This is a genomic window from Falsigemmobacter intermedius (genome assembly GCF_004054105.1).
Taxonomy (GTDB): domain Bacteria; phylum Pseudomonadota; class Alphaproteobacteria; order Rhodobacterales; family Rhodobacteraceae; genus Wagnerdoeblera; species Wagnerdoeblera intermedia.
Map to the genome: position 1 here is coordinate 1 of NZ_SBLC01000008.1, position 164,000 is coordinate 164,000.

The window sequence follows — 164,000 nt, forward strand, 5'->3', positions numbered from 1 at the left end:
GGATTATAACGATCCCACCTTGGCACAAAGATGCCGTCGGGGGGCGGTTACAACATCAGAGCCCCTGGCCGGCAGCAACTATGCCCGGATCTACAAGATCAATGCGTCCAGGCACCACGGCGGGTGGTGGCAAAGTTCTCGCCATAGCCCATCTGGCGGATATTGGCGGCGCGTTTTTGCGGCGGCAGGACATCGTACTCAATGCCGCGGGCGCGGGCATAGTCTTCTGCGGCCTCCTGCGAGGCGAAGCGCAGGCGGACCTGACGCTGGGTATCGGCCGAAGAGGTCCAGCCCATCAGCGGATCGATCTGACGCGCATCTGCGGGCGCGAAATCGAGCACCCAGTCGTGGGTCTTTGCGGTTCCCGACTGCATGGCATTGCGGGCAGGCTGATAAATACGCGCGCGCATGACTCTCTCCCGTCTGATGGCTGGCGCGTTGATGCCTCAAAGCGCCCCGGCGTGCAAGTCCGCCCTGCGGCGAAAGGGCGCAAAAGCTGCGGCCGGTTGCTCCTGCCCGCGTTTCGGGCATTATGCGCCCATGGCCCGCGACCCCCATTCAGATGATCTGCCCGAACCCGACCGCACCGACGGCGCGCCCCATCCGCGCGACGTCCATATCCTGCGCGGCCAGCCCCGCGCCGAAGCCGCTTTTCTGGAGGCTTTCAACAGCGGGCGGCTGCATCACGGCTGGCTGCTGACCGGACCGAAAGGGGTTGGCAAAGCCACGCTCGCCTGGCGCATTGCACGGTTCCTGCTCAGCCAGCCGGGGCCGGAGGCAGCGGGCGGCTTTTTCGCGCCCGAGCCGCCGCGTGATCTCAGCACACCGCCCGAAAGCCCCGTCTCACGCCGCCTTTCGGCTCTCTCAGAGCCACGGCTTTTCCTTCTGCGCCGCGCGCCCAATGACAAGGGCGATGCGCTGTCGCGCGACATCACCGTGGGCGAAGTGCGTAAGCTGAAAAGCTTTTTCGCGCTGTCTTCCGCGGACGGCGGGCGGCGGGTGGCCATTGTGGATGCCGCCGATGACATGAACCCGGCCGCCGCCAATGCGCTGCTGAAGCTTTTGGAAGAGCCGCCGGAGGGCGCGGTGATCCTGCTGATCTCGCATCAGCCCGCAAAACTGCTGCCGACGATCCGCTCGCGCTGCCGGGTGCTCTCTCTCGCGCCGCTCGGGCCCGAGGATGTGGGCACGATTCTGCAGGAAAACGGCATTGAGGCGGAAGATCCGATCGCTCTGGCGGAGCTCTCGGGCGGCTCGGCGGGGGCGGCGTTGCGGATTGCGGCTCTCGATGGAGAGGGGCTTTACGCCAGACTGATCCGGCTTTTTTCCACCCTGCCCGATCTGGCGCGGTCCAATGCGCTTGCCATTGCAGAGGCCACGGCGGGGCGCGGCAAAGAGGGGCAGTTTGATCTGACGCTCGAACTCATCGACCTCTTCCTTGCCCGCCTCGCGCGGGCCGGGGCCACGCGGCAGCTTCCGCCGGAAGCCGCAGAGGGAGAGGGGCAGCTTTTTGCCCGCCTCTGCCCCGATCCGGCGACGGCGCGGACCTGGGCAGAACTGGCGCAGACGCTCGGGATCCGCGCCCGCCAGGGCCGGGCGGTCAACCTTGACCCTGCCGCGCTCGTGATGGATATGTTCCTGAAGATAAATGACGCGGCGAAGGGGTTACGGCAATGATGGCAGAGCTTGTGGACAGCCATTGCCACCTCGATTTCCCCGAATTTGAGGGGGAGACCGAAGCCCTGATCGCCCGCGCCCGCGACGCCGGTGTAACCCGCATGGTCACCATCTGCACGCGCATCGCCAATGAGCCGAAAGTGCGTGCCATGGCTGAGGCGCATGAAGGCCTGTTCTACAGCTACGGCGTTCACCCGATGTCGGCCACGACCGAGCCGGAGGTAACGGTTGAGGATCTGATCCGCCTGTCCCAGCACCCCAAAATGGTGGGTCTGGGCGAGACGGGTCTTGATTATCACTACACCCCTGAGTCGCAGGATGTGCAAAAGCGCAGCCTGCGGGTTCATATTGAAGCTGCTCAGGAAACCGGCCTTCCGCTGATTATTCATGCACGCGATGCTGATGAGGATATGGCGCGCATTTTAACCGAAGGCTACCGCGCAAAGCCCTACGGCTGCGTAATGCACTGCTTCTCCTCAGGGGCAGAACTGGCGAAAACGGCTCTCGATCTGGGGTTTTACCTCTCGATGTCCGGCATCGCTGCTTTCCCCAAAAGCAAAGAGCTGCGCGCGATCTTCGCCGCCGCCCCGCTTGAACGTATCCTGGTGGAAACCGACAGCCCCTATCTGGCGCCGCCGCCCTTCCGCGGCAAACGCAATGAGCCGGCATATGTCGCCCATACCGCCCGTGTCGGTGCGGAAACTTTCGGCGTTTCCTACGAAGAATTCGCCCGCGCGACGTCGGAAAATTTCGACCGCCTCTTCCCCAAAGCTGCCCGCAAAGGCTGACCCCCCATGAGCGCCACGCTCCGCTATACCATTCTGGGATGTGGCTCTTCGGGGGGCGTGCCTCGTCTGGGCGGCTATTGGGGGGACTGCAATCCGGCCAATCCGAAAAACCGCCGCCGCCGCTGCTCCATGCTGGTTGAGCGGATCACGGAGGCGGGCGTCACCCGGGTGCTGATCGACACCGGCCCGGATATGCGCGAGCAGTTGCTGAGCGCGGGCGTCGGCACGCTGGACGGCGTGGTCTATACCCACAGCCATGCCGATCACGTCCACGGCCTCGATGATCTGCGCCAGATCGTCTTCAACACCCGTAAGCGCCTGCCGGTCTGGGCGGATGCGCCGACGCGGGATGCGCTGATCTCGCGCTTTGGCTATGCCTTTGTGCAGCCCGAAGGCAGCCCCTATCCGCCGATCCTGACGCTTCACAGCCTGAAGGGCCCCTTTGAGGTGACGGGCGCGGGCGGGCCGATCCGCTTTGAGCCTTTCACCGCCGATCACGGCTCGATGGAGGCTCTGGGCTTTCGCATCGGCGGGCTGGCCTATCTGCCCGATGCCGTGGCGATCCCCGAGGAAAGCTGGCCGCTGCTGAGCGGGCTTGAGGTCTTTGTGGTCGATGCTTTGCGCCGCACCCCCCATCCCACCCATGCCCATCTCGCCCTGGCGCTGGACTGGATTGAGCGCGCCGCCCCCAAACGCGGCGTGCTGACAAATATGCATATCGATCTCGACTATGACGCGGTCGAGGCGGAAACCCCTGCCCATATCACCCCTGCCTTTGACGGCATGGTGATCGATCTTCCTGACCACCGGGTCTGACCCCGGCCTGAGGCCCCCTGATGCTCCTGCTGCTTGATGTCATCCTCCCCGTCTTTCTGATCATCGGGGCGGGTTACGCAGCCGTGTGGCGGGGCTGGTTCAAAGACGACTGGGTTGAGGGTCTGATGCGCTTTACCCAGGGCTATGCGATCCCCTGCATGACCTTCCGCGCCGTGGCGCAGATGAACCTCTCGAATGACTTTGAACCGGCGATGCTGGCCAGTTTTTATATCGGCGCAGTCTGCGGCTTTCTGGCCGCCCTTCTGGGGGCGCGGTTCCTGTTCAAACGCCCCTGGACGGATTCGGTGGCGATCGGCTTTGTGGGGCTCTTCTCCAACTCCGTCCTGCTGGGTCTGCCGATCTCAGAGCGCGCCTGGGGGCCGGAGGCGGTGGCCTCAAACTTTACCATCATCGCCTTTCACGCGGCCTTTTGCTACGGCATCGGCCTCACTGCGATGGAGGTGGCGCGCAATGCAGGCGGCGGTCTGCGCGCTGCCGCTCCGCGCATCCTGAAGGCGATGTTCCGCAATCCGCTGATCCTCGCGATGCTGCTGGGGGTGACGGTCAATCTCACCGGTCTGGGCCTGCCCAAAGCGGGCTGGGATGCCATCGACATGCTCTCGCGCGCGGCCCTTCCGGCGGCGCTTTTCGGCTTGGGCGGCACGCTTTACCGCTATCGCCCCGAAGGCGACATCCCGACGATCCTCTATGTGACCGCCGTTTCGCTGATCCTGCACCCGGCCATCACCTATGGCCTGGCCCGCCTGCTTGAGGTCTCGGATGAGGGGCTGCGCTCTGCCGTCATCACCTCCGCCATGGCACCGGGGATCAATGCCTATATGTTCGCGGCCATGTATGGCGTGGCCAAACGGGTTGCCGCCTCGACCGTGCTGATCGGCACCGCGCTGACGGTGCTGACGGCCTGGGGCTGGCTGCATATCCTGCCCTGAGCGGGAAACGAAAAAGGCCGCCCCCGGGGCGGCCTTTCGCAATCGCAGCAAGGTGCCTCAGGCGACCTTTGCAACCTCTTCAAAGCCCAGACGCGGCAGGCGGTCATATTCCGGCTGCGCTTCGACATAGCCAAGGGTCGAGAAGTAAAGCGGCTGCCAGCCGTTGTCGGCCAGGAAGAGTTCTTTCACTTTCGCCGCGTCAAAACCGATCATCGGCCCCATGCCCAGGCCCAGACCGCGCGCTGCCGCGATGAACATGCCCGACTGGATCAGCGCGTTCAGCTGACCGGCCTGAGCCGCACCGGCGGGATCGGCGAAATAGCCGCGCACGTCCGCCAGCGGGAAGACCTTGGGCAGAGTTTCAACGAAATTCGCATCATAGCAGAAGATCGCAATCGCCGGAGCAGCGGCCACTTTCGCCTTGTTGCCCGGAACGATGGCTTCATCGAGCTTCGCCTTGCCCTCTTCCGAGGTGATGTAAAGCACGCGCAGCGGCTGCTGGTTAAAGGCGGTCGGCGCAAGACCTGCCAGCGCGCTCAGCTCTTCGAGCGTGGCGGCGTCAATGGCTTTATCGGCATAGGTCGGGTGGCTGCGGGCCGTGCGGAACAGCTGATCAAAAGCGGCGTCATTCAGGCGGGTCATAGTCATTTCCTCAGGATCATCGGGCCCCGTGGCATCGGCTGCCGTCGCCCGTCAGTGCAGAAATTAGGTCCTTTGCTGCATCTGCGAAAGGCCCGGAGACAGAATTCTCTGTTCAAAAACCCACAGAGCACCCTTCCCATCCGCTCAGAAACCCGCAAATCTGACCAGGCATCACGGCAGAGGACAGAGGCGACATGAGCCCCGCAGCAAAGCCCCCGCCCCGCCCCAATCTGCTGATCGTCGCGCAAAACGGCCGGCTGCAATATGAGGCACTGATCTTCACCGCCTCCCTGGCTGCCCTGGCCCCGCATCTTCTGCCGCACCTTTATATCGCAGAGCCGCAGCCCGGCCCGCTCTGGCCGCAGGACCCGCGGCTCTCTCCCCCGGTGCGCGACAGGCTGCTGGAGTTCGGCGCGCAGATCCTGCCGCTTCACAGCCGCCATTTCGGCGCCGATTATCCCTATGGCAATAAAATTGAGGCCCTGCGCCTGCTGCCCCGGGGCGAGGCTTTTCTCTTTTTCGACAGCGACACCCTTCTCCTGCAGCCCCCCGACAGCCTCGGGATCGATTTCACCCGCCCCTCAGCCTCCATAAAGGTCGAGGGCACCTGGCCGGAGCCGCAGCCCTATGTCGCCAGCCTTCAGGCCATCTGGGAGGGGCTCTATACCCGCTTCGGGCTGAAGATCGGCCCCACGCTGAACCCACGCTTCCCCCCCGATTACTGGCAGCATTACCTTTATTTCAACGCGGGCTGGTTTTACGGGCCCTGCCCCGCCCGCTTTGGCGAAATCTTCACCCGCATCGCCACGGAGATAGAAGCAGACCCCGGCCCGATGCTCGCGGCACAATCGCTGGATCCCTGGCTCGATCAGGTGGCCCTGCCCCTGGTGATCCATGCCCTCGGCGGCACCCGCCCACCGGCCTCGCTCGCCCTCGACGGCCCGGCCAGCTGCCACTACCGCGCCCTGCCCCTCCTCTACGCCCGCGAAGAGGACGAGGTCCTGATCCGGCTTGAAGAGATCACGCAGGACCCCGCCCTCCGCCGCCTGCTCCGGGATTGGGAGCCCGCCAAAAAGCTGATCTATCAGGGAAAAGGCCGCCAGAAGATCCGGCCGTTGTTTGACCGCCATGACCCGGGCTTACGCGAAAACCAGATCCGAAAAACCCTGCGCAACACAGGATGGTGGCTCAGATAGCAAAACGCCGCGCTTTGGCGCGGCGTCTCAAAGCTCTCAGAGCGCTTCGATCCGGATCGCCACCGGATCCCCCGCCAGCACACCGGTCTGCGGCAGCTGCGACAAAGCATAATCCAGGGCCTCACGGGTGCAGCGATGCGTCACGATCAGCACCGGCGCGGTCTCTGCCTCATTGCCATGCTGACGCATGCGGTCGATGGAAATCCCCGCATCGCCCATCACCGTCGCCACTTTCGCCAGCGCGCCCGGCTTATCCTGCACCTGCATGCGGATATAGAAGGGCGCAGGCGCCGCCACCGAGGCCGCAACCGGCTCCGCCAAAGTCGAAGCGGGCTGACCAAAGACCGGATAACGCACCCCGCGCGCCAGATCGAGCACATCGCCCATCACCGCACTCGCCGTCGGCCCCTCGCCGGCACCGGCACCGCGCAGAACGATCTGCCCCGAAGCCGCGCCCTCAATGATCACCATATTGGTGCCGCCGTTCAGCTGCGCCAGAGGGCTTTCCACCGGCACCAGACAGGGCGACATGCGCTGCTCAAGGCCGCGACCGGTGGTCTGCGCCACGCCCAGCAGCTTGATGCGGTAACCCATATCCCCGGCATAACGGATATCGGCAATATCAATGCGGCCAATGCCTTCCAGCTCGACCGCGTCAAAACTCACCCGCGTGCCAAAAGCGATTGAGGCCAGCAGCGACAGCTTATGCCCCGCATCGATGCCATCCACATCAAGGCTCGGATCCGCCTCCAGATAGCCCAGGGACCGCGCTTCTTCAAAGACGGTCTCATAGGGCAGCCCGGCCGATTCCATCCGCGTCAGGATGTAATTGCAGGTGCCGTTCATCACGCCCATCACCCGCTTAATCCGGTTCGCGCCCAGCCCCTCCATCAGCGCCTTGATGACCGGAATGCCCCCGGCCACGGCCGCCTCAAAACGGATCACCGCGCCCGCAGCCTCCGCCGCCTCCGCCAGGGCCTGCCCGTGATGGGCCAGGAGCGCCTTATTGGCGGTGACCACATCTTTGCCAGCGGCAATCGCCGCTTCCGTGGCCGCCTTGGCCGGACCCGAATCGCCGCCCATCAGTTCAACGAAAACATCCACATCCGGACGCTGCGCCAGCTTCACCGGATCATCTTCCCAGGCATAGCCCGACAGATCCACATCGCGGTTTTTCTTCCGGTCGCGGGCCGAGACAGCGGTAATCTCAATGCTGCGCCCCGCGCGGGCCGCAATCAGCGCGGCTTCCTCCTGGATCAGGCGCACAACACCGACGCCGACAGTTCCAAGACCGGCAATGCCAAGTCGCAAGGGGGCAGTCATGAGACACTCCGTCAATAAGCCTGCTTCGGGGTTTAGACACTTCCCCGCTGAGGCGCAATGTCGCCCCCGCCCGCGCCCGCACTTTGGCTTTTTCCAAATACTCCCGGGCGGGGTCCGGGGAGGGCAGGCAGCCCTCCCCGGCGCTCTCAGACCAGGGCCCCCGCCGCCTTCAGGCGCAAAGGCTCGGTCTGGCTCAGATGCAAAAAGGTCTCCATAAAGGGGTGACGCCCGTCCTCATCGCGCACCGCCGCATAAAGCCGGCGGCTCTTGCGCCCCTTCAGCGGCCGGATCACATAATCCGGGTTGCCCCGCACATGCTGAAGCACCCAGTCCGGCAGCACCGAAACCCCGCGCTCCGAGGCCACCAGCATCAGGATCACTGCCGTCAGCTCCACCTGCCGCACCAGACGCGGCTCGACCCGCGCGGGCGCCAGAAACTGCGAAAAAACATCCAGCCGCGTGCGGTCCACCGGATAGGTGATCAGGGTCTGGTCGCGCAGATCCTCCGGCTCAATCTCGGCTCTCTCAGCCAAAGGACTGGCCCCCGCCATGACCATCAAAGGCTCATAGTCAAAAAGCGGATGAAAGGTGACGCGCGGGATCTCTTCAGGATCAGAGGAGATCACCACATCCACCTCTTCGCGCACCAGCGCGGGCAGCGCGTTGAAGGCAAGCCCCGGGCGGATGTCCACATCCACCTCGGGCCAGGTTTTGCGATAAAGCGACAAGACCGGCAGCAGCCAGTCAAAACAGGCGTGGCATTCAATGGCGATATGCATCCGCCCCGCCTTGCCCTGGCGCAGGCCGCGGAATTCCTCTTCCAAAGCCTCAATCTCGGGCAAAATCCGATCGGCCAGCCGCAGCACCCTCAGCCCGGCCGCCGAGAGCCGCAGGGGCCGCGCGCGGCGCACGAAAAGCTCCACCCCCGTCTGCTCTTCAATCCCTTTGATCTGATGGCTCAGCGCCGACTGCGTCAGGTTCAGCACTTCAGCCGCCCGGGCCAGACCGCCCTGACGGTGAATCTCGCGGATGGCTTTCAGGTGACGTAACTCAAGATGCATGGTGAGAGACTTTCATCGTGAGTGGCTTTCATATTGATCTTGAAGATTATGAATTTGTCCCATGTTCATTTGTCTGGCACAAGGCCGGAGCTGAACCGGCACCCCGCCGGTCAAGGAGTTCTGCCATGTCTGCCCCGCGCATCTCATTTGAGTTTTTCCCGCCGCGCTCGCTCGATGCGTCGTTCCGGCTGTGGGAGACCATGAAGATGCTCGCACCGCTGAAGCCGGGCTTCGTCTCGGTGACCTATGGCGCGGGCGGCACCACCCGCCAGCTGACCCATGAAGCGGTCAAGGCCATCGGCACCCATTTCGGCGTTGATGTGGCGGCCCATCTCACCTGCGTCGATGCAACGCGCGAAGAAACCCTCGCCATCGCAAACTCTTACGCAGAGGCCGGTGTGAACCAGATCGTGGCGCTGCGCGGCGATCCCCCGAAGGGCGCCGAGCGCTTCACCGCTCATCCCGAAGGCTTTGCCGATTCGGTCGAACTCATCGAGGCCCTGGCCGCGACCGGGAAATTCAACCTGCGCGTCGGGGCCTATCCGGAGCCGCATCCGGAAGCCGCCGACGATCTGGCCGATGTCCGCTGGCTGAAACGCAAGTTTGAAGCCGGTGCCGACAGCGCCATCACCCAGTTCTTCTTTGAAGCCGAGACCTTCCTGCGCTTCCGCGACAAATGCGCAAAAGAAGGCATCACCAAGCTCATCATCCCCGGCATCCTGCCGATTGAGAATTGGGAAGGCACCAAACGCTTCGCCGCGCGCTGCGCCGCCCAGGTCCCCGCCCATCTCGATGAAGCCTTCACCAAAGCCAATGCCGAGGGTCGTGAGGCTGAGCTTTCAGTGCAGGTCTGCGCCGATCTCTGCCGCCGACTGATGGCCGAAGGGGTTGAAGACTTCCAGTTCTACACCCTGAACCGCCCCCATCTGACCCTTGCGGTCTGCGCCGAGTTTGGCATCCACCCCGAGGGTCAGGCTGCCGCCTGAAGCGGCCTGAAACGATTAAAGCCGCGCCCCGGGGCGCGGCTTTTTCAGTTCCGCCGCACCACTTTCGGGATGCGCGAGGGGCTGAGCACATAACCCGCTTCCGGATGGGGCGGGTGACCGTCAAACCGGCTCCAGAAGCGTGGTCCGCCCTGGCGCAGGAAGAAGGGCATGGCCAGCGCCAGCCCGGCGATGAAGCCGCCCGCATGGGCCCAATAGGCCACCATATCCCCACCCTCCGGATCGTCCGGCGTGGTCACGCCCAGCACCTGCAGGCCGAACCAGGCCATGAGCACGATCCAGGCCGGAATGGTGAAGACCCTGAAAAAGATAATGAAAATCAGCAGGACATCCACTTTTGCCCTTGGGTAGAGCAAAAGATAGCCCCCCAGCACCCCGGCAATCGAGCCGGAAGCCCCGACCATGGGGATCTCGCTCAGCGGATGGGCCAGATATTCCGCAAAAGCCGCCGCCGCGCCGCAGATCAGATAGAAACACAGATATTTCAGCGGCCCGAAGGCGTCTTCGAGATTGTCCCCGAAGATCCACAAAAAGAGCATATTCCCCAGAAGATGCATCCAGCCCGCATGCAGAAACTGCGAGGTCAGAAAGCCATGCAGCATCTCGCCCTCAGAGACAAAGGCCGGAACCATGCCGCCGATGTAGAAGAGAAAGCCGGTCAGCTCGTCGCTGCTCAGCTTTTCCCCCGCGACCGCCTCACCGGTGCCAAGAAGCACCTCCGGCATGACCCAGGTCAGCAGAAAGACAATGAAATTCAGCGCAATCAGCACCCTGGTGATCCAGGGTGTGCGGCCGGAGGGATTGTGATCACGGATCGGAAACATAGGCGCGAGGCTGCACCCTGCGCCTGTGCCGCGTCAAGCGCGAAGCCTGGCCTCAGGCACCTGCCTCTGCAAGCAGCTGCGCATTGCCGCCCGAAGCGGTGGTATCAATGCAGATATGCCGCTCAGAGAGCACCCATGAGGCATCGGGCCGCCCGGTGATCAGCGGCACAATTGCCCCTTCCCGCGCCGCCAGCGCCTGTTGCAGCGGCGCGGTGTTACCGCCGTAACTGACGACCGCCGCAAGGCCGCTCACACGGCTCAGAACCTCAGGCGCGACAGGTCCGGTGGCACGCAGCGCCACACCGCCAGCCGCCTCAACCGCGCGGGCCTGATCTTCCACCGCCTCACGCCCCGGCCCGAGGCATAGCACCGGACCGCGTGCAAAAGCGCTCAACCGGTTCGATTCGCCCGTCGGCCCCGGCAGATCATGCACCCGCAAAGCGCCCTGCGGCACCTGCATCTGCGCCAGCGCGCCTTGCGGATCAAAGGGCGCTTCCCCGCCCCACGCGCCCGCAATCCCCGGCGCATCCTGCACAAAGCGGCTGAGATACATCGGCCCGCCCGCTTTCGGGCCCGTGCCGGAAAGCCCTTCGCCCCCAAAGGGCTGGCTGCCGACCACCGCACCGATCTGGTTGCGGTTGACGTAGATGTTCCCGGCCTTCACCCGCTCGGTGATGGTCTGAACGCGGTCGTCGATGCGGCTGTGCAGACCAAAGGTCAGCCCATAGCCGGTGGCATTGATCTCATCGACCACGCGGTCGAGATCGCGGGCTTTGAAGGTGACGACATGCAGCACGGGGCCGAAAATCTCGCGCGTCATCTCTGCGATCGAGCGGATGCGGATCACCACCGGTGCCAGATGCCAGCCGGTGCCGGGGGCCTGGCCCTCAAAGACCACCCTGCCCGCTTTACGCGCCTCAGCCACATACTCAGAAATGCTGCGCCAGGCGGCTTCATCGATCAGCGGCCCGATGTCGGTCGAAAGCTGCCAGGGATCGCCGAGTGTCAGTTCCGCCATCGCCCCTTTCAGCATCTCAAGCACATGGGGGGCGATATCTTCCTGCAGATAAAGGCAGCGCAGCGCCGAGCAGCGCTGGCCTGCCGACTGGAAGGCCGAGGCGATGATATCGCGCACCGCCTGTTCCGGCAGCGCCGTGCTGTCAACGATCATCGCATTGAGCCCGCCCGTCTCGGCGATCAGCACCGCCTCAGGCGCGTGAAGGCTGAGGCTTTGGCGAATGCCCAGCGCCGTGGCGGTGGAGCCGGTAAATGCCACGCCGTTCACACGCGGATCAGCGGTCAGCGCCGCGCCCACGCTGCGGCCGTCACCGGGCAGGAATTGCAGCGCCGCGCGTGGAACACCGGCCTCATGCAAAAGCGTAACCGCCAGATGCGCAATCAGCGGGGTCTGACCGGCCGGTTTGGCCAGCGCGGCGTTGCCTGCGGCCAGCGCCGCTGCGACCTGGCCCGTGAAAATCGCCAGCGGGAAGTTCCAGGGGCTGATGCAGGCGAAGATTCCCCGCGCCGGGGCCTGAAGGGCCGGGGCCTCTCCGGCGTAATAGCGCAGGAAATCCACCGCTTCGCGCAGTTCAGAGATGGCGTCTCCCAGGGTTTTTCCGGCCTCACGCGCCAGCAGCGCAAGGATCTCCCCCTCACGGGCTTCCAGAAGATCAGCCGCGCGGTTCAGAACCGCAGCGCGGACCTCTGCGGGGGCATCCCAAGGCGTTGCTGCGTCAAAGGCGGCGGCCACATCGGCGGCAGAGGCATTGCAGACGAGACCCGCCACCGCTTTGCTGCTGCGGGCGAATGCGGGGGAGAGCACCTCCTGGGGTGTGTCTCCGGCGTCCCCTTCAACGGCGAGCAGCGGGGCCGCCTGGTAAAGACCATCGGCATGGGGGAGGCGGGCGCCCTCAATCTGCGCGAGATCGCGGGCATCGCTCAGATCGCGGCCGCGCGAGTTGCGACGGCTGCCGAAGAGATCCCCCGGCGGGGTGAGTTTCGGGTTCGGGCTGCAGTGCCTGGCCTCAAGCGCGGTCAGCGGACAGCCGGCAACCACTTCGGCGGGCACGGCCTCATCGACGATCTGATTGACGAAGCTGGAGTTTGCGCCGTTTTCCAGCAGGCGGCGCACCAGATAGGCCAGCAGATCGCGATGGGCACCGACGGGGGCATAGATGCGGCACATGGTGCCCTCATCTTCCTGCACGATATCGTGGAGACGCTCTCCCATGCCGTGCAGGCGCTGGAACTCATATTGCGTCGCCCTGATCCCCGCGCCTTTCGCCAGATCAAGGATCGCGGCGACGGTATGGGCGTTATGGCCCGCGAACTGCGGATAGATCCGGTCGGTCATTCCCAGAAGTTTGCGGGCATTGGCGATGTAAGAGACATCGGTCGCTTCCTTCCGGGTAAAGACCGGGAAGCTTTCCAGACCCAGAACCTGAGCGCGTTTCACCTCGGCGTCCCAATAGGCACCTTTGACCAGCCGCAGCATGATGCGCCGCCCGCTGCGGCCCGCCAGATCATAGAGATGGTCGATCACCGCACCGCAGCGGCGGCCATAGGCCTGAACCACCACGCCAAAGCCATCCCAGCCCTGCAGGCCGGGGTCTTTCAGCACCTCTTCGATGACCTCAAGCGAGAGCTCCAGCCGGTCGGCCTCTTCGGCGTCGATATTGAGCCCCATGCCGCCGGCTTTGGCCAGGCCGCAGAGCGCGCGGACGCGGGGGACCAGCTCGGCCATGACACGGTCGCGCTTTGCCACCTCATAGCGCGGGTGCAGCGCCGAGAGTTTGATGGAGATGCCGGGATTGCGGCAGATCTCGTCATGGGGGCAGGCGCGGGCGATGGCGGTGATGGCGCGGGAATAAGACAGGTGATAGCGCCGCGCATCGGCCTCGGTGCGGGCGGCTTCGCCGAGCATGTCGTAGCTATAGGTGAAGCCCTTTGCCTCGCGGCTTTGCGCGCGTTTCATGGCGGCTTCGATGGTCTCGCCCAGAACGAACTGCCGGCCCATCTCCTTCATGGCCTGGCCCACGGCGCGGCGGATCACCGGCTCGCCCAGACGGCGGAGAGCGGCGCGCAGACGGCCCGCCATGCCGGGCGCGCCGTCTTCCAGCACGCGCCCCGTCAGCAAAAGTGCCCAGGTCGAGGCATTCACCAGGCTGGAGGCGGATTTGCCCAAATGACGTCCCCAGTCTGAGGGGGCGATTTTATCCTCGATCAGCGCATCCATGGTGGCGGAATCGGGCACCCGCAAAAGCGCCTCAGCCAGACACATCAGCGCGATCCCCTCATCGGTAGAGAGGCCGTATTCGGCAAGGAAGACCTCCATCAGCCCGGGTCTTGCGCTTTGGCGGATGCGGGTCACGAGATCGGCTGCGGCCGCGCTGATGCGGGCGCGGTCCGCGGGGCTGAGTGCGGCCTCACGCAGCAGGTTTTGCAGCAGGAGGGTCTCATCGCGCAAAGCATGGCGCGAGATGATCTCAAGAGGCGAGGGCTGTGCGGGGGAGAGATCGGACATGGAGAACCTGCGATATGGGCTGGCCGGGAACCGGTTTGCCGCAGTATACCGCGAAACTGGCGGTCATTTGGCCCGAAGATGAAGAGATGGCAGGCAGATTGCCTGAAGATCGGGGATTTGCGATGCGATTGGAATGGCGCGATCTGGATCGCTATGATCTGGCGATCCTGGAGGTTCTGGGCAGTGAGGGGCGCATCGCGGTCACGGAACTGGCGCGGAGGATCGGCCTGTCGAAAAGTCCGGTTCAGGCGCGGCTGAAGCGGCTTGAGGACGGCGGTATCATTCGCGGCTACCGCGCCACGCTCGATCCGATCGGCATGGGGCGGGCGCATGTGGCCTTTGTGGAGGTGCGGCTGTCAGACACCCGCGAGGCGGCTTTGCAGGCCTTTAACCGCGCGGTGCGCGGCGTGGCGGAGATTGAGGAATGCCATATGATCGCCTCGCGCTTCGACTATCTGCTGAAGGTGCGCACGGAAGATATTCAGGCCTATCGGCGGATTTTGGGGGAAAAGATCTCGGCCCTGCCGCATGTTGCCTCCACCTCGACCTATGTGGCGATGGAGGCGGTGAAGGAGGCGGGGGTGTGAAAGCCGGGCTTTGGGGACTGTGGCAGGCCCCGGGGCGCTGCCCCGGACCCCGGAGTATTTTTGAAAAGCCAAAGTCCTGAAGGGGCTGCGGGTTTACGGGCGGGTCAGGGTAACGGTCTGGCGCAGGCTGCCGCTGGCGCGGTCATAGATGAGGATACGGTCATCACTGGTGGTGATGCCGATCCAGTCAGCCCCTTGGGTGACCGAAAGGGCGCTGGCGCCTTCGGGGAGCGCGAGGCTTTCGGGTAGCGGCGGTGTCGCAGCTTTCGGGAAACGGGTGACAACCACCGCCACCACCGTTATGACGCCGAAAATCAGGCTGGCGGTCAGACCGATCACCAGCCACTGCAAGATGCGCAGCGGGGCCGGAAGCAGAGCCTGGCTGTCTTTTTCCGGAGGTGCTGCCATGTCCACTGATCCTTTCGGGGAGGTTCTTCGCGTCACTCTGGGCGAAGAGACGCCGTCGCGTCTTGATAAGGCGCTTGCGCTTTATGTGCCAGAGGGTCTGGGGCTGTCGCGCTCACGGATCGCGAAGCTGGTGGAAGAGGGTGCGGTGCGGCGCGGCGGAGAGGTGCTGATCGCAAAGTCCAAGGTCGCGGAAGGCGAAGAGATCGAGATCACCCTGAGCGCGCCGGAGGATGTGGAAACGGTCGCAGAGGATATTCCGCTGGAGGTGGTCTATGAGGATGACGATCTGATCGTCATCAATAAGCCTGCCGGAATGGTGGTGCATCCGGCAGTCGGCAATCCGTGCGGCACCCTGGTGAATGCGTTGCTGTGGCATTGTGGCGAGAGCCTGCAGGGGATTGGCGGGGAGAAGCGACCCGGGATCGTGCACCGGATCGACAAAGACACCTCGGGTCTTTTGGTCGCGGCCAAGACCGCTGCTGCCCATCAGGGGCTGGCGGCGCAGTTTGAGGCGCATACGGTGCACCGTCATTATCTGGCGCTGGTGCACGGGGTTCCTTACGTCGGCGATCCGCGTCTGCGCGGGCTGAACGGGGTGAGCGTTGAGACCGGGGGTGTGGTGCGCATTGCCACGCAGCTCGACCGCCACCGGGGCGACCGGCAAAAGCAGGCTGTGGTGCCGTCAGGCGGGCGTCATGCGGTGACGCGGGCGCGGGTGGTGGAGACTTACGGCCAGCCCGCCGGAATTTCGCTGATCGACTGCTGGCTGGAGACCGGGCGGACGCATCAGATCCGCGTGCATATGGCCTATGCCGGCCACGGGCTGATCGGCGATCAGACCTATGGCGGGCGGCGCCGGATGTCGGAAAAAGCGCTTGGCGCGGCGGGCGTGGCGGCGGCGGAAGCCTTTCCGCGGCAGGCGCTTCATGCGGCCACTTTGGGCTTTACCCATCCGATCACCGGGGAGGAGCTGCATTTTGAAAGCCCCCTGCCTCAGGATATCTGCGATCTGATCGCCGCTTTCGTGCCGCCTGTTTCAGCGGGCTGACAATTGCGTGAGATCTTTGACACAACACGCAGTTGTGCGACGGTTTGCCTTTTGCGCTGCGTATAAGCTTCGGGACATCCGGGGAAAGGGCCTGCCGCCCTGCCCCTTGAGGAACCTCCCGGCGCTTCATAGGTTAGCGTCAAAAGGCGTCTGCTGCGGAGTTTCCGGGGCCTTCCCCGGCATGCAGCGGCAGAGATGAACCGAACAGGGATTCGACGAATGGCCAGTTATACCAGTCTTCCGGCCCCCAGCCCGGAACAGGGGCTGAACCGGTACCTGCAGGAAATCCGCAAGTTCCCCATGCTGGAGCCTGAGGAAGAATATATGCTCGCCAAGCGGTGGGTCGAGGATCAGGATGCGCAGTCGGCGCATAAGCTGGTGACCTCGCACCTGCGGCTGGCGGCGAAAATCGCTATGGGTTATCGCGGCTACGGGCTGCCCCAGGCGGAAGTCATCTCGGAGGCGAATGTCGGCCTGATGCAGGCTGTCAAACGCTTTGACCCCGAGCGCGGCTTCCGGCTGGCGACCTATGCGATGTGGTGGATCCGGGCTTCGATCCAGGAATATATCCTGCGGTCCTGGAGCCTGGTGAAGCTGGGGACTACCTCGGCGCAAAAGAAGCTCTTCTTCAATCTGCGCAAGGCCAAGTCGCGCATCGGCGCGCTGGAAGAGGGCGATCTGCGCCCGGAAAACGTGGCGAAAATCGCGGCGGATCTGAATGTTTCAGAAACCGAAGTGATTGATATGAACCGCCGCCTTTCGGGCTCGGATGCCTCGCTCAATGCCACGGTCGGCAGTGAGGGGGAAGGCACCGCGCAGTGGCAGGACTGGCTGGAAGATGAGGATGCCGATCAGGCGGGTGATTATGAAGCCCGCGATGAGATGAGCACCCGGATGCAGCTTCTGACCACCGCCATGGAAGCGCTGAATGAACGTGAGCGTGATGTTCTGACCCAGCGCCGCCTGGTGGATGAGCCGGTGACGCTTGAGGATCTCTCCGTCCGTTACGGCGTCTCGCGCGAGCGGATCCGCCAGATTGAAGTCCGCGCCTTTGAAAAGCTGCAGGCGCGCATGACTGAGCTTGCCGCTGAGCGCGGGATGCTGGAAAGCGCCTGAGGCTGAGTGCTGAAACAAAGGCCGCGCAGGTTCTGCGCGGCCTTTTTCTGTCGGGCCTCTGCCACGACATGCCCGAAACTCTGCCGTGGTTTTGCCCAGGTCCGCAGGCAGACTCCCCGCAGGCAGCAGTGGGGCCCTTTTATGAATATCTCTCTTCCGACCCGAAACGGCGTTGAACCGCCGCCCGGTCCGCGCCGGATGGAGGACCTGGGCATCAGCCCGGTGATGATGCGGGACATTCTTCTCAAGACGATGTTTCGCACCAATCTGTCCCTGCCCAGTGACATCGCGCGGGCGATCTGCCTGCCGCTGCAACTGGCGCAGGAACTGCTGGATCTGGCGCGCGGCCAGAAGCTGGTTGAGGCGGTGGGCAGCCTGATCGGACAGGGCGGCAATGAGGTGGCCTTTCAGCTGACGGACGGGGGCCGCGCCCGCGCGCTCGATGCCCTGGCGCAGAGCGAGTATTACGGGGCCATCCCGGTCCCGCTTGAGGCCTATAAAGCCCAGGTCAAACGGCAGTCGATCCGCGACATCCGTCTGAGCCGTGAGGATCTGCAAAGCGCCATGGGCCATCTGATCCTGCCGCCGGATCTGTTGTCGAACCTTGGCCCCGCCGTCACCTCGGGGCGATCGGTGCTGCTTTATGGCCCGCCGGGCAACGGTAAATCTGCGATTTCAAACGGCATCCGCGATGCGATGCGCGACAAGATCTATGTGCCGCGCGCGGTGGAATATGGCGGCCAGGTCATCACGGTCTATGACCCCATCGTGCATTCCTCGGCCGAGGAATCGAAGGATGACCCCAACAGCCTGCGGCGCAGTTCGAACCGCTTCGACAACCGCTATGTGCTTTGTGAGCGGCCGACGGTGATCACCGGGGGCGAACTCAGCCTTGATATGCTGGATCTGGCCTATAACCCGGTCTCGCGGACCTATCAGGCCAGTCTGCAAATGAAGGCCACGGGCGGGATCTTCATTATCGACGACCTTGGGCGTCAGGCAGAGCCGCCGCAGAAGATCGTCAACCGCTGGATCGTCCCGCTTGAAGAAGCGCGCGATATTCTGACCCTGCAGTCGGGCGAAAAGTTTACCGTTCCCTTCGACACGCTGGTGATTTTCTCGACCAACTTCCACCCCAATGAGATTTTTGACGGCGCGGCGCTGCGGCGGATCTTTTTCAAGATCAAGATCGACGGTCCGGGGCAGGAGAATTTCCTGAAGATCTTTGCCATGATGGCCCGCAAAAAGGGAATGGCGCTGGATGAATCTGCGCTGCTGCATCTGCTGAAAGTGAAATATCCCACAATCAACAACGTCTTCGCCAATTATCAGCCGGTTTACCTAATCGACCAGATGATTGCGGTTTGTGAGTTTGAGGGGCTTCCCCGGCAGATGACGCCGGAACTGATCGACCGCGCCTGGTCGAATATGTTTGTCAAAGATGAAGTGATTCTGAAGTAAGCTGCCCGTGACGGCGGCAGGAAAGGCCCCGCCCCTGCGCGGGGCCTTTGCGTTTTTTCCTTGATCCACCGTATGGCGAAATATAGTTTAACGCTAAACATTCTGGATTCACTGAGGGAGGGGCTGCCGTGGCGACCCGCAAATCACCGGAGAAGGCGAACGTCTCCAAGGACGAGCTGCTGAAATACTACCGCGACATGCTGCTGATCCGCCGTTTTGAGGAGAAGGCCGGGCAGCTTTACGGCATGGGTCTGATCGGCGGCTTCTGCCACCTCTATATCGGTCAGGAAGCTGTGGTTGTGGGTCTCGAGGCCTCGGCCAAAGAAGGCGACAAGCGCATCACCTCCTACCGTGACCACGGCCATATGCTGGCCTGCGGTATGGAAGCCAATGGCGTCATGGCGGAACTGACCGGGCGCATCGGCGGTTACTCCAAAGGCAAGGGCGGCTCGATGCATATGTTCTCGAAAGAGAAGCATTTTTACGGCGGCCATGGCATCGTCGGCGCCCAGGTGCCGCTTGGCGCGGGTCTGGCCTTCGCGGACAAATACCTTGGCAACGACAACGTCACCTTCACCTATTTCGGCGATGGCGCGGCCAACCAGGGTCAGGTCTATGAGACCTATAACATGGCAGAGCTTTGGGACCTTCCGGTGATCTTCGTCATCGAAAATAACCAATACGCCATGGGCACCTCGATGAGCCGGGCCACCAAATCCACCACGCTTTATGAGCGCGGTCTGGCTTACGGCATCCCCGGCGAGCAGGTCGACGGCATGGATGTCCTGGCGGTCAAAGCAGCCGGCGAGAAAGCCGTGGCGCACTGCCGTGCGGGCAAAGGCCCCTATATCCTGGAAATGATGACCTATCGTTACCGCGGTCACTCGATGTCGGATCCGGCGAAATACCGCACCCGCGAAGAGGTCCAGAAGATGCGCGATGAGCGCGACCCGATTGAGCAGGTCCGCGATCTGCTGCTGACCGGCGGTCACGCCTCGGAAGAGGATCTCAAGCAGATCGACCGTGAGATCAAGACCATCGTCAATGCCTCCGCTGACTTCTCCAAAGAGAGCCCCGAGCCGCCGGTCGAAGAGCTCTGGACCGATATTTACGCCTGATCCCTGAGGAGAGACTGACAATGGCAATGAACATCCTGATGCCCGCCCTCTCCCCGACGATGGAGGAAGGCACCCTTGCGAAATGGCTGATCAAAGAAGGTGATGAGGTCAAATCCGGCCAGATCATCGCTGAGATTGAGACCGATAAAGCCACGATGGAATTTGAAGCCGTCGACGAAGGCGTGATCGGCAAGCTGCTGGTGGCTGAGGGCACCCAGGGCGTGAAGGTCAATGCCCCGATCGCCACGCTGGTCACCGAAGGCGACAGCGCCGAAGCACCTGCTGCCGCAGCGCCTGCCCCGGCCCCTGCCGCTGCTCCGGCCGCCCCTGCGGCGGCCCCTGCCGCTGCCAAAGCCCCGGTTCAGATCCGCGACGTCGCCCCCGATTACCCCGAGGGCACGCCGATGAAGACCATGACCGTGCGCGAAGCGATCCGCGAAGCCATGGCCGAGGAAATGCGCGCCGATCCGACCGTCTTTCTGATGGGCGAAGAGGTGGGCGAATACCAGGGCGCCTACAAAATCTCTCAGGGTCTGCTGGATGAATTTGGTGCGAAACGCGTGGTCGATACGCCGATCACCGAACATGGCTTCACCGGCATCGCGGTCGGTGCCTCCTGGGGCGGCGTGAAGCCGATCCTTGAGTTTATGACCTGGAACTTCTCGATGCAGGCCATCGACCATATCATCAACTCGGCTGCCAAGACGCTTTACATGTCGGGCGGCCAGATGGGCTCGCCGATCGTCTTCCGTGGCCCGAACGGGGCCGCCGCCCGCGTGGGCGCGCAGCACAGCCAGGACTTCGCTGCCTGGTATGCCGCGATCCCGGGTCTGAAGGTCGTGATGCCCTATTCGGCAGCCGATGCCAAAGGCCTGCTGAAAACCGCGATCCGCGATCCGAACCCGGTGATCTTCCTTGAAAACGAGATCATGTACGGCAAGTCGTTCGAAGTGCCGGATCTGCCCGATTTCACCATCCCCTTCGGCAAGGCCCGCGTCTGGCGTGAGGGCTCTGACGTCACCATCGTCTCCTTCGGCATCGGCATGACCTATGCGCTGGAAGCAGCCGATAAGCTGGCGGAAGAGGGCATCTCGGCAGAAGTCATCGACCTGCGCACCCTGCGCCCGATCGACTACGACACCGTGCTTGAATCGGTCAAAAAGACCAACCGCTGCGTCACCGTGGAAGAGGGCTTCCCCGTCGGCTCCATCGGCAACCACCTCTCGGCCACCATCATGGAGCGTGCGTTTGACTACCTCGACGCGCCGGTGGTGAACTGTGCGGGTAAAGACGTGCCGATGCCCTATGCCGCCAACCTGGAAAAACTGGCCCTGGTCACCACCGCTGAGGTGATCGAGGCGGTTAAATCCGTCTGCTACCGCTGAGGAGAGGCGATCATGGCACAAGACATTCTGATGCCCGCCCTCTCTCCGACGATGGAGGAAGGCACTCTGGCGAAATGGCTGGTCAAGGAAGGCGACAGCGTCACATCCGGCCAGATCATCGCTGAGATTGAGACCGACAAGGCCACCATGGAATTCGAAGCCGTGGATGAAGGCGTGATCGGTAAGATCCTGGTGGCAGAGGGCACCGCAGGGGTGAAGGTCAACGCCCCCATCGCGGTGCTGCTGGAAGACGGCGAAGACGCCTCCGCCGCCCCTGCCCCGAAAGCGGCAGCCCCGGCAAAGGTGGAAGCGCCTGTGGTCGCGGCAGCGCCCGCAGCTGCTCCTGCCCAGGCAGCGGCGGCTCCGGCGAAAGACGGCAAGCGCGTCTTTGCTTCGCCGCTGGCACGCCGGATTGCCACGCAAAAGGGGATCGATCTTGCTTCGATCAAAGGCACCGGCCCGAACGGCCGCATCGTGCGCGCCGATGTTGAAGGTCTGAGCGCCGCTTCCGCTGCCCCCACGGCTGCGGCCACCGCTGCCCCCGCGGCAGAGGCCCCGAAAGCCGCCGCCGCTCCGGCAGCCGCAGGCGCGATGCCCACCGGCCCCAATGCCGCGCAGGTCGCCAAAATGCTCGATGGCCGCGACTATGAGGAGGTCACGCTTGACGGCATGCGCCGCACCGTCGCCGCCCGTCTGACGGAGGCCAAGCAGACCATCCCGCATTTCTATCTGCGCCGCGAGATCCGTCTCGATGCGCTGATGGCCTTCCGCGCGCAGCTCAATGAGCAGCTCTCGGACCGGGGTGTAAAACTCTCGGTCAATGACTTCATCATCAAGGCCTGCGCCGTGGCGATGCAGCGCGTGCCGGGCGCCAATGCCGTCTGGGCGGGGGACCGGATCTATAAGCTGAAGCCCTCGGATATCGCGGTGGCGGTGGCGGTCGAGGGCGGCCTCTTCACCCCGGTGCTGAAGGATGCCCATCTCAAGACCCTCTCGGCGCTTTCGGCAGAGATGAAGGATCTGGCGGGCCGTGCACGCAACAAAAAGCTCGCGCCCCATGAATATGTCGGCGGCTCCATGGCGATTTCGAACCTTGGCATGTTCGGGATTGAGAACTTTGATGCGGTGATCAACCCGCCGCATGGCTCGATCCTGGCGGTCGGCGCGGGCGTCAAAAAGCCGGTGGTGCAGGCCGATGGCAGCCTTGGCGTGGCGACCGTGATGTCGGTGACGCTTTCGGTCGATCACCGGGTGATCGACGGGGCGCTTGGGGCGGAATTCCTCCAGGCGATTGTCGACTGCCTTGAGAACCCGCTGTCGATGCTGGCATAATCAAAAGGCCCCGGGCAGACCCGGGGCCTTTTTCACAGGTGGATGATGCGGATTTCCGGTCTCTTCCCCGCGCTTTTTCTCTGCGCGCTGAGCGGTGCAGCCAGCGCACAAACCCGCTGCGCCGCCCCGCCCGCAGCCGAAGTCACAACCGTGCTGACAGAGGTGAACCAGCTGCGCGCGCGCCTCGGCCTGCCGCAGCTGTCCCCTGAGCCGCGCCTGATGCAGGCGGCGCAGAGTCATGCCTGCGATAACATCGCCCGTGGCGGCCCCTCACATCAGGGATCGGACGGTAGCAGCCTTGGCCAGCGGCTGCAGCGCGCGGGCTATCCCTATCGCACAGCGGCAGAAAATATCGCCTGGGGGAAGATCGCCCCGGGCCAGGTGGTGGAGATGTGGCACGGCTCTCCCGCGCATGACCGCAATCTGCGCAACCCCGCCGTGACGGAAGCCGGGCTGGGGATTGCGTGCAACAACGCAGGCCAGAGGGCCTATGTGCTGAAACTGGCCGGTCGCTGAAGCCCGAGGGCAAGCGCAGCATCCGTCTCATCCGCCGGACCCGTGGCCCAGGGCCGGAAGCGCAGCCGGAAAGCCGCAAGGCGGTCCTCTGCCGGAACATCTGCCGGATAGCCGAAGGCGAGCGCCGCCGCGTCAAAATCAGCCGCCGATGCACCCGCCACCGGTGTGGGCCAGAGTGCCAGCCCCTGACGGGCCAGCCGCAGCCAGTCAAAGCGCGGGCCGGGATCGATCTTGCGCCCCGGTGCCATGTCGGAATGTCCGATCACCCCTTCCGGGCCGATCTGCCAGCGCGTCATGATCCCGCGCAGCAGGTCTTCAAGCGCGGCCATCTGCGGCTCGGGGAAAGGATGGGTGGCGGGATTGGCCAGCTCTATCCCGATGGAGCGCGAGTTCATATCTGAGAGCCCGCGCCAGGAGCCGGCCCCCGCGTGCCAGGCGCGCATCTCTTCGGCAACCAGCGCTTCCGTCGCGCCGCTCTCAGAGATCAGCCAATGGGCCGAGACCTCAGCCTCCGGCAGGCAGAGCCGCTCGCGCGCGGCCGCGCAGGAGGCCATGCCGGTATAATGGATGACGATAAATTCAGGCCGCAGCCCGCCCCGCCGCTCGGTGAAATTCGGCGAGGGGAAAGACATCAGCGCGCGCGGAAGGGACGCGGATCCCAGCCACAGGCAAAGCCGTCCCCATCGGGATCCACCCCGAGTTTGTCGCGCTGCGGGCCGCCGTTTGACAGGAAAGCCTCCTGCGCGGCATCTGCCGAGGGGAACTGGCCACAGGCGGCCTCATAGTTCTTCCGGAAAAGGCTTGAGCGCGAATAGACCTGCGTGCCGGGCGCATGGCTGGTCGAGACCGCAAAGGCCACGATATTCGGCCCCGAAGCGCCGGTGCGGGTCGGCAGGGCCGTCGGCTGCACCACCACGTAATTCGCGCGGTTTTGCTGAATGCGGGCGGCGTCAGACTGAATCGACTCGCGGCTGGCCACGGCGTCAAAGTTCTGCTCATCCGAGATGCCGGTGCTGTTGCCGCCGCTGTAATGCACGCGCTCGCCGCTTTGCTGTTGGATGCCCGCAAAGGTTTCCGCGCGCGGGCGCTCCCCGGTGGCGGGGGCCATGGCGCTCAGCGGCTGCGAGCTGACGGCGGCGGGCGCGATAGTTCCCAGGCCCTGTGCGGCGGGCGCGAGACCGGTCTGACCATCGCGCCGCGCCAGATAAGAGGAATAACTCTCAAAACCAACGCCCTGCCCCGAATCCGGAACCTGCGGCTGGCAGGCTGCGAGCATCACAAAGCCAAGTGCAGACAAAGCAAAGCGTTTCATTTTGACCTCAGTATTCCCGATCGGGAGAGCCGATTACCACCATTTCGACGGCTTGGCTACAAAGCCCGCCGCCTTCTCCAGCACATAGGCATGGTTCAGCAGACCTGCCTCATCCCAGGGACGGCCGATGAGCTGCAGACCCAGCGGCAGACCCGACGCGTCCAGACCGACCGGAACCGAGATGCCCGGCAGACCGGCAAGGTTCACGGTGACGGTGAAGACGTCATTGAGATAGGCCTCAACGGGGGAGGCGTCTTTCAGCTTGCCCAGCTCAAATGCCGAAGAGGGCGTGGCCGGGGTCAGGATCGCATCGACGCCTGCCGCGAAAGCCTGCTCAAAGTCGCGCCTGATCAGCGCGCGGACCTTACGGGCACGGTTGTAGTACGCGTCATAGAAACCGGCCGAGAGCACATAAGTGCCGACCATGACGCGGCGCTGCACCTCCGGGCCGAAGCCTTCGGCGCGGGTCTTCTCATAGAGATCATTGATGCCGTCACCGGCGCCCAGGGTGGCGCGGTGGCCGTAGCGCACGCCATCATAGCGCGCGAGGTTCGACGAGGCTTCGGCAGGCGCGATTACATAATAGGCCGGCAGCGCGTATTTGGTATGCGGCAGCGAGATGTCGACGACTTCAGCGCCGGCATCGCGCAGCATGGCGATGCCGTTCTGCCAGAGGGCTTCCACCTCATCTGGCATGCCATCGACGCGGTATTCGCGCGGAATGCCGATCTTTTTGCCGCGGATATCGCCGGTCAGTGCCGCTTCAAAATCCGGGACCGCGATGTCAGCCGAGGTGCTGTCTTTCGGGTCGTGACCGGCCATAGCCTGCAGCATGATCGCCGCGTCGCGCACGGTTTTGGTCATCGGACCCGCCTGGTCGAGCGAGCTTGCATAGGCGATGACGCCCCAGCGCGAGACGCGGCCATAGGTCGGCTTGATGCCGACGGTGCCGGTATAGGCCGCAGGCTGGCGGATCGAGCCGCCGGTGTCGGTGCCGGTTGCCCCAAGGCAGAGATCCGCCGCCACAGCCGCCGCCGAGCCACCCGAGGAGCCGCCGGGGGTCAGTTGACGGCCGTCAACTTTCCAGGGGTTGACCGCCGGGCCATAGCAGGAGCTTTCATTGGCCGAGCCCATGGCGAATTCGTCCATGTTCAGCTTGCCGAGCATGACGGAGCCGGCCTCAAAGAGCTTTGAGGTGACGGTGGATTCGTATTCAGGCTTAAACCCTGCGAGGATATTCGAGGCCGCCTGCGTGGCCACACCTTTGGTGCAGAAGAGATCCTTGATCCCCAGCGGGATGCCGCACATGGCGGGCGCCTCACCGGCGCGCAGACGCTCATCGGCGGCGCGGGCCTGATCGAGGGCGATCTCGGGAGTTTTATGGACATAGGCGTTCAGCGGATCAGAGGCATCCATCGCCGTGAGGCAGGAGAGCGTCAGATCTTTCGCGGTGATGTCGCCTTTGCGCAGCTGGTCGCGGGCCTCTGCGATGGTGAGCGTATTGAGGGTCATTCCACCACCTTCGGAACTGCAAAGAAACCTTCACGCGCATCGGGCGCGTTTTTCAGAACGGCCTCAGGATAGCCGCCATCGGTGACGCCGTCCTGACGACGCTTGAGGCGCATCGGCGTGACCGAGGTCATCGGCTCAATGCCCTCGACGTCGACTTCGTTGAGCTGTTCCATGAAGTCGAGAATGCCGGAGAGCTGCTCGGCAAGTTTCGGCAGGTCTGCCTGCTCAACCCGGATGCGGGCGAGACGCGCAACCCTGGCTGCGGTCGGGATGTCAATGCTGGACATGGAGGCCTCCGTCTGTCGGGCTTCCGTTTAGCGGGAGGGGGGAATTTGCGCAAGTCAGCGCTTGTCGCACGGGGAGGTCGTGGTGGGACTTCGTGGGGGGATTTCGTGAGGGGGACTTCGTGCGGCGGAAGAACCCGAGACCCCGCGCGCCGGGGGCTTTGCGCCCCCGGATCCCCGCAGAGTATTTTGAAAAAACCAAAGGCTGCGACGCGCTCTTGCCGGGAGCGGCGGCGGGCGGCAGACTGCGGCTTCTCGGATCCGGAGCGCAAAGGAGATTTCAGATGAAGATTATCTGGCTGGGGCATGCGGGATTTCGCATTGAGATCGGCGATCAGGTGCTGCTGGTTGATCCCTGGCTGACCAACCCGCTGTTTCCGGCAGCGCGGCGCGCGGAGGCCATCGCCGGAGCCACGGCCATTCTGATCAGCCACGGCCATTCCGATCACATGGCTGATGCTGTGGCGCTTTCCAAAGAGCTGCGCATTCCGGTGGCGGGGAAATATGATCTGACCTCCTGGCTGGAGAAATCAGAAGGGCTGAGCGGCAACATCGGCTTTAACAATGGCGGCACGATTAAGCTCGGGTCAGTGAATGTGACCATGGTGGCGGCCTCGCATTCTTCGTCGGCCATGACGGAGAACGGGCCGGTCTATCTGGGCTCGGAAGCGGGCTATATGATCGAGCATGGCGGGCGCACGATCTATTTCTCAGGCGATACCGATGTCATGGCGGATATGGCGATTTTCGCCGATCTGCATAATCCCGAGATCGGCATTTTGTCGGCGGGCGGTCATTTCACCATGGATATGAAGCGTGCGGCCTATGCCTGCCGTAAGTTCTTCCATTTCCGCACCGTGATCCCCTGCCATTACAAGACATTCCCTCTGCTTGAGCAGAGCGCCGATGATCTGCGTGCCGGGGTGTCGCATCATATCAATGTGATTGAGCCGGAGGTCATGGTGGCGATTGAGCTCTGACGCTCAGTCCCGCCTCCTGGCGAAAAACTCCGAGAGCAACCTCGCTGCCGCCCCGGCCTGCTGGCCGTCATAGACCTCGGGGCGGTGGTGGCACTGGGCGTGGCTGAAGATCCGCGGCCCCTGGGCGATGCCCCCCGATTTCGGATCCCCTGCCCCGTAATAGAGGCGGCGGATGCGGGCATTGCTGAGGGCGGCTGCGCACATGGGACAGGGTTCAAGCGAGACCCAGAGATCAAAGCCCGGCAGGCGTTCGGTCTTCAGCCGCGCGCAGGCTTCGCGGATCACGAGGATCTCGGCATGGGCGGTGGGGTCTGAGAGTTCCCGGCTGCGGTTTCCCGCCCGGGCGGCAATGCTGCCATCAGGGGCGATGAGCACCGCGCCCACGGGCACTTCGCCACGGGCGGCGGCGGCGCGGGCCTCTGCGAGGGCAAGATCCATATGGCTGAGAAAGGGGCTCATCCCTCTCTCCTGGCCTGAAGCGGGAACGCGTGCAAGCCTCACGCGGTTGTCGCTTGCAGGGGGGCGCTCTTTGCGCCTATAGCGGGCCTCTTTTGCCGCCCCCGCATGACTGCCGGGCTTTCTCCTCAGACAGAGTGACATCATGGCCAGCCGCCCCTTTGACCGTAAATCCGCCGCCCCCAAACCGGGTGCAAAACCCGGCCTGAAAAAAGGCGGTGCCCGTGCCGCGACGGCTGCCCCCGCGGCGCCCGCCTCTGATCTGATGGACAAAACGGAGGCCGGTCCGGAGCGGATCGCCAAGGTTCTGGCCCGCTCGGGCGTGGCGTCGCGCCGCGATGCGGAGCGCATGATCACCGAGGGGCGGATCTCGGTGAACGGGAAGATCATTGAAAGCCCGGCGCTGGATGTGACGCGCAGGGATAAGATCCTCGTTGACGGCGTGCCGCTGGCCCCGCCGGAGCCGCCGCGGCTGTGGCTGTTCCACAAGCCTGCCGGTCTGGTGACCACCGAGCGCGACGAACTGGGCCGCCCGACGGTTTTTGAGCATCTGCCCGAGGGGCTGCCGCGGGTGATGAGCGTGGGGCGTCTTGACCTGAACTCGGAAGGGTTGCTGCTGCTGACCAATGACGGTGAGCTGAAGCGCCGCCTGGAGCTGCCCTCGACCGGCTGGCTGCGCAAATACCGCGTGCGGATCAATGGCCGTCCCGAGGATCAGGATTTCAACGCGCTGCGCGAAGGCGTTGTGATTGACGGCGAGGTGTTCCAGCCGATGGTGGTCTCAATGGACCGCCAGCAGGGCGCCAATGCCTGGCTGACCGTGGGGATCCGAGAGGGCCGCAACCGTGAAGTGCGCCGTGCGATGGAATTCGTGGGCTATACGGTCAACCGCCTGATCCGCGTGAGCTACGGTCCGTTCCAGCTGGGCGATCTTGAGGTGGGTGAGGTCACTGAGGTGCGCCCGCGCACCCTGCGCGATCAGCTGGGCCTGGCTGAGACCCCGGATGTCGCGGCGACGGACGGCATTCTGCGCACCTCCGGCACCTCCGGCCGCTCGGTGAAAGGGGCTGCGGCTTCGGGCTCTCCGGCCCGGGCGCGGGTCAGCGGCTTCGCGCGCGGCGCGGCTAAGGATGACGGCGCAAAAGCTTACCGCAGCCGCGATGATGCAGCACCGCGCGGGGGCTTCACCCGTGGTGCGCGGGATGGCGAGGAGCGGCGTCCGGCAGGTGGCTTCCGCGCCCGCGATGAGGCCCCGGCACGGGGAGGTTTCTCGCGGGGCGCGGCAAAGGAGGAGGGCGCAAAGACCTTCCGCGGCCGCGACGATGCGGCACCGCGCGGGGGCTTCACCCGTGGAGCGCGGGATGGCGAGGAGCGGCGTCCGGCAGGCGGCTTCCGCGCCCGCGATGAGGCTCCGGCACGGGGCGGTTTCTCGCGGGGCGCGGCGAAGGATGAGGGCGCAAAGACCTTCCGCGCCCGCGAGGATGCGGCACCGCGCGGGGGCTTCACCCGTGGAGCACGGGATGGCGAGGAGCGGCGTCCGGCAGGCGGCTTCCGTGCCCGCGATGAGGCTCCGGCACGGGGCGGTTTCTCGCGGGGCGCGGCGAAGGATGAGGGCGCAAAAATCCTCCGCAGCCGCGAGGATGCGGCACCGCGCGGGGGCTTCACCCGTGGAGCACGGGATGGCGAGGAGCGGCGTCCGGCAGGCGGCTTCCGCGCCCGTGATGAGGCTCCGGCACGGGGCGGTTTCTCGCGTGGCGCGGCGAAGGATGAGGGCGCAAAGACCTTCCGCGGCCGCGACGATGCGGCACCGCGCGGGGGCTTCAGCAAGGGACCGGGGCGTGACGGCGGAGCGCCGAAAGCGCCCTTCGGACGTGGTCCGAAACCCGGCCCGAAACCCGGCGCCCGTCCCGGTTCGAAAGGCCCGCGCGGTCGTGGCTGATCCGGCCTGAGACAGTGATCCCGGCCCCCCTGCGGTGACGCAGCGGGGCCGCATTTATTTCAAATATCTTCCTGGCGCCCAGGGAACCCTTTGAAAACGGTGTGCGTTTCTCTCCGGCAGGGGACCGCCTAAAAGCGGTCAGTAAGCCTTGTTTAGCTGGATCGGAACCGGGGCCTGCCCTATAGTTTCGGCGATATCAGACCGGATCGGTGGAAATGGGTCAGACTGGGATTAAACGCACGGCCTTTGCCCTTTGGGCCATGCTGATGCTTTACGCAGCCTTCACGGGGACCGGCGCATGAGCCAGCGTTTCGGCGGTAAGTACAGCCCTCAGCCGCAAAATTCCCCCGCAAAAGCCGGCAGGCCGCTGCAGAGCGCCCGCCCCTCGCGGCTTGGTGCGCGGGTCAATATGCTCTTCGTGCTCCCCTTTGCGCTGCCGCTGGTGGCTTTTTCGCAAAACCCGACGGGGCTTGCGGCGGATCTCATCGCGTTTGGTATCCTGATGCTGTCGGCCTGGCTGACCCGCGAGGGTGAAAAGGCCCATGAGGCCTGGGACAGCCGCGCCATTGCCCGTCGCCCGGCCTTTCCGCGCAAGATCTTCGGCTCGCTGCTCAGTGGTATCGGTATCGGCCTTGCGGCCTGGGCCCCGGGGGCAGAGGCGATCGGCCCCGGGCTTCTGGGCGTGCTGGGGGCCGCGCTTCACTTTATCTCTTTTGGCGCAGATCCGATGCGCGACAAGGGGATGGAGGGGGTTGATGCCTTCCAGACCGAGCGGGTGGCCAATGCTGTGGCAGAGGCCGAAAAGCACCTGAGCGCTTTGCGTGAGAGCGCCCGTCCCGTGGCTGACCGCGCCCTGATGGATCAGATTGACCGCTTTTCGGCCACGGCGCGGACCATGTTCCGCACCCTGGAGAACGACCCCCGCGACCTGACCTCGGCGCGACGCTACCTCTCGGTTTACCTCGAGGGCGCGAAAGAGGCGACGGCGCGGTTTGCGCAGATCTATGCCACCACCCGCGACCCGAAAGCCCGCTCCGATTACGCCGATCTGCTGAGCGACCTCGACACCCGCTTCTCGCAGCGCACAGAGGTGCTCCTCTCAAACGACCGCACCCGGATGGATGTGGAGATTGAGGTGCTGCGCGAACGCCTGGCTCTGGATGCGCCGCGTACCGTCGCGCAGACGGACCCTGAACATTCTTAATCCTGCCTGATGTCCCGCCCCGGAATTTTACCGAAAGGCCTGTTATGACACCGATTGACCCGAAAGCCGCCGCGCAGCTGACTGCCGAATTGCAGGATCTGACCGCAACGCCCCTGCCCGAAGCCGGTAACGCTCTGGTGACCCTGGAGGAGGCCCCGGCCCCCATGGCAGAGGCGATCCGCTCGCGCATGGCAGAGCTGGATATCACCTCAACGCAGTCGATCATCGGCTTTGGCTCGAAAGCACAGGCAGAACTCCAGGTGATCAGCCAGGAGATGCTGCAGGACGTGAAGAACAAAGACGTCGGCCCGGCAGGTGATGCGCTCGCCTCGATGGTCTCGACGATCCGTGGCTTTTCGGTCTCGGAACTCGATGTGCGCCGCAAGCAGTCCTGGTGGGAAAAGCTGCTCGGCCGCGCCGCGCCTTTTGCGAAATTCGTCGCCCGCTTTGAAGATGTGCAAAGCCAGATCGACAAGGTCACCGATGAGCTTCTGGGCCATGAGCATAAGCTGCTCAAGGACGTCAAAGCGCTTGATAAGCTTTATGAAAAAACCCTCGACTTCTATCATGAGCTCGCGCTTTACATTGCCGCCGGTGAAGCCAAGCTGAAAGAGCTGGATGCCACCACCATTCCGGCTGCTGTGGCCGCGATGGAAGCCGCCCCTGAGACCGATCAGATGCTCAAGGCGCAGGAGCTGCGTGATCTGCGGGCTGCGCGGGATGATCTGGAACGCCGGGTTCACGACCTCAAGCTGACCCGTCAGGTCACCATGCAGAGCCTGCCCTCGATCCGGCTGGTGCAGGAGAACGACAAGTCGCTGGTCACCAAGATCAACTCGACGCTCGTGAACACCGTGCCGCTGTGGGAAACCCAGCTGGCCCAGGCGGTCACCATCCAGCGCTCACGCGAAGCGGCAGAGGCCATTCGCGGTGCCAATGACCTGACCAATGAGCTGCTGACCTCGAACGCGAAAAACCTCCAGGATGCCAACCGCGTGGTGCGCACCGAGATGGAGCGCGGCGTCTTTGACATTGAGGCGGTGCGCGAAGCCAATGCGACCCTGATCGCCACGATCCAGGAAAGCCTCGCCATTGCGGATGAAGGCAAGAAGCGCCGCGCCGCCGCGGAGGAAGAACTGGTGAAGATGGAGGCGGAACTGCGCGAGACGCTGGCGTCCTCTAAGGCGCGTGCACCGCAGACCGGGGCCGGAAGGGGCTGAAATGACCGATGACGGTGGTGCGGCAAAGCGTCTTTGCCTTGCTGCATCTTTCCTGAGCCTGACTGCCCTGATGGCCTGCGGGTTACAAAGCCCGCAGGTCACGGCACTTCGGCCCAGTGCCCGGCCCGAGGTGGCCCTGCCGCCGAAACCCCAGGAGCCGTCCCGCGAATCCAAAGCCGTCGCGCGTCACTTCGCCGATGTTGAGAAAGATCTTCTCAGCCGGGGATTGCTGCGCCGCGACGGCGGGGGTGCGGATACGCCCTTTGGTCCGCGCCAGATTGCCGAGAATTTCACCCGCATCGCGCTTTACGATGAATATGCCCCCGGCGGCGGGACGCTGGTTGCGCGCGAAACGCCCTCAAAGCTGCGCCGCTGGCAGGCCCCGGTGCGGATCGGGCTGCGCTTTGGCGATTCCGTCGGCGAGGCGCAGCGCAATCACGACCGCGCGGCCGTGACCGCCTATGCACAGCGCCTCTCGAAAGTGACCGGACATCCGGTGCGGCTGAGCGATCAGAACCCGAATTTCTGGCTTTATGTCGTCTCAGAAGATGAGCGGCCCGCCATGGGTCCGGACTGGGCAAAGCTGTTCCCCGGTCTCGATCCGTCCGAACTGCGCGCCGCCACCGAGATGCCGCTTTCCACCTTCTGCCTTGTCATGGCGATCTCGCAGGGGGGCAGCCCGGTTTACACCAATGCCTTGGCCGTGGTGCGTGCGGAACTGCCCGATCTGATGCGCCTCGCCTGCTTCCACGAAGAGCTGGCCCAGGGGCTGGGGCTTGCCAATGACTATGCCCGGGCGCGACCGTCGATCTTTAACGATGACGAAGAATTTGCCACCCTCACCCCTCTGGATGAGACGCTGTTGTCTTTGCTTTATGACAAAAGGCTGCGTCCGGGGATGCGGGAAGCTGAGGTCAGCCCGCTGCTGCCGGCGCTGATTTCGGAGCGACTGCCGGGGGGCAGCTGAACAGGCTTCGGGTCTGCTGTGCCGGACCCGGAGGATTTTAGAGTGGAAAGCGCAGATCGCGCGGACCGAGAGGAGTGGTCAGATGGTGTTCTCTTTTCTGAAGGGTCAGTTCATTGACGTCATCCATTGGGTGGATGACACGCGCGACACCATGGTCTGGCGGTTTGAGCGCTATGATCATGCGATCATGTATGGCGCCAAGCTGACGGTGCGCGAAGGTCAGGCGGCGGTCTTTGTTCATGAAGGGCAGATCGCGGATGTCTTTGGTCCGGGGCTTTACCAGCTTGAGACCAACAACATGCCGATCATGACGGCGCTGCAGCACTGGGATCACGGCTTTAAGTCGCCCTTCAAATCCGAGATCTATTTCGTCAATACCACCCGCTTCACCGGTCAGAAATGGGGCACCCGCAACCCGCTGATGCTGCGCGACCCGGAATTCGGGCCGCTGCGTCTGCGCGCCTTCGGGGCCTATTCGCTGCGTGTGATTGATCCGGCGAAATTCATGCAGGAGATCGTCGGCACCGACGGTGAGTTCACCACTGAGGAAATCACCGTCCATATCCGCGATGTGATCGTGCAGGAGTTTACCCGCGCGGTGGCCTCTTCGGGCATTCCGGCGCTGGATATGGCGGCGAACCTGGGCGATCTGTCGAAGATCGTCAAAGAGGCCATGGAACCTGCGGTTGCGCAATACGGCCTCGAACTGCCGGATTTCGTGATTGAGAATATCTCGCTGCCCGAAGCGGTGGAGAAGGTCCTCGACCAGCGCACCTCGATGGGGATCGTGGGGGATCTGTCGAAATACGCCCAGTTCTCCGCCGCAGAGGCCATGAGCAAAGCCGCCACCACCCCCGGCTCGGGCATGGGTGAGGCTATGGGCGCCGGCATGGGGGCCGCCATGGGCATGGCCATGGGCAGTGCAATGGGCGGGGGCGCCGGTCCCTGGGGCGCGCGCCCTGCCGCTCCTGCCGCTGCCGCGCCGCCGCCGCCGCCCCCGGTGCCGGAAACCGACTGGCATATCGCCGAGGCCGGGCAGTCCAAGGGCCCCTTCAACACCGAAGGTCTGAAAGCCCTGATGGCAGAGGGCCGCTTTGGGCGCACCACCCAGGTCTGGAGCCCCGGAATGGAGGGCTGGAAGCCCGCCGGAGAGGTCCCTGCCCTGAGCAGCCTGCTGTCGCGCCTGCCGCCTCCGCCGCCGCCCGCGGGCTGATCCGGGTGACAGGGAGAGCCACCCGATGAAGTCCGAAAATTCCCGCTGGCCCTGCCCGGCCTGCGGCGCGGCCATGAACTACAACCCCGCAGCCAGGCAGCTGGTCTGCGGGCATTGTGGCCATACCGAAGTGCTTGAGGCCCCGCCCGAGGCGGACCGCAGGCAGGCCCTGCAGGAGCATCCTCTGCTGCCCGCCCTGAACGGGCGGCTGCCGCAGGCGGCGATGGAAGAGGTGCAGATCTCAAAATGTCCGGGCTGCGGCGCGGATCTGGAGCTTGAGGGGCTGGTTTCGGCCACCACCTGCCCCTTCTGCGCCACCCCCGTCATGCCGGGCGGCCCGCCGCAGCGGCTGATCCGGCCCCAGGCGGTGATTCCCTTCCGCATCCCCGAACGCGAAGCCCGCGAGCGGATGGCGAAGTGGCTCGGCAGCCTGTGGTTTGCGCCCAATGGCCTGACGCAATTTGCCCGTAAGGGCCGTCTGCTGACAGGCATTTACGTGCCCTTCTGGACCTTCGATTCCGACACCCGCTCCAGCTATTCCGGGATGCGGGGCGATGCCTATTACGTCACAGAAACCGTCACCGTCATGGTCGACGGCAAGCCCCAGCGCCAGCAGCGTCAGGTGCGTAAGATCCGCTGGAGCCGGGCCTCGGGGCGCGTCGCGCGGTTCTTTGACGATGTGCTGGTCATCGGCTCTCAATCGCTGCCGCGCGAGCATACTGAGGCCCTGGCCCCCTGGGATCTGGGCGGGCTGGAGCCGTTTCGCAAAGACTACCTCTCGGGCTTTCAGGCTGAGGCTTATGGCGTTGCCCTTGACCAGGGTCACCAGCGGGCGCGTGAGATCATGTCGGGCCAGATCGCCATGGATGTGCGCCGCGACATCGGCGGCGATGAGCAGCGCATTGAGCGGATCGACACCGACTGGGCGGATGAGACCTTCAAGCACATCCTGCTGCCGGTCTGGACCGCCGCCTATAAATACAACGGCAAAAGCTACCGCTATGTCGTCAACGGGCAGACCGGCAAGGTGAAGGGCGAGCGGCCCTATTCGGTCTGGAAGATCCTCTTTGCGGTGCTTTGTGCGCTGATCCTTTTCGGCCTGATCGCCGTCGTCAGCGAAGGACGCTACTGAGCCAGAGCCTCGCGCAGATCGTCACATCTGCGCGAGTGCTGCTTGAGGAACATTCCGCGAACCCATATTTAACCGCCATGGCACAGCTTACCCTCAAAGAGAAGCTCGCGATTCTCTCGGACGCGGCGAAATATGATGCTTCCTGCGCATCGAGCGGCGGGGAAAAACGCGATGCGCGCAAAGGGGGCATCGGCTCATCGGGCGGGACCGGGATCTGCCACGCCTATACGCCGGACGGGCGCTGCATCTCGCTGCTGAAGATCCTGATGACGAACTTCTGCATCTTTGACTGTGCCTATTGCATCAACCGGGTCTCCTCAAACGTTGAGCGCGCGCGGTTTTCCGTGGAAGAGGTGGTCAGCCTGACGCTGGAGTTTTACCGGCGCAATTACATTGAGGGGCTGTTTCTGTCGTCGGGGATCATCAAAAGCCCCGATCAGACCATGGCCGATATGGTCCGCATCGCTCGCACCCTGCGCGAAGAGCATCAGTTTCGCGGCTATATCCACCTCAAAACCATTCCCGATGCCTCTCCCGAATTGATTAAGGAGGCTGGTCTCTGGGCCGATCGTCTGTCGATCAATGTGGAACTGCCGCAGGACACTACCCTGCGCAATCTCGCCCCCGAAAAGCGGCCCGAGACCATTCGCGGCGCCATGGCGCAGGTGCGCCTGGAGCAGGAGGCGGCAAAAGAGAAAACCCACACCGGTCGGCGCGCGGCAAAATTCGCCCCGGCAGGTCAGAGCACGCAGATGATCATCGGCGCGGATGGTGCGGATGATGTGACGATCCTCAATACCTCCACCCGGCTTTACACCGGCTATAAGCTGCGCCGGGTCTATTACTCGGCTTTCAGCCCGATCCCCGATGCCTCTGCCGCACTGCCCCTGGTGCAGCCGCCCCTGCTGCGCGAGCATCGGCTTTATCAGGCTGACTGGCTTTTGCGGTTCTATGGCTTTTCGGCAGAGGAAATCGCCACCGGCACGCAGAAGGGCCATCTCGATCTTGAGATCGACCCCAAGCTTGCCTGGGCGCTCCAGCATCGCGGGCTGTTTCCGCTTGATATCAACCGCGCCTCGCGGGAGCTTTTGTTGCGGGTGCCCGGTTTTGGGGTGAAGACCGTTGACCGCATCATCGCGGGCCGCCGCAGCCGCACCCTGCGCTATGAGGATCTGTCGCGCATGGGGGCTTTGATGAAAAAGGCGCAGCCCTTCATCACCCTGCCCGGCTGGTCGCCGCGCGGATTGACCGATGAGGCGAACCTGCGCGCGCGCTTTGCGCCGCCACCAGAGCAGTTGTCCCTGCTGTGAGTTTCGCCGCCCGCCTGCCGCTGAACGACACCGACGGGCTTTGGCGCGATGCGGCGCGGCGCGCGCTCAGCCATGGGCTGCCGCCCGACCGGATCGACTGGACCGGAGAGGGCGGGCTGTTCTCCTCAGGCCCGCTGCCTGACGAGCCGGGGCCGAAGGAGATTAAGGTTACTAAAGCGTTTCTTGATCTGGCGACCCGCGTGCTGCCGCACCGCGACCCGAAGAAATACGACCTGCTTTATCAGGCGCTCTGGCGCATTGACCGCCGCGACGGCGACCCGACCCTGCAGGCCGATCCTTTGGGGCGGCAGTTGCAGATGATGGCCAAAAACGTCGGTCGTGACATCCATAAGATGCATGCCTTCGTGCGGTTTCGTGAACTGCCGCCCGTCAGCAACCGGCGCAATTTCGCCGCCTGGTTTGAGCCGGAGCATTTCATCACCCGCCCTGCCAGCAGCTTTTTCGCGAGACGCTTTGCTGACATGGACTGGATGATCGCCACCCCTGAGGAGACGGCGACCTTTCGCAGCGGCAAAGTGACCTTTGGCCCCGGCGGCGCACGCCCCGATCTGCCCGAAGATGCCTCAGAAGAGCTCTGGGCCACTTATTTTGCCAATATTTTCAATCCGGCGCGCATCAAGCTCAATGCCATGCGATCGGAAATGCCGAAGAAATACTGGAAGAATATGCCCGAAACGGCGCTGATCCCCGATATGCTCGCCGATGCGGAGGCGCGGGTTGCACGGATGCATGAGGCTGGCGCGAGCCGCCCGCGTGCCGGGGCCGCCACCATTTCCACCCGCTACCGTGCCGCCATGCCGGTCGCGCCTGACCTGCCCGAGACGCTGGACGAGGCGCATCAGGCCGCTTTGCATTGCCGCCGCTGCGGGCTTTGCGAAGCAGCGACCCGCACCGTCTTCGGAGAGGGCAACCCCCGGGCGCGGCTCATGGTGGTGGGTGAGCAGCCGGGCGATCAGGAGGATCTGCAGGGCCGGGTCTTCGTCGGCCCCGCAGGCCAGCTTCTGCGATCTGTCATGGCAGAGGCTGGGGTGGAGCCGGAAAACCTCTGGCTTACCAATGCGGTAAAGCATTTTAAGTTTGCCCCACGCGGCAAACAGCGCCTGCACCAGAACCCCAACCGGGGCGAGATTGAGGCCTGCCGCTGGTGGCTGGGGCTGGAACTCGCCTTTGTGAAACCCCGGCTGACGCTCGCGATGGGCCGCTCGGCTGCCTTTGCGCTGACGGGCGATGATGCGCCGCTGACGGCGCGGCGCGGGCGGATTGAGAGCGGCCTTCATGAGGGTGAGGTGCTGATCACCTGGCACCCTTCGGCCATTCTGCGCCAGCCTGACCCGCTGCGGGCGGCGCAGATGCGGGCAGAACTGACCGAAGATCTGGCCCGCGCCCTTCAGCTTTCGGATCAGCCCGCCGTCAGCTGATAGCTGTGCGGGATATAGCGAAAGCCCTGCCCCTCACGCGCCACATAGCCCAGCCCCGGGAAGGGCATGTGATAGCCGATAAAGGGGATGCGGTCGTCTGCGATCATGCCAAGCACCCGCCGGCGGCTGGCAGCGGCCTGCGCTTTGTCGAGATCATAGCGCACCTCCCAGTCCGGATTGGGCAGCGAGAAGGCGAAGTGATTGGTCAGATCAGCGGTCAGCATCAGCCGCTGCCCCTCGCTCTCCAGGTGATAGATCATATGCCCCGGCGTATGGCCGGTCGCGAGCATGGCCGTGATGCCCGGCAGAACCTCAGCCCCCTCACCGATGCGGGTGAACTTCGCCTCAAGAGGGCGGATGTGCTTCTCAAAGCCCTCATTTTCCGCCGCCGCCCAATGGGCAAATTCCGCATCGCCCGTCACATAACGCGCATTCGGGAAGGTCGGCCCGCCCTCGCCCGTGAGCCCGCCGATGTGATCACCGTGCATATGGGTGATGACCACAATGTCGATCTGATCGGGCGTAATCCCGGCGGCTGCCAGGGCCGCGGTAATGCCCTGCGGCGCCACGCCGGTGTCAAAGAGCACAAGTTCACGCCCGGTATTCACCAGCACCGGGATCATGAAGCTGCGCAGCATCTCAACAGGGATGAAGGCATCCGCCGCCGCCTTTGCCCGTTCAGACTCTGAGGCGTTCATGGCGAAGGTTTCAAAGGGTTTTTCCATCACGCCGGAACCTGCAAGCAGGCTCGTCACCTCAAAGCCGCCAAGACGGAAGCGCTGAAAGGCAGGCAGATGGCTGCCCTGAAGGGCAATCGCCGCGTGAGAGCGCGCAGGAAGCAGGCTGGCAGCCACTCCCAGGGCGGCGGTCGAAAGCGCGGCGCGGCGCGACAGGGACAGGGTCATGGGCAGGCTCCGGTCTGTTGTCTCTTCGCCTCAGATTGGCAGAGCGGGCCCGGACTGCCTAATAAAAATTCCTGTGCAGAGATCAAAGCCCTGCGAGCGCCCCGCCCGGCAGAAAAAAGGGCGGCCCGTTGCGGGGCCGCCCGGATGATCCCGGATCAGGAGATCATTCCCACCAGCGGTCAATCGCCGCAATGTCCTCATCCGACCAGCCGAAGTGATGCGCCAGTTCGTGCACCAGCACATGGGCCAGCAGATCTGAAAGGCCCACATCGCCGCGCTCAATCCATTCCTCAAGGATCGGGCGACGGAAGAGCCAGATCGCATCGGGCTGCTGCGGCTGATCAAGGCTGGCCTTCTCGGTCAGCGGAACGCCATCGTAAAGACCCGTGATTTCAAAGGGATCTTCAACCTCCAGCTCTTCGAGCATCTCCTGCGGCGGGAAATCGACCACCCGCAGCGCGATGGCCTGAGCGGCCTCGCGGCAGAAGTCGGGAAGCTGTGCCAGGGCCTCACGGGCCAGGGCCTCAAGATCGGCAAGATCGGGGGCTGCGAAGTTCAGTGCCGTGAAGGCGGTATCAGTCTGGCTCATGAGAGGGCTCCTTTGCCCCTGATATGGACTTTTCTTCGGCCTTGTGAAAGACAGGCGCCTGCACCCGGAGGCAAACATGACCGTTACCCGCTTCGCCCCATCCCCCACGGGATTTCTCCATATCGGCAACCTGCGCGCTGCCCTGATGAACTTTGCCATCGCCCGACAACAGGGCGGCACCTTCATCCTGCGGCTCGATGACACCGACCAGGAACGCTCGAAGCAGGAGTATATCGACGGCGTCTTCCAGGACCTCGAATGGCTCGGCTTCACCTGGGATCGGGTGGAATATCAGTCCAAACGCCTTGACCGCTACCATGAGGCGGCGGATCAGCTGCGCAAAGACGGCCGCCTTTATGAGGTCTTTGAGACCCCGGTTGAGCTGGATCTGAAGCGCAAAAAGCTGCTGAACATGGGCAAGCCGCCGGTTTATGACCGCGCGGGTCTGAAGCTCTCGGCAGAAGACAAAGCGAAATATCTCGCCGAGGGCCGCACCGGCTACTGGCGCTATCTGCTCGACCAGGAGCGCATCGAGTGGACCGATGGCATCCTTGGCGAGATCTCGATCGACGCCGCTTCGGTCTCGGACCCGGTGATGTTCAAGGCCGACGGCCAGGTGCTTTACACCTTCGCCTCCTCGGTCGATGACGTCGATATGGGCGTGACGGATATTGTGCGCGGCGCAGACCACGTCACCAATACCGCGACGCAGATCCAGATCATGAAATCGCTTGGTGGCGTGCCGCCGCGCTTTGCCCACCATTCGCTGCTGACCGGCCCGCAGGGCGAGGCGCTGTCGAAACGTCTCGGCACGCTTTCGCTGCGCGATCTGCGCGCGGGGGGCATTGAGCCGCAGGCGATCCTGTCGCTCATGGCGCGTCTGGGCTCGTCGAAACCGGTTGAGCTCTGCACCACCATCGAAGAGGTGATCGCAGGCTTTGACATCTCGACCTTCGGGGCCGCGCCCACGAAATTCGATGAAGCCGATCTGCGCCCGCTGACCCGCCATATCGTGCAGAAACTGCCGCTTGAGGCCGTGGCCCCGAAGCTGACCGAAATCGGCGTTCCGGCAGAGATCCAGGCCCCCTTCTGGGCCATCGCCAGCCAGAACATCGAGACCCGTGATGATGTCAAAGGCTGGTGGACCCTGACCCGCGACGGCGCTGAGCCGGTGATCGCAGAAGAAGACCGCGAGTTTATTGCTGAGGCGGTGAAACTGCTGCCCGCACAGCCCTGGAATGAAAACACCTGGGGTGAATGGACCAATGCGGTGAAAGCCGCCACCGGCCGCAAGGGCAAGGGGCTCTTCATGCCGCTGCGGCGCGCATTGACCGGCCAGGACCACGGGCCGGATATGGCCTCTCTGCTGCCGCTGCTGCAGAAGGTTCGCCTGAAGTGAGATAAAAAGGCCGGGGTTCGCCCCGGCCTTTCGCTTTGCAGGGCCGGGATATTCCGGGCTGCGGAATTGGAGTGGCCATGGCCGGGCAACAGGCGAAATTTCTTGAGGGCAATCTGTTTCGCCATGTGACGGTGATGTCGCTGACCGGCTCCGTCGGGCTGATGGCGATCTTTCTGGTCGATCTGGCGAATATGCTCTTCATCTCGATGCTGGGCCGACCCGAACTGGCCGCCGCCATCGGCTATGGCGGCACCATTATGTTTTTGCTGGTCTCTTTCGGGATCGGCGCTTCCGTGGCGGCGGGGGCCGTTGTGGCCACGGCGGTGGGCGCGCGGGATGAAGCTCTGGTCAAAACCCGCACCACGCATTCGGTCCTTCTGTCTTTTGCCTTTGGTCTGGTGATCTCGCTGATCGCCTGGGCACTTTTGCCGCTGATGGTGAACCTGCTGGGTGCCAGGGGAGAGGTGGCCGACCTGACAGAGCATTTCCTGGCCGTCACCCTGCCCTCGGTGCCCTTTTTGATTGCGGGCATGGTGGGCGGCGCGGTGCTGCGCGCCCATGGGGATGCCGCAGCCTCGATGACCTCGACCCTTTGGGGCGCGGGGGTGGCGGGGGTGCTGAACCCGGTGCTGATCCTCTGGCTCGATCTGGATCTGACGGGGGCGGCGCTGGCGACCTGCGCCTCGCGCTTTGTTATCGCAGGCGTGGCGCTCTGGCAGGTTCATAAGGCGCATAGAGGCTTTGTGGCCACCACGACACGGGCCACCCTTGCGGATATGCGGCCTTTGTCGAAAATCGCCGTCCCGGCCATTCTGGCCCAGGTGGCGACGCCTCTGGGCTTTGCCATCGTCACGCGGTTTATGTCCGCCTATGGCGAGGCGGCGGTGGCGGGCATGGCAATCACGGGGCGGCTGACGCCTGTGGCCTTCGGGGTGATCTTTGCGCTCGCAGGCTCGATCGGGCCGATCATCGGGCAGAATTACGGCGCGGGACGGCTGGAACGGGTTAAACTGGCCTTCAATGCGGCGCTGCAGTTCTCAGCACTTGTCGTGGCGCTGGTCTCGGTGGTGATGTGGCTGACACGGGGGCTGATCTCGGATGCCTTCCACGCCGAAGGGCTGACGCGGGAGATCATCTATCTTTTCTGCGGCCCCCTGGCAGGCCTGTGGTTTTTTGTGGCGATCATCTTTGTGGCCAATGCGGCCTTCAACAATCTGGGGCGGCCGTTCATTTCCACCTGGACCAACTGGCTGCGCGCCACCATCGGCACGCTGATCCCGGTCTGGATCGGATCAGAACTGGGCGGCGCTTTGGGCGTGATGTGGGGCCAGGCGCTGACGGGGGTGATTTTCGGGCTGCTGTCCTGGTGGCTGGCGCTGCGTCTGATCGGAAAAATGCGCATATCACAAAGCGTTTAAGGCGGGGCTTGCCAGCCCGCCCCGGTTTCAGCTAGAGGGAAATTCAGGATCGGGAGAATCCGGGCGGAGGGCAACTTCCGGCTCCGGTGCCGAAGGAGCAACCGCCCCGGTAAACTCTCAGGCGCAAGGGACCGTTCCTGAACAAAACTCTGGAGAGTGGCACCGCCGTGCCCGCCGAAGGGATAACGATCTCAGGCACCCCGCAGGGGTAAGGACAGAGGGGGCATCGAGGGGCAGAGATCCGTCTGCCTGCGGTGCCGTATTCTTTTTAAAAGACGGCCCATAGTCGGAGCGCGCAATGAGCGATCTGAAGCGGCTGGGTCTGCATGACCTCCACGTCGAACTTGGCGGCAAACTGGTCCCCTTTGCGGGCTATGAGATGCCGGTGCAGTATCCGATGGGGGTGATGAAAGAGCATCTTCACACCCGCGCAGAGGCCGGTCTTTTTGACGTGAGCCACATGGGTCAGGTGATCCTGAAGCCGAAAGCCGATATGGCCGCGCTGATCGCGGGCCTTGAGGCGCTGATGCCGGTGGATGTGGCCTCGCTGCCCGAGGGGCGTCAGCGCTATGGGCTGTTTACCGATGACCAGGGCGGCATCCTCGATGATCTGATGTTTGCCAACCGGGGTGATCATCTGTTCCTGGTGGTCAATGCCGGCTGCAAAGAGGCCGATATCGCCCATATGCAGGCACATCTCTCAGAGGTGGCAGAGGTGATCCCGGTCACGGACCGTGCGCTTCTGGCGCTGCAGGGACCGAAGGCTGAGGCCGTGCTGGAGGCGCTGGTGCCGGGCGTGGCGGCGATGAAGTTTATGGATATCGCCGTTCTGCCCTCCCCCGTCCATGGGGAGATCTGGGTCTCGCGCTCAGGCTATACCGGGGAAGACGGGTTTGAGATTTCCGTGGCAGAGGCCCATGCGGAGGCTTTCGCCCGTGCGCTTCTGGCCTCCGGGGGCGTGGCGCCGATCGGTCTTGGCGCGCGCGACAGCCTGCGTCTTGAGGCCGGGCTTTGCCTTTATGGCCATGACATCGACACCAGCACTTCACCGGTTGAAGCCGGTCTGACCTGGGCGATCCAGAAAGTCCGCCGTGCGGGCGGTGCGCGTGAGGGCGGCTTCCCCGGAGCAGAGCGCATCCTTCGTGAGCTGGCAGAGGGGCCCTCGCGCAAACGCACCGGCCTGCGCCCGGAGGGCCGCGCGCCGATGCGCGAAGGGGTCACCCTTTGGGACGCCGCTGAGGGCGGCACGCAGGTCGGCCTCGTCACCTCGGGCGGCTTTGGCCCTTCGGTCGAAGCCCCCGTCGCCATGGGCTATGTGACCGCCGGCTATGACGGCCCGCTGTTCGGGGAAGTGCGCGGCAAACGTCACGCCGTGGCCCGCGCACCCATGCCTTTCCAACCCACCACCTACAAACGCTGACGACATAAGCTGTAAGCGGCCTTTGCTGAGGAGCAAACCCAATGAAATATACTGAAGAACACGAGTGGCTGCGCGTCGAAGGCGATCTGGTCGTCGTGGGCATCACCGCCCATGCCGCCGAGCAGCTGGGCGATGTGGTTTTTGTTGAGCTGCCCGAGCCGGGCACCCAGGTTGCCGCCGGGGATGAGGCTTCGGTCATTGAGTCGGTCAAGGCCGCTTCCGACATTCTGGCCCCGCTCGATGGCGAGATCGTTGAAGTGAACGAGCGTCTGAGCACCAATCCGGCGCTGGTCAATGACGATCCGCTGGGCGCCTGGTTCTTTAAGATGAAGATCGATGATCTGTCGGTGCTCGACGGTTTCATGGATGAGGACGCTTATAACGCGCTGATCGGCTGAGGCCGGTTTTCGGGGAGAGGCCGGGGCGCTGCCCCGGACCCCGGAGTATTTTTGAAAAAGCCAAAGCGGGCGCGGCTCATGCGCGCCCCTTCCCTCCCCGCCTGCGGTTCCCGAGGATATGATGGCCTATACGCCCGTCGCTTATGACACCTATGATTTTGCCAACCGTCGCCACATCGGGCCCTCGCCCGCTGAGATGGAGGAGATGCTGAAGGCGGTGGGGACCTCCTCGCTGGAGGCGCTGATCACCGAGACCATCCCGGCCTCGATCCGTCAGGACAAGCCGCTCGCCTGGGCCCCTTTGGCCGAACATGAGCTGCTGGCGAAGATGCGGCAGGTGGCGGCGAAAAACAAAGTCATGACCTCGCTGATCGGTCAGGGCTATTATGGCACGGTGACGCCGCCGGCCATTCAGCGCAATATTTTTGAAAATCCCGCCTGGTATACGGCTTATACGCCCTATCAGCCTGAGATTGCGCAGGGGCGTCTGGAAGCGCTGTTGAACTATCAGACCATGGTCTGTGATCTGACCGGGCTTGATGTGGCCAATGCCTCGCTTCTCGATGAGGGGACGGCGGCGGCGGAAGCCATGGTCATGGCGCAGCGCCAGTCGAAATCAAAAGCGACGGCGTTTTTCGTGGATGAAAACTGCCATCCGCAGACCATTGCCGTCATTCAGACCCGGGCCTTCCCGCTGAAGATTGAGGTGATCGTCGCGGCGCCGGAGGCGCTGGAGGCGGATAAGGTTTTCGGGGCGATTTTCCAGTATCCGGGCACCTTCGGTCAGGTTCGGGATTTCAGCGCTGAGATCGCGGCTTTGCATGAGGCGAAGGCCATTGCCGTTGTGGCGACCGATCTGCTGGCGCTTTGCCTGCTGAAAGAGCCGGGCGCCATGGGGGCGGATATCGCCGTGGGCTCTGCGCAGCGCTTTGGCGTGCCGATGGGCTATGGCGGTCCGCATGCGGCCTTTATGGCCTGCAAAGATGAGATGAAGCGCAATATGCCGGGGCGGATCGTGGGCGTCTCGATCGACGCGCGCGGCAATAAGGCCTACCGGCTGTCGCTGCAGACCCGCGAGCAGCATATCCGCCGCGAGAAGGCGACCTCGAACGTCTGTACGGCTCAGGCGCTGCTGGCGGTCATGGCTTCGTTCTATGCGGTGTTTCACGGGCCAAAGGGTCTGCGGGCGATTGCGGAGCGCGTGCATGTCCTGACCGTGCGCTTAGCGGATGCGCTGAAGGCGGCGGGCGCGAAGGTGTCGCCTGATCAGTTCTTTGACACGATCACTGTGGAAGTGGGTGTCGGACAGGCCGGCATTCTGGCCGCTGCGCGTCAGGAGGGGCTGAACCTCCGCAGGATCGGCACGGATCGGGTGGGGATCTCGCTGGATGAGACGTCAAACGATGATGTGTTGCTGCGGGTGCTGCGCGCCTTTGGCATCGATAAAGCGCCGGAGGCCGGCGGCCATCTGGGGTTTGATGAAAAGCTGCTGCGCACCAGCGCCTATCTGACTCATCCGATCTTCCACATGAACCGGGCCGAGTCGGAAATGATGCGCTATATGCGCCGTCTGTCGGACCGCGATCTGGCGCTGGACCGGGCGATGATCCCGCTGGGGTCCTGCACGATGAAGCTGAACGCAGCGGCGGAAATGATGCCGCTCAGCTGGCCGGAATTTGGCGCGCTTCACCCCTTTGCCCCCGCCGATCAGGCCGCGGGTTATCATGAGGCGATCTCGGATCTCTCGGAGAAGCTTTGCGAGATCACCGGCTATGATGCCTTCTCGATGCAGCCGAACTCGGGCGCTCAGGGGGAATACGCGGGGCTTCTGACCATTCAGGCTTACCACCGCTCGCGCGGTGAGGGGCACCGCGATATCTGCATCATCCCGGTCTCGGCGCATGGCACCAACCCGGCTTCGGCGCAGATGTGCGGCATGAAGGTGGTGGTGGTGAAATCCTCGGCCAATGGCGACATTGATGTCGAAGATTTCCGTGCCAAGGCGGAAGCTGCGGGCGACCGTCTGGCCGCCTGCATGATCACCTATCCCTCGACCCATGGCGTCTTTGAAGGCACCGTGCGCGATATCTGCAAAATCACCCATGAGTTCGGCGGTCAGGTCTATATCGACGGCGCCAATATGAACGCCATGGTGGGTCTGGTGAAACCGGGTGAGATCGGCGGCGACGTCAGCCACCTCAACCTGCACAAGACCTTTGCGATCCCGCATGGCGGCGGCGGCCCGGGCATGGGGCCGATCGGGGTGAAATCCCATCTCGCGCCCTTCCTGCCCGGCCACCCGGAAACCGGCGGTCAGGAGGGACCGGTCTCGGCGGCACCCTATGGCTCGGCCTCGATCCTGCTGATCTCCTGGGCTTACTGCCTGATGATGGGCGGTGAGGGGCTGACCCAGGCGACCCGCGTGGCGATCCTGAATGCCAACTACATCGCGGCGCGTCTGCGCGGGGCCTATCAGGTGCTCTTCATGGGCAACCGCGGCCGCGTGGCGCATGAATGCATCCTTGATACCCGTCCCTTCGCGGAAGCGGGTGTGACCGTGGATGACATCGCCAAGCGGCTGGTCGACAACGGTTTTCACGCGCCGACCATGTCCTGGCCCGTTGCGGGCACGCTGATGGTGGAGCCGACGGAGTCGGAAACCAAAGCTGAGATCGACCGCTTCATCACCGCGCTCCTTGCCATCCGCGAGGAGATCAAAGCGGTGGAAGCCGGCGAGATCGCGGCCGAAGACAGCCCGCTGCGCCATGCGCCCCATACGGTCGAAGACCTGGTGGCGGACTGGGACCGCAAATATTCGCGCGAACAGGGCTGCTTCCCGCCGGGCGCCTTCCGCGTGGATAAATACTGGCCGCCGGTGGGCCGGATCGACAACGTCTATGGTGACCGGAACCTGATCTGCACCTGCCCGCCGCTGGAGAGCTATCTCGACGCGGCAGAGTAAGCGTCACTACGCCGCCCCCGCGCAAAGCCCCGGGGCGGCGTTTTTCCTTGCGGCAAAGGTAAAGGCGGGGCAAAAGGCCGCGAAATTCCCCGCTCATCGGGCCGTCCCTGACGGGGCCGCCCCCTTGTGATTCTTTCTGCCACAGGATAGGCGAAGGCATGACCCAGTCCCATGAACGCCTGCTCATCATCGACTTCGGCTCTCAGGTCACGCAGCTCATTGCGCGTCGCCTGCGCGAGCTGAATGTCTATTGCGAAATCCATCCCTACAACCGCGTCGATGACGCTTTCCTGGCAGCTTTTGCCCCGAAAGCCGTGATCCTCTCGGGTGGTCCGGACAGTGTGACCCGCGAAGGTTCGCCCCGCGCCCCGGAGGCGCTGTGGAACTTCGGCGTGCCGGTTCTGGGCATCTGCTATGGTCAGCAGACCATGATGCAGCAGCTTGGCGGTCTGGTCGAATCCGGCCATGGCACCGCGGAATTCGGCCGCGCCTTTGTGACCCCGGAAAACGGCGCGCTGCCGATCCTTGAGGGCTGGTTCCAGGACGGCAAAGAGCAGGTCTGGATGAGCCACGGCGATCACGTCTCGAGGATCGCACCGGGCTTTACCGTTTACGGCACTTCGCCGAATGCGCCCTATGCCATCACCGCAGATGTGTCGCGCAACTTCTATGCCGTGCAGTTCCACCCGGAAGTGCACCACACCCCCAAGGGTGCGAAGCTTTACGAAAACTTCATCCGTCTGGCCGGCTTCAAAGGCGACTGGACCATGAAGGGCTACCGCGAACAGGCAATCCAGGCGATCCGCGAGCAGGTCGGCGACAAGCAGGTCATCTGCGGTCTCTCGGGCGGCGTGGACAGCTCGGTCACCGCGATCCTGCTGCATGAAGCGATCGGCGATCAGCTGACCTGTGTGTTTGTAGACCACGGCCTGCTGCGCAAGAACGAAGCCGCAGACGTCGTGAAGATGTTCCGCGACAACTACAAGATCAAGCTGATCGCGGCGGATGAATCCGACCTGTTCCTGAACGCGCTGGAAGGCGTGTCGGACCCGGAAGTGAAGCGCAAGACCATCGGCAAGCTCTTCATTGACGTGTTCCAGAAATACGCCAATGAGATCGAGGGCGCTGAATTCCTCGCTCAGGGCACGCTTTATCCGGATGTCATTGAGTCGGTCTCCTTCTCGGGCGGGCCTTCGGTGACCATCAAATCGCACCACAACGTGGGCGGTCTGCCGGAGAAGATGGGTCTGAAACTGGTTGAGCCGCTGCGCGAGCTGTTCAAAGACGAAGTCCGCGCCCTTGGCCGCGAACTGGGTCTTCCGGCAAGCTTCATCGGTCGCCACCCCTTCCCCGGTCCGGGTCTTGCGATCCGCTGCCCCGGTGAGATCACCCGCGAGAAGCTGGCGATCCTGCAGGAAGCCGATGCCGTCTATATCGACCAGATCCGCAAGCATGGTCTTTACGACGAAATCTGGCAGGCTTTTGCTGCCATCCTGCCGATGAAAACCGTGGGCGTGATGGGCGATGGCCGCACCTATGACTATGCGGTCTCGATCCGCGCGGTCACCAGCGTCGACGGTATGACCGCTGATACCTATCCCTTCACCCATGAGTTCCTGGGTGAGACGATGACCCGCATCATCAATGAGGTGAAGGGCGTGAACCGCGTGTTCTACGATCTGACCTCGAAGCCGCCGGGGACCATCGAACTCGAATAATCGGGTTGGACATCACAAAACCGGAAGGGGCAACCCTTCCGGTTTTTTCATGCCGTTTATTCACGCGCGGAGGGAATGTTGCCGGTATTGGCCCAGAGCAACTCTCTGCGCGAGGGGAAGAAAAAACCCCGCTGGAGACCGGCGGGGTTTCGAAAAGATCAGACGAGTCTGATGCTTACTCTTTGTTGCCCATGAACTGCAGCAGGAACATGAAGAGGTTCAGGAAGTCGAGGTAGAGGTTCAGCGCACCCATGATGGCCGATTTGCCGAGCCATTCGGTGTCACCATACTGAGCATGCTCAATATAGGTGTTCTTGATGTTCTGGGTGTCATAGGCGGTCAGGCCCGCAAAGATCAGAACGCCGAGAACCGAAACCGCGAAGGCCAGAGCCGAGGAGGCCAGGAAGATGTTCACGATCGAGGCGACAACGAGACCGATCACACCCATCATCAGGAAGGTGCCGAAGCCCGACAGGTCTTTCTTCGTGGTGTAGCCGTAGAGCGACAGGCCCGCGAAGGCGATGGCTGTCACGACAAAGGTCTGCGCGATCGAGGTGCCGGTGTAGACCAGGAAGATCGAGCTGAGCGAAAGGCCCATAACAGCCGCATAGGCGTAGAAGACGACCTGCGCGGTGGCAGCCGACATACGGTTAATCATCGCCGAGAAGGCGAAAACCATGACCAGCGGCGCGAACATGATCACCCATTTCAGGGGGGTCGCGTAAAGCGCATAGCCAAGGCCGGTCAGATAGCGACCGCTGGCCAGCTGGCCCGCAGCGGCGGAAGGATCGGTGGTGTAGCTCAGGCCCGCGATGGCCCAGGCTGCTGCCGCAGTGATCAGCATACCCACGGACATCGTGCCGTAGACTTTGTTCATATGGGCGCGAAGGCCCTCGTCGATCTGCGCGGCCCGCGTGCCTGCAGCGGCGCGGATCGTCTGAAAGTCTGCCATTGGTCAGCCTCCGTCATTATGGCGAAAGCCGCCTGAGCAGAAAACTCAGGCGCTCTGTCCAAGATATCGGACGCATGGCCCGCAATTTCAAGAAGTTCCGTCCAATTTGCATGAGATTCAGAGGAGTTTTTTCACCCCCCGGAACCTGCAGCTTTCAGCGCAGCCAGCTGGCCGGGGCGTCCCAGACCGGACGGGCGGCTTCACGGCGCGCCTCTTCACGGGTGACGCCGATATCTGCCAGCGCGGAATCGTCAAGGCTGGCAAGGCGGCGGCGGGTCGACGCCAGCTGGAGAAGGCGCGACAGACGCCCGGCACCCGCTTTTTTGCCTCCCCGTTCGACGCGGGCAAGCGTCAGGGCGGAGGTATGGAGCGAGGCAAACATGGGATGTCCTTTCAGGAATGGCCCGCAGTTTCACGGCGCGGGCGGGGGGTAAAATTTCTGTTGCGTGAGATGCCAGAAGCGGTCAGATAAGTGAAATGAATGGTTTTGACGTGATCCATCAAAGGATGTGATATGTCCCGCCAACTCGATCTTACCGCTCTGCGCAGCTTCCTTGCCGTCCATGAGGCCGGGGGCGTCACCCGGGCCGCAGGCTTTCTCAATCTCACGCAGTCTGCGGTCTCTATGCAGTTGAAAAGGCTTGAGGACAGCCTTGGGATTGAACTGATGGAGCGCTCTGGTCGCGGCGTCGCCCTGACGGCTGCGGGCGAGCAGCTGATCGGCTACGCCCGGCGGCTTCTTCAGCTGAATGATGAAGCTTTAGCAAAATTGACCGGACAATCTTTGCAGGGGGAAGTGGTCCTGGGGGTGCCGTCAGACATCGTCTACCCGGTCATTCCCGCGGTGCTGAGGCGATTCGCGCATGAGCATCCGATGATGCGGATCCGCCTTGTGTCCTCTTATACGCTGAAGCTTCGGCAGCTTTTCGCCCAGGGGGAATGCGATCTCATTCTGACCACCGAAGACACCGTGGCCCCCGGGGGAGAGACTTTGCGCAGCCTGCCGCTGATCTGGGTGGGCGCCCCCGGGGGGCAGGCTTTCCGTCAACGCCCGCTGCCGCTGGCCTTTGAGTTCAACTGCATCTTCCGCACCGGCGTGCAGGCCGCACTGGATGCCGCCGGAATCGACTGGGTCATGGCCTCTGAGGCCGAGGCGACCCGCTCAATCGAGGCCTCTGTCAGCGCGGATCTCGCGGTTCATGCCCTCGTTGCAGGGGCCGAACCGCGGGATCTGGTCTCTGTTCCCCATGGCGGAAGCCTGCCGGATCTGGGTCAGATTCAGGTGAATCTTTACACCGGCCAGAATGAGGCCGCCGGTCCACTCGCCGCGATTATCCGACAGGAATACGCCAGGTTGAAAAGCCGCAGCAGATCGCCTGCTGGTTAACCTATTGTCACTACAACTTTTCCGGTCGATTTTCGGCTGCGCACCAGGTCCAGAGCCTCTTCCACACGCGCCAGTGGCAGAAGGGCGCTGATATGGGGGGCGATCCGTCCGGCCTCAAAGAGGGCGAAAAGCTCGGTAAAACTCTCGCGGATCACCTCAGGGCGAAAGCTCATATAGCCGCCCCAATAGACCCCCAGCACCGTCAGGTTTTTGACCAGCAGCAGATTGGCCGGGATCTGCGGCACGCCGCCACCGGCAAAGCCCACGGGGATCAGCCGTCCTTCCGGGCGTGTGGCGCGCAGAGCCTCATCAAAGGCCGGGCCGCCAACGGTGTCATAGACCACATCCACGCCGCCCAGGCTGCGCAGGCTTGCGCGAAGATCCGGGGCCTCACTGTCGATGACCTCAGCGGCGCCTGAAGCCTTTGCCCGGGCAAGTTTCTCCGCCCCCCTCGCAGAGGCGATCACCCTTGCCCCCATGGCGGCCCCCAGTTCCACCGCGGTCAGCCCTGCGCCCCCCGCCGCGCCGGTCACGAAAAGGGTCTCTCCGGGCTGCAGGCGGGCGCGATGGCTCAAAGCCACATGGGCTGTTCCATAGCCGATCATAAAGGCGGCGGCCGTCTCAAAGCTCATGGACCCGGGCAGCTTCACACAGCGATCGGCCGGGAAAACACCGGCCTCTGCCAGACCGCCATCGCGCCCGAAAACGCCCACCCGGTCGCCCGGCACCAGCTCCGACACGTCGGGGCCGGTGGCCTCAACAACGCCCGCAGCCTCCATTCCCAGCGTGAAGGGCAGCGGCGGTTTTTCCTGATAGCGGCCTTCGGTCAACAGCAGATCCGCAAAGTTGACGCCGCAGGCGCGAAGCGCGATCAACACCTCACCCGGGCCGGGTTGCGGGCGGGCAATCTCTGCCAGGCCCATCGTGCCATTAAGATCCTCAACCCGAAACGCACGCATCGCTCTCTCTCCCCTGCTGCTGTGCAGCAAATCTGCCCCGCCCCCTGCGCATGTCAACCGACAGATGTTCATCCCCCTCCGGGACAAGCATGAGCAATTTATCGCCAGGTGGGGAATTCCCTCTATTCGCCTATAAGATTTTCATTGCACTTATCGCGCTAAAGGCGAATAACCCATACCTGTGGACTAAAAAACCATACCTAAGCATAGTTATTTCGCGGCTTCAATCGGCGTCAGGTTGAGTTTGTGCGGGAACCATCAGGCTCCGGAGTTGTTTCCCTCCGGTATCAGTGTGCCGCGTTCAGGCTCAAGTTAAGGAGTGTAGAAATGAAACATCCCGTAGATGCTCACGTCGGCAAGCGGATCCGTCACCGGCGGTGGATGGTCGGGATGACCCAGCAGCAGCTTGCTGATCGCGTGGGCATCAAATTTCAGCAGATCCAGAAATATGAAACCGGCATGAACCGCGTCAGCGCGTCGCGCCTGTTTGATATTGCGCGTGAGATGGATGTGCCGGTCAGCTTCTTCTTTGAGGGGCTTGATGCGGGTGCGGCCTCGGCACAGGCCAGCGATCTGCTCGGTGATAAAGAGGCTCTGGAACTGGTCCGGGCTTATTACACCATCCCCGAGGCCCAGCGCCGCCGCCTCTTTGATCTGGCGCGTGTGCTCTCGGATTCCACTGCAGCCTGACCGCAGCGGGCAGACTTGACCTTGGCCCTGCGGCTGCGCTAGCGCGGGCCGCAGAGCGAGCCAGGGGAGTGCTGCCATGACCGACCGCGAAGACCTTATGCGCGCGCACCGCGCACCCGGGGCTGTCAGCGGGCATCTCGCTGTTGCCAATGCTCTGGCCGATGCGGCACGGACTGCGACCCTTGCCTGGTTCCGGCGCCCTGCGCTGAGCGCCGACAGCAAGGAAAGCGACCGCTTCGATCCGGTCACCGAAGGGGACCGCGCGGCAGAGGACGCCATGCGCGCCCTTCTCGCCCGTCTGCGACCGCAGGACGGGATCCTTGGCGAAGAGCGCGGCAGCTCGCAGGGCAGCAGCGGTCTGACCTGGATTCTGGACCCGATCGACGGCACCCGCGGATTTCTTTCCGGCACCCCGACCTGGGGCGTGCTGATCGCGCTGGCGGACAGCCAGGGCCCCTTCCTCGGCATCATCGATCAACCCTATATCGGCGAACGCTTTACCGGCGCGCCGGGTCTTGCGGAGGTCAGCGGCCCGATGGGCACCGCCCCCCTTGCGACCCGCGCGGCAAGGCCGCTCTCAGAGGCGATCATTTTCACCACCTTCCCCGAGGTCGGCACCCCCGCCGAGGCAGAGGCCTTCCACCGTCTTGCCGGTCAATGCCGCCTGCTGCGCTATGGCATGGACTGCTATGCCTATGCGCTGCTGGCCGCAGGGCAGATCGATCTTGTGGTGGAGGCAGGTCTGCAAACCTATGATATCGCAGCTCCCATCGCTGTCATTGAGGCCGCGGGCGGGATCGTCACAGACTGGACCGGCGGGCCTGCGCATCAGGGGGGGCGGGTGATCGCCGCCGCCAATGCCACGATCCATGCCGAGGCGCTGAAACTTCTCTCCCTCGCCGGGGAGCCGTAAACCCTTCCGTAACCCGGGGCTGGCAGACTGCTCTCAGTCAGGAGCGGATCTTATGGGTGACACTGCGCAGATTTTGCGTCGAAAACTGGCCGCGGCGCGGCCTGCGGACGTGGCAACGGAAACGGCAGCGCGGACATGGCGCGTGGGCCTGGCACGCGCCGCGCGCGAGCTTGCGGGATTGCCCTTCGCGCCCGACGATGTGCGCGACGAACGGCTCTCTCTGGCTGAGGTCCTGGACAAACTGCCGGAGCGGTCTTTTTACGCGGTGCTGGAAGGGCCGGGGCAGGCCCTTGGCACCCCGCTGGACGCGCCCGCCACCCCCAGGCGGCTGACCCGCACCGATGCGGCGCTCTGTGCCGGGGTGATTGATGGCGGGCTGCTCTTTCTTGAAACGGGCCTCGAGACCAGTTCTGAGCGTGCCTGGGCGGGCGGATACAGATATTCTTCTTTCATCGAGGATGAGCGACCGCTCTCGCTGCTGCTGGAGGATCAGCCCTATCGCTGCCTCAGCCTCAGCGGCAATCTGACAGGCACCAGCCGGACCGGATTTGCCCTGCTGTGCCTTCCTGCCGAAGGGCGCAGCCTGCCCGGTCGCAACTCTCCCTCCCAATCCCCCCCGCCGGACCCGGAGTGGAGCCGGGCTTTCTCTCAGCAGCTCGGCGAGGCTGAGGTGACTTTGATGGCGGTTCTGGCGCGGATTGAACTCTCCCTTGATGCCTCCATGGAGTTGAAGCCCGGAAGCCTGCTGCGGATCGGGCCGGGCGATCCGCTCTCCCTCTCTCTGACCGGTCCGGAGGGCGATCCCCTCTGCGCCGGGCGCCTTGGGCGTCAGGGGGCGCAGCGTGCCGTTAAGATCACCCCCGGCCAGTCGCATGGGGAACCGCCCCTCACGCAGGGGGAGCCGATCGAACCTGCCACGCAGGCCCCCGCTCTCAGGTCCGCGTGACAGCCGGTCACGGCCTCTTTTCATGGTCAGCGGTTTTTAAAGCGCGGCAGAATGCGGCCTGTCCCTGCCACAAGTGACGCCCGGGATTTTCCCGGCCCGCCACGCAGGCAGGCGTGAGGGTGAGCGGTGAGCGGTGAGCGGTGAGCGGTGAGCGGTGAGCGGTGAGCGGTGAGCGGTGAGCGGTGAGCGGTGAGCGGTGAGCGGTGAGCGGTCGTGCTTAAGGCCCGCCCCTGTTGCCAGAGCCGGATGAAGCCCAAGCGCGGACACGGGTGTCGGACGGCCTCTCTCGCCGGCTGTCGGGTAACATGCGGTGACCCGATAAACCCTGCCGAAGGTGCATTGACCTTCTGCGAGGGCGGGCGGACCTCTCCCTCCAGGGCCCCCGAAAGACCGCCCCATGCCGAAGGAGCGCGCCTTGAAAAAGCGCCGCGCAGGATCTCTGCCCCGGGCAAAGCGATCTGCGAAACGGACCCCATCTCTGCAACTTCGGACAGGAACAGCCCGCCCGCACTCCCCGCCAAAGCGAGTGATCCTCACGAAAAGCCGGGCTTCGTTACAAATCCTTTCAATCCCACAGAAAGTTCAGAAGAATTCCTGCCGAAAAGCGCAACAATCCTGCCCTGCAGGCCTTGCGCCCTGACCGTGTTATCTTTCATTTAGGGCAAGGCCCTTTTCGATGTTGCGTCGCCCTGTTCTGCCCCTTTGCGGTGCGGTTTTCCCGGGTCGGCCTGCCGTCGACGGGAACCGAGATACCACAAACCACCGGAAGGGACCGCTTCGGATGATCGAACAGAACCTGATCCTGATCCTCGTCGCGCTGCCGTTCTTTGCCGCCCTGATCAACGCCACGCTGAATGTCAGCGCGCATCGGGCCGCAGCCTGGAGTTCGGGACTGTCGCTCGGCGCGGGTCTGCTGATCCTGCTGGCGCTGATGCCCCCGCTGACAGAACAGGGGATTCTCCGATCGGTCGTGCAATGGGTGCCTTCGGTCCGTCTGAACCTCAGCTTCCGGCTCGACTGGTTCTCCTGGAGCTTCACTTTCCTGGTGCTGCTTATCGGCATCCTGGTGGTGGTCTATGCGCGGTTTTACCTCGACAAAACCGATCCGGTGCCGCGGTTTTATTCCTTCCTGATGGCCTTTACCGGGGCCATGGTCGGTGTGCTGACCTCGGGCAATATCCTGATGCTGGTGGTTTTCTGGGAGCTGACCTCGCTAACCTCTTTCCTGCTGATCGGCTATTGGTATCAGAACCAGTCGGCGCGGGACGGGGCAAGGATGGCGCTGGTGGTTACCGGTTCGGGCGGGCTTTGCCTGCTGGTCGGGATGCTGGTCATCGGGCAGATCGTGGGCAGCTATGATCTCGACCGGGTGCTGGGCTCGGGCGAGCTGATCACCTCGCATCCGCTTTATCCGGTGGCGCTGGTGCTTTTCCTGCTGGGTGCTTTCACCAAATCGGCGCAGTTCCCTTTCCACTTCTGGCTGCCCGGCGCCATGGCCGCGCCGACCCCGGTGTCGAGCTTCCTGCATTCGGCCACCATGGTGAAGGCGGGTGTCTTCCTGCTGATCCGCTTTCAGCCCGCGCTTGGCGGGACGGATCTGTGGTTCTGGCTCGTCTGCGGGACGGGCATGGCCACGCTGACCATCGGCGCGGTGATCGGTCTCTTCCGCCATGATCTGAAGGGGCTTCTGGCCTATTCCACGATCAGCCACCTCGGCCTCATCACCGCGCTTGCGGGCATGGGCAGCCCGCTGGCCATTACGGCGGCGGTGTTTCACATCGCCAACCACGCGATTTTCAAAGCCTCGCTCTTTATGATGGCGGGGATCGTCGATCATGAGACCGGCACCCGCGACATGCGCCGCCTCTCGGGTCTGCGCCGACTGATGCCGGTGACGGCCGTGCTGGCGATCCTTGGCTCTGCGGCCATGGCGGGTGTGCCGCTGCTCAGCGGGTTCCTCTCCAAAGAGATGTTCCTGGCGGAAACGCTGGCCGGCTATGACGGCAGCCTGTTTGATCAGGCCCTGCCGGTGATTGCGACGGTGGCGAGCCTCTTTTCGGCGGCTTATTCACTGCGCCTTGTCCATGCGGTTTTCTTTGGCCCTGAAGCCACAGACCTTCCGAAAACCCCGCATGAGCCACCGCATTGGATGCGCCTCCCGGTCGAGCTTCTGGTCTGTCTCTCGGTGCTGATCGGCGTGCTTCCTGCCCTGACGATTGAGCCCTGGGTGAACCTCGCCGCAGGCTCGATCATCGGCCCGGCCTTTGAGGGTGTGCATATCGCCATCTGGCACGGTTTCAACACCGCACTTCTGATGAGCGTCATCGCGCTCGGCGGCGGGGCTGCGCTTTATCTGCTGACCGCGAAAGCGATTGAGGCAGGTCCGGAAGGTCCGCCGCTGCTGCACCGTCTGCGCGCTCAGAAGATCTATGAGCGCATCCTGCTGGAGGGCACCTGGAAGATCCCGCGCCTTGTCTATCAGTCCATCGGCACCGAGCGGCTGCAGCCGCAGATCCGCATGCTGATGCTGATGGCGGTGATTGCCGGTCTCTATTCGCTCTGGGGTGTGTTGCAGTTCTCGCCGGTACCGCGGATGCATGACATGAACCCGGCCTTTGCGCTGATGTGGGTTGTCGGCGCAGCCTGTGCGGCCGGGGCGGCGGTTCAGGCGAAATATCACCGCTTTGCCGCTGTGATCCTGCTGGGGGGCGCGGGTCTGGTGACCTGTGTGACCTTCGCCTGGCTTTCGGCGCCGGATCTTGCGGTGACGCAGCTGCTGGTCGAGATTGTCACCACGGTGCTTCTGCTTCTGGGGCTGCGCTGGCTGCCCAAGCGCAACGAGGAGATCCCTGAGGACAAAGAGGTTCAGGCCAAGGCCCGCCGCCTCCGTGACTTCATCATTGCGGCCTTTGCCGGTCTGGGGCTTGCGCTGATCTCTTACGCGCTGATGACCCGTCCGCTGATCCCCAATATCGGCGACTGGTTCCTGCGCAATGCCTATTATGAGGGCGGCGGCACCAATACCGTCAACGTCATCCTGGTCGACTTCCGCGCCTTTGATACCTTCGGTGAGATCACCGTTCTCGCCATCGTGGGTCTGACGGTCTATGCGCTGCTGCGCCGCTTCCGCCCTGCCCCCGAAAGCGCGGTTCTGCCTGCGCAGCAGGGGCCTTTTGTGGCTGAGGCACTGAAGGATTATCTGACGATCCCGGCGCTGATCATGCGCTGGATGTTCCCGGTCCTGATGCTGGTTGCGGCCTATTTCTTCTTCCGGGGCCACGATCTGCCCGGCGGCGGCTTCTCGGCCGGGGTGACCATGGCGATCGCGTTTTTGCTGCAATATATCGCGCATAACGTCCGTTGGGTTGAAAGCCGGCTGGTGGTGCTGCCGATCCGCTGGATGGGCTTTGGCCTGCTGATCGCGGGGGCAGCGGGGGTCGGGGCCTGGCTCTTTGGCTATCCCTTCCTTACCGCCCATGCGCGCTACATCGATGTGCCGCTGATCGGCAAAGTCCCTGCAGCTTCCGCTATGATCTTTGACACCGGCGTCTTTGCGCTGGTCATGGGGGCGACCGTCCTCATGCTGATCGCCATTGCCCACCAGTCGCTGCGCTCGGCCCGCCGCCGTGAGCAGACCGGTGAGGCTGAGAAAGACACCAACGCCAGGAAGGAGACCGTCTGATGGAATTCGTGCTGTCCTGCGCCATCGGGATCCTTGCCGCTTCCGGCATCTGGCTGATGATGCGCCCGCGTACCTTTCAGGTGATCGTGGGGCTGTGCCTGGTGTCCTATGCGGTCAACCTTTTCATCTTCTCGACGGGGCGCCTGACCATGGGCGCGCCGCCGATCATGCCCAAGGGCTGGTTTGTGAACCCTGCTGCCTATGCTGATCCCCTGCCCCAGGCTCTGGTGCTGACGGCCATCGTCATCAGCTTTGCCACCACGGCGCTTTTCCTTGTCGTCATGCTGGCCGCGCGCGGCTTTACCGGCACCGACCATGTTGACGGGAAGGAGCGCGACTGATGATGGGACTGAGCGATCATCTGATCATCCTGCCGATCCTGATCCCGTTCTTCGCGGGCGCATTGATGCTGCTTTATGATGACCGGCAGCGCAAAGCGAAGCTCGGCATCAGCCTGGTGGCGACGCTTGCGACCCTTGTGGTGGCGGTAGAGCTTCTGAACCGCTCCAAGGGGAATGCGCTGTCGGGCGGCAACGACATTGCTTTTTATCTGCTGGGCGACTGGGCGGTGCCTTACGGCATCATCCTGGTGATCGACCGTCTGTCAGCGATGATGCTGGTGCTGACCTCGCTGCTGGCGATCCCGGCGCTTCTCTATTCCGGCGCGGGCTGGCACCGGCAGGGTCAGAACTTCCAGTCGATGTTCATGTTCCTGCTGATGGGTCTGAACGGCGCGTTCCTGACCGGGGATCTCTTCAACCTCTTTGTGTTCTTTGAGGTTCTGCTGGCGGCCTCTTATGGTCTGCTGCTCCATGGCTCGGGCCAGCTGCGCGTGCGTGCGGGTCTGCATTATATTGCGATGAACCTTGCGGCGTCGCTGCTCTTCCTAGTGGGCGTTTCGCTGATCTACGGCGTGACCGGCACGCTTTCCATGGCGCAGCTGTCGAACCTGGTGGCCTCGGTTCCCGATGCGGACCGGCCGCTGCTGCATGTGGGCACCGCCATGCTCGGCATCGCCTTCCTGGTGAAGGCGGGGATTTACCCGCTCTCCTTCTGGCTGCCGACCGCCTATATGGCAGGCTCGGCCCCGGTGGCGGCGATGTTTGCGATCATGACCAAGGTCGGGATCTATATCATCCTGCGCATCACCATGCTGGCCTTTGGCGCGGGCGCGGGCAGCTCAGCAGGCTTTGCGGCGGAAGTGCTGGTGGCGCTGGGTCTTGCGACCATTGCCTATGGCAGCTTCGGCGTGCTGGCCTCACAGGGGCTGGGCCGGGTGACCGGGCATCTGGTGATGATTTCCTCGGGCACGCTTCTGACCGTCAACGGCCTTGCGCTGATGGGCGGTGGCATCGGCATGCTGGCGGGGGCGCTTTATTATATGGTGGGCTCAACCCTGGCCACCGGCGCGCTTTTTCTGCTCATCGAACCGCTGAGCCGCGAAGAGGGGGGCATTGCCGCCATGCTCGCGCTGACGGCGGATGCCTATGGTCTTGATCTCTCAGACGAAGACAGCACCGAGCAGGATGAGGAGGGGCTCGCCATTCCCGGTGTGATGACCATTCTGGGCCTGCTCTTCGGGGTCTGTCTGATGATGCTGGCGGGCATGCCGCCCCTTGCGGGGTTTATCGGCAAGCTTGGTATTCTCGGCGGGGCGATGTCGGCCCCTGCCCTGCCTCCGGCGCTGGTCTGGATCTTTGTGGCGCTGGTAATTGTCTCGGGCCTTGCCTCGCTGCTGGCGCTGGTGCGGATCGGCATTCAGACCTTCTGGGCCGCTGATGGCACGCCGCCGAGGGTGATGGCTTCTGAGATCGCGCCGATTGGCGTGCTGGCCGGTCTGCTGATCCTGCTGACCATTCAGGGGCAGGACATCTTCCGCTATATGGAGGCCACCTCCCGCGCGCTTCATGCCCCGGAAATCTACGTTCAGGGTGTGATTGAGGCCCCGCGTGTCGTTGACGGAGGAGACCGGCCATGACCCGTCTGATCCCGCATCCGCTCCTGTCGCTGACGCTCGTTCTGATGTGGCTTCTGCTGACCAGTTTTTCGCTGGGCCATCTCGTGCTTGGCACCGCGCTCGGACTGATCATCGGCTGGTTCTTCCGCCTGCTTGAGCCCGAGCAGCCGCGCCTGCGCCGTGTCTGGCCGCTGGTGAAGCTGATGGGCATTGTGGCGGTGGATATCCTGCGCTCCAACATCGCCGTGGCCTGGCTGATCCTGACGCGCGGCCGCCACGGCAGCCGCCGCTCGGGCTTTCTTGAGATCCCGCTTGAGCTGAAAGACCCCCATGCCCTGTCGCTGCTGGCGATGATCGTCACCGCCACCCCCGGCACCGCCTGGCTTGCCCATGACATGGACAGCGGTGTTCTGGTCCTGCACGTCTTCGATCTGATCGATGAGGACGACTGGCGCGAGCTGATCCACACCCGTTACGAGACCCTGCTGATGGAGGCCTTCGGATGACAACCGGTCTGATCCTCTGGCTGGCGCTGACCTGGGCACAGATTGCCCTGGCGCTGGCGGCCTGTTTTTCCTTTCTGCGGCTCTGGAAGGGCCCAAGGGCGCAGGACCGCGTCATCGGTCTCGATACGCTTTATTTCTGCGCCATGCTGATGCTGGTGGTCACCGGTGCAAGGCTTGGAACGCCCTTCTTCTATGAGGCCTCGATGGTCATCGGCGTGGTGGGCTTTGTTGCCACGGTGACGGCGGCGAAATTCCTCCTCCGGGGCGAGGTGATCGAATGAGCACGACCTATCTTGAGACCTTTCCCTGGTGGATCGCCCTGCCCGCCGCCTTCTTTATGGTCGTGGGCTCCACACTTGCGCTTCTGGGCAGCCTCGGGCTCTGGCAGCTGAAAAGCTTTTATGACCGCCTGCATGCACCGACCCTGGTCTCAAGCTGGGGCGCGGCAGCGATCCTGCTGGCCTCGATCCTGCTCTTCAGCTGGGGCGGCAGCCGCCTTGTCATCCATGAACTCGTTATCGGGATCTTCCTGCTGATCACCACGCCGGTCACCCTGATGATGGTGGGCCGGGCGGCGCTTTATCGTGACCGTGTGGCAGGCTCTCCCGAACTGCCGGAGCATCTTCACCTCCATGAGGCCGCCCCGCCCGCCTCTGACCCGGCCCCTGCCGCCCCGCCGGAGCGCAAAGCTGACTGAAACGGCATTTGCCAAAAAGGGCCGGATATGCGACTTCGGTCACATGACGCGCCCGACCCCCCTGCTGTGGACGGCCAGCGCCCGGACAGTTCTGTCCGGGCTTTTGGTGCTTCTGCTGATGCTGGTCTGGCAGTTCAGCCCGGGCCTGCGCCTCTCGCGCAGCGCCGGAGGGGCTGAGCGGGTCACGGCGGTGCTGCGCACGGCCCTGCCGCCTGAGGCGGTGAAATTCCATCAGATTGCCCCCGCCGCCCGCACGGGCGATGACGGTGCCTCCGGCGATCTGCCCTTTGCGGCGCTGCTGCCGCACCCCCAGGCGCGTGCCTGCGATCTGCCCGGTCTGATCCGCGCGCCCGCCGGCCCACAGCCCTGCGCCAGCGACCGGATGCTGCGCCCCGGCGCACGCGCGCCCCCGGCGTCGCACAGCCCCTGACCCATTTCGCCCCTTTGCTCTCCCCTCAGGGGCCCCGCTCTTTCCGCCGAACCAGAGCCCGCTTTGCCGGGCTTCGATTAACCGGAGTGCTCAATGCACAAGACCGCTCTCTGGAAGCGCCTCATTATCTGGGGGCTTTGCCTTGTCGGCCTGCTTTTTGCGATGCCGAACGCTTTTTACACCCGGGTTGAGACCCATAACGATGCCCATCTTGCGGTGGAAAAAGGCGAAAGCCTGACGCCTGAGCAGGTCGCAGCCCTTGAGGACTGGCCGCAGTGGCTGCCCTCTGGTCTCGTAAACCTCGGGCTCGATCTGCGCGGCGGTGCACATCTGCTGGCCGAAGTTCAGGTCACCGATGTCTACCAGGCCCGTATGGACAGCTTCTGGCCGCAGGTCCGCGACCGTCTGCGCGATATGCGCGATCAGGTCGGCGGCGTGCGCCGTCAGCCCTCTGCCCCCCATGAGCTGCGCATCGAGGTGCAGAACCAGGAGGGCCTTCAGGCCGCCGTTGCCTCGATCCGTCAGCTCTCGACCCCGGTGGTCAGCCTGACCGGCGTGGGCCAGAACGACATCGAGGTCCGCGCCGAAGGCCGGGTCCTGGTGATCTCGCTCTCAGAAGCCGAACGCGCCGCCATGGATGAGCGCACCATCGCACAATCGCTTGAGATCATCCGCCGCCGTGTCGACGAAGTCGGCACCCGGGAGCCGACGATCCAGCGTCAGGGCGCCGACCGTATCCTGATCCAGGTGCCGGGCATCGGCTCGGCAGCAGAGCTGAAAAGCCTGATCGGCACCACCGCGAAGCTGACCTTCAACCCGGTTCAGGGCTCGGCTCGCGGCCCGGATGAGGTGGCGCCCCCCGGCTCCAAAGTCCTGCCCTCGATGAATGAGCAGGGCGTTTACTATATCATCGAGACCGCGCCGGTCGTCACCGGCGAAGAGCTGGTCGATGCGCAGCCGTCCTATGACCAGAACGGCCGCCCGGCGGTGAACTTCCGCTTCAACCCCTCGGGGGCGCGGACCTTTGGGGATTATACGGCCGCCAATATCGGCCGCCCCTTCGCCATCGTGCTTGATGAGCAGGTGATCTCAGCCCCGGTCATTCAAAGCCACATCCCCGGCGGCTCAGGCATCATCTCGGGCAATTTCACCCTGGAAGAAAGCACCGAGCTTGCGGTTCTGCTGCGCGCAGGCGCCCTGCCCGCCGGGATGACCTTCCTTGAAGAACGCACCATCGGCCCGGAACTGGGCCAGGATTCGATCGACGCCGGCAAGCGTGCTGCGATCGTCGGCACCATTGCCGTCGCAATCTTCATGGTGGTGATTTATGGCTCCATGGGCGTCATCGCCAATATCGCGCTGATCATCAACGGCGTGCTGCTGATCTCGATGCTCTCGCTTCTGGGTGCCACGCTGACCCTGCCGGGGATCGCGGGCATCGTGCTGACGCTCGGCATGGCCGTGGACAGTAACGTTCTGATCTTTGAGCGTATCCGCGAGGAACTAAGGGCCGGAAAGGCCGCAGGCCGCTCGATTGAACTGGGCTTTGACAAAGCGCTCTCGGCCATTATGGACGCCAATATCACCGCCATCATTACGGCTGTGATCATGTTCGCCATCGGCTCCGGCCCGGTGCGCGGCTTTGCGGTGACCTTCGGTCTGGGCATCATCACCACGATGTTCACCGCCGTCTATGTCACCAAACTGCTGATGTATATCTGGTATACTCACATCAAGCCGAAGCGCGTCACCGCCGGCGGCCTGATCCGCCTCGTCCCCGATGACACGAAGATCAACTTCTTCCGCTGGCAGGGCGTGACCTTCGGCGGCACCATCGGCGTCATGGTGGCGGCCATCATCATCACCATCACCATGGGTCTGAACTTCGGCATCGACTTCAAAGGCGGCACCACGATCCGCACGGAATCGACCCAGGAGGTCAATATCAGCGCCTACCGCGATGCGCTTCATCAGCTGAACCTTGGCGATGTGAACATCTCGCAGGTCTTTGATCCGGCCTTCCGGGCAGATCAGCATGTGGCCATGATCCGCATTCAGGCCCAGGACGGCGCGGAAGCAGTCACCCCGGAAGTGATCACCGCCGTTGAGGCTGCGATCAAAACCGCAGATCCCCAGGTGATGATTGCCTCGGTGGAATCGGTGGGTCCGAAAGTCTCGTCTGAGCTGATCTGGCTGGCCATCGGCGCGGTGGCCGCAGGCTCCGTCGGGATCCTGATCTATATCTGGATGCGCTTTGAGTGGCAGTTCGCCATCGGCCTTGTGGCGGCCTGTCTGCATGACGTGGTCATCACGCTGGGGATCTTCTCGCTCTTCCAGATCCGCTTTGACCTGACCATCGTGGCGGCGCTGCTGACGATCCTTGGCTATTCGGTGAACGACACCGTGGTGATCTTCGACCGTTTGCGCGAGAATATGGCCAAACATAAGTCGATGGCGCTGCGCGATCTGATGAACCTCTCGACCAACGAGACGCTCGGCCGGACCGTGATGACCTCCGCCTCGACCCTGCTCGCGCTCTTTGCGCTGCTGTGGTTCGGCGGTGACGTGATCCGCGGCTTCGTCTTTGCGATGATCCTCGGCGTGGTTCTGGGCACCTGGTCGACGCTTTATGTGGCGAAGAACATCGTGCTCTACCTCGGCGTGGATCGCGGGGATGACAGCGAAGGCGGTGAGGGCAAGGCGAAAAAGCCGAAAAAACGCCTCGACCATGAGTTCGCCAATATCGATGCATAAAAGGATAAGGCCGGGGAGATCCCCGGCCTTTCTCTTTGCGTTTACGGGTTCATCACCATCTGCGTCTGGGTGACTTTGGCTGCCAGCCGCCCGTCTTCCAGATAAAGCGAGACCTCCCAGACCATGGTGCGCCGCCCGATATGCAGACCCCGCGCCACCGCGCGCACCCTGGTGCCAAGGGGGATGGGGCGGAAGAAGTTGGTTTTGCTCTCCATCGTCACGGTATATTGCCCCGGCGCCATCTGCCGATAGGTGGCGGTGCCCGCGACATTATCCGCCAGTGTCATAATGGCCCCGCCGTGCAGCATGCCGTTGCGGTTGGTCAGATCCTCCCGCACGAAAAGCTCTGCCACCACCTCATCCTCGCCATTGGCCTCAATGGTGCGGATATCGAGCAGCTTCGCGAAAGGCGGCTGCGCCAGTGCGATGGTCTCATCAGCTGTCAAAGTCATGTCAGTCCCCTCTTCGCGCGGCAGTATTGCCCCGCGCCGGGGCGTGTCAATCCGCGAGCGCCCAGTCCAGCTGCGCCGCAGTTTCAATCGCACAGGGCCGCACCTCCCGCAGCCGCGCCAGCGCAGCAGCGCTCTCTTCGCCCGCCATCCGCATCAGGCGCAGCGCGATCATTCCCGATCTCCCGCAGCCCCCCATGCAGTGCAAAGCCAGATGCCCGCCACCGCGCAGATGCTCGAAAGCCTCTGCCAGCACAGGCACCGGCCCCTCAGGCACATCATAATCCCGGATCGGCAGCCGCAGATGGCGCAGCCCCGCCCGCGCCACCCGCGCGTCCAGATCCGCCAGCCCCCTGCGCCGCTCCTCCTCCGGCTCCGTCAGGCTCAAAAGCCACCCCGCCCCTGCCGCGGCCAGGGCCTCCGCCCCCTCACCCACCGGCAGCGGAGACAGCGACAACCGCCCCCCCGCCACCTCCAGCAGTGCCGCAGGCCAGATCACAGACGGTCGGTATTAAAGGTGTCGCAGACCTCCATCTTCCCCGCCTCATAGCCGCGGGTAAACCAGGAAGCCCGCTGCGCGGAACTGCCATGGCTGAAGGTATGGGGCTGCGGCACCCGCCCGGCCCGTGCCTGCAGGGTATCATCCCCGATCTGCCGCGCCGCATTGATCGCCTGCTCAATATCGCCGGGCTTCAGCAGTGAATTCACAGATTTCGCCCAGACCCCGGACAGACAATCCGCCTGGAGCTCCGTGCGCACCGACAACTTATTGGACTGCACCTCCGAGGACCGCGCCCGGGCCTGATTGACCTGACCCAGAATGCCCAGCTCATTTTGCACATGATGCGCCACTTCATGGGCGATCACATAGGCCGCGGCCAGTTCCCCCGGCGCCCCCAGCTCCCGCGACAGCGTCACGAAAAACGCGGTGTCCAGATAGGCCTTCTTATCGGCCGGGCAATAAAACGGCCCCGTCGCCCCCGATGCCCCGCCACAGGGCGACTGCGTCACATCGGAAAAGAGCACCAGCGTCGGCGGGCTGTAGCGCTGCCCCAGTTCCTGCTGAAACCGTGCGGTCCAGACATCCTCAGTGGTGCCAAGCACCTGGCTGACCCATTGGCCGACCTGCTGCTCCTGCTCACTCAAGGGACGGCTCTCCGTCACCTGTCCGCCACCGCCCCCCTGCATCCCGTTCAGAAGCGGCGTCACATCGATCCCGGTGAAATAGCCGATCGCCAGAACCGCCAGCAAAGCCACGCCCGAAACACCGCCCACCGCGCCACCGCGCATGCCACCCCGACCGCGCCGGTCTTCCACATTGCGGCTCTGCCGCTGCCCGCCAAAACGCATCTCGTTCCCCCGGAAATCCGACCGATCATCGCCCGGAAAACCCCGAGCCGCAACGGGGGTTCCAACCGTCCCCGGCTTTGGCTTTTTTAAAATACTCCCGGGGGGTGCGGGGGCCGGCAGCCCCCGCTGCGACGCCGCCGCTCAGGGCGGCGCTCTGGACCCTGAACCTCCCGCCCTCTAGACTGCCCTTCACCCCGAATCCCGAAGGACCCCGGATGACCGAGACCCCCCGCTACCAGGTGCTGGCCCGCAAATATCGCCCCGAGACCTTCGCGGATCTGGTCGGCCAGGATGCCATGGTCCGCACCCTGAAAAATGCCTTTGAAGCCGGGCGCATCGCCCAGGCCTTCATCATGACGGGGATCCGGGGCACCGGCAAAACCACCACGGCGCGGATCATCGCCAAGGGCCTGAACTGCATCGGCCCGGACGGTCAGGGCGGCCCCACCACCTCGCCCTGCGGCGAATGTGAGCACTGCAAGGCCATCATCGAAGGCCGCCACGTGGATGTGCTGGAAATGGACGCCGCTTCCCGCACCGGCGTGGGCGATATCCGCGAGATCATCGACTCGGTGCATTACCGCGCGGCCTCGGCACGCTACAAAGTCTATATCATCGACGAAGTGCATATGCTCTCGACCAGCGCCTTCAACGCGCTGCTGAAGACCCTCGAAGAGCCGCCGCCCCACGTCAAATTCATCTTCGCCACCACCGAGATCCGCAAGGTTCCCGTGACCGTGCTCTCGCGCTGCCAGCGCTTCGATCTGCGCCGCATTGAGCCCGAGGTGATGATCGGCCTGCTGCGCAAAATCGCCACGGCTGAGGGGGCCTCAATCTCAGATGCAGCCCTTGCGCTGATCACCCGCGCGGCAGAGGGCTCTGCCCGGGATGCCACTTCGCTTCTCGATCAGGCGATCAGCCATGGGGCCGGGGAGACCGGGGCCGATCAGGTCCGCGCCATGCTGGGCCTTGCAGACCGGGGCCGCGTGCTTGATCTTTTTGAGATGATCATGAAGGGCGATGCCGCAGCCGCCCTGTCGGAACTCGGTGCGCAATATGCAGACGGGGCCGACCCCATGGCCGTGCTGCGCGATCTCGCCGAGATCACCCATTGGATCTCGGTTCTGCAGGTCACCCCCGATGCCTCGGAAGATCCGACCGTCCCCCCGGAAGAGCGCACGCGCGGCCTTGATCTGGCCGGACGGCTCTCCAAACGCTCGATGAGCCGGATGTGGCAGATGCTGCTGAAGGCGCTGGAAGAAGTGGCGCTTGCGCCCAATGCCATGATGGCTGCCGAGATGGCGGTAATCCGCCTCACCCATGTCTCGGAACTGCCTGACCCCGGCAGTCTGATCCGCCAGCTTGAGGCGCTCAAAGCGCAGCCCGGTGGTCTGGCCGGAGCGATGGGCGGGGCTGCCCCCCAGGGGGGCGGCGCACGTATGCAGGCCGCCCCGATGATGCCCGCAGGAAACGCCGGTGGCTTTGGTACCGTTCATGCCTCAGGGGCGGCCACCGCCCTGGCGAAAGCCCCGGCGCCCGTCATCACTTCGGTCGCGCAGCTGGCCGAGCTGATCCACGAGCGCCGCGACATGAAGCTGTACCTGGAGGTCAAAGCCTGCCTGCGCCCGGTGCGCTTTGCCCCGGGCCGCATTGAGTTTCAGCCCACACCCGATGCCCGCCCCGATCTCGCCGCCCGTCTCGCCGCCTCGCTGCAGCGCTGGACCGGGCAACGCTGGGGGATTTCGGTCACCGGATCGGGCGGCGGGGCCACGCTTGACGAAGAGGAAAACGCGGAACTCATGGCGGCGAAAGCCGAGGCCGCCTCTTACCCGCTGGTTCAGGCCGTCCTCAGCGCCTTTCCCGGCGCGGAAATCCGCAAAATCCGCCCGGCCTCTGAACTTCTGGAAGATGCTGCCACCGAGGCTCTGGCCGAGGTTGAGGATGAATGGGACCCCTTTGACGAAGACTGAGGCCCCTGCCCTTGTGAGCGGGCCTTACGCACCGTATCTGCTGCACAATAACTGATGAAGGGTGATCCACATGTTCAAAGGTCTGGGTGGTCTCGGCGGCCTTGGCGATATGGCCAAGATGATGAAAGCCGCGCAGGAGATGCAGGGCAAACTGGCCGAGATGCAGGAAGAACTGGCGAACCGCACCGTGACCGGTGAGGCTGGCGCAGGCCTGGTCAAAGTGACGGCCACGGCAAAGGGCGAAGTCAAAGCACTCGACATCGATCCTTCGATCCTCGTCGCCTCGGAAAAGGAAGTCGTCGAAGACCTGATCCTTGCCGCCATCCGCGATGCGCAGACCCGCGCCCAGGATGCACAGCAGCGCGAGACCGAAAAAATGGCGGAATCGCTTGGCCTGCCCCCGGGCATGAAACTGCCGTTCTGAGCCAATGTCCGGGCCGCAAAGCGATATTGAGGCGCTGATCGGGCTGATGGCGCGGCTGCCGGGGCTTGGCCCCCGCTCGGCCCGCCGCGCAGTTCTGCACCTGCTGCGCAAGCGCAGCCTGCTCATGGCACCTCTCGCCGATGCCATGGCGCGCGCGGCCCGCGACACCCGCAACTGCGGCATCTGCGGAAATCTGACCTCTGGCGATTTCTGCGCGATCTGCCAGGATCCCGCGCGCAGCGACCGGGAGATCTGCGTGGTCGAAGATGTCGCCGATCTCTGGGCCATGGAAGCGGCCGGAATCTTCCGGGGCCGCTATCATGTGCTCGGCGGCAGGCTCTCGCCGCTTGACGGCATCGGCCCGGAAGAGCTGCGCGTGCCCGATCTGGTCAGACGCGTCAGCACCAAAGGCAGCGATGAGGTCATCCTTGCCCTCTCGACCACGGTCGATGGTCAAAGCACCGCCCATTATATCGCCGATGCCCTGACCGGAACCGGGGTGAAAACCTCCACTCTCGCCCAGGGTGTGCCGGTGGGCGGAGAGCTGGACTATCTCGATGAAGGCACGATCAGTGCCGCGCTGCGCGCGCGTCGCAGTTTCTGAAGCCCCTTCAAGCAAAACAAAAACCCGCGCCGGAGCGCGGGTTTTTTCAAGTCCGGGACGGGGATCCGCGCCTCAGCGCAGATCATCCTCTTCTTCGTCATCGGCTGCGTCATTCGGCAGGTTAAAGAAGCTGTCCGCATCGGAGTAATCCGCTGCCGATTTGCCTTCTTTCTCTTCCGAAGCACCGCCAAAGAGCGCCTGAAGATTGTCTTCATCCGAGATCCGCGCTTCCGGCGCCATGCCGAGCGAGGTCTCGGTCGAGACGAGCTTGCGACGCTCATCATCCGACATCACACCGCCCTCAAGCGCTTTCTTCTTCACCGCGATCTGCACCTGAGCGTCGAGTTCCGACTGACGGCAGAGACCAAGGGCCACCGGGTCAACCGGGGTGATATTCGCGATGTTCCAGTGCGTGCGCTCACGGATCTGCTGAATGGTCGGCTTGGTGGTGCCGACGAGCTTCGAGATCTGACCATCCGAAAGCTCCGGGTGGAACTTCACCAACCACAGGATCGAGGCCGGACGGTCCTGACGCTTCGAAAGCGGGGTGTAGCGCGGACCACGGCGCTTTTCCTCGCCCACGGCGGCAGCGTTGAACTTCAGCTTCAGCTTGTGCAGCGGATTGGCTTCACCCTTGGTGATTTCCGACTGCTCAAGCTGGTTGTTGGCGACGGGGTCAAACCCCTTCACGCCACCGGCGACGTCACCGTCTGCGATGCCCTGCACTTCGAGTTCATGCATACCGCAGAAGTCTGCAATCTGCTTAAAAGTCAGCGTGGTGTTTTCCACCAGCCAGACGGCGGTCGCCCGGGCCATCAGCGGCTTTGTCATCGGATCACTCCTTTACAAATCTCTCCCGGGCCGGGAAAACGGCTGCGCACCCTGGGGTCCGCCGAGTCCTCGTTTTCGGGGAATTGACGACCCGTATACCCGCGCAACCTGATATAGGAAAGAGAAAATGCGTCTTCCAGCCCTGCTTGCCGCCCTGCTGCTGTCTGCATCCGCTGCGAAGGCCGATGTGGCGGGGGAGTTTGACTACTACGTGTTGGCGCTGAGCTGGACGCCGAACTGGTGCGCGCTCGAAGGCGACAGCCGCGGTGAGGCGCGCTGCGCGCGCGGGGGCGGCCACGGCTGGTCGCTGCACGGGCTCTGGCCACAATATGAAAGCGGCTGGCCGGATTACTGCCGCACCCGCGAACGCGACCCTTCGCGGGCGATGACGGCCTCGATGGATGACATCATGGGATCGGCGGGTCTGGCCTGGCATCAGTGGAAAAAACATGGCCGCTGCTCGGGTCTGAGCGCGCGGGCATACTACGACCTCAGCCGTCAGGCCTTCGGTTCCGTGAAGATGCCGGAGGTCTTTGAAAAGCTCGACCGCGCGGTTCAGCTGCCTGCCCGCGTGGTCGAAGAGGCTTTCCTTGAAGCCAACCCCGGACTGCGCCCCGAGATGGTCACCGTGACATGCCGCCGCAACGACATCCAGGAAGTGCGTATCTGCCTGACCAAAGACCTCAGCCCCCGGAGCTGCGGTCGTGACGTCAGCCGCGACTGCAGCCTGAACAAAGCCAATCTGGCTCCGCCCCGCTGAGGCCTTGCACAGCCTGTGACCGCACCGGCAGGCCGGTGCAGTCAGAGGGCCACTGTTACAGGAGGGTCAGATCGCCGGCAGACGAGCGGCCGTCACGGCCGGTCAGCAGCTCAAAGCTGATCTTCTGGTTGTCATTCAGGCCTTTCAGACCGGCACGCTCAACCGCAGAAATGTGGACAAATACATCTTTGCCGCCATCATCGGGGGCAATAAAGCCGTAGCCTTTAGTCGAATTAAACCATTTTACGGTGCCGGTCGGCATTCCGTCTCTCCCAAAGTCGCGTTCCCCCGGGGTGACATACCGCGGGGACGTGGGGCAGATCCCTGAAATTCCGCACCCCGGTGAACAGGGGACTGCGCGGCAGGGACTGACGCCACTAACGGAAGTGTGAACGAAGAGACAAAAAAATCAAGCGCGGGATTTTTTACCGCAAAAACGGCAAAAAACCCCGCGCTTTTAGACGTTTAACCCGATTTCAGCGCAGATCGGGTGCTTTTGCCGCCAAAGAAAGTTCGCCCAGAATTTCGTCAAGTGAGACGGTTTCGGTGCGGTTTTCGCCCAGACGGCGCACCGAAACGGTGCGGGTCTCGACCTCTTTCATGCCGATGGCCAGGATCACCGGAACCTTGGCCACCGAATGCTCGCGGACCTTATAGTTGATCTTCTCATTGCGCATATCGGCCTCAGCACGAACCCCGGCAAGGGTCAGCGCGGTGACGACTTCTTCCACAAAGGGATCGGCGTCCGAGACGATCGAGGCGACCACAACCTGACGCGGGGCCAGCCAGAATGGCAGCTTGCCGGCGTGGTTTTCGATCAGAATGCCAATGAAGCGCTCAAACGAGCCAAGGCAGGCGCGGTGCAGCATGACGGGGCGGTGCTTGGCACCGTCTTCGCCGATATAAACCGCATCGAGACGCTCGGGCAGGTTCGGGTCAACCTGCAGCGTGCCGCACTGCCAGTCACGGCCGATCGCATCGGTCAGCACGAATTCAAGCTTCGGGCCGTAGAAAGCGCCCTCGCCCTCCTGCAGCTCATAGCTGTGACCGGCGGCCAGAACCGCCTGAGCCAGAGCGGCTTCTGCGTGATCCCAGGACTCTTCCGAACCGATGCGCTTTTCCGGACGGGTCGAGAGTTTGATCCGCCACTTTTCAAAGCCGAGGTCTGCATAGACTTTCGACAGGAAGGTGATGAATTTCTTCGATTCCGCCTCAATCTGCGCCGGGGTGCAGAAGATATGCGCATCATCCTGGGTAAAGCCGCGCACCCGCATGATGCCATGCAGAGCGCCCGAGGGCTCATAACGGTTGCAGGCCCCGAATTCGGCCATCCGCAGCGGCAGATCGCGGTAGGATTTCAGACCGACGTTATAGACCTGCACGTGGCAGGGGCAGTTCATCGGCTTGAGCGCATTGACGGTTTTCTGGCTGGCATGTTCTTCGTCAACTTCGACGATGAACATGTTTTCCTGGTAGTTCTGCCAGTGACCCGATTTCTCCCAGAGCACGCGGTTCACGACCTGAGGGGTATTCACCTCCACATAGCCGTCACGGCGCTGCTGGCGGCGCATGTAGTCCTGAAGCTCGGTGTAGATCGTCCAGCCATTCGGGTGCCAGAAGACCTGACCCGGGGCTTCTTCCTGCATGTGGAAGAGGTCCATCTCACGGCCAAGCTTGCGGTGGTCGCGTTTCGCGGCCTCCTCCAGCATGGTGAGATGGGCTTTCAGATCGTCCCGGTTGCGGAAGGCCAGGCCGTAGATGCGCTGCAGCATCGGGCGGCTCGAATCACCCAGCCAATAGGCGCCGGCCACATGGGTCAGTTTGAAGGCATCGGCCGGAACCTGACCGGTGTGCTGCAGGTGCGGACCACGGCAGAGGTCCTGCCAGTCGCCGTGCCAATACATCCGCAGCGGCTCGTCGCCGGGGATCTTGTTGACCAGCTCAACCTTATAGGGCTCGCCGCGCTCTTCGTAATAGGCCAGCGCGCGTGCACGCTCCCAGATCTCGGTGCGGACCGGATCGCGGGCGTTGATGATTTTTTTCATCTGCGCTTCGATGGTGCCCAGATCTTCCGGCGTGAAGGGCTCGGCGCGGTCGAAGTCATAGAACCAGCCGTGGTCGCGGACCGGGCCGATGGTTACTTTGACATCGGGCCAGATCTCCTGGACCGCGCGGGCCATGATGTGGGCGAGGTCGTGGCGGATCAGCTCCAGCGCTGCGCCTTCGTCCTGCAGGGTGTTGATCGAGATGCGGGCATCCGTCTCAATCGGCCACTGCAGATCGTAATGCGCGCCATTGACCATCGCCGAGATGGCCTTTTTGCCAAGCGAGGTCGAAATCGACGCGGCGACTTCGCCGGCGGTCACGCCTGCCGGAAACTCACGCACATTGCCATCAGGGAAAGTAAGAGAAATCTGGCTCATCTGGCCACTCCTCGTCGGTCTGGCGCCCACGGAACGCCCGGTTGCGGGTTATAACGGCGCACATCTGAACCTGTGGGACCAGAGCGTCAAGCGGAAAGACCCCCGGCAGGATCGATACCAGATTGATCGGCGCCGGCGTCCGTGCAACCCTGGAGTGATTGAACCTCCATCGGTTGAGATAATGATCCGGATTTCTCTTGTGACTTTGGTTCTGCTGAGCCCCTCGCTCGCGCAGGCTTTCTGCTATGAGCCGCCTGCCCCCGCCTGTGCGCAGGGCTGGACCGCTTTTGCCAACAGCTTTGAAGCCGATCAATGCCGCCGCGAGGTCGAGCGGTTTGAGGCAGAGACGACCGAATTCGGCCGCTGTCAGATCCTGGAGATGGAGGAGAAGATCCGCCGGAAAGCCGGTGAGGTCGAAATGACCATCATGAGTTTCAACCGCCGCCTGTCGATGTAACCCCGCGCGCCATGCGCGCAAAAGGGAGGGGGCGTCACCGCCCCCTCTGTGGATCAGAACACTTTGGTGAAGCGGATCTGCGCGAGCGGCTCGTTTTTAAAGCCGCCCTTCACTTCGGTGTCTTTGCCCAGCATCAACTGCACCTGGGTGGTCGGATTGACGAATTTCGACGCCAGCAGGCGGACCTGTTTGAACTCAGTCTTCTGGCCTGCCGACGCGCCGTTCACGAAAAGATCGCCGCCGGATTTTTCGGTATAGCCCAGCGAGAAGGCGGTGGTCTCATCCCACTGATACCGCAGATAGGCCTGGGCCTGATAGGTGGTGTCCTGGCTGATGGCGGTACCGTCTTTGGTGAAATCGCGGTAGATATTGGCCTCAGCCGCCGCATCGAGGAAGAAGCCGTGGCCAAGCCCCTGGACCATGCCCAGCTGGGGGGTGAAGCTCCATCCGCCGGTCGCGACGGAGACGTGGCCCGGCTCATAAGTGCCGGTCGGTGCGGTCACAAAACCCGAGAGGCCGAAGGTGGTGCCGGTCGGCTCTGCCGAGACCATCGGGAACCAGGTCACGCCCAGCGTCAGATCGCCGAAGCCGTTTTTGACCGGCTGATCCGCGCCGCCGATCCGGGCGGTACTGAATTTGCCCATGGGCGCGATGGCGTGGAAGGCGAACTTCTGCCCCGCAAGCTCGCGGTAATGCACCGCACGCAGGATCAGCACATTGGCGTTCAGTTTCGAGGCGGGAACCGCGCTGCCATCAGTAGCGCGGAAGCTGTCGGCACGCTGGTTCTGCACATAGGCAATGGCGAGGGTGCGCCCGTCCCCGACCCAGGCGTAATCGCCCGGCTGCACATCTGCAGCCAGAGCCGGCGCAGCAGTAAGGACCGTGGCTGCCAGGGCAGCCGATACAAAGTTTACACGTTTCATACTTATATTCCTGCAGCCCGCAGGCCCTCTTCCGCGGGATGCCGGAAGAACGGGGACCGAAGCTGACGGCCTGCCCGCTACGCCCGGACGAGGGGCGGTGCAAGAACTGTATACCGTGATATACCGCAAATCCCCGCCGACTGACACTTTGCCGCAGCCCGCAGGTCCGTCCGCGCTCAGAATAAAAGCCCCCATGGTCGCAGCGGATGCGGACTGCTAGGGTTACACCAGCCTATGAAGGAGCCTGTCATGCCTGAATTCCTGACCACCCCAGAGGGCCGCCGCATCGCGTATCACCGCACCACCGGCGCGGGTCCCGGCATTGTGTTCTGCGGCGGGTTCCGCTCCGACATGCAGGGGTCAAAGGCGCAATATCTGGAAGCATGGGCGAAGTCGCAGGGCCGAGCCTTTGTGCGCTTTGACTATTCCGGCCATGGCGAAAGCGGCGGCGATTTCCTTGACGGGGCGATCGGCGACTGGCTCAGCGATGCCCGCGCGGTGCTTGCCGCGCTGACCGAAGGCCCGCAGATCCTGGTGGGTTCCTCTATGGGGGGCTGGATTTCGCTGCTGCTTGCGCGCGAGCAGCCTGAGCGCCTGGCAGGCTTTGTCGGCATCGCCGCCGCGCCGGATTTCACGGAAGACGGCTTCTGGGCCGGCTTCACCCCCGCCCAGCGCGCCGAGATTGAGGCGGGCCGTCCTGTGGATGTCCCTTCGGATTATGAGGCGCCCTATCAGATCACGCCGCGGCTGATCGCGGACGGGCGCGACCATCTGATCCTGCGCAGCCCGCTCCCGCTTTCGGTGCCCGCGCGTTTCCTTCTGGGCACCGCCGATACCGCCGTCTCGGCAGAGACCACCCTGCGGCTTCTGGATCACCTGGAGGGGGACGACATCCGCCTGACCCTGGTGAAGGGCGCAGATCACCGCTTCTCAGACCCGGAATGCCTTGATCTGATCACGGCGGCGATTGACGATGTGAGCAGGCGCGCGGGTTAAGATGCGGCGGCTGTTGCGGATGCTCTTTGCCTCGCTCGCCCTTTTTGTCCTTCTGATGGTGGCTCTGGCGCTCTGGCCGCGGGATCGCAGCCTGAGCCTGCCTGCCGTAGATGAGGCCGCAATCCTGCGCGATCCGGCCGCTTATCTTGCGACCCGTGAGGCGGCCTTCCCCGATATCATTCCGGGCACGCAAAAGCGCATCCTCTGGCACGGGGCCCCGAGCGAAAAGACGCCGCTTTCCGTGATCTATCTGCATGGCTTCACCGCCAGCTCGGAAGAGACGCGACCGGTCCCGGACGAGGTGGCGAAGGCTCTCGGGGCCAATCTCTTTTTCACACGCTTTGCCGGCCATGGTCGCGGCGCCGCAGCCATGGCCGAGCCTTCCGCCGAAGACTGGATGGCCGATCTGGCAGAGGCGCTGAGCGTGGGGGCCGCCATCGGAGAGCGGGTTCTCGTCATCGCGACCTCTCAGGGCGCCTCGGTGCTGACGGCGGGCCTTGGCACGCCTGGGCTGCGCGAGGCCCTGCCCTTTGCCGACCGCATTGCCGGGGTGGTGATGATCGCGCCGAATTTCCGCCTGGCCGATCCGCTGCGCGCCTTTGCCAGCGATCTGCCGGGAGCGGGGGTGATCATGCCGCTGCTGATCGGCGACACGATCCGCGCCGAGGTCCGCAGCCCGGAACATGAAAAGTTCTGGAACACGAGCTATCCCACCCGCTCGGCCCTGCCCATGGCCAGACTCCTGCGCGCGGCGCGGGCGGCTGAGACGCAGGCGATCGACCTGCCGCTGCTGCTTTTGCGCTCTCCGCAGGACAAAGTGGTCAGCAATGCCGCGACCGATAAGGTGATCGGCCCCTGGAAAGGCCCGGTTGAGCGGGTGGAGTTTCCCAAGGTACCGGGCATGGATGCAGGCGCTCATGTGATCGCCGGTCGCATCCGCTCTCCGGGGATGACAGAGGCGGTGGTCGCAGCCATCACCCGCTGGGCCGGGCAGCATCTGAACTGAAAAGGCGGGCCGATCCGGCCCGCCTTTTCTTAAACTGTCACAAATTTCAGGCGCGGCGGGCACGGCGCGGCGCGGGCCTTGCGGCAGCGGCGTCAGATCCCGCCTCAGGCGCCGCGCTGGCATCCATGAAATCCAGCACCAGCGGACGAATGTTATTGCGCCAGGACTTACCTGCGAAAATGCCGTAATGCCCCGCACCCGGTTCCAGATGGCGGGCCTTTTTCGCTTCCGGCAGGCCGGTCAGCAGATCGAGCGCCGCCACACATTGGCCAGGGGCCGAGATGTCATCATTCGCCCCCTCAACGGTCATCACGGAGACCGAAGAGACCGCCCCGATGTCGACCCGGCGACCGGCGACGGTGAAGGCATTGCGGGCAATCTCGCCGTTTTTGAAAATGCGCTCGACGGTGGAGAGATAGAACTCCGCCGTCATATCCATCACGGCCAGATATTCGTCGTAGAAGGTGTTATGGGCGTCATGCTCACCAGCCGTGCCCATGGCTTCGGCATAGATCTGATCGGTGAAGGCCTTGCCGTGACGCTCAGCATTCATCGACATGAAACCCGAAAGCTGCAGAAGGCCCGGATAGACCAGCCGCCCGGCCCCTGCATATTTAAAACCAACACGCTGGATGGCGAACTGCTCAAGCTGGCCCATGGTCACGCGGCGGCCGAAATCGGTCACATCGGTCGCGGCGGCATCGGGATCGATCGGCCCGCCGATGAGGATCAGGCTCTTGGGCTGCGCAGCCGGGTCTTCTTCGGCGAGATAGGCGGTGGCCGCCAGCGCCAGCGGCGCGGGCTGACAGATCGCAATCACATGGGTATCGGGGCCGAGGTGGCGCAGGAAATCCACCAGATAGAGGGTGTAATCCTCAATATCGAATTTGCCTTCTGAGACCGGGATATCGCGGGCGTTGTGCCAGTCGGTGACATAGACATCACAATCGGGCAGCAGAGAGAGAACCGTTGAGCGCACCAGCGTCGCGTAATGGCCCGACATCGGCGCGACGATCAGCACTTTGCGGCTGCGCGATTCCAGGCCCGCGACCCTGAAATGCACCAGATCGCCGAAGGGACGCGGCACCACCACTTCGGTCGAGACCAGATGGTCACGCCCGTCATCACCCAGAATGGTGCGGATGCCCCAGTCAGGCTTGATAACCATGCGCGCAAAGCTGCGCTCGGTCACACGGCCCCAGGCTGAGAGCATCTTGAAAGCGGGATTTGGCGCCAGACCCCAAACGGGGTTTGAAGCAAAAGCCCGCGCCGTGGCACCCATCCATTCGTTGGTGTTGCGCACAGCTTCCATCATGTCATAGGTGGCCGTATATTTCATTCGGATCTCCTGTCCCCGCAGAGAGCGGCTGCAAAACTTCTCGCTTTTCAAGGGCTGAGGCCATTATGCTGCACCAGCAAAATGATAGGGGGGATTTTTTTGCATGGCAACTGACGAATCCCGCAATGCCGTCATGTCAGAACGGATGCAACTCAACCTTGCCCGGGTGGAGGAGCTGTCCCGCCGGATGATCGCTGCCATGGCCGCCCGTCGCCCCCATGACCCGGGTCTCGATGGCCCCGGCCCCGAACTTCTGGCCGCGAGTGGCATGGCCGTCTGGGCTGATTTCTTCAAAAATCCTCAACGTTTATTGGAAGAACAGGCGAGCTGGTGGGGCAAGAGCCTGCAAAGCTATCTCAATGCCCAGGCCGCCTTTGCGGGCAGTCAACCCGCAGAGCCGGTGATCGTTCCGCCGCCGGACCGCCGCTTTTCTCACCCCGCCTGGGAGAGCCATCCCTGGTTCAGCTATCTTCGCCAGCAATATCTGATCAACGCAGAAACGCTGCAACGCAGCATGGATCAGATCGAGGGACTCCCCCCGCGGGAGGAGCATCGCCTGCGGTATTTCACCCGCGCGATCATCGATATGATGGCTCCGGTGAATTTTTTTGCAACCAACCCCGAAGCGCTGGAGCGTGCGCGAGAGACCGAGGGCGAGTCGCTGGTGCGCGGGCTGGAGAACCTGGTCCGCGACATTGAAAACAACAATGGCGATCTGCTGGTCACGCTCTCGGACCCCGATGCCTTTGAGGTGGGACGCAACCTCGGGACCACGCCGGGTCAGGTGGTCTTTCGCAACCGCATTCTGGAACTGATCCAGATCAGCCCGACCACCGAAAAGGTGCATAAAGTTCCGCTGGTGATCTTTCCGCCCTGGATCAACAAATTCTACATCCTGGATCTTAAGCCGCAAAACTCGCTTCTGCGCTGGATCGCCGATCAGGGCTTCACCCTCTTTGTCGTCTCCTGGAAGAACCCGGATGAAAGCTACGCCGATTTCGGCATGGAGGACTATTACCGTGAGGGCTATCTGGAGGCTTTTGCCGCAATCAAAGCCATCACCGGAGAGCCGAAGATTAATGCGGTCGGATATTGCATCGCGGGGACCACGCTTTCGCTGACTCTGGCGCGGATGGCGAAGGACAAAGACGCTTCGGTCAAATCAGCCACCTTCTTCACCACGCTGACGGATTTTGAAGATCAGGGCGAGTTCACCCCCTTCCTGTCAAATGACTTCGTCGACGGGATTGAGCGGGAGGCAAAGGCCTCGGGCTGTCTGTCTTCGAAGATCCTGGCGCGGACCTTCAGCTATCTGCGCGCCAATGATCTGATCTGGCAGCCCGCCATCCGCAGCTACATGCTGGGCGAAGCGCCGCCTGCCTTTGATCTGCTGCACTGGAACGGCGATGGCACCAATCTGCCGGGCAGGATGGCGGTCGAATATCTGCGCGGGCTCTGCCAGGACAACAGCTTCGCCACCATAGGCTATGAGCTTGATGGTCAGGTGGTGCGCCCGTCAGATATTAAGATCCCGTTCTGTGCGGTGGCCTGCGAAAGCGATCATATCGCAGCATGGACCTCCAGCTTTGCCGGGTTCCGGCGCTTTGGCTCGAAGGATAAGACCTTCATTCTCAGCCAGTCGGGCCATATCGCCGGGATCGTCAATCCGCCTGGCAAAAACAAATATGGCCATTTCACCAATCCCGCCCCCATGAGCTCCCTCTCCCCCGAGGCCTGGCGCGAGGGGGCCGATTTCACCCCTGGCTCCTGGTGGCCCCGCTGGGGGGCCTGGCTGGCGAAGCAGTCAGGCAGCTTGGTCCCGGCGCGCCACCCCGGCAGCCATCCGGACTACCCTGCCCTTGCCCCCGCACCGGGTGAGTATGTGAAGCGACAAAATGCCTGATTGCGCCGCAGTGCAGCATAACTCTTGCAATGCTGCACTGCGGCGTGCTAGGGTCTGCCTAAGGGAGATCTATTCCCGCACCCCTTTCGCGGAAACCGGAGACTGAGAATGGCAGCCACGACTGACTTCACCCGTCTGTTTCAGGATATGATGCCGGTGTTCAATATGGACCCGACCGCATTCCGCACCGCCTTTGAAAAACAGGCCGCTTTTGGTGAAAAGCTGACCAAAATCGCTTTTGAAGCCGCTGAACGCTCCTGCGATCTGCAGGCTAAGCTGAGCCGCGAGACTCTGAGCCGCCTCAGCGATGTGACCAAAGCCCGTGCCGAACCGGCGGATTATACAAAAGCTGCTTCCGATTTCGCCGCTGCAAGCCGCGAAATGGCCTCGGACAGCATGGCTGCCTTTGCGGAAATCGCGAAGAAAGCCCAGATGGAAACCGTGGAACTGCTGCTCTCGACCGGAAAGACCGCACAGGAAAACGCTGCTGCTGCAATGCAGAAAGCAACCGGCGACATGGCTGCCACCATGAAGCGCCCTGCTGCAGCTGCGAAATAAGCCTTTCCGTCTTTCCCCTTCTTCCTCCCTCCTCCTCCATGGTGGGGAAAGGCACAACGCGGGTCCCCTCGGGCCCGCGTTTTCAACTGCAGCAACGGGCTTTCCATTTTTGAAGCCCTGGCTTAGGCTCAGTCCTGACCGCCATATCGAAAGAGCGAAGATGTCCGCGACCGACAAACCGCTGCTGATCAAACGCTACGCCAGCCGCCGTCTCTATAATACCGAGACCAGCGATTACGTGACGCTTGATGACATTGCCGGTTTCATCCGCGCCGGGCGTGAGGTTACCATCATCGACCTGAAATCCGGCGACGATCTGACCCGGCAGTATCTACTGCAGATCATCGCTGAGCATGAATCACGCGGCGATTCGGTTCTGCCGGTCAATGTGCTGACCGATCTGGTGCGCAGCTATTCCACCGGCGTGCAAAGCATGGTGCCGCAGTTCCTCTCCTCAAGCTTTGAGATGCTGCGCGACAGTCAGGCGCGGATGATGGAAGGACTTGGCGTTCTGCCCAATCCGATGGCCTCGATGCCGGGGCTTGAGGCCTTTCAGCGTCAGCAGGAAGCTTTCCTGAAGACCATGATGGGCGGCTGGCCGAGTGGCAAAGCCCCCGCCGCCGCAGATATGCCGGAGGCCCCCGCAGCCTCCAAAGATGAGTTGGGTGATATTAAAAAGCAACTCGCCGAACTGCAGGCGAAACTCTCCAAACTCTGAAAGAGACCAGGGCCCCTTCCGGGGCCCTTTCTGCTGTCAGAGCCCCAGACGGTCGCGCAACGCATACCAGGTCATGGCAAGCGCCAGAATCGGCTGACGGGTCATCTGCCCGCCGGGGAATTTCGGCACCGGGAAGCGCGCCATCAGATCAAAACGCTCGCTCTCTCCGATCAGAGCCTCTGAGAGGATGCGCCCCGCCATGGTCGCCATGGCCACCCCATGACCGGAATAGCCTGAGGCTGACCAGATCCCCGGCCGCAGGTTCCGGAAGAGCGGACAGCGCGTGGCGGTGATGGCCAGCGTTCCACCCCAAGCATAGTCGATTTTCACATCGCGCAGCTGGGGGTAAACCTCCAGCATGGGCCTGGTCACCGTGCGGATCAGATCGGGGAATTTATAGCCATAGCTTTCCCCGCCGCCAAAGAGCAGCCGCCCCTCAGCCGTACGGCGCCAGTAGTTCACCACGAAGCGCGAATCCGCCACGGCGATCTCGCGGCGCAGCGGCGAAAGATCCCCCAGGGGCTCGGTTGCGATAATGAAGTTATTGATCGGCATCACCCGCGCCGCGACCTCAGGCTCCAGCCCGCCCAGATAGCCATTGCAGGCAAAGATCACCTGCTCGGCCCGCACGCGCCCGCTTCGGGTGATGACCTCAGCCATGGGGCCTTCAACCACCCGTTCAACCGGGCTTTGCTGGTAGATCACCGCCCCCGCTGCCTGGGCCCGCTTTGCCAGACCAAGCGCGAAGTTCAGCGGGTGCATATGACCCGCCCCCATATCAAGATCGCCCCCCGCATAGGCCGGCGTGCCCAAAAGCTCAGCCATCTCCAGGCGATCAAGCGGGCGGATGGCCTCATAACCATAATCGCGGTTCAGCTTTTCGGCATATTCCGCTGCCTCACGCACCTCAGAGGGCTGACGACAGGCATGGGCGACCCCCGCCCGCCAGTCGACGCCCGGCATCTCAGCGGCCAGATCGCGCACGAGCGATTTGGCCTCTTCAGCAATCTGCCAGAGCCGCCCGGCGTCTTCGCGTGAAAAACGCCCCTCAATCCAGTCCTGATCGCGCCGCTGGCCCGAGCCCACCTGGCCGCCATTGCGCCCCGAGGCCCCCCAGCCTGCCCGATGCGCCTCAAGCACAACAACCTTGCGCCCGCGCTCTGCCAGATGCAGCGCCGCCGAAAGCCCGGTGTAGCCCGCGCCGATGATGCAGACATCGGCCCGCAGCTCTCCCTGCAACATCTCTACGGGGGGCGGCTCAACCGCCGTTGCCGCGTAGTAGGAGGCCGGATAGTGACCGGGCCGGTCATTGGCATAGAGCAGATTCATGGCGCAGTCCTTCTGGTGACGCCATCTAACAAGGCCCGGGGCGCAAGGAAAAGCCCTCCGCCGCACCCTCTTGCCGGATCATCAGGCCCAGTCTAGCATGATTTGCCCTTCATACCGAGAATATCATGCTTATTGGCATCCTGCAGACCGGCCATGTTACCGAATTCATTCGGGAACGGGCCGGCGATTTCCCTTCTTTATTCGTCAGACTTCTGGCCGATCAGGGGTTTGAGTTCCGCACCTATTCGGTGGTGGATCTTGAGTTTCCTGCCTCGGTGCAGGAGTGCGACGGCTGGCTTCTGACCGGCTCGCGCCACGGGGCTTATGAGGACCATCCCTTTATTCCGCCGCTGGAAGATTTTATCCGCAAGGCCTATGCGGCGGCGGTGCCCATGGTTGGCATCTGCTTTGGCCATCAGATTATTGCCCAGGCCCTGGGCGGACGTGTTGAAAAATTCACCGGCGGCTGGTCCGTTGGCCGTCAGACCTATGATTTTGAAGGGAAAAAGCTGAAGTTGAACGCCTGGCATCAGGATCAGGTCGTCGAGCTTCCGCCCGATGCAAAGGTCATCGGCTGCTCAGAGTTCTGCCAGAATGCCGCCCTGGTCTATGGCGACCGTGCGCTGACCGTGCAGCCGCATCCTGAGTTCGATCACAGCTTTATCGCCCTGATGCTTGAGCAGTATAAAACCGGCAGCGTGCCGCCGGAACTTCTGGCGCGGGCGGAGGCCGGGCTGGAAGATACGCTCGATCGTGAAGTGCTGGCCGAGCGTATCGGCGCGTTTTTCCGCGCGCCCCGTGCCGCCCTGCAGGAGGCATGATGATGGCCGATTGGACCGAGAGCCTGCCGGAAGCCGCCCGGGATTATGTCGCCGGGCGCCGCCTCGATGAGGTGGAATGCATCGTTCCCGATATCGCCGGGGTTGCCCGCGGCAAGGCGATGCCTGCCTTCAAGTTTGAGCATCAGAAAAGCTTCTTTCTGCCCACCTCGATCTTCCTGCAGACCATCACCGGCGAATGGGCCGATGCGCCCAAGGGAGATGAGGAATATAAAGAGCCGGACATGACCCTGGTGCCGGATTTCAGCACCGTGGCCGCCGCGCCCTGGACGGCGGATGTCACGCTTCAGGTCATCCATGACGCCTTTGATCAGCGCGGCAATCCGGTGCCCACGGCGCCGCGCAATGTGCTGCGCCGTGTTCTGGATCTTTATGCGGCGGAAGGCTGGCGGCCGGTGGTGGCCCCGGAGATGGAGTTTTTCTTCGTCGCCCGCAACCTCGACCCCAATATGCCGATCCGCCCGCCCATGGGCCGCTCGGGCCGGGTAGCGGCGGCCAAACAGGCCTATTCGATGTCGGCGGTCGATGAATATGGCAAGGTGATCGACGATATTTACGATTTCGCCGAGGCCATGGGGCTGGAGATCGACGGCATTCTGCAGGAAGGCGGCGCGGGTCAGGTTGAGATCAATCTCGCCCATGGCAATCCGCTCGATCTGGCGGATCATATCTTTTATTTCAAACGGATGATCCGTGAGGCGGCGCTGCGCCACGACTGCTTTGCGACCTTCATGGCCAAGCCGATTGAAGGCGAGCCAGGCTCGGCCATGCATATTCACCATTCGGTGGTCAATCTGGAGACCGGGCAGAATATCTTCTCGGACGTCTCTGGTGATGAGACCCCGGCGTTTCACCATTTTATCGCCGGGATGCAGAACCACCTGCCCGCCGGTGTGGCGCTGCTTGCGCCCTATGTGAACAGCTATCGCCGCTATGTGCCGGATTTCGCAGCACCGATTAACCTCGAGTGGGGGCGCGACAACCGCACCACCGGGCTGCGGGTTCCGATTTCGAGCCCTGAGGCGCGGCGGGTGGAAAACCGTCTGGCGGGGATGGACTGCAACCCCTATCTGGGCATCGCGGTGAGCCTGGCCTGTGGCTATCTGGGCCTGAAAGAGGGGCGGATGCCGCGGGCGGAATGCACCACCAATGCCTATATGGGCGAGGATGAGCTGCCGCTGAATCTGTCCGATGCGATCGATCTGCTGGAGGAGGATGCAGCGCTGGTCGAGGTGCTGGGTCCGGAGTTCGTGGCGCTTTATGCGGCGGTGAAGCGGCATGAATATAAAGAGTTTCAGCAGGTGATTTCGCCCTGGGAGCGGGAGCATCTGCTGCTGAACGTCTGAGGGCTGTTTTGGCGGAGAGCGCCGGGGCGGGCTCTGCCCGCCCCGGACCCCACCCGGAGTATTTTGAAAAAGCCAGAATGAAGAAGGCCCCGGAGATCACTCCGGGGCCTTCTTTCAGATCAGCGTTTCGGGGCCTTCGGGCTGCGCGGTTTGCGCAGCGACTGGCTCGGGTCCGAGAAGTTCGGACGCGGCGCCGGGGCGCGGGCCGGGCGGCTGTCTGCGCCGAAGGCCGGTTTTGCGCCGCGCGGCTTACGATCACCCTCTTCGCGTTTCACGAAGGGCTTGCGATCGCCGTCGTCGCGCTTGCCGAAGGGCTTGCGGTCACCGTCTTCGCGCTTGCCCCAGGGCTTGCGGTCGCCGTCGGGGCGGTCGCCGAAGGATTTACGCTCGCCGTAAGGTTTGCGCTCACCGTCTTCGCGGGCACCAAAGGGCTTACGGTCACCGAAGGGTTTGCGATCGCCGAAGGGCTTGCGGTCGCCGTCGTCGCGTTTGCCCCAGGGTTTACGATCGCCGTCAGGGCGGTCGCCGAAGGATTTACGCTCGCCGTAAGGTTTGCGGTCGCCGTCTTCGCGGGCCGGGCGGGCACGGTAGCCGGCTTCGCCGGTTTCCATGGCACGCGGCTTGAAGCTGCGGCGCTCACCACCTTCGTCGTCGCGGCGCGGGGCGCGTTCACGACGCTCACCACGGTCGCCGCCGAAGGGTTTGCGGGTCAGGCCCTGGGGGCGGTCCGAGGATTTGAACGCCGGGCGCGGGGCGCGCTCAAGGTTCGGGGCCTCGTTGAGGCGGGTCAGCAGCAGGCCGTCTTCGATCTCGGCCGATGCGCCGAATTTCGAGGCGACATTGTCAGCGATCTGGACATAGGTCTCACGCTGCTGGACGCGGATGGCGCCGATGTCATTGCGGGTGATGCCGCCATGATCGCAGATTTTCGGCAGGAGCCAGCGGGCTTCGGCGCGGCCTTCATGGCCGACCGAGAGCGAGAACCAGACCGAGGGGCCGAATTCCTGGCGCTCACGCGGGGCGCGGGCTTCGGAATTGGCCGCCGGGGGCGCGATATCGCCGACGATCTCGGGGGCCGAGCGGCCTGCGCGCCACATGCGCAGGAAGGCTGCGGCAGCCGCTTCCGGCGAGGAGACGCCGAGAATGGCTTCGACCAGCGGCAGCTCTTCTTCGGTGATCGCGTTCAACAGGGTGTCCGAGCCGAGCATACGGGCGTCATCAGCCGACTGCACTTCCTCAGCGGTGGGCGGCGAGACCCACTCGGCCTCAACCTTTGCGCCCTGCAGGATGCGGTTGGCTTTGCGGAAGTCCGACGGCGGCACGACCAGAACGGCGGTACCTTTCGAGCCCGCACGACCGGTGCGGCCCGAACGGTGCAGCAGGGTCTCGGGGTTCGAGGGCAGATCGAAGTGGACCACGAGGTCCAGACCCGGAAGGTCGATGCCGCGGGCCGCCACATCGGTCGCGATGCAGACCTGTGCACGGCCGTCACGCAGCGCCTGGAGCGCGTGGGTACGCTCAGCCTGGCTCAACTCCCCCGAGAGGGCGACGACTTTGAAGCCGCGGTTGGCAAGGCGCGCATGCAGATGGGTCACCGCAGCGCGGGTTTTCGCAAAGACGATGGCCACACGGGCCTGCTGGATCAGCAGCAGGTTGATGATGGCGTTTTCTTTGTCGCGCGGGCGCACCGACATCGCCTGATAGGTGATGTCGACGTGTTGTTTGGTGTCCGATTTGACCTGAACGCGCAGCGAATCGTTCTGGTAGTTCTTGGCCAGGCTCTCGATTTCTTTCGAGACGGTGGCCGAGAACATCAGCGTGCGGCGGTCTTCCGGAGCGGCCGAGAGGATGAACTCAAGGTCTTCCTGGAAGCCGAGGTCGAGCATCTCATCGGCTTCGTCGAGAACGGCAGCGCGCAGTTCCGAGAGGTCCAGCGAGCGGCGCTCAATGTGATCGCGCAGACGGCCGGGAGTGCCGACGACGATCGTGGCACCACGCTCAAGGGCGCGGCGCTCATTGCGCGGGTCCATGCCGCCCACGCAGGTCGCAATGACCGCACCGGCTTCGGCATAGAGCCACTCAAGCTCACGGCTGACCTGGAGGGCCAGTTCACGGGTCGGGGCAATGATCAGAGCGCGCGGGGCGCCGGCCACGGCCAGATCACCGGTCAGGAGTTCCGGCGAGATGGCAAGACCAAAGGCCACGGTTTTGCCCGAGCCGGTCTGTGCCGAGACCAGAAGGTCACGGCCGGCATAGTCGTCACCCAGGACGGCCTGCTGTACGGGGGTCAGCGTTTCATAGCCCTTGGATGCAAGAGCGGCGGCCAGCGGGGCCGCGAGATCGGGAAGCGTCATCAGCGTCTTTCGCGTAAAAGGGGCCTGCCATGTAATACATAGGCCCGGTCATGGAGCACTGGCCCTGACTTCCCGGCCTCCCTGCCGGGGCACGAGGACGCTGGCACCCACCGGGGCTTCTACAGGAAATCGCGGCTCCTGGGAAGGCGCATCCCATGCTTTTGATGACTTTCCCTGCTGCTGTCCGGAGTTTAGCCTGTGACAAACCGCCCGCAACAGGCCAGAAGGCCTTAAAGACCACACTGACGGAGCCCATCTTGCCCGACCTCTCCCGGCGCAGCCTCCTCCTTGGCATGAGCCTTCTGCCGCTGCCCCTGCCCGCTTTCGGGCGCGAGGCGGCCGGTGTCATGGCGGCGCTGCCCCCGCCACAGGGCGAGGTTCTTCTCACCGTGACCGGGGCGCTGACGCGCAGCAACAGCCCGGAAGGCGCGCTTTTTGACCGTGAGATGCTGAAGGCTCTGGGGGAAGTGGAATTCCTCACCGGCACACCCTGGTCTGAGCATCCGCAGCGCTTTCGCGGCCCCTCGCTCTACAGCCTCGTCACCGCGCTCGGGCTGAAGGGGGGCACTTTCACGGCACGGGCTTTGAATGATTACTCGATCCCCGTCCCGCTCAGCGAGGCAGTCGAAGGCGGGCCGATTCTTGCCATGGAAATCGACGGCCAGGTCCTGTCGCTGCGCGAACGCGGGCCGTTGTGGCTGATCTATCCTTTCGATGACATCCCCGCCTATCGCAGCGAGGTGAGCTATATCCGCAGCATCTGGCAGTTGACCCGGCTGGAGTGGGACAGCGCAGCCGGCGAGACGCAGGCCGGGTGATGAGCGCGCGGATCCTGAGGCTGCGGCGGTGGCTTGCACGGCTGGCCCTGCTGGGGCTGCTGGGGGCCGTTCTGGTGCTGCTGCTGCTGGGACGCGATGTGCGTGATGAGATCCAGAACCTTGCAAGGGCCAGTTCCGCCAATGCGCAATGGAGCCTTTCGCAGCCGGATATGGAGCTGTTGCAGCTGATCCAGGCGGCTCAGTCCCTGCGCATTGGGGATGGCAGCACGGCGGACCTGCGCCGCCGCTATGACATCTTTTACTCGCGCATCCGCCTGATGGAGGTGATGCCCTTCTACCCCGAAGATCTCGATCTGCCGGAAATCCGCGGCGGGATCGAGGCCGCGCGGGCGTTTCTGTCGCGGACGGAAGCGCTCTTTGACGGAACCGACGCGGCGCTGACTGCCGCCGTTCCCGATATTCTGGCAGCAGCAGAGCAGCTGCGCCCGCGCCTGCGCGATCTGACGCTGCGCAGCCTGCAGCAGCGCACCATCCGTGGTGATGCGCAGCGCGAGACCCTGCGGGTCACCCTCGTGCGGCTGATCTCATCGAGTGCGGCGCTTCTGCTTGCGGTGATGCTGGTGGTTCTGGCCCTGGTGCGCATGGTCCGTCAGGCGCAGCTGCAAAACCGCCAGGTGCGCGCCGCCCATGCCAGGGTCCGCGCCATCATCACCGCCTCGCAGGACGCCATTCTGGTGCTGGATGCGGCGGGACGAATCGTCGATTCGAATGATGCGGCGCTGGTGCTGTTCGGGCTGCCGGCCGAGGCGCTGGAGGGGCTGCCGGTCTCGCGCTTTCTGGGCCCGGAGGAGGGCAGCAGCGATGCAGGGCCCCTGCCCGAACCCGGGGCCCGCCTGGTCCGGGTGCGCGGGCGGCGCGGCACTGGCGAGGGATTTCCGGCCGAATGCAGTCTGACCGCGATTGAAAGCGATACCGGCCCGCTCAGGATCTGCTTTCTGCGCGATATTTCAGACCGCCTTGCTGCCGAAGCCGCTTTGGTTGAGACGCGCGATCGCGCGCTTGCCGGTGAAAAGGCCAAGGATGAACTGCTGGCCGTGATGAGCCATGAGATGCGCACGCCGCTCAATGGCATTCTGGGCACCCTTGATCTGATTGACGATGACCTGCCCGCAGCGCAGCGGCGTCAGTATGACCGGATCATCCGCAGCTCTGCTGAGCAGTTGTTGCGTCACGTCAATGATGTGCTGGAAATCGCACGCATGGATGCCTTCCGCACCCAGCTGCGCTGCGCGCCTTTTGACGCCTGTGCACTGATGCGCGACATCGCCCATGCCCAGCAGGGGGTCGCCGCGCGCGAGGGGAACCGCCTCGCGCTGGATCTGCGCGACGACAGCCTTGCGCGGGTGACCGGAGATGGCAACCGCGTGCATCAGGTTCTTCTCAACCTTGTCAGCAATGCGCTGAAATTCACCCGCGATGGACAGATCACGCTGAAAGCCTTTCGCAATGCCGAAGGCGATGCGGTCTTTGAGGTGCGCGACAGCGGCATCGGCATCGCGCCCGAAGATATGTCGCGCATCTTTGAGGAATTTGTCACCCTCAACACCGATTATAACCGCAAGGCTCAGGGCACCGGCTTGGGGCTTGCGATCTCACGCCGGCTGGCCACGCTGATGGGCGGGCGGCTTGAGGCCGAAAGCGCCCCCGGTCTTGGCAGCGTCTTCCGGCTGATCCTGCCCCTGCCGCCCGCAGAGCCGCATCTGCCCGCCCCTGCCCTGCCGCAGGACCGCTATGACGTCCGGCCGCTCTCGGTGCTGGTGGTTGAGGATAATCCGATCAACCGCTTCGTGGTCCGCTCGATGCTCGCGGCCGATGGCCACAGCGTGACCGAGGCAGAGACCGGCCATGAGGCCCTGGGGCTCTGCGCGCAGGAGGGGTTTGATCTGATCCTGATGGATATCTCCATGCCCGGCCTCGACGGGGTAGAGACGACCTGCCGCATCCGCGAGGCCGAAGGCCCCAATGCGACCACCCCGGTGGTGGCGCTGACCGCCCATGCACGGCCCGAGGATCTGCGCCGCTTTGCCGACAGTGGCATTGCCCGCAGCCTGACGAAGCCGCTGCGCCGACAGGCCCTGCGCGAATTGCTGCGTGATTATGGACCGCGACAAACGCCGACCGTCACAGATGATCAGCCGGCGCGGGTCCTGATTGATGACGCCACCGTGCGGGAGATGGCCGGAGCGCTTGGACGCGATGTCTATACCAGCCTGAAGGCGCGGTTTGAGGCAGAGCTGACCGAGGGGCTGCGGCTTCTTACCTCGCAGCCACAGCGCACGGGCGCTGAGATGGCCGCCACCGCCCATAAGCTTGCCGGTGCGGCGGCTGTCTTTGGTCTGAGTGCACTGCGCGCAGAGCTTGTGGCGCTTGAGGATCTGGCCTCAACCGATGAGGCCGGAGTGCCTGACACCACCCTGCGAAATATCGGGCGTCTGGCGGCGCAGAGCCTTCAGGCGCTGGCGGCCCTGGAGGACGAAGACGAGGCGGCCTGAGCGCCGCCCCGATCGGCTGACTGCGACTGAGTATCGGAACTATCCCGACCGGCAGCGCCTCAGGCGCGGCGCAGGCCCAGCCTTGACCCCATCAGCAGGCCGACAACCGCCCCTGCCCCGGCGCCGATTGCGGCGCCGATGATATCGGCAAACCAGTCGTTCAGCTCCATGCTGCGACCGACGAAAGGCTGGATGACTTCGATCAGCCCGCCATAGACCGCGATCACCAAGATCGTCGCCGCCCACCAGCGCGGGCGCACCACGGTGACCGGAAAGGCCAGAGAGCCGAAGGCAAGGGCATGGTAGATTTTGTCACTGACCTGCATCCCGGGCAGGCCCGAGACCGGCGCAAGGGTCACGACCGCGATCACCAGGGTGAGAAATGCGCTCACCCCAAGGGCGATCAGAAGAGCCATGCGATGTGTCATAAGGTTCAGTGCCGTGTTGTCCCTTAATTGGCAAGCCTGCGACGCGGCGCTCAAGCGGCTGTGAAGTGAAGAGCCCCGCAAAGGGTCTCCCCAAAAGAGGAAAGCCCCGGCAGGGCCGGGGCTTTCCGTCAGATCATAAAGATCAGTTCGCGTCGCCTTCGCCGGGCGCAACCAGAGCGGCTGCTGCTTCGGCTTCAGCGCGGCGGTCGTTGATGACCTTCTGGTCACGCTCGCTCGCGATGCGCTTCACACGGCTGGTAGCACCACCGGTACCGGCCGGGATCAGGCGACCCACGATGACGTTTTCTTTCAGGCCGACCAGCTTGTCGCGCTTGCCCATGACCGAGGCTTCGGTGAGCACGCGGGTGGTCTCCTGGAAGGAGGCCGCCGAGATGAACGAGCGGGTCTGAAGCGACGCTTTGGTGATCCCGAGCAGGACCGGTTCGCCCGAAGCCGGACGACCACCGCGCGCGATGACCTTTGCGTTTTCTTCTTCCAGCTCGGTCTTGTCGACCTGTTCGCCCTTGAGCAGCGTCGTTTCGCCCGAGTCGAGGATCTCGATCTTCTGCAGCATCTGGCGAACGATCACCTCGATGTGCTTGTCGTTGATCTTCACGCCCTGCAGACGATAGACGTCCTGTACTTCGTCGATGAGGTAATTGGCCAGAGCCTCCACACCCATGATGCGCAGAATGTCATGCGGCGCCGGGTTGCCGTCCATGATGTAGTCACCCTTCTGCACGAAGTCGCCTTCCTGCACCGGGATGTGCTTGCCTTTCGGCACCATGTATTCAACCGCGTCAAGCTTCTCATCAGCCGGTTCAATGGTGATGCGGCGCTTGTTTTTGTAGTCCTTGCCGAAGCGCACGTAACCATCGAGTTCCGCGATGATGGCGTGATCTTTCGGGCGACGGGCTTCAAAGAGTTCCGCCACGCGGGGAAGACCCCCGGTGATGTCCTTCGTTTTTGCACCTTCGCGCGGAATACGGGCAACCACGTCACCGGCTTTGACGGTCTGACCGTCTTCGACCGAGAGAATGGCGTCCACCGACATCTGGTAGCTGATCGGATTGCCCTGGTCATTGCGCATGGGTTCACCGGTTTCCGGGTCCATGACAATGATTTCCGGCTTCAGATCGCTGCCGCGCGGCGCATTGCGCCAGTCGGTCACGATCTTCTGGGTCATACCGGTCGCATCATCGGTCTCGTCGCGGACCGAGAGGCCTGCCACGAGGTCAACAAAGCGGGCGGTACCCGACTTCTCAGCGATGATCGGCAGGGTATAGGGGTCCCATTCGAACAGTTTGGTGCCGCGCTTCACAGCCTGGCCTTCGCGCACGAAGAGCTTCGAGCCGTAAGACAGTTTATGCGCTGCACGCTCCTGGCCGTTCTCATCGATGATCGCCACCGACATGTTCCGGCCCATCACGATCAGGTCGCCGTTTGCGGCTTCCAGGGTGTTGGGGTTGCGGAACTCGATGGTGCCTTCCTGCGAAGCTTCGAGGAAGGACTGCTGACCACCCTGAGCAATACCGCCGATGTGGAAGGTCCGCATCGTCAGCTGGGTGCCCGGTTCACCGATCGACTGTGCCGCGATGATACCGACGGCCTCGCCGGTGTTCACCATGGTGCCGCGCGCAAGGTCACGGCCGTAGCAGTGAGCGCAGACGCCTTCTTCGGCTTCACAGGTCAGCGGCGAGCGGATTTTCACCGAAGCCACGCCGGCTGCATCAATCGCATCCGACTTGCGCTCGTCGATCAGCACGCCTTTAGCGACCAGCACTTCGCCGGTTGCCGGATCCATCACGTCCTCTGCGGTCACACGACCCAGAACACGCTCAGAGAGCGGTGCCACGACTTCACCATCGTTCACGGCTGCTTCCGCAGTGATGAACTTATCGGTGCCGCAGTCGATCGAACGCACGATGCAGTCCTGAGCAACGTCGACCAGACGACGGGTCAGGTAACCCGAGTTCGCCGTCTTCAGAGCGGTATCTGCCAGACCCTTACGGGCACCGTGGGTCGAGTTGAAGTACTCGAGAACGGTCAGACCTTCTTTGAAGTTCGAGATAATCGGCGTTTCGATGATCTCGCCGTTCGGCTTGGCCATCAGGCCGCGCATCCCGCCGAGCTGCTTCATCTGAGCAGGCGAACCCCGCGCACCGGAGTGCGACATCATATAGACCGAGTTCGGCTCTTTCTCTGCACCTTCATCGGTGTAGCGAACGGCCGAGATCTCTTTCATCATCTCGCCTGCGACCGCATCCGAGCATTTCGACCAGGCGTCGACAACTTTGTTGTACTTTTCGCCCTGAGTGATCAGGCCGTCCATGTACTGCTGTTCGAACTCTTTGACCTGATCACGAACGCCGTTGACGATGTCCCATTTGTTTTCCGGGATCAGCATGTCGTCCTTACCGAACGAGATACCGGCGCGGAATGCTTCTTTGAAGCCCAGCGACATGATCTGGTCACAGAAGATCACCGACTCTTTCTGACCGCAGTAACGGTAGACGGTGTCGATGACGTTCTGGACGTCTTTCTTACGCAGCGCACGGTTCACCAGATCAAACGGTGCCTTCGCGTTCAGCGGCAGCAGGTTGCCCAGACGCAGACGACCGGGGGTCGTCTCATAGCGCTTCCAGACTTCGTTGCCATGCTCGTCGATCTGCTTGATCCGCGCGGTGATCGAGGCGTGCAGATGCACTTCCCCGGCCTGCAGCGCATGCTCAACCTCATCGAGATCACGGAACTTCATGCCTTCGCCGACCATGCCCTTACGGTTCATGGTGACGTAGTAGAGACCCAGAATCATGTCCTGCGACGGAACGATGATCGGCGAGCCGTTTGCCGGCGACAGAACGTTGTTCGTCGACATCATCAGAACGCGGGCTTCCAGCTGGGCTTCCAGCGAGAGCGGCACGTGAACAGCCATCTGGTCACCGTCGAAGTCAGCGTTGAACGCCGAGCAGACGAGCGGGTGCAGCTGGATCGCTTTGCCTTCGATCAGTTGCGGCTCAAAGGCCTGGATGCCCAGACGGTGCAGCGTGGGTGCACGGTTCAGCAGAACCGGGTGCTCACGGATGACCTCATCCAGGATATCCCAAACCTCGGGACGCTCTTTCTCGACCAGCTTCTTCGCCTGTTTGACGGTGGTCGACAGACCCTTCGCCTCAAGACGCGAGTAGATGAACGGCTTGAACAGCTCGAGCGCCATCTTCTTCGGCAGACCACACTGGTGCAGCTTCAGCTCCGGGCCGGTCACGATGACCGAACGACCCGAGAAGTCGACGCGTTTACCCAGAAGGTTCTGACGGAAGCGACCCTGCTTACCCTTCAGCATGTCCGACAGCGACTTCAGCGGGCGCTTGTTGGTCCCGGTGATGACGCGGCCGCGACGGCCGTTGTCGAAGAGCGCGTCCACAGCTTCCTGCAGCATACGCTTTTCGTTGCGCACGATGATATCGGGCGCACGAAGCTCGATCAGGCGCTTCAGACGGTTGTTCCGGTTGATGACGCGGCGATAGAGATCGTTAAGATCCGAAGTCGCAAAACGGCCACCATCGAGCGGAACCAGCGGGCGCAGTTCCGGCGGGATCACCGGCAGAACGGTGAGGATCATCCACTCGGGACGGTTTCCCGACTCGAGGAAATGCTCAACGACCTTCAGGCGCTTGATGATCTTCTTCGGCTTCAGCTCGCCGGTGGCCTCTTTCAGCTCTTCACGCAGGGTCTGCGCGGTCGCATCAAGATCGATCATCGACAGCATTTCGCGGATGGCTTCAGCGCCGATATTGGCGGTGAAGCTGTCAGCGCCCCACTGGTCCTGCTTGTCGAGGTATTCTTCCTCGGTCAGCAGCTGACCATAGGTCATGTCGGTCAGGCCGGGCTCGATGACGACGTAGTGTTCGAAATAGAGGATGCGCTCAAGATCGCGCAGCGTCATGTCGAGCATCAGGCCGATACGGCTCGGCAGCGACTTCAGGAACCAGATGTGAGCAACCGGCGATGCCAGCTCAATATGGCCCATACGTTCGCGGCGCACTTTCTGCAGCGTGACTTCCACGCCGCATTTCTCGCAGACAACGCCGCGATACTTCATGCGCTTATATTTGCCGCAGAGGCATTCGTAGTCTTTGATCGGCCCGAAGATACGGGCGCAGAACAGACCGTCACGCTCAGGTTTGAACGTGCGGTAGTTGATGGTTTCCGGCTTTTTGATCTCGCCGTAGGACCACGACAGGATCCGCTCGGGCGAAGCCAGCGAGACCTTGATCTCGTCGAAGGTCTTGGGTTGCGCCATCGGGTTGAAGGGCGAGGCGCCGTGGGTGAGTTCCTGGTTCATCTTGAATCCTTAATTAAGGGAAGGGGGAAAGCTGAGGGCGCGAACGCCCTCACTCCTCCTCGCTATCCAGGAGTTCCATATTCAGGCCGAGGCCACGGACTTCCTTCACGAGAACGTTGAAGGATTCCGGGACGCCAGCCTCGAAGTTGTCTTCGCCTTTGACGATCGACTCGTAGACCTTGGTCCGGCCAGCGACGTCATCCGACTTCACGGTCAGCATTTCCTGCAGGGTGTAGGCGGCGCCGTAAGCTTCGAGAGCCCAGACTTCCATCTCACCCAGACGCTGACCACCGAACTGCGCCTTACCACCCAGCGGCTGCTGCGTGACGAGCGAGTACGGACCGGTCGAACGGGCGTGCAGCTTGTCGTCGACGAGGTGGTGCAGTTTGAGGAAGTATTTCACCCCAACCGTGACCTTACGGGCAAACTTCTCGCCGGTCCGGCCGTCGAAGACTTCCGACTGACCCGACTCATCGAAGCCTGCACGGCGCAGCGCGTCGTTGATGTCCGCCTCTTTCGCACCGTCGAAGACCGGCGTTGCGATCGGAACGCCGCGCGTGACCGCCTGAGCGCTTTCAAGGAAAGCCTCTTCGGGGGCATCTGCGAAGTTCTCTTCGTAGGTCTCATCACCATAGGCCAGACGCATGGCTTCTTTGACCGGGGTCAGATCGCCATTGCGACGGTAGTCCTGCAGCGCCTCGTCAATCTTGATCCCCAGACCACGGGCAGCCCAGCCCATGTGGGTTTCAAGGATCTGACCGACGTTCATACGCGACGGCACGCCGAGCGGGTTCAGCACGAGGTCAACCGTGGTGCCATCCGCCAGGAACGGCATGTCTTCCATAGGGACGACTTTCGACACCACGCCTTTGTTGCCGTGACGGCCTGCCATCTTATCGCCCGGCTGCAGCTTACGCTTCACCGCAACGAAGACTTTGACCATCTTCATCACGCCCGGAGGCAGATCGTCGCCGCGACGGACCTTCTCAACCTTGTCCTCGAAGCGGTGGTCGAGCTGGCGTTTCTGCGCGTTGAACTGCTCATTGAGCGCTTCAACTTCTTTCGCCAGATCTTCCTCAGCGACGGCAAGCTGCCACCACTGACCCTTCGAGAGCGTGCCGAGCAGCTCTTCGTTGATCTCGGAACCCGGCTTGATGCCTTTGGGGCCTTTGACAGCCACTTTGCCCAGGATCAGGGTCTTGAGACGCGAGTAGATGTTGCGCTCAAGGATCGCGAGTTCGTCGTCACGGTCGCGCGACAGACGCTCAACTTCTTCCCGCTCGATCTGCAGCGCACGCTCGTCTTTGTCGACGCCGTGACGGTTGAAGACGCGGACTTCGACGATGGTACCATAGGCACCCGGCGGCAGACGCAGCGAGGTGTCGCGGACGTCGGACGCTTTTTCACCAAAGATGGCGCGCAGCAGCTTCTCTTCCGGGGTCATCGGCGATTCACCCTTCGGGGTGATTTTGCCAACGAGGATGTCGCCCGGCTGAACTTCCGCACCGATGTAAACGATGCCAGCCTCGTCGAGGTTGCGCAGCGCTTCTTCACCGACGTTCGGAATGTCGCGGGTGATCTCTTCCGGCCCGAGCTTGGTATCGCGGGCGGCGACTTCATATTCCTCAATGTGGATCGAGGTATAGACGTCGTCGCGCAGGATGCGTTCCGAGATCAGGATCGAGTCTTCGTAGTTGTAGCCGTTCCAGGGCATGAACGCGACGACCACGTTGCGACCCAGAGCCAGTTCGCCGCCATCGGTCGACGGACCGTCAGCGATGACCTGGTGACGCTGCACCGTGTCGCCCACTTTGACGATCGGACGCTGGTTGATGCAGGACGACTGGTTCGAACGCTTGAACTTGCGCAGGCGGTAGATGTCCACACCTGCTTCGCCCGGCTCCAGGAACTCGGTTGCGCGCACAACGATACGCTGCGCATCGACCTGGTCGATGACGCCGCCACGACGGGCCATGATCGCCGCACCGGAGTCGCGGGCCACAACGCCCTCGATGCCGGTGCCGACGAAAGGCGCGTCCGATTGCAGCAGCGGAACAGCCTGACGCTGCATGTTCGAGCCCATGAGAGCGCGGTTCGCGTCGTCGTTTTCGAGGAACGGAATGAGCGATGCCGCAACCGAAACCAGCTGTTTCGGCGAAACGTCGATCAGATCCACGGCTTCCGACGGGTTCAGCATGAATTCGCCCGCTTTACGGGTCGAAACCAGGTCCTGAACGAAGGCGCCGCTCTCATCCAGCTGTGCGTTGGCCTGAGCCACGGTGTGACGCATCTCTTCGGTCGCCGAGAGATAGATCACTTCGTCGGTGACTTTGCCGTCCTTCACCTTGCGGTAAGGGGTCTCGATGAAGCCGTATTTGTTCACGCGGGCGAAGGTGGCCAGCGAGTTGATCAGACCAATGTTCTGACCTTCCGGCGTTTCAATCGGACACATCCGGCCGTAGTGGGTCGGGTGAACGTCGCGAACCTCAAAGCCTGCGCGCTCACGGGTCAGACCGCCCGGGCCAAGCGCCGAGAGACGGCGTTTGTGGGTGACTTCCGACAGCGGGTTGGTCTGGTCCATGAACTGCGACAGCTGCGAAGCGCCGAAGAATTCACGAACAGCAGCAGCAGCCGGTTTCGCGTTGATGAGGTCCTGCGGCATGATCGTGTCGATCTCAACCGAAGACATACGCTCTTTGATCGCGCGCTCCATGCGCAGCAGACCAACGCGGTACTGGTTCTCCATCAGCTCGCCGACCGAGCGCACACGACGGTTGCCGAGGTGGTCGATGTCGTCGATCTCGCCCTTGCCGTCGCGCAGTTCCACCAGGCCCTTAATGCAGGCGATGATGTCTTCGCGGCGCAGCGTACGCTGGGTGTCCGGCGCATCGAGGTCAAGGCGCATGTTCATCTTCACGCGGCCGACAGCCGAGAGGTCATAACGCTCGGAATCGAAAAACAGCGTGTCAAAGAGCGCAGCAGCCGCATCAACGGTCGGCGGCTCACCCGGACGCATCACGCGGTAGATGTCCATCAGCGCACCGTCGCGGCCCATGTTCTTATCGGCTGCGAGCGTGTTGCGGATGTAGGGACCGACGTTGATATTGTCGATGTCGAGGATCGGAAGCTCGGTGATGCCCTGATCGAGCAGCGTCTTCAGGCTGCCGCCTTTGACTTCGCCGTCACGGTCGAGTTCCCAGGTCAGCTCATCACCGGCTTCGACCCAGATCTCACCGGTCTCTTCGTTGATGATGTCTTTTGCGACGAATTTGTTGATGATGTGATCGAAGGGAACCAGCAGTTCCTTGACCGAGCCGTCATCAATCCACTTTTTGACCATACGCGGGGTCGCTTTGTCGCCCGCTTTGAGGATGATCTCGCCCGAAGCGGCATCCACAAGGTCATAGGTCGGGCGGGTGCCGCGCACACGCTCGGGGAAGAACTTCGTGACCCAGCCGCGATTGCGCTCATAGCGGTAGGAAACGGTGTTGTAGTAAGCGTCCATGATCGCTTCCTGATCCATGCCCAGGGCATAGAGCAGGGTCGTCACCGGCAGTTTACGGCGACGGTCGATGCGTGCGAACACCAGATCCTTGGCGTCAAACTCAAAGTCGAGCCAGGAGCCACGGTAGGGAATGATGCGGCAGGCGAACAGCAGCTTACCCGAGGAATGGGTCTTGCCCTTGTCGTGATCGAAGAACACGCCGGGGCTGCGGTGCATCTGGCTGACAACGACACGCTCAGTGCCGTTGACCACGAAGGTCCCGTTCGCGGTCATCAGCGGCATGTCGCCCATATAGACATCCTGTTCTTTGATGTCTTTAACCGAGCGCGCACCGGTGTCTTCGTTCACATCAAACACGATGAGACGAAGGGTGACTTTCAGCGGCGCAGCATAGGTCATGTCGCGCTGCATGCATTCTTCAACGTCGTACTTCGGCTTTTCCAGTTCGTATTTCACGAACTCGAGCACCGCGGTGTCGTTGAAGTCCTTGATCGGGAACACCGATTGGAAAACGCCCTGAATGCCTTCGCCGTCGGAGGCGCGCTGGCCCTCGCCCGAACGCAGGAACAGGTCGTATGAAGATTTCTGAACCTCAATGAGGTTCGGCATTTCGAGGACTTCGCGGATCTTGCCGAAGTAACGGCGGATGCGCTTCTGGCCAACGTAAGCTTGCGCCATGCTCGTGGTCACCTTTCGTCATCACGACGCGCCAACCCGTCGGGCCACGGGGGGAACGCCTTTCGAACGCGGATATCGCGGATTCCATGCCTGCCCGCCGTCCCACCGGCGAACTCCCGAATCCGGACCTCTCCGGAAGGAGGCATTCAGAAATGCACCCTTCGAGACAGGTCGAGCCGGACCCGGGAGATACCCCGGATCCGGCCTGGAAGATAGTGTCAGAATGCCTCAGGCATTCAGATCACAATCACTTCAGCTCGATTTTAGCGCCAGCTTCTTCGAGTTTCTTTTTCATGGCTTCAGCGTCAGCTTTCGAAGCGCCTTCTTTGACTTTGCCGCCAGCTTCGACGAGGTCTTTGGCTTCTTTCAGGCCCAGGCCGGTGATGGCGCGGACTTCTTTGATGACGTTGATTTTGTTCGCGCCGGCGTCGGTCAGGACGACGTCGAACTCGGTTTTCTCTTCTGCAGCTTCAGCAGCGCCACCAGCAGCCGGGCCAGCAACCATGACTGCGCCACCGGCAGCCGGCTCGATGCCGTACTCGTCTTTCAGGATGGTTTTCAGTTCCTGAGCTTGCAGGAGGGTCAGACCGACGATTTGTTCGGCAAGTGCTTTAAGATCAGCCATTTTTAGCTTCCTAGATATATAGATGGGTGTTCCGGCGACGTGTCATCCACGCCGAAGGCACGAGAGGGGTTGGCTCAGGCAGCCGCTTTTTCCTCAATGGTCTTGAGGATGCCAGCGATGTTCGCCGCAGGCGCGCCGATCGCACCAGCGATGTTGGCAGCAGGTGCACCGATGCACGAAACGATCTGAGCGATGAGCTCTTCACGCGACGGCATAGCTGCAACGGCTTTAACACCAGCCTGGTCGAGAACCGTTTCGCCCATTGCACCGCCGAGAATCACGAACTTGTCGTTTTTCTTGGCATATGCTTCGCAGACCTTCGCCGCAGCGACCGGGTCTTCCGAATAAGCGAAAGCAGTCATACCCTTGAGCAGAGTGGCCATACCCGCTTGGGGTTTGCCTTCAAGGGCGATCTGAGCGAGCTTGTTCTTGGCGACGCGTACACCACCGCCCACGGAACGCATGTCCGCGCGCAGGGCCTGCATCTGAGCAACCGTCATGCCTTCGTAGTGGGCAACCACTACGACGCCAGAGCTTGCGAAGATCTGGCCGAGGTCCTCAACCAGTTGTTCTTTCTGGGCTCTATCCACAGGTTTACTCCAAGTTTGGGGATTTCTCCCCGGCTCGTTTTCGCCACCACCTTTGTGGGATGGCAGCGGTCGGGTCCGTGAGGGTCCCGGTCAGATCACCCGAGGCAAGGCCTCCGGCTCCGTTCCCGTTTCCCATCTCAGGAAGGACATTAAGCGTATGGGTCATACGCACCCTCCGTCTCGGACAGGACGGGGCGTTTCCGCCCCGTCTCCCTGAACTCTTGCGAGTCAGGAATTCTTTTGCCGTGACTTACTTCGAAGTCGAGGCGAGGTCAACGCTTACGCCCGGACCCATGGTCGAAGCAAGCGAGACTTTTTTCAGGTAGGTGCCTTTTGCGCCGGCCGGTTTCGCTTTGACAACTGCGTCCACGAAGGCGCGGATGTTTTCTGCGAGTTTGTCAGCCTCGAACGAGACTTTGCCAACGCCGCCGTGGATGATACCGGCTTTTTCGACTTTGAACTGCACTTCGCCGCCTTTAGCGTTCGAAACTGCGGTTGCAACGTCCATGGTCACGGTACCGACCTTCGGGTTCGGCATCAGGTTGCGCGGGCCGAGGATTTTGCCCAGGCGGCCAACCAGCGGCATCATGTCCGGGGTCGCGATGCAGCGATCGAACTCGATGACACCTTTCTGGATGGTCTCCAGCAGGTCCTCTGCGCCAACGATGTCTGCGCCGGCTGCTTTAGCTTCATCAGCTTTGGCGCCACGGGCGAAAACAGCGACGCGCACGGTTTTACCGGTGCCGTTCGGCAGACCAACAACGCCGCGGACCATCTGGTCTGCGTGACGCGGGTCAACGCCGAGGTTCAGCGAGATTTCGACGGTTTCGTCGAATTTCGCCGAAGCGGCTTTCTTGATCAGTTCAACGGCTTCTTCAACGGTGACGTTGGCTTTGCCTTCAAACAGAGCGCGGGCGGCAGCGGTGCGTTTTGCAACTTTGGTCATTACAATCAGCCCTTCACTTCGATGCCGCACGACTTGGCGGAGCCAACGATGATCTGCATTGCTGCTTCGATATCGTTTGCCGACAGGTCTTTCATTTTTTGCTCAGCGATCGCACGGACCTGAGCAACGGTGACGGTGCCCTGAACGTGACGGCCCGGCTTCGGCGAACCCTGCATACGGGCGCGCTTGCCCTGCGGCTTCAGACCAGCTGCTTTTTTCAGCAGGAAGGAGGCCGGCGGGGTTTTCAGCTCAAGCGTGAACGACTTGTCTGCAAAGTAAGTGATGACGACCGGAGTCGGTGCGCCCGGCTCGATGTCGGCCGTCTTGGCGTTGAATTCTTTCACGAACGCCATGATGTTCAGGCCGCGCTGACCCAGCGCCGGACCGACCGGCGGCGACGGGTTGGCTTGCTGAGCCTTCACCTGCAGCTTCAGCTGCCCCATAATCTTCTTGGCCATCTGGCCCTCTCCTTATCACTGTGCTGCAGGATTATCCGGCAGCAAGTTTAGCGGTCGGGCGGCCCGGATCTCTCCGTCCGCCTCCCGCGCATCCTCAGATCACCTTGGTGACCTGAGTGAATTCCAGCTCAACCGGGGTCGCCCGGCCGAAGATCGAGACGGTCACTTTCAGACGCGAAGCGGCCTCATCGACCTCCTCGACCATACCGTCGAAGCCCTCAAACGGACCCTCGTTCACTTTGACGCGCTCGCCGACCTCAAAGCGGATCAGGTTGCGCGGAGCGACCTCACCCACCGTCTCGGTGCGGTTCAGCATCCCGTTCACTTCCTCATCCCGCATCGGCATCGGGCGGCCCTGCGGACCCAGGAACCCGGTGACGCGGTTGATCGAGGTGATCAGGTGATAACCACGGTTCGACATCTCCATGTGCACCAGCACATAGCCCGGCATGAAGCGACGCTCAGAAGTCACTTTCTTGCCGCGACGAATCTCGATCACCTCTTCCGTGGGGACCAGAACTTCGTCAATTTCATCCTGCAGACCGGCGTCCGCAACGGCGGTACGAATCTGTTCGGCGACCTTTTTCTCGAAGTTCGAGAGGACGCTCACCGAATACCAGCGCTTTGCCATGCGTGTCACCTGTCGCTAAATCCGGAAGTCCGGAGTTTGGTCATTCTCAGCCCTGATGGCTCTTTCGGGAACAAAACCGCGGCGCGCAGGCGAATCGCTCGCACGCCGCTGTCCGGAAGTTCCGGCCCCTTCTATCGAAGCAGAGGCCTGATCGCAAGCCGTTCCGGCTCAGGAAAACAGGCCCAGAAGCGCACGCAGCCCGAGGTTGATACCACTGTCGACCATGAAGAAAAACACAGCCGCGATGGTGGCCAGGATAAAGACCATAACGGTCGTCAGCGTGACTTCACGACGGTTCGGCCAATGGATCTTGCCGATCTCGTTGCGGGTCTGCTGAATAAACTGTGCCGGGTTGGTCTTCGCCATGATCTGCCTCTGGTGTCCGCAATAAGGCCAGATAGGCCGAAGACGCGGCAAATTCAAGCGAAGACCCCGCTTCAGCCCTTTGCAATCACCCAGTCGAGTGCCCCAACGGGCAGCAGACGGCGGCAGATCGCCATGATCCAGGTTGGCGTGGTGACAAAATACCGCGCGCGGGGCCGCGCAGATTCGGCGGCATGAATAAGCGCCTTCGTCACATCTGACGCCGGACGCTCAAAAGCATCCTTCTGCGCCCCCTCTGCCAGATAAAGCCGTGCGACCAGCTCGCGCTCATACTCTGCCGCCCGGACGGAGGACCGCCAGTCTATCCAGCGCTCAAACCCCGGGATCTGATTGACCCGAAACCGGCTCGTCACCGGCCCCGGCTCGATCAGGCTCACCCGGATCGGCTCACCGCGCATCTCCAGCCGCAGCACATCCGTCAGCCCCTCCAGCGCATGTTTGGAGGCCACATAGGCCCCCCGCCAGCGCCGCGGCACAAAGCCCAGAACCGAGGAGACCGTCACAATCCGCCCGCCCCCTGCCGCCCGCATCAAAGGAATAACCGCCCGCGTCAGCTCATGAGTGCCGAAAACATTGGTGGCAAAGACCTCCTCAAGCGCCCCGCGCGGCAGATCCTCAACCGCACCCGGTATGGCAAAACCGGCATTGTTATAAAGCACATCCACCCGCCCGCCGGTGCGCGCGCCCACCTCACCAATCGCCGCGGCAATACTTTCAGATCTGGCAATATCGAGCACAAAGCTCTCAAAGCCTTCCGCCTGCAGCCGCGCCACATCCGCCTCGCGCCGACAGGTCGCCAGCACCCGCCATCCCCGCGCCCGCATCGCCCGCGCGCCGTCATAGCCAATACCCGAGGAGGCCCCGGTGATCAGAATAACACGCTCCATCCGCGTCCCCCGCTGCTGCCTCCCGCCGCTATGCCACCCTGCCCGCCCCCCTGAAAGCCCCGACTTTGGCTTTTTCCAAATACTCCGCGGTCCGGGGCAGCGCCCCGGCGCTCCGCCACTCAGCGCCCCCCCTGCCTCCACAGGTCAGGCAATCTCCCACACCAGCCCTCTGAATGAGCAGAATTCATATAAACGTTGTGATCTATGAATTTCACATTCAGCCGCCTCTGGCCTATATGCATGAAGGACCAGGCCCGGCCTCTGACTTGCTGCAAGGTGATCCATGCAAATCTTCCAACTGCCCCGCACGGCTGCCTTCGGGCAGCTGGAACGCCTTGCGCGTGAGCGTATTCTCATCCTCGACGGTGCCATGGGCACCCAGATCCAGGGCCTTGGCCTCTCGGAAGAGGATTACACCGGTCACGGCTCCGGCTGCGCCTGCCGCCATCACTCCGACCGGCCCCAGAAGGGCAACAACGATCTGCTGATTCTCAGCCAGCCCCAGGCGATTGAAGAGATCCACTTCAAATATGCCATGGCCGGCGCCGATATCGTGGAAACCAACACCTTCTCCGCCACCACCATCGCCCAGGCCGATTACGCCATGGAAGAGGCGGTCTGGGATCTGAACTATGAAGGCGCCCGCGTCGTGCGCCGCGCCCTCGACCGCGCCACTGCGATTGACGGCAAACCGCGCTTCGTCGCCGGGGCCGTGGGCCCGACGAACCGCACCGCCTCGATCAGCCCGGACGTCAACAACCCGGGCTACCGCGCCGTCAGCTTTGACGAACTGCGTGTGGCTTACGGCCAGCAGGTCCGCGCCCTGATCGCCGGGGGCGCCGATCTCATCCTCATCGAGACGATCTTTGACACGCTGAACGCCAAAGCCGCCATCTTCGCTACCTTTGAAGCCTTTGCCGAACACGGCCAGCGGCTGCCGATCATGATCTCGGGCACCATCACCGATGCCTCGGGCCGCACGCTGACCGGCCAGACCCCCACCGCCTTCTGGCACTCGGTCGCCCACGCCCGCCCCTTCTCGGTCGGCCTGAACTGCGCGCTCGGTGCCTCGGCGATGCGGCCGCATATCGCTGAGCTTGCAGGCGTCGCCCCCACCCATATCTGCGCCTATCCCAACGCCGGTCTGCCCAACGCCTTTGGCCAATATGATGAAGGCCCCGAAGACACCGCGCGCCAGATCGCCGGTTTCGCCGAAGCGGGCCTTCTGAACATCACCGGCGGCTGCTGCGGCACCACCCCTGACCACATCCGCGCCATCGCCGAGGCCGTGGCCCCCTTCTCCCCGCGTGAGGTAAAAGCCTGATGACCACCCCTTACCTGCGCCTCTCCGGTCTTGAGCCCTTCGTTCTGACGCCCGACATCCCCTTCGTGAACGTAGGCGAGCGGACGAATGTCACCGGCTCGGCCCGCTTCCGCAAACTGATCACCAACCGCGACTATGCCGCCGCGCTCGAAGTGGCCCGCCAGCAGGTCGAAAACGGTGCGCAGATCATCGACATCAATATGGATGAGGGCCTGATCGACTCGCAGGCCGCGATGGTTGAATATCTCAACCTCGTGGCCTCTGAGCCTGATATCGCCCGCGTTCCGGTGATGATCGACAGCTCCAAATGGGAGGTGATCGAGGCCGGTCTGAAATGCGTCCAGGGCAAGGCCATCGTCAACTCGATCTCGCTGAAAGAGGGCGAAGATCAGTTCCGCCATCACGCCTCGCTCTGCCTGGCTTACGGCGCTGCCGTCGTCGTCATGGCCTTTGACGAACAGGGCCAGGCTGACAGCTATCAGCGCAAAATCGAAATCTGCGCCCGCGCCTATAAGATCCTCACCGAAGAGCTGTCCTTCCCGCCGGAAGACATCATCTTTGACCCCAACGTCTTTGCCATCGCCACCGGCATTGAAGAGCACAACAACTACGGCGTCGACTTCATCGAGGCGACCCGCTGGATCCGGCAGAACCTGCCCCATGCCCATGTCTCGGGCGGTGTGTCGAACCTGTCGTTCTCCTTCCGCGGCAATGAGCCGGTGCGCGAAGCCATGCATGCCGTCTTCCTTTATCACGCCATTCAGGCGGGGATGGATATGGGCATCGTCAACGCGGGCCAGCTGGCGGTCTACGACCAGATCGACCCCGAACTGCGCGAGGCCTGCGAGGACGCCGTGCTGAACCGCCGTGCCGATGCGACGGAGCGTCTGCTGGAGGTGGCCGAAAAATACCGCGGCACCGGCGGCAAAGAGGCCAAAGAGCGCGATCTCGGCTGGCGTGACTGGCCCGTCGCCAAACGGATTGAACATGCCTTGGTCAATGGCATCACCGAATTTATCGAGGCCGACACCGAAGAAGCGCGGCTGAACTATGACCGTCCGCTCCATGTCATCGAAGGCCCGCTGATGGCCGGAATGAACGTGGTGGGCGATCTCTTCGGCGCGGGAAAAATGTTCCTGCCCCAGGTGGTGAAATCCGCCCGCGTGATGAAACAGGCCGTCGCGGTCCTTCTGCCCTATATGGAAGCCGAAAAGCTTGCCAACGGCGGCTCAGGCGAACGCGAGGCCGCAGGCAAAATCCTGATGGCCACGGTGAAGGGCGATGTGCATGACATCGGCAAGAACATCGTCGGCGTGGTTCTCGCCTGCAACAACTATGAGATCATCGACCTTGGCGTCATGGTGCCGCCGCAGAAGATCCTTCAGGCGGCGCGTGAGCATAATGTCGACGTGATCGGTCTTTCGGGCCTCATCACCCCCTCGCTCGATGAAATGGCCCATATGGCCGCGGAGATGGAGCGTGAGGGCTTTGACATCCCGCTGATGATCGGGGGGGCCACCACTTCGAAGGTGCATACGGCGGTGAAGATCGCGCCGCGCTACACCAAAGGTCAGGCCGTTTATGTGACCGACGCCTCCCGTGCCGTGGGCGTGGTCGGTCAGCTTCTGTCACCCGACATGAAGCCCGGCTATGTCGCCGATCTTCAGGCCGAATATAAAGCCGTGGCCGAGGGCCATGAGCGCGCCGAGCGTCTGAAGCAGCGCCTGCCGCTGGCCGCCGCCCGCGCCAATGCTTTCAAACCCACGGGCTTTGCGCCGGTGGCGCCGGGCTTTACCGGTACGAAAGTGATCGCCGACTGGGATCTGGCCGAAATTGCGCGCTACATCGACTGGACCCCCTTCTTCCAGACCTGGGAGCTGAAGGGCGTCTATCCGAAGATCCTTGAGGACGAAAAGCAGGGCGAAGCGGCACGGGCGCTGTTTGCGGATGCGCAGGCCATGCTGGCGCAGATCATCTCAGAGCAGTGGTTCAAGCCCCGCGCCGTGATCGGCTTCTGGCCCGCCAATGCGTCGGGCGATGACATCCGCCTCTTCACCGGTGAGGACCGCTCGGAAGAACTCGCAACCCTGCACACGCTGCGTCAGCAGACCACCAAGCGCGAAGGCCGCCCCAATGTGGCGCTGTCGGACTTTGTGGCACCGGAGGGCACGCCCGACTGGATCGGCGGCTTTGTCGTCACCGCAGGCCCCGAGGAGATCGAAATCGCCGAACGCTTTGAAAAGGCCAACGACGATTACGCCTCGATCATGGTCAAGGCCCTGGCCGACCGCTATGCCGAAGCCATGGCCGAGATGCTGCATGAGCGCGTGCGCCGCGAGCACTGGGGCTATGCGAAAGATGAAAGCTACCAGCCGCAGGAGCTGATCGGCGAGCCCTATGCCGGCATCCGCCCTGCCCCGGGCTATCCGGCGCAGCCCGATCACACCGAGAAGGTCACGCTCTTCAAACTGCTCGACGCCGAGGCTCAGGCCGGTGTTCAGCTGACCGAAAGCATGGCGATGTGGCCGGGCTCTTCGGTCTCGGGTCTCTATCTGTCGCATCCCGAAAGCTATTACTTCGGCGTCGCGCGGATCGAGAAAGACCAGGCCGAAGATTACGCCCGCCGCAAAGGCATGGATCTGGCCGAGGCAGAGCGCTGGCTGGCCCCGATCCTGAACTATACCCCGAGCGCCTGACCCGCCCGGCATGGCGCAGAGATCCGGCCGCTGCAGGCGCTGCAGCGGCCGGTATAATTTGATAAAACCCCGCTTTACGCCTGCGCAGGGATATGCTTAAACCCCTGCAACCAGACGGCTCTTTCAGCGCCGTCAAAGCACGGAAGTGTGGCCGAGTGGTTTAAGGCTCTGGTCTTGAAAACCAGCGTGGGGGAGACTCCACCGTGGGTTCGAATCCCACCGCTTCCGCCATTTCCCCCAGCACACTCCGGTTGCGTCTTTCACAGACGGTGGTCCCTTGCCGGGCCGCAGGATTTCCGGTGATACGGCGCGGCCCCCGGCCGGAACGCCTGCGCGCCCTGGGGTGCGGCACCGGTATTGTGACTGTCAGGGCGTGACCGCGGCTCTGCCAGGCCCAACCCGGCCGGAAGAGGTAACCGCCCCAAACGCCGGACCCTTCTGCAAAATCCCGCGTCCTCCGCACTTCATCCGCAGTCGTGGCGGGCAGAGACTGCATGTGGAAAATGTTGAAGTCCTCAGACCGCATAATGAAAAAGGGCGCCGCAAGCGGCGCCCTTTCTTTGTCCCGGAGGGGATGGATCAGAAATCCATACCGCCCATGCCGCCCATGCCGCCCGGAGCGGCCGGAGCTGCTGCCGGAGCCGGCTTGTCAGCGATCATGGCTTCGGTGGTGATCAGCAGCGAGGCGACCGAAGCTGCGTTTTCCAGCGCAGTACGGGTCACTTTTGCCGGGTCGATCACGCCGAAGGCGAACATGTCACCATATTCTTCGGTCTGCGCGTTGAAGCCGAAGGACAGGCTGTCCGACTCGCGGATTTTGCCGGCCACGACAGCACCGTCGACGCCCGAGTTTTCCGAGATCTGACGGATCGGAGCTTCCAGCGCGCGGCGGATGATCGCGATACCGACGTCCTGATCAGCGTTTGCGCCTTTCAGACCTTCGAGGGTTTTGGTGGCCTGCACGAGAGCCACGCCACCGCCGACAACGATGCCTTCCTGGACAGCTGCGCGGGTTGCGTTCAGAGCGTCATCAACGCGGTCTTTACGCTCTTTCACTTCGACTTCGGTCATGCCGCCAACGCGGATGACTGCGACGCCGCCTGCCAGTTTCGCAACGCGCTCCTGCAGTTTTTCACGGTCGTAGTCCGAGGTGGTTTCCTCGATCTGCGCACGGATCTGGGCCACGCGGGCTTCGATCTCTGCTTTCTCGCCGGCACCGTCAACAATGGTGGTGTTGTCTTTGTTGATGGTGACTTTTTTCGCGCGGCCCAGCATGTCGAGGGTCACGTTTTCCAGCTTCATGCCGAGATCGTCCGAGATGACCTGACCGCCGGTGAGGATCGCGATGTCCTGCAGCATGGCTTTGCGGCGATCGCCGAAGCCCGGTGCTTTGACAGCCGCAATTTTCAGGCCGCCACGCAGTTTGTTGACCACGAGGGTCGCCAGCGCTTCGCCTTCGACGTCTTCAGCAATGATGATCAGCGGCTTTTGCGACTGGATCACAGCCTCCAGCAGCGGGACCATCGGCTGCAGCGACGAGAGTTTTTTCTCGTGCAGCAGGATCAGCGCATCGTCGAGATCCGCGATCATTTTGTCAGCATTGGTGACGAAGTAGGGCGAGAGGTAGCCGCGGTCAAACTGCATGCCCTCGACGACTTCGACCGAGGTCTCCATGCCTTTGTTTTCTTCGACGGTGATCACACCCTCGTTGCCAACGCGCTGCATGGCTTCTGCGATCTGCTGACCGATGAAAGCTTCGCCGTTGGCCGAAATGGTGCCGACCTGAGCAACTTCAGCCGAGTCTTTGACCGGGCGGGCTGCTGCTTTGATCGATTCGACAACTTTCGAGGTTGCCAGATCGATGCCGCGCTTCAGGTCCATCGGGTTCAGACCGGCTGCGACCGACTTCAGACCTTCTTTAATGATGGCCTGAGCGAGAACGGTTGCGGTGGTGGTACCGTCACCGGCTTCGTCGTTGGTGCGTGCGGCAACTTCTTTCACGAGCTGTGCGCCCATGTTTTCGAATTTGTCCGAAAGCTCGATCTCTTTTGCGACCGAAACACCGTCTTTGGTGATGCGCGGTGCGCCAAACGACTTCTCGATGACCACGTTGCGGCCTTTCGGGCCGAGGGTCACTTTGACGGCATCTGCGAGGATGTTCACACCTTTGAGCATACGCTCGCGGGCATCGGTGTTGAAGCGGACTTCTTTAGCGCTCATCGTGAGGCTCCATCAATTCGTGTTGCAAAGAAAGAAAGGGCGCAGTCAGGCCGCGCCTGGACGTCAGATCAGGAGAGGATCCCGAGGATGTCGCTTTCTTTCATGATCAGCAGCTCTTCGCCGTCGACGGTGACTTCGGTGCCCGACCATTTGCCGAACAGCACGCGGTCGCCTGCTTTGACTGCCGGTGCGATCAGCTCGCCCGAGTCCTTGCGTGCGCCTTCGCCGACCGAGATGATCTCGCCTTCAGCAGGCTTTTCTTTCGCGGTGTCCGGAATGATCAGACCACCTTTGGTTTTTTCGTCCGACTGGACGCGACGAACCAGCACGCGGTCATGCAGCGGTTTGAATGCCATCTGAGAACACTCCCTTGAGTTCAGATCGGTGCAACTTGTTGGCACTCACCAGTGGCGAGTGCCAACCACGTGAAAATAGGTAGTCAGAGCCTTCCCACCTGTCAACACCCGTAACCCACCAAATTTGAGTGGACAGCACCGCTGGCTCTGGCAAGCTTTGCGCGGAACAAAAAAGGCCGTCAGATGCGTAAGTTTTTGGGTATTTCAGGGTTTTTCGCGGCTCTTCTGACCGCGGCTGCGGCCCAGGCCGCCTGCGAAGGGCGCGATCTGATTGCCAGCCTGCCCGCTGAGGCGCGGGCGGATCTGGCGGCGAGGGCCGACTCACATGCCTATGCGCGCGGGAATCTCTGGCATGCCCGGCGCGGCGAGGAGGTCATCCTGCTTGTCGGCACCTATCACCTTCCCGATCCGCGTCATGAGGCCACACTGGCGCAGATCACACCGCTGATGGCGGGGGTCTCGCAACTGCTGGTCGAAGCCACGCCGCAGGAAGAAGCACTGCTGAAAGAAGAGATCGCAAATCGGCCTGACTTCATGGTCATCACCGAAGGCCCGCGACTGTCTGAGCAGCTGACGGAAGACGAATGGAAAAAGCTTTCAAAGGAAGCGCAGCTGCGCGGCATCCCGGCCTTTATGGCGGACCGGTTCCGGCCCTGGTATATGGCGGTGCTGCTGGGCATGCCGCCCTGTGCGATGGGCGACCTGAAGGAGGGCGTGCGCGGGCTGGACCATCAGATCATGGCGCTGGCGGAGGCGCGGGACATCCCGGTGCGCGCTCTGGAGCGCTATGACACGCTCTTTTCAATCTTCGGCGAGCTGTCGCAGGAGGATGAGACCGAGATGGTGCGGGCGAGCCTTCTGACCGCGGAGCGTCCTGAGGATATGACCGTCACCCTGGCCAATGCCTATTTTGCCGGGGAGTCGCGCCTGGTCTGGGAGTTCACCCGGGATCTGAGCGCGGAGCTTCCGGGGATGACGCCACAGGAACTCGACCGGCAGTTCGCGCTGATGGAAGAGGTTTTGATGATCAGGCGCAATCAGCGCTGGATCCCGGTTTTGCTGAGCGCGGCTTCCGAGGGGCCGGTCCTGGCGGCCTTCGGGGCGCTGCATCTCTCGGGGGAGAAGGGGGTTCTGGCGCTGTTGCAGGCGGAGGGGTTTGAGATCCGCCCGCTCGCTGAATAATCACGGGCCGGGTGATCACGGCATGAGTAATCACGGGCGGGGTGCCGGGTGAGAGGTCCGGGGCTCTGCCCCGGGCCCCGGAGTATTTTTAAAAAGCCAAAGATCAGGCGGCAAACTCGCTGCGGGCATAGCCCTGGAGGAAGAGAAGCGCGCTGAGATCACCGTGATGGATGCGCAGGTCGCATTCGGCGGCAACGGAGGGTTTGGCGTGCAGCGCCACACCGAAGCCCGCGCGGTTGAGCATGCCAAGGTCATTGGCGCCATCGCCCACGGCGATCACATCGTCGTCGCTGAGGCCGAGGCGGGCGGTGATCTGATCCAGCGCGTCGACTTTGGCCTGACGGCCGAGGATGGGCAGCCCCACCTCGCCGGTCAGGCGGCCGTCCCGGGCAAGGAGTGTATTGGCGCGGTTTTCGTCAAAGCCGAGATGAGCGGCGACCGCGGCCGTGAAAGCGGTGAAGCCGCCCGAGACGAGGGCCGCATGGCCGCCGTCACGTTTCATGGTGGCGATGAGGGCGCGACCGCCGGGGGTATAGGTGATGCGCTCGGCCAGCACCTGGGCGATCACCGCCTCGGGGAGGTCTTTCAGAAGGCCCACGCGCTCTTTGAGCGCGGCTTCAAAATCGAGCTCGCCGTTCATGGCGCGGGCGGTGATATCGGCCACACGCGGGCCGACGCCGGCCATATCGGCCAGCTCATCGATGCATTCCTGGCCGATCATAGTGCTGTCCATATCGGCCAGCAGCATCTTTTTGCGCCGGGTGGCCGTGGGGACGAGATTGAGGTCAATGCCGCGGGTGAGAAGCTGCGCACGGATTGTGTCGAAGTCCGCCGGACGGGCTGCGAGCGGGAATTCCGCCGCTTCACCCGCAGAGAGCCAGCGCAGCGGGCCGCCCTGCCAGGCTTCGGCAAGGCCGGTGACGATGGCGTCGGTCAGATGATCGGGACGGGCAATCACAACGGCGGTCAGCATGGGATATCTCCTCTCGGGCCTTGGCTCCCCTTAGTGCAGGCGGGGCGGAAAAGTCGAGGGTGAACCGGCACTGGCTTTGCGCGTTCTCTTTCGCCAGGCTGCGGGGCCGGTGCGGCAAAGGAGGGGATATGTTTCGCAGTTTTGACTTCTCGAGCTGGCAATCGGCGCTGACGACGGTCTTTGGCCTTTTGCTGATGATGCTGATCATGGTGGGCATCCGGATCATCATGATGATGACGATTCAGGCGCGCCAGCAGCGCATGAACCGTCAGATCAACGAGCGGCTGAGAACGCTGATGGCGGCCTATAAGGTATTGGGCGGCTCCTTTACCGGGCGCCTGACGGTGGATCCTTCTCACCTTGGCGGCAGCCGGAGGGCCGCGGAAACCACAGAGCCGGAGACGGGCGGGGATGTGGTCCTGACTGAGACGCCCATGCCTGAGGGGGAGCCGTCGCAATTTGCCCTGGAGCGGCGGGTGCAGATCCGCGATGCGGTGGAGGCGGCTCTGTCGGACATTCTGCTGCTTGGCACGGAGGAGATGGTGCGCATGGCCGGTCAGGCGGCGCGGGATATGGCAGCCGGGCGGCCCATTCATACGGCAGAACTGGTGGTGACGCTGCGCGGCTATATCCGGGAGGCTCTGGATCTGGAGCCGATCCCGGCCGATGTCATCGTGCCTGCGCAGGGACCAACCCGCCCGGCCGCCGCCGGCCGCGGCGGGCGCAGTGGCGGTGAGCGCGGGGCGGGTGGTCCCGGCGGCGGTGGCATGGGTGGCCCTGGCGGTGGCGGTGGGGGCGGTGGCGGCATGGGGATGGGGATGGGCATGGGGATGGGGCGGCGCGCGGATGAGTGAGCCCTGCCCCGGCGCGGCCTCTGGCATCGGGCGACGCCCGGGCGTAAAAGCCCGATATGACTGTGCGTATCACCCATGATCCCGAAACCTCCGTCTATACCCATAGCAAGAAGGCCTGGTCGAACAGCTATCCGCTCAGCCGCCTGCCCGAGTGGATCGCCTTTTACAAAAAGCAGCGCCAGGACTTTCCCCGGGCGGGCCGCATCTATGACGAGGATATCGAGGCCCTTGAGGCTTTGGCCCGTAGGCTCAACATCCCCTTTGAGTGAGGGAACAGACCCTGCCCTGACCGCGTTGCCTGAGTGGTTGTAAATTAAAGGGTTTGGCTATGAGCACCTCTCACGACGTCACCACGGTCGCATCGGTTGATCTGCAGCGCTACCTGGGGCTCTGGTACGAAATCTGCCGTCTGCCGATGAAATATGAGGATGCGACGGCGCGTGACATCACCGCGCATTACAGCCTGCAGGACAACGGGAAGATCCGCGTCGACAACCGCTGCATCGATGAGGACGGCAAACCCACGCAGTCGATTGGCGAAGCGGAGGCCCTGGATGCCAGCAACGCGAAGCTGACGGTGACCTTCCTGCCGGAACTGCTGCGCTGGATTCCCTTCACGAAGGGCGACTACTGGATCCTGAAACTCGATCCCGAATATCGCCTGTCTCTGGTCGGTGATCCGCAGCGCGAATTTTTGTGGCTGCTGGCGCGGGAGCCGCAGGTGAGCGCGGCGGAGCAGGAAGACTATCTCGGCCATGCCCAGGCGCTGGGCTATGATCTGTCGAAACTGATCACCCCGCGTCAGAGCGGTAAAACCGTGAGCGATGCCATGCTGGAGACGGCCGGCGCGCGGCGCTGAATCTTTGAAGGTGAGTGAAACATCTTCGCCCCGGAGCCGCAGCTTCGGGGCGCATTCGTTCGAAAGGGGGGCATTTTCTTAAAACTTATTACTCCTACATGGTCAGACTTCTCACGAATCATTTGACCCAAAGACCCCTCTCAGATAGACGCAACGGCGGGACACCCTTCCCCAACGAAGGGCGTATATCTGTAAGGATAACAGAAATGGCGACTACCGCTCCGGCCACGCGTCCGGCCAATCCGCGTTTTTCTTCGGGCCCCTGCGCGAAGATCCCGGGTTTCCAGCTTGAAATGCTTGCTGATGCACCCCTCGGCCGCTCGCACCGCGCAGCTGTCGGCAAAAACAAACTTAAAGAAGCCATCGATCTGACCCGCGAAGTGCTGGGCGTTCCGGCCGATTACCGCATTGGTATCGTGCCCGCCTCGGACACCGGGGCGGTTGAGATGGCGCTCTGGAGCCTCCTGGGCGCACGCCCGGTTGAGATGCTCGCATGGGAGAGCTTTGGCGAAGGCTGGGTCACCGATGTTGTGAAACAGCTGAAACTCGACGCCACCGTGCGCAAAGCGCCTTACGGCGAAATCGTTGATTTCAAAGAAGTCGACTTCAATAAAGACGTCGTCTTCACCTGGAACGGCACCACCTCGGGCGTTCGTCTGCCCAAGGCCGATGTGATCCCGGCGGACCGTGAAGGTCTGACCATCTGCGACGCCACCTCGGCGGCTTTTGCGATGGATATGGACTGGTCGAAACTCGACGTCACCACCTTCTCCTGGCAGAAGGTTCTGGGCGGCGAAGGCGGCCACGGCGTTCTGATCCTGAGCCCCCGCGCTGTCGAGCGTCTGGAGAGCTACACCCCCTCCTGGCCGATGCCGAAGATCTTCCGCATGACCAAAGGCGGCAAGATCATCGAAGGGATCTTCGTGGGTGAAACCATCAACACCCCGTCGATGCTCTGCGTGGAAGACTATCTGGTCGCGCTGAAATGGGCAAAATCGCTGGGTGGCCTGAAGGGTCTGATCGCGCGCTCGGAAGCCAATGCTGACACGGTGAAAACCTTCATCGCTGACAAGCCCTGGATCGCCAACCTGGCCGTTGATCCGGCCACCGCGTCCTGCACCAGCGTCTGCCTGAAGTTCACCGACCCGCGCATCAAAGATGCGGCCGCTTTTGCCAAGGCCGTTGCAAAGCGCCTGGAAAAAGAAGGCGTGGCCCTGGACGCAGGCGCTTACCGCGATGCCCCGGCCGGTCTGCGCATCTGGTGCGGCGCGACTGTCGAGCAGTCGGATGTGGCAGCCCTGATGCCCTGGATCGAATATGCCTTCGAGGCAGAGATCGCCGCTCAGGCCTGATCCATTCTTTTAACGACCAAACACAGCGGACGGGGCGATTTTCGCCCCGCCACAGCCCTCTTATATCCTGAAAGGATGAAGCCCATGGCTCCGCGCGTTCTCGTTTCCGACGAACTTTCCGAAACCGCCGTTCAGATCTTCCGTGACCGCGGCGTCGAAGTCGACTACATGCCGAAACTCGGCAAAGACAAAGAAAAACTGGCGGAAATCATCCACCAGTATGACGGTCTGGCGATCCGCTCGGCCACCAAAGTGACCGAGAAACTGCTCGAAAACGCCACCAACCTGAAAGTGGTTGGCCGCGCTGGTATTGGTGTCGACAACGTCGATATCCCGGCTGCGTCGAAAAAGGGCGTGATCGTGATGAACACCCCCTTCGGCAACTCGGTCACCACGGCTGAGCATGCCATCGCCATGATGTTCGCCATCGCCCGCCAGCTGCCTGAAGCTTCGGCTTCGACCCATGCCGGTAAATGGGAAAAGTCGAAGTTCATGGGGGTTGAGCTTTTCAACAAAACCCTGGGCGTGATCGGCGCAGGCAATATCGGTGGCATCGTCTGCGACCGCGCTGTCGGCCTGAAGATGAAGGTCATCGCTTTCGACCCCTTCCTGTCGGAAGAGCGCGCGAAGCAACTGGGCGTGACCAAAGTGGAACTCGATGAGCTGCTGGCGAAAGCCGATTTCATCACCCTGCACGTGCCGCTGACCGACAAGACCCGCAACATCCTTGGCCGCGAGAACCTGGCCAAGACCAAGCCGGGTGTGCGCATCATCAACTGCGCCCGTGGCGGCCTGATCGATGAGGCAGCCCTGAAAGACGCGCTGGATTCGGGCCATGTCGCCGGCGCAGCCCTCGACGTGTTCGAGGTGGAACCCGCCACGGAAAACGTTCTCTTCGGTCACCCGAATGTTGTTGCGACCCCGCACCTTGGCGCCTCGACCACGGAAGCCCAGGAAAACGTCGCTCTGCAGGTTGCCGAGCAGATGTCGGATTACCTGCTGACCGGTGCCGTCACTAACGCGCTGAACATGCCGAATGTCACCGCTGAGCAGGCGCAGGTCATGGGCCCCTGGATCAAACTCGCAGGCCACATCGGTTCGCTGATCGGTCAGATGACCGATGAGCCGATCAAAGCAATCAACATCCTTTACGATGGTGCCGTCTCGGAGATGAACCTTGCGGCGCTGAACCAGGCTGTCATCGCCGGTGTGCTGAAAGCGCAGAACCCGGATGTGAACCCGGTTTCGGCTCCGGTCATTGCGAAAGACAAAGGCATCCAGATCTCGACCACCAAACAGGACAAGTCGGGCACCTTTGACGCTTATATCAAAGTGACCATGGTCACCGACGCGCGTGAGCGTTCGGTTGCCGGCACCTGCTTCTCGGATGGCAAGCCGCGCTTCATCCAGATCAAAGGCATCAATATTGACGCCGAAGTGGGCGAGCACATGCTCTACACCACCAACAACGACGTGCCGGGCATCATCGGCAACCTCGGCTCGATCCTGGGCGAGAACGGCGTGAACATCGCGAACTTCACCCTGGGCCGTGCGGCTGTGGGTCAGGACGCCATCGCCGTGCTCTACCTCGATCAGGCGATCCCGGCCGATGTGGTGACCAAGCTGGAAGCCACCGGCAAGTTCAACCAGGTCAAGCCGCTGCGTTTCGACGTCTGATCGGGTGAAGACACAGAAAAAGGGCCGGGGACTTCCCCGGCCCTTTTTGCATTCGGAAATCGCTTACTCGGTCAGAGTATAGGTCGACATCTCGCAGAGATCCTGGGTGTCGGTGGTGGTCTCCAGCTTGTCGCTGCCCTCAAAGTCAAACTTGAGGTCATATTTGCAGGTGCGGCGACCGTCAGCGATGGTGATCTGCATCGATTCACCCGGCCCGATCACGTCATCGCCCAGCACATCTTCTTCCCAGTCGTCGACATTGGTCGGCGAGGTGTAGAAATGCGTGATCACTTCGCTGGTTTTATTCACGATGGTAAAAGTCAGCTCGTCAGCGGCCATGGCCGGCGCCGCGACGGAGGCGGCCAGAAGAGCTGCGGCAATACGCAGTTTAATGGACATTCGTTTTTCCTGAGCTCAGACCGGCATAATCTCCGGCGCATCAGCGTTATCCGATCCCGCTTTAGTTGCATACCTTCCCGAATGGGGGAATTGACATTATATTTCGTTAACCTTGCCCTTTGCGACACTTCCGGGCAATGAATGCCCTAATCTGGTTCGGAGTGACACTATGGCCTGGGACATCCCCTTCGCGGAACTGCGCAGCCTTCTGGGTGAGCGCTTTCTGACGACACAGGCCGCCAGGGCCGAGCATTCGCGGGATGAGAGCCATTTTACCCCCGTCCTGCCCGATGCCGTGGCCTGGCCGGAAAGCACGGCAGAGGTCTCGGCCATCGTGAAGATCTGCGCCGCCCATGGCTGCCCGGTGGTGCCCTGGGGCGTCGGCTCCTCGCTTGAGGGGCATGTCCTGGCCGTCAAAGGCGGTGTGACCCTGAATATGAACCGGATGAACCGGGTCCTGGCGGTGCATGCCGAAGATATGGATGTGGTGGTGCAGCCCGGCTGCACCCGTGAGGCGCTGAACACAGAGCTTCGAGCCACGGGGCTTTTCTTCCCCATTGATCCCGGTGCCAATGCCAGCCTCGGCGGCATGGCGGCCACCCGGGCTTCGGGCACCACGGCGGTGCGCTATGGCACCATGAAAGACAATATCCTGGCGCTTGAGGTGGTTCTCTCCGACGGGCGGGTGATCCGCACCGGCAGCCGCGCAAAGAAAAGCTCGACCGGCTATGATCTGACGCGGCTTTTTATCGGCTCAGAAGGCACGCTCGGGATCATCACGGAACTCACGCTGAAGCTGCACGGCCAGCCTGAGGCTGTCTCTTCTGCCGTGGTGGACTTCCCCGATATCGGCAGTGCGATTTCGGCGGTCATCACCACGATCCAGGCCGCGATCCCCATGGCGCGGATTGAATTTGTCGATGAAACCGCCATTCGCGCTTTCAATGCCTATGAGAAGACGACCTACCCTGAGCGCCCGCATCTCTTCCTTGAGTTCCATGGCTCCCCCTCCGGCGTGGCAGAACAGGCGGAACTGGCCGGAGAGATCATGACCGCCATGGGCGGCTCTGACTTCCGCCATGCCGCCACCACCGAGGCGCGCAATCAGCTGTGGAAGATGCGCCACAACGCGCTCTTTGCGGCGAAATCGACCAAACCGGGCTGCATCGTGCTGACAACGGATGTCTGCGTGCCGATCTCGCGTCTGGCCGAAGCCGTGCTGGAGACCCGCGCCGATATCGACGCAAGCCCCCTGACCGGCCCCATGGTCGGCCATGTCGGTGACGGCAACTTCCACTGCTGCCTGCTGCTGGACCCCGATGATCCGCGCGACAAAGAGGCCGCACTTGATCTGGCACACCGCATGGCAGAGCGCGCTTTGCGCCTTGGCGGCACCGTCAGCGGGGAACATGGGGTCGGCATGGGTAAGAAGAAGTATCTCGAAGAAGAGCATGGCGCGGCATGGGAGGTCATGGGGCTGATCAAACAGGCGCTTGACCCGCAGAACCTGATGAACCCCGGCAAACTGGTGAAAGAGGGCTGAGCCTCTTGCAGCGGGTGCGACAGCGTGAAACGCTGATGGAATGCCCCTGAATGACGGCCTTTCATGCTTGAGATTCTTGCCCGCACCCTGCCCTTCTTTGCACTGACCGGATTGGGCTGGGGCGCGGCCCTTCGTGGCTTCATCTCCCCCCCCGAGAATGCCGCGCTGACGAAGTTTGTCTTCTACTTCGCGCTCTCGGCCATGCTGCTGGCGCTGACCTCCGGCCTCAGCCTGGATGAGATGCTGGACGCGCGGCTCTTCGGGGCCTGGGCCTGCGCCTGGGGGCTGGTCTGGATCTTTGCCTTCGCGGTGGCACGGCTGCGCGGTCTGCCCGTGGCAGAGGCCGCGATGGAGGCGCAATGCGGCGTCATCGGCAACACCGGCTTTCTGGGGCTGCCGATGCTGGTGGTGATCCTTGGCCCCGCTTCGGCACTGCCGGTGCTGCAGGTGCTGATCCTTGATATGGTGATCTTTAACCCGCTGATCACATTGATCATCACCGCCTCACGCGGGGGCGGTCCCGGGATTTCCTCCCTGAAACCCCTCGGGGTCAGCCTTCTGAAAAACCCGATCATCGTCTCCTGCCTGATCGGCCTTGGCTGGAGCCTGACGGGCATTCCTCTGACCGGGCCGGTGCTCGACTTCCTGGAGCTTCTGGGCCGCGCGGCGACGCCGGTGGCGCTTTTTGTGATCGGGGTCTCGCTGGCGGGAAAAGGCGCGGGATCGCTGCTGGTGTCGGGCTGGGTCAGCTTTCTGAAGCTGGTGCTGCATCCGCTGGTCACCGCGTTTTTCGCGCTTTGGGTCTTTGATCTGCCCGGTTCGGTGGCGGCGGCCATGGTCGCGGCGGCGGCTCTGCCCGTGGCCGGGAATGTTTATATTCTGGCCGCACATTACGGGGTTGCACCCCAGCGCGTTTCGGCCTCAATCCTTGTCTCAACAGTGGCCGCGATATTAACGGTGACCATGGTTCTTGCCTGGGTCGCCGGATTTCAGTGACAGGAGAGATCGGGATGCGCACGATCAGCGAAAATCGGTGTTTTGGTGGCGTTCAGGGCGTCTATGCCCATGCCTCAGAGGCCACGGGCTGTGAGATGACTTTCGGCCTGTTCCTGCCCAAAGAGGCCGAAGAGCAACCGGTTCCGGTGCTGTGGTATCTCTCGGGCCTCACCTGCACCCATGAGAATGCCATGGTGAAAGCGGGCGCCCAGCGCTGGGCGGCAGAGGCCGGTATCGCGCTGGTCTTCCCCGATACCTCGCCGCGCGGTGAAGGTGTGGCCGATGATGCCGCCTATGATCTGGGCCAGGGCGCGGGCTTTTACGTCAATGCCACTGAGGAGCCCTGGTCGAAGCATTACCGCATGTGGGATTACATCGCCGAAGATCTGCCGCGCACCCTCTTCTCAGCCTTCCCGCTGGCCCCCGAGGCCCAGGCCATCACCGGGCATTCCATGGGCGGACACGGCGCGCTGACCCTGGCCATGGGGCTGCCGGGGCGCTTCCGCTCGGTCTCGGCCTTTGCGCCGATCGCCAATCCCACGGCTTCGGACTGGGGGCGCAAACAGCTGACCGCCTATCTCGGGGCGGATGAAAGCAAATGGGCCGCCCATGACAGCACCCTGCAGCTGAAACGGCGCGGCTTTGACGGGCCGATCCTGATCGATCAGGGCTCGTCCGATCAGTTCATCGACCTGCTCAAGCCCGAGGCTCTGGCAGAGGCTATCGCCTCCACCCGCCAGAATGCGACCTTCCGCATGCAGAAGGGCTATGACCACAGCTATTTCTTCGTCTCCACCTTCATGGAAAGCCATATCGCCTTCCATGCCGATCATCTGCTGGCATAAGCCATGACGATCTGGGTTGATGCCGATGCCTGCCCTGTGCGGGCCGAAGTCGAGAAAGTGGCAACGCGGTTGCAGCGTCCGGTGATCATGGTCACCAACGGCGGCATCCGCGCGCCGCAAAACCCGCTGGTGACCGTGCGCTATGTGGCCGACGGCCCGGATGTGGCCGATATGGCCATCGCTGAGGGCGTGGTGGAAGGCGATGTCGTGGTGACCAATGACATCCCGCTGGCCGCAAAGGTGGTGGAGGCCGGGGGGCTGGTCATCCGCCCCGATGGCTCCACCCTTGATCAGCGCAATATCGGCGAAGTGCTGGCCATGCGCGATCTGATGCAGGATCTGCGCTCGGCCGATCCCTTCCGTCAGGGCGGCGGCCGACCTTTCAGCGCGGCGGACCGGTCGCGCTTTCTTGAAGCTCTCGACCGGCTGGCCCGCCGCCGGAGATAAGGCGGGCATTCACAGGGCCAGGAGTTGCCAGATTGATCCTTCGCACTATTGCGGCCAGCTCCACCCTGACGGGCATCAGCTTCGCGCTGGCGGCGGGGCTGATCTATTCGCTCAACGACATGTCGATCAAATTCCTGTCGTCGGGCTATCCTTTGCATCAGATCGTGGCGACGCGCTCGGCCATCGCCCTGACCATCGTGCTGCTGAGCCTGCGGCTGATCACCGGGGGCTGGCATCACCTGCGCACCCGCCGCTTTGGCTTTCATGCCCTCAGGGTCGGCGTGGTTTTCATTTCCAATATCACCTATTTCCTGGGGCTTGCGGCCCTGCCGCTGGCCGATGCGGTGGCCACCGCCTATATCGGGCCGGTCTTCATCACCCTGCTGTCGATCTTTTTCTTAGGCGAGAAGGTCGGGCCGCACCGCTGGGCGGCGGTGGTGGCGGGGCTGATCGGCACGCTGATCATGGTGCGCCCGGGCGCCGGCACCTTTCAGGTCGCAGCGCTGCTGGTGGTGTTTTCCGCCTTCACCTATGCGATCTCGCAGATGATGGTGCGCCAGATGCGCGGCACCGAAAGCACCTTCACCATGGGCTTTTACATGCAGGCGGGGTTTCTTTTGTCCTCGCTGACCACCGGCGCGCTGATCGGGCACGGGGAGTTCAATATCTTTGAGGATCAGTCGCTGACCTTTCTGCTCAGGCCCTGGGTCTGGCCCACAGCGTCAGATCTGCCTTTCTTCATCGTGATGGGCCTTGCGATCGGCGCGGCAAGCCTGATGATGGCGCAGGCCTATCGCCTGCTGGAGGCGGCCGTGGCGGCGCCCTTTGAATATGTCGCCATCCCGATGGCGGTCTTTTGGGGCGTGACGATCTTTGGCACCCTGCCCGATCTGACCAGCTTTGCCGGCATGGCGCTGATCATCGGCAGCGGGCTTTATACGATCTGGCGGGAGACCGTGACGAAAAAGGCGTGACGCAGAAGGGGAGGTCACATGGATATCACTCTGGTTCCGGCAGCGGCGGAGGCGCATCTGGACTGGCGCGGGCTGACCGATGCGCTGATTGCGGGCCATGCCCTGGGGCGGCCCGAAATCGCGGATCTGTTCCTCTATCGCGGTGACGATACGCTGCTTGATCGGGCGGCCTGGATCCCCGGCCTCGGCGCCGCGGTCAAAGTGGCCACCGTGGTTCCGGGCAATCCCGGGCGCGGCCGGCCCATGGTCAACGGGGTGGTGAACCTCTTTGACGATGTCACCGGCGAGCTGGAGGCGCTGGTCGATTTTCACCTTGTGACCAAATGGAAAACCGCCGGAGACAGCCTTCTCGCGGCCCGTCTGCTGGCACGGCCCGAGAGCCGGAAGTTCCTCATTGTCGGCGCAGGCACCGTCGGCCGCTCGATGATCGAATCCTATGGCGCGGTCTTTGCGGATGCGGAATTTACGGTCTGGAACCGCTCGGCTGAGGGGGCCGCAAAGATGGCCGCCGAAACCCCGGGCCTGCGCATCGCAACCGACCTGGAGGCGGCGGTCCGTGCGGCGGATGTGATCGTCACCTGCACCATGAGCAGCACGCCCCTGATCAAAGGCGACTGGCTGCAACCCGGACAGCACCTTGATCTGATCGGCGCCTATCGCCCCGATATGCGCGAGGCCGACGACCAGGCCCTGAGCCGCGCGCGGCTTTTCGTCGACAGCCGCGCCACCACGCTTGGCCATATCGGCGAACTCATGGACCCGCTGAAGCGCGGTGTGATCTCTGAGAGCGATGTGATTGCGGATTACTACGACATCGCCGCCGGAGCCTTTCAGCGCCGCGCCGCAGATGAGATCACGATCTGCAAAAACGGCGGCGGAGCCCATCTCGATCTGATGACGAGCCGCTATATCCTTGACGCCTGGCGGAAGGCGCAGGGGTAATCCCGCTCAGCGCAGGCTCTGACAGGTTCGGTGATGACACCGAACCTTTTCCGGCTGCGCCATTTTCCGGCGAAGCCCCGGATCGGCCCCCTGCCCCCCCCGGCCCTGACGGGCTGGGGAAGGCACGCGGCGGCGGCAGGCGACCGCTGATCCATCTTCAAAAATCAGACAGGAATGTCTGACAATTACTGGACAGCCCGGAAGTTCCCATGCCTCATACTCAGGGAGGATGCTGCACTCCGAATCCTTGCGCGGAAGAGGAGCCGTGCGAGGGGCATCTGCACTGCAGATGGTCGGAAAACAACGCAGCAAAAGGGAGAGACCAAAATGATACGCCACGTGACTGCCGCATTGCTCGTCTCTGCGAGCTTCAGCCTGCCCGCGGCTGCAAAGAACCTGAACTATGCCCATGGCTATCCGGCCGATTCCGCAGTCGGCAAAGCCGCTGTGACCTTCGCCGAGCAGGTTGAAAAGAAATCCGATGCCGCGCTGTCGGTAAAGCCATTCGCCATGTCGCTGCTGAGCCTGAGTGAAACCGGGCCTGGGCTGCGCGACGGGATGGCGGATATCGGCTATGTGCTGACGCCCTATTACTCGGCGGAATATGCAACCAGCCTGCTGTTGCACGAGATGAACCTGCTGGTGAACCTTGGCCAGGACAAAGGCATCGAGTCCTTTGCCTATGCCGGTGCAATCGCAGATTACACGCTGAACTCCTGCCCGGAATGTCAGACGGAATTCGCAGCGCAGAACCAGGTCTACACCGGCACCGGTGTGACCTCGCTCTACGGGCTGCAGTGCAAATCGCCGGTCGCAAAGATTGAGGATCTGGCCGGCAAGCGCGTGCGCACGGCCGGCGCAGGCTTTGTCCGCTTTGCAGAGCACTTCAAAGCCGTGGCCGTGCCGCTTCCGATCAATGAGGTCTATGAGGCCCTGTCGCAGGGCGTGATCGACTGCGCGATGCTCAGCACGCCGGAGCTCATCAACTACAATATGTTCGACGTGGTCACCGATGTGACGCTGAACGTGCCGGGCGGACTTTTCGCAGGCGTGGCAGGCACCAACGTCAACCGCAGCGTCTGGCAGGCTCTGTCCACCGAAGAGCGTGCGGCGCTGATCTGGGGCGCAAGCCATATGGCTGCGGCGATGACCTGGAACTTCGTTGAACAGGAAGCCGAAGCCATCCGCATGGCGGAAGAAAAAGGCATCCGCATTCACACGCCCGATGAGGCCATGCTCGCCCCCGTACGCGCCTTTGTGGAAAATGACCTCAAGACCATGGTCGATGTGTTCAAATCGACCTACCGGGTTGAGCGCACGGCTGAAATCGCTGCCGAATTCCCCGCTGTGCTGGAGCGCTGGCGCGGCCTGGTGAAAGGCGTGGGCTCTTATGAAGATCTGCAGAAGATCTATTGGGACGAGCTTTATTCCAAAATCGATCCTGCGACCTACGGACTGTAAGAGCGCTTCCGCCCTGCGCCGGACGCGTGGGGCGGTCTCACAGGAAAGTTCAGACTGATGACAGCCTTAACCCTTGGGTTGACCCGGCTGAGCAACTGGACGGCGGCTCTTGCCGCCGTCGCGGTCGCTCTGCTGGTGCTGCATGTCACGATCGACGTGATCATGCGCTATTTTTTCAATGCACCACTCGCGGGTACGATTCTTTACGTGGCCTCCTTTTACATGGTCGCCATCGCCTTTCTGCCCCAGGCCCTGACCGAGAAAGACGACGCGCAGATCTCGGTCGATCTGCTCTATGACTTCTTCCCCCCAGCGCTGCGGCGCGCGGTTCTGAGCCTTGGCTATCTTCTGACCGTGATCGCCGCTGGCCTGCTGGCTGTTCGCACAGGACAGGAGGCGCTGAGCAAATATGCGCTCGGGACGTTCTCCATTGAGGGGCAGACCCGGATTGCCACCTGGCCCAGCTATTTCCTGCCGCCCCTCGGCTTTGGTCTGATGACGCTGGTCGCCTTCTGCCGCTTTTTGCTGTCGTTAAGCCCCTCTGCGCCTGAAATGCCCCGAACACCGGTGGGCGGCGAGACGGGAGACGGGGAGACGATGCCGTGAGTGAACTTCAGATTGCCTTCGTCTTTCTCGGTATTCTCTTCACCCTCATCCTGATCCGCATCCCGATTGGGATCTCGCTGATCCTGGTCTCCTTCGGGGGGCTGTGGTCGCAGATGGGCTGGAATGTGGCCTGGGGCTCGCTGGGGGTGGTGCCGCACAGTTTTGTGTCGAGCTGGGTTCTGAGCGCGATCCCTGCGTTTCTCTTCATGGGGTTCATCTGCTATCACACCCGCATGACCCAGGGGCTGTTTCAGGCCGCACAGATGTGGCTCTCGGGGCTGCCGGGCGGGCTGGCCATTGCCTCGATCCTCGGGTGCTCGGGCTTCGCCGCGGTGACGGGCTCGTCGCTCGCCTGCTCTGCCGCCATGGGCAAGATCGCCATTCCCGAGATGATGCGTCACCGCTACAGCGCAGAGCTTGCCACCGGAACGGTCGCCGCAGCCGGCACCATCGGCGCGCTGATCCCGCCCTCAATTCTGATGATCCTTTACGGCATTATCTCACGTCAGCCCGTCAGCCAGCTGTTCCTCGGTGGCCTGGTGATCGGGGTTGTGACGATGCTTGCCTATTCGCTGATGATCATGATCCGGGTAAAGCTGAACCCTGCCCTGGCCCCCAAGGTCGGCAATACCGCGACTTGGGCTGAGCGCTTTGCCGTGCTCTCAGGGACATGGCCGGTGTTCGTCATCATCATCGGCGTCTTTGCGGGTCTCTTCGGCGGCATCTTCACCCCGACCGAAGCGGGCGCTTTCGGCGCTGCGCTTGCCTGTATCGTGGCGCTTCTGCGTCGCACGATGACCTGGGCTGCGCTGCGGGCCGCCATGATTGAAACCCTGGTCACCACGGCCTCGCTGATGATCATCTGCGTGGGCGCAAGCCTTCTCGCGCGCTTCCTGACGCTCTCGGGCACCGGCGATGCCCTGTCGGATTTCATCCTGTCCTTCGGCGCGTCCCCCTATGTGATCATCTTCGGGATTGTGCTCGTCTATCTGCTGCTCGGCATGGTGCTGGAGCCGATCGGGGCCATGCTTCTGACGCTGCCGATCGTCATTCCGGTGGTGGCTGAGACCGGCTTTTCGCTGATCTGGTTCGGCGTGGTGCTGACCAAGCTGCTGGAGATCGGGATGATTACGCCCCCCGTGGGTATGAACGTCTTTGTCATCAAGGGGGTCGTCGGCGATCAGGTCAAACTCACCACCATCTTCCGGGGCATCCTGTGGTTCCTGGTGGTTGACCTGCTGATCGTGCTTCTTTGTGTGATCTGGCCGGACATCATCATGTTCCTGCCTGAGATGATGGCGCGCTGAACTTTCAGGAGGGCGCGGTCCTGATGCCTGCGCCCCTTCTCCTTTTCTCTGAACGGATAAAGTCATGCCTGTTCCTGCACAGATGCAAGTTGTTGAAATCACCCGGCCGGGCGGCCCTGACGTGTTGAAACCCGCGCTGCGCCCGGTGCCGCAACCTGCACCGGGGCAAATTCTGATCCGCCTTGACTGGGCCGGGGTGAACCGCCCCGAAGCGCTTCAGCGCGCAGGGGTCTATCCGCCGCCGCCCGGGGCCTCAGACCTGCCGGGTCTGGAAGGTGCGGGCGTTGTGGCCGCCGTCGGCGAGGGCGTGACCGCCTGGCAGCCCGGAGACCGGGTCACGGCTCTGCTGCCGGGGGGCGGCTATGCGGAATATGCGGTGACCGACGCCCGCCACGCCCTGCCGGTCCCCGAGGGGCTGTCCATGAAAGAGGCCGCGGCGCTGTGTGAGACGCTCTTCACCGTCTACAGCAATCTCTTTACCCGCGGCGGGCTGAAAGCCGGCGAGCGCGTGCTGATCCACGGGGGCTCGAGCGGCATTGGCACAACGGCAATCCGTCTCGCCGCCGCCGCCGGGGCGCAGGTCATCGTGACCGCAGGCTCGGCGCAGAAATGTCAGGCCTGCCTTGATCTTGGAGCTTCGGTGGCCATCAACTACCGCGAGGAAGACTTCGTTGCGCGCCTGCAGGCCGAAGGCGGGGTGGATCTGATCCTTGATATGGTCGGGGGCAGCTACCTGCCGCGCAACATCGACGCACTGGCTCCGGACGGACGCCTGGTGGTTATCGCCTTTCTGGAAGGCACGGTCGGTCAGCTTGATCTGCTGAAGATGATGCAAAAGCGTCTGACGATCACCGGCAGCACCCTGCGCCCGCAAAGCCCTGAGGCCAAAGCCGCCATCGCCGCTAACCTGCTGCGGGATGTCTGGCCGATGATCCGGGACGGACGCTTCCGCCCGGTGATGGACGAGGAGTTTCCGCTCGCCGAAGCCTGGCGCGCGCATGAGCGCATGGAAAGCTCAGTTCACATCGGAAAGATGGTGTTGAAGATTTCCGATACCGCCTCCTGAGGACTGAGAGAGGGGCCGGAAACCGGCGGTCTGATCCCGCAGGCTCCTGCCCCCTTAAGCGCGGTGCCGGTGGAGGGCGGACATAACCCGGACTGTTTCTGGGTCCGGGTTATGTCCGCATCTCCCCTCACAGTCCCTGCTTCCGGCGACGCCAAGCGGCGGCGCGGCCCAGGAGATGCGCACCGATCGGCGCGGTCAGAAAGATAAACAGAATGGCAAAGACTGCCCGTGTCGCAGCACTTACCGTGCCGATATCCACAGCCGCAGCGATCAGCGCCAGCGCCCCTGCAAAAGAGGCAACCTTAGAGGAGGCGTGCATGCGCGTCATAACGTCAGGAAAGCGAAGAACACCCACTGCGGCGATCAAAGCGAAAACCCCGGCGCTGACGGCAAAGAGGGCACTGATAAAGTCAGTCATCTGAATCACTCCGGCGGGCAAGGCGGATGGCATAGCGGGCAAGCGCAAGCACCGAGACAAAGCTCACCAGCGCCAGGGCCACCGCGATATCCAGGAAAGCCTCTGTGCGGGTTTTCACAGCATAGACCGCACAAAAACCGATGACGGCGGAGGTCATCATATCCAGCGCCACGACCCGGTCCGACAATGTCGGCCCCCGCCACAGCCGAATGAGGCCGAGCAGGATCGCGACACCGATCAGGATGAGGCTCAGATCAAGCGCCTGAGCGAAGAAAGTCTGATTGTCGGTCATCTGAACACCCTGCTGACGCGCTGCTCCATACCGCTGCGCAGATCCGCAATCACAGCCTCGGTATCTTCCGCATAGATGGAATGAATGATGAGGGCGTCTTTCTCTTTCGTCACATCCAGCGTCAGAGTGCCGGGCGTCAGCGTGATCAGATTGGACAGAATGAAGATCTCAAGATCACTTTTCGGACCGATGGGAAAGCGAAAGACGGCCGGTTTCAGCCTCGGGCGCGGAGAGATGCAGTCCCGCGCCACCATCAGGCAGGATTTCACCAGTTCCTTTACGAAATAGGCAAAAAGGACAAAAATCTGCGGCAGGATGCGAAAATAGGCCTCTTCCTGCGCACTGCCGGACAGTCTGCGCGCAAGCCAGAGAGCAACATAGCCAAAAAGATACCCGCCGATCAGATCCACCGGCGTGAAACTGTCCCACAGGGAGGCCCAGACCAGTGCCAGCAGGACGTTAAGGGCAAAGAAGGTCATAGCGCCTCCGGAGCAACAGGGGCGGCCTCGGGGCCCGCCGCATTGAACACAGCGTCAAGATAGGCATCAGGGGTCAGAAGCTGCTCCGCGGCGGTGGTGGCGAAATCCGCAAATGGCGCAGGCCAGATGCCGATCAGAACGGTCATGGCCGCCAGGGCAATCACCGGCCCCAGCAACAGCACCCGCGCCCGGGGAGAGAGCCGCGCGAGAGACGGCTCACGCCCGTCCGGGTGGGGTTTCCAGAACGCCTCAGCCCAGATCTTGGTCATCGAGAAGATGGTCAGAAGCCCCGTCAACAGCGCGATGAAGGCCACAAGCCACATCCCCGGCTCGAGCGCGGCTTTCACCAGAACGAATTTGGCCCAGAACCCGGAGAGGGGCGGAAAACCCGCAAGCGAGAAAGCGGGCACCAAAAACAGCACCGCCAGCAGCGGCGCGCTGCGGTAAAGGCCGCCGATGCGGTGAAGATCAGAACTGCCGGTCAGACGCTGCGAGATCCCGGCGATCAGAAAAAGGTTCGCCTTCACGATGATATGGTGAACCAGATAGAAAACCGCCCCCATCAGCGCCAGCGGCGTCATCAGGGCCAGACCCAGCACCATATAGCCGATCTGACTGATGATGTGGAACGACAGGATCTTGCGGAAATCGCTTTGCGCCGCCGCACCCAGCACGCCTGTCAGCATGGTCAGACAGGCCACCCACAGCAGGATTTCGTGAGTAAAGCCCTGATCTCCCACGAAAATCAGCGTGAAGACCCGCATCAGGGCATAGACGCCCACCTTGGTCAGTAGGCCCGCAAAGAGCGCCGAGACCGCATAATGCGGTGTGTGGTAAGAGGCCGGAAGCCAGAAGAACAGCGGGAAGACGGCGGCTTTCATCCCGAAGCCGATCATCAGCATCATCGCAATCAGCGTCATCAGCCCCTGATCAGGATGCGCCGCCACTGCCTGGCGAAGATCGGCCATATTCAGCGTGCCGGTCGCCCCGTAAAGAAGGCCCGCCGCACAGAGAAACAACACCGTCGCGATCAGGTTCAGCGTCACATATTTCACGGCTCCGTCAATCGCCTGCCTGCGCCCGCCCACAACCAGCAGCCCGAAGGAGGAGATCAGCAGAACCTCGAACCAGACGTAAAGGTTGAACAGATCACCGGTCAGGAAGGCCCCCGTGACGCCGCCGATCAGGGTTTGAAACAGCGTGTGCCAGCCGAAGCGCGAAGAGGTTTGCCCCACCTCTGCCATCGCCCAGACGGCGATGGCCAGGCTGATAATCGCGGTGATCAGCACCATAGCCGCCGAGAGATGGTCGCTGACAAGGGTGATGCCAAAGGGCGCAGCCCAGCCGCTCATCTGCGTGGCGACAACCCCGTGGCGCAGCACCGCGATCAGCAGAACCAGAGCCGCCAGCAGCGACGCGGCGCTGCCCAGGACAGAGATCCGGCCCGCGCCTTTGCGGTTGCGTAAAAGAAGGGTGGCTGCTGCGGTGATGAACGGCAGCAGGATCGGAAGCGACAGGATCCAGGTCATGCTTTGTCTTTCTCCGGCTCGGCCAGTCGCATGCGGTCGGCATCAAGATGGCCGAAAACGCGGTAGGCCTTCATGGTCAGCGCCAGCACAAAGGCAAAAAGCCCGAAGCCGATGACAATGGCCGTCAGAAGCAGGGCCTGGGGCAGCGCATTGGCCATGGCCGCCTCAGGCAGAGCGCCGCCCGCGCCCAGCAAAGGGGCGGCGCCAGGCGTCAGACGCCCTGCCGCGAAAATGGCAAGGTTGACCCCGTTCGACAGCAGCAAAAGCCCGAAAACAAACCGCAGCAGATTGGCTGAGAGCATCAGCCAGACCGCACATGCGACCAGAAGGCCTGTCAGGATCGCCGAAATCGTGATCATTTCAGAGTATCCTCCAGCGCGAAGACCAAGGTCAGAATGCCGCCAAAAACAGCCAGATAGACGCCGATATCAAACAGAAGGATATTGGACAGCTTCAGCCCTGCCACTTCGCCCCAAAGCCCGGAAAAGGGCTCGGTCCCGGCAAAGGCGGGCATCAGCCCGGCAATCAAGGCCGCCACCAGCCCCAGGGCTGCGATATTGCGCGGATCGGTTTTCAGGGCTTTGCGCGTCTCTGTTACCCCGCCGGCGAAGGCGTGGATGGTCAGACCACAGGCCGCAATCAGCCCGCCGATAAAACCGCCTCCCGGAGCATTATGTCCCCGCAGAAGGACGTAGAGAGAGAACACCATGAAAAGCGCGGTGAGCAGCCGGGCCCCGGTGGTGAGGATCAGAGAGTTCATGTCACTCACCCTCCCCGCGCGGGAGGCGGCGCTTCAGCAGCGCATAGGCCCCGATGGAGGCCAGCAGCACCACCGTCAGCTCGCCGAAAGTGTCAAAGGCGCGGAAGTCCACAAGAATGACGTTCACGATATTCAGCCCATGTGCCAGCAGATAGGAATTCTCCTCGAAGAAAGTCGTCAGGTTGCGGTCGAGCGGATGGGCCGCGATGGCGAGGATGGTCAGCGTCACGCTCAGGCCGACAGAGGCTGCGATGGCGCCGTGCAGCCATTGGCGGCGGGTAGAGCGCCGCTCGCGGATCCCCGGAAGGCGCAGCATCGCAATGCCGAAAAGAACGGCCGAAAGCGTCTCGACCATCAGCTGCGTGGTGGCCACATCCGGCGCGCCAAAGAGGATGAACACCAGCGCCACGCCGATACCCACGGTGCCGATCCCGGCAATATTGGCCAGGCGCGAATGCGGGTTCAGGGTGAAGACCGCTCCGCCCGCAATGGCGGCGGCGATGATCCACATGACCAGGGGGGCCGCCGGATCAAAGCCAAACTCCGGCAGCCGCAGCCAGATCGTTGCCAGCAAAACAGCCCCGACCACCGCAAAGGTTGCGGTCAGATAGTGCGACAGCTTTCCGGTCTGGATCAGATCAGCCTGCCAGCCGGCAAAGCCCCGAAAGCGCTCGAGGAGCCTGTCCCAGCCGCGGTCAAAGACCGGCAGGCGGATCAGAAAGGCCCCAAGGGTCAGGCGCAGTCTGCTGCGGTTGAGGTAAAACAGGGTCCCGAGCAGGAAGGTCAAAGCACTCAGCAAAAGCGGCAGATTGAACCCGCCCCAAAGATGCAGCCCCGCGGCTTTGCTTTGGGCAAGAGACCCGGTCACGGTCTGATCGATGAGCGGCTGCAGCATCGGGGCCGAGAGCCCTGCCAGCAGTCCCAAAGCCGCGAGGAGGAGGGGCCCCGCCAGCATCCGCCAGTCTGCTTCATGGGGCCTGTGGGGCATTTTGCGAACTGCGCCAAAGAACGGAGCCAGCGCCACAATCGCCGCAACAGCAAACATCAGCGCATTGGCAATCAGCACGCCGCCCGTGATCAGGGCCGAAGGGGACAGATCCTGCGCGCCCGCATAAAGCAGCTCCTTGCCGATCCAGCCAAGGAAGGGGGGCAGACCCGCCATGGAAAACGCGGCCAGTCCGGCGGCAAGGGCTGTGAGCGGCATTTTTCGCGCCAGCCCGCCCAGGCTCTCTGCGTCCCGGGTGCCCGTGCCGTGATCGATATTGCCCACGACCATAAACAGCGCGGCCTTGTAAAGCGAATGCACGATCAGAAAGGTGACGGCTGCCGTCAGCGCATAGGGCGTGCTGCCCGCCAGAAAGAGCGTGATCGTGCCCAGGGCCATCAGTGTCGTATAGGCAAGCGCCGTTTTCAGATCCGTCTGACGCATGGCGAGAACCGAGGCCATGACCGCCGTCAACAGGCCCGCACAGGTTAAACTCACCTCCCAGGCCGGGGTCCCTGAAAGGGTCGGATGCAGCCGCGCCAGGAGATAAATCCCCGCCTTTACCATGGTGGCCGAATGCAGATAGGCCGAAACCGGGGTGGGGGCGGACATGGCGTTCGGCAGCCAGAAGTGAAAGGGAAACTGAGCCGATTTCGTGAAAGCCCCCAGAAGGATCAGGATCAGAATGCCGCTGTAAAGCGGATGGGCCTGAAGCCCCTGCCCTGCCAGCAGTTCCGCCAGATCCCAGGTCCCGCCTGCGACACCGATCAGGATAAAGCCCGCCAGAAGCGCAAGCCCCCCGGCCCCGGTGACCAGCATGGCCTGCAGGGCATTGCGCCGTGCGCGCGGATCGTCATGGACAAAGCCGATCAGCAGATAAGAGGTGACGGAGGTGAGCTCCCAGAACACAAAGAGCGCGATCAGATCGGCCGCCAGCACCAGCCCCAGCATCGACAGCATGAAGAGGGTCAGGAACAGGAAGAAGCGCAGATAGTGCGGATGCCCGGCAAGGTAGCTGCTGGCATAAAGCAGCACAGATGCGCCGATCCCGCTGATCAGCAGGGCAAAGGTCAGGCTTAATCCATCGATCAGGAAGGAAAGCCGGATGCCGAGAGCCGGAAGCCAGTCCCAGGAAAACTGCACCGCCTCACCGGCGAGAACCACCGGCAAAGCCGGAAGCAGGGCCGCGAAGAGCAGGCCTGCGAACAGGGCTGGCAGAAGGGAGCAGATCCCCGGCCGTGAAGTCGTATCAGTGATCAAAGGGTACAGCCCGTCGTGTTTCAGGTCGTTTCATTTGGTTTCGGTCCTCCTCAGGGGAGGATCAGGAGGGGGCTCCTGCAGCCTGCGTGCAGATCAGGCAGCCACCGGGCGCTGCCGGGGATCCGCTGCGGCGGGGGGCTGATCAAAGTCAGAACGCCTGTCCGATCCGCCAGATAGCCGGCAAGGGCGCGGTGCGGGCTGCCCTCAAGATCAATCACCGCCTTGAGCTGCGGACGATCCTTCCTCAGGCGATCGACCCCTGCCCGCGCAACCTCCCGCTGGTGGTGCAGACGGGCGCGGATCTCTTCGTCGCGCGCCTTCACGCGGGTGGACCGCAGAATGTGCTTCTCAGGCAGATGCCAGATGTTCAGCAGCCTCAGCGGCAGTCTGAGGGAGGCCGCGATCACAGTCGCCTGATCAAGCAGCCGGCTTTGCAGCTTCTCCGGATCGTCACTGACCAGCGAAACCGCAATCTCAGAGACAGAGCCCGCGTCGCTCTGCGGCATCAGAAGGACAGCCCTGCGGCCCTCACCGGAGTGCGCATCGAAGCTTCGCCGCCATTCACGGGCCCCGGATGGGTCGCCCCCCCGGGCCGCGGCCATCACCCCAAGGGTCCGGCCGCTCTCCAGCGCAGCTTCGATGCGCTGAGAGAGGTCCCGCAAAGGGATGCCAACAGCGGAAGGGATTGCAGTCGCTTCAGAATATTTCAATGCCGCCCTCCCAGATCCCGATCTTTACGCCGGGAATTTCACAGAATGACTTGCAATGGAAATCGATTTTCCCGCATGTTTTAATAGTTATACTCTATAAGGCCTGCGAAATGCCCTCGTTACAGCAGCTTAAATATCTTGTGGCCCTGGCCGATTCTCTGAGCTTCAGCCGCGCTGCGGCGATGACGCATGTGTCTCAGCCAACGCTGAGCATGCAGATCAAAGACCTTGAGCGGCGCCTGAACGTTGTGCTGTTTGAACGATCGCGCTCACGCGTGGCCCTGACCCCTCTGGGGCAGGAGGTCGCCCGCAAAGCGCGCGGCATCCTGGCCGAAGTTTCGGATATTCATGCCCTGGCAAGAACCCAGGGGAAGGGGCCAGGCGGCACGCTGCGGGTGGGTGTGGTGCACACGGTCGGCGCATATCTTCTGCCGCTGGTGATCCCCGCATTGAGCGAGACCTTCCCGGATATGCGGTTCTATATCCGCGAGGAGCTGCCGAATGTGTTGCTGACGCATCTGGACGCCGCGCGCCATGACATCGTCCTGTCGCCGATGCCGATCGTTCGGACGGATCTGCAGACCATTCCTCTCTATGAGGAACCGCTGATGGTCGTGATGCCGCGCGACCATCCCCTGGCAGCGCGAGAGGCACTTGAGCGTAAAGATCTGAAAGGCGAGACGATCCTGACGATGGAGCGCGGGCACCGTCTGGCCGAACAGGTCAGCGATCTTTGCGAAGAGGTCGGCGCCTCGCTCTCTTATGATTATGAGGGGACGAGCCTCGATACGATCCGGCAGATGGTTGCCATGGGGATGGGGATTTCGATCATGCCAGCGCTCTATGTCCGCTCTGAGGTGCAACGCGAACAACTGGTCATTGCCCGCCCGTTCAGGGGCATTGCCCCCTCCAGGATCATCGGCCTGAGTTACCGGGCCGGTAACCCACGAGTTGCGACAATCCAAAAGGTCGCCGAGGCCATGCGCGGTCTGCTGGATCGGACCATTACGGAAGTCTCGGTCCCAGGCCTTCCCATCACAGGAAAATCCGGACGCTCCTGAGCCCGCCACCGGCCTCAGGGACGACCGGCCAGTCCCGAACGCGCTGCCCGCCCTGCAGGTTCCATCAGGAAAATCCGGCAGGTTGAAAGCCCGGCATGACGACGCCCGCACCAGCCCGCTACCGCAGTGAGAGCAGCAGCCTTCTGAAGCACAGACCCGAACCTCAGACCTGCGTCTGACCTCGTCTGTATTGACCCATGTGTGGATGCCCGTCTGAGATCAAGGATTGTTTTGGCGTTCGGCAAAGGTAATCGGTGCGGTCATGTGTCAGGCCTGTATTGCGGTTCTGACATCTGACCGCTGGCCGTTATGGTCATACGCGGATTGGCTGCTCACTGATCCGGGCTCATGGCCCTTGGGTCGTTACGGCTTGGTCCAATCCCGATGTGTCGATCGTCTCGCCTTACGCTTTGGCACTCCTTACGCTCACCGGTGCTCCCTGCAGGTCGGTTCTTATCCGGCCGCAGGAACCCTGTAATCTTCTTCTCTGCGCATCATGGCCCAGATCCCCCGCGCCATTTTGTTGGCGAGGGCAATGGCGACCAACATCCTGGGCTTGCGGGCCAGCATCATAGCCAGCCAGCTGTCAGGGCACGGAGGCTTGCGCACGGCCCAACGGACGACAGCGATGGCTCCGATGGTCAAAAGCCGGCGGATATCCTGCTGGCCCATTGATGATTACCGCGGAGAACTGACCCTTGGGGGGGTGCGGACGAAAAGTTGGACTATCGAGGAGATAGTTCATGTATAGCTATGAAGAGCGGATGAGGGCCGTGGCCCTTTACATCAAGCTTGGCAAACGACCTCGCGCAGCCATCCGCGAGCTGGGTTATCCAAGCCGGAATGCGCTGAAGGGCTGGTATCTCGAATACGAGCGGCAGAAGGATTTACCCGCGCGCTCAGCGCGACGGCTGCCAAAGTTCTCAGAAGCTCAGAAGCAGGCTGCGCTGGCACATTACGCCAGCCACGGCCGCTGCGTTTCCTGGACAATGCGGGCCCTGGGGTATCCCGGCCGCGCCATGTTGACGGCTTGGGTGCGGGAGGCATTTCCGGAGGTCAGGTCGGTTTCCTCCCGGGCCCGTGGTCCGGGCGAGCACTCGGAAGAGGTAAAGAAGGCTGCCGTAGTCCGCCTGTATTGCCGCTCAGAAAGTGCGGCAGCTTTGGCGAAAAAGGTCGGAGTGAGCCGGGAAATTCTTTATGCGTGGAAGAACCAGCTTCTTGGCGCGGAGGCTCCAGCCATGATGAAACGCAAGATAAAGCTCCCCCTGGATCCTGAGATCGCCGATCTGGAACGGCAGCGTGAGGCATTGCAGCGCTCTATCCATGAACTCCGGATCGAGCATGACTTGCTCAAGACTGCGAGCGATCTGATAAAAAAGGATCCTGGCGGCGACCTGCAGGACCTGAGCAATCGGGAAAAGACCCAGATGATCGTCGCCCTCAGAAGCAAACATAAGCGGCCGGAATTGCTGACGCGCCTGAAGTTGGCGCGGAGTTCATACTTTTATCATCGCACCCGTATCTCACTGGAAGATAAATATCTTCCGGTTCGTCAGGCTATGAAAGATGCCTTTGAAAGCAATCACAGCTGTTATGGCTATCGCCGGCTGAAAGCATCCATGGAGCGCCGATCTGTTACGATATCCGAGAAGGTCGTAAGGCGCTTGATGAAGCAGGAAGCCTTGGTCGTCCCCCGGCCACGGCGGCGGCGATACAGCTCGTACCTGGGGGAGATCAGTCCAGCTCCCGAGAACCTTCTCAACCGCGACTTTCAGGCTGATGCGCCAAATGAGAAGTGGCTGACCGACATTACGGAGTTCCGGATCCGGGCCGGAAAAGTATATCTGTCTCCAATCATCGACTGCTTCGATGGCATGGTCATCAGCTGGGCCATCGGGACCAAACCAGACGCCGATCTGGCCAACACCATGCTCGATGCCGCGCTGGAGACGATCGAAGGGCGCGGAGCACGACCCATCATCCACAGCGATCGTGGCGGCCATTATCGCTGGCAGGGCTGGCTGGACCGTGTGAATACGGCCCGGCTCACACGGCCCATGTCACGCAAAGCGAGTTCGCAGGATAATGCGGCGTGCGAGGGCTTCTTTGGCCGCCTCAAAACCGAGTTCTTCTATCCACGCGACTGGAGGGCCTTCTCAGTGGAGCAATTCATAGACGCAGTGGATGGTTATATCCGCTGGTATCACGAAACGCGGATCAAGATGTCACTGGGTGGCCGAAGCCCGATCGAATACCGTGAAAGCCTCGGCCTTGCGACGTAAAAACAGTCCAAGTTTTTGTCCGCATCCCCCATTATGCGCAGTCCTACACCCCGTCAGAAGTCCAGGTTTTCCACCGACAGCGCGTTTTGCTGAATGAACTCGCGGCGCGGCTCCACCACATCGCCCATCAGCTTGGTAAAGACGTCGTCGGCATCCGCCAGATCTTCGACCTTCACCTGCAGCAGGGTGCGGGCTTCGGGGTCCAGAGTGGTTTCCCAAAGCTGTTCCGGATTCATCTCGCCCAGCCCCTTATACCGCTGCAGCGACAGGCCTTTTTCGCCTTCCGACAGGATCGCTTTCATCAGCGCAACCGGGCCCGAGACCGGGACTTCGCGGTCTTTGCGCACGAGGCGGCTGCCGTGCGAATAGATATCACGGGTGCCGGCAGAAACCTGGGCCAGACGTCGCGCCTCGCCTGAGCGCAGGACTGCGCCATCCAGCGTGCGGATCTCTTCGACGCCGCGCAGCACGCGGGCCAGACGGATGCCGTGATCCTGGGTGATACGACCCTGCCAGCCACGCTCATATTCGCTGGCGACCTGGTCGAGGCGCTCCGCCACGCGGTTCGCGATATCCTGCAGATCGCCCTGCCCGGCCTCAAAGGCTCCGGCAAGGGCCGCCTGCTCAAGGATGGCGCGCGGGTAATGCGTCGGGAAAGCATCAAGAATGCGGCGGAACTGACGCGCGCCTTCAATCACCCGCATCAGATCGGCCCCGGCGATCTCTTCCCCCGAGGCAAGCTTCAGCACCGCCCCTTCGACCCCCATCGAGATCAGGTAATCATCCAGCGCTGCCTGATCTTTCAGGTAAACCTCAGACTTACCGCGCGAGACTTTGTAAAGCGGCGGCTGGGCGATGTAGAGATAGCCCCCCTCCACCAGCTCCGGCATCTGACGGAAGAAGAAGGTCAGCAGCAGCGTGCGGATATGCGCGCCGTCCACGTCTGCGTCGGTCATAATGACCACTTTGTGGTAGCGCAGCTTCTTGATGTCGAATTCATCCCGGCCGATGCCGGTGCCAAGCGCCGTAATCAGCGTGCCGATATCGGGCGAGGCCAGCATGCGGTCAAAGCGTGCCCGCTCGACGTTCAGGATCTTACCTCGCAGCGGCAGCACGGCCTGGTTGGCACGCGAACGCCCCTGTTTGGCCGAACCGCCTGCCGAATCCCCCTCGACGAGGAAGACTTCGGATTTCGCCGGATCACGTTCCTGACAATCCGCCAGTTTGCCCGGAAGCGAGGCGATATCGAGCGGCGATTTGCGCCGCGTCAGCTCCCGCGCTTTGCGGGCCGCTTCGCGCGCCAGCGCCGCCTCAATGATCTTGCCGACGATGATCTTGGCCTGGGCCGGGTTCTCTTCAAACCACTCGGCCAGTTTTTCGTTCACCAGGTTCTCGACCGCCGGACGCACCTCTGAGGAGACGAGCTTGTCCTTGGTCTGGCTTGAGAACTTCGGGTCCGGCACCTTGACCGAGAGCACGCAGGTCAGACCTTCACGGGCATCATCGCCGGTGAAGTCGATCTTCTCGCGCTTGGCGATACCGCTCGACTGGGCGTAGTTGTTGATCGTCCGGGTCAGCGCACCGCGGAAGCCCGCAAGGTGGGTGCCGCCGTCGCGCTGCGGGATATTGTTGGTAAAGGGCAGCACCATTTCATTGTAGCTGTCGTTCCACCACATCGCCACTTCAACGCCGATGTCGTTCTTCTCGCCAACGATATAGATCGGCTCTGCCATGACCGAAGTCTTGGAGCGATCGAGATATTTGACGAATTCCTTGACGCCGCCGTCATAATAAAGCTCGGTCTCCAGCGGTTCGGCCGGACGCTCATCACGAATGATGATCCGCACGCCGGAATTCAGGAAGGCAAGCTCCCGCAGGCGGTTCTCCAGCGTTTTGAAGCTGTAGTCGAGATTCGAGAAAGTGCCTTCCGGATGAACCGTCTTCGACGAGGCCATGAAGCGCACTTCGGTGCCGCGCTCCCCCGGGGCCGGACCCACGGGGTGCACATGCACGGTGCATTCGCCATGCTCAAACCGGGCATGATATTCGGTATCATCGCGCCAGATCCGCAGTTCCAGCCAGTCCGACAGCGCGTTCACCACCGAGACGCCCACGCCGTGCAGACCGCCCGAGACCTTATAAGCGTTGCCGCCGTCATCGGTATTGTTGAATTTGCCGCCCGCATGCAGCTGGGTCATGATAACCTCTGCCGCCGAGACACCCTCTTCGGGGTGAATACCGACCGGAATACCCCGACCGTTATCGCGGACGGAGACCGAACTGTCGGCGTGGATCGTCACATTTACCGAGGTCGCATGGCCTGCCAGAGCTTCGTCGATCCCGTTATCGACAACCTCATAGACCATATGGTGCAGACCCGAGCCGTCATCGGTGTCACCGATATACATGCCAGGGCGTTTGCGGACTGCCTCCAACCCTTTGAGAACCTTGATCGAATCGGCGCCATATTCACTGGCTTTCCGTTGCTCTTCGGCCATGCCTGCATACCCTTTATTTTTCCCCTGATTTATAGCCTTCCGGGGCGGGAATGTCACGCGTCAGACCGGTCTTTTCGCGGAAATCCCCCCTTCACACAAAGGGAATGGCCAGCCCCACAAGGATCAGCAGGGCACCGGAGCCCTGGTTGAGCCGCCTCCGCGCCCGATCGCTTTGCAAAAGCGCCCGCGCCTTCTCCAGCCCGAAGATCAAAAGCAGATTGCCGATCATCGGGACGGCCGCGGCGACGGCCAGGATCGCCACAATATCCGCAGCGCTCAGCGCGCCCAGATCGAAGAACCCCGGCAGAAAGCCCATGTAGAAAAGGATCGCCTTGGGATTGCCGATCACCGCCGCCAGCCCGACGGCCAGCCCCGGCCAGAAGCCCGGCCGCGTCAGCCGGCTGTCACGGCCCGGCGCCGGCGCCGCCGCGCGCAGCAGCAAAACCCCCATGACCAGAAAGACCAAAGCCGCCAGCCAGCGCAGCACCACCAGCAGATCGCCATAAAGCGACAACACCCAGGCCATACCCAGAAGGGCCAGCAGAACCCAGCCCAGATCGCCGATCGCCACCCCCAGCGCCAGCGGGATCGCCCCCCGAAACCCGCCCGAGAGCGCGCGCGCCACCAGCGCCACCCAGACCGGCCCGGGCACCGCCCAAAGCCCGGCCATGGCCAGGGCAAAAAAAACCAGTTGCTGCAGCGAAATGCTCATCCTGCCCCCGGTGCCTCAAATCACCGCACCACTGGCGTCCAGACGCAGCCCCTGCGCCCGTCCGCCCAGACTGTCAAAGAGCGCATCTTCCGTTCCCGTCAGAAAAGCCTGGGTTCCCGAGGCGCTCAGCGCATCATAAAGCGCCTCCCGCCGGCCCGGGTCCAGATGCGCCGCCACCTCATCCAGCAAAAGCACCGGCGCCCGGCCCCGCAGCTCTGCAACCGCCCGCGCATTGGCCAGCACCAGCCCGATCAGCAGCAGTTTCTGCTCACCGGTTGAGCACATGGCAGCCGGCATATCCTTCGCCCGCCAGCGCGCCAGCAGATCCGCGCGATGCGGCCCCGAAAGCGTGCGCCCGGCCGCCAGATCGCGCCCGCGCCCGGCCGCCAGCGCCGCCGCCAGATCTTCGGTCCCCGCCCCCGGATCCAGGCTCAGATCCGCCGCCGGAAAAGCGCCCTCAACCTGAGCCGCCGCCAGCCGCGCCACGGTGGCACTGCGACCGGCATGAACCCGCGCGCCCGCCTCCGCCATCCGCGCCTCAATCACCCCATACCAGCCGGGATCCTTCACCCCGTCGCGCAGCAGCCGGTTGCGCTCCCGCATCGCCCGCTCATAGGCCAGCGAGGCCGGCGCATGCTCCGGCTCAAAGGCCAGCGTCAGGCGGTCCAGAAACCGCCGCCGCCCCTCCGGCGCCTCAATCCACAGCCGGTCCATCGCCGGCACCAGCCAGACCATCGGCACCAGGGCCCCCAGCGCGCTCTGCGGGGCCGCCTTGCCATCCAGCCGCACCAGCCGCCCCGCGCCCTCCCCCCAGGTCTCCACCTCATGACCGTCAAGTTCAGCCGCCACTTTCCAGCCGCCCGCGCCTCCGCGCTGCGCAATCTCCGCAGACAGGGCACCGCGCAGCCCGCGGCCCGGCGAGAGCAGCGAAATCGCTTCCAGAATATTGGTTTTTCCGGCCCCGTTCGGGCCCCGGATGGCCACCGGACGACCATCAAACTCCAGCCGCAATGCGCGGTGGCTGCGAAACATCGCAAGGCGCAGCGAATTCAGCATGGCCGCTCAGCTCCGCGATCTGACTTTGGCTTTTTCAAAATACTCCGGGGGTCCGGGGGCAGCGCCCCCGGCCGTCAGAGGTGTTACACACGCATCGGCATGACGACATAGACCGCGGAAGTGTCATTGCCCTCACGCATCAGCGTCGGATCGCCGGCCGAATTAAACAGGAAGACCGCATTTTCGCGGTCCACCTGACCTGCGATCTCCAGCAGATATTTGGCGTTAAACCCGATCTCCAGCCGCTCATCGGCATAGGCCACAATCAGCTCTTCCTCAGCCGCACCCGAATCCGGCGCATTGACCGAAAGAACCAGACGGTCCTCCTCAATCGCCAGCTTCACCGCGCGCGAGCGCTCAGAGGACACCGTCGCCACGCGGTCCACGGCCTTTGCAAAAGCCTGGGCATCGACTTCCAGACGGCGGGTATTGCCGGTCGGGATCACGCGGCTGTAATCCGGGAAGGTCCCGTCGATCACCTTCGAAGTCAGCGTCAGGCTGGCGTTGGAAAACCGCACCTTGGTCTCCGAGACCGACACCTCAATCTCCGCCTCGCCCTCATCAAGAAGCTTGCGCAGCTCATTGACGGTCTTGCGCGGCACGATCACGCCCGGCATGCCGGCAGCCCCTTCGGGCAGCGGCGCATCAATCCGCGCCAGGCGGTGACCATCGGTCGCCACACAGCGCAAAGCCGGACCCTCTTCGCCCTGAGCGGTATGCATATAAACACCGTTCAGATAATAGCGGGTCTCTTCGGTCGAGATGGCGAATTTCGCCTTCTCAAAAAGACGGCGCAGCACCGAGGCCGGAGCCTTAAAGCCCGTCATATATTCCGAGCTGGCCATGACCGGAAAATCTTCACGCGGCAGCGTCGCCAGGCTGAAGCTCGAGCGCCCCGCCTGGATCTGCAGACGGCCCGAGACCGCATCATCGGTCAGCGTGACCAGCGCGCCGTCAGGCAGCTTGCGCACGATTTCATGCAGCATGACCGCTGAGACGGTGGTCGCACCCGTACGCTCCACCTGAGCCTCGGCCTTATCCACCACCTCAATATCCAGATCGGTGGCGCGGAACGACACACCGGCCTCGACCGCCTCGATCAGCACATTGGCGAGGATCGGAATGGTATTGCGGCGTTCCACCACCGACTGTGCCTGAGCCACCGCTTTCAGAAGCGTCGCACGCTCGATGCTGAATCTCATCCGAACCCCCTGTTCCTGCCGCGACCGGTGCCCTCACCGGCCGGGAGGAGCAAACTACCGGGAAACCCGCGTAATTCAAGAGGGCGCGGTCATTTTCCGCGCCCCGAAGGGCCTTAAAGCATCCCCGGAATGACGCGGTCCGGCGGGCGGTGACCATCGGCAAAGGTCTTAATGTTCAGGATCACCTTCTCCCCCATCTCCACGCGCCCCTCGAGCGTGGCCGATCCCATATGCGGCAGCAGCACCACCTGCGACAGATCGCGCAACCCCGGGGTGATTTCATGGCCATGCTCAAAAACATCAAGCCCCGCCCCGGCGATCTCGCCCGCCTTCAGCCCGCGCAGAAGCGCATTCTCATCAATCACCTCCCCGCGTGAGGTATTCACGATCACCGCAGACGGCTTCAGGAGTTTCAGCCGCCGCGCACTGAGCAGATGGAAGGTCGAGGGCGTATGCGGGCAGTTCACCGAGATCACATCCATCCGCGCCAGCATCTGGTCAAGGCTCTCCCAATAAGTCGCCTCCACCGAACCTTCGACCTCAGGGCGCAGGCGGCGGCGGTTGTGGTAATGGATCTGCATCCCAAATGCCCGCGCCCGCCGCGCCACGGCCAGACCCACCTGCCCCATGCCTAAGATCCCAAGGCGCAGCCCCGAAATCCGCCGTCCCAGATGCGCCATGGGCGACCAGCCCTGCCAGTTGCCCGAGGCCATGTCCTGAAGCCCTTCAGGCAGGCGGCGCAGCACCCCAAGGATCAGCGCCATGGTCATATCGGCGGTATCTTCCGACAGAACCCCGGGCGTATGCGAGACCACGATCCCGCGCTGCCGCGCGGTTGCCACGTCGATTTGATCCACCCCCGCGCCATAGTTTGCAATCAGCCGCAGCTGCGGTCCGGCATGGGCCAGAAGAGCGGCATCGATGCGGTCGGTCACACAGGGCACCAGGACATCGGCCTCCCGCAGTGCCGCCGCCAGCTCTTCACGGCTCATCGCCACATCGCTGTCACGCAGCCGGACATTGAAAAGCTCGCTCATGCGGGTCTCAACCGCTTCCGGCAACCGCCGCGTCACAACCACATTGAGCTTTTTGCCTGCCATTGCCCGGTCCCTCCACTTCCAAACCGCCCGCTTCTTTGGCAAAGTGGCAAATGCCGGGACGACAGACAAGCTCTGCCGCATGGCAGGCGTGACGCGAGGGTGAAAAGACCCCGCGCCCGGCTTTCCTTCTCCGGGCCTATGCCCCTGTGGACAGATAGAATGATGCGGCTGACCCTGATTGCGCTGACCCTGGCCTCTCTGGCGACCCTGAGCCTTCTGCCTCACGGCGCGGCTTTCAGCCAGGAGGCCCCTGCGGCAGAGGAAGAAGAAAGCAGCAGCGGCACCGCCGGCGAGGGGCCGGCTCCCGCCGCCGCAGCCCCCGTGGCCCGTTCAGGCTCCAAAGACTGCCCGCCGGGGATCGGCTGCGTCACCCGCCGCCCCCTGCCGCGCTATGTCTCGCTCAAAGGGGCTGAGGCGCGGGCGCGGCGCGGCCCCGCCTCGGACCACCGGGTTGACTGGATCTACCAGCGCCAGGGCCTGCCGCTGAAAGTCACCGCCGAATATGAAAACTGGCGCCGCGTTGAAGACAGCGAAGGCGCGGGCGGCTGGATGCATTTCGCCCTTTTGTCCAATAACCGCTCGGCCATGATTATGGCCGAGATGGCCGATATCTACGACGCCCCCGGCGGTCACGGCAGCCTCACGGCCCGCGCGCAGCAAAGGGCAGTGGTGCGCCTGCTGGAATGCCAGCCCGACTGGTGCCGCATCTCGGCTGAGGGCATTCGGGGCTGGGTCAAAAAGTCCGATATCTGGGGGGTGGAGCCAGGCGAGGTTTTCGAATAAGTCCCCCCGCCTGAGCCATTAAAGGCGGAAGGTGTCCCACCATGACCGAGCATCACCAGCTGAACCTTCGGGCCGCCAAAGCTTCCGTCTTTGCCGCCATGGCGCTGATCGTGATCAAAATCGCGGCGCTGGTGAAGACCGATGCGCTGTCGATCGCGGCCTCACTGGTGGATTCCGGTCTCGATCTGATGATGAGCCTCGGGGCGATCACAGCGATCTTTTACGCCGCGCGTCCCCCCGATGAAGATCACGCCTTCGGTCACACCTCTGTCGAAGATCTGACGGCACTTTTTCAGGCGCTGATCCTGATCCTCTCTGCCATCGGGCTGATCTCAGGCGCGGTCCTGCGCTTTCAGGCCGAAGAGCCGCCGCAGCTGGCGGCTGAGGGCTGGGGCGTTCTCGCCATGGTGCTGAGCATGGCGATCACCATGGCACTGGTCTGGTGGCAGGGCTATGTGGCAGGCCGGACCGGCAATCGGGTCATCGCAGCGGACCGGCTGCATTATATGGCCGATCTTTTGCCCGCAGCCGGCTCCATTCTGGCGCTTCTGGCCTCGAAATACTTTGGGATCTGGCAACTCGATGCCATTGTCGCCGTCATCGCGGCACTGGTTTTGCTGAAAGGGGCCGCAGGCATCGGGCGCGGTGCCTGGGATGCGCTTATGGACCGTCGCGCCGACCCGGAGATCATCGCCGGGATCAGTGCGATTGCGGACACATGGCCGGGGGTCATCTCCTGGCATGATCTCAAGACCCGCACCTCGGGCAGCCAGATCTTCGCGCAGCTTCACATCGAACTCGACGGAAATCTGCCGCTGCACGAAGCCCATGACATCGGCGCCGGTCTGCGCCGGGCGATCCGCGAGAGCTACCCTCAGGTCGATCTGATCATCCATAAAGACGTGGCCAGGCGCGACTGAAGCGCCCCCCGCCTGTCTGCCGGGGGCAGATTATCTGCCCTGAAGATCACAATTTCCTCAATCTTCCCCCCGCCCCCTTGCCTTGCCGCAGGCAGCCCGACATGCTGTCCGCCGCTCAACAGGGAGGAGAAAACATGCCGTTGATGCGGTCCTGGGTGGAAAGCGCCAATACGCCGGAGACTGATTTTCCGCTGAACAACCTGCCCTGCGGTGTTTTCTCCACTCCTGCCACGGGGCTGCGCTGCGGTGTGGCCATCGGCGATCAGATCCTTGATGTCACCGCGCTTGAGGCGGCAGGTCTTCTGAAACTGGCCGAGTCGCCCATTTTTGACGCGCCCTTCTGGAACCCGCTGATGGAGCTTGGTCCCGCGGCCTGGGCGCGGTTTCGCATTCTGCTGCTGGGCTTTCTGACGGAAGGCGCTCCGGTGCAGGCACAGGTCAGCGAAATGCTGGTGCCGCAATCCGCCGCCCGGATGCATCTGCCCTTCATCGTCGGCGAACTCACGGATTTTTACTCCGGCCGCTATCACGCCGAGAATGTCAGCCGGATGTTCAAAGGCAAAACACCGATGCTGACGCCGAACTGGGCGCAGATGCCGCTGGCCTATAACGGTCGGGCCTCCTCAGTCATCGTCTCGGGCACCGGAATCCGGCGGCCTGTCGGTCAGATCAAACCCTCCGGTCAGGATCGCTCCATCCTCAGCCCCACGCGGCGCTTTGACTTTGAGCTGGAACTCGGCGCGGTGATCGGTCAGCCCGCTGAGGGTCCGATCTCGGTCGCTCAGGCGGATGAGATGATCTTTGGCTATGTCCTGCTCAACGACTGGTCGGCGCGGGATTTCCAGGCCTGGGAGGCCAATCCCATGGGGCCTTTCACCGCCAAAGCCAGCGCCACCACCATCAGCCCCTGGATCGTGATGAAAGCGGCGCTTGAGAACTTCCGCCGCCCCGCGCCTGAGCGTCACCAGCCGCTGCTGGCCTATCTGCGTGAGCCGGGACCGATCTTTTACGACATCGATCTTGAAGTCGCGCTGCAGGCAGAGGGCTATCCCGAGAAGGTCGTCTCGCGCACCAACAGCCGCCATCTTTACTATGCCTCAGCGCAGCAGCTGGCGCATCAGGCGATCAGCGGTGCACCGACCTCGGTGGGCGATCTCATCGGCTCAGGCACCATCTCGGGGCCGGATGCGGGCAGCTATGGCTCGATGCTGGAGCTGTCGCAGGGCGGCAAAGAGCCCTTCGAGATCGCGCCCGGCGTGACCCGGGGCTTTCTGGAAGACGGCGACAGCGTGATTCTGCGCGGCCATGCCCGCGGCGAAGGCTTCCGCATCGGCTTTGGCGAATGTCGGGGCAAGATGCTGCCTTCAGCCCCCCTGCCCGACTGGGCCCGGGACGCTTAAGTCAGCCCCAGACGGCGCAGCACGTCTTTAAGACGCAGGCGGCTGCTCTCCGGCCCCGGCCAGGCGGTCTGCGCATACCAGACGGAAAACAGCATTGCGGCCGCATCGCGGCCCTTTGCCCCGCCGCCAAGGCGCAAAGCGATCTCAGCCTCGACCCGGGCACGCCAGCTTACAGCGCGCTGCGGCTGCAGACGGGCCACCGGCAGCAGCGCACCGTTCAGCCGTTTCAGAAACTGAATGGCGCCTTTGGCATCGCGCCCTGCTTCTGCCGAAGCCAGTTCCGTCAGCGCTTCAAGCCGCTGCCAGGCGGCATCCCGGCTGTCGGCGATCATGGCGGCAACCGTGCCGTGACGCTCAGCCAGAGAGGAGGCCGCAAGCCCGGCCCGCTCTGCGATGGCGGCGAAGGTCACGGCTTTTTCCCCGCGGCTGGCCAGAAGCGACAACACCGCCTCAAAGACCACCTCATCGGGCACTTTCCGTGCACGACCCATCTCACTCGTCCTTCCCGCACCGTCTGCGCGGTGCTTATCTTTTCGCCCTTGGCGGGCGTGATTTATAAACCGGCAGACGCCAGCCAAAAGCCATCGAGCCTGCCCGCAGGGCAAAGACCATCACCCCGCAGCCAATAAGCGCAGAACCTGTCGGTAAAGTCCCTGCGGGAAGCTGGCGCAGCAAAAGCGCGGTGGCACTGCCCGCAAAGCAACAGGTGACGTAAAGCTCTCCCTGTTTCAGCACGAGCGGCACCTCATTGCAGACCACATCGCGCATCAGCCCGCCCAGGCAGCCCGTCACCACCCCCATCACCAGCACGATGGGCCAGGACTGCCCCATGGAGAGTGCAGCCCCCACCCCGGCCGGAACGGCCACCGCAAGTGCCATGGCATCAAGCCAGTCGAGCGCCTTGAGACGGCTTTCCAGCAGATGGGCGGTGAAGAACACCAGCACCGCTGCCGCCGTTGCCGCCCCCAGAAACTGCGGGGCGACCATCCAGAAGACATCGCGGTTGAGCAGCACATCGCGAACCGTTCCGCCCCCCACCGCGGTCAGACAGCCCAGAAAGATAAAGCCGATCACATCAAGCTGGGCGCGGCTGGCCGCCAACGCCCCCGTCAGGGCAAAGATCACAACCGAAGCCAGATCCAGCACCCCGATCAGCGTCATGCGGTTTTCATCTGCTTAAAGGGCGCCATTCCGGCGCGGGCCAGTTCATCTGCCCGCTCATTCTCAGCATGGCCCGCGTGGCCCTTGATCCACTGCCAGGTGACCTGATGGCGCGCCTGGGCCGCATCCAGCGCCTGCCAGAGATCGACATTCTTCACCGGCTTGCGGTCCGCGGTTTTCCAGCCGTTCTTCTTCCAGCCGAAAATCCAGCCGGTCACGCCGTTTTTCACATAGGCCGAGTCGGTGACCACCGTGATGGCACTGGGCCGCCCAAGCGCCTCAAGCGCCTGAATGGCGGCCATCAGTTCCATGCGGTTGTTGGTGGTCTCGGGCTCTCCGCCCTGAAGGGTCAGCTCTTTGACCACTTCGCCATCCCGGCGCGCCAGCAGCAGCACCCCCCAGCCCCCAGGGCCGGGATTGCCCGAACAGGCACCATCGGTATAGGCAAAAATCTGGGTCATGCGGCTCACCTGAAAACATCGGCCTCACCTTAGCGTGAAAGCGGGAGCCTGCCCAGAGTGGCAGCCCCCCCTCCCCCGCCTGCCTCAGGTGCGGAAACGCAAAGTCACCGGACGCCCCGCGCGGATCACCGAGACCGCCCAGGAGCGGTTGCGCCGTGCCGCCTCAGCCGCCGCTGCCGCCTCCACCTCTGCGGGACTGCTCACCTCTCGCCCGTTGATGGCGACCAGGAAATCGCGCGGACGCAGGCCTGCTTCCGCCGCCCAGCCCGACACGGCAGTCACCACCACGGCCTCGGACATATTGGCCTCAAGCTTCAGTTCAGCCTGGACGCTGGGGTTCAGCTGCATCACCTCCAGCCCCTGAAGGGGGCCTGCATCGCGCCCGAGCCGCCGGGGATCGCGGGCGGGGCTGTCGGGGGGCAGGATCATTTCAACCTCTGCCTCCAGATCTTTGCCGCTGCGCCGATAGCTGACCGTCGCCTTCTCACCCAGGCCCAGTTCGGACATGCGGTAGATCATCTCAGCCGGGCCGTTGACGACATGGCCGTTGAAACTGCGGATCAGATCGCCCGAGCGCAGACCTGCAGCGGCAAAGGGGCTGGCCGGATGCAGACCAGAAATCAGCACCCCCTCAGGATGGGTGAGGCCAAGGCTTTCCGAAAGCGTGCCATCGACCGCCTGCCCCGTGACCCCGGCCCAGGGCCGCATGAAGCGGTCCTTCCCCTCAGCCGCCTGCGCCACGACGGCGCGCACCAGATTTGAGGGGATTGCAAAGCCCACCCCGTTCGAACCGCCCGACTGCGACAGGATCGCGGTGTTGATACCCACAAGACGGCCCTGATGATCGACCAGCGCGCCACCAGAGTTGCCGGGGTTGATCGCCGCATCGGTCTGCAGGAAATAGCCGCGCCCGTCGCCCACTGAAATCGCCGAACGCGAGAGGGCCGAGATGATCCCCATGCTCACCGTCTGATCGAGGCCGAAGGGGTTGCCGATGGCGAGGACCAGATCCCCGACCTCCACCTCATCGCTGTCACGCAAAGTAATCGCGGGCAGTCCCTCTGCCCCTTCAAGTTTCAGCACCGCAAGATCGTTGTCCTGATCCGAGAGCACCACCTCTGCCTTCATCTGGCGGCGGTCCTGCAGCAGCACGGTGATTTCCTGCGCACCGTCAACGACATGGTAGTTCGAAACCACCAGCCCCTCAGAGCCCACGATCACGCCTGAACCCAGAGAGTTCTGCACCTCAGGCCGCACAGCGCCGAAATCACGAAAGAGCCGCTCAAACATCGGATCCCCCGCGAAGGGGCTGACACGCCGTTCCACCACCTTGGTGGCATAGATGCTGACGACGGAGGGCGCCGCCACTTTCACCACCGGAGAAAAACTCAGCGCGATCTCTCCGCGCGAGGCGGGCACCTGCTGCGCCATCCCCGGCGCAGCAGTCAGCGCCGCCATCAGAACCGCCACCGACATCCGCCGTGCCAAACGCGCGTAAGCCATGCTTCCTCCGGGAAAAATCTCTCTCACAGAAATATGGTTACGCCCCTGGCCGCGGGCAAGCCACAGCGCGGGGGCTTTTCTTCAGGGATGGCCCCGAAAAGCAAAAAGACCCGCCGGAACCGGCGGGCCTTTTCAATCACAAAAGGCTTTCGCCCGGTGATTATTCTTCAGCTGCGAACTCAGCTTCCAGACGGGCACGATCGCCAGCGCCTTTGGCCGAGGTGTCGCGGTCAACGAACTCAATGATAGCCATCGGTGCCATGTCGCCGTAACGGAAGCCGGCTTTCATGATACGGATGTAGCCACCCTGACGCTCTTTGTAGCGCGGGCCGAGGATGTCAAAGAGACGTGCGAGGTGCTTGTCTTCTTTGAGGGCAGCACGTGCCTGACGACGGGCGTGCAGGTCGCCGCGTTTCGCGAGCGTGATCAGTTTTTCAACGATCGGACGCAGTTCTTTCGCTTTCGGCAGGGTGGTCTTGATCTGCTCGTGCTCGATCAGGGCGCCCGACATGTTCGCGAAGAGAGCTTTGCGGTGCTCGTGGGTACGGTTAAGGCGACGGTAGCCGCGTGCGTGACGCATGGGTCTTCTCCAGTGCTTATTTTACTTTGTAGAGCCAGAACTGCGTAGGTTCCGACATCATTGGGGCACCATGCCCGTAAGTTCCCGGCCCACGCCGGCATTTATAAAGGGGGCGTGTAGACACGCCCCCCTCAAAAGTCAAGCAATGCGGATCAGAACTGATCTTCGAAGCGCTTTGCCAGATCTTCGATGTTTTCCGGCGGCCAGTCTTCGACTTCCATACCCAGGTGCAGCTGCATGTTCGCGAGAACTTCTTTGATCTCGTTGAGCGACTTGCGGCCGAAGTTCGGGGTGCGGAGCATCTCGGCTTCGGTTTTCTGGATAAGATCGCCGATGTAGACGATGTTGTCGTTCTTGAGGCAGTTGGCCGAACGGACCGACAGCTCAAGCTCGTCAACCTTCTTCAGCAGCAGCGGGTTGAATTCGAGACCGGTGTCGATCTCACCTGCTTTTGCCGATTCCGGCTCTTCGAAGTTAACGAAGATCGACAGCTGGTCCTGAAGGATGCGCGCAGCATAGGCCACTGCATCATCCGGGGTCAGCGAACCGTCGGTTTCGATTTTCATGGTCAGCTTGTCGTAGTCCAGAACCTGACCTTCGCGGGTCGGGGTGACTTCGTAGCTGACTTTCTTGACCGGCGAGTAGATCGCATCGATCGGGATCAGACCGATCGGGGCATCTTCCGGACGGTTCTTATCCGCCGAAACATAGCCTTTGCCGGTGTTTACGGTCAGTTCCATGAACACATCCGCGCCGTCATCCAGGTGGCAGATGACGTGGTCTTTGTTCAGGATGGTGACGCCACCGACTTCGGTGATGTCGCCGGCGGTCACAACGCCCGGACCTTTTGCCGAGATCGAGAGGCGCTTGGGCCCTTCGATATCCATGCGCAGGGCAACGCCCTTCAGGTTCAGAACGATATCGGTGACGTCTTCACGCACACCGGCAACCGAGGAGAATTCGTGCAGAACGTTGTCGATCTGGACGCTGGTGATGGCGGCGCCCTGAAGCGACGACATCAGAATGCGACGCAGAGCGTTGCCGAGCGTCAGACCAAAGCCACGCTCCAGCGGTTCGGCGATGACGGTTGCAACGCGCGACGCGTCGACACCCGGCTTGACCTCGAGCTGTTGCGGCTTGATCAGTTCCTGCCAGTTCTTGTGGATCATGCGATGCGCCTCCATTCCTGTCTGTCGTCCATGTCCCTAAACGACAGACGCCCGAGGGTCGTAAAATACGTGCAGGCCGCGCCCGGGGGCACGGCCTTATGATGCTGTTCGCGGCTCAGACGCGACGACGCTTCGGCGGACGGCAGCCGTTGTGTGCGATCGGGGTCACATCACGGATCGAGGTGATGTTGAAGCCGATGGCAGCCAGGGCGCGCAGTGCCGATTCACGACCCGAACCCGGGCCCTGAACTTCGACTTCCAGCGTTTTCACGCCGTGTTCCTGAGCTTTTTTACCAGCGTCCTCAGCAGCCATCTGTGCGGCGTAGGGGGTCGATTTACGCGAACCCTTGAAGCCCATGGTGCCAGCCGACGACCAGGAGATCGCGTTGCCCTGAACGTCAGAGATGAGGATTTTGGTGTTGTTGAACGAAGAATTCACATGGGCGACGCCCGATGCGATATTCTTACGCTCTTTTTTCTTACCAGCGCGGGCTTTGGTATCACGTGCCATGTTTCAGCGCTCCCTTACTTCTTCTTGCCGGCGATCGGCTTCGCAGGGCCCTTACGGGTGCGAGCGTTGGTATGGGTACGCTGACCGCGAACCGGGAGGTTCTTACGGTGACGCAGGCCGCGGTAGCAGCCGAGGTCCATCAGACGCTTGATGTTGGTCGAGACTTCACGACGCAGGTCGCCTTCAACGGTGAAGGTGGCGTCGATGTGCTCGCGGATTGCGAGAACTTCGGCGTCCGACAGTTCGTTGACGCGGCGGGTGCGATCGATACCCACAGCTTCGCAGATCTGCTCAGCGACGTGAGCGCCGATGCCGTGGATGTACTGCAGCGCGATCGGTACGCGTTTTGCAGTCGGGATGTTGACGCCAGCAATACGTGCCATGCGCAAGTCCTTTCGTTGCGGTTCCGTGATGCCAGAACCTTTTTTCACAACGCATAACCCAAAGTTACGGGAACAAGGGGCAGTATGCATCGCATCGAGGTGATTCGTCCGGTCCGAAAACCAGACAATGATTCCCATAGGGAGGCTGATCCCTATGGGGTTTTGCAGGCTCCGTCAAGCTGGGGCAGAGCCTCAGCGGTCAAGGACGCCGGCAATCGCTTTGGAGACTGAATCCATTTCGGCCAGTCCGTCAACACCGCTCAGCTGATCCTTGGCATAATAATAGCCGATCAGCGGCGAAGTCTTTTTGTAGTATTCCATCAGACGGGTCTTCAGCGCATCGGCGTTGTCATCTGCACGACGGGTCATCTTGTGACCGCCGCAGACATCGCAGGTGCCCTCAACCTTCGTGGGTTTGGTCTCATCGTGATAGACCGCACCGCAATCGCCGCAGGTATAGCGGCCGGTGATGCGGGCGACCAGCGCCGCATCATCAACCTGCATCTCGATGACGGCATCGAGCTTCTGACCCATCTTCTCCATCAGACGCCCGAGAGCATCTGCCTGAGGCAGCGTGCGCGGGAAGCCGTCAAAGATGAAGCCGCCGCCCTGTGCGCCGGAGAGCTTCTCTTCGATCAGACCGATCACGATCTCATCGGTGACCAGCTCACCACGCTCCATGACTTCAGCCACGCGCTTACCCATCTCCGTGCCGCTGGTTTTGGCGGCGCGAAGCATGTCACCGGTCGAGAGCTGCACCATGCCGCGCTCTTCCTCAAGTCGCTTCGCCTGGGTTCCCTTCCCTGCGCCCGGCGGCCCGAGGAGAATGATATTCGGCATGGTTCAGTGCTCCCTAACTCAGCGGCGGGCCGGTGCGCGGTTGCCGCGCTTCTTACCGGACAGACGGCTCTTTTCGATCAGGCCCTCATATTGATGGGCCAGCAGATGGCTTTGTACCTGGTTGATGGTGTCCATCGTTACCGAGACCACGATCAGAACGGAAGTCCCACCAAAGTAGAAGGGAACCGACAGCTGATTGCGCAGAATCTCAGGCAGCAGACAGACCGCAACCAGATAGGCAGATCCCAGAACCAGAACGCGGGTGACCACGTAGTTCAGGTAATCTTCGGTCTTCTTACCCGGGCGGATGCCGGGAATAAAGCCAGTCTGGTTCTTCAGGTTCTCGGCCACTTCCTCGGTCTTGAAGGAGACGTTGAAGGTGTAGAAATAGCTGAAGAAGACGATCATCAGCGCGAAGAACACGAGGTACAGCGGCTGACCAGGACCGAAATAGGCAAGAATCGTTGACATCACCGGGCCGGTGTTGCCGCCCGAGAAGGTCGAGATCGTGACCGGAAGCAGCAGCAGCGACGAGGCAAAGATCGCCGGAATAACGCCCGCCGGGTTGACTTTGATCGGCAGGTGCGACGATCCGCCGTCATAGACTTTCATGCCCACCTGACGACGGGGATACTGGATGTGGATCTTGCGCAGCGCACGCTCAACAAAGACCACAGCCGCGATGACGCCCACAACCATCACCAGAATGCCGATGATGACAGCCGGATGAATAACGCCCGACCAGCCCTGCGCGAAGAACTGAGCCAGCGCGCCCGGGATCTCAGCAACGATACCGACGAAGATGATGAGCGAAATGCCGTTGCCGATGCCGCGCTGCGTGATCTGCTCACCCAGCCACATCAGGAACATGGTGCCACCCACGAGGGTGATGACAGCGGCGATGCGGAAGAACATCCCCGGATCATGGGCCAGATCCCCGGCCTCAAGCGAAACGGCGATACCCCAGGCCTGAAAGACCGCCAGAATCACCGTGCCGAAGCGGGTGTACTGGTTCAGCTTCTTACGGCCGGCCTCGCCTTCTTTTTTCAGCTGCTCCCAGGGCTTATACATCGCCCCCACGAGCTGCACGATGATCGACGCCGAGATATAGGGCATAATCCCCAGGGCGAAGATCCCCATCCGGCTGATTGCACCGCCGGTAAACATATTAAGCATGCCACCGATGCCGGTCGCCGCCTGATCCATAAACTCTTTTAGAGCAAAGGCATCAATGCCAGGCACAGGAATGTAAGTGCCAAGGCGGTAAACGATCAGCAGGCCGATGGTAAAGAAGATACGCTGGCGCAGGTCGGTCGCTTTGCCGAGCGCCCCCCAACTCAGGTTGGCCGCCATTTGCTCTGCAGCAGATGCCATGTCCGGTCTCTTTCATGAAAGCGCCGCCGAACCGTTTCCCGGTCGGCGGCGCTGGAAAACTTGAGCAGATTTAAGCGCGACTTACCGCGCCTGCAACCGCTTATTCAGCCGAAGCAGCTTTCACCGTCAGGGTGATCTTGCCGCCAGCCTTCTCAACCGCCTCAACTGCTGCTGCCGAAGCACCTGCAACGACGAGGTTCAGCGCCGTGGTGATCTCGCCTTTTGCGAGGATACGGATGCCGTCACGCTTGTGCGAGGTCAGGCCTGCTGCAACCAGTGCGTCCTCGTTGATCTCAGCAGCAGCCGAGAGCTTGCCTGCTTCGACGAACTTCTGGATGAGGCCCAGGTTGACGACTGCGAATTCTTTGCGGTTCGGCTTGTTGAAGCCGCGCTTCGGCAGGCGACGGTAGAGCGGCATCTGACCGCCTTCGTAGCCATTCAGCGCAACGCCCGAACGCGATTTCTGACCTTTGATACCACGGCCGGCAGTTTTGCCTTTGCCCGAACCAGGACCGCGTGCAACGCGTTTCTGTTTCTTTGCTGCGCCGTCGTTATCGCGAAGTTCGTGAAGTTTCATGTCGCTCTCCTTGCCGGAAACCCCCGCCAGCGACGGATGGGGACACACGGCCTGTCAAAAATGAAATCTGCCCGAGGACAGACCCGCTGCCTTTATACCCGAAAGCCTCCGGGTTCAAGGCGATTCCCCCCCTTTCAGGGAGGCGGCGGCGGCAGAGCCCTGCCCCGCCGCCGCGCAAACTCAGATATCGGAGACACTCAAAGCCGAATCGATGGCAAAGTCCTGCACATCTTCATTGGCTGCAACGGCCCCCGCAACGCTCATGCAACCCGACATCAGACAGCAGCGATCAGGTGAGTGGCAGGGAGCAGTTTCTTAGTAACAACGGAAATTCCGTATATTTTCCAACGCCTTCCTGACAGACCACCGCGACGCGCCTACCCCCCCCGGAGGGACCATCCGCCCTGCCCGCCTGACCCTTTGACAATGACGTCTTTACCTGGAGAAGCGGTGCTCAACAAAACAGCCCGAAAGCGTGAGCTTTCGGGCTGCGAACTCGTTAATTACAACCGGCAGTCGATCAGATGTCGATGCCCGATTTACCCGGCGCGAGGATGCCTTTCGGGTCCAGCGCGCGCTTCAGGGTGCGGTTGATGTTGCGCTGAGCTTCACCATAGGTATCCGCGACCTGATCCATGAAGGCGTTGTTCACGCGATACACGGCGTAGCCTTTTTCAGCGAACTTCTCGATCAGCTCTTTGAAGCAGTCGTAAGCGCGCTTGGTCTCTTCTTCCGACGATTTGTCGTAGAGAACGTCGATGATGTGGTGCATGTCGCGCATACCCACGATGTATTCACCCACGTAGTCGAAACCGTATTTGTTCAGGATTTCGGTCGCCAGTTTGGTCTGGTCGATCGTTTCCGAACCTTTGGCCACGGTCACCGGTGCGAACCACATCGAGCCACCGCCCTGGCCGCGGTCATTGCGCCAGCGATAGAGGCCGAATTCCTGCATGGTCATGTAACCACGCATCAGGTCTGCACGATATTGGAACGGCTGGGTGCCACCATGCTCTTCTTCGGTGATCAGACGGCCTTTGCCGTGCTTTTCAACGACCGATTTCACGATGTTCCAGTTAACGTCGACCTGCTCCTGGGTGCCGTAAAGCGCGGCATAGACGTTCCAGGCACCGAGGCCTTCTTTCTCGCGGATTTCCTGCAGGACTTCCGGCGGAGTGAAGCCGTCACCATCGTAGTATTTGGTGCGCGAGATGATCCCGGCAGCTTCATACATGGTGTTGGCGTAAACGATCGCGTTCGGAATGGTGTTCGACAGACGCAGCGGACGCAGCAGGTCAACGATTTCCTGGATGTCATCATCGTGGTCGTAGATGATGCCAAAGGGTTTGTAGACCGGCGGCTTCGGCATCAGCCAGATGCCCATCTTGGTGCAGATGCCGTAGTTCGACTGGGTGAAGATCCCGTCGAGATACGGGCCGTAGCCCCATTTGAACACCTGCCACGAGGTCGAGCCTTCGACGCCGCCCATACCGGTGCGCAGAACTTCGCCGTTGGCCAGAACCACTTCCATGCCGCACTGCATCATGAAGTGCTCACCGTAGGGGGTGTAGCCCACGCCGCGGTCCATGGTGTTGCCGACCGGGCCTGCGATGGCCGAGGGGGCCGGGCAGGACAGATAGAACGGCAGGTCGTTTTCCTGCAGGTAGTCAAAGAGCTGCTGGTAGGTCACGCCCGGCTCAAGCAGCGCGGTGCCGAGGTCACGGTCAACGCTGATGATTTTGTTCATGTGCTTGAGGTCAAGCACAACGGTGCCGCGCTTCGACACACCATAGGTGCCGTAGCCGAAGTTACGGCCGGTCGAGACGGTCCAGACCGGAACGTTGTATTCGTTACAGATTTTGACGACAGCCTGAACCTGCTCAACGGTGGTCGCCTGGACCACTGCCGACATGCGGTAGTCGTTGTCGTCAACCGGCATCATGGTTTTGAAATAGGGCTGCAGACGCTCTTCCGTGGTCAGAACGTTTTCAGCACCCAGAACGGCCTGGAACTCAGCAACGGCTTTCGCAAAGTTCTCGGCAGTGACGCCTTCGGGAAGGGCTACGAATTCTTGATCGCTCATGATGCGTCACTCACCTTTATAAACATTTTTCGCCATATAATCGGCGATCTCGACGATGAGGGCATCGCTGATATGCGCGGCGGCGAAGGCCGGCATGGCCAGGTGGCCGTTGCGCACAAAGTGCTTCAGCGTGTCCGCGTCATATTCAACCACCGAGAGATCCGGGCCGACCGACTGGTCGGTCTTGTCGTCAACGGTGGTGTGGCAGCGGGCGCAGACCTTTTCCCAGGCAGCCTGACCGTCAGCAAAGTATTTGCGGTCGTCGAGGCGCTCGGTGATGGTTTCGGCAGCAGCGGCATTCGCCGACAGCGCCACTGCGGCCACAGCCGCGATGCGAAGCATGGTAGCTTTCATCAGATCACACTCCGGTGGAGGTCAGGCGGTAGTCGGCAAGACCGGCAGCCGCGGAAACTTGGGTGGCCTGGACGCCGACACGGGTAAGCGCCACGTCAAAGAGCACAGCATCGGCCGCATCCAGCGACAGACGCAGGGTCGACCCCGCATTCCGGTTCAGAGCGGCCTCAATGGCGCGCACATCTGCCAGACGGTCGCCGCTCAGAACCAGGTGCTTTGCACCCTGCAGAGCCGGCGCCATGGGGCGGGCAGGACTTGCAATGCTGACCAGGCTCTCGCCGGCAGTTGAAGCCACAGCTGCTCCGGCAAGCGAAAGCGCCGCCAGGGCACCACCGCTTGAAATCATAAAACCGCGTCTCGTAATCATACAGCCTCCGCATGTAAGCCGCGCAGCAGGTTAAACCAACCAGCCCGCACGAAAGTGACTTTCGGCGGCGGAAACCTGGTATGGCATTCGGGCAGGATCGGGGACGGCATTTCGCCCGCGCCAGGAAAACTCCGTGGCTGCGGATGGGGTTCCCGATACCGGAGACCGGCTCCGGTGCAGGCCGCTTTGGCAGAGCGGTTTTACCCTGTCAACGAAAGCCGCAGCCGGGCTCACGGGGCCCGATCCCCTCGCTGCAATGCAGCAGATGGCGCAGGTCTGTTCTTCGCCGCGTCGGGGAAAATCGGGTTCGTCAGGCGGGCTCTGACCCGCCCCGGAAAAGGATCTCCGCCGCCTCCGGGCTTCGTCTGAGTGCAATAGTTTGAAAAACAAGGCCTTCGCAGCCGGGGCTGCCCTGCGACAAGTTGACAGCTTGAGTCTGAGATCTCTGATCGGTGTGCAACGGCATACCGAACAGAAGGTCCGACCTTAATAAAGTCACTTCATTGTGCCTTCGCAGATGCAAAAGCCCCCCGATGGGCAGATTGTCGCAGGCCCCCTTCAGGGGCTGAAAAGGCCTCTCCCGGCCGGGTCCTGCCCTGCCCGCACAAATGCGTGACAAAACCACAGGTCGTTGCGCAGAGGTGAGTCTTTCATCCGGGGGGATGCGGGCCGGAGGTCCCGCCCGCATCAGGTCTTAAAGGCTGCGCAGCAAAGCCTTCATCAGCGCCTGTCGCGGCGCGATCGAGGAGATCAGACCATGTTCCTGCAGGGTATGTGCCCCGTCGCCGTCGATCCCCAGCCCGTCGAGCGTCGGGACCCCGAGGGCCGCGGTGAAGTTGCCGTCCGATCCGCCGCCGGTCATCGGCACATCTTCAAGTGTGAAGCCGATCTCAGCCGCGAGCCCCTTTGCCAGATCGAAAAGCGCCGCCACTTCCGGGGTCTTTTCGTAAGGCGGACGGTTCATGCCGCCGCGAATGTGAAGGGTCGTATCGGGCGTGCGCGGTGTCAGCGCCAGCACGCGGCGCACCAGATCCTCTCCTGCCGCAAGGCTTGAGACACGTCCGTCAATCTTCAGGCTCGCGAACTGCGGCACCACATTGGTCACGGTGCCACCTTTCAGCTGGCCGACGTTAATCGTCGTGCCGGCCTCATAATCCGTCATCCCCTCAAGGGTCAGCACCTGATGCGCCGCCTCCCGCAGGGCTGAGCGCCCCAGAGCATGGTTCACGCCCGCATGCGCGGCGCGGCCCTCGATCTCCATCTCGAAGGAGGCGGTGCCTTTGCGGGCCGTGACGATCCTGCCGCCCTGACGGGCCGGCTCGGTGATCAGGGCGGCGCGGGCGCCTTTGGCCTCAGCCTCGATCAGGGCGCGGCTGGTCGGCGAGCCGATCTCTTCATCGGCAGTGAAGATAAAGGTCACCGGCCGGGTCAGCAGCCCCTCAGACAGCGCCTCACGGAAGGCCTGCAGCGCAAGCCAGGCGCCTGCCTTCATATCATAAAGACCGGGGCCGTAAAATTTATCCCCCTCAACCCGAAGAGGCAGCGGTCCGTTGATCGTGCCTTTCGGATGCACCGTATCAAGGTGTGAGAGCACCAGAACCGGCGCCTGCCCGTTCTGCGGCCCTGCCCGCAGTACCAGATGATCGCCCAGCCCCTCGCGCCCGGCGATCCGCTCTGTTGAGATGGCCTGGCCTGCAACCTCTGCGGCCACCAGATCCATCATGGCGTTCACGCCCGCGGCGTCCTGGCTCTGGCTTTCCTGCCGCACCCAGACGCTGATCGCCTCTGTCGCTGATGTCATTCTTTGCCCCTGTCGTCGTCAGATAAAAAAGCGGCACCCCCGTCCGGAGGTGCCGCCGCTGTGGGTCATTGCCCCGCCTGCGGGGCCGGGCAACGTTCTGCCGTCCCCGCGGGATGCATCAGGATTTCACGCGGCAGAGCGCGCAGAGCTTGTTGCCCGAAGGATCGCGCAGATAAGCGAGCCAGAGGCCATTGCCACGATCACCGGGCGGGTCCTCGATGGCGGTGCCGCCATGCGCCAGCCCTGCCGCATGCCAGGCCTTCACCGCCTCAGGCGAGCTGGCTGCAAAGCCGATGGTGCCGCCATTCGCGCCGCTGGCCGCTTCGCCGTTGATCGGACGGGTCACGCCGAAGGTGCCGGTGGAGGTGCGGTAAAACAGACGCCCCTTCGGATCGGTCACCCCCTCAGCCACCCCAAGCGCCCCGAGGGTCGCATCATAGAAACGCTTCGCCGCGTCCATATCACTGGTACCGACAAAAATATGGCTGAACATCGCTGCCTCTTCCCTGCTGATGCCTGCAGCCGGGGCCTCTCCCCCGGCGCATGGCCCGCGGGCCTTATGCCCGCGACGGCTCCAGAATGGCGGCACCTGCGCGGGCGTCAAGCCCCGGTTCAGCCGGGCGCGCGCACCGCGCGGGGAGCCACTTTCACAGGCCGGTGTTACATGGCTGTTACAAAGGTTTTACACAAAGTCAAAAAAGGCGCGAAAAGCCGCGGTCAGGGCAGTAAAACCACTCAGAATCCGGTGGCCAGCTGTCATAAAACCCGGCAAAAGCACCCCCGGACAACACACGAGGGCACCGTGGCTGAACATGATTTTGAACCGCGCCACTTAGAGACGCTGGACCGCGACCTGGGCCGCTTTTCCGCGCTTGAGCGGGCGAGCGGATATATCGCTCGGCCGCTGGTGGCACCCGGGATCGCACTGGTCTTCATTCTGCTCTCGGGTCTCGCTGCGGCGCTGATTTTCGGGCAGACGTCGACCACGCTGATCGTTGCCTGTGCTGCCGCCATCGGGGCCTATATGGCGCTGAACATCGGCGCCAATGACGTGGCCAACAACATGGGCCCGGCTGTGGGGGCCAATGCGCTGAGCATGGGCGGCGCGATCCTGATCGCCGCGATCTTCGAAAGCGCAGGTGCGCTGATCGCAGGCGGCGATGTGGTCGATACCATCTCGAAGGGCATCGTGTCGCCCGACAGCATCTCGGCCAGCGGTGAGTTTGTCTGGGTGATGATGGCCGCTCTGCTGGCCTCGGCGCTCTGGGTCAACGTTGCGACCTATATCGGCGCGCCGGTCTCGACGACCCATGCGGTTGTGGGCGGTGTGCTCGGTTCAGGCGTGATTGCCGCTGGCATGGCCTCGGTGAACTGGGCGATGATGGGCCAGATCGTCGCCAGCTGGGTCATTTCCCCCGCGCTTGGCGGCCTGGCAGCGGCAGGTTTTCTGTGGTTCATCAAGGCGCGCATCATCTACCAGGACGATAAGATCGCCGCTGCCCGCACCTGGGTGCCGGTTCTGATCGGGGTGATGTCGGGCACTTTCGCCGCCTATCTGGCGCTGAAGGGTCTGAGCAACGTCGTCAAAATCACCATGGGGAGCGCGCTGCTGATCGGCCTTGCGGTCGGCATCCTTACCTGGCTGGTGATGATTCCGGTGATCCGCCGCCAGTCTGAGGGCCTTGAGAACCGCAACAAGTCGCTGAAAGTGCTCTTTGCGATCCCGCTGGTTGTCTCGGCCGCGCTGCTGAGCTTTGCCCATGGCGCAAACGACGTGGCCAATGCCGTTGGCCCGCTGGCGGCGATCGTTGAAGCGACCTCGGGCAATGTCGGCGGTGCCGTCAGAGTGCCGCTCTGGGTCATGGTGATCGGTGCTTTCGGGATCTCCTTCGGCCTGATGCTCTTTGGCCCGCATATGATCCGTATGGTCGGCCAGCAGATCACCAAGCTGAACCCGATGCGCGCCTATTGCGTCTCACTCTCGGCTGCGATCACCGTGATCATTGCTTCCTGGCTGGGGATGCCGGTCAGCTCGACCCATATCGCCATCGGCGCGATCTTCGGCGTCGGCTTCTTCCGCGAGTGGGATGCAGAGCGCCGCCTGAAGACGCAGCTGCGTCAGGCCGAAATCCCCGCTCTGCCGCCGGAAGAGCGCAGACGCCGCAAACTCGTGCGTCGCAATCACGTCCTGGCGATTGGCGCAGCCTGGGTGGTTACCGTGCCTGCCACCGGCGTTCTGTCCGCGCTGATCTTTGTGGTGATCCGCTACATCGCCTGACCAGGGCCTCCAGCCCTCTCAGCCGCCCGCCCCCCGGGGGCCGGGCGGCTTTTTCATACCGCAAATCCCGGCCCCTTATCAAAACCCATGGGTTTTCAGATAATGGGTCGGCTGTCTGCCCGTCAGCCAGGCGAATTTACCTGCGCAAATTGCAAAGCGGATCAGCGCCCGCAAAAGCGCCGCCCGCCCGAGGAGAGGTGCGCCCAAAAGATGCGCAATCCCTTTCCCCCCGGTCAACAGCGCCTCCGCCATCAGGCGAAGGGGGTTTTTGCGCCCTTTCAGCAGCCGGTGACGCATTTCATCCCCGATCGCCGCGTCCCGGTGGCGGCGAAACAAATACCCCAGGTTCAGCCGGCTGGCCGGAACCGTCTCATAAACCAGTGCCTCCGGCGCAAAACCCTGCTTCAGCCCGCAGCCGAAAGCCATTTCAGAGAAGGCACAGTCTTCACCGCCACAATGATTCAGCTCCGGCAGAAAACGCAGATGATGCCTGCGCAGCGCAGAGACCCGGCACATCCAATTGGCAGTCCGCAGATAAACCGGGGCGATCGGCGCACCGGCAAGCGCCCTCTCAAGAAGCGCCGCCTCCCGCCGCCACTCACGCGTCATCAGATCCAGCAGGAACCGCTGCCCCCGGGTCAGCGGCTCAATCTCATTCACCGGCAGGCAGGCTCCGCCCGCCAGATCAAGCCCCCCCTGCACGGCTGAACGGTGCAGGCAGGCGAGCCAGTCCGGATCGACCTCCTCATCATCATCAATGAAGCAGAGCCAGTCAAAACCACCGCGCAGCGCGTAATCGACCGCGAGGTTCCGCGCATTTGAAATCCCCCGCTCAGGTGCCGCATGAAGCGAGAGAGGGAAAGAAACCTCCCGCTGCAGTCCTTGAATCATCGTCTCAACCGTCAGCGGAGACCGGTTTTCGACCACCAGGACATGCATCACAACTCCGGCCGAGTTCCGCAGATTATCGAGAGACAGCAAGGCCCTGCGCAACAGAACAGGCCTGTCGAGCGTCGCAATCGCCACCAGAACGCGGTCGAGTCCCGCCATGACCACCCTGCAGTTGATAAGGTTAGGGTAGTGTCTCGTGCGCGATGATACAACTATGGACTGAATGAGATATATCATGCCTCTGGCGTTCTGGCGCATATTGGCGTTGATGATGTAACCGCCCCCCCGACGGCATCGGATGTGCCAAGGTGGGATCGTCATAATCCATT

At 62.8% G+C, this 164,000-nt stretch carries 150 protein-coding genes, 1 tRNA gene, 1 pseudogene and 1 riboswitch; of the genes and pseudogenes, 80 read left to right on the top strand and 72 right to left on the bottom strand.

The genetic code is table 11. The annotated features are described in order from the left end of the window. Positions 1–98 precede the first annotated feature (98 nt). The gene (locus EP867_RS07150; protein ID WP_128487622.1) at positions 99–410 is read right to left on the bottom strand and encodes an ETC complex I subunit; all 312 of its coding nucleotides are present in this window, start codon (positions 408–410) and stop codon (positions 99–101) included. A gap of 130 nt (positions 411–540) precedes the next feature. Here EP867_RS07150 and EP867_RS07155 point away from each other — a divergent pair, with 130 nt between their 5' ends. From EP867_RS07155 to EP867_RS07170, 4 genes are read left to right on the top strand one after another with little or no spacing between them, the layout of a single operon-like run. Next, positions 541–1,677, top strand: a complete 1,137-nt coding sequence (locus EP867_RS07155) for a DNA polymerase III subunit delta' (protein ID WP_128487624.1) — start codon at positions 541–543, stop codon at positions 1,675–1,677. After that, a complete protein-coding gene (locus EP867_RS07160; RefSeq protein WP_128487626.1) occupies positions 1,674–2,465 on the top strand; it encodes a TatD family hydrolase in 792 nt (263 codons plus the stop codon). Before EP867_RS07155 ends, EP867_RS07160 begins: the two co-directional genes overlap by 4 nt. A 6-nt stretch (positions 2,466–2,471) precedes the next feature. After that, positions 2,472–3,281 (top strand): MBL fold metallo-hydrolase, encoded by an 810-nt coding sequence (locus EP867_RS07165; protein WP_128487628.1) that lies wholly within the window; start codon positions 2,472–2,474, stop codon positions 3,279–3,281. 20 nt (positions 3,282–3,301) lie between these two features. Next, on the top strand, positions 3,302–4,231 hold the full coding sequence (locus EP867_RS07170; protein ID WP_128487631.1) for an AEC family transporter: 930 nt from the start codon (positions 3,302–3,304) through the stop codon (positions 4,229–4,231). A gap of 57 nt (positions 4,232–4,288) precedes the next feature. Here EP867_RS07170 and EP867_RS07175 read toward each other — a convergent pair whose 3' ends face one another. After that, positions 4,289–4,873, bottom strand: a complete 585-nt coding sequence (locus EP867_RS07175; protein WP_164888789.1) for a malonic semialdehyde reductase — start codon at positions 4,871–4,873, stop codon at positions 4,289–4,291. Positions 4,874–5,067: 194 nt separating this feature from the next. On the opposite strand from EP867_RS07175, the gene EP867_RS07180 reads away from it, so the two are divergent. Further along, a complete protein-coding gene (locus EP867_RS07180) occupies positions 5,068–6,069 on the top strand; it encodes a hypothetical protein (protein ID WP_128487635.1) in 1,002 nt (333 codons plus the stop codon). A 36-nt stretch (positions 6,070–6,105) separates the two neighbouring features. Here EP867_RS07180 and EP867_RS07185 read toward each other — a convergent pair whose 3' ends face one another. Next, on the bottom strand, positions 6,106–7,392 hold the full coding sequence (locus EP867_RS07185) for a homoserine dehydrogenase (RefSeq protein WP_128487637.1): 1,287 nt from the start codon (positions 7,390–7,392) through the stop codon (positions 6,106–6,108). Positions 7,393–7,538: 146 nt separating this feature from the next. Further along, the gene (locus tag EP867_RS07190) at positions 7,539–8,453 is read right to left on the bottom strand and encodes a LysR family transcriptional regulator (RefSeq protein ID WP_128487639.1); all 915 of its coding nucleotides are present in this window, start codon (positions 8,451–8,453) and stop codon (positions 7,539–7,541) included. Between the two features lie 125 nt (positions 8,454–8,578). Between EP867_RS07190 and metF the strand changes: the two genes are divergently transcribed. Then, positions 8,579–9,439, top strand: coding sequence for a methylenetetrahydrofolate reductase [NAD(P)H] (gene metF, locus EP867_RS07195; RefSeq protein WP_128487641.1), 861 nt, complete (start codon positions 8,579–8,581; stop codon positions 9,437–9,439). A 44-nt stretch (positions 9,440–9,483) separates the two neighbouring features. On the opposite strand, the gene EP867_RS07200 is transcribed toward metF, so the two are convergent. Together EP867_RS07200 and putA are read right to left on the bottom strand one after the other, a co-directional pair. Next, complete coding sequence (locus EP867_RS07200; RefSeq protein WP_128487644.1) at positions 9,484–10,281, bottom strand: rhomboid family intramembrane serine protease; 798 nt, start codon at positions 10,279–10,281, stop codon at positions 9,484–9,486. Between the two features lie 52 nt (positions 10,282–10,333). Continuing rightward, complete coding sequence (putA, locus tag EP867_RS07205) at positions 10,334–13,804, bottom strand: bifunctional proline dehydrogenase/L-glutamate gamma-semialdehyde dehydrogenase PutA (RefSeq protein ID WP_128487646.1); 3,471 nt, start codon at positions 13,802–13,804, stop codon at positions 10,334–10,336. A gap of 86 nt (positions 13,805–13,890) precedes the next feature. Here putA and EP867_RS07210 point away from each other — a divergent pair, with 86 nt between their 5' ends. Then, complete coding sequence (locus tag EP867_RS07210) at positions 13,891–14,391, top strand: Lrp/AsnC ligand binding domain-containing protein (RefSeq protein WP_380049981.1); 501 nt, start codon at positions 13,891–13,893, stop codon at positions 14,389–14,391. 93 nt (positions 14,392–14,484) lie between these two features. Here EP867_RS07210 and EP867_RS07215 read toward each other — a convergent pair whose 3' ends face one another. Beyond that, on the bottom strand, positions 14,485–14,799 hold the full coding sequence (locus tag EP867_RS07215) for a DUF6476 family protein (protein ID WP_128487649.1): 315 nt from the start codon (positions 14,797–14,799) through the stop codon (positions 14,485–14,487). Between EP867_RS07215 and EP867_RS07220 the strand changes: the two genes are divergently transcribed. The 7 genes from EP867_RS07220 to EP867_RS07250 all read left to right on the top strand — a co-directional run bounded on the left by EP867_RS07220 (position 14,798) and on the right by EP867_RS07250 (position 22,775). Beyond that, complete coding sequence (locus tag EP867_RS07220; protein ID WP_128487651.1) at positions 14,798–15,847, top strand: RluA family pseudouridine synthase; 1,050 nt, start codon at positions 14,798–14,800, stop codon at positions 15,845–15,847. The two genes, EP867_RS07215 and EP867_RS07220, sit on opposite strands and share 2 nt — an antisense overlap. Before the next feature lie 219 nt (positions 15,848–16,066). Then, positions 16,067–16,963, top strand: coding sequence for an RNA polymerase sigma factor RpoH (rpoH, locus tag EP867_RS07225; RefSeq protein ID WP_128487653.1), 897 nt, complete (start codon positions 16,067–16,069; stop codon positions 16,961–16,963). 141 nt (positions 16,964–17,104) lie between these two features. Next, positions 17,105–18,424: an ATPase gene (locus EP867_RS07230; RefSeq protein WP_128487655.1), complete on the top strand. Its 1,320-nt coding sequence runs from the start codon at positions 17,105–17,107 to the stop codon at positions 18,422–18,424. Positions 18,425–18,552: 128 nt separating this feature from the next. Then, the gene (pdhA, locus tag EP867_RS07235; protein ID WP_128487657.1) at positions 18,553–19,542 is read left to right on the top strand and encodes a pyruvate dehydrogenase (acetyl-transferring) E1 component subunit alpha; all 990 of its coding nucleotides are present in this window, start codon (positions 18,553–18,555) and stop codon (positions 19,540–19,542) included. Positions 19,543–19,562: 20 nt separating this feature from the next. Then, positions 19,563–20,927 carry a pyruvate dehydrogenase complex E1 component subunit beta gene (locus EP867_RS07240; RefSeq protein ID WP_128487659.1) on the top strand — a complete coding sequence of 455 codons (1,365 nt, stop codon included), beginning with the start codon at positions 19,563–19,565 and terminating at the stop codon, positions 20,925–20,927. Between the two features lie 12 nt (positions 20,928–20,939). Beyond that, on the top strand, positions 20,940–22,259 hold the full coding sequence (locus EP867_RS07245; protein ID WP_128487661.1) for a pyruvate dehydrogenase complex dihydrolipoamide acetyltransferase: 1,320 nt from the start codon (positions 20,940–20,942) through the stop codon (positions 22,257–22,259). Positions 22,260–22,304: 45 nt separating this feature from the next. Then, positions 22,305–22,775 carry a CAP domain-containing protein gene (locus EP867_RS07250; RefSeq protein ID WP_164888790.1) on the top strand — a complete coding sequence of 157 codons (471 nt, stop codon included), beginning with the start codon at positions 22,305–22,307 and terminating at the stop codon, positions 22,773–22,775. Here the strand turns inward: EP867_RS07250 and EP867_RS07255 are convergent. Genes EP867_RS07255 through gatC form a run of 4 tightly spaced genes read right to left on the bottom strand, consistent with a single transcriptional unit; the run spans position 22,748 to position 25,886 of the window. Continuing rightward, on the bottom strand, positions 22,748–23,407 hold the full coding sequence (locus EP867_RS07255) for an N-acetylmuramoyl-L-alanine amidase (RefSeq protein ID WP_128487665.1): 660 nt from the start codon (positions 23,405–23,407) through the stop codon (positions 22,748–22,750). The two genes, EP867_RS07250 and EP867_RS07255, sit on opposite strands and share 28 nt — an antisense overlap. Then, positions 23,407–24,087 carry a hypothetical protein gene (locus EP867_RS07260; RefSeq protein ID WP_128487667.1) on the bottom strand — a complete coding sequence of 227 codons (681 nt, stop codon included), beginning with the start codon at positions 24,085–24,087 and terminating at the stop codon, positions 23,407–23,409. The genes EP867_RS07255 and EP867_RS07260 overlap by 1 nt, the downstream gene beginning before the upstream one ends. A gap of 33 nt (positions 24,088–24,120) precedes the next feature. After that, positions 24,121–25,599 carry an Asp-tRNA(Asn)/Glu-tRNA(Gln) amidotransferase subunit GatA gene (gatA, locus tag EP867_RS07265; RefSeq protein WP_128487669.1) on the bottom strand — a complete coding sequence of 493 codons (1,479 nt, stop codon included), beginning with the start codon at positions 25,597–25,599 and terminating at the stop codon, positions 24,121–24,123. Next, a complete protein-coding gene (gene gatC / locus EP867_RS07270; protein WP_128487671.1) occupies positions 25,596–25,886 on the bottom strand; it encodes an Asp-tRNA(Asn)/Glu-tRNA(Gln) amidotransferase subunit GatC in 291 nt (96 codons plus the stop codon). The genes gatA and gatC overlap by 4 nt, the downstream gene beginning before the upstream one ends. A 281-nt stretch (positions 25,887–26,167) precedes the next feature. Here gatC and EP867_RS07275 point away from each other — a divergent pair, with 281 nt between their 5' ends. Next, positions 26,168–26,863 (top strand): metal-dependent hydrolase, encoded by a 696-nt coding sequence (locus tag EP867_RS07275; RefSeq protein WP_128487673.1) that lies wholly within the window; start codon positions 26,168–26,170, stop codon positions 26,861–26,863. 3 nt (positions 26,864–26,866) lie between these two features. Here the strand turns inward: EP867_RS07275 and EP867_RS07280 are convergent, their stop codons facing one another. Then, the gene (locus EP867_RS07280) at positions 26,867–27,322 is read right to left on the bottom strand and encodes a nucleoside deaminase (RefSeq protein ID WP_128487676.1); all 456 of its coding nucleotides are present in this window, start codon (positions 27,320–27,322) and stop codon (positions 26,867–26,869) included. 142 nt (positions 27,323–27,464) lie between these two features. Between EP867_RS07280 and EP867_RS20515 the strand changes: the two genes are divergently transcribed. The 8 genes from EP867_RS20515 to EP867_RS07320 all read left to right on the top strand — a co-directional run bounded on the left by EP867_RS20515 (position 27,465) and on the right by EP867_RS07320 (position 37,743). Continuing rightward, entirely contained in the window at positions 27,465–29,258 is a 1,794-nt protein-coding gene (locus EP867_RS20515) for a pseudouridine synthase (RefSeq protein ID WP_380075202.1), read from the top strand. Between the two features lie 298 nt (positions 29,259–29,556). Beyond that, complete coding sequence (locus EP867_RS07290) at positions 29,557–30,462, top strand: 5-bromo-4-chloroindolyl phosphate hydrolysis family protein (protein ID WP_128487679.1); 906 nt, start codon at positions 29,557–29,559, stop codon at positions 30,460–30,462. 44 nt (positions 30,463–30,506) lie between these two features. Then, positions 30,507–31,682, top strand: coding sequence for a toxic anion resistance protein (locus EP867_RS07295; RefSeq protein ID WP_128487681.1), 1,176 nt, complete (start codon positions 30,507–30,509; stop codon positions 31,680–31,682). A 1-nt stretch (position 31,683) separates the two neighbouring features. Next, positions 31,684–32,649 carry a DUF2927 domain-containing protein gene (locus EP867_RS07300; RefSeq protein WP_128487683.1) on the top strand — a complete coding sequence of 322 codons (966 nt, stop codon included), beginning with the start codon at positions 31,684–31,686 and terminating at the stop codon, positions 32,647–32,649. A gap of 82 nt (positions 32,650–32,731) precedes the next feature. Next, on the top strand, positions 32,732–33,862 hold the full coding sequence (locus EP867_RS07305; protein WP_128487686.1) for an SPFH domain-containing protein: 1,131 nt from the start codon (positions 32,732–32,734) through the stop codon (positions 33,860–33,862). Positions 33,863–33,887: 25 nt separating this feature from the next. Next, positions 33,888–34,994, top strand: a complete 1,107-nt coding sequence (locus EP867_RS07310; RefSeq protein WP_128487689.1) for a primosomal protein N' (replication factor Y) - superfamily II helicase — start codon at positions 33,888–33,890, stop codon at positions 34,992–34,994. A 77-nt stretch (positions 34,995–35,071) separates the two neighbouring features. Continuing rightward, the gene (locus EP867_RS07315; protein WP_128487691.1) at positions 35,072–36,304 is read left to right on the top strand and encodes a putative DNA modification/repair radical SAM protein; all 1,233 of its coding nucleotides are present in this window, start codon (positions 35,072–35,074) and stop codon (positions 36,302–36,304) included. Continuing rightward, positions 36,301–37,743: a UdgX family uracil-DNA binding protein gene (locus EP867_RS07320; RefSeq protein ID WP_128487693.1), complete on the top strand. Its 1,443-nt coding sequence runs from the start codon at positions 36,301–36,303 to the stop codon at positions 37,741–37,743. Before EP867_RS07315 ends, EP867_RS07320 begins: the two co-directional genes overlap by 4 nt. On the opposite strand, the gene EP867_RS07325 is transcribed toward EP867_RS07320, so the two are convergent. Continuing rightward, a complete protein-coding gene (locus EP867_RS07325; protein WP_128487695.1) occupies positions 37,725–38,648 on the bottom strand; it encodes an MBL fold metallo-hydrolase in 924 nt (307 codons plus the stop codon). The two genes, EP867_RS07320 and EP867_RS07325, sit on opposite strands and share 19 nt — an antisense overlap. 163 nt (positions 38,649–38,811) lie before the next feature. Next, complete coding sequence (locus tag EP867_RS07330; protein ID WP_128487697.1) at positions 38,812–39,237, bottom strand: metallopeptidase family protein; 426 nt, start codon at positions 39,235–39,237, stop codon at positions 38,812–38,814. Between the two features lie 76 nt (positions 39,238–39,313). On the opposite strand from EP867_RS07330, the gene gltX reads away from it, so the two are divergent. The 6 genes from gltX (at position 39,314) to guaA (ending at position 48,552) form a co-directional block, all read left to right on the top strand. Next, positions 39,314–40,636: a glutamate--tRNA ligase gene (gene gltX, locus EP867_RS07335; protein WP_128487699.1), complete on the top strand. Its 1,323-nt coding sequence runs from the start codon at positions 39,314–39,316 to the stop codon at positions 40,634–40,636. A gap of 77 nt (positions 40,637–40,713) precedes the next feature. Continuing rightward, the gene (locus EP867_RS07340) at positions 40,714–42,054 is read left to right on the top strand and encodes an MATE family efflux transporter (protein ID WP_128487701.1); all 1,341 of its coding nucleotides are present in this window, start codon (positions 40,714–40,716) and stop codon (positions 42,052–42,054) included. 40 nt (positions 42,055–42,094) lie between these two features. After that, positions 42,095–42,198, top strand: a riboswitch (glycine riboswitch). 154 nt (positions 42,199–42,352) lie between these two features. Next, positions 42,353–43,474, top strand: a complete 1,122-nt coding sequence (gcvT, locus tag EP867_RS07345) for a glycine cleavage system aminomethyltransferase GcvT (RefSeq protein WP_128487703.1) — start codon at positions 42,353–42,355, stop codon at positions 43,472–43,474. A 41-nt stretch (positions 43,475–43,515) separates the two neighbouring features. Then, positions 43,516–43,872, top strand: coding sequence for a glycine cleavage system protein GcvH (gene gcvH, locus EP867_RS07350; RefSeq protein ID WP_128487705.1), 357 nt, complete (start codon positions 43,516–43,518; stop codon positions 43,870–43,872). Positions 43,873–43,993: 121 nt separating this feature from the next. Then, on the top strand, positions 43,994–46,834 hold the full coding sequence (gene gcvP / locus EP867_RS07355; RefSeq protein WP_128487707.1) for an aminomethyl-transferring glycine dehydrogenase: 2,841 nt from the start codon (positions 43,994–43,996) through the stop codon (positions 46,832–46,834). A gap of 158 nt (positions 46,835–46,992) precedes the next feature. Next, on the top strand, positions 46,993–48,552 hold the full coding sequence (gene guaA, locus EP867_RS07360; RefSeq protein WP_128487710.1) for a glutamine-hydrolyzing GMP synthase: 1,560 nt from the start codon (positions 46,993–46,995) through the stop codon (positions 48,550–48,552). Between the two features lie 175 nt (positions 48,553–48,727). Here guaA and EP867_RS07365 read toward each other — a convergent pair whose 3' ends face one another. Together EP867_RS07365 and EP867_RS07370 are read right to left on the bottom strand one after the other, a co-directional pair. Next, positions 48,728–49,504: a Bax inhibitor-1/YccA family protein gene (locus tag EP867_RS07365; protein WP_128487712.1), complete on the bottom strand. Its 777-nt coding sequence runs from the start codon at positions 49,502–49,504 to the stop codon at positions 48,728–48,730. 154 nt (positions 49,505–49,658) lie between these two features. Then, positions 49,659–49,886 (bottom strand): DUF1127 domain-containing protein, encoded by a 228-nt coding sequence (locus tag EP867_RS07370; protein WP_128487714.1) that lies wholly within the window; start codon positions 49,884–49,886, stop codon positions 49,659–49,661. A gap of 132 nt (positions 49,887–50,018) precedes the next feature. Here EP867_RS07370 and EP867_RS07375 point away from each other — a divergent pair, with 132 nt between their 5' ends. Next, a complete protein-coding gene (locus EP867_RS07375) occupies positions 50,019–50,891 on the top strand; it encodes a LysR family transcriptional regulator (RefSeq protein ID WP_128487716.1) in 873 nt (290 codons plus the stop codon). Here EP867_RS07375 and EP867_RS07380 read toward each other — a convergent pair. Further along, positions 50,888–51,850: an NADPH:quinone oxidoreductase family protein gene (locus tag EP867_RS07380; RefSeq protein WP_128487718.1), complete on the bottom strand. Its 963-nt coding sequence runs from the start codon at positions 51,848–51,850 to the stop codon at positions 50,888–50,890. The two genes, EP867_RS07375 and EP867_RS07380, sit on opposite strands and share 4 nt — an antisense overlap. Positions 51,851–52,177: 327 nt before the next feature. Between EP867_RS07380 and EP867_RS07385 the strand changes: the two genes are divergently transcribed. The 11 genes from EP867_RS07385 to secD all read left to right on the top strand — a co-directional run bounded on the left by EP867_RS07385 (position 52,178) and on the right by secD (position 64,425). Further along, positions 52,178–52,540 carry a helix-turn-helix domain-containing protein gene (locus tag EP867_RS07385; RefSeq protein WP_128487720.1) on the top strand — a complete coding sequence of 121 codons (363 nt, stop codon included), beginning with the start codon at positions 52,178–52,180 and terminating at the stop codon, positions 52,538–52,540. 97 nt (positions 52,541–52,637) lie between these two features. Then, on the top strand, positions 52,638–53,453 hold the full coding sequence (hisN, locus tag EP867_RS07390) for a histidinol-phosphatase (protein WP_128487920.1): 816 nt from the start codon (positions 52,638–52,640) through the stop codon (positions 53,451–53,453). 52 nt (positions 53,454–53,505) lie between these two features. Beyond that, on the top strand, positions 53,506–54,399 hold the full coding sequence (locus tag EP867_RS07395) for a FliM/FliN family flagellar motor switch protein (RefSeq protein ID WP_128487722.1): 894 nt from the start codon (positions 53,506–53,508) through the stop codon (positions 54,397–54,399). 781 nt (positions 54,400–55,180) lie between these two features. After that, positions 55,181–58,081 carry a monovalent cation/H+ antiporter subunit A gene (locus EP867_RS07405; RefSeq protein WP_128487726.1) on the top strand — a complete coding sequence of 967 codons (2,901 nt, stop codon included), beginning with the start codon at positions 55,181–55,183 and terminating at the stop codon, positions 58,079–58,081. Next, the gene (locus EP867_RS07410) at positions 58,081–58,422 is read left to right on the top strand and encodes a Na+/H+ antiporter subunit C (protein WP_128487728.1); all 342 of its coding nucleotides are present in this window, start codon (positions 58,081–58,083) and stop codon (positions 58,420–58,422) included. Before EP867_RS07405 ends, EP867_RS07410 begins: the two co-directional genes overlap by 1 nt. Next, positions 58,422–60,059, top strand: coding sequence for a monovalent cation/H+ antiporter subunit D (locus tag EP867_RS07415; protein ID WP_128487730.1), 1,638 nt, complete (start codon positions 58,422–58,424; stop codon positions 60,057–60,059). The genes EP867_RS07410 and EP867_RS07415 overlap by 1 nt, the downstream gene beginning before the upstream one ends. Continuing rightward, the gene (locus EP867_RS07420) at positions 60,056–60,544 is read left to right on the top strand and encodes a Na+/H+ antiporter subunit E (RefSeq protein ID WP_128487732.1); all 489 of its coding nucleotides are present in this window, start codon (positions 60,056–60,058) and stop codon (positions 60,542–60,544) included. The genes EP867_RS07415 and EP867_RS07420 overlap by 4 nt, the downstream gene beginning before the upstream one ends. Further along, complete coding sequence (locus EP867_RS07425; protein ID WP_128487734.1) at positions 60,541–60,825, top strand: K+/H+ antiporter subunit F; 285 nt, start codon at positions 60,541–60,543, stop codon at positions 60,823–60,825. Before EP867_RS07420 ends, EP867_RS07425 begins: the two co-directional genes overlap by 4 nt. Beyond that, on the top strand, positions 60,822–61,241 hold the full coding sequence (mnhG, locus tag EP867_RS07430) for a monovalent cation/H(+) antiporter subunit G (protein WP_128487736.1): 420 nt from the start codon (positions 60,822–60,824) through the stop codon (positions 61,239–61,241). Before EP867_RS07425 ends, mnhG (EP867_RS07430) begins: the two co-directional genes overlap by 4 nt. Positions 61,242–61,284: 43 nt before the next feature. Further along, the gene (locus tag EP867_RS07435; protein ID WP_128487738.1) at positions 61,285–61,671 is read left to right on the top strand and encodes a hypothetical protein; all 387 of its coding nucleotides are present in this window, start codon (positions 61,285–61,287) and stop codon (positions 61,669–61,671) included. A gap of 93 nt (positions 61,672–61,764) precedes the next feature. Then, entirely contained in the window at positions 61,765–64,425 is a 2,661-nt protein-coding gene (gene secD / locus EP867_RS07440) for a protein translocase subunit SecD (protein ID WP_128487740.1), read from the top strand. 41 nt (positions 64,426–64,466) lie between these two features. On the opposite strand, the gene EP867_RS07445 is transcribed toward secD, so the two are convergent. From EP867_RS07445 to ypfJ, 3 genes are read right to left on the bottom strand one after another with little or no spacing between them, the layout of a single operon-like run. After that, a complete protein-coding gene (locus tag EP867_RS07445) occupies positions 64,467–64,877 on the bottom strand; it encodes a PaaI family thioesterase (RefSeq protein ID WP_128487742.1) in 411 nt (136 codons plus the stop codon). A 46-nt stretch (positions 64,878–64,923) separates the two neighbouring features. Continuing rightward, on the bottom strand, positions 64,924–65,331 hold the full coding sequence (locus EP867_RS07450; protein ID WP_241656851.1) for a protein-tyrosine phosphatase family protein: 408 nt from the start codon (positions 65,329–65,331) through the stop codon (positions 64,924–64,926). A 38-nt stretch (positions 65,332–65,369) separates the two neighbouring features. Further along, positions 65,370–66,224 (bottom strand): KPN_02809 family neutral zinc metallopeptidase, encoded by an 855-nt coding sequence (gene ypfJ, locus EP867_RS07455; protein ID WP_128487743.1) that lies wholly within the window; start codon positions 66,222–66,224, stop codon positions 65,370–65,372. A gap of 215 nt (positions 66,225–66,439) precedes the next feature. On the opposite strand from ypfJ, the gene EP867_RS07460 reads away from it, so the two are divergent. The 3 genes from EP867_RS07460 to recR all read left to right on the top strand — a co-directional run bounded on the left by EP867_RS07460 (position 66,440) and on the right by recR (position 69,222). Continuing rightward, on the top strand, positions 66,440–68,194 hold the full coding sequence (locus EP867_RS07460) for a DNA polymerase III subunit gamma/tau (protein ID WP_128487745.1): 1,755 nt from the start codon (positions 66,440–66,442) through the stop codon (positions 68,192–68,194). A 70-nt stretch (positions 68,195–68,264) separates the two neighbouring features. Beyond that, positions 68,265–68,618: a YbaB/EbfC family nucleoid-associated protein gene (locus EP867_RS07465; RefSeq protein ID WP_128487747.1), complete on the top strand. Its 354-nt coding sequence runs from the start codon at positions 68,265–68,267 to the stop codon at positions 68,616–68,618. Positions 68,619–68,622: 4 nt separating this feature from the next. Then, on the top strand, positions 68,623–69,222 hold the full coding sequence (recR, locus tag EP867_RS07470) for a recombination mediator RecR (protein WP_128487750.1): 600 nt from the start codon (positions 68,623–68,625) through the stop codon (positions 69,220–69,222). 72 nt (positions 69,223–69,294) lie between these two features. Here recR and EP867_RS07475 read toward each other — a convergent pair whose 3' ends face one another. After that, a complete protein-coding gene (locus EP867_RS07475) occupies positions 69,295–70,053 on the bottom strand; it encodes a DUF1013 domain-containing protein (protein ID WP_128487752.1) in 759 nt (252 codons plus the stop codon). A 127-nt stretch (positions 70,054–70,180) separates the two neighbouring features. On the opposite strand from EP867_RS07475, the gene EP867_RS07480 reads away from it, so the two are divergent. Next, on the top strand, positions 70,181–70,813 hold the full coding sequence (locus EP867_RS07480) for a ribonuclease T2 family protein (RefSeq protein ID WP_128487754.1): 633 nt from the start codon (positions 70,181–70,183) through the stop codon (positions 70,811–70,813). Between the two features lie 55 nt (positions 70,814–70,868). Here EP867_RS07480 and EP867_RS07485 read toward each other — a convergent pair whose 3' ends face one another. Continuing rightward, positions 70,869–71,075 (bottom strand): cold-shock protein, encoded by a 207-nt coding sequence (locus EP867_RS07485; RefSeq protein ID WP_128487756.1) that lies wholly within the window; start codon positions 71,073–71,075, stop codon positions 70,869–70,871. Positions 71,076–71,289: 214 nt separating this feature from the next. Further along, positions 71,290–73,236 (bottom strand): threonine--tRNA ligase, encoded by a 1,947-nt coding sequence (thrS, locus tag EP867_RS07490; RefSeq protein ID WP_128487758.1) that lies wholly within the window; start codon positions 73,234–73,236, stop codon positions 71,290–71,292. 181 nt (positions 73,237–73,417) lie between these two features. Between thrS and EP867_RS07495 the strand changes: the two genes are divergently transcribed. Beyond that, positions 73,418–73,693 carry a hypothetical protein gene (locus EP867_RS07495; RefSeq protein WP_128487760.1) on the top strand — a complete coding sequence of 92 codons (276 nt, stop codon included), beginning with the start codon at positions 73,418–73,420 and terminating at the stop codon, positions 73,691–73,693. A 53-nt stretch (positions 73,694–73,746) separates the two neighbouring features. Here the strand turns inward: EP867_RS07495 and EP867_RS07500 are convergent, their stop codons facing one another. After that, on the bottom strand, positions 73,747–74,616 hold the full coding sequence (locus tag EP867_RS07500) for a transporter (protein WP_164888792.1): 870 nt from the start codon (positions 74,614–74,616) through the stop codon (positions 73,747–73,749). A 249-nt stretch (positions 74,617–74,865) separates the two neighbouring features. On the opposite strand from EP867_RS07500, the gene EP867_RS07505 reads away from it, so the two are divergent. Continuing rightward, positions 74,866–75,612, top strand: coding sequence for an alpha/beta hydrolase (locus EP867_RS07505; RefSeq protein ID WP_128487764.1), 747 nt, complete (start codon positions 74,866–74,868; stop codon positions 75,610–75,612). Position 75,613: 1 nt separating this feature from the next. Beyond that, positions 75,614–76,618: an alpha/beta hydrolase gene (locus EP867_RS07510; RefSeq protein ID WP_128487766.1), complete on the top strand. Its 1,005-nt coding sequence runs from the start codon at positions 75,614–75,616 to the stop codon at positions 76,616–76,618. Between the two features lie 46 nt (positions 76,619–76,664). Here EP867_RS07510 and phaZ read toward each other — a convergent pair whose 3' ends face one another. Beyond that, a complete protein-coding gene (gene phaZ, locus EP867_RS07515) occupies positions 76,665–77,957 on the bottom strand; it encodes a polyhydroxyalkanoate depolymerase (protein WP_128487768.1) in 1,293 nt (430 codons plus the stop codon). 103 nt (positions 77,958–78,060) lie between these two features. On the opposite strand from phaZ, the gene EP867_RS07520 reads away from it, so the two are divergent. The 3 genes from EP867_RS07520 (at position 78,061) to phaR (ending at position 81,136) form a co-directional block, all read left to right on the top strand. Next, positions 78,061–79,860, top strand: a complete 1,800-nt coding sequence (locus tag EP867_RS07520) for a PHA/PHB synthase family protein (RefSeq protein WP_128487770.1) — start codon at positions 78,061–78,063, stop codon at positions 79,858–79,860. A 108-nt stretch (positions 79,861–79,968) separates the two neighbouring features. Then, positions 79,969–80,418: a Phasin gene (locus EP867_RS07525; RefSeq protein WP_128487772.1), complete on the top strand. Its 450-nt coding sequence runs from the start codon at positions 79,969–79,971 to the stop codon at positions 80,416–80,418. A gap of 160 nt (positions 80,419–80,578) precedes the next feature. Beyond that, complete coding sequence (gene phaR, locus EP867_RS07530; RefSeq protein WP_128487774.1) at positions 80,579–81,136, top strand: polyhydroxyalkanoate synthesis repressor PhaR; 558 nt, start codon at positions 80,579–80,581, stop codon at positions 81,134–81,136. Between the two features lie 36 nt (positions 81,137–81,172). Here the strand turns inward: phaR and EP867_RS07535 are convergent, their stop codons facing one another. Beyond that, positions 81,173–82,465, bottom strand: a complete 1,293-nt coding sequence (locus EP867_RS07535) for an NAD(P)/FAD-dependent oxidoreductase (RefSeq protein WP_128487776.1) — start codon at positions 82,463–82,465, stop codon at positions 81,173–81,175. Between the two features lie 125 nt (positions 82,466–82,590). Here EP867_RS07535 and EP867_RS07540 point away from each other — a divergent pair, with 125 nt between their 5' ends. Both EP867_RS07540 and EP867_RS07545 read left to right on the top strand, forming a co-directional pair. Then, positions 82,591–83,286, top strand: coding sequence for a type 1 glutamine amidotransferase (locus tag EP867_RS07540; RefSeq protein WP_128487778.1), 696 nt, complete (start codon positions 82,591–82,593; stop codon positions 83,284–83,286). Between the two features lie 2 nt (positions 83,287–83,288). Beyond that, on the top strand, positions 83,289–84,650 hold the full coding sequence (locus EP867_RS07545; protein WP_128487780.1) for a glutamine synthetase family protein: 1,362 nt from the start codon (positions 83,289–83,291) through the stop codon (positions 84,648–84,650). Between the two features lie 119 nt (positions 84,651–84,769). On the opposite strand, the gene EP867_RS07550 is transcribed toward EP867_RS07545, so the two are convergent. Then, positions 84,770–87,004, bottom strand: a complete 2,235-nt coding sequence (locus EP867_RS07550; RefSeq protein WP_128487782.1) for a DEAD/DEAH box helicase — start codon at positions 87,002–87,004, stop codon at positions 84,770–84,772. Positions 87,005–87,261: 257 nt separating this feature from the next. Between EP867_RS07550 and EP867_RS07555 the strand changes: the two genes are divergently transcribed. Both EP867_RS07555 and EP867_RS07560 read left to right on the top strand, forming a co-directional pair. Further along, positions 87,262–87,822: an oxidoreductase gene (locus EP867_RS07555; RefSeq protein ID WP_241656852.1), complete on the top strand. Its 561-nt coding sequence runs from the start codon at positions 87,262–87,264 to the stop codon at positions 87,820–87,822. Beyond that, complete coding sequence (locus EP867_RS07560; protein ID WP_128487784.1) at positions 87,822–90,335, top strand: PAS domain-containing hybrid sensor histidine kinase/response regulator; 2,514 nt, start codon at positions 87,822–87,824, stop codon at positions 90,333–90,335. The genes EP867_RS07555 and EP867_RS07560 overlap by 1 nt, the downstream gene beginning before the upstream one ends. Before the next feature lie 59 nt (positions 90,336–90,394). Here the strand turns inward: EP867_RS07560 and EP867_RS07565 are convergent, their stop codons facing one another. From EP867_RS07565 to EP867_RS07610, 10 genes are all read right to left on the bottom strand, one after another. Further along, the gene (locus EP867_RS07565) at positions 90,395–90,751 is read right to left on the bottom strand and encodes a VanZ family protein (protein ID WP_164888793.1); all 357 of its coding nucleotides are present in this window, start codon (positions 90,749–90,751) and stop codon (positions 90,395–90,397) included. Between the two features lie 154 nt (positions 90,752–90,905). Continuing rightward, positions 90,906–95,108 carry a DNA-directed RNA polymerase subunit beta' gene (rpoC, locus tag EP867_RS07570; protein ID WP_128487788.1) on the bottom strand — a complete coding sequence of 1,401 codons (4,203 nt, stop codon included), beginning with the start codon at positions 95,106–95,108 and terminating at the stop codon, positions 90,906–90,908. Between the two features lie 49 nt (positions 95,109–95,157). After that, positions 95,158–99,291: a DNA-directed RNA polymerase subunit beta gene (rpoB, locus tag EP867_RS07575; RefSeq protein WP_128487790.1), complete on the bottom strand. Its 4,134-nt coding sequence runs from the start codon at positions 99,289–99,291 to the stop codon at positions 95,158–95,160. A gap of 247 nt (positions 99,292–99,538) precedes the next feature. After that, on the bottom strand, positions 99,539–99,916 hold the full coding sequence (rplL, locus tag EP867_RS07580) for a 50S ribosomal protein L7/L12 (protein ID WP_128487793.1): 378 nt from the start codon (positions 99,914–99,916) through the stop codon (positions 99,539–99,541). A 74-nt stretch (positions 99,917–99,990) separates the two neighbouring features. Beyond that, complete coding sequence (rplJ, locus tag EP867_RS07585; protein ID WP_128487796.1) at positions 99,991–100,506, bottom strand: 50S ribosomal protein L10; 516 nt, start codon at positions 100,504–100,506, stop codon at positions 99,991–99,993. Between the two features lie 250 nt (positions 100,507–100,756). Further along, complete coding sequence (rplA, locus tag EP867_RS07590; protein ID WP_128487798.1) at positions 100,757–101,452, bottom strand: 50S ribosomal protein L1; 696 nt, start codon at positions 101,450–101,452, stop codon at positions 100,757–100,759. Positions 101,453–101,457: 5 nt separating this feature from the next. Beyond that, positions 101,458–101,910 (bottom strand): 50S ribosomal protein L11, encoded by a 453-nt coding sequence (rplK, locus tag EP867_RS07595; protein WP_128487800.1) that lies wholly within the window; start codon positions 101,908–101,910, stop codon positions 101,458–101,460. Between the two features lie 94 nt (positions 101,911–102,004). After that, entirely contained in the window at positions 102,005–102,541 is a 537-nt protein-coding gene (gene nusG, locus EP867_RS07600; RefSeq protein WP_128487802.1) for a transcription termination/antitermination protein NusG, read from the bottom strand. Positions 102,542–102,709: 168 nt separating this feature from the next. After that, positions 102,710–102,907 carry a preprotein translocase subunit SecE gene (gene secE, locus EP867_RS07605; protein ID WP_128487804.1) on the bottom strand — a complete coding sequence of 66 codons (198 nt, stop codon included), beginning with the start codon at positions 102,905–102,907 and terminating at the stop codon, positions 102,710–102,712. A gap of 71 nt (positions 102,908–102,978) precedes the next feature. After that, positions 102,979–103,812 (bottom strand): SDR family NAD(P)-dependent oxidoreductase, encoded by an 834-nt coding sequence (locus tag EP867_RS07610; RefSeq protein WP_128487806.1) that lies wholly within the window; start codon positions 103,810–103,812, stop codon positions 102,979–102,981. Between the two features lie 283 nt (positions 103,813–104,095). On the opposite strand from EP867_RS07610, the gene EP867_RS07615 reads away from it, so the two are divergent. From EP867_RS07615 to EP867_RS07625, 3 genes are all read left to right on the top strand, one after another. Beyond that, the gene (locus EP867_RS07615; protein ID WP_128487808.1) at positions 104,096–105,136 is read left to right on the top strand and encodes a homocysteine S-methyltransferase family protein; all 1,041 of its coding nucleotides are present in this window, start codon (positions 104,096–104,098) and stop codon (positions 105,134–105,136) included. Further along, the gene (gene metH, locus EP867_RS07620; RefSeq protein ID WP_128487810.1) at positions 105,136–107,832 is read left to right on the top strand and encodes a methionine synthase; all 2,697 of its coding nucleotides are present in this window, start codon (positions 105,136–105,138) and stop codon (positions 107,830–107,832) included. Before EP867_RS07615 ends, metH begins: the two co-directional genes overlap by 1 nt. 141 nt (positions 107,833–107,973) lie before the next feature. Beyond that, positions 107,974–108,063 (top strand) — tRNA-Ser (locus EP867_RS07625). A 348-nt stretch (positions 108,064–108,411) separates the two neighbouring features. On the opposite strand, the gene groL is transcribed toward EP867_RS07625, so the two are convergent. Together groL and EP867_RS07635 are read right to left on the bottom strand one after the other, a co-directional pair. Further along, positions 108,412–110,052, bottom strand: a complete 1,641-nt coding sequence (gene groL, locus EP867_RS07630; RefSeq protein WP_128487812.1) for a chaperonin GroEL — start codon at positions 110,050–110,052, stop codon at positions 108,412–108,414. 68 nt (positions 110,053–110,120) lie between these two features. Continuing rightward, a complete protein-coding gene (locus EP867_RS07635) occupies positions 110,121–110,408 on the bottom strand; it encodes a co-chaperone GroES (RefSeq protein ID WP_128487814.1) in 288 nt (95 codons plus the stop codon). 183 nt (positions 110,409–110,591) lie between these two features. Here EP867_RS07635 and EP867_RS07640 point away from each other — a divergent pair, with 183 nt between their 5' ends. Further along, positions 110,592–111,590 (top strand): TraB/GumN family protein, encoded by a 999-nt coding sequence (locus tag EP867_RS07640; RefSeq protein ID WP_128487816.1) that lies wholly within the window; start codon positions 110,592–110,594, stop codon positions 111,588–111,590. A gap of 103 nt (positions 111,591–111,693) precedes the next feature. On the opposite strand, the gene serB is transcribed toward EP867_RS07640, so the two are convergent. Beyond that, entirely contained in the window at positions 111,694–112,563 is an 870-nt protein-coding gene (gene serB, locus EP867_RS07645; RefSeq protein ID WP_128487818.1) for a phosphoserine phosphatase SerB, read from the bottom strand. 128 nt (positions 112,564–112,691) lie between these two features. Between serB and EP867_RS07650 the strand changes: the two genes are divergently transcribed. The 5 genes from EP867_RS07650 (at position 112,692) to serA (ending at position 117,305) form a co-directional block, all read left to right on the top strand. Further along, positions 112,692–113,417, top strand: a complete 726-nt coding sequence (locus EP867_RS07650) for a hypothetical protein (RefSeq protein ID WP_128487820.1) — start codon at positions 112,692–112,694, stop codon at positions 113,415–113,417. Positions 113,418–113,473: 56 nt separating this feature from the next. Then, positions 113,474–113,686, top strand: a complete 213-nt coding sequence (locus tag EP867_RS07655) for a hypothetical protein (protein WP_241656853.1) — start codon at positions 113,474–113,476, stop codon at positions 113,684–113,686. Positions 113,687–113,745: 59 nt separating this feature from the next. Further along, a complete protein-coding gene (locus EP867_RS07660; RefSeq protein WP_128487822.1) occupies positions 113,746–114,276 on the top strand; it encodes a lipocalin family protein in 531 nt (176 codons plus the stop codon). Between the two features lie 206 nt (positions 114,277–114,482). Further along, the gene (locus EP867_RS07665) at positions 114,483–115,628 is read left to right on the top strand and encodes a phosphoserine transaminase (RefSeq protein ID WP_128487824.1); all 1,146 of its coding nucleotides are present in this window, start codon (positions 114,483–114,485) and stop codon (positions 115,626–115,628) included. 84 nt (positions 115,629–115,712) lie between these two features. Continuing rightward, a complete protein-coding gene (gene serA, locus EP867_RS07670) occupies positions 115,713–117,305 on the top strand; it encodes a phosphoglycerate dehydrogenase (RefSeq protein ID WP_164888794.1) in 1,593 nt (530 codons plus the stop codon). Between the two features lie 63 nt (positions 117,306–117,368). On the opposite strand, the gene EP867_RS07675 is transcribed toward serA, so the two are convergent. Next, positions 117,369–117,704, bottom strand: coding sequence for a hypothetical protein (locus EP867_RS07675; RefSeq protein WP_128487829.1), 336 nt, complete (start codon positions 117,702–117,704; stop codon positions 117,369–117,371). A 169-nt stretch (positions 117,705–117,873) separates the two neighbouring features. Between EP867_RS07675 and EP867_RS07680 the strand changes: the two genes are divergently transcribed. The 10 genes from EP867_RS07680 (at position 117,874) to EP867_RS07725 (ending at position 127,891) form a co-directional block, all read left to right on the top strand. Continuing rightward, positions 117,874–119,247, top strand: a complete 1,374-nt coding sequence (locus EP867_RS07680; RefSeq protein WP_128487831.1) for an FAD-binding oxidoreductase — start codon at positions 117,874–117,876, stop codon at positions 119,245–119,247. Between the two features lie 63 nt (positions 119,248–119,310). Then, positions 119,311–120,243 (top strand): AEC family transporter, encoded by a 933-nt coding sequence (locus tag EP867_RS07685; protein WP_128487833.1) that lies wholly within the window; start codon positions 119,311–119,313, stop codon positions 120,241–120,243. A 14-nt stretch (positions 120,244–120,257) separates the two neighbouring features. Beyond that, on the top strand, positions 120,258–121,088 hold the full coding sequence (gene fghA / locus EP867_RS07690; protein ID WP_128487835.1) for an S-formylglutathione hydrolase: 831 nt from the start codon (positions 120,258–120,260) through the stop codon (positions 121,086–121,088). Between the two features lie 3 nt (positions 121,089–121,091). Continuing rightward, complete coding sequence (locus EP867_RS07695) at positions 121,092–121,535, top strand: YaiI/YqxD family protein (RefSeq protein WP_128487837.1); 444 nt, start codon at positions 121,092–121,094, stop codon at positions 121,533–121,535. Between the two features lie 32 nt (positions 121,536–121,567). Further along, positions 121,568–122,509: a DMT family transporter gene (locus EP867_RS07700; protein WP_241656854.1), complete on the top strand. Its 942-nt coding sequence runs from the start codon at positions 121,568–121,570 to the stop codon at positions 122,507–122,509. 18 nt (positions 122,510–122,527) lie between these two features. Continuing rightward, positions 122,528–123,451 (top strand): ornithine cyclodeaminase family protein, encoded by a 924-nt coding sequence (locus EP867_RS07705; RefSeq protein WP_128487839.1) that lies wholly within the window; start codon positions 122,528–122,530, stop codon positions 123,449–123,451. Positions 123,452–123,778: 327 nt separating this feature from the next. Then, the gene (locus EP867_RS07710; protein WP_128487841.1) at positions 123,779–124,912 is read left to right on the top strand and encodes a C4-dicarboxylate TRAP transporter substrate-binding protein; all 1,134 of its coding nucleotides are present in this window, start codon (positions 123,779–123,781) and stop codon (positions 124,910–124,912) included. Between the two features lie 57 nt (positions 124,913–124,969). Further along, on the top strand, positions 124,970–125,518 hold the full coding sequence (locus tag EP867_RS07715) for a TRAP transporter small permease (RefSeq protein WP_128487843.1): 549 nt from the start codon (positions 124,970–124,972) through the stop codon (positions 125,516–125,518). Beyond that, on the top strand, positions 125,515–126,825 hold the full coding sequence (locus EP867_RS07720) for a TRAP transporter large permease (RefSeq protein WP_128487845.1): 1,311 nt from the start codon (positions 125,515–125,517) through the stop codon (positions 126,823–126,825). Before EP867_RS07715 ends, EP867_RS07720 begins: the two co-directional genes overlap by 4 nt. 64 nt (positions 126,826–126,889) lie before the next feature. Continuing rightward, positions 126,890–127,891, top strand: coding sequence for an NAD(P)H-quinone oxidoreductase (locus tag EP867_RS07725; RefSeq protein WP_128487847.1), 1,002 nt, complete (start codon positions 126,890–126,892; stop codon positions 127,889–127,891). A 127-nt stretch (positions 127,892–128,018) separates the two neighbouring features. On the opposite strand, the gene mnhG (EP867_RS07730) is transcribed toward EP867_RS07725, so the two are convergent. Genes mnhG (EP867_RS07730) through EP867_RS07765 form a run of 8 tightly spaced genes read right to left on the bottom strand, consistent with a single transcriptional unit; the run spans position 128,019 to position 134,324 of the window. Further along, positions 128,019–128,309 carry a monovalent cation/H(+) antiporter subunit G gene (gene mnhG / locus EP867_RS07730; protein WP_128487849.1) on the bottom strand — a complete coding sequence of 97 codons (291 nt, stop codon included), beginning with the start codon at positions 128,307–128,309 and terminating at the stop codon, positions 128,019–128,021. Beyond that, positions 128,302–128,601 carry a monovalent cation/H+ antiporter complex subunit F gene (locus EP867_RS07735; protein WP_128487851.1) on the bottom strand — a complete coding sequence of 100 codons (300 nt, stop codon included), beginning with the start codon at positions 128,599–128,601 and terminating at the stop codon, positions 128,302–128,304. Before EP867_RS07735 ends, mnhG (EP867_RS07730) begins: the two co-directional genes overlap by 8 nt. After that, positions 128,598–129,080 carry a Na+/H+ antiporter subunit E gene (locus EP867_RS07740; protein WP_128487853.1) on the bottom strand — a complete coding sequence of 161 codons (483 nt, stop codon included), beginning with the start codon at positions 129,078–129,080 and terminating at the stop codon, positions 128,598–128,600. Before EP867_RS07740 ends, EP867_RS07735 begins: the two co-directional genes overlap by 4 nt. After that, entirely contained in the window at positions 129,077–130,609 is a 1,533-nt protein-coding gene (locus tag EP867_RS07745; RefSeq protein WP_128487855.1) for a Na+/H+ antiporter subunit D, read from the bottom strand. Before EP867_RS07745 ends, EP867_RS07740 begins: the two co-directional genes overlap by 4 nt. Next, on the bottom strand, positions 130,606–130,968 hold the full coding sequence (locus tag EP867_RS07750; RefSeq protein WP_128487857.1) for an NADH-quinone oxidoreductase subunit K: 363 nt from the start codon (positions 130,966–130,968) through the stop codon (positions 130,606–130,608). The genes EP867_RS07745 and EP867_RS07750 overlap by 4 nt, the downstream gene beginning before the upstream one ends. Continuing rightward, positions 130,965–131,369, bottom strand: a complete 405-nt coding sequence (locus EP867_RS07755; RefSeq protein ID WP_128487859.1) for an MnhB domain-containing protein — start codon at positions 131,367–131,369, stop codon at positions 130,965–130,967. Before EP867_RS07755 ends, EP867_RS07750 begins: the two co-directional genes overlap by 4 nt. Before the next feature lies 1 nt (position 131,370). Continuing rightward, the gene (mbhE, locus tag EP867_RS07760) at positions 131,371–133,614 is read right to left on the bottom strand and encodes a hydrogen gas-evolving membrane-bound hydrogenase subunit E (protein WP_241656855.1); all 2,244 of its coding nucleotides are present in this window, start codon (positions 133,612–133,614) and stop codon (positions 131,371–131,373) included. A gap of 50 nt (positions 133,615–133,664) precedes the next feature. Beyond that, positions 133,665–134,324 (bottom strand): hypothetical protein, encoded by a 660-nt coding sequence (locus EP867_RS07765; protein WP_164888795.1) that lies wholly within the window; start codon positions 134,322–134,324, stop codon positions 133,665–133,667. Positions 134,325–134,434: 110 nt separating this feature from the next. On the opposite strand from EP867_RS07765, the gene EP867_RS07770 reads away from it, so the two are divergent. After that, positions 134,435–135,385 (top strand): hydrogen peroxide-inducible genes activator, encoded by a 951-nt coding sequence (locus tag EP867_RS07770; RefSeq protein ID WP_164888796.1) that lies wholly within the window; start codon positions 134,435–134,437, stop codon positions 135,383–135,385. 453 nt (positions 135,386–135,838) lie between these two features. Here the strand turns inward: EP867_RS07770 and EP867_RS20205 are convergent. Continuing rightward, positions 135,839–136,063, bottom strand: a pseudogene (locus EP867_RS20205) (IS110 family transposase); the annotation flags it as partial. A 65-nt stretch (positions 136,064–136,128) separates the two neighbouring features. Between EP867_RS20205 and EP867_RS07780 the strand changes: the two are divergent. After that, positions 136,129–137,667 (top strand): IS3 family transposase, encoded by a 1,539-nt coding sequence (locus tag EP867_RS07780; protein WP_128487865.1) that lies wholly within the window; start codon positions 136,129–136,131, stop codon positions 137,665–137,667. Positions 137,668–137,720: 53 nt separating this feature from the next. On the opposite strand, the gene gyrB is transcribed toward EP867_RS07780, so the two are convergent. The 5 genes from gyrB to EP867_RS07805 form a co-directional block, all read right to left on the bottom strand. Beyond that, positions 137,721–140,165 (bottom strand): DNA topoisomerase (ATP-hydrolyzing) subunit B, encoded by a 2,445-nt coding sequence (gene gyrB / locus EP867_RS07785; RefSeq protein ID WP_128487867.1) that lies wholly within the window; start codon positions 140,163–140,165, stop codon positions 137,721–137,723. Between the two features lie 91 nt (positions 140,166–140,256). Next, entirely contained in the window at positions 140,257–140,877 is a 621-nt protein-coding gene (locus EP867_RS07790; protein WP_128487869.1) for a LysE family translocator, read from the bottom strand. A gap of 15 nt (positions 140,878–140,892) precedes the next feature. Beyond that, a complete protein-coding gene (gene recF, locus EP867_RS07795) occupies positions 140,893–141,933 on the bottom strand; it encodes a DNA replication/repair protein RecF (protein WP_128487871.1) in 1,041 nt (346 codons plus the stop codon). Positions 141,934–142,016: 83 nt separating this feature from the next. Next, the gene (gene dnaN / locus EP867_RS07800; protein WP_128487873.1) at positions 142,017–143,135 is read right to left on the bottom strand and encodes a DNA polymerase III subunit beta; all 1,119 of its coding nucleotides are present in this window, start codon (positions 143,133–143,135) and stop codon (positions 142,017–142,019) included. Between the two features lie 113 nt (positions 143,136–143,248). Next, entirely contained in the window at positions 143,249–144,235 is a 987-nt protein-coding gene (locus EP867_RS07805; protein ID WP_128487875.1) for a 2-hydroxyacid dehydrogenase, read from the bottom strand. A gap of 159 nt (positions 144,236–144,394) precedes the next feature. Between EP867_RS07805 and EP867_RS07810 the strand changes: the two genes are divergently transcribed. From EP867_RS07810 to fahA, 3 genes are all read left to right on the top strand, one after another. After that, on the top strand, positions 144,395–145,018 hold the full coding sequence (locus EP867_RS07810) for an SH3 domain-containing protein (RefSeq protein WP_241656856.1): 624 nt from the start codon (positions 144,395–144,397) through the stop codon (positions 145,016–145,018). 41 nt (positions 145,019–145,059) lie between these two features. Then, positions 145,060–145,938 (top strand): cation diffusion facilitator family transporter, encoded by an 879-nt coding sequence (locus EP867_RS07815; RefSeq protein ID WP_128487877.1) that lies wholly within the window; start codon positions 145,060–145,062, stop codon positions 145,936–145,938. A 134-nt stretch (positions 145,939–146,072) separates the two neighbouring features. Next, positions 146,073–147,338, top strand: coding sequence for a fumarylacetoacetase (fahA, locus tag EP867_RS07820; RefSeq protein ID WP_128487879.1), 1,266 nt, complete (start codon positions 146,073–146,075; stop codon positions 147,336–147,338). Here the strand turns inward: fahA and EP867_RS07825 are convergent. The 16 genes from EP867_RS07825 to EP867_RS07900 all read right to left on the bottom strand — a co-directional run bounded on the left by EP867_RS07825 (position 147,335) and on the right by EP867_RS07900 (position 160,995). Continuing rightward, positions 147,335–147,829: a hypothetical protein gene (locus tag EP867_RS07825; protein WP_128487881.1), complete on the bottom strand. Its 495-nt coding sequence runs from the start codon at positions 147,827–147,829 to the stop codon at positions 147,335–147,337. The genes fahA and EP867_RS07825 overlap by 4 nt on opposite strands. Before the next feature lie 34 nt (positions 147,830–147,863). Beyond that, positions 147,864–148,499 (bottom strand): trimeric intracellular cation channel family protein, encoded by a 636-nt coding sequence (locus EP867_RS07830; RefSeq protein ID WP_128487883.1) that lies wholly within the window; start codon positions 148,497–148,499, stop codon positions 147,864–147,866. Next, positions 148,496–148,960, bottom strand: coding sequence for a ribonuclease HI (gene rnhA / locus EP867_RS07835; RefSeq protein WP_128487885.1), 465 nt, complete (start codon positions 148,958–148,960; stop codon positions 148,496–148,498). Before rnhA ends, EP867_RS07830 begins: the two co-directional genes overlap by 4 nt. Positions 148,961–149,044: 84 nt before the next feature. Continuing rightward, entirely contained in the window at positions 149,045–150,463 is a 1,419-nt protein-coding gene (locus tag EP867_RS07840) for a Do family serine endopeptidase (protein WP_128487887.1), read from the bottom strand. 160 nt (positions 150,464–150,623) lie between these two features. After that, the gene (gene rplQ, locus EP867_RS07845) at positions 150,624–151,043 is read right to left on the bottom strand and encodes a 50S ribosomal protein L17 (RefSeq protein WP_128487889.1); all 420 of its coding nucleotides are present in this window, start codon (positions 151,041–151,043) and stop codon (positions 150,624–150,626) included. 152 nt (positions 151,044–151,195) lie between these two features. Beyond that, positions 151,196–152,212 carry a DNA-directed RNA polymerase subunit alpha gene (locus EP867_RS07850; protein ID WP_124966407.1) on the bottom strand — a complete coding sequence of 339 codons (1,017 nt, stop codon included), beginning with the start codon at positions 152,210–152,212 and terminating at the stop codon, positions 151,196–151,198. Positions 152,213–152,327: 115 nt separating this feature from the next. Further along, complete coding sequence (gene rpsK, locus EP867_RS07855; RefSeq protein WP_128487891.1) at positions 152,328–152,723, bottom strand: 30S ribosomal protein S11; 396 nt, start codon at positions 152,721–152,723, stop codon at positions 152,328–152,330. A gap of 14 nt (positions 152,724–152,737) precedes the next feature. Next, positions 152,738–153,106, bottom strand: a complete 369-nt coding sequence (gene rpsM, locus EP867_RS07860; RefSeq protein ID WP_128487894.1) for a 30S ribosomal protein S13 — start codon at positions 153,104–153,106, stop codon at positions 152,738–152,740. Between the two features lie 192 nt (positions 153,107–153,298). Then, positions 153,299–153,946, bottom strand: a complete 648-nt coding sequence (locus EP867_RS07865; RefSeq protein ID WP_128487896.1) for an adenylate kinase — start codon at positions 153,944–153,946, stop codon at positions 153,299–153,301. Positions 153,947–153,964: 18 nt separating this feature from the next. Then, complete coding sequence (secY, locus tag EP867_RS07870; RefSeq protein ID WP_128487898.1) at positions 153,965–155,320, bottom strand: preprotein translocase subunit SecY; 1,356 nt, start codon at positions 155,318–155,320, stop codon at positions 153,965–153,967. Between the two features lie 100 nt (positions 155,321–155,420). Then, on the bottom strand, positions 155,421–155,897 hold the full coding sequence (gene rplO, locus EP867_RS07875; RefSeq protein WP_128487900.1) for a 50S ribosomal protein L15: 477 nt from the start codon (positions 155,895–155,897) through the stop codon (positions 155,421–155,423). Positions 155,898–156,417: 520 nt separating this feature from the next. Beyond that, positions 156,418–157,980, bottom strand: coding sequence for an FAD-binding oxidoreductase (locus tag EP867_RS07880; RefSeq protein ID WP_128487902.1), 1,563 nt, complete (start codon positions 157,978–157,980; stop codon positions 156,418–156,420). Positions 157,981–157,986: 6 nt separating this feature from the next. Further along, the gene (locus tag EP867_RS07885; protein ID WP_128487904.1) at positions 157,987–158,334 is read right to left on the bottom strand and encodes a c-type cytochrome; all 348 of its coding nucleotides are present in this window, start codon (positions 158,332–158,334) and stop codon (positions 157,987–157,989) included. Between the two features lie 4 nt (positions 158,335–158,338). Further along, entirely contained in the window at positions 158,339–158,701 is a 363-nt protein-coding gene (locus tag EP867_RS07890; protein ID WP_128487906.1) for a hypothetical protein, read from the bottom strand. A gap of 694 nt (positions 158,702–159,395) precedes the next feature. Continuing rightward, positions 159,396–160,502, bottom strand: coding sequence for a M20 family metallopeptidase (locus EP867_RS07895; protein ID WP_128487908.1), 1,107 nt, complete (start codon positions 160,500–160,502; stop codon positions 159,396–159,398). 118 nt (positions 160,503–160,620) lie between these two features. Beyond that, the gene (locus EP867_RS07900; protein ID WP_128487910.1) at positions 160,621–160,995 is read right to left on the bottom strand and encodes a VOC family protein; all 375 of its coding nucleotides are present in this window, start codon (positions 160,993–160,995) and stop codon (positions 160,621–160,623) included. Positions 160,996–161,304: 309 nt separating this feature from the next. Here EP867_RS07900 and EP867_RS07905 point away from each other — a divergent pair, with 309 nt between their 5' ends. Continuing rightward, complete coding sequence (locus tag EP867_RS07905) at positions 161,305–162,780, top strand: inorganic phosphate transporter (protein ID WP_128487912.1); 1,476 nt, start codon at positions 161,305–161,307, stop codon at positions 162,778–162,780. A 78-nt stretch (positions 162,781–162,858) separates the two neighbouring features. Here EP867_RS07905 and EP867_RS07910 read toward each other — a convergent pair whose 3' ends face one another. Beyond that, complete coding sequence (locus EP867_RS07910) at positions 162,859–163,830, bottom strand: glycosyltransferase family 2 protein (protein WP_164888797.1); 972 nt, start codon at positions 163,828–163,830, stop codon at positions 162,859–162,861. Positions 163,831–164,000 lie beyond the last annotated feature (170 nt).

Bases quoted from the DNA above. Each gene is read 5' to 3' on its own strand.
- EP867_RS07150 (WP_128487622.1), bottom strand. From the start codon at position 410: ATGCGCGCGCGTATTTATCAGCCTGCCCGCAATGCCATGCAGTCGGGA.
- EP867_RS07155 (WP_128487624.1), top strand. From the start codon at position 541: ATGGCCCGCGACCCCCATTCAGATGATCTGCCCGAACCCGACCGCACC.
- EP867_RS07160 (WP_128487626.1), top strand. From the start codon at position 1,674: ATGATGGCAGAGCTTGTGGACAGCCATTGCCACCTCGATTTCCCCGAA.
- EP867_RS07165 (WP_128487628.1), top strand. From the start codon at position 2,472: ATGAGCGCCACGCTCCGCTATACCATTCTGGGATGTGGCTCTTCGGGG.
- EP867_RS07170 (WP_128487631.1), top strand. From the start codon at position 3,302: ATGCTCCTGCTGCTTGATGTCATCCTCCCCGTCTTTCTGATCATCGGG.
- EP867_RS07175 (WP_164888789.1), bottom strand. From the start codon at position 4,873: ATGACCCGCCTGAATGACGCCGCTTTTGATCAGCTGTTCCGCACGGCC.
- EP867_RS07180 (WP_128487635.1), top strand. From the start codon at position 5,068: ATGAGCCCCGCAGCAAAGCCCCCGCCCCGCCCCAATCTGCTGATCGTC.
- EP867_RS07185 (WP_128487637.1), bottom strand. From the start codon at position 7,392: ATGACTGCCCCCTTGCGACTTGGCATTGCCGGTCTTGGAACTGTCGGC.
- EP867_RS07190 (WP_128487639.1), bottom strand. From the start codon at position 8,453: ATGCATCTTGAGTTACGTCACCTGAAAGCCATCCGCGAGATTCACCGT.
- metF (WP_128487641.1), top strand. From the start codon at position 8,579: ATGTCTGCCCCGCGCATCTCATTTGAGTTTTTCCCGCCGCGCTCGCTC.
- EP867_RS07200 (WP_128487644.1), bottom strand. From the start codon at position 10,281: ATGTTTCCGATCCGTGATCACAATCCCTCCGGCCGCACACCCTGGATC.
- putA (WP_128487646.1), bottom strand. From the start codon at position 13,804: ATGTCCGATCTCTCCCCCGCACAGCCCTCGCCTCTTGAGATCATCTCG.
- EP867_RS07210 (WP_380049981.1), top strand. From the start codon at position 13,891: ATGGCAGGCAGATTGCCTGAAGATCGGGGATTTGCGATGCGATTGGAA.
- EP867_RS07220 (WP_128487651.1), top strand. From the start codon at position 14,798: ATGTCCACTGATCCTTTCGGGGAGGTTCTTCGCGTCACTCTGGGCGAA.
- EP867_RS07215 (WP_128487649.1), bottom strand. From the start codon at position 14,799: ATGGCAGCACCTCCGGAAAAAGACAGCCAGGCTCTGCTTCCGGCCCCG.
- rpoH (WP_128487653.1), top strand. From the start codon at position 16,067: ATGGCCAGTTATACCAGTCTTCCGGCCCCCAGCCCGGAACAGGGGCTG.
- EP867_RS07230 (WP_128487655.1), top strand. From the start codon at position 17,105: ATGAATATCTCTCTTCCGACCCGAAACGGCGTTGAACCGCCGCCCGGT.
- EP867_RS07240 (WP_128487659.1), top strand. From the start codon at position 19,563: ATGGCAATGAACATCCTGATGCCCGCCCTCTCCCCGACGATGGAGGAA.
- EP867_RS07245 (WP_128487661.1), top strand. From the start codon at position 20,940: ATGGCACAAGACATTCTGATGCCCGCCCTCTCTCCGACGATGGAGGAA.
- EP867_RS07250 (WP_164888790.1), top strand. From the start codon at position 22,305: ATGCGGATTTCCGGTCTCTTCCCCGCGCTTTTTCTCTGCGCGCTGAGC.
- EP867_RS07255 (WP_128487665.1), bottom strand. From the start codon at position 23,407: ATGTCTTTCCCCTCGCCGAATTTCACCGAGCGGCGGGGCGGGCTGCGG.
- EP867_RS07260 (WP_128487667.1), bottom strand. From the start codon at position 24,087: ATGAAACGCTTTGCTTTGTCTGCACTTGGCTTTGTGATGCTCGCAGCC.
- gatA (WP_128487669.1), bottom strand. From the start codon at position 25,599: ATGACCCTCAATACGCTCACCATCGCAGAGGCCCGCGACCAGCTGCGC.
- gatC (WP_128487671.1), bottom strand. From the start codon at position 25,886: ATGTCCAGCATTGACATCCCGACCGCAGCCAGGGTTGCGCGTCTCGCC.
- EP867_RS07275 (WP_128487673.1), top strand. From the start codon at position 26,168: ATGAAGATTATCTGGCTGGGGCATGCGGGATTTCGCATTGAGATCGGC.
- EP867_RS07280 (WP_128487676.1), bottom strand. From the start codon at position 27,322: ATGAGCCCCTTTCTCAGCCATATGGATCTTGCCCTCGCAGAGGCCCGC.
- EP867_RS20515 (WP_380075202.1), top strand. From the start codon at position 27,465: ATGGCCAGCCGCCCCTTTGACCGTAAATCCGCCGCCCCCAAACCGGGT.
- EP867_RS07290 (WP_128487679.1), top strand. From the start codon at position 29,557: ATGAGCCAGCGTTTCGGCGGTAAGTACAGCCCTCAGCCGCAAAATTCC.
- EP867_RS07295 (WP_128487681.1), top strand. From the start codon at position 30,507: ATGACACCGATTGACCCGAAAGCCGCCGCGCAGCTGACTGCCGAATTG.
- EP867_RS07300 (WP_128487683.1), top strand. From the start codon at position 31,684: ATGACCGATGACGGTGGTGCGGCAAAGCGTCTTTGCCTTGCTGCATCT.
- EP867_RS07305 (WP_128487686.1), top strand. From the start codon at position 32,732: ATGGTGTTCTCTTTTCTGAAGGGTCAGTTCATTGACGTCATCCATTGG.
- EP867_RS07310 (WP_128487689.1), top strand. From the start codon at position 33,888: ATGAAGTCCGAAAATTCCCGCTGGCCCTGCCCGGCCTGCGGCGCGGCC.
- EP867_RS07315 (WP_128487691.1), top strand. From the start codon at position 35,072: ATGGCACAGCTTACCCTCAAAGAGAAGCTCGCGATTCTCTCGGACGCG.
- EP867_RS07325 (WP_128487695.1), bottom strand. From the start codon at position 38,648: ATGACCCTGTCCCTGTCGCGCCGCGCCGCGCTTTCGACCGCCGCCCTG.
- EP867_RS07330 (WP_128487697.1), bottom strand. From the start codon at position 39,237: ATGAGCCAGACTGATACCGCCTTCACGGCACTGAACTTCGCAGCCCCC.
- gltX (WP_128487699.1), top strand. From the start codon at position 39,314: ATGACCGTTACCCGCTTCGCCCCATCCCCCACGGGATTTCTCCATATC.
- EP867_RS07340 (WP_128487701.1), top strand. From the start codon at position 40,714: ATGGCCGGGCAACAGGCGAAATTTCTTGAGGGCAATCTGTTTCGCCAT.
- gcvT (WP_128487703.1), top strand. From the start codon at position 42,353: ATGAGCGATCTGAAGCGGCTGGGTCTGCATGACCTCCACGTCGAACTT.
- gcvH (WP_128487705.1), top strand. From the start codon at position 43,516: ATGAAATATACTGAAGAACACGAGTGGCTGCGCGTCGAAGGCGATCTG.
- gcvP (WP_128487707.1), top strand. From the start codon at position 43,994: ATGGCCTATACGCCCGTCGCTTATGACACCTATGATTTTGCCAACCGT.
- guaA (WP_128487710.1), top strand. From the start codon at position 46,993: ATGACCCAGTCCCATGAACGCCTGCTCATCATCGACTTCGGCTCTCAG.
- EP867_RS07365 (WP_128487712.1), bottom strand. From the start codon at position 49,504: ATGGCAGACTTTCAGACGATCCGCGCCGCTGCAGGCACGCGGGCCGCG.
- EP867_RS07370 (WP_128487714.1), bottom strand. From the start codon at position 49,886: ATGTTTGCCTCGCTCCATACCTCCGCCCTGACGCTTGCCCGCGTCGAA.
- EP867_RS07375 (WP_128487716.1), top strand. From the start codon at position 50,019: ATGTCCCGCCAACTCGATCTTACCGCTCTGCGCAGCTTCCTTGCCGTC.
- EP867_RS07380 (WP_128487718.1), bottom strand. From the start codon at position 51,850: ATGCGTGCGTTTCGGGTTGAGGATCTTAATGGCACGATGGGCCTGGCA.
- EP867_RS07385 (WP_128487720.1), top strand. From the start codon at position 52,178: ATGAAACATCCCGTAGATGCTCACGTCGGCAAGCGGATCCGTCACCGG.
- hisN (WP_128487920.1), top strand. From the start codon at position 52,638: ATGCGCGCGCACCGCGCACCCGGGGCTGTCAGCGGGCATCTCGCTGTT.
- EP867_RS07395 (WP_128487722.1), top strand. From the start codon at position 53,506: ATGGGTGACACTGCGCAGATTTTGCGTCGAAAACTGGCCGCGGCGCGG.
- EP867_RS07405 (WP_128487726.1), top strand. From the start codon at position 55,181: ATGATCGAACAGAACCTGATCCTGATCCTCGTCGCGCTGCCGTTCTTT.
- EP867_RS07410 (WP_128487728.1), top strand. From the start codon at position 58,081: ATGGAATTCGTGCTGTCCTGCGCCATCGGGATCCTTGCCGCTTCCGGC.
- EP867_RS07415 (WP_128487730.1), top strand. From the start codon at position 58,422: ATGATGGGACTGAGCGATCATCTGATCATCCTGCCGATCCTGATCCCG.
- EP867_RS07420 (WP_128487732.1), top strand. From the start codon at position 60,056: ATGACCCGTCTGATCCCGCATCCGCTCCTGTCGCTGACGCTCGTTCTG.
- EP867_RS07425 (WP_128487734.1), top strand. From the start codon at position 60,541: ATGACAACCGGTCTGATCCTCTGGCTGGCGCTGACCTGGGCACAGATT.
- mnhG (WP_128487736.1), top strand. From the start codon at position 60,822: ATGAGCACGACCTATCTTGAGACCTTTCCCTGGTGGATCGCCCTGCCC.
- EP867_RS07435 (WP_128487738.1), top strand. From the start codon at position 61,285: ATGACGCGCCCGACCCCCCTGCTGTGGACGGCCAGCGCCCGGACAGTT.
- secD (WP_128487740.1), top strand. From the start codon at position 61,765: ATGCACAAGACCGCTCTCTGGAAGCGCCTCATTATCTGGGGGCTTTGC.
- EP867_RS07445 (WP_128487742.1), bottom strand. From the start codon at position 64,877: ATGACTTTGACAGCTGATGAGACCATCGCACTGGCGCAGCCGCCTTTC.
- ypfJ (WP_128487743.1), bottom strand. From the start codon at position 66,224: ATGCGTTTTGGCGGGCAGCGGCAGAGCCGCAATGTGGAAGACCGGCGC.
- EP867_RS07460 (WP_128487745.1), top strand. From the start codon at position 66,440: ATGACCGAGACCCCCCGCTACCAGGTGCTGGCCCGCAAATATCGCCCC.
- EP867_RS07465 (WP_128487747.1), top strand. From the start codon at position 68,265: ATGTTCAAAGGTCTGGGTGGTCTCGGCGGCCTTGGCGATATGGCCAAG.
- recR (WP_128487750.1), top strand. From the start codon at position 68,623: ATGTCCGGGCCGCAAAGCGATATTGAGGCGCTGATCGGGCTGATGGCG.
- EP867_RS07475 (WP_128487752.1), bottom strand. From the start codon at position 70,053: ATGACAAAGCCGCTGATGGCCCGGGCGACCGCCGTCTGGCTGGTGGAA.
- EP867_RS07480 (WP_128487754.1), top strand. From the start codon at position 70,181: ATGCGTCTTCCAGCCCTGCTTGCCGCCCTGCTGCTGTCTGCATCCGCT.
- EP867_RS07485 (WP_128487756.1), bottom strand. From the start codon at position 71,075: ATGCCGACCGGCACCGTAAAATGGTTTAATTCGACTAAAGGCTACGGC.
- thrS (WP_128487758.1), bottom strand. From the start codon at position 73,236: ATGAGCCAGATTTCTCTTACTTTCCCTGATGGCAATGTGCGTGAGTTT.
- EP867_RS07495 (WP_128487760.1), top strand. From the start codon at position 73,418: ATGATCCGGATTTCTCTTGTGACTTTGGTTCTGCTGAGCCCCTCGCTC.
- EP867_RS07500 (WP_164888792.1), bottom strand. From the start codon at position 74,616: ATGAAACGTGTAAACTTTGTATCGGCTGCCCTGGCAGCCACGGTCCTT.
- EP867_RS07505 (WP_128487764.1), top strand. From the start codon at position 74,866: ATGCCTGAATTCCTGACCACCCCAGAGGGCCGCCGCATCGCGTATCAC.
- EP867_RS07510 (WP_128487766.1), top strand. From the start codon at position 75,614: ATGCGGCGGCTGTTGCGGATGCTCTTTGCCTCGCTCGCCCTTTTTGTC.
- phaZ (WP_128487768.1), bottom strand. From the start codon at position 77,957: ATGAAATATACGGCCACCTATGACATGATGGAAGCTGTGCGCAACACC.
- EP867_RS07520 (WP_128487770.1), top strand. From the start codon at position 78,061: ATGGCAACTGACGAATCCCGCAATGCCGTCATGTCAGAACGGATGCAA.
- EP867_RS07525 (WP_128487772.1), top strand. From the start codon at position 79,969: ATGGCAGCCACGACTGACTTCACCCGTCTGTTTCAGGATATGATGCCG.
- phaR (WP_128487774.1), top strand. From the start codon at position 80,579: ATGTCCGCGACCGACAAACCGCTGCTGATCAAACGCTACGCCAGCCGC.
- EP867_RS07535 (WP_128487776.1), bottom strand. From the start codon at position 82,465: ATGAATCTGCTCTATGCCAATGACCGGCCCGGTCACTATCCGGCCTCC.
- EP867_RS07540 (WP_128487778.1), top strand. From the start codon at position 82,591: ATGCTTATTGGCATCCTGCAGACCGGCCATGTTACCGAATTCATTCGG.
- EP867_RS07545 (WP_128487780.1), top strand. From the start codon at position 83,289: ATGGCCGATTGGACCGAGAGCCTGCCGGAAGCCGCCCGGGATTATGTC.
- EP867_RS07550 (WP_128487782.1), bottom strand. From the start codon at position 87,004: ATGACGCTTCCCGATCTCGCGGCCCCGCTGGCCGCCGCTCTTGCATCC.
- EP867_RS07560 (WP_128487784.1), top strand. From the start codon at position 87,822: ATGAGCGCGCGGATCCTGAGGCTGCGGCGGTGGCTTGCACGGCTGGCC.
- EP867_RS07565 (WP_164888793.1), bottom strand. From the start codon at position 90,751: ATGGCTCTTCTGATCGCCCTTGGGGTGAGCGCATTTCTCACCCTGGTG.
- rpoC (WP_128487788.1), bottom strand. From the start codon at position 95,108: ATGAACCAGGAACTCACCCACGGCGCCTCGCCCTTCAACCCGATGGCG.
- rpoB (WP_128487790.1), bottom strand. From the start codon at position 99,291: ATGGCGCAAGCTTACGTTGGCCAGAAGCGCATCCGCCGTTACTTCGGC.
- rplL (WP_128487793.1), bottom strand. From the start codon at position 99,916: ATGGCTGATCTTAAAGCACTTGCCGAACAAATCGTCGGTCTGACCCTC.
- rplA (WP_128487798.1), bottom strand. From the start codon at position 101,452: ATGACCAAAGTTGCAAAACGCACCGCTGCCGCCCGCGCTCTGTTTGAA.
- rplK (WP_128487800.1), bottom strand. From the start codon at position 101,910: ATGGCCAAGAAGATTATGGGGCAGCTGAAGCTGCAGGTGAAGGCTCAG.
- nusG (WP_128487802.1), bottom strand. From the start codon at position 102,541: ATGGCAAAGCGCTGGTATTCGGTGAGCGTCCTCTCGAACTTCGAGAAA.
- secE (WP_128487804.1), bottom strand. From the start codon at position 102,907: ATGGCGAAGACCAACCCGGCACAGTTTATTCAGCAGACCCGCAACGAG.
- EP867_RS07610 (WP_128487806.1), bottom strand. From the start codon at position 103,812: ATGGAGCGTGTTATTCTGATCACCGGGGCCTCCTCGGGTATTGGCTAT.
- EP867_RS07615 (WP_128487808.1), top strand. From the start codon at position 104,096: ATGCAAATCTTCCAACTGCCCCGCACGGCTGCCTTCGGGCAGCTGGAA.
- metH (WP_128487810.1), top strand. From the start codon at position 105,136: ATGACCACCCCTTACCTGCGCCTCTCCGGTCTTGAGCCCTTCGTTCTG.
- groL (WP_128487812.1), bottom strand. From the start codon at position 110,052: ATGAGCGCTAAAGAAGTCCGCTTCAACACCGATGCCCGCGAGCGTATG.
- EP867_RS07635 (WP_128487814.1), bottom strand. From the start codon at position 110,408: ATGGCATTCAAACCGCTGCATGACCGCGTGCTGGTTCGTCGCGTCCAG.
- EP867_RS07640 (WP_128487816.1), top strand. From the start codon at position 110,592: ATGCGTAAGTTTTTGGGTATTTCAGGGTTTTTCGCGGCTCTTCTGACC.
- serB (WP_128487818.1), bottom strand. From the start codon at position 112,563: ATGCTGACCGCCGTTGTGATTGCCCGTCCCGATCATCTGACCGACGCC.
- EP867_RS07650 (WP_128487820.1), top strand. From the start codon at position 112,692: ATGTTTCGCAGTTTTGACTTCTCGAGCTGGCAATCGGCGCTGACGACG.
- EP867_RS07655 (WP_241656853.1), top strand. From the start codon at position 113,474: ATGACTGTGCGTATCACCCATGATCCCGAAACCTCCGTCTATACCCAT.
- EP867_RS07660 (WP_128487822.1), top strand. From the start codon at position 113,746: ATGAGCACCTCTCACGACGTCACCACGGTCGCATCGGTTGATCTGCAG.
- EP867_RS07665 (WP_128487824.1), top strand. From the start codon at position 114,483: ATGGCGACTACCGCTCCGGCCACGCGTCCGGCCAATCCGCGTTTTTCT.
- serA (WP_164888794.1), top strand. From the start codon at position 115,713: ATGGCTCCGCGCGTTCTCGTTTCCGACGAACTTTCCGAAACCGCCGTT.
- EP867_RS07675 (WP_128487829.1), bottom strand. From the start codon at position 117,704: ATGTCCATTAAACTGCGTATTGCCGCAGCTCTTCTGGCCGCCTCCGTC.
- EP867_RS07680 (WP_128487831.1), top strand. From the start codon at position 117,874: ATGGCCTGGGACATCCCCTTCGCGGAACTGCGCAGCCTTCTGGGTGAG.
- EP867_RS07685 (WP_128487833.1), top strand. From the start codon at position 119,311: ATGCTTGAGATTCTTGCCCGCACCCTGCCCTTCTTTGCACTGACCGGA.
- fghA (WP_128487835.1), top strand. From the start codon at position 120,258: ATGCGCACGATCAGCGAAAATCGGTGTTTTGGTGGCGTTCAGGGCGTC.
- EP867_RS07695 (WP_128487837.1), top strand. From the start codon at position 121,092: ATGACGATCTGGGTTGATGCCGATGCCTGCCCTGTGCGGGCCGAAGTC.
- EP867_RS07705 (WP_128487839.1), top strand. From the start codon at position 122,528: ATGGATATCACTCTGGTTCCGGCAGCGGCGGAGGCGCATCTGGACTGG.
- EP867_RS07710 (WP_128487841.1), top strand. From the start codon at position 123,779: ATGATACGCCACGTGACTGCCGCATTGCTCGTCTCTGCGAGCTTCAGC.
- EP867_RS07715 (WP_128487843.1), top strand. From the start codon at position 124,970: ATGACAGCCTTAACCCTTGGGTTGACCCGGCTGAGCAACTGGACGGCG.
- EP867_RS07725 (WP_128487847.1), top strand. From the start codon at position 126,890: ATGCCTGTTCCTGCACAGATGCAAGTTGTTGAAATCACCCGGCCGGGC.
- mnhG (WP_128487849.1), bottom strand. From the start codon at position 128,309: ATGACTGACTTTATCAGTGCCCTCTTTGCCGTCAGCGCCGGGGTTTTC.
- EP867_RS07735 (WP_128487851.1), bottom strand. From the start codon at position 128,601: ATGACCGACAATCAGACTTTCTTCGCTCAGGCGCTTGATCTGAGCCTC.
- EP867_RS07740 (WP_128487853.1), bottom strand. From the start codon at position 129,080: ATGACCTTCTTTGCCCTTAACGTCCTGCTGGCACTGGTCTGGGCCTCC.
- EP867_RS07745 (WP_128487855.1), bottom strand. From the start codon at position 130,609: ATGACCTGGATCCTGTCGCTTCCGATCCTGCTGCCGTTCATCACCGCA.
- EP867_RS07750 (WP_128487857.1), bottom strand. From the start codon at position 130,968: ATGATCACGATTTCGGCGATCCTGACAGGCCTTCTGGTCGCATGTGCG.
- EP867_RS07755 (WP_128487859.1), bottom strand. From the start codon at position 131,369: ATGAACTCTCTGATCCTCACCACCGGGGCCCGGCTGCTCACCGCGCTT.
- EP867_RS07770 (WP_164888796.1), top strand. From the start codon at position 134,435: ATGCCCTCGTTACAGCAGCTTAAATATCTTGTGGCCCTGGCCGATTCT.
- EP867_RS07780 (WP_128487865.1), top strand. From the start codon at position 136,129: ATGTATAGCTATGAAGAGCGGATGAGGGCCGTGGCCCTTTACATCAAG.
- gyrB (WP_128487867.1), bottom strand. From the start codon at position 140,165: ATGGCCGAAGAGCAACGGAAAGCCAGTGAATATGGCGCCGATTCGATC.
- EP867_RS07790 (WP_128487869.1), bottom strand. From the start codon at position 140,877: ATGAGCATTTCGCTGCAGCAACTGGTTTTTTTTGCCCTGGCCATGGCC.
- recF (WP_128487871.1), bottom strand. From the start codon at position 141,933: ATGCTGAATTCGCTGCGCCTTGCGATGTTTCGCAGCCACCGCGCATTG.
- dnaN (WP_128487873.1), bottom strand. From the start codon at position 143,135: ATGAGATTCAGCATCGAGCGTGCGACGCTTCTGAAAGCGGTGGCTCAG.
- EP867_RS07805 (WP_128487875.1), bottom strand. From the start codon at position 144,235: ATGGCAGGCAAAAAGCTCAATGTGGTTGTGACGCGGCGGTTGCCGGAA.
- EP867_RS07810 (WP_241656856.1), top strand. From the start codon at position 144,395: ATGATGCGGCTGACCCTGATTGCGCTGACCCTGGCCTCTCTGGCGACC.
- EP867_RS07815 (WP_128487877.1), top strand. From the start codon at position 145,060: ATGACCGAGCATCACCAGCTGAACCTTCGGGCCGCCAAAGCTTCCGTC.
- fahA (WP_128487879.1), top strand. From the start codon at position 146,073: ATGCCGTTGATGCGGTCCTGGGTGGAAAGCGCCAATACGCCGGAGACT.
- EP867_RS07825 (WP_128487881.1), bottom strand. From the start codon at position 147,829: ATGGGTCGTGCACGGAAAGTGCCCGATGAGGTGGTCTTTGAGGCGGTG.
- EP867_RS07830 (WP_128487883.1), bottom strand. From the start codon at position 148,499: ATGACGCTGATCGGGGTGCTGGATCTGGCTTCGGTTGTGATCTTTGCC.
- rnhA (WP_128487885.1), bottom strand. From the start codon at position 148,960: ATGACCCAGATTTTTGCCTATACCGATGGTGCCTGTTCGGGCAATCCC.
- EP867_RS07840 (WP_128487887.1), bottom strand. From the start codon at position 150,463: ATGGCTTACGCGCGTTTGGCACGGCGGATGTCGGTGGCGGTTCTGATG.
- rplQ (WP_128487889.1), bottom strand. From the start codon at position 151,043: ATGCGTCACGCACGCGGCTACCGTCGCCTTAACCGTACCCACGAGCAC.
- EP867_RS07850 (WP_124966407.1), bottom strand. From the start codon at position 152,212: ATGATCCACAAGAACTGGCAGGAACTGATCAAGCCGCAACAGCTCGAG.
- rpsK (WP_128487891.1), bottom strand. From the start codon at position 152,723: ATGGCACGTGATACCAAAGCCCGCGCTGGTAAGAAAAAAGAGCGTAAG.
- rpsM (WP_128487894.1), bottom strand. From the start codon at position 153,106: ATGGCACGTATTGCTGGCGTCAACATCCCGACTGCAAAACGCGTACCG.
- EP867_RS07865 (WP_128487896.1), bottom strand. From the start codon at position 153,946: ATGCCGAATATCATTCTCCTCGGGCCGCCGGGCGCAGGGAAGGGAACC.
- secY (WP_128487898.1), bottom strand. From the start codon at position 155,320: ATGGCATCTGCTGCAGAGCAAATGGCGGCCAACCTGAGTTGGGGGGCG.
- rplO (WP_128487900.1), bottom strand. From the start codon at position 155,897: ATGAAACTTCACGAACTTCGCGATAACGACGGCGCAGCAAAGAAACAG.
- EP867_RS07880 (WP_128487902.1), bottom strand. From the start codon at position 157,980: ATGAGCGATCAAGAATTCGTAGCCCTTCCCGAAGGCGTCACTGCCGAG.
- EP867_RS07885 (WP_128487904.1), bottom strand. From the start codon at position 158,334: ATGAAAGCTACCATGCTTCGCATCGCGGCTGTGGCCGCAGTGGCGCTG.
- EP867_RS07890 (WP_128487906.1), bottom strand. From the start codon at position 158,701: ATGATTACGAGACGCGGTTTTATGATTTCAAGCGGTGGTGCCCTGGCG.
- EP867_RS07895 (WP_128487908.1), bottom strand. From the start codon at position 160,502: ATGACATCAGCGACAGAGGCGATCAGCGTCTGGGTGCGGCAGGAAAGC.
- EP867_RS07900 (WP_128487910.1), bottom strand. From the start codon at position 160,995: ATGTTCAGCCATATTTTTGTCGGTACCAGTGATATGGACGCGGCGAAG.
- EP867_RS07910 (WP_164888797.1), bottom strand. From the start codon at position 163,830: ATGGCGGGACTCGACCGCGTTCTGGTGGCGATTGCGACGCTCGACAGG.